This is a genomic window from Flavobacterium luteum, from assembly GCF_008806775.1.
Lineage (GTDB): Bacteria > Bacteroidota > Bacteroidia > Flavobacteriales > Flavobacteriaceae > Flavobacterium > Flavobacterium luteum.
The window spans coordinates 575,324-806,009 of record NZ_WAEM01000001.1; the positions used below are offsets into that span (position 1 = coordinate 575,324).

General features: G+C 31.4%; 210 protein-coding genes, 1 tRNA gene, 1 other RNA gene and 1 pseudogene (2 of these 213 cut by a window edge). 112 read left to right on the top strand and 101 right to left on the bottom strand.

What is annotated here, in order from left to right:
* The 14 genes from F6464_RS02610 to pckA form a co-directional block, all read right to left on the bottom strand.
* Window positions 1-1,599, bottom strand: the 5' portion of a protein-coding gene (locus F6464_RS02610; protein ID WP_151106186.1) for an amino acid permease. It extends 81 nt beyond the left edge of the window; the window shows 1,599 of its 1,680 coding nt (coding positions 1-1,599); the start codon lies at window positions 1,597-1,599; the stop codon falls past the left edge of the window.
* Window positions 1,600-1,732: 133 nt separating this feature from the next.
* Complete coding sequence (locus tag F6464_RS02615) at window positions 1,733-2,947, bottom strand: ATP-grasp domain-containing protein (RefSeq protein WP_151106187.1); 1,215 nt, start codon at window positions 2,945-2,947, stop codon at window positions 1,733-1,735.
* A gap of 3 nt (window positions 2,948-2,950) precedes the next feature.
* Window positions 2,951-4,384, bottom strand: coding sequence for a leucyl aminopeptidase family protein (locus F6464_RS02620; RefSeq protein WP_151106188.1), 1,434 nt, complete (start codon window positions 4,382-4,384; stop codon window positions 2,951-2,953).
* 4 nt (window positions 4,385-4,388) lie between these two features.
* Complete coding sequence (locus tag F6464_RS02625; RefSeq protein ID WP_151106189.1) at window positions 4,389-5,528, bottom strand: alpha/beta hydrolase; 1,140 nt, start codon at window positions 5,526-5,528, stop codon at window positions 4,389-4,391.
* Between the two features lie 94 nt (window positions 5,529-5,622).
* The gene (hisIE, locus tag F6464_RS02630) at window positions 5,623-6,222 is read right to left on the bottom strand and encodes a bifunctional phosphoribosyl-AMP cyclohydrolase/phosphoribosyl-ATP diphosphatase HisIE (protein ID WP_151106190.1); all 600 of its coding nucleotides are present in this window, start codon (window positions 6,220-6,222) and stop codon (window positions 5,623-5,625) included.
* A 36-nt stretch (window positions 6,223-6,258) separates the two neighbouring features.
* On the bottom strand, window positions 6,259-7,014 hold the full coding sequence (hisF, locus tag F6464_RS02635) for an imidazole glycerol phosphate synthase subunit HisF (protein ID WP_151106191.1): 756 nt from the start codon (window positions 7,012-7,014) through the stop codon (window positions 6,259-6,261).
* 55 nt (window positions 7,015-7,069) lie between these two features.
* Entirely contained in the window at window positions 7,070-7,435 is a 366-nt protein-coding gene (locus F6464_RS02640) for a four helix bundle protein (RefSeq protein WP_151106192.1), read from the bottom strand.
* A 115-nt stretch (window positions 7,436-7,550) separates the two neighbouring features.
* Window positions 7,551-8,273, bottom strand: a complete 723-nt coding sequence (gene hisA, locus F6464_RS02645) for a 1-(5-phosphoribosyl)-5-[(5-phosphoribosylamino)methylideneamino]imidazole-4-carboxamide isomerase (RefSeq protein WP_151106193.1) — start codon at window positions 8,271-8,273, stop codon at window positions 7,551-7,553.
* Between the two features lie 78 nt (window positions 8,274-8,351).
* On the bottom strand, window positions 8,352-8,981 hold the full coding sequence (gene hisH / locus F6464_RS02650) for an imidazole glycerol phosphate synthase subunit HisH (protein WP_151106194.1): 630 nt from the start codon (window positions 8,979-8,981) through the stop codon (window positions 8,352-8,354).
* A 52-nt stretch (window positions 8,982-9,033) separates the two neighbouring features.
* Window positions 9,034-10,170, bottom strand: coding sequence for a bifunctional histidinol-phosphatase/imidazoleglycerol-phosphate dehydratase HisB (hisB, locus tag F6464_RS02655; RefSeq protein ID WP_151106195.1), 1,137 nt, complete (start codon window positions 10,168-10,170; stop codon window positions 9,034-9,036).
* A 2-nt stretch (window positions 10,171-10,172) separates the two neighbouring features.
* Window positions 10,173-11,231: a histidinol-phosphate transaminase gene (gene hisC, locus F6464_RS02660; protein WP_151106196.1), complete on the bottom strand. Its 1,059-nt coding sequence runs from the start codon at window positions 11,229-11,231 to the stop codon at window positions 10,173-10,175.
* The gene (gene hisD / locus F6464_RS02665) at window positions 11,221-12,513 is read right to left on the bottom strand and encodes a histidinol dehydrogenase (RefSeq protein WP_151106197.1); all 1,293 of its coding nucleotides are present in this window, start codon (window positions 12,511-12,513) and stop codon (window positions 11,221-11,223) included. The genes hisC and hisD overlap by 11 nt, the downstream gene beginning before the upstream one ends.
* Window positions 12,514-12,523: 10 nt before the next feature.
* Window positions 12,524-13,381 (bottom strand): ATP phosphoribosyltransferase, encoded by an 858-nt coding sequence (gene hisG / locus F6464_RS02670; RefSeq protein WP_151106198.1) that lies wholly within the window; start codon window positions 13,379-13,381, stop codon window positions 12,524-12,526.
* Between the two features lie 349 nt (window positions 13,382-13,730).
* Window positions 13,731-15,353, bottom strand: a complete 1,623-nt coding sequence (gene pckA, locus F6464_RS02675; RefSeq protein WP_151106199.1) for a phosphoenolpyruvate carboxykinase (ATP) — start codon at window positions 15,351-15,353, stop codon at window positions 13,731-13,733.
* 298 nt (window positions 15,354-15,651) lie between these two features.
* On the opposite strand from pckA, the gene F6464_RS02680 reads away from it, so the two are divergent.
* Entirely contained in the window at window positions 15,652-17,346 is a 1,695-nt protein-coding gene (locus tag F6464_RS02680) for a putative transporter (protein WP_151106200.1), read from the top strand.
* A gap of 99 nt (window positions 17,347-17,445) precedes the next feature.
* Here F6464_RS02680 and F6464_RS02685 read toward each other — a convergent pair whose 3' ends face one another.
* The gene (locus F6464_RS02685) at window positions 17,446-17,955 is read right to left on the bottom strand and encodes a hypothetical protein (RefSeq protein ID WP_191963312.1); all 510 of its coding nucleotides are present in this window, start codon (window positions 17,953-17,955) and stop codon (window positions 17,446-17,448) included.
* Between the two features lie 43 nt (window positions 17,956-17,998).
* Window positions 17,999-19,117 carry a VIT1/CCC1 transporter family protein gene (locus F6464_RS02690; protein WP_151106201.1) on the bottom strand — a complete coding sequence of 373 codons (1,119 nt, stop codon included), beginning with the start codon at window positions 19,115-19,117 and terminating at the stop codon, window positions 17,999-18,001.
* A 149-nt stretch (window positions 19,118-19,266) separates the two neighbouring features.
* Between F6464_RS02690 and F6464_RS02695 the strand changes: the two are divergent.
* Window positions 19,267-19,457, top strand: a pseudogene (locus tag F6464_RS02695) (IS1595 family transposase); the annotation flags it as partial.
* Between the two features lie 85 nt (window positions 19,458-19,542).
* Here F6464_RS02695 and F6464_RS02700 read toward each other — a convergent pair.
* The 13 genes from F6464_RS02700 to F6464_RS02760 all read right to left on the bottom strand — a co-directional run bounded on the left by F6464_RS02700 (window position 19,543) and on the right by F6464_RS02760 (window position 40,627).
* Window positions 19,543-20,343 (bottom strand): metallophosphoesterase, encoded by an 801-nt coding sequence (locus F6464_RS02700; protein ID WP_151106202.1) that lies wholly within the window; start codon window positions 20,341-20,343, stop codon window positions 19,543-19,545.
* A 124-nt stretch (window positions 20,344-20,467) separates the two neighbouring features.
* Window positions 20,468-23,440: a protein translocase subunit SecDF gene (gene secDF, locus F6464_RS02705; RefSeq protein WP_151106203.1), complete on the bottom strand. Its 2,973-nt coding sequence runs from the start codon at window positions 23,438-23,440 to the stop codon at window positions 20,468-20,470.
* A gap of 225 nt (window positions 23,441-23,665) precedes the next feature.
* Window positions 23,666-24,478 (bottom strand): hypothetical protein, encoded by an 813-nt coding sequence (locus F6464_RS02710; protein WP_151106204.1) that lies wholly within the window; start codon window positions 24,476-24,478, stop codon window positions 23,666-23,668.
* 106 nt (window positions 24,479-24,584) lie between these two features.
* Window positions 24,585-25,517 (bottom strand): malate dehydrogenase, encoded by a 933-nt coding sequence (locus F6464_RS02715; RefSeq protein WP_151106205.1) that lies wholly within the window; start codon window positions 25,515-25,517, stop codon window positions 24,585-24,587.
* Between the two features lie 75 nt (window positions 25,518-25,592).
* Window positions 25,593-26,615, bottom strand: coding sequence for a DUF6588 family protein (locus tag F6464_RS02720; protein ID WP_151106206.1), 1,023 nt, complete (start codon window positions 26,613-26,615; stop codon window positions 25,593-25,595).
* 53 nt (window positions 26,616-26,668) lie between these two features.
* Window positions 26,669-28,609 carry a DNA topoisomerase (ATP-hydrolyzing) subunit B gene (gene gyrB, locus F6464_RS02725; protein WP_151106207.1) on the bottom strand — a complete coding sequence of 647 codons (1,941 nt, stop codon included), beginning with the start codon at window positions 28,607-28,609 and terminating at the stop codon, window positions 26,669-26,671.
* Between the two features lie 118 nt (window positions 28,610-28,727).
* Window positions 28,728-29,747 (bottom strand): dipeptide epimerase, encoded by a 1,020-nt coding sequence (locus tag F6464_RS02730; protein WP_151106208.1) that lies wholly within the window; start codon window positions 29,745-29,747, stop codon window positions 28,728-28,730.
* A gap of 176 nt (window positions 29,748-29,923) precedes the next feature.
* Complete coding sequence (gatB/aspS, locus tag F6464_RS02735) at window positions 29,924-33,256, bottom strand: bifunctional amidotransferase subunit GatB/aspartate--tRNA ligase AspS (RefSeq protein WP_151106209.1); 3,333 nt, start codon at window positions 33,254-33,256, stop codon at window positions 29,924-29,926.
* Window positions 33,256-34,653 carry an amidase family protein gene (locus F6464_RS02740; RefSeq protein ID WP_151106210.1) on the bottom strand — a complete coding sequence of 466 codons (1,398 nt, stop codon included), beginning with the start codon at window positions 34,651-34,653 and terminating at the stop codon, window positions 33,256-33,258. The genes gatB/aspS and F6464_RS02740 overlap by 1 nt, the downstream gene beginning before the upstream one ends.
* 1 nt (window position 34,654) lies before the next feature.
* Window positions 34,655-34,924 (bottom strand): Asp-tRNA(Asn)/Glu-tRNA(Gln) amidotransferase subunit GatC, encoded by a 270-nt coding sequence (locus F6464_RS02745; protein WP_191963313.1) that lies wholly within the window; start codon window positions 34,922-34,924, stop codon window positions 34,655-34,657.
* A 206-nt stretch (window positions 34,925-35,130) separates the two neighbouring features.
* Window positions 35,131-35,580: a hypothetical protein gene (locus tag F6464_RS02750; RefSeq protein ID WP_151106211.1), complete on the bottom strand. Its 450-nt coding sequence runs from the start codon at window positions 35,578-35,580 to the stop codon at window positions 35,131-35,133.
* Between the two features lie 143 nt (window positions 35,581-35,723).
* Window positions 35,724-37,484 (bottom strand): TonB-dependent receptor, encoded by a 1,761-nt coding sequence (locus F6464_RS02755; protein WP_151106212.1) that lies wholly within the window; start codon window positions 37,482-37,484, stop codon window positions 35,724-35,726.
* 128 nt (window positions 37,485-37,612) lie between these two features.
* Entirely contained in the window at window positions 37,613-40,627 is a 3,015-nt protein-coding gene (locus tag F6464_RS02760) for a tetratricopeptide repeat protein (RefSeq protein WP_151106213.1), read from the bottom strand.
* A 173-nt stretch (window positions 40,628-40,800) separates the two neighbouring features.
* Here F6464_RS02760 and F6464_RS02765 point away from each other — a divergent pair, with 173 nt between their 5' ends.
* Window positions 40,801-41,484 carry a cell division ATP-binding protein FtsE gene (locus F6464_RS02765; protein WP_151106214.1) on the top strand — a complete coding sequence of 228 codons (684 nt, stop codon included), beginning with the start codon at window positions 40,801-40,803 and terminating at the stop codon, window positions 41,482-41,484.
* A 22-nt stretch (window positions 41,485-41,506) separates the two neighbouring features.
* On the opposite strand, the gene F6464_RS02770 is transcribed toward F6464_RS02765, so the two are convergent.
* Window positions 41,507-42,607 carry a glycosyltransferase gene (locus F6464_RS02770; RefSeq protein WP_151106215.1) on the bottom strand — a complete coding sequence of 367 codons (1,101 nt, stop codon included), beginning with the start codon at window positions 42,605-42,607 and terminating at the stop codon, window positions 41,507-41,509.
* A gap of 216 nt (window positions 42,608-42,823) precedes the next feature.
* On the opposite strand from F6464_RS02770, the gene F6464_RS02775 reads away from it, so the two are divergent.
* Genes F6464_RS02775 through F6464_RS02785 form a run of 3 tightly spaced genes read left to right on the top strand, consistent with a single transcriptional unit; the run spans window position 42,824 to window position 45,390 of the window.
* Window positions 42,824-43,711 carry a glycosyltransferase family 2 protein gene (locus F6464_RS02775; RefSeq protein ID WP_151106216.1) on the top strand — a complete coding sequence of 296 codons (888 nt, stop codon included), beginning with the start codon at window positions 42,824-42,826 and terminating at the stop codon, window positions 43,709-43,711.
* Between the two features lie 2 nt (window positions 43,712-43,713).
* Window positions 43,714-44,460 (top strand): class I SAM-dependent methyltransferase, encoded by a 747-nt coding sequence (locus F6464_RS02780; RefSeq protein ID WP_151106217.1) that lies wholly within the window; start codon window positions 43,714-43,716, stop codon window positions 44,458-44,460.
* Between the two features lie 3 nt (window positions 44,461-44,463).
* On the top strand, window positions 44,464-45,390 hold the full coding sequence (locus F6464_RS02785; protein WP_151106218.1) for a glycosyltransferase family 2 protein: 927 nt from the start codon (window positions 44,464-44,466) through the stop codon (window positions 45,388-45,390).
* Window positions 45,391-45,405: 15 nt separating this feature from the next.
* Here F6464_RS02785 and F6464_RS02790 read toward each other — a convergent pair whose 3' ends face one another.
* Window positions 45,406-46,200, bottom strand: coding sequence for a glycosyltransferase family 2 protein (locus F6464_RS02790; protein WP_151106219.1), 795 nt, complete (start codon window positions 46,198-46,200; stop codon window positions 45,406-45,408).
* Window positions 46,201-46,493: 293 nt separating this feature from the next.
* Here F6464_RS02790 and F6464_RS02795 point away from each other — a divergent pair, with 293 nt between their 5' ends.
* On the top strand, window positions 46,494-47,048 hold the full coding sequence (locus tag F6464_RS02795) for a DUF892 family protein (RefSeq protein ID WP_151106220.1): 555 nt from the start codon (window positions 46,494-46,496) through the stop codon (window positions 47,046-47,048).
* Between the two features lie 87 nt (window positions 47,049-47,135).
* Window positions 47,136-48,152: a M28 family metallopeptidase gene (locus tag F6464_RS02800; protein ID WP_151106221.1), complete on the top strand. Its 1,017-nt coding sequence runs from the start codon at window positions 47,136-47,138 to the stop codon at window positions 48,150-48,152.
* 69 nt (window positions 48,153-48,221) lie between these two features.
* Here the strand turns inward: F6464_RS02800 and F6464_RS02805 are convergent.
* From F6464_RS02805 to F6464_RS02820, 4 genes are all read right to left on the bottom strand, one after another.
* Window positions 48,222-48,295: transfer RNA gene (locus tag F6464_RS02805), tRNA-His, on the bottom strand.
* A gap of 62 nt (window positions 48,296-48,357) precedes the next feature.
* A complete protein-coding gene (bshB1, locus tag F6464_RS02810; protein WP_151106222.1) occupies window positions 48,358-49,074 on the bottom strand; it encodes a bacillithiol biosynthesis deacetylase BshB1 in 717 nt (238 codons plus the stop codon).
* A gap of 45 nt (window positions 49,075-49,119) precedes the next feature.
* Entirely contained in the window at window positions 49,120-50,232 is a 1,113-nt protein-coding gene (locus F6464_RS02815; protein ID WP_151106223.1) for a chorismate-binding protein, read from the bottom strand.
* Window positions 50,232-50,660, bottom strand: a complete 429-nt coding sequence (locus F6464_RS02820) for a PaaI family thioesterase (RefSeq protein WP_151106224.1) — start codon at window positions 50,658-50,660, stop codon at window positions 50,232-50,234. Before F6464_RS02820 ends, F6464_RS02815 begins: the two co-directional genes overlap by 1 nt.
* A gap of 168 nt (window positions 50,661-50,828) precedes the next feature.
* Here F6464_RS02820 and F6464_RS02825 point away from each other — a divergent pair, with 168 nt between their 5' ends.
* The 3 genes from F6464_RS02825 to F6464_RS02835 all read left to right on the top strand — a co-directional run bounded on the left by F6464_RS02825 (window position 50,829) and on the right by F6464_RS02835 (window position 56,777).
* Window positions 50,829-52,388: a right-handed parallel beta-helix repeat-containing protein gene (locus F6464_RS02825; protein ID WP_151106225.1), complete on the top strand. Its 1,560-nt coding sequence runs from the start codon at window positions 50,829-50,831 to the stop codon at window positions 52,386-52,388.
* Window positions 52,389-52,510: 122 nt separating this feature from the next.
* On the top strand, window positions 52,511-56,227 hold the full coding sequence (purL, locus tag F6464_RS02830) for a phosphoribosylformylglycinamidine synthase (RefSeq protein WP_151106226.1): 3,717 nt from the start codon (window positions 52,511-52,513) through the stop codon (window positions 56,225-56,227).
* A 103-nt stretch (window positions 56,228-56,330) separates the two neighbouring features.
* Window positions 56,331-56,777 (top strand): hypothetical protein, encoded by a 447-nt coding sequence (locus tag F6464_RS02835; RefSeq protein WP_151106227.1) that lies wholly within the window; start codon window positions 56,331-56,333, stop codon window positions 56,775-56,777.
* A 53-nt stretch (window positions 56,778-56,830) separates the two neighbouring features.
* On the opposite strand, the gene F6464_RS02840 is transcribed toward F6464_RS02835, so the two are convergent.
* Window positions 56,831-57,421, bottom strand: a complete 591-nt coding sequence (locus F6464_RS02840; RefSeq protein ID WP_151106228.1) for a dual specificity protein phosphatase family protein — start codon at window positions 57,419-57,421, stop codon at window positions 56,831-56,833.
* Between the two features lie 179 nt (window positions 57,422-57,600).
* Here F6464_RS02840 and F6464_RS02845 point away from each other — a divergent pair, with 179 nt between their 5' ends.
* Window positions 57,601-59,379, top strand: coding sequence for an AMP-dependent synthetase/ligase (locus tag F6464_RS02845; RefSeq protein ID WP_151106229.1), 1,779 nt, complete (start codon window positions 57,601-57,603; stop codon window positions 59,377-59,379).
* Between the two features lie 220 nt (window positions 59,380-59,599).
* Window positions 59,600-59,986, top strand: coding sequence for a hypothetical protein (locus tag F6464_RS02850; RefSeq protein ID WP_151106230.1), 387 nt, complete (start codon window positions 59,600-59,602; stop codon window positions 59,984-59,986).
* Window positions 59,987-60,110: 124 nt separating this feature from the next.
* Here the strand turns inward: F6464_RS02850 and dnaK are convergent, their stop codons facing one another.
* The 3 genes from dnaK to F6464_RS02865 form a co-directional block, all read right to left on the bottom strand.
* Window positions 60,111-61,997, bottom strand: a complete 1,887-nt coding sequence (dnaK, locus tag F6464_RS02855) for a molecular chaperone DnaK (protein ID WP_151106231.1) — start codon at window positions 61,995-61,997, stop codon at window positions 60,111-60,113.
* Between the two features lie 228 nt (window positions 61,998-62,225).
* Window positions 62,226-64,475 carry a M1 family metallopeptidase gene (locus tag F6464_RS02860; protein WP_151106486.1) on the bottom strand — a complete coding sequence of 750 codons (2,250 nt, stop codon included), beginning with the start codon at window positions 64,473-64,475 and terminating at the stop codon, window positions 62,226-62,228.
* A 194-nt stretch (window positions 64,476-64,669) separates the two neighbouring features.
* Window positions 64,670-64,951 carry a hypothetical protein gene (locus tag F6464_RS02865; RefSeq protein WP_151106232.1) on the bottom strand — a complete coding sequence of 94 codons (282 nt, stop codon included), beginning with the start codon at window positions 64,949-64,951 and terminating at the stop codon, window positions 64,670-64,672.
* 97 nt (window positions 64,952-65,048) lie between these two features.
* Between F6464_RS02865 and F6464_RS02870 the strand changes: the two genes are divergently transcribed.
* Window positions 65,049-65,900, top strand: coding sequence for an aldose 1-epimerase family protein (locus F6464_RS02870; protein ID WP_151106233.1), 852 nt, complete (start codon window positions 65,049-65,051; stop codon window positions 65,898-65,900).
* 29 nt (window positions 65,901-65,929) lie between these two features.
* Here F6464_RS02870 and F6464_RS02875 read toward each other — a convergent pair whose 3' ends face one another.
* Window positions 65,930-66,154 (bottom strand): VF530 family protein, encoded by a 225-nt coding sequence (locus F6464_RS02875; protein WP_151106234.1) that lies wholly within the window; start codon window positions 66,152-66,154, stop codon window positions 65,930-65,932.
* Between the two features lie 61 nt (window positions 66,155-66,215).
* Between F6464_RS02875 and smpB the strand changes: the two genes are divergently transcribed.
* Entirely contained in the window at window positions 66,216-66,668 is a 453-nt protein-coding gene (gene smpB / locus F6464_RS02880; RefSeq protein ID WP_151106235.1) for an SsrA-binding protein SmpB, read from the top strand.
* A 73-nt stretch (window positions 66,669-66,741) separates the two neighbouring features.
* Here smpB and F6464_RS02885 read toward each other — a convergent pair whose 3' ends face one another.
* Complete coding sequence (locus F6464_RS02885; RefSeq protein WP_151106236.1) at window positions 66,742-67,695, bottom strand: phosphoribosylaminoimidazolesuccinocarboxamide synthase; 954 nt, start codon at window positions 67,693-67,695, stop codon at window positions 66,742-66,744.
* 220 nt (window positions 67,696-67,915) lie between these two features.
* Between F6464_RS02885 and F6464_RS02890 the strand changes: the two genes are divergently transcribed.
* Entirely contained in the window at window positions 67,916-68,911 is a 996-nt protein-coding gene (locus F6464_RS02890) for a glucosamine inositolphosphorylceramide transferase family protein (protein WP_151106237.1), read from the top strand.
* A gap of 112 nt (window positions 68,912-69,023) precedes the next feature.
* Here F6464_RS02890 and F6464_RS02895 read toward each other — a convergent pair whose 3' ends face one another.
* A complete protein-coding gene (locus F6464_RS02895) occupies window positions 69,024-69,974 on the bottom strand; it encodes a PhoH family protein (RefSeq protein WP_151106238.1) in 951 nt (316 codons plus the stop codon).
* Between the two features lie 108 nt (window positions 69,975-70,082).
* On the opposite strand from F6464_RS02895, the gene F6464_RS02900 reads away from it, so the two are divergent.
* The 5 genes from F6464_RS02900 to dnaN all read left to right on the top strand — a co-directional run bounded on the left by F6464_RS02900 (window position 70,083) and on the right by dnaN (window position 74,906).
* Window positions 70,083-70,931: an SAM hydrolase/SAM-dependent halogenase family protein gene (locus tag F6464_RS02900; RefSeq protein WP_151106239.1), complete on the top strand. Its 849-nt coding sequence runs from the start codon at window positions 70,083-70,085 to the stop codon at window positions 70,929-70,931.
* 16 nt (window positions 70,932-70,947) lie between these two features.
* Window positions 70,948-71,244, top strand: a complete 297-nt coding sequence (locus F6464_RS02905; protein ID WP_151106240.1) for a putative quinol monooxygenase — start codon at window positions 70,948-70,950, stop codon at window positions 71,242-71,244.
* Between the two features lie 27 nt (window positions 71,245-71,271).
* A complete protein-coding gene (gene gldF, locus F6464_RS02910; protein ID WP_151106241.1) occupies window positions 71,272-71,997 on the top strand; it encodes a gliding motility-associated ABC transporter permease subunit GldF in 726 nt (241 codons plus the stop codon).
* Window positions 71,997-73,682 carry a gliding motility-associated ABC transporter substrate-binding protein GldG gene (gene gldG, locus F6464_RS02915; protein WP_151106242.1) on the top strand — a complete coding sequence of 562 codons (1,686 nt, stop codon included), beginning with the start codon at window positions 71,997-71,999 and terminating at the stop codon, window positions 73,680-73,682. Before gldF ends, gldG begins: the two co-directional genes overlap by 1 nt.
* A 105-nt stretch (window positions 73,683-73,787) precedes the next feature.
* Window positions 73,788-74,906 (top strand): DNA polymerase III subunit beta, encoded by a 1,119-nt coding sequence (dnaN, locus tag F6464_RS02920; RefSeq protein WP_151106243.1) that lies wholly within the window; start codon window positions 73,788-73,790, stop codon window positions 74,904-74,906.
* 75 nt (window positions 74,907-74,981) lie between these two features.
* On the opposite strand, the gene F6464_RS02925 is transcribed toward dnaN, so the two are convergent.
* The 3 genes from F6464_RS02925 to F6464_RS02935 form a co-directional block, all read right to left on the bottom strand.
* A complete protein-coding gene (locus F6464_RS02925) occupies window positions 74,982-75,356 on the bottom strand; it encodes an ankyrin repeat domain-containing protein (protein ID WP_151106244.1) in 375 nt (124 codons plus the stop codon).
* 319 nt (window positions 75,357-75,675) lie between these two features.
* Window positions 75,676-76,431, bottom strand: a complete 756-nt coding sequence (locus F6464_RS02930; protein ID WP_151106245.1) for a hypothetical protein — start codon at window positions 76,429-76,431, stop codon at window positions 75,676-75,678.
* A 69-nt stretch (window positions 76,432-76,500) separates the two neighbouring features.
* Window positions 76,501-76,827, bottom strand: coding sequence for a hypothetical protein (locus F6464_RS02935; protein WP_151106246.1), 327 nt, complete (start codon window positions 76,825-76,827; stop codon window positions 76,501-76,503).
* Window positions 76,828-77,346: 519 nt separating this feature from the next.
* Between F6464_RS02935 and F6464_RS02940 the strand changes: the two genes are divergently transcribed.
* The 3 genes from F6464_RS02940 to F6464_RS02950 all read left to right on the top strand — a co-directional run bounded on the left by F6464_RS02940 (window position 77,347) and on the right by F6464_RS02950 (window position 79,946).
* Window positions 77,347-77,922: a helix-turn-helix domain-containing protein gene (locus tag F6464_RS02940; protein ID WP_151106247.1), complete on the top strand. Its 576-nt coding sequence runs from the start codon at window positions 77,347-77,349 to the stop codon at window positions 77,920-77,922.
* Window positions 77,923-78,281: 359 nt separating this feature from the next.
* On the top strand, window positions 78,282-79,106 hold the full coding sequence (locus F6464_RS02945) for a phytanoyl-CoA dioxygenase family protein (protein WP_151106248.1): 825 nt from the start codon (window positions 78,282-78,284) through the stop codon (window positions 79,104-79,106).
* A gap of 9 nt (window positions 79,107-79,115) precedes the next feature.
* Window positions 79,116-79,946: a sugar phosphate isomerase/epimerase family protein gene (locus F6464_RS02950; RefSeq protein ID WP_151106249.1), complete on the top strand. Its 831-nt coding sequence runs from the start codon at window positions 79,116-79,118 to the stop codon at window positions 79,944-79,946.
* Between the two features lie 268 nt (window positions 79,947-80,214).
* On the opposite strand, the gene F6464_RS02955 is transcribed toward F6464_RS02950, so the two are convergent.
* The 3 genes from F6464_RS02955 to F6464_RS02965 all read right to left on the bottom strand — a co-directional run bounded on the left by F6464_RS02955 (window position 80,215) and on the right by F6464_RS02965 (window position 84,613).
* Window positions 80,215-82,800, bottom strand: a complete 2,586-nt coding sequence (locus F6464_RS02955; RefSeq protein ID WP_151106250.1) for a phosphoenolpyruvate carboxylase — start codon at window positions 82,798-82,800, stop codon at window positions 80,215-80,217.
* Between the two features lie 93 nt (window positions 82,801-82,893).
* A complete protein-coding gene (locus tag F6464_RS02960) occupies window positions 82,894-83,373 on the bottom strand; it encodes an Lrp/AsnC family transcriptional regulator (RefSeq protein WP_151106251.1) in 480 nt (159 codons plus the stop codon).
* A 55-nt stretch (window positions 83,374-83,428) separates the two neighbouring features.
* Window positions 83,429-84,613 (bottom strand): M14 family metallopeptidase, encoded by a 1,185-nt coding sequence (locus F6464_RS02965; RefSeq protein WP_151106252.1) that lies wholly within the window; start codon window positions 84,611-84,613, stop codon window positions 83,429-83,431.
* Window positions 84,614-84,926: 313 nt separating this feature from the next.
* Between F6464_RS02965 and F6464_RS02970 the strand changes: the two genes are divergently transcribed.
* Complete coding sequence (locus F6464_RS02970) at window positions 84,927-85,370, top strand: helix-turn-helix domain-containing protein (RefSeq protein WP_151106253.1); 444 nt, start codon at window positions 84,927-84,929, stop codon at window positions 85,368-85,370.
* Here the strand turns inward: F6464_RS02970 and F6464_RS02975 are convergent.
* Window positions 85,367-85,933 (bottom strand): 1-acyl-sn-glycerol-3-phosphate acyltransferase, encoded by a 567-nt coding sequence (locus F6464_RS02975; RefSeq protein ID WP_151106254.1) that lies wholly within the window; start codon window positions 85,931-85,933, stop codon window positions 85,367-85,369. The genes F6464_RS02970 and F6464_RS02975 overlap by 4 nt on opposite strands.
* A 60-nt stretch (window positions 85,934-85,993) precedes the next feature.
* Here F6464_RS02975 and F6464_RS02980 point away from each other — a divergent pair, with 60 nt between their 5' ends.
* The 3 genes from F6464_RS02980 to F6464_RS02990 all read left to right on the top strand — a co-directional run bounded on the left by F6464_RS02980 (window position 85,994) and on the right by F6464_RS02990 (window position 88,484).
* Complete coding sequence (locus F6464_RS02980) at window positions 85,994-86,659, top strand: spermidine synthase (RefSeq protein ID WP_151106255.1); 666 nt, start codon at window positions 85,994-85,996, stop codon at window positions 86,657-86,659.
* 76 nt (window positions 86,660-86,735) lie between these two features.
* Window positions 86,736-87,680 carry an endo alpha-1,4 polygalactosaminidase gene (locus F6464_RS02985; RefSeq protein WP_151106256.1) on the top strand — a complete coding sequence of 315 codons (945 nt, stop codon included), beginning with the start codon at window positions 86,736-86,738 and terminating at the stop codon, window positions 87,678-87,680.
* Between the two features lie 72 nt (window positions 87,681-87,752).
* Complete coding sequence (locus tag F6464_RS02990; protein ID WP_225318019.1) at window positions 87,753-88,484, top strand: potassium channel family protein; 732 nt, start codon at window positions 87,753-87,755, stop codon at window positions 88,482-88,484.
* Here F6464_RS02990 and kdsB read toward each other — a convergent pair.
* From kdsB to F6464_RS03005, 3 genes are read right to left on the bottom strand one after another with little or no spacing between them, the layout of a single operon-like run.
* Window positions 88,476-89,201 (bottom strand): 3-deoxy-manno-octulosonate cytidylyltransferase, encoded by a 726-nt coding sequence (gene kdsB / locus F6464_RS02995; protein ID WP_151106257.1) that lies wholly within the window; start codon window positions 89,199-89,201, stop codon window positions 88,476-88,478. The two genes, F6464_RS02990 and kdsB, sit on opposite strands and share 9 nt — an antisense overlap.
* Window positions 89,202-89,213: 12 nt before the next feature.
* Window positions 89,214-90,641 (bottom strand): ATP-dependent DNA helicase, encoded by a 1,428-nt coding sequence (locus F6464_RS03000; RefSeq protein WP_151106258.1) that lies wholly within the window; start codon window positions 90,639-90,641, stop codon window positions 89,214-89,216.
* 37 nt (window positions 90,642-90,678) lie between these two features.
* Window positions 90,679-92,799 (bottom strand): T9SS type A sorting domain-containing protein, encoded by a 2,121-nt coding sequence (locus tag F6464_RS03005; protein WP_151106259.1) that lies wholly within the window; start codon window positions 92,797-92,799, stop codon window positions 90,679-90,681.
* Window positions 92,800-92,978: 179 nt separating this feature from the next.
* On the opposite strand from F6464_RS03005, the gene F6464_RS03010 reads away from it, so the two are divergent.
* Window positions 92,979-96,299 (top strand): choice-of-anchor L domain-containing protein, encoded by a 3,321-nt coding sequence (locus tag F6464_RS03010; RefSeq protein ID WP_151106260.1) that lies wholly within the window; start codon window positions 92,979-92,981, stop codon window positions 96,297-96,299.
* A 3-nt stretch (window positions 96,300-96,302) separates the two neighbouring features.
* Here the strand turns inward: F6464_RS03010 and F6464_RS03015 are convergent, their stop codons facing one another.
* Entirely contained in the window at window positions 96,303-98,654 is a 2,352-nt protein-coding gene (locus F6464_RS03015; protein ID WP_151106261.1) for a DUF7619 domain-containing protein, read from the bottom strand.
* A gap of 552 nt (window positions 98,655-99,206) precedes the next feature.
* Here F6464_RS03015 and F6464_RS14455 point away from each other — a divergent pair.
* Window positions 99,207-99,356, top strand: a complete 150-nt coding sequence (locus tag F6464_RS14455; protein ID WP_191963314.1) for a hypothetical protein — start codon at window positions 99,207-99,209, stop codon at window positions 99,354-99,356.
* Between the two features lie 157 nt (window positions 99,357-99,513).
* Here F6464_RS14455 and F6464_RS03020 read toward each other — a convergent pair whose 3' ends face one another.
* The 3 genes from F6464_RS03020 to F6464_RS03030 are packed head-to-tail and all read right to left on the bottom strand — an operon-like array spanning window position 99,514 to window position 105,921.
* Window positions 99,514-101,685 carry a T9SS type A sorting domain-containing protein gene (locus tag F6464_RS03020; RefSeq protein ID WP_151106262.1) on the bottom strand — a complete coding sequence of 724 codons (2,172 nt, stop codon included), beginning with the start codon at window positions 101,683-101,685 and terminating at the stop codon, window positions 99,514-99,516.
* Between the two features lie 11 nt (window positions 101,686-101,696).
* Complete coding sequence (locus F6464_RS03025) at window positions 101,697-103,733, bottom strand: DUF7619 domain-containing protein (RefSeq protein WP_151106263.1); 2,037 nt, start codon at window positions 103,731-103,733, stop codon at window positions 101,697-101,699.
* A 10-nt stretch (window positions 103,734-103,743) separates the two neighbouring features.
* Window positions 103,744-105,921, bottom strand: a complete 2,178-nt coding sequence (locus F6464_RS03030) for a T9SS type A sorting domain-containing protein (RefSeq protein ID WP_151106264.1) — start codon at window positions 105,919-105,921, stop codon at window positions 103,744-103,746.
* 510 nt (window positions 105,922-106,431) lie between these two features.
* On the opposite strand from F6464_RS03030, the gene F6464_RS14460 reads away from it, so the two are divergent.
* Complete coding sequence (locus tag F6464_RS14460) at window positions 106,432-106,581, top strand: hypothetical protein (protein WP_191963314.1); 150 nt, start codon at window positions 106,432-106,434, stop codon at window positions 106,579-106,581.
* A 157-nt stretch (window positions 106,582-106,738) separates the two neighbouring features.
* Here the strand turns inward: F6464_RS14460 and F6464_RS03035 are convergent, their stop codons facing one another.
* Together F6464_RS03035 and F6464_RS03040 are read right to left on the bottom strand one after the other, a co-directional pair.
* On the bottom strand, window positions 106,739-108,775 hold the full coding sequence (locus tag F6464_RS03035; protein WP_151106265.1) for a T9SS type A sorting domain-containing protein: 2,037 nt from the start codon (window positions 108,773-108,775) through the stop codon (window positions 106,739-106,741).
* A gap of 10 nt (window positions 108,776-108,785) precedes the next feature.
* On the bottom strand, window positions 108,786-111,188 hold the full coding sequence (locus F6464_RS03040; protein WP_151106266.1) for a DUF7619 domain-containing protein: 2,403 nt from the start codon (window positions 111,186-111,188) through the stop codon (window positions 108,786-108,788).
* 206 nt (window positions 111,189-111,394) lie between these two features.
* On the opposite strand from F6464_RS03040, the gene F6464_RS03045 reads away from it, so the two are divergent.
* From F6464_RS03045 to F6464_RS03060, 4 genes are all read left to right on the top strand, one after another.
* The gene (locus F6464_RS03045; protein ID WP_151106267.1) at window positions 111,395-112,216 is read left to right on the top strand and encodes a DUF3822 family protein; all 822 of its coding nucleotides are present in this window, start codon (window positions 111,395-111,397) and stop codon (window positions 112,214-112,216) included.
* Window positions 112,213-112,767, top strand: a complete 555-nt coding sequence (locus F6464_RS03050) for an RsmD family RNA methyltransferase (protein WP_151106268.1) — start codon at window positions 112,213-112,215, stop codon at window positions 112,765-112,767. Before F6464_RS03045 ends, F6464_RS03050 begins: the two co-directional genes overlap by 4 nt.
* A 136-nt stretch (window positions 112,768-112,903) precedes the next feature.
* Window positions 112,904-113,971 (top strand): phosphatase PAP2 family protein, encoded by a 1,068-nt coding sequence (locus F6464_RS03055; RefSeq protein WP_151106269.1) that lies wholly within the window; start codon window positions 112,904-112,906, stop codon window positions 113,969-113,971.
* 11 nt (window positions 113,972-113,982) lie between these two features.
* Window positions 113,983-114,744 carry a phosphatase PAP2 family protein gene (locus F6464_RS03060; RefSeq protein ID WP_225318020.1) on the top strand — a complete coding sequence of 254 codons (762 nt, stop codon included), beginning with the start codon at window positions 113,983-113,985 and terminating at the stop codon, window positions 114,742-114,744.
* A 32-nt stretch (window positions 114,745-114,776) separates the two neighbouring features.
* Here the strand turns inward: F6464_RS03060 and rnpB are convergent.
* Window positions 114,777-115,090, bottom strand: an RNA gene (gene rnpB, locus F6464_RS03065) — RNase P RNA component class A.
* A 223-nt stretch (window positions 115,091-115,313) separates the two neighbouring features.
* Between rnpB and dnaX the strand changes: the two genes are divergently transcribed.
* The gene (gene dnaX, locus F6464_RS03070; protein ID WP_151106270.1) at window positions 115,314-116,399 is read left to right on the top strand and encodes a DNA polymerase III subunit gamma/tau; all 1,086 of its coding nucleotides are present in this window, start codon (window positions 115,314-115,316) and stop codon (window positions 116,397-116,399) included.
* 35 nt (window positions 116,400-116,434) lie between these two features.
* A complete protein-coding gene (locus F6464_RS14615; protein WP_225318021.1) occupies window positions 116,435-117,016 on the top strand; it encodes a DNA polymerase III subunit gamma/tau in 582 nt (193 codons plus the stop codon).
* Here the strand turns inward: F6464_RS14615 and F6464_RS03080 are convergent.
* From F6464_RS03080 to pyrR, 10 genes are all read right to left on the bottom strand, one after another.
* On the bottom strand, window positions 117,013-117,600 hold the full coding sequence (locus tag F6464_RS03080; RefSeq protein ID WP_151106271.1) for a TMEM175 family protein: 588 nt from the start codon (window positions 117,598-117,600) through the stop codon (window positions 117,013-117,015). The two genes, F6464_RS14615 and F6464_RS03080, sit on opposite strands and share 4 nt — an antisense overlap.
* A gap of 5 nt (window positions 117,601-117,605) precedes the next feature.
* On the bottom strand, window positions 117,606-118,496 hold the full coding sequence (locus F6464_RS03085; RefSeq protein ID WP_151106272.1) for a Ppx/GppA phosphatase family protein: 891 nt from the start codon (window positions 118,494-118,496) through the stop codon (window positions 117,606-117,608).
* A gap of 7 nt (window positions 118,497-118,503) precedes the next feature.
* Entirely contained in the window at window positions 118,504-120,645 is a 2,142-nt protein-coding gene (gene ppk1 / locus F6464_RS03090) for a polyphosphate kinase 1 (protein ID WP_151106273.1), read from the bottom strand.
* A 3-nt stretch (window positions 120,646-120,648) separates the two neighbouring features.
* Window positions 120,649-121,134 carry a SixA phosphatase family protein gene (locus tag F6464_RS03095; protein ID WP_151106274.1) on the bottom strand — a complete coding sequence of 162 codons (486 nt, stop codon included), beginning with the start codon at window positions 121,132-121,134 and terminating at the stop codon, window positions 120,649-120,651.
* Window positions 121,135-121,398: 264 nt separating this feature from the next.
* Window positions 121,399-121,899: a CAP domain-containing protein gene (locus F6464_RS03100; RefSeq protein ID WP_151106275.1), complete on the bottom strand. Its 501-nt coding sequence runs from the start codon at window positions 121,897-121,899 to the stop codon at window positions 121,399-121,401.
* A 299-nt stretch (window positions 121,900-122,198) separates the two neighbouring features.
* Window positions 122,199-122,846 carry a pyridoxamine 5'-phosphate oxidase gene (pdxH, locus tag F6464_RS03105; RefSeq protein WP_151106276.1) on the bottom strand — a complete coding sequence of 216 codons (648 nt, stop codon included), beginning with the start codon at window positions 122,844-122,846 and terminating at the stop codon, window positions 122,199-122,201.
* A gap of 166 nt (window positions 122,847-123,012) precedes the next feature.
* Complete coding sequence (locus F6464_RS03110) at window positions 123,013-123,918, bottom strand: ribonuclease Z (RefSeq protein ID WP_151106277.1); 906 nt, start codon at window positions 123,916-123,918, stop codon at window positions 123,013-123,015.
* 34 nt (window positions 123,919-123,952) lie between these two features.
* Window positions 123,953-124,285: a ribonuclease Z gene (locus F6464_RS03115; protein WP_151106278.1), complete on the bottom strand. Its 333-nt coding sequence runs from the start codon at window positions 124,283-124,285 to the stop codon at window positions 123,953-123,955.
* A 70-nt stretch (window positions 124,286-124,355) separates the two neighbouring features.
* Complete coding sequence (locus F6464_RS03120) at window positions 124,356-125,282, bottom strand: aspartate carbamoyltransferase catalytic subunit (protein WP_151106279.1); 927 nt, start codon at window positions 125,280-125,282, stop codon at window positions 124,356-124,358.
* Window positions 125,283-125,291: 9 nt separating this feature from the next.
* Window positions 125,292-125,834 carry a bifunctional pyr operon transcriptional regulator/uracil phosphoribosyltransferase PyrR gene (pyrR, locus tag F6464_RS03125; protein WP_151106280.1) on the bottom strand — a complete coding sequence of 181 codons (543 nt, stop codon included), beginning with the start codon at window positions 125,832-125,834 and terminating at the stop codon, window positions 125,292-125,294.
* A gap of 154 nt (window positions 125,835-125,988) precedes the next feature.
* Between pyrR and F6464_RS03130 the strand changes: the two genes are divergently transcribed.
* From F6464_RS03130 to F6464_RS03200, 16 genes are all read left to right on the top strand, one after another.
* Window positions 125,989-126,186: a hypothetical protein gene (locus F6464_RS03130; RefSeq protein ID WP_151106281.1), complete on the top strand. Its 198-nt coding sequence runs from the start codon at window positions 125,989-125,991 to the stop codon at window positions 126,184-126,186.
* Between the two features lie 236 nt (window positions 126,187-126,422).
* Window positions 126,423-127,169 (top strand): electron transfer flavoprotein subunit beta/FixA family protein, encoded by a 747-nt coding sequence (locus F6464_RS03135; protein WP_151106282.1) that lies wholly within the window; start codon window positions 126,423-126,425, stop codon window positions 127,167-127,169.
* 89 nt (window positions 127,170-127,258) lie between these two features.
* Window positions 127,259-128,227 carry an electron transfer flavoprotein subunit alpha/FixB family protein gene (locus tag F6464_RS03140; protein WP_151106283.1) on the top strand — a complete coding sequence of 323 codons (969 nt, stop codon included), beginning with the start codon at window positions 127,259-127,261 and terminating at the stop codon, window positions 128,225-128,227.
* Between the two features lie 119 nt (window positions 128,228-128,346).
* The gene (locus tag F6464_RS03145) at window positions 128,347-128,976 is read left to right on the top strand and encodes a bifunctional nuclease family protein (RefSeq protein ID WP_151106284.1); all 630 of its coding nucleotides are present in this window, start codon (window positions 128,347-128,349) and stop codon (window positions 128,974-128,976) included.
* A 104-nt stretch (window positions 128,977-129,080) separates the two neighbouring features.
* Window positions 129,081-129,905, top strand: a complete 825-nt coding sequence (locus F6464_RS03150) for a thymidylate synthase (RefSeq protein ID WP_151106285.1) — start codon at window positions 129,081-129,083, stop codon at window positions 129,903-129,905.
* A gap of 329 nt (window positions 129,906-130,234) precedes the next feature.
* Window positions 130,235-131,278, top strand: coding sequence for a tyrosine-type recombinase/integrase (locus tag F6464_RS03155; protein ID WP_151106286.1), 1,044 nt, complete (start codon window positions 130,235-130,237; stop codon window positions 131,276-131,278).
* A gap of 419 nt (window positions 131,279-131,697) precedes the next feature.
* Window positions 131,698-132,618, top strand: coding sequence for a tetratricopeptide repeat protein (locus F6464_RS03160; protein WP_151106287.1), 921 nt, complete (start codon window positions 131,698-131,700; stop codon window positions 132,616-132,618).
* Window positions 132,619-132,791: 173 nt separating this feature from the next.
* A complete protein-coding gene (locus F6464_RS03165; protein ID WP_151106288.1) occupies window positions 132,792-133,604 on the top strand; it encodes a hypothetical protein in 813 nt (270 codons plus the stop codon).
* A gap of 225 nt (window positions 133,605-133,829) precedes the next feature.
* Window positions 133,830-134,810 (top strand): adenine-specific methyltransferase EcoRI family protein, encoded by a 981-nt coding sequence (locus F6464_RS03170; protein ID WP_394349388.1) that lies wholly within the window; start codon window positions 133,830-133,832, stop codon window positions 134,808-134,810.
* 23 nt (window positions 134,811-134,833) lie between these two features.
* Entirely contained in the window at window positions 134,834-135,637 is an 804-nt protein-coding gene (locus tag F6464_RS03175; RefSeq protein WP_151106290.1) for an EcoRI family type II restriction endonuclease, read from the top strand.
* A complete protein-coding gene (locus tag F6464_RS14465; RefSeq protein WP_191963315.1) occupies window positions 135,637-135,801 on the top strand; it encodes a hypothetical protein in 165 nt (54 codons plus the stop codon). Before F6464_RS03175 ends, F6464_RS14465 begins: the two co-directional genes overlap by 1 nt.
* Window positions 135,802-135,806: 5 nt before the next feature.
* Entirely contained in the window at window positions 135,807-136,364 is a 558-nt protein-coding gene (locus F6464_RS03180; protein WP_151106291.1) for a hypothetical protein, read from the top strand.
* Between the two features lie 184 nt (window positions 136,365-136,548).
* Complete coding sequence (locus F6464_RS03185) at window positions 136,549-136,980, top strand: hypothetical protein (RefSeq protein ID WP_151106292.1); 432 nt, start codon at window positions 136,549-136,551, stop codon at window positions 136,978-136,980.
* Between the two features lie 184 nt (window positions 136,981-137,164).
* Window positions 137,165-137,632, top strand: coding sequence for a lipocalin-like domain-containing protein (locus F6464_RS03190; protein WP_151106293.1), 468 nt, complete (start codon window positions 137,165-137,167; stop codon window positions 137,630-137,632).
* 91 nt (window positions 137,633-137,723) lie between these two features.
* Window positions 137,724-137,996: a DUF4242 domain-containing protein gene (locus F6464_RS03195; protein ID WP_151106294.1), complete on the top strand. Its 273-nt coding sequence runs from the start codon at window positions 137,724-137,726 to the stop codon at window positions 137,994-137,996.
* A gap of 188 nt (window positions 137,997-138,184) precedes the next feature.
* Window positions 138,185-138,727: a hypothetical protein gene (locus tag F6464_RS03200; protein WP_076452924.1), complete on the top strand. Its 543-nt coding sequence runs from the start codon at window positions 138,185-138,187 to the stop codon at window positions 138,725-138,727.
* Window positions 138,728-139,366: 639 nt separating this feature from the next.
* On the opposite strand, the gene F6464_RS03205 is transcribed toward F6464_RS03200, so the two are convergent.
* Entirely contained in the window at window positions 139,367-139,858 is a 492-nt protein-coding gene (locus F6464_RS03205; protein ID WP_151106295.1) for a thermonuclease family protein, read from the bottom strand.
* Between the two features lie 96 nt (window positions 139,859-139,954).
* Here F6464_RS03205 and F6464_RS03210 point away from each other — a divergent pair, with 96 nt between their 5' ends.
* Window positions 139,955-140,758: a hypothetical protein gene (locus F6464_RS03210; protein WP_151106296.1), complete on the top strand. Its 804-nt coding sequence runs from the start codon at window positions 139,955-139,957 to the stop codon at window positions 140,756-140,758.
* A gap of 124 nt (window positions 140,759-140,882) precedes the next feature.
* On the opposite strand, the gene F6464_RS03215 is transcribed toward F6464_RS03210, so the two are convergent.
* The 13 genes from F6464_RS03215 to F6464_RS03275 form a co-directional block, all read right to left on the bottom strand.
* Window positions 140,883-141,308, bottom strand: a complete 426-nt coding sequence (locus F6464_RS03215; protein ID WP_151106297.1) for a DUF6943 family protein — start codon at window positions 141,306-141,308, stop codon at window positions 140,883-140,885.
* A 1,301-nt stretch (window positions 141,309-142,609) separates the two neighbouring features.
* Window positions 142,610-144,568: a hypothetical protein gene (locus F6464_RS03220; RefSeq protein ID WP_151106298.1), complete on the bottom strand. Its 1,959-nt coding sequence runs from the start codon at window positions 144,566-144,568 to the stop codon at window positions 142,610-142,612.
* A gap of 63 nt (window positions 144,569-144,631) precedes the next feature.
* The gene (locus F6464_RS03225) at window positions 144,632-145,000 is read right to left on the bottom strand and encodes a type II toxin-antitoxin system RnlB family antitoxin (RefSeq protein WP_151106299.1); all 369 of its coding nucleotides are present in this window, start codon (window positions 144,998-145,000) and stop codon (window positions 144,632-144,634) included.
* Window positions 145,001-145,002: 2 nt separating this feature from the next.
* The gene (locus F6464_RS03230) at window positions 145,003-146,040 is read right to left on the bottom strand and encodes a type II toxin-antitoxin system RnlA family toxin (protein WP_151106300.1); all 1,038 of its coding nucleotides are present in this window, start codon (window positions 146,038-146,040) and stop codon (window positions 145,003-145,005) included.
* Between the two features lie 587 nt (window positions 146,041-146,627).
* Window positions 146,628-147,737: a hypothetical protein gene (locus tag F6464_RS03235; RefSeq protein ID WP_151106301.1), complete on the bottom strand. Its 1,110-nt coding sequence runs from the start codon at window positions 147,735-147,737 to the stop codon at window positions 146,628-146,630.
* A gap of 91 nt (window positions 147,738-147,828) precedes the next feature.
* Window positions 147,829-149,004 (bottom strand): GIY-YIG nuclease family protein, encoded by a 1,176-nt coding sequence (locus tag F6464_RS03240; RefSeq protein ID WP_151106302.1) that lies wholly within the window; start codon window positions 149,002-149,004, stop codon window positions 147,829-147,831.
* A complete protein-coding gene (locus F6464_RS03245; RefSeq protein ID WP_151106303.1) occupies window positions 148,997-150,931 on the bottom strand; it encodes a DEAD/DEAH box helicase in 1,935 nt (644 codons plus the stop codon). Before F6464_RS03245 ends, F6464_RS03240 begins: the two co-directional genes overlap by 8 nt.
* Window positions 150,932-151,098: 167 nt before the next feature.
* Entirely contained in the window at window positions 151,099-152,766 is a 1,668-nt protein-coding gene (locus tag F6464_RS03250) for an RNA-binding domain-containing protein (RefSeq protein WP_151106304.1), read from the bottom strand.
* Complete coding sequence (locus F6464_RS03255) at window positions 152,763-155,549, bottom strand: DNA methyltransferase (protein ID WP_151106305.1); 2,787 nt, start codon at window positions 155,547-155,549, stop codon at window positions 152,763-152,765. Before F6464_RS03255 ends, F6464_RS03250 begins: the two co-directional genes overlap by 4 nt.
* A 100-nt stretch (window positions 155,550-155,649) precedes the next feature.
* Window positions 155,650-156,573 (bottom strand): hypothetical protein, encoded by a 924-nt coding sequence (locus F6464_RS03260; RefSeq protein ID WP_151106306.1) that lies wholly within the window; start codon window positions 156,571-156,573, stop codon window positions 155,650-155,652.
* 21 nt (window positions 156,574-156,594) lie between these two features.
* Window positions 156,595-156,873: a helix-turn-helix domain-containing protein gene (locus tag F6464_RS03265; RefSeq protein WP_151106307.1), complete on the bottom strand. Its 279-nt coding sequence runs from the start codon at window positions 156,871-156,873 to the stop codon at window positions 156,595-156,597.
* 133 nt (window positions 156,874-157,006) lie between these two features.
* Window positions 157,007-158,197: a hypothetical protein gene (locus tag F6464_RS03270; RefSeq protein ID WP_151106308.1), complete on the bottom strand. Its 1,191-nt coding sequence runs from the start codon at window positions 158,195-158,197 to the stop codon at window positions 157,007-157,009.
* Between the two features lie 7 nt (window positions 158,198-158,204).
* A complete protein-coding gene (locus F6464_RS03275) occupies window positions 158,205-159,416 on the bottom strand; it encodes a site-specific integrase (RefSeq protein ID WP_151106309.1) in 1,212 nt (403 codons plus the stop codon).
* Window positions 159,417-159,884: 468 nt separating this feature from the next.
* On the opposite strand from F6464_RS03275, the gene F6464_RS03280 reads away from it, so the two are divergent.
* The 16 genes from F6464_RS03280 (at window position 159,885) to F6464_RS03355 (ending at window position 169,460) form a co-directional block, all read left to right on the top strand.
* A complete protein-coding gene (locus F6464_RS03280) occupies window positions 159,885-160,418 on the top strand; it encodes a DUF6843 domain-containing protein (RefSeq protein ID WP_151106310.1) in 534 nt (177 codons plus the stop codon).
* Between the two features lie 202 nt (window positions 160,419-160,620).
* Window positions 160,621-160,980 (top strand): hypothetical protein, encoded by a 360-nt coding sequence (locus tag F6464_RS03285; RefSeq protein ID WP_151106311.1) that lies wholly within the window; start codon window positions 160,621-160,623, stop codon window positions 160,978-160,980.
* 14 nt (window positions 160,981-160,994) lie between these two features.
* Window positions 160,995-161,246, top strand: a complete 252-nt coding sequence (locus tag F6464_RS03290) for a hypothetical protein (protein ID WP_151106312.1) — start codon at window positions 160,995-160,997, stop codon at window positions 161,244-161,246.
* A 277-nt stretch (window positions 161,247-161,523) separates the two neighbouring features.
* The gene (locus F6464_RS03295) at window positions 161,524-161,772 is read left to right on the top strand and encodes a DUF6364 family protein (RefSeq protein WP_151106313.1); all 249 of its coding nucleotides are present in this window, start codon (window positions 161,524-161,526) and stop codon (window positions 161,770-161,772) included.
* Between the two features lie 3 nt (window positions 161,773-161,775).
* Window positions 161,776-162,201 (top strand): type II toxin-antitoxin system VapC family toxin, encoded by a 426-nt coding sequence (locus tag F6464_RS03300; protein ID WP_151106314.1) that lies wholly within the window; start codon window positions 161,776-161,778, stop codon window positions 162,199-162,201.
* A gap of 211 nt (window positions 162,202-162,412) precedes the next feature.
* On the top strand, window positions 162,413-162,706 hold the full coding sequence (locus F6464_RS03305) for a type II toxin-antitoxin system HigB family toxin (protein WP_151106315.1): 294 nt from the start codon (window positions 162,413-162,415) through the stop codon (window positions 162,704-162,706).
* 5 nt (window positions 162,707-162,711) lie between these two features.
* Window positions 162,712-163,071, top strand: a complete 360-nt coding sequence (locus F6464_RS03310) for a helix-turn-helix domain-containing protein (RefSeq protein ID WP_151106316.1) — start codon at window positions 162,712-162,714, stop codon at window positions 163,069-163,071.
* Window positions 163,072-163,259: 188 nt separating this feature from the next.
* Entirely contained in the window at window positions 163,260-163,493 is a 234-nt protein-coding gene (locus F6464_RS03315; protein WP_151106317.1) for a hypothetical protein, read from the top strand.
* A 92-nt stretch (window positions 163,494-163,585) separates the two neighbouring features.
* Window positions 163,586-163,789, top strand: coding sequence for a type II toxin-antitoxin system RelE/ParE family toxin (locus tag F6464_RS14765; RefSeq protein ID WP_151106490.1), 204 nt, complete (start codon window positions 163,586-163,588; stop codon window positions 163,787-163,789).
* Window positions 163,790-164,007: 218 nt separating this feature from the next.
* Window positions 164,008-164,466 carry a GNAT family N-acetyltransferase gene (locus tag F6464_RS03325; RefSeq protein WP_151106318.1) on the top strand — a complete coding sequence of 153 codons (459 nt, stop codon included), beginning with the start codon at window positions 164,008-164,010 and terminating at the stop codon, window positions 164,464-164,466.
* A 213-nt stretch (window positions 164,467-164,679) separates the two neighbouring features.
* Complete coding sequence (locus F6464_RS03330; RefSeq protein WP_151106319.1) at window positions 164,680-165,243, top strand: Crp/Fnr family transcriptional regulator; 564 nt, start codon at window positions 164,680-164,682, stop codon at window positions 165,241-165,243.
* A 77-nt stretch (window positions 165,244-165,320) separates the two neighbouring features.
* Window positions 165,321-165,827, top strand: coding sequence for a hypothetical protein (locus F6464_RS03335; RefSeq protein WP_151106320.1), 507 nt, complete (start codon window positions 165,321-165,323; stop codon window positions 165,825-165,827).
* A 312-nt stretch (window positions 165,828-166,139) separates the two neighbouring features.
* Window positions 166,140-167,873, top strand: a complete 1,734-nt coding sequence (locus F6464_RS03340) for a tetratricopeptide repeat protein (protein WP_151106321.1) — start codon at window positions 166,140-166,142, stop codon at window positions 167,871-167,873.
* 315 nt (window positions 167,874-168,188) lie between these two features.
* Window positions 168,189-168,461 carry a DUF4242 domain-containing protein gene (locus F6464_RS03345; RefSeq protein ID WP_151106322.1) on the top strand — a complete coding sequence of 91 codons (273 nt, stop codon included), beginning with the start codon at window positions 168,189-168,191 and terminating at the stop codon, window positions 168,459-168,461.
* 30 nt (window positions 168,462-168,491) lie between these two features.
* Complete coding sequence (locus F6464_RS03350) at window positions 168,492-169,007, top strand: hypothetical protein (protein WP_151106323.1); 516 nt, start codon at window positions 168,492-168,494, stop codon at window positions 169,005-169,007.
* A 129-nt stretch (window positions 169,008-169,136) separates the two neighbouring features.
* Window positions 169,137-169,460 carry a hypothetical protein gene (locus F6464_RS03355; protein ID WP_151106324.1) on the top strand — a complete coding sequence of 108 codons (324 nt, stop codon included), beginning with the start codon at window positions 169,137-169,139 and terminating at the stop codon, window positions 169,458-169,460.
* A gap of 289 nt (window positions 169,461-169,749) precedes the next feature.
* Here F6464_RS03355 and F6464_RS03360 read toward each other — a convergent pair whose 3' ends face one another.
* The 3 genes from F6464_RS03360 to F6464_RS03370 form a co-directional block, all read right to left on the bottom strand.
* Complete coding sequence (locus F6464_RS03360; RefSeq protein WP_151106325.1) at window positions 169,750-170,700, bottom strand: transporter; 951 nt, start codon at window positions 170,698-170,700, stop codon at window positions 169,750-169,752.
* Window positions 170,701-170,777: 77 nt separating this feature from the next.
* Window positions 170,778-171,206 (bottom strand): hypothetical protein, encoded by a 429-nt coding sequence (locus F6464_RS03365; protein WP_151106326.1) that lies wholly within the window; start codon window positions 171,204-171,206, stop codon window positions 170,778-170,780.
* A gap of 150 nt (window positions 171,207-171,356) precedes the next feature.
* On the bottom strand, window positions 171,357-172,130 hold the full coding sequence (locus F6464_RS03370) for a hypothetical protein (protein WP_151106327.1): 774 nt from the start codon (window positions 172,128-172,130) through the stop codon (window positions 171,357-171,359).
* A 223-nt stretch (window positions 172,131-172,353) separates the two neighbouring features.
* On the opposite strand from F6464_RS03370, the gene F6464_RS03375 reads away from it, so the two are divergent.
* The 8 genes from F6464_RS03375 (at window position 172,354) to F6464_RS03410 (ending at window position 180,743) form a co-directional block, all read left to right on the top strand.
* Window positions 172,354-172,686 (top strand): response regulator transcription factor, encoded by a 333-nt coding sequence (locus tag F6464_RS03375; protein WP_191963317.1) that lies wholly within the window; start codon window positions 172,354-172,356, stop codon window positions 172,684-172,686.
* A 169-nt stretch (window positions 172,687-172,855) separates the two neighbouring features.
* Window positions 172,856-173,617, top strand: coding sequence for a Rossmann-like and DUF2520 domain-containing protein (locus tag F6464_RS03380; protein WP_151106329.1), 762 nt, complete (start codon window positions 172,856-172,858; stop codon window positions 173,615-173,617).
* Entirely contained in the window at window positions 173,601-174,128 is a 528-nt protein-coding gene (locus F6464_RS03385) for a KdsC family phosphatase (RefSeq protein ID WP_151106330.1), read from the top strand. Before F6464_RS03380 ends, F6464_RS03385 begins: the two co-directional genes overlap by 17 nt.
* Window positions 174,129-174,179: 51 nt before the next feature.
* Window positions 174,180-175,106: a geranylgeranylglycerol-phosphate geranylgeranyltransferase gene (locus tag F6464_RS03390; RefSeq protein WP_151106331.1), complete on the top strand. Its 927-nt coding sequence runs from the start codon at window positions 174,180-174,182 to the stop codon at window positions 175,104-175,106.
* Complete coding sequence (locus tag F6464_RS03395) at window positions 175,099-175,680, top strand: Maf-like protein (protein WP_151106332.1); 582 nt, start codon at window positions 175,099-175,101, stop codon at window positions 175,678-175,680. Before F6464_RS03390 ends, F6464_RS03395 begins: the two co-directional genes overlap by 8 nt.
* A gap of 216 nt (window positions 175,681-175,896) precedes the next feature.
* Window positions 175,897-176,307, top strand: a complete 411-nt coding sequence (locus F6464_RS03400) for a hypothetical protein (protein WP_151106333.1) — start codon at window positions 175,897-175,899, stop codon at window positions 176,305-176,307.
* Window positions 176,308-176,438: 131 nt separating this feature from the next.
* On the top strand, window positions 176,439-178,931 hold the full coding sequence (locus tag F6464_RS03405) for a PIG-L family deacetylase (RefSeq protein ID WP_151106334.1): 2,493 nt from the start codon (window positions 176,439-176,441) through the stop codon (window positions 178,929-178,931).
* Window positions 178,932-179,048: 117 nt separating this feature from the next.
* Window positions 179,049-180,743 carry a sodium:solute symporter gene (locus F6464_RS03410; protein WP_151106335.1) on the top strand — a complete coding sequence of 565 codons (1,695 nt, stop codon included), beginning with the start codon at window positions 179,049-179,051 and terminating at the stop codon, window positions 180,741-180,743.
* A gap of 65 nt (window positions 180,744-180,808) precedes the next feature.
* Here F6464_RS03410 and F6464_RS03415 read toward each other — a convergent pair whose 3' ends face one another.
* Window positions 180,809-181,663, bottom strand: coding sequence for a DUF2911 domain-containing protein (locus F6464_RS03415; RefSeq protein ID WP_151106336.1), 855 nt, complete (start codon window positions 181,661-181,663; stop codon window positions 180,809-180,811).
* Window positions 181,664-181,803: 140 nt separating this feature from the next.
* Here F6464_RS03415 and F6464_RS03420 point away from each other — a divergent pair, with 140 nt between their 5' ends.
* The 3 genes from F6464_RS03420 (at window position 181,804) to F6464_RS03430 (ending at window position 184,420) form a co-directional block, all read left to right on the top strand.
* A complete protein-coding gene (locus F6464_RS03420; RefSeq protein ID WP_151106337.1) occupies window positions 181,804-182,271 on the top strand; it encodes an SRPBCC family protein in 468 nt (155 codons plus the stop codon).
* A 123-nt stretch (window positions 182,272-182,394) separates the two neighbouring features.
* Window positions 182,395-183,093, top strand: coding sequence for an SDR family NAD(P)-dependent oxidoreductase (locus F6464_RS03425; protein WP_151106338.1), 699 nt, complete (start codon window positions 182,395-182,397; stop codon window positions 183,091-183,093).
* A 40-nt stretch (window positions 183,094-183,133) separates the two neighbouring features.
* Window positions 183,134-184,420, top strand: coding sequence for a cryptochrome/photolyase family protein (locus F6464_RS03430; RefSeq protein WP_151106339.1), 1,287 nt, complete (start codon window positions 183,134-183,136; stop codon window positions 184,418-184,420).
* Window positions 184,421-184,422: 2 nt separating this feature from the next.
* Here the strand turns inward: F6464_RS03430 and F6464_RS03435 are convergent, their stop codons facing one another.
* The 3 genes from F6464_RS03435 to F6464_RS03445 are packed head-to-tail and all read right to left on the bottom strand — an operon-like array spanning window position 184,423 to window position 186,493.
* The gene (locus tag F6464_RS03435; RefSeq protein WP_151106340.1) at window positions 184,423-185,079 is read right to left on the bottom strand and encodes an HAD family hydrolase; all 657 of its coding nucleotides are present in this window, start codon (window positions 185,077-185,079) and stop codon (window positions 184,423-184,425) included.
* A gap of 6 nt (window positions 185,080-185,085) precedes the next feature.
* The gene (locus F6464_RS03440) at window positions 185,086-185,829 is read right to left on the bottom strand and encodes a tRNA threonylcarbamoyladenosine dehydratase (RefSeq protein ID WP_151106341.1); all 744 of its coding nucleotides are present in this window, start codon (window positions 185,827-185,829) and stop codon (window positions 185,086-185,088) included.
* Window positions 185,830-185,845: 16 nt separating this feature from the next.
* Window positions 185,846-186,493 carry a TatD family hydrolase gene (locus F6464_RS03445; protein WP_151106342.1) on the bottom strand — a complete coding sequence of 216 codons (648 nt, stop codon included), beginning with the start codon at window positions 186,491-186,493 and terminating at the stop codon, window positions 185,846-185,848.
* An 84-nt stretch (window positions 186,494-186,577) separates the two neighbouring features.
* Between F6464_RS03445 and F6464_RS03450 the strand changes: the two genes are divergently transcribed.
* Both F6464_RS03450 and rlmH read left to right on the top strand, forming a co-directional pair.
* Window positions 186,578-187,795, top strand: coding sequence for an MFS transporter (locus tag F6464_RS03450; RefSeq protein ID WP_151106343.1), 1,218 nt, complete (start codon window positions 186,578-186,580; stop codon window positions 187,793-187,795).
* A gap of 88 nt (window positions 187,796-187,883) precedes the next feature.
* Window positions 187,884-188,357: a 23S rRNA (pseudouridine(1915)-N(3))-methyltransferase RlmH gene (gene rlmH / locus F6464_RS03455; RefSeq protein ID WP_151106344.1), complete on the top strand. Its 474-nt coding sequence runs from the start codon at window positions 187,884-187,886 to the stop codon at window positions 188,355-188,357.
* Between the two features lie 5 nt (window positions 188,358-188,362).
* Here the strand turns inward: rlmH and folP are convergent, their stop codons facing one another.
* On the bottom strand, window positions 188,363-189,184 hold the full coding sequence (folP, locus tag F6464_RS03460) for a dihydropteroate synthase (protein WP_151106345.1): 822 nt from the start codon (window positions 189,182-189,184) through the stop codon (window positions 188,363-188,365).
* Window positions 189,185-189,321: 137 nt separating this feature from the next.
* On the opposite strand from folP, the gene F6464_RS03465 reads away from it, so the two are divergent.
* From F6464_RS03465 to F6464_RS03490, 6 genes are all read left to right on the top strand, one after another.
* Window positions 189,322-189,870, top strand: a complete 549-nt coding sequence (locus F6464_RS03465; protein ID WP_151106346.1) for a DUF1599 domain-containing protein — start codon at window positions 189,322-189,324, stop codon at window positions 189,868-189,870.
* A 57-nt stretch (window positions 189,871-189,927) separates the two neighbouring features.
* Window positions 189,928-191,028, top strand: coding sequence for a BT_3928 family protein (locus F6464_RS03470; RefSeq protein ID WP_151106491.1), 1,101 nt, complete (start codon window positions 189,928-189,930; stop codon window positions 191,026-191,028).
* Between the two features lie 468 nt (window positions 191,029-191,496).
* Window positions 191,497-192,000, top strand: a complete 504-nt coding sequence (locus F6464_RS03475) for a TlpA family protein disulfide reductase (RefSeq protein WP_151106347.1) — start codon at window positions 191,497-191,499, stop codon at window positions 191,998-192,000.
* Entirely contained in the window at window positions 192,000-192,752 is a 753-nt protein-coding gene (tpiA, locus tag F6464_RS03480; protein WP_151106348.1) for a triose-phosphate isomerase, read from the top strand. Before F6464_RS03475 ends, tpiA begins: the two co-directional genes overlap by 1 nt.
* A gap of 106 nt (window positions 192,753-192,858) precedes the next feature.
* The gene (gene prmA, locus F6464_RS03485; RefSeq protein ID WP_151106350.1) at window positions 192,859-193,719 is read left to right on the top strand and encodes a 50S ribosomal protein L11 methyltransferase; all 861 of its coding nucleotides are present in this window, start codon (window positions 192,859-192,861) and stop codon (window positions 193,717-193,719) included.
* Between the two features lie 47 nt (window positions 193,720-193,766).
* Window positions 193,767-194,042 (top strand): ATP-dependent Clp protease adaptor ClpS, encoded by a 276-nt coding sequence (locus F6464_RS03490; RefSeq protein ID WP_151106352.1) that lies wholly within the window; start codon window positions 193,767-193,769, stop codon window positions 194,040-194,042.
* Window positions 194,043-194,099: 57 nt separating this feature from the next.
* Here F6464_RS03490 and F6464_RS03495 read toward each other — a convergent pair whose 3' ends face one another.
* From F6464_RS03495 to F6464_RS03505, 3 genes are all read right to left on the bottom strand, one after another.
* Window positions 194,100-194,513, bottom strand: coding sequence for a lipocalin-like domain-containing protein (locus F6464_RS03495; protein WP_151106354.1), 414 nt, complete (start codon window positions 194,511-194,513; stop codon window positions 194,100-194,102).
* A gap of 89 nt (window positions 194,514-194,602) precedes the next feature.
* Window positions 194,603-195,016 (bottom strand): DUF6691 family protein, encoded by a 414-nt coding sequence (locus F6464_RS03500; protein ID WP_151106356.1) that lies wholly within the window; start codon window positions 195,014-195,016, stop codon window positions 194,603-194,605.
* 3 nt (window positions 195,017-195,019) lie between these two features.
* A complete protein-coding gene (locus tag F6464_RS03505) occupies window positions 195,020-195,577 on the bottom strand; it encodes a YeeE/YedE family protein (protein ID WP_151106358.1) in 558 nt (185 codons plus the stop codon).
* A 107-nt stretch (window positions 195,578-195,684) separates the two neighbouring features.
* Here F6464_RS03505 and F6464_RS03510 point away from each other — a divergent pair, with 107 nt between their 5' ends.
* From F6464_RS03510 to F6464_RS03560, 11 genes are all read left to right on the top strand, one after another.
* A complete protein-coding gene (locus F6464_RS03510) occupies window positions 195,685-196,173 on the top strand; it encodes a DUF4199 domain-containing protein (RefSeq protein WP_151106360.1) in 489 nt (162 codons plus the stop codon).
* A 3-nt stretch (window positions 196,174-196,176) separates the two neighbouring features.
* Window positions 196,177-196,626 carry a 2-dehydro-3-deoxyphosphooctonate aldolase gene (locus F6464_RS03515; RefSeq protein ID WP_151106362.1) on the top strand — a complete coding sequence of 150 codons (450 nt, stop codon included), beginning with the start codon at window positions 196,177-196,179 and terminating at the stop codon, window positions 196,624-196,626.
* A 58-nt stretch (window positions 196,627-196,684) separates the two neighbouring features.
* Window positions 196,685-197,503 carry a 3-deoxy-8-phosphooctulonate synthase gene (gene kdsA, locus F6464_RS03520; protein ID WP_151106364.1) on the top strand — a complete coding sequence of 273 codons (819 nt, stop codon included), beginning with the start codon at window positions 196,685-196,687 and terminating at the stop codon, window positions 197,501-197,503.
* Window positions 197,504-197,793: 290 nt separating this feature from the next.
* A complete protein-coding gene (locus F6464_RS03525) occupies window positions 197,794-201,195 on the top strand; it encodes a transglutaminase family protein (protein ID WP_151106365.1) in 3,402 nt (1,133 codons plus the stop codon).
* Between the two features lie 104 nt (window positions 201,196-201,299).
* Window positions 201,300-203,885 (top strand): circularly permuted type 2 ATP-grasp protein, encoded by a 2,586-nt coding sequence (locus tag F6464_RS03530; RefSeq protein WP_151106367.1) that lies wholly within the window; start codon window positions 201,300-201,302, stop codon window positions 203,883-203,885.
* Window positions 203,875-204,750 (top strand): transglutaminase family protein, encoded by an 876-nt coding sequence (locus F6464_RS03535; RefSeq protein ID WP_151106369.1) that lies wholly within the window; start codon window positions 203,875-203,877, stop codon window positions 204,748-204,750. Before F6464_RS03530 ends, F6464_RS03535 begins: the two co-directional genes overlap by 11 nt.
* A 171-nt stretch (window positions 204,751-204,921) precedes the next feature.
* The gene (locus F6464_RS03540; protein WP_151106371.1) at window positions 204,922-205,752 is read left to right on the top strand and encodes a protein-glutamine glutaminase family protein; all 831 of its coding nucleotides are present in this window, start codon (window positions 204,922-204,924) and stop codon (window positions 205,750-205,752) included.
* A gap of 207 nt (window positions 205,753-205,959) precedes the next feature.
* Window positions 205,960-206,310 (top strand): translation initiation factor, encoded by a 351-nt coding sequence (locus F6464_RS03545; protein WP_151106373.1) that lies wholly within the window; start codon window positions 205,960-205,962, stop codon window positions 206,308-206,310.
* 48 nt (window positions 206,311-206,358) lie between these two features.
* Entirely contained in the window at window positions 206,359-207,225 is an 867-nt protein-coding gene (locus F6464_RS03550) for a nucleoside phosphorylase (RefSeq protein WP_151106375.1), read from the top strand.
* 66 nt (window positions 207,226-207,291) lie between these two features.
* Window positions 207,292-207,789, top strand: coding sequence for a GNAT family N-acetyltransferase (locus tag F6464_RS03555; RefSeq protein WP_225318022.1), 498 nt, complete (start codon window positions 207,292-207,294; stop codon window positions 207,787-207,789).
* A gap of 147 nt (window positions 207,790-207,936) precedes the next feature.
* Complete coding sequence (locus F6464_RS03560) at window positions 207,937-208,869, top strand: transglutaminase (protein ID WP_151106379.1); 933 nt, start codon at window positions 207,937-207,939, stop codon at window positions 208,867-208,869.
* A 1-nt stretch (window position 208,870) separates the two neighbouring features.
* Here the strand turns inward: F6464_RS03560 and ung are convergent, their stop codons facing one another.
* Window positions 208,871-209,539, bottom strand: a complete 669-nt coding sequence (ung, locus tag F6464_RS03565; RefSeq protein ID WP_151106381.1) for a uracil-DNA glycosylase — start codon at window positions 209,537-209,539, stop codon at window positions 208,871-208,873.
* An 82-nt stretch (window positions 209,540-209,621) separates the two neighbouring features.
* Here ung and F6464_RS03570 point away from each other — a divergent pair, with 82 nt between their 5' ends.
* Both F6464_RS03570 and F6464_RS03575 read left to right on the top strand, forming a co-directional pair.
* Window positions 209,622-211,787 (top strand): endonuclease MutS2, encoded by a 2,166-nt coding sequence (locus tag F6464_RS03570; protein WP_151106383.1) that lies wholly within the window; start codon window positions 209,622-209,624, stop codon window positions 211,785-211,787.
* 6 nt (window positions 211,788-211,793) lie between these two features.
* A complete protein-coding gene (locus F6464_RS03575; RefSeq protein ID WP_394349385.1) occupies window positions 211,794-212,213 on the top strand; it encodes a thiol-disulfide oxidoreductase DCC family protein in 420 nt (139 codons plus the stop codon).
* A gap of 53 nt (window positions 212,214-212,266) precedes the next feature.
* Here F6464_RS03575 and F6464_RS03580 read toward each other — a convergent pair whose 3' ends face one another.
* Both F6464_RS03580 and F6464_RS03585 read right to left on the bottom strand, forming a co-directional pair.
* Entirely contained in the window at window positions 212,267-212,821 is a 555-nt protein-coding gene (locus tag F6464_RS03580) for a DUF6252 family protein (protein WP_151106385.1), read from the bottom strand.
* Between the two features lie 40 nt (window positions 212,822-212,861).
* On the bottom strand, window positions 212,862-214,166 hold the full coding sequence (locus tag F6464_RS03585) for an MFS transporter (protein ID WP_151106387.1): 1,305 nt from the start codon (window positions 214,164-214,166) through the stop codon (window positions 212,862-212,864).
* A gap of 393 nt (window positions 214,167-214,559) precedes the next feature.
* Between F6464_RS03585 and F6464_RS03590 the strand changes: the two genes are divergently transcribed.
* From F6464_RS03590 to F6464_RS03600, 3 genes are read left to right on the top strand one after another with little or no spacing between them, the layout of a single operon-like run.
* The gene (locus F6464_RS03590; RefSeq protein WP_151106389.1) at window positions 214,560-218,771 is read left to right on the top strand and encodes a T9SS type B sorting domain-containing protein; all 4,212 of its coding nucleotides are present in this window, start codon (window positions 214,560-214,562) and stop codon (window positions 218,769-218,771) included.
* Window positions 218,772-218,795: 24 nt separating this feature from the next.
* Entirely contained in the window at window positions 218,796-219,983 is a 1,188-nt protein-coding gene (locus F6464_RS03595; protein ID WP_151106391.1) for a THUMP-like domain-containing protein, read from the top strand.
* Window positions 219,980-220,546 (top strand): hypothetical protein, encoded by a 567-nt coding sequence (locus tag F6464_RS03600; protein ID WP_151106393.1) that lies wholly within the window; start codon window positions 219,980-219,982, stop codon window positions 220,544-220,546. Before F6464_RS03595 ends, F6464_RS03600 begins: the two co-directional genes overlap by 4 nt.
* Window positions 220,547-220,549: 3 nt before the next feature.
* Here F6464_RS03600 and F6464_RS03605 read toward each other — a convergent pair whose 3' ends face one another.
* Entirely contained in the window at window positions 220,550-221,293 is a 744-nt protein-coding gene (locus F6464_RS03605; protein ID WP_151106395.1) for a M15 family metallopeptidase, read from the bottom strand.
* Window positions 221,294-221,467: 174 nt separating this feature from the next.
* Here F6464_RS03605 and F6464_RS03610 point away from each other — a divergent pair, with 174 nt between their 5' ends.
* From F6464_RS03610 to F6464_RS03635, 6 genes are all read left to right on the top strand, one after another.
* Window positions 221,468-224,563, top strand: a complete 3,096-nt coding sequence (locus F6464_RS03610) for a DUF4397 domain-containing protein (RefSeq protein WP_151106397.1) — start codon at window positions 221,468-221,470, stop codon at window positions 224,561-224,563.
* A gap of 329 nt (window positions 224,564-224,892) precedes the next feature.
* A complete protein-coding gene (locus F6464_RS03615) occupies window positions 224,893-225,525 on the top strand; it encodes a Crp/Fnr family transcriptional regulator (RefSeq protein WP_151106400.1) in 633 nt (210 codons plus the stop codon).
* 116 nt (window positions 225,526-225,641) lie between these two features.
* Window positions 225,642-226,445: a sulfite exporter TauE/SafE family protein gene (locus tag F6464_RS03620; protein ID WP_151106402.1), complete on the top strand. Its 804-nt coding sequence runs from the start codon at window positions 225,642-225,644 to the stop codon at window positions 226,443-226,445.
* Window positions 226,446-226,520: 75 nt separating this feature from the next.
* Window positions 226,521-227,927: an MBL fold metallo-hydrolase gene (locus F6464_RS03625; protein WP_151106404.1), complete on the top strand. Its 1,407-nt coding sequence runs from the start codon at window positions 226,521-226,523 to the stop codon at window positions 227,925-227,927.
* A 12-nt stretch (window positions 227,928-227,939) separates the two neighbouring features.
* A complete protein-coding gene (locus tag F6464_RS03630) occupies window positions 227,940-228,125 on the top strand; it encodes a thioredoxin family protein (RefSeq protein WP_225318023.1) in 186 nt (61 codons plus the stop codon).
* A 158-nt stretch (window positions 228,126-228,283) separates the two neighbouring features.
* Window positions 228,284-228,487 (top strand): YgaP family membrane protein, encoded by a 204-nt coding sequence (locus tag F6464_RS03635; RefSeq protein WP_151106406.1) that lies wholly within the window; start codon window positions 228,284-228,286, stop codon window positions 228,485-228,487.
* A gap of 30 nt (window positions 228,488-228,517) precedes the next feature.
* On the opposite strand, the gene F6464_RS03640 is transcribed toward F6464_RS03635, so the two are convergent.
* The 3 genes from F6464_RS03640 to F6464_RS03650 form a co-directional block, all read right to left on the bottom strand.
* On the bottom strand, window positions 228,518-228,748 hold the full coding sequence (locus F6464_RS03640; protein ID WP_151106408.1) for a hypothetical protein: 231 nt from the start codon (window positions 228,746-228,748) through the stop codon (window positions 228,518-228,520).
* 57 nt (window positions 228,749-228,805) lie between these two features.
* Complete coding sequence (locus F6464_RS03645; RefSeq protein ID WP_151106410.1) at window positions 228,806-229,030, bottom strand: hypothetical protein; 225 nt, start codon at window positions 229,028-229,030, stop codon at window positions 228,806-228,808.
* A gap of 159 nt (window positions 229,031-229,189) precedes the next feature.
* A complete protein-coding gene (locus tag F6464_RS03650; protein WP_151106412.1) occupies window positions 229,190-229,630 on the bottom strand; it encodes a KTSC domain-containing protein in 441 nt (146 codons plus the stop codon).
* Between the two features lie 206 nt (window positions 229,631-229,836).
* Here F6464_RS03650 and F6464_RS03655 point away from each other — a divergent pair, with 206 nt between their 5' ends.
* On the top strand, window positions 229,837-230,686 hold the 5' end (the start) of the coding sequence (locus tag F6464_RS03655; protein ID WP_151106415.1) for an endonuclease. It continues 1,121 nt past the right edge of the window; the window shows 850 of its 1,971 coding nt (coding positions 1-850); it begins with the start codon at window positions 229,837-229,839; the stop codon falls past the right edge of the window.

A 230,686-nucleotide genomic window follows, 5' to 3' on the forward strand; every position in this document is an offset into this window, starting at 1 on the left:
CCATATCCAGTTAGAAACGGCCATTCCTGTTAATAAGTAGCAACAAGAAACTAAACCTAAAAGCGGAATTAAAGATAAGTTTTTTATAAATGAAAGTACTGCCATTACTACACAAACAACTAAAAACACTATCATAGGTAAGTTAGTTGCCATTTTTCCATATGATAAATCTAAAACAGAGGTAAAGAAAGTTGGTACATAAATATTTATTAAAACTGTTCCTAAGATAACCATTAAAGGGAAAATATATTTTGAATTTATATATGGGATTCTGAATTTCCCTTTTGTTGCTCTTTCTGCTAATTCAGACTCGCTTTGTGGAGATAACATTAAAACTCCGCCACAAACTAATACAAATGCGAAAAGTGTTCCAATACTCGTAAAATCGAGTACGAAATTTTCATCGGTAAAAAAAATCGGAATTCCAACTACCAATCCTGTAACAATGGTTGCAAAACCTGGTGTTTTATATTTTGTGTGAATTGAAGAAAATCGTTTAGGCATTAATCCATCGCGACTCATGGTCATCCAAATTCGAGGTTGTCCCATTTGAAAAACTAATAATACACTAGTCATCGCAACAACAGCAGCAATAGATACAATAAACAACATCCATTTTACGCCTTTTAATGCGAAAATTTCTGCCAGAGGGTCACTAACTCCTAACAATTCATAAGAAACCATTCCAGTAATAACTAATGCTAAAACTATAAAAACTGCAGTACAAATCACTAATGAATAAATCATTCCTTTAGGTAAATCGCGTTGAGGATTTTTACTTTCCTCGGCTAATGTAGAAACTGCATCGAAACCAATGTATGCAAAGAAAACTGCCGAAACTCCTCCCATAACTCCACTAAAACCATTAGGCATAAAAGGAGTCCAATTATCGATATCTATATAAAAAGCACCAACAATAATCACTAATGCAATAATCGCTAATTTAATATAGACCATTATATTACTAAAGTTTTTAGATTCTTTTGTACCTCTATAAACCAAATAAGTAATTAAAAGATTAATAACGACTGCAGGTAAATCAAAAATTATTTTTAAACCACCAAGAACTGGAGCATTTTGCCAAGCCATTAATCCTTCGTCACCATTATTGGCTAAAAAAGCATCTTGTGCTGATTTGTAATTTATGGTTAACCATTCAGGTATATGAATATTAAAGATTTCGATTAAATTGGTAAAATAGCCACTCCAAGAAAAGGCAATATAAATGTTTCCAATAGAATATTCCATAATTAAAGCCCAACCTATAATCCATGCAAAAAGTTCGCCAAAAGAAACATAAGCATACGTGTAAGCACTGCCAGAGACGGGAACTCTTGAAGCAAACTCAGCATAACACATTGCAGTAAATCCACAGGCAATTGCACACATTATATATAAAATAACAACAGCTGGACCTCCAGAAAAACAAGCGTTTCCAATAGCACTAAAAGTTCCGCCTCCTATTATTGCCGCAATACCGAAAAAAGTTAAATCTCTTACTGTTAAAACTTTATTCAATCCCGAATGTGGTTCGCCGTCACCCCCTTCTTGAACAATTGCATTCGCAGATTTTTTTCTTAATAAATTGGATATTGACATGTTGTAAAAGTTTTATCTAAACAAATATAGCATAATAATGATATATTTATAATAAATCTAATTCGAAACAATCTCAATTTAAATACTTTTTACTTCTAGAAATTATGCATATTGTATAAACCTAAAGTTTATCCTAATGTAAATCCTTCACTTCCTTTTGAGTTCCAATAACAGTAAAATCTTTTGCAAATCTATCAGCATAATCATCCAATAATTCTAAAATTCTTTCGTGTTTGTTGGATTTTACAATTAAACCTGCATGATATTCTAAAGGCACTCTAAAACAAATTTCTTCATCTGAAAAAGAGGACAAATCAGGATGTTGGTATTTTGACAAGGTTAAAACAATTCCTGCATATTCATTTTTTACTTCAGGAAGTTTATATTCAATTTCTTTTGCTAAGGCATTTTCTATGGCTGCCCATTCTGCCCACAAATTTATATTAGACGCTGATGCAATCATTTCAGCTAGATGAGCACCACCAACACGAGAGGACGTTTCTAGAAAATAAATCTTTCCATCTTCATGGCATTTGATATATTCAGAATGTGCTGTGCCATGTTTTAATCCGAAATCCTTAATCACCTGTTCGTTTACTTTCTTAATTGCCTTATCATCAGGAGAATCATAAGGAATATTGGCACTTCTAAAAATGCCACCTCCTTGAGAAATTTCCATTGGTGTTGCCAAATATTTTGAAGTTATGCTAAAAATAATTTTACCGTCTAAAATTAAACTATCACAATGGTACACATCACCTGGGCGAAATTGCTCTACTAAATATTTAAAGCGATTATTTCCTAATTCATTAATATGCATCCACAAACTATCCTTATCATATACCTTTATAATTCCTGATGCTGAAGCCTCAGATCTAGGCTTTAATACCCAAGGAGAAGCAACAGTATCGGCAAAAATATTAATATCAAAATCATTAAATAAAGAACAAAAACTTGGATTAGAAATGCCACAACTTTTGGCGCGCATTCTCATAGCTAGTTTATCTCTAAAATAGCGACCTGTAGTTTGACCCATTCCATCAATTCGAAGATTTTCTCGCAAATAAGTAGCTTTCTCTACATCAAAATCATCTAGTGCAACAATAGCATCTATTTTATGATTTCGCATTAAATTCCCAACTCCTAGTAATAAATGTTCCAAATTCCAATCTGTGTCTTGCCCTTCCATAAAAAAAATCTCATCAATATATTCTACTGGCCATGATTTATCTCGGAGCTTTTCTGAAGTGACTAGGAAGACTTTATTTCCTAGTTTTTTTAAATTAATTAAAAAATCGACACCTTTAAAATAATTAGAAATACAGACAAACGTTTTTGGATTATTCATGATTTATAGATTTTCAATAAAATTAGTTAATAGATGAACACCATACCCCGTTGCATGTTTACTTTTGGCAAATTCATCATCACCAAAAGCAACCCCAGCAATATCAAGATGCGCCCAAGCGGTATGCTCTTCAGTAAAAAACTCTAAAAATTTAGCAGCACTAATTGCTCCAGCTACAGGTTTTCCGCTATAATTTTTCACATCAGCAATATCACTTTCGATATCAGGTTTATAGGCATCCCAAAGTGGTAATTGCCAAAGTCTTTCACCCACATAGTCGCCAGATTGCTGTAGTTTTTTAGAAATGGATTCATTATTGGTAAACAAAGCTGCACATTCGTACCCAAAAGTTCCAACACTACTACCTGTTAAAGTAGCAATATCAACAATTACTTCTGGAGCATAATTTTTTATGAGATAGGATAAGCCATCGGCAAGAACCAATCTTCCTTCTGCATCAGTATCAATAATTTCTATAGTATGACCACTGTAACTATTTATTACATCGCTTGGCAAAAATGATTTATTATCGACAGCATTTTCGCAACAGGGTACAATTGCTGTTACTTTTACTGGCAATTTTAAATCGGAAATGAGTTGCATAGCACCAAAAACAGCTGCTCCACCAGCCATATCACATTTCATGTGAACCATTCCGGTAGTTTTTATGTTTAATCCTCCAGTGTCAAATGTAATTCCTTTTCCAACCAAACCCACATGCTTTGTTTTAGCATCAGCATTTTCTGGAATGTAATTCATAATTACAAACTGAGGTTCTTTATCGCTTCCTTTTCCTACTGATAAAAACGAATCTAATTTTTTGTTAGTTGCATCTTCAAAACCAAATACTTCAGTAGTAAATCCGAATTTATTTCCTGTTTCAATTGCCCAATTTGACAAATATTTTGGAGTGATTTTATTTGACGGTAAATCTACTAAATTTAATATTTCTAATTGAGCCGAAGCTATTTTGGTAGCTCTTATTGCAGTTTCTTCGAAATTTTGTTTTGAAACTATTTGCAAAACAAATTCAGAATTTAAAAAAGGATGATTTACTTTCTCTTTTTTAAAATGCCCTAAATCATAAGTTCCTAAAAGTAATCCTGATATAGCAGCTTCAACTTGCTCGCTTTTAAATTCATCGGGTAAGAATAATGCAACATTGTCTCCAAATAATTCTTTATTTTTTGTTGCAATTCTTCTGAAAATAGTTTTTAAAGATTTATAGTCTATCGTTTTTCCTATACCTATGAATATGTGAGTTGAATCGTATTTTTCGACTAAATAACAAGTATCTTTTTTGCCGTAAAAAACTTTTGCCGAAACCGAAACACCGTGAAATTCAATCGGCACTAAACTTTTAGAATAGGTTTCGAATACAGGAATTAGAATAATACCGGTAAAGCTTTCTAGGTTTTTTATTGTATTTATTTTCATAGAATTAGTTGTCTTTAGTATTAAAAAAAAGCCATTCAATTGCTTTAGGAAACTCATCACTCCAATAAGTTTCATTGTGTTTTCCCAGCATATTGATGCTTAAATTGATTTTCATTTTATTGGATACAAATTCATTTTTAATCATTCTCTTTTTGAATTTTTTTACGTGATCAATCATAGTGGCACTTTCATCTCCACCAGCATATAAATAAATTTTGGTGTCACCGGGTTCAGAAAAATCCGCACTCGAAAAATCCATTTTAGGAATTACCCAAAGTGATGGTGAAAAAATCATTAGCTTGCCATATACTTCCGGATACATTATTCCGCTAAAAATACTAACCAAACCTCCCATAGAGCTACCTCCTATACCTGTATTTTCCCGATCTGATTTTGTTCTGAATTGTTTATCTACAAAAGGCTTTAAAGTATCTGTTATGAAACGAATGTATTTTTTTCCTTGTCCAACGCCTAAAATTGTATTTCCAACATTATATTCCTTTATTCGGTCTTGTTCGGCATGTTCTATAGCAATAATGATAATCTTTCCTATATTGTATTCGGCCATAACCGCTAACTTCTTGTCTATTTCCCAATTGCCATACTGCGCATTTTCATTGAATAAATTTTGAGCATCTTGCAAATACATTACGGGGTAATGTTCGTTTGATGAGTCGTAATCATGAGGAAGCAATGCCCAAACTCTTCGCGTTTTGTTGAGCTGAGGAATTTCAAATTCTTCAGAAATGAGATGCACTTTAGGCAGAAAATTAGGCTTAAATGGCAACCAATTTCTTCTCCATTTATCGACATGTTCTTTTCGAACTCCTGAGTTTTGATTGCAAACTCGGTTGGGAGTTCTATTGCCATATTTATCAATCTCAACCTCACTCCAATCCCCTTTTGTAAATTTGTAAAGCAACTCTTCTGGATAAACAAAATCATTAGAAAATTTATAATGATACAAACCGTTTCCGATTTTTTCCATCATAAAATGACTGTCTTGAGTATGCCAATTATTGAAATTTCCTGAGATATAAACCGGACGTAAATCGTCTTCATCGGTTGTAAGAAGTATGTTGAGTTGAGGCTCAATTAATTCGTCTTCTATATCTTTTGAAAGGCTATTTGTATTAGAAACCATATAAATTTAAAAAAAACTATATAAACTTTAATTATAAAGTAAATATAGTTTTTTGATTGTTTAAAAAAAGAAGTTTAGACAATAATTATTGCTATTATTTTTCTCGTTCTTTTAATATTGAAACCACATCATTCAATTGAAATCCTTTTGCTTGTAATAAAATAAGATAATGAAATAACAAATCAGCACTTTCGTTCAAAAATAAATGGTCATTATTATCCTTAGCTTCAATAACTACTTCAACGGCTTCTTCTCCTACTTTTTGAGCAATTTTATTAATTCCTTTTTCAAATAATGAAGCTACATAACTTTTATCAGAAGAAGCGTTTTCTTTTCTGTTTTTTATTGTATTTTCTAGTTTTGAAATAAATCCATACTCTTGATTATTTGAATCTTGCCAGCAGTTATCTGTACCTGTATGACAAGTTGGTCCTACAGGATTTACTTTAACCAAAAAAGTATCATTATCACAATCAATTTTAATATCTACTAGATTTAAAAAGTTGCCACTTTCCTCTCCTTTTGTCCAAAGTCTTTGTTTAGATCGGCTGAAAAAAGTAACCTTTTGTGTGTCAATTGTTTTTTGATAGGCTTCTGCATTCATATATCCAAGCATTAAAACGGTTTTAGTTTCATTGTCTTGAATAATAGCTGGAATTAATCCGTGAGCACTTTTGGAAAAATCTATATTCATTTTAATTTAGGATTTAAGATTCTCGATTTGGGATTTTTAAATCCTAACTTCGATATTATTTTTTTTAAGTTCTTTTTTTAATGTCTTTATTTCAATTTCCTTGAAATGAAATACACTTGCGGCCAATGCAGCATCGGCTTTTCCTTCTACAAAGGTATCAACAAAATGTTGCATATTTCCAGCTCCACCCGAAGCAATTATTGGAATATTTACCATTTCGGATAATGTTGCCAAAGCTTCATTGGCAAAACCGCTTTTCGTTCCGTCGTGATTCATTGAGGTAAATAGGATTTCTCCTGCGCCACGTTGTTCCACCTCTTGTGCCCAATCAAATAATCGGATTTCGGTGGGAACCTTTCCTCCTACCAAATGCACCATCCATTCACCATCTATTTGCTTGGCATCAATTGCTACCACCACGCATTGACTACCAAATTTCTGAGCCAAATCATTAATCAATTGCGGATTTTTTACGGCCGATGAATTAATGGAAACCTTGTCAGCTCCGTTTTGCAACAAAGCTTCAACATCTTCGACAGTAGAAATTCCACCACCCACCGTAAACGGAATATTGATGGTTGCCGCTACCTTACGAACCAAATCAAGTAAGGTACTTCTGCGTTCTTCCGTTGCCGAAATATCCAGGAAAACCAATTCATCCGCACCTTCATCTGAATAGATTTTTGCCAATTCCACAGGATCGCCTGCATCGCGCAAGTCTACAAAATTAACACCTTTCACGGTTCTTCCGTTTTTGATATCGAGGCAAGGAATTATTCTTTTTGTTAGCATTATTTGAAGTTAGAAGTTAGAGGTTAGAAGTTAGAGGATTCTAACCGAGAAAAAATCACTTTAATTTACTTTTTGCTGTGTTTATTGAAGCTACAATTATTGCAACTAATTCATTCGCTTCTTCACATAACCTTATCATTTCATTTTTTACATTTTCATCGCCTAAATCATATAGTTCCAACAAAATTTCAATAAAAAAATGGCTTTCATCTGCTTCTTCTTCAACTATTTTTAATTTATTAATAAAATCCGCTGTAGATTTTCCTCTTTGTGAAGCTCTATAATTTGCACCTACTGAACTCGAACATCTAATTAATTGATTAACATAAGCATTATACTCTCTTGAATTAGGAAAATTTCTGCATAACTTTCCACAATCAATAGCAAATTTTTTAGTTCTTGCTTTTAAATCTTGTACCATAATTTAAGGTTATAGGTTAAAAATACGAAGTTATAAATAAATACAAAGTTAAAGGTTAGAAATTAGAAGAGATAATTTTATATTCCAACTACTTCTAACCTCTAACTTCTTATTTCTAACCTATTATGTATTTTTCCAATTGTTTTAACGAAATTCTGCCTTCGTAAATCGCTTTGCCAATTATTGTTCCTTCGCAACCCAATTCAGCTAGTTTAGGCAATTCATCAAAAGTTGAAATTCCTCCAGAGGCAATTAATTTAATTCCTTTGGCTTCTGATAAAATCTTGGCATACAAATCAAAACTTGGTCCTTCGAGCATTCCGTCTTTTGCAATATCGGTACAAATTACATATTGAATTCCTTTGTTTTGATAATCCTGAATAAATGGCACTAAGTCTTCATTTGAATCTTCTAACCATCCAGAAACAGCAACTTTTTCGTTATTAGCATCGGCACCAAGAATGATTTTATCAGAACCGTATTCAGCAATCCATTTTTCGAAAATAACTCTGTTTTTCACAGCAATACTTCCTCCAGTGATTTGGTTTGCCCCAGATTCGAAAGCAATTTTTAAATCAGAATCAGCCTTCAAACCGCCTCCAAAATCAATTTTTAATTTGGTTTGAGAAGCAATTTGTTCCAATATTTTATAATTGACAATTTTATTCGATTTCGCTCCATCTAAATCGACTAAATGTAAGTATTCAATTCCGTGCGCTTCGAATGATTTCGCTACCTCTAGCGGATTTTCGTTGTATATAATTTTAGTATTGTAATCGCCTTTTGATAATCGAACACATTTCCCTTCGATGATGTCTATTGCAGGTATTATTCTCATTTGATTGAAGATTAACGATTTTTGATTTCAGATTTAAAAATTGCTATTGAAATTGATTTTTGCCATTGCCATTTAAATTTATAGCTTTAAAAAATTACCAAGAATTCGCTCCCCAACATCGCCACTTTTTTCGGGATGAAATTGGGTTCCATAGAAATTATCATTTTCTAAAGCCGATGAATATTCTAGTTCGTAATTGGTAGTGGCAATCGTTTCCCCGCAAATAGGCGCATAAAAACTATGTACCAAATACATATATTCGTTTTCGGCAATTCCTTTGAACAAATCGGATTTCAAGTTATAAATAGTGTTCCAGCCCATTTGTGGTACTTTTACTTTATTAGAAAATTTCAACACATTTACATCAAAAATCCCCAATCCTTTGGTATCACCTTCTTCCGAATGGTTGCACATCAATTGCATACCCAAACAAATTCCGAAAACGGGTTGTTTCAGCGTAGGAATTAAAACATCCAAACCGCTTTCCTGAAGCATTTTCATTGCATAACTCGCCTCTCCCACTCCCGGAAAAATCACTTTGTCCGCTGCTTTTATTTCGTCAGGATTGTTGCTCAAAACCGCTTTGTAACCCAATCTTTCGATGGCAAACATGATGCTTTGAATGTTTCCAGCTCCGTAATTTATGATAACAATCCCCCCATCCCCCGAAGGGGGAGTTGATAAGGGTTGTATTATATTATGATTCATAATCTATTTCTTTTGAATTACTTTCTAATTCCCCTTTCGGGGGTTAGGTGAATTACAACATCCCTTTCGTACTAGGTAAAATCATTTTTTCTGTATCCCTTTTAACGGCAACTTTTATTGCTTTGGCAAAAGCCTTGAAAATCGCTTCAATTTTGTGGTGCTCATTCGTTCCTTCTGCTTTTATGTTGATGTTGGCTTTTGCTCCATCCGAAAAGGATTTAAAGAAATGATAGAACATTTCCGTTGGCATCTTTCCCACCATTTCACGTTTGAATTCGGTTTCCCAAACCAACCAGTTTCTACCCCCAAAATCAATGGCTACTTGCGATAAACAGTCGTCCATAGGCAAACAAAAACCGTAACGTTCTATTCCTAATTTGTTTCCTAATGCTTTGGCAAAAACTTCTCCCAGGGCAATTGCCGTGTCTTCGATCGTGTGGTGCTCATCGACTTCTAAATCGCCTTTTACGATGATTTCCAAATCCATTTGTCCATGACGAGCGATTTGATCCAGCATGTGGTCGAAAAAAGCAATTCCAGTATCGATTTTACTTTTTCCGGTTCCGTCTAGGTTTAAATTGATGTGTATATCCGTTTCATTCGTTTTTCTAGAAATTGTAGCTGAACGTTCCTTCATTTTCAAAAACTCGTAAATCGTTTTCCATTCTGTGGTTTTTAAAGCGATAACAGCATCCAATTCATGTCTTTTTGACGAAATTTCATCGCTTCCTAATTCTTCGTTATTACTAATATAAATGGCTTTTGAACCCAGATTTTTGGCCAATTCCACGTCGGTTATTCTGTCTCCGATGACAAAAGAATTTTCCAAATCATATGCTGGGTTGTTGATGTATTTTAACAACATATCCGTTCCTGGTTTTCTGGTAGTTACATTTTCATGAGGAAAAGTTTTATCTATATAAACAGCGTCAAAAACAACTCCTTCATTTTCGAAAGCTTTCATTACCAAATTATGCACAGGCCAAAAATTAGCTTCAGGATGCGAATTGGTTCCCAAACCATCTTGATTGGTCACCATCACCAATTCAAAATCCAATTCGGTAGCAATTTTCCCTAAATATTGAAAGGCTTTTGGATAAAACTCCAGTTTTTCGAAACTGTCTAATTGATAATCGGTTGGTTCCAAAACCATTGTTCCATCTCGATCTATAAAAAGTACTTTTTTCATTTTTATATTTTTATTAAAGAAGCCAAAGCTTCTATTAATTTTTCATTTTCTTGTTCAGTTCCAATAGTCAAACGCAAGGTGTTCTCGCATAATGGCTGTGTTGTCCGGTTGCGAATTACAATTCCTTTGGCAATCAATTCGTCGTATCTTCTGTTAGCATCATCTACTTTTATCAAGATAAAATTGGCTTCCGTTGGGTATATTTTTTTGACAAAATTTACGTCAACCAAAACTTTAAGTAATGCTGACCTTTGTTCAATAATTGATTGAATTTCTGATTTTATTTTATCTGGATTACTCAATCTTTCCAAAGCTCTTAACTGCGTCAATTCGTTCACATTGTAAGGTGGTTTTATTTTGTTTAAAACCGAAATTATCGGAGCTGAGGCATAACAAATTCCCAATCGAATTCCTGCCAAACCATACGCTTTTGAAAGTGTTTGCGTGATTACTAAATTTGGATATTCGTCAATTTTTGCCAACCAACTTTCTTTTTTAGAAAAGTCGATATAGGCTTCGTCAATCACGACCAAACCTTTAAAATTTTGTAGCAATTTGACCACACTTTCATCCGAAAAAGAATTCCCTGTTGGATTATTTGGCGAACATAAAAAGATGATTTTAGTTTTCTCGTCAACTGTTTCTAAAATCTTCTCTACTTGAGGTTGAAAATGGGTTGAAAGCAGCACTTCTCTATTTTCAATATCATTTAGATTAGACAAAACGCCATACATTCCATACGTTGGTGGCAAAGTAATTACATTATCTACTTTTGGTTCGCAAAAAGCTCTAAAGATTAAATCCAATACTTCATCACTACCGTTTCCTAGTAAAATTTGATTTGGGTTAACGTTTCTTTGTTTTGCCAAAACTACTTTTAGACTGCTTTGTTGCGGATCTGGATAGCGATTTACGCCATTCTGAAATGGATTTTCATTGGCATCCAAGAAAATCATATCAGCAGTATCAAAATCCTCAAATTCGTCGCGAGCCGAAGAATAGGGCTTCATCAGCTTGACGTTTTCACGGACTAAACTATTTATATCAAAACTATTTTCCATTTTCAATCGCTTTTAATCTTAGTGTAACAGCATTTTTATGGGCTTGCAATCCCTCGGCTTCAGCCATAATTTCAATGGCGCTCCCAATATTTTGAATGCCTTTTTCAGATATTTTCTGAAAGGTCATCGATTTCATAAAGCTATCTAAATTTACTCCGCTATAATTCTTGGCATACCCGTTGGTTGGCAAGGTGTGATTAGTCCCAGAAGCATAATCTCCTGCGCTTTCCGGCGTATAATTTCCTATAAAAATAGAGCCCGCATTTTGAATATTATCGACGTAATACTTTTCGTTTTTACTACAAATAATAAAATGTTCTGGACCATATTCGTTTATTAAATCTATGGCAATTTGGTTATTTTCGACATAAATTAATTTTGAGTTTTTGATGGCTTTTTCTGCAATAGCTTTTCTTGGCAAACTTTTTATTTGACTACTAACGTCTTTTTCAACAGCGTCAATAAAATCTTTTGAAGTAGTTACTAAAATTACCTGACTGTCTCCCCCGTGTTCGGCTTGACTCAATAAATCGGAAGCTACAAAACTAGCATTGGCACTTTCGTCGGCTACAATTAATAATTCTGAAGGACCAGCTGGCATATCTATTGCAACACCAAACTGAGTTGCAAATTGTTTAGCAACGGTTACAAATTGATTTCCAGGTCCAAAAATTTTATATACTTTAGGAATAGTTGTTGTACCAAAAGTCATTCCAGCAATAGCCTGAATTCCTCCAACTTTTAGAATTTTATTCACTCCACATAATTGGGCAGTATATAAGATAGCCGGATTAATTTTTCCGTTTTTATCGGGTGGTGAACACAAAACTATTTCTTGACATCCAGCAATTTTAGCAGGAACCGCCAGCATTAATACGGTTGAAAACAAAGGAGCTGTTCCGCCAGGAATATATAATCCAACTTTTTGTATTGGGCGTTTTTCTTGCCAGCATTGCACACCTTCGGTCGTTTCAATTTCAATTTTAGCTGTTTTTTGAGCGCTATGAAATTTTTCAATATTCGATTTTGCCAATTGAATCGCTTCTTTTAATTCATCAGAAACTAAACTTATAGCTGTTTGAATTTCATCATCAGAAACTTGAATATCTGTTAATGAAATTCCATCAAAAAGAGAAGTGTATTTGGCTACAGCTTTATCTCCTTTTTTCTGAATTTCAATAAAAATGCCTTTTACAGTTTCTTCAATATCACTAAAATTGGCAGTTGGTCTTTTTAAAATTTTAGACCAAGTTTCTCTTGCTGGATTGTATATTTTATTCATTTTTATTGAATTAAAGCACCATTTTATCTATTGGACAAACCAAAATACCTTCTGCACCTGCTTCCTTTAGTTGATCAATTACATCCCAAAAGGTATCCTTATCAATTACGGAGTGAACGCTACTCCATCCTTCTTCGGCTAAAGGCATAACAGTTAAGCTTTTTAAAACCGGTAAAATTTTGCCAATAGCGTTTATTTTATCATTTGGAACATTCATTAAAATGTATCTTGATTTTCTGGCTCTTAAAACCGATTCTATACGAAATTGAAGTGTGTTTATTAGCTTTTGAACTTCTGGTGTTACTTTTGGAGATACCGCTAATACGGCTTCGCTTTTAAAAATAACTTCTACTTCTTTAAGATTGTTTTTAAACAGGGTACTTCCGCTAGAAACAATATCAACAATTGCATCAGCAAGACCAATATTTGGAGCAATTTCTACTGAACCAGAAATTTGGTGAATATCGACCGTTAAGCCAAAAGAATTAAAATAATCAGTTACTGTATTTGGATAGGAAGTAGCTACACGCATTCCGTCTAAATCTTTTATAGATTTATACTCGAATGTTTTAGGGACAGCCACTGATACTTTGCATTTAGAAAAACCCAATTTTTGGACAACTTTAATGTTTTTTCCTTTTTCTACTAAAAGGTTATCACCAACAATAGCAGCGTCTACAACACCATCGATTAAATACTGTGGAATATCGGAATTACGGAGAAACAAAACTTCAAGAGGAAAATTAGTAGCTTGCGCCTTAAGTTGGTCGTTTCCGTTATCAATAGAAATACCACAATCTTTTAGAATTTGAATGCTGTCTTCGTTTAAGCGACCTGATTTTTGAATTGCAATTTTTAAAGTACTCATTTTATTGTTTTTTTTGCGAGAAACGAAGCAATGTCATTCTCAATTATTTGTTTTTTAATTTTTGTTTGAGTACACCTTTTGGTAATAAAAAACCCGTTTGGAGTTACTCAAACGGGTTTTTAGAATATTGTGACATACACACATATCATTAACACATCGCTTGAGAGCAATTGGTATAATGATGATGGTGCAATTGATTTATCTTCATGTTTTTTTATTGTGATGCAAATATAGTTTAAAAAGATTTTAAAAAACAAATCAATTAAAAAATTGAACAAAAAAACATCTACAAGTAATTTTTGTAACTATTTGTAGATGTTCTAAAACTAAGGAATCAATTTAAAGAATTCTAATTTAAAACAGGAACTTCTATTGATGGTCCTGCTGCAACTAAACGTTTTCCTTCTTCTGTATTAGTATACTGTTGGAAATTTTTAATGTATCTGGCGGATAAATCTTTGGCTTTACGCTCCCACTCCGCTTTGTCTTTGTAAGTATCTCTTGGGTCTAGCAAACCTTCACTTACTCCTGTTAAAGCTGTTGGTATAGTTAAATTTAAGAATGGAATATCTCTTGTTGGAGCTGCATCAATTTCACTATTAATAATTGCATCAATGATGGCTCTAGTATTTTTAAGTGAAATTCGTTTTCCTGTACCGTTCCAACCTGTATTGACTAAATAGGCTTTAGCATTGTGTTCTTTCATTTTTCCGATTAATGTTTTAGAATACATGGTAGGATGCAACGTCAGGAACGCTTCTCCAAATGCTGGTGAGAATGACGGCTCTGGTTCGGTAATTCCTCTTTCGGTGCCCGCTAATTTAGAAGTATAACCGCAAAGGAAGTGATACTGTGCTTGATCTTCATCTAGAATAGAAACTGGGGGCAATACACCAAATGCATCAGCAGAAAGATAAATTATTTTACTAGCGTGTCCTGCTTTTGAAGGCAAAACTATTTTATTAATGTGAAAAATTGGATAGGAAACCCGAGAATTTTCTGTTATGGAATGGTCAAAATAATTGATTTCACCATACTCATCGACAATTACATTTTCTAGTAAAGCATCTCTTTTAATGGCTCTCCAAATATCTGGCTCATTGTTTTCGCTTAAGTCAATTACTTTTGCATAACAACCACCTTCATAATTAAAGACACCATTGTTATCCCAGCCGTGCTCGTCATCACCTATTAAGTATCTTTTTGGGTCAGCTGATAAGGTAGTTTTTCCTGTACCTGAAAGTCCGAAGAATATAGCTACATCCCCTTTTTCACCTACGTTTGCAGAACAGTGCATTGAGGCCATTCCTTTTAAAGGCAGGTAATAGTTCATCATAGCAAACATTCCTTTTTTCATTTCGCCACCGTACCAAGTCCCTCCTATAATTTGAATTTTTTCAGCAAGATTAAATACGACAAAGTTTTCAGAATTTAATTCTTGCTCTTGCCAATCAGGATTTGTTGCTTTAGAACCATTCATTACCACAAAATCAGGTTCTCCAAAAGTCTCTAATTCATAAATTGAAGGTCTAATAAACATATTGGTTACAAAGTGCGCTTGCCAAGCAACTTCCATTATAAACCGTACTTTTAATCTTGTATCAGCGTTTGTTCCACAAAAGGCATCAACAACATATAATTTTGGAGAAGTTGAAAGTTGTTCCAGAACAAGTGTTTTTAAATCATCCCAAACTTCTTTAGTTGTAGGGAAATTTACCTTATCATCCCAATAAATAGTATCTCTAGTAATATCATCTTTAACAATGTATCTATCTTTAGGGGAACGACCTGTAAACACTCCTGTTTTTACAGCAACAGCCCCAGTATCAGTCAAAGCTCCTTTCTCAAATCCTTTTCTTTTGTGAGACATTTCAGCTTGAAATAATTCTTCATAAGTTGGATTATAAGATACTTCGTGATACCCTGTAATTCCTAAATCTTGTAATTCTTGAATGACTCTAATATTTTTCATATTGCTTAATTTTAAAAATTCTTACTTGTATAATTCTATGCCAAAATTAAAATTCTAAAGTGACATAAAAACTGACTTTTATCATGTGAAATAAAAATACACAAAAACGCTTTCTTTTATACATCAATGAACAATAGATATTTAGAATAAACATGATTCATTAGAATAAACATGATTCATTAGAATATTCATTCTTAAAATTCTAAATTTACAAAAAATTAACTGATTTTTATCATATGAACATTAATAAAGTTGTTATTCATTTGCACTATTATTTAACAATTTAAATTATAAAATTATGTTTGATTGGTTTTATACCTTGTTTTCTCCTATTGACAAACCAGATATTACACAGTCGTTAATTGTATTATTAATTGCTATAAGTGTTGGTTTTTTTATTGGTAGAATTAGAATTGGAAATGTCTCTCTCGGAGTTTCGGCTGTTATGTTTGTAGGTCTTTTTTTAGGCCATTATGGCTATAGAATGGATGAGAGTATTTTAGTGTTTGTGAGAGATTTTGGTTTAATTTTATTTGTATACGGGATTGGAATTCAAGTTGGACCCTCTTTCTTTTCTTCATTTAAAAAAGACGGATTGTTATTTAATTTTCTTGCTGTTGGAACTGTTGTTTTAGGCGGATTAATTACTTATTTCATTCACGTAATTACGAAAATTGATATTGAAAACGCTGTGGGTTTAATGTCTGGATCGGTAACAAATACACCTGGATTAGGAGCAGCTAAATCAACATTACAAGAAATACAAAGCAAATTCCCAACCAAAATTTTTGGTGATCCAACAATTGCTTATGCAATAACTTATCCTCTGGGAGTTTTTGGAATTATTATCACAATTATTATATCTAAATCGGTATTAAAAATTGATTTGATCAAAGAAAGTTTTTTGCTTAAAATAAAAACAACTGATAGAGAAAATGTAATTATTCATGAAAAGTGTAGAGTTACTAATCAAGAGTTATTGGGTAAAAGTATTTATCAAATTTTTAAAGAATTAGATATTCACAATATCATTATTTCAAGATTAAAAAATAGCGGTTCAAAAGTGGTCTACTCGCCTTCATTAGACTCTAAAATTCATCATAAAGATGTATTAATGGTTGTAGGAAACAAAAAAGAAGTTTCTCATTTTATAAGTCTTGTTGGTAAGGTTTCTACTGATTTATTTATTGAATCAGAAGAGGATGTAGTTTCTAAAAACATACTTGTAACAAAAAAATCGGCTACTCATAAAACTTTAGCAGAATTAGATTTACACAATAAATTTGATTTAAAAGTGACTCGTGTTATTCGTTCAGGATTAGAATTATTAGCTCAACCTTCTTTAGAATTATATTATGGAGACAAATTATTGATTGTTGGAAATAAAGAAGCCATTTCAGAAGTTGAAAAGATAATCGGTAATTCAGAAAAAAGCCTTTTAGAACCCGATTTTTTATCATTGTTTGGCGGATTAATAATTGGAATTATTATTGGTTCCATACCAATATTTATTCCTACGCTACCAGTTCCTTTAAAATTAGGATTTGCTGCTGGTCCACTTTTAACTGCTTTATTTATAAGTAGATATGGCGGTATTGGGGTTATTCATTCCTACATCAATAACGGTGCGGTACATTTTATGAAAGATTTAGGAATATGCTTATTCTTTGCTGCCGTCGGAATTCATGCTGGAGCGGCTTTTTATGACAATTTCATTAAATTTAACGGTTGGCTTTGGATTTATTATGGATGTTATATCACTTTTGTTCCATTAATAATTATGGTATTGATAAGTCGTTTTGTGTTTAAACTTAACTTCTATCAATTAGTAGGTATTATGAGTGGCGCTTATACAGATCCTGCAGCATTAGCTTTTAGCACGAAATATTTAGATTCAGATATTCCTAATCAGTCCTATGCGACAGTATATCCATTAGTGACTATTTCAAGGATATTTGTTGCACAATTGCTGATACTGCTCTTTACTAGTTAACTATAAACTAGTATTTTAAAAAAGAGGATGATTTCTAAATAGAAAATATCCTCTTTTTTATGTTGAAATAATTTTGGTATACTATTTTTGAAATTTTAACTAATCATTATCCGCATCGCTTTTTTCTTTACTACCTGTTTTTTGTTCTGCTTCGGCCCCTAAAATGGCTTTAGGTCTAATTTCTGTGTGACGAATTTCTCCACCAGAAGTTCCAACTTCTTTGGCTAAAAACACAGCAATTGAAACCAAAACAAGAGTAATTATGGCACTATATTTTCCTAAAGCATTTTTTTTAATTGAAAGATATATAGATATTAAAGACATAAAGCCTATAACATATAACAATATTGCAAATCCTTCTGCCAACTCTTCATGATCATGAATAATTTGTTTTCCCACATTGGGCATATCTTCTACCAATTCCTCCGCTCCTTCTCCCGTTCCCATACTAAATGCTGCAAAAATCGCTGCTACAATAAATAAGACATAAGCAACCGTTTTCACGGAATTGTTCTTCAAAATCATTCCTGAAATCAAAATTCCTAATCCAAAAACCGTCCCGATAATTGGAAAATGGTTTACTATCAAGTGTAAATGTGCGTCATTCATAATTTTATTGTTAAATGTTAAATTTTTATTGAAAACTAAATACTTATCCTGCCAGTGAAACTCCTATTAATGAACCTATTCCATATGTTACTGCTGCTGCAGCTAATCCAAAAGCAACTTGTCTGAAACCAGAAAACAAAACACTTTTACCAGTTAATAATGTTATAGCAGCACCTATTCCGAAAAGTCCAATTACACTACTTCCAACACTTAAAAAGATAGCATTTTTACCATCTAAAAACATAAATGGATACAATGGAATTATTGCCCCTATAGAAAAAAGTACAAAAGAAGCAATTGCCGCTTCCCATGCCGAACCACCTAATTCTTCTTTATCAATACCTAATTCCTCAGTAATTATAGCATCTATAGCCGTTTGTGGATTTTCAAATGCTTTATCAGCTAATTTTTGAGCTTCAATTACATTCATTCCCTTGGCTTGGTAAAGTAAAACCAATTCTTTTTTTTCTTCTTCGGGAGAAGCTTCTAGTTCTTCAGTTTCAAGTTCTATTTGTCGTAAATTTAATTCTCTTGAACTTTGTACTGATAACCATTCGCCTAAAGCCATAGATATTGCTCCTGCTAATAAACCTGCAATTCCAGTCAATAAAATGGTATTGTTTGAAACGGCTGCCCCTGCAACTCCCATTACCAAACTCATATTAGAAACCAATCCGTCATTAGAACCTAATACTGCCGCACGTAAGGCGTTTCCACCAACCGATTTATGCCGACTTTCAAATTTGGATAAAAATCCGCCTGATACATTCAAAGCTGCATTATTATTAACTGCTTCAATAATATTTAAATGATTGTGCTCAAACCCTGTTGGTTTTTCACCATTTTCAATTTTATTTTTAACAGCATTTACTGCAAATTGCTTTTCAATGCTCGATAAATTACTAATAATAGAACTGTAACCAAAAAGCTTCCCTAACTTTAATTGAAATTTTGCTCGTGAAGATGGCAAAGGCATTTTATAATTTGAATCAAAAGTCAAAACCTTATTCAACATGTGCTTAGCATGCCCTTTTTCAATTTCTGCCAAACTTTGTAATACCCTTGACAAATTATCATCCGATTGAATATTAGCGATACTATCGTATAAAAAAGCAGTATCAACTTCTGTTTGCAATTGTCCTTTTAATTTGTTTAAGTCCATTATGTATAGTTTTTCCTATTTCAAAGGTAGTCAATTGAATTTTAATTTATTAATCCAAAAACAATATTTAAAATGATAATTTTATAAATGAATTTTGATTATCAGTAATTACTCCTAATTAAAAAAGGTATTGTCTTTATAAAAAAGCGATGAATTTATTTACTTTTATAGTAAATTTTGGAAGCGAAGAGTCTTGTAGACTTGATGTTAAAGAAGAAAGAGATAAACAAGGCGTTCAATGTAAATGTGGAAGCAAAGAACATTTTGGATAAAAAGTGTTAGTAGTTACGAATATAAAAAATGCAGAAGCAGAATCTCTTTGCAAAGTGAAACAATATTGTAGACTTCTAATTTGTCATTTTTGATTTGGCATCAAATAATTTCTAAATCTTAAAACTACTTCTCTATCCTCTTTATAAAATAATTTAAGGTTTTAAAGCAACAAAACGCTGTTGGGTTGTATAAGATGAAACATACCAGACCCTAAATCCTAATGGATTTCCGTCAAAATTTTTGCTGGTAGTTTCGCCACTAACTAATTGAATACCATCATAATTGTTTATCACTGTTTTGTGAGTATGACCTGATAGATAGGCTTTAACATTGTTTTCCTGAAATAATTGTAGCAACTGTTGTCGTTTTTGTATAGGAAGATTGAAATAGCCTTCTTCTTCATCTATTGTTACACCATATAAAGGATAATGTCCCATAACAAATATAGGATGGGATTTAGCTTTTTGTTTTTTTAGTGATTTTTTAAACCACACATCGTGTTTCTCAGATTCATTTTCAACACTAACTTTCCATAATTGGGAATTTGTTACAATAAAAGTAAACCCTTTCTTTTGAAATTTATAATAATCTTTTCCTATAGTTTTTCTGTAATACTTTAGTGTTGCACCATTAGGAATATTTCCTACATCATGATTTCCAGGTACACAATAGCAAGGCATTTTAAAACCCGCCTTAATTTTTTTAAAATCAGCATAAGAACTATCCGTTGGGTTATGAACGAGATCGCCACAAATAACGACGAAATCTGGATGAAGTTCATTTATCTGTATTACTGCTTTTTTAAATGATTCTATATCATGCCCGTAACCTCCCATTCCTAATTGAGTGTCACACAATTGAACAAAAGTGAAAGAGGGCTTCTCCTTTTCTGTAAAAGAGAAGCAGAAGACAAGTAGTGTAATTATAATATATTTATAGTAGCGCACTATCATTTAAATCATTATTAAAATGTTTATATTGGTTTTACTTGTGAAAACAATTTACCTCGCTAAGATACCAAAAATTAAAAAAAAATGCCCGATTCACATCGGGCATTTTCTGGTATATAAAAAGCGATTAGGCTTTATTGTGTTCTTCTTCAATTCTTTTGTGTTCAGCATCAGAAATGGTATCGCATAGAACTGGAGTTGCTATAAACAATGATGAATACGTTCCTACAACAATACCTATCAACATAGCGAAGATAAATCCTCTGATAGATTCTCCACCAAAAATGAACATGATTAACAATACTAAAATCATTGTTAATGACGTATTGATGGTTCTTGACATTGTAGAGTTAATCGACTGGTTCACGATTGAGTTAAAGTTACCTTTTGCTTTACCACCTAAATATTCACGAACTCTGTCAAATACAATAACAGTGTCGTTCATCGAATAACCAATAACGGTAAGAATTGCTGCAATGAAATGTTGGTCGATTTCCATTCCGAATGGCATGTACTTCCATAATAAAGAGTAAATTCCTAATACGAAGATTACGTCATGCGCCACCGCTGCGATTGCACCTAAACTGTATTGCCATTTTCTGAAACTGATTACTAAATACAATCCAACAATAAGCATAGCTCCAAGAACTGCCCAATACGAATTGGTTTTAATATCATCTGCAACTGTTGGTCCTACTTTAGAAGCTTGCAAAATACCGTATTGTTTACCATCATAACTGTTTACGAATTTTTCATACGTCATGTCTGCAGAAAAATGCTTTTTCAAATTATCGTACAAAATTTTATTCACCGCTTGATCTGCTTCTGAACCAGCTTCATCAACCTTGAATTTAGTTGTAATTTTTAATTGATTGTCTTTTCCAAAAATCTTAGCTTCAACACTACCGTCTAAAACTTTAAGTAAATCTTCTCTCACTTCTTCGGCTGCAATTGGTTTTTCAAAATGTACTTGAAAAGTTCTTCCACCTTTAAAATCAACACCGTAATTCAAACCATTTATTGCTAATGAAGCGACACTTACCACACAAACTACTAATGAGAATATGTAAGTATATTTTTTTACTTTTAAGAAATCAAAATGGAAATTGGTGAAGAAATTTTTAGAGAAACCAGTAACAAACGTTAATTTGTTTCCTCTATTTACGCTCCAATCTAATAAAATTCTAGTGATAAAAATAGACGTAAATAACGAAGTTGCAATACCTATTAACAAGGTAGTTGCAAAACCTTGAATTGGACCTGTTCCAAAAATTAATAATACTGCTCCAGTTAATACGTGAGTTACGTTGGCATCTACAATGGAACGCATGGCTCCTTTCCATCCAAATGACGCTTTAATAGCTTCTTCAATTGTTTTTCCTGCACGCAATTCTTCTTTTGCTCTTTCGTAAATGATAATGTTAGCATCGACTGCAGTACCCATAGTTAAAACGATACCTGCAATTCCAGGCAAAGTCAATACAGCTCCTAAACTGGCTAAGATTCCGAATAAGAATAAAAGATTGATTGCTAAAGCGATATTAGCATATAAACCTGATTTACCATAATACACCATCATCCATAAGGAAACGATTAACAAACCAATAATAGCCGAATTCGTACCGTTATCAATAGCTTCTTGTCCTAAAGATGGCCCTACTACTTCGGATTGCACAATTTCAGCAGAAGCTGGCAATTTACCTGCTCTTAAAACATTAGCTAAATCTTTAGTTTCAGTAACATCAAAAACTCCAGAAATTTCTGATCTACCACCAGATATCGGTCCGCTAGACACTCCAGGTGCAGAATAAACAATATCATCTAAAACAATAGCGATATTGCTTTTTTGAGTAAATGCTTTTCCTGTCAATTCTTCCCAAGCTTTTGCACCTTGACCGTTCATTTGCATCGTTACCGATGGTTTTCCTAATTGGTCGAATGAGTCTTTAGCATCAGTTACTACTCCACCACTCATAGCAGCTTGGTTGTCTCTATTTCCTTTTAAAGCATATAGTTCTACAGTTTCAACCTCTTTTTTTGTTTTCTCATCAACATTTACAGAAGGTTTACCCCATACAAATTTAGCATAACGCTTGTCTGCTGGTAATAAATTTCTAATATCTTGTCGTTTCAAATACCCATTTATTGCAGAAGTATCCTTAGGATCAGAAACAGCAAGAACTGGACCTCCACCTTGGCTAACGAATTTGGATAATAAAGGCCCTAAATCTTTTGCATCAGCAACAGTATCTTTCACTTTATCTGTCAATAAAGTATCAATTCCTGTTTTAGCGGTTTGTTTCACATTTACTGCTGATTTTTCAGTTAGCTTCAAAGCATTGTTTGCAGCCATTAAGAAATTACCTAAATCATCAATTTTATAGGTTTCCCAAAACTCTAATTGTGCAGTACTTTGTAATAATTTCTTAATACGATCTACATCTTTTGCACCAGGAAGTTCCACTAATATCCTTCCGGATTCTCCAATCTTTTGAATGTTAGGTTGTGTTACTCCAAATTTATCAATACGTTTTCTTAGAACTTCAAAAGCACTTTCGATAGACTCGTCTACTTTACGTCTAATTACCTTTTTAACTTGGTCGTCAGTCATTCTAAAGTTTACTTCGTCTCCAACAATTTTATTTGAAAAAATTTCAGGCGAAGCTAACTTTACAGTTCCAGCAGAGGCTTTATCAAACGCTTCAAAAAAAGCATCAATATAATCTTGATTTCCAACTCTATTTGCTGTAGCATCAGCAAGTGCTTTGTTGAAAGTTGGATTTTTAGAATTATTAGCTAATCCTTTAATAATGTCTTTTACAGAAATCTGAAGTTGTACATTGATTCCTCCTTCAAGGTCAAGACCTTTATTGATTTTTTTATCTTTTACTTCATTATAAGTAAAGTCAGTAAATCCGAGATTAAATACCTTTTCTTTTCCAATGGAATCTAAATATTTTAATTCTTTTTCTGAATTACCATTTGCAAAAGTTTTTGCATCGCTCTCTACATTATGAGATACGAAAGTGAAAGAAAGTTGGTAAATGCTTACCAATGCAAATAAAATTGCGAAAAATTTAACTAGTCCTCTATTCTGCATTATTACTAAAAATTAATTAATTCTGTTTGTTTAGTTTGTGGTTGATTAAATAAAATAAATACCTTCTTAAAAGTGAATTTAAGTCGGCATCATTTTTTAAAACGTGCAAATATATAATTCTGGAGTAGATTAACCAATTTATTTATCGATTAATATTAAAAAAATAAATAGTAGTAGACATTCAAGAAATATTTGAACGAAATATAAATTAAATCCTTGATTTATTTATTTGGAAAGTAAATAATCATTACTACTTTGACTTCCTGTTAAAGGAAATTCTAGAGTTGTAAAACTATCGATTAATGGATTTAAAGTGTAATTTATTTTAGTTTCTGATTTAATTAAACCATAATTTTTTGCATAATATTGCTCAGAGACTAAAACCTCTTGATTATTAGGAGATAAAAAATCTATTGACAGAAAATCTGTCTTAGCAAATACTTTTAGATTTAAAACCAACTTTACTTTTTTAACATCGGTATAATCAACACCATTCGATTTAAATGTAGTTAGACTACCGTCTTCTTTAGCAGATAAAACATAATTAACCGTTAATGGATATCCTGGTAATGCTGTTGTATTGACTATTGTTCCAGAAACTTTTCCGAATTCTTCATTTGAGGTTGCATTTTCTTTAAAAATAACAAAATCATTTACTGAAAAATTAACGGGTAAATTTTCGACAATATTTACAGAAAGATCCCCAGATAGTTTAATCATTTTACCGTCTACTCGTATAGCATTATTTTCTAAAGCCCCACAATAAAATCCTGTTGGAAGGAATTTAGTTTTCATTTTTTGATACGTAAAACCATTAATTTCAACTTCTTTTTCAATATATAAAGAATCTCTACCTATAGTATTAGGATTAACTGAGGTGTTTTCTGTTTTATAAATCCAATAATTACTTTCTTTTATTGGATAAAAGTTGGTTGCTACGCCATCATCTTTTGGCACTTCTTGTGAAGGTGAACTATCATTAGAACAAGAAGATAAAGCGACTAATAAAACTAATTGACAAAGAGTTATGTATTTCATATTTAATTTTTTAAAAAGCGAAGATAGAACTTTTTTAAATCTTTCAAACAAAAAAAACGGCAACCTTTAAATTTAAGATTACCGTTTTAATAAATATAAATTGATTTTATAAAACCGAAGCTAAATCAGCATTCATGTTTCGAATAGCATCAACACTTTTAGCAAATTTTTCTTTTTCGCTATCGTTAAGTTCAATATTTAAAATTTGCTCAACTCCGTTACGACCAATAATACAAGGAACTCCAATGCAAATATCAGATTGTCCGTACTCCCCTTCTAATAAGACCGAGCAAGCAATCATCTTATGTTGGTTGTTTAAAATACTATCTACTAGATAGGCTACAGAAGCTCCAGGAGCATACCAAGCCGAAGTACCTAAAAGCCCTGTAAGAGTTGCTCCACCAACCATAGTATCTGCCGCAACTTTATCTAAAGCTTCTTGAGATAAAAATTCAGAAACTGGAATACCGTTATAGGATGCCAATCTAGTTAACGGAATCATAGTCGTATCACCATGACCTCCAATTACCATTGCAGAAATATCATTTGAAGGTTTTTCTAATGCTTTTGATAAATAATATCTAAAACGAGAACTGTCTAAAGCACCACCCATACCTATAATTCTATTTTTTGGAAGACCTGTAGCTTTTAATGTTAGGTAGGTCATCGTGTCCATAGGATTTGAAACAACTACAATAATTGTATTGGGAGAAAATTTTAGAATATTTTCAGCAACCGATTTTACAATTCCAGCATTAATTCCGATTAATTCTTCACGAGTCATTCCTGGTTTTCTTGGAATTCCGGAAGTAATTACCACTACATCACTATTTGCTGTTTTTGAATAATCGTTAGTAACTCCGATTATTTGAGTATTAAAACCTGTATTTGTAGCACATTGCATCAAATCCATTGCCTTACCTTCAGCATACCCTTCTTTGATGTCCAATAATACCACTTCGCTAGCAATTCCTCTATAAGAAATAACGTCTGCACATGAAGCACCTACGTTTCCTGCTCCTACAATTGTAACTTTCATTTTGTTGTTGTTTTATGTTTATATTGATTAAATTATTAAAATTAGATTTTAGAAATCATTACACAAGAAAGAAAATTAATTTACTTTATAATGAATGGAAAAATTAGAGTTCACAAATTTATTAAACGCAATTGACGATTGAAAATATACTTTATTCCATCTATAAGCAACTGAAAGCTCAAAGATAGTATTAATTTTTGTTTTGTAAATGTCTTTTAGTTTTTCGTTTAGGAAGGCCTGTGAGGAACTTCCTGGAAAAGTTATGACTTTATCAATAGTTCCTTTATAACCTGAAAATTTATATTTAAAATCGCTACTGTTAACGATAGAACCTAGCATAAATTCAAAATTATTGTACGATTTAGAAACATTGGTTTGAAACTGCCAAGTGCTTACATTTCCGTTAATTTTATTGATACCAAGAGTTCCAAAATTGGTCTGAATATCTATAAAATCGAAACTTATATTTTCTCTAGAATTGCTCAAAGTCATCGCTAGATTGATATTTTTAGTTTCCAAAGCTTTAATATATTGACTTATATTGTGCTTTAAACCAAAACCATATACTTGGTATTCGCCTCTTTTAATTTTAGTTTTTGGCGCAAACTTGGCAATTAATTCCGTTCCTGAACCTAATGAAACCGCTGCGGAAAGGTGCGGATAAACTATCAGATTTTCATTGATTCCTTTGGGCGTTTGAATTGGATAATTTGGATTAATGATACCGTAAATATCAACAATATTTATTTGCTCTCCATTTCCAAGAGCTGTGGGAATTGTTGCTGATGTTGCACCTTGAATTTTAAGAAAAGTAAAATCGGAATCTTTTAAAATGAATGTTCGATCACGATTTGGAACAAAAAAAACGTTAGTATGTACTCCAAAAGTAGTACTCCAACGTTTATTTTTTTTAGCAGAAAAAACCCAGACACCAGACGACTGATAAACAGCTGCATCGTTGGCTGGAGTTATAAATTGATCAGCATAATAAACTGCATCATTAAAAAATTCATCTATATGTTCCAAAACCTTTGGGTCAAAAGATTGAGAGTAACCACTATTACTAATTAACAAAATAAAAAACAGTGCTTTCTTCATAACCTAAAAAAAACTTTTGGTATAAAAAAAGTACACCTTATATTTTAAACTTTTTAAGCATCGATTTTGGCGTATACTGCATTCTTCTCAATAAACTCTCTACGTGGCGGAACATCGTCTCCCATTAACATCGAAAATACACGATCAGCTTCCGCTAAACTATCTATAGTTACTTGACGAAGGGTTCTAAAATTAGGGTCCATTGTTGTTTCCCACAATTGTTCTGCATTCATTTCTCCAAGACCTTTATAACGCTGAATCGCTGCGCTTCCTCCCATTTTTTCATTAGCAATATCACGCTGATTGTCTGTCCATGCATACTCTTTTTTGCTTCCTTTTTTAACTAAATATAAAGGTGGTGCAGCAATGTAAACATGACCTTCTTCAATTAATTCTTTCATAAAACGGAAGAAGAATGTTAATATTAAAGTAGAAATGTGGCTACCATCGACATCGGCATCACACATAATAATTACTTTATGATAGCGTAATTTTTCTAAATTTAATGCTTTACTATCTTCGGCAGTTCCTATGGTTACACCAAGAGCGGTAAAAATATTTCGTATTTCTTCGTTCTCAAAAACTTTATGATGCATGGCTTTTTCCACATTTAAAATCTTACCACGTAAAGGCAAAATAGCTTGAAAAGCCCTATCACGTCCTTGTTTTGCAGTCCCCCCTGCCGAATCTCCCTCGACAAGATATACTTCGCATTTTGCAGGGTCTTGCTCTGAACAATCTGATAATTTTCCGGGTAAACCACCACCACCAAGAACGGTTTTACGCTGCACCATTTCACGTGCTTTCTTAGCAGCGTGTCGTGCTTGAGCAGCCAAAATTACTTTTTGAACAATGATACGAGCATCATTTGGATTTTCCTCCAAATAATTTTCAATCATATCTCCAACCGCTTGACTTACTGGAGATACCACTTCTCTATTTCCAAGTTTAGTTTTAGTCTGTCCTTCAAATTGTGGCTCAGCAACTTTTACTGAAATAATAGCAGTTAATCCCTCACGAAAATCATCCCCAGCAATTTCGAACTTCAGTTTATCTAACATTCCAGAAGCATCTGCATATTTCTTTAACGAACGCGTTAGACCTGTTCTAAAACCTTGTAAGTGCGTTCCTCCTTCGTGCGTATTGATGTTGTTAACATAAGAAAAAATATTCTCTGTATAACTGGTATTGTATATCAAGGCAACCTCAACTGGTATTTCTCCTTTTTCAGAATCCATTGAAATTACATGAGCAATAATAGGCTCACGGTTTCCGTCAAGATAACGGATATACTCTTTCAACCCTTCGGTAGAATGAAAAACTTCTTGTACAAAATTACCATCTTTGTCTAATTCTCGTTTATCCGTAAAAGTGATGGTAATTCCTTTATTCAAATAAGACAACTCACGCATCCGCGCAGATAATGTATCGTACGTAAATTCAGTAGTTTGTGTAAAAATTTGATTGTCTGGGTAAAAAGTAACTATGGTTCCTCTTTTAGTCGTTTCACCAATTTGTTTCACTGGATAAAGCGATTTTCCTCTTTCGTATTCTTGCTCGTATATTTTTCCATCTCTGTGTACTGTAGCTCGCAAATGTTTTGAAAGTGCATTTACTACAGAAACCCCAACTCCATGAAGACCACCAGATACTTTATAAGAATCTTTATCAAACTTACCTCCTGCACCAATTTTAGTCATTACAACTTCTAATGCAGAAACACCTTCTTTTTTGTGAATATCTACTGGAATACCACGGCCGTTATCTTCAACGGTAACTGAACCGTCTTCATTGATTGCAACACTGATTGTATCACAATGTCCGCCCATTGCCTCATCAATAGAGTTATCAACAACCTCATAAACTAAATGGTGTAATCCTCTAACTCCGACATCTCCAATATACATTGATGGACGCATTCTAACGTGCTCCATTCCTTCTAAGGCTTGAATACTATCTGCTGAATAATTGTTCTTTTTAATTTCGTCGCTCATAATAAAATTATCGTAAAAATGTATTTTTTTGTCTAACACGCAAATATATAAAAACAGGAATGATATTAAGGTAAAAATAGCCCTTTTAGCATTGAAGTTATTAACATTTTGCGATTAATTATGTGTATAATTTTGCCCCAGTACCGAATGTATTTGAATAAACAATATTCCCTAAATTAAATGTTACACCACTTGCTATATCTTGTCTTAGAAGTAATGCGCCATCGGCATCTAAATAGTCTAAAAGCGATGCTATTTGAGTTAAGCCAGATATTCCAATTGTTGATTCGGTCATACAGCCAGCCATCAGAAGTAATCTTGATTCCCTTGCCACTTTAATCATTCTCAAAGCCGGAGTAATTCCACCACATTTCATTAGTTTTATATTAATTCCATGAAACAATTCACTGCAAATAGAAACATCTGTTTCTCTCTGGCAACTCTCATCGGCAATTATTGGTAAATAGGATTCGGATTTTACTTTTTTCATGCCTTCAATATCATCAGACTTGAGCGGTTGTTCAATAAATTCTACATTCAAGTATTTTAATATTTTAGAATTCTCAATAGTTTGTTTAGCTGTCCAAGCGCAATTAGCATCAATTCTAAAAACCGAATTGGTAATTTTACGTAAGTTTTCTACAATTTGAATGTCATTAGGAGTTCCTAATTTAATCTTATAAATAGGCCATGGTTTTTCTATGATTTTTTGCTTCATGATTTCTAAAGAATCAATACCAATAGTATAAGAGGTAAGAGGTGTTTTAGCCTGCTCGTCTGCCCAGTAGCTTCGAAGTGTTTTAGAATTTATTTTAGCATAAATATCCCAATAAGCCATATCAACTGCACACAAAGCAAAATAATCGTCTTGAAGTAATAGAGCCAATTTTTTCCAAATTATTTCTGGATGAAGTTCCGCAGAAGTTTCTATGATTGGTTTTACTTTCATCAAACTATCTGTTAACCGCTGTTGAGTACTATGGTAATAGGGATTTACTGTTGCTTCTCCGTATCCAGAATGCATTCCATTAGAAATAGTTACAATAACTGTTTTTTGTACAGAAACTGTGTATCTTGAAATAGTAAATGGGTATTGCAGAGGCAATTCGTGAAATTGAAAAGAAAAATGTAGTCCCATAAAAAATGCACTTTAAAGTAAATGCATTAAAAATACATTAATTTATTTGACAACTTGTAATTGTATCAAAATTAAAATTGGAAACAATGATGAAAAAACCCGATGAATGAAAAAATTAAAAAGGTTTGTGCAAATAAGCACAAACCTTTTTAATAAATTAACTTTAGGAATAAAATCTACTTTCTTAAAATTCGAACATTCATTTCCTCTACTTTTTTGTCTGATAAAAGCGATGGTGCACCAAACAACAAATCTTCACTCGTTCCTGTCTTTGGGAAAGCCATCACTTCTCTAATGGATGCTTTTTTTTCTAAAATCATCATCAAACGATCAATTCCCCAAGCAATACCTCCATGTGGTGGTGCGCCGTATTGAAAGGCTTTATACATCGTACCCACACTTTTTATCATTTCTTCCTTATTGTAACCCATATTTCTATATGTTGCTTCTAAAATCTCCGATTTATGAGCACGAACAGATCCTCCACCAATTTCATATCCATTTAAAATGATATCATATTGTTGAGCTATAATAGTACCTATTTCATTATCATCTCCTTTCATATGTTTTTCCAAATCATAAATCGCTGGCATCGAAAAAGGATTGTGTGTAAATGTCCATCGACCTTCATCTGTTCTTTCAAACATTGGGAAATCAATAACCCAAGCCGGACGTAATTCCTTAGGATTAATCAAGTGCAATATTTTACCCATTTCCTGACGAACCGCATCCAAAGCTTTGTTTGCAGTTGCATAATCTGCTGCAGAGAAGAATACAATGTCACCCACTTGAGCATTGGTTACTTTAATAATTCCAGCAGCAATATCTTCACCTAAAAACTTAATAATTGGTGATTGTAACTCGTCTTCATTTACAATAATATAAGCCAATCCACCCAAACCTTGCTGTTGAGCAATAGCGGTAAGATTTTCGATTTGACCTTTAGACATGCGCTTATTTCCTTGCTCCTGTGCAGAAACCTTGATGCATTTTACAATTCCGCCGTCCTCAATAGGCTTGCTGAATACTTGGAAAGTCGTTTCTTTTACAATATTGGTAATGTCTTGCATTTTTAAGCCGTAACGTAAATCAGGTCTGTCACAACCGTAGAAATCCATTGCATCTTTATAAGTAATCACTTCAAAAGGGCGTAAAATCCATTTGTTGCCATATATTTTCTTCACTACTTCATTAAACATTTTGGTGTTTAAATCTATAATTTGCTGCATACTGCCGTAAGCCATTTCCATATCCAATTGCGTGAATTCAGGCTGGCGGTCTCCACGTGAATCCTCGTCTCTAAAGCAACGTGCTATTTGGAAATATTTTTCATAGCCACTTACCATCAACATCTGTTTGAACTGCTGTGGCGCTTGTGGCAAGGTATAAAACAAACCAGAACCTTTACGAGTAGGAACGATAAATTCACGTGCTCCCTCATCGGTCCCTGCACTTAAAATTGGCGTTTCAATTTCCAAGAATTCTTCTTCATCTAAAATGTCACGCAATAATTTAATGACTTTATGACGGTTGACGATGGCTCTTCGTACTTCTTCATTTCTGTGATCCAAAAACTTGTATTGGAAACGAATTGCTTCGTTCGTTTTTGCCGCTCTTTTGATTTCAAAAGGCAAGGTTTTAGACAAGTTTAAAATTTCTAAAGCCGAAGTTTCCAATTCAATTTTACCTGTTCGCAAACCTGCATTATAATCATCTTCATTACGCCCGACAACAATTCCAGTTACTGAAATAACCGATTCTGGTTTCAGTTTCACTAACTCATCGATATTAGGAAATGACTCTCTGCTGATTCGTACTTGAAAAATCTCGTAACTTGAATCACGCAAATCGATAAACATTAATTCACCGTGGTCACGCACACTGGCAACCCAGCCCGACAACATCACTTCTTGTTGAATGTTTTCTTCGGATAATTGTGAAATTTTATGGGTTCGATACGTGTCTTTTATAATAATAGGAATTTCAGGAAGAGCTTCTTCTTGAACCTCTTTATTTTCCGAAATAGATTCTTTCGATATTTTTTCTGATGCTTCTTCTTTTTCTAAAACAACGGCGGCTCCTAATTGGTCTATAATAATTTGACGAATTACTTTCCCATTCGCTCCTTTTCCGATAACACTTAAAACTTTACCAACTAAAATCCCTGCTTTTCCTTGGTCTCCTGCTTTAATATCATTGGCAACAGCCTCATTTTCTAAAATCACTTTAGCAATAACTTCTTGTACTTTATCTTCCGAAATGGTGTTTTCTGCAAAGTACTTGTTGTAGTCAAAAGTGCGATCTTTTAAATAAGATGTAATCGCATTTTGAACTAAAACAGCAGTAATTTTTTCGGCTTTAAATAATTTAAAAATATCCGTTAAATGGGCAATGCTATGAATTTCTGCGAAGTCTTCAGCCTTAATATTGTTTGCCAAAGTTTTTGCCACAAACGAAGGGTCTTTGATTTCGTTATTTATTTCCACGAATGTTTGCGAACGCAATTTATCTGCCGTGAAAAATTTAGCGTCTTGTGGCAAAACACCTCCATTTATTAAAATAGATTCCACTGCATAAGGCAATGCACTTGTATCCACTTTAATCGCTTCAATCTCTGCTTTGATATTTACGAAAGGTAAATCGGGCTCCGAAATAAAACGATAATCGGCTTCGAATTCTTTTTTACGCATTACTTTGGTCTGCTTCAAATCAGCATCCCACAAAACTGTTGTTTGATCAGGTCTAAATTCTTTATTTTCAATAAAATAATTGAATTGTTTCTCCACTTCTTCTTTCAAAGCTTCCACCATAAACTTAAACGAGTTTAAATTTTTGATTTCCGTTCTTGGATTCAATTCGTAAGAATGTTTTTTTCGCAAAGACACCGAAACATCCGATTTGAATTCTCCTTTCTCCAAATTGGCTTCAGAAATTCCCAAGTTTTGAACAATACGTTGAATGTATTGCGCATAGGTTGAAGCATCTTCAATATTACGGATACAAGGCTCCGTAACAATTTCGATCAATGGCACACCTGCTTTATTAAAATCAACTAACGAAATTTTCTTTTCGTGCATCAATTTGGCAGCATCCTCTTCAATATGCACCTGTGTTAAATTCACGGTAAACTGCGTACCATCATTTCTATAACAAGAAACGTGTCCGTCAGGAATTATTGGATTGTGAAATTGTGTTATTTGAATATTTTTTGGGTTGTCCGGGTATTCGTAATGTTTTCGATCCCAAGAAATCACTTCATTACTAAATGACGATCCTACGGCTTTACCAAAATAAATCGCTTTTGTAATCGCTTCTTTATTTAAAGCAGGCAAAACGCCCATTTGTCCCGTACAAACCGAACATATATTTTCGTTAGGTGTTTCTATTTCTTGATTTGGACAAGAACAAAACAACTTGGTTTTGGTATTCAATCGAACGTGAGTTTCCAGTCCGATTACCAATTCTAAATCGTGGGCTTTTAAAGCCGCAGTTAATTGCTCCAATTCCATTATAGTGTATCTTTTAAGAAGTTTGCAAATTGCAAAACTAATTCATCATTTTTTTTTGCAGCCGTGATTTGCAGTCCAGTGCTTGTTCCTTGTGGCACGGTCAAAGTGGGTAATTGTCCCAAACTAAATCCAACCGTATACGCATCTGACAAATACATCGCCAACGGATCTTTTAAACTGTCTCCAATTTTAGGAGGCGTGTTTGGCGTAACTGGCGATAAAATAATATCAACTTCCTTAAAATCTTCACTGAAGTTCTCCGAAATTTGATCTCTTAAAGCCAATCCTTTTAAATATATTTCATCTGAAAACCCCTGTGACAACACTTGGTTTCCTCCAACAATTCTGCGTTTTGTTTCTTCTGAAAAGTTTTCAGAACGCGTTACCGCATAGGTGTCAATCAAATTATCTCCTTCGATACGGTTTCCATAATTGGTTCCATCCAAACGAGATAAATTGGAAGCTGTTTCAGCCATTGCCAACGTATAATAAGTAGAAACTAAAATATCAGATTTAAAAAAATCCAATTCCTTTACGGTAATTCCTTTAGTTTTCAACTTTTCGATGGTGGCCAAAAAATCAGATTTTATTTTGGTATCAATAGCATCACTTTCGATAAAGTTTTTAAAATAACCAATTGTTTTTACAGCGGAAGTTGCAATCGCATCTTCACTAATTTCAGTTGAAGGAATTGAAGTTTGATCTTTTGGATCTTTACCACTCATTACATTCAACACAATTCGAATATCTTCAATTGATTTAGCCAATGGACCCACACAATCTGTAGAGGATGCATAAGCCATCAATCCAAATCGAGAAATTCTTCCGTAAGTTGGTTTAAAACCGTAAATATGATTGTACCCAGCAGGTTGACGAATAGAACCGCCCGTATCGCCACCAATAGAAAATACAGTATATTCTTTGGCAACGTTAACAGCAGATCCACCACTTGAACCGCCGGCAACTAATGTGGGATCGATAGCGTTTTTCACCGCTCCAAAAATGGTGTTTTCACTGGAAGAACCGTGTCCAAAACTATCACAGTTTTCTTTTACCAAAGGAATAGCGCCTGCATCCAATAATTTTTGAATTGCAGTAGCCGTGTAAGGCGACTTATAATTTTTTAGCAAATCAGAACTTGCTGTAGCGTAAGTTCCTTGCAACATATATACATCTTTGATTCCAAAAGGAATTCCTTCTAACAAACCTATGGTTTCCCCTTTGGCAATTTTAGCATCCACTTTGGCAGCCAAATCTAAAGCCAAAGTATCCAACAAAGAGTTGACAGAGTTATACGTATTTTGTTCCAGCAGCTCTAATTTTTCTTGTACCAAAGCGGTGCAAGTGATTTGTTTTGACACCAATTGTTGGTGTATTTTTTTTATTTGAGATTCCATTTTATCCTTCTATCACTTTAGCAACCACTAAAAAACCATTTTTTTTGTTCGGGAAATTTTCTATAATGAGTTGTTTTTCCATAGCCGAACTTTCTATCACGACATCTTCTCTTAAATCACTTACAGACACACAATTATGATTGACATTATTTGCGGCATTATTATTTGATGGAACTGCATTTTTAATTACATCAAATAATTTATTCACGGACTCGGAGGGCAGTGCTCCTTTAATACTCGACAAGATATCGACCGTCATTGCTTTGCTCATAATTTAATTCGTTTTAAAGTCAAACTTTTAAGGTGGCAAAATTACGAAAGTTTTATGAGGGAATGGTGTTTTATTTTAATGATTTCGATAGTATTTTGTGAAAGAATACGACAATTTAACATTATGTTAAATTTGATTTCTTTGTTAGAAAACTATGTTGAATTAGTAGTCCGTTCAAGAAAAGTGTTTACGGATAATACGGATTTCTATTCCATACTTTCAATCAAATACTTCGTTCCATTAATCTCAAACAAAAAACCCACTTCATTTCCCATCAGTTTATTTCCTAATGGCGATTGCGGAGATAAAGCAATAACAGTAGTTCCTTCAACAGCAATTTTAGGAAGTGCTGCACTTAAATAAAGATAAATTCCATTGGCTTTGACCAAACTACCCACGATTATAGTTTTAGCAATTGTAGTAGAAACAATTTTGTCTAGAATAGCCTTCTGGGACAAAACTTCCCTTAATTTATGATTTAGTTTTTCTTGCTCAATGTGCATCATCGACAAAGCCGTTTCGTGTTTGTCACCAGCAGAACCTTTGGCATCATTTTTAGAATCTTCGGTCAAAGCCGTAATCATATCTCTAAAAACATCGATTTTGTCTTGGACTAGCTGCTGGTACTGTTGGTGTATTTTTTGTTTGAAAGTCATGATTTAAGAAAAAGTTTAACCACTAAGTTCACAAAGAAGGCTCTAAAAACACAAAATAAATTTTGACTCTTTGTGACCCTTGCGACTTCTTTGTGACCCTTGTGTTTAGATTATGAGATTGCTTCACTAAGTTCGCAATGACATTAAAAATCAAATTTATAATTTCCACCCAACATAATCTGAAAAGATTGCACAGGAAAATTCAACCATTTTTGATATCCTTGATTGGCAATATTGTTCAATCTTAAAAAAGCTGTAAATTGTTCGTTATACTTGTATCCAAAATGTGCATTGGCATCAAAATAACTGTCAATTTTCTGAATATTTGATTCGGTTAGTAGTGTGATTATATTTGTTTTTTGTAATACATCTTTACGTTCGCCTACAAAAAAAACATCAACTCCTGCATACCATTTTTGTGTAATATTTACATCTAAATTCGTTCCTATTTGTATGGCTGGCAAATTCCATGCTTCTTGCTCAAAAGAGGTAGAAAAAGAACTGAAAGTTCCATTGACTCCAAAAGAAATATTTTTAGAAAAATCGGCTTTCAATTCCCCAAAAATGCTCAACGTTTTTAGCTTGTCGTATACAACTCCAAAAGAATTACCGTATTTATATTCGTCTTGAACAAGAATAGTTTCATTGAATGGATTGCTTTTAAATAAACCTCGGTTTTTTTCATTTACATAAGATCCTTTTACATTATAGCTCACATAGTTTGATAATTTTCCTTTTAATCCTGCAAAAAGATCGTATTGTCTGTCAGTAGGAGACACAATTATTGTTGGAGAAAGAAATGAATTTACATTCGTAAAATCTCGATACGAATTTTGATCTAAACTACCTTCAATTCCTGTGTAAAAAACCATTAAATCACCAACAACTTTTAGAGAAGCATTGACTTGAGGATAAAAGAATAGTTGATTGTCACTTCGTTTGGTATCTAAACTATAAAAAACAGATGCTCCAATATTTATAGCCCAATCGTCTTTTTTTACAGCAAAACTTGGATTTATACCAAAATTAGCAAAACCATAGTTTGTAGAAGTTACCCCTGAAAAATCCTTTGCGAAAGTTCCACCAACATAATCAACAATCAAATTAGTTTTAATAACTTTTTCTACAATATCTAACTGAAAAGAAGGTTTAGCAACAAATCGGTTTTCAGAAGAACTATAGCCATCCCAAAAACGATTGTATTTTAAAGTAATTTCATTAAAAATACTTTCACTAAAATTTATTTTTCCGCCTAAATAAAAATTATGAAATGTTTGTCCTTTATCTACTCCGTTATAAATTGTATTTCTCTCTGTTTCGGTCAATGATGTGCCATAATTTATTTGTAAACCATACCAGTGGTAATTTTGAATTTGATAGCCTAAATCGGTAGTCCATGAATAATCACTTTTTTTACTGCCATAAGTTAAGTCTAACGAAGTATTCAAAAAACTATCATTTACTGGAATATTTTCAATTCCTCCATTAGAAGATAAATGTTTTAACATTCCGGCAAAATAATCGGTATCTCCAACATTTTCTGTGACATAAAGCTCACCAAAAACAGTGAAATAATTGCCCAAGCCTCCCGTAAAATAATTTTTGTATAATCGTTCTTCTTTCGATTTATCAACACTTGCGGCTTTTCCTTTTGATGGCGAAAAAGTAGACGCAACTGGAAATGAAAAAATTGTATATTTAATATTTTCTTTCTTCGTATTGTCTTCATCCTCAAGAGTTGGTGTTTCTTTAATTTTAAATGCATCTGAAATTGTAGGTGTATAAGGCTTTACCACGTTTACTACTTCAGTACCTATATTTTCATCTTTTTTTTGTGCAGAAACAATTTGCAAACTGGCAAGAAGTAAAAAAACAGTGATTTTATGTTGAATTTTGATTTTCATATATTTAAATTTTATTTTTCATTGGTAACATATGGTATCGCCTTTTAATCATTGGTGTTTGCTTACGCAAACGGCTTGTTAGTGGCGATTTCATATTTTTAAAATTGAGAATTATAATAATCTCTAAATCAGTTTTGAATTGATGAATTGGTTTTTGACTCTTCTGCTTTTATTTTGTCTAGCTCTTGTTGGGCATCTGAAACTACATCTGGAAAATTGGTGAAATTTTTAATCACACTTTCTAAAATATAAGTGGCTTGAAAACTGTCTTTTAAACCGTAAAAGTTTTTAGCCATAACCACTAATCCTTTTGCTCCAAAATATTTATAGCCAGAATAATCTTTAGTTAGTTTTTGAACTATAGTATTTGAAGCTTCAAATTTTAAATCTTTATTTTTAAAATAGGCATCATAATACAAGGCTTCGGCTGCTAATTCTCCTTTAGCAATAGTAAGTAATTTAGAATAGGCTGCCCTTGCTTTTACCTCATCATTGGTTTGAATAGCAGAACGTGCTACAATAATTTGAGCATCCGATTTTACTTTATTATCAGTTTTAGGATTTGCCATCACTTTATCAGCATAAATTACTGCATTTGGATAATCCTTTTGCTCGTAGTAGGTTTTCATTAAATTCGATTGTGCGAAGGTTACATTTTGAGGAAAATCGGCTTCTGTCTCTAATCGTTTTAATATTTCAGTTATTTTTGAAGTATCGTTTTTCTTTAAATAAATTTGAGATAATCTTGATAAGGATTGCTCTGTAAACTCGTTTCTTGATTGCGCAATTACAAATTCATAATTCGGAATTGCATTGGTTTCTAATCCGTCAGCAAAATAAGATTGTGCCAAATAAAAATTGGCTTTCAAAGCATGAATTCCGTTAGGAAATTTCGAAACATAACTACTAAACGAAGCGATAGATTGCTTTGTATTATTTTGCAAATATTGTTTTTCAGCCGCTTCATAGGTATCGTTATCTAGCTCAGCATCTGACACATTCACAAAATCTAAAGTACGAACCCAAGTAGCATATTCATCTACTTTTCCGTTATCAACATAAATTAAACGTGCAGTAGAAACGGCTTCGAGAGCCTCGGGGCTTTTAGGATATTCGGCCGCAATTTTTTTGAATTTTACTAAAGCCAATGCGTCATTTTCGGCATTATAATAAATTAAACCTTGACGCAAAATTGCTTTTGAAGCATAAGAACCTTTTTTAGATTCGCTGATTAATTGATCATAGGTTTTTATGGCCAAATCATTTTTCTTTTCGGCAACATAAGTATTTCCTAGTTCGAACAATGCATCATCACGATATTGCGATATAGTATACGTTGCTAGAAACTTGTTTAAGTCTTCTATTTTTTTATCATTTTTAGCAACAAATCCGTAACTGATTGCTTTTTGAAAAGCAGCATAATCAGCATCGAAACTTTTTAATTCAACTACTTTATTATAGGCATCCATGGCTGGCCAATATTTTGCAGTAACAAATCGGCAATCGCCCAAACGCAAATACGCATCATTCAAACGAAATTTATCGTCTTTTGTTACGTCTATTTGACTTTGAAAATAATTTCCTGCCTGGTCGTACTCCTTTTGTTTAAAATAACAATAGGCGATATTATAATTGACATTATTGTTTTCAGGAGTAGTTTTAGACTCTGGAAAAGCCACAAATTGTTTGTAACTAATTAGTGCGTCATTAAAATTATCGAGCACATATTGAGTTTCTCCTTGCCAAAAAGTAGCTCTTGCAGTAAACTTTGGATTTCTAGGTTCGGCAATAGATTTTTTAAACATTGGCAACGCTTCTTTATAATTGCCGTCAGTATACAGTTCTAATCCTCTATAAAAAGTTACTTTTTGATACGCTTCTTTATTAGCGAAATTTTTATTTTTTTCTAATAACTCTAAAGCTCCTTTGTAATTTTTTGAAGTAATAAACGAATTTATTAATAAAGTCTCTACTTCTTGTTTGCTTGGAGAATTTGGATATTTACTAATAAATGCCGACAAAACATCTGGAACCGATTGGTACGAATTTCCGATTTCGTAACTCAATTTGGCATAATTTAAATTGGCATCTTCCTGAATTTTTAAGTCATATTGCATTTCAGAAGCGTTCTTAAAAGCATTCAAAGCTTGTTGCTTTTTATCTGTATTCATATAACTTTTTCCTAAATGATAGTAAGCGTTTTGAGCAACAGCATCTTTACCTTCAATGATTTTATTAAATTGTGAAATAGCATTTTCAAAATCATTTTGTTCGTAATAGGCATAACCCAATTGGTAAAAATCGGTGTTACTCCATCTTCCTTTTTTTCCTTTGTAGGCTGATAGATAAGAAATTGACTTATCGTACTGTTTTAAATTGAAATAACTTTCGCCAATTATTTTATTCAACTCCGATTTCTCTAAAGCGGTAGATTTTGGCATCGCTACCAATCCTAAATCGATAGCTTTTTGGAAGTTTCCTGATTTAAAATTCATATCAGCTTTAAAATACGAAAGCTTTTCACTGTACTTTTCTTCACTGGAAACTTGATCAAAATACTTAGTTGCATTTTTATAATCATCATTATCATAAGCCATAAAACCGAGATAATATTTGGCTTGCGAACCAAATTCTTTTGAATTTAGCACTTTATTAAAATAAGGAGTCGCTTCTTTTTTCTTATTCGCACTAAAATAACTGTACCCTTTTTGAAAATTAAAACGGTCTAGATTGTCATAGCTCAGGCTACTCTCATCTACTTTATCGAACCATTCTAAAGCTTGTGGAAATTTACCTTGGTCAAAATAATAATGAGCAACTTCTATATACGCTTGGTTTTGTTTCGGGCTAGTAGGATAATCTCTTACGAAGTTTTCCATAGCCTCATCAGCATTACTTTGATTTAAATGGATGGCACAAATAGCACTATAATACGAGCAATCAGCTTGAATATCAGTACTTTTAATTGCAGATTTTACTTTATCAAAAATTATTTGTGCTGATTGATATTGATTTTCCTTATATAAAGAAATGGCTCTATTAAAATCCTGCAAATCATTAGTGTAGATTGCCGTTTTTTGAGCAGAAACTATGGTGAACTCGATTAAAAAAAGCAGAAAAAACAACCTTGAAAATTTACGCATCTTAGATATATTTATTGATTCAAAAGTATTACTCTGTATTGCATAACGAAGCAAACATGGTTTTTATTATGAACATATTTTTTAACAAATTTATTTGTGTTTTTAATTAGTTCTAAAATTTATTTTGATAACCAACGTTATCTTATTACTTTTACCCAATAAACAAAATCACTATGTCTGAACCTATATTATTTTTGAGAAATGTTACCATATATCAAGAAGATAAAGCCATCTTATCGAATATCAATCTTGAAGTGAATCATGGTGATTTTATATATATTATAGGCAAAACAGGCTCTGGAAAAAGTAGTTTCATGAAAACTCTTTATGCTGATTTGCCATTAAAAGAAGGGCAAGGAAGTATTGTAGACTATGACTTGGCATCTCTTAAAGAAGATCAGATTCCGTATTTAAGACGTAAATTAGGAATTGTTTTTCAGGATTTTTTGTTATTGCCAGACAGAACTGTAAAAGAAAACATGCTTTTTGTTCTAAAAGCAACAGGTTGGACCGACAAAGAAGAAATGGACAATAAAATTGATGAAGTTTTAAATAAAGTAGACTTGAAATTAATTGCAAATAAAATGCCTCATCAACTATCAGGTGGCGAACAACAGCGTGTAGCCATTGCCAGAGCATTATTGAACGATCCCGAATTAATTTTAGCTGATGAACCCACAGGGAATTTAGATCCTCAAACTAGTGTGGAAGTTTTAGAAGTTTTACGAAAAATAAATGCAAACGGTAAAACGGTCATTATGGCCACTCATGATTATGCTTTATTGATGAAATTTCCATCTAAAACACTAAAGTGTGAGGATAACAAGATTTTTGAAGTAGTGCAACGAACGGTTTAATGTTATCTGTATTTATATAATTCTACTTGCTATTCCAAAAATCTATATATTGTTGTGCCACTTTAATGTAATCATGATACTTTTCAACAAAAAACCTGCTATCCGAAGATAAGTTTGGAATGGCATTTTTATTAGTAATTAATGTTTCCAATTTATTATAAATATCTTCCTCTGTTGGGAAAACATTTATTATTGGAAATTTTTGTTTTTCATGAAGCAACTCATACATTTCAGGCTCACCGCCACCAACCAATATTAATCCTTGAGCCATTGCGATTAGTCCATTCATTGCAGGGGTATAAGAGTATATTTGATCTAGCAAAATGTCTGATTCAGACATCATTTTTACATATTGATTTAAAGGAATGGATTCTACTTTATTTATAGAGGTATTCTTTGGGTATTTATCATGTATGTTTAATAATGCTTTGTACATAATATCTGTTCCCTTAAATTCTGAACGGTCTTTTTGAATCCCTATAAAGAATTTCAGTTTTTCTTCATTTATACCTTTTTGCTTATACTTCAATAATGAAGTGTTTATTGGCAATGGTATATATGCTAATTTATCATTATAGTAAGGCTCATACGATTTATAATATTCATAAAGGCAGGCAATAATACCATTACAAGATTCTGCAATTTCAATATTAACCTCTTGTTTTTGAGTTCCTAACCATTCCTTTTTTAGAATATTAGTTGCAAAAGGACTTGTTGGCAATTCTCCAATAAAATAATCAGAATATCTGAACATTCTACCTTCAAAGCACGATTTTTCCCAAAAATAATCTGTTCCAAAAGCACCTAAAAAAATTTTTGCATTATACTTCTTTAGATACCTATAAAAATTAAGGTTTCGTTTAATTTTTAAGTCTAAAAATAGGGGATTATTTATTTGTACAATGTCATAATCTTTAAAGGAACGAAATGTATTGTGAACTGTTACTAAATATTTAATAGAACTAAATAAATCATAACTAGATCTCTCAGTATTAATATCCCTGTGATTATCCATCCATTTACTTCCATCAGAGGCAACTGTAACATCGTGTCCAAGTGCTTTAAGTCCATCTGCTAAAGTTGAATGTAGATTACTACATTCTCCCAATAAAAGAATTTTCATTTTTTATGACATATTGTTGAAGTAAAGATAATAAGTTTAAACTAAATATATACCATCATGTTTGACTTACAATTATGTTGAAACTTTTAAACAATTTAATTTCATAATTCTAAAGTGACTTTATTTCATTAAATCAAAATTGATTGAATCAACTATTCTAAAATAATCCCTTTTTTTAGAATAAATTATATTTTCTTTGTATAAAAAACTGCATTGATGCTTTCTATTTTAATTCCAACATATAACTATAAAATACTTCCTCTTGTTTCAGAAATTCACAAACAAGCTTCATCAGCGAAAATTGAATTTGAAATTATTTGTATTGATGATGCTTCTCCTTCTTTTGTCACAGAAAACGAGATTATAAATTCACTTATTAATTCCCGATATGAAGTATTAGATTCAAATATTGGAAGGAGTAAAATAAGGAATTTATTAGCTAAAAAAGCAAGATATGATTGGTTACTTTTTTTAGATGCTGATGTTTTACCAATAAATAAATATTATATTTCTGAGTACATAAAGCATATCGATATCGAAGAAAAAGTGGTTTATGGTGGTATACTATATCAAAAAGAGGAACCAGAAAAAAGTAAAATTCTTAGATGGACTTATGGAAAAAGTCGTGAAGCATTAACTTGTGAAATCAGAAATAAAAACCCCTATTTAAGTTTTTTGACTTTGAACTTTTTAATTCGAAAATCAGTTTTCGAAAAAGTAGCTTTTAATGAAACCATTCCTAATTTAAGACATGAAGACACTTTGTTTTCTTATAATTTAATGCAAAAAAAAATAAAAATAGAACATATTAATAATCCAGTATATCATTTAGGATTAGATAATTTTAATATTGCAATTAAAAAAGAACATGAAGCTTTATTAGCTTTGAAACATTTGATTGACCATCAATTAATTGAAGCAGATTATTTAAGGATTTCAAAATTAATGTCAAAAATTAAAGATTTTAAACTACTATTTGCTATTTCATTTTTTTTCAAAAAAGCACAACTTTCATTGTTAAAAAATCTTTCAGGCAAAAGCCCTTCTCTATTTATTTACGATTTATATCGATTGGGGTATTTATGCAATCTTGAAAACAAATAACTATGTACCATTTTTTAAAAAAAATACTAACTCAAATTATTCCTAGAAAGTTACTCTTTAAACAGGAAGAAAATATAAGAAGTTTGTATTCCTTATTTTATTCAGGAAGTGCTTATGAATGCAATATTTGCAATAAAAATTTAAGTAATTTTATAAAAACATCAAAAAATGATTATTTGTGCCCCAACTGTGGCAGTTTACAGAGAAACAGACGATTATGGTACTTATTAGAAAGTGAATTTTTAAGTATTAACAGTTCTATTTTGGATTTTTCACCATCTAGATGTTTGTATCGAAAAATTAAAAAAATTAAAAACATAAATTACCAAACTACAGATTTGTCAGGCGATTTTATTGCAGACCATCAATTTGATATTACCAATTTAAAAATTAATGATAATAGTTTTGATTTAGTCATTTGTTACCATATTTTAGAGCATATAACAAATGATATTAAGGCGATTAGAGAATTATTTCGGATCATGAAACCTGGAGCGAAAGCTTTGGTTCAAACACCATTTAAAGATGGTACTATTTATGAAGATTATTTTATTTTGACTGAAGAGGAAAGATTAATACATTTTGGACAAGAAGATCATGTACGCATATATTCGGTTTCTGGATTAAAAGAAAGATTAGAAAGTTGTGGGTTTTTAGTAGAATTAAGAACGAACTTTAAAGTCCAAAATAAATACAATTTAGAAAAAAAAGAAACAATTCTAGTACTTACCAAACCATTAAATATATAGTCAATGTGCTTTTTTTCAGTTATAATCCCACTGTACAATAAAGAAAATTTTATAGAGAATACTTTAAAAAGTGTACTTGATCAAACCTTTACAGATTTTGAACTTATTATTGTAAATGATGGATCTACTGATACTAGCGAAGAAAAAGTGTTTCAATTTCATGATGTTAGGATTAGATATTTTTCTAAAGAAAATGAAGGTGTTTCCAGTGCTCGAAATTACGGTATTTCAGTTGCTCAATCCGATTACATTACTTTTATTGACGCTGATGATTATTGGTATCCAGACTTCTTAAAAGAAATGTTTCAAAATATAAATCATTATCCTGAAGAAAAAATTTTTTCTGGAGCAATTGAAATTGAAACTTCTAAAAACATATTACCAGCAGTCTATTCCATTGATAAAATAGATAACTGTCAAATTGTAAATTACTTTAATGCAAGTCATAAAACTACTGTTATATGTACTTCATGTGCCGTATTTAAGAAAAGTATCTTTGATAAAGTAGGGAATTTTGACATTAATCTTAAAAGTGGTCAAGATACTGATATGTGGATTCGTATTGGATTAATCTATCCTATTTTATTCACTCATACTACTTTAGCAAGATATGTTTATGATAAAAATAGCTTGTCTAAAAACAAAGAATACCTAAACAAAAGATTGAATTTTTCAAAATTTTCTGAAATTGAAAAAAAGAATTCAGCACTTAAAAAATTCTTAGATTTAAACCGATTTTCATTTGCTGTTAAATGTAAGCTCAATAGAGATAAAGCAAATTTCGAATTATATTATAATGGAATAGATGTTACTAATTTAGATCTTAAAAAGAAGATTATACTAAAATTACCTAGACTAGTTCTAAAAACATTAATTCCTATAAATCTATACTTAGCCCGAATAGGATTAAGCAATTCTGTTTTTAAATAAACTTAAAAAAATTATCTAGTCTAATATTTTAGAATCCGTTTTTAGTATTTGCTCATATTTTCTTATACCAGAAATCCCAATTTTAAATTTTTCAATGCATTCTTTTTTGGAAATATAATTGTTCCGCAAAAGAAAAAATAAATATTTAAGCAACCATAAATAGGCTAATTTCCCTTTAGTTTTATAAAACAATGCGGCTCTTGCAAATAACAACTTATTTTGACCTTCATTAATACCCGATGAGAGTTTTGGATGAGAAACAATAACTGATGGATTGTAAAATATTTTCAACTTATGAATGATTGAACTTCTTAAAAATAAAAACTCTTCAGCAGTCTCAAAAATAGATCCGATACCAAAATATTCATTAAAAACAATATTATTATTTTTAATATGATCTAGACGAAAGGCAATTTCAATTGAACTCACATTCCAAATACTTTTAAAAGAATGACGAAAAATTATTTTTGATTTTTTTTGAGGTATATTCAATCCTACTCTTTGATGATTAAATGTTACAATTGATGCATCGCTAATAATATTAAAGGCATTTATGATTTCATTATCAAAATTTGGTAAATAAATTACATCATCATCAGCAATTAGACAAATCTTTTTAGAGGCATTTTTTATAGCTAAATTTCGGCTTCTCGAAAGTCCTTTTTCAAAAGAATTAATTACTCTAACATTAGGGTATTTTGAAAATAAAAGAAAGTTTTCTTGAGTTTGGTTAACAATTAGAATAGAAAATTGAGAAAATTGAGAAAAAGGAAACATAGATTTTAAGAAATCCAGAGTTGTTCTATTCATTGTAGAAACTAAAATTTCTATATCTTGATTGTTATACTTGCTGACCAATTTTTTTTCATTTTTACAAATATAAACTTATTTAATAAATGAGAATTCAAACCTCCTTAATTTAAATTTATTAGCAGTAAAAAATTACCCTATAATTTATTTAGAATGTCTAATTACAATTTATCGTTTTCAATTGATGTGTTAAACTATAAGATGAATCGGAAAAAAAATTTACCTTTGTAACAGAAATTCGCCCCAGAATTTACCTGAAATACTTTTTTTAAATCTAACTAATGCTATGAATAATGGATGCTGCAAAAAAAAATCCACTACGCAATATTGTAGTAAATGATAATAATCTTCGGTTTATTAAATTTAAATTTAATGGTACTACACAAATTGGAGAATTACTCCTCAACGAAATAAAATCATTATATTACATTGAGAAAGCATTACTAATAGCTTTCCCTAAAATCATAAAGAACTCCTGTTCATTTGAACTTATTGAAGCTATAACCATTCACTTTGAAGAAACAAAAAATCATATTATTCGATTAGAAGATGCTTTTCTGTGTTCAAACGAAAACCCAATTTTACAAAGAAATCAATCTATTGAATGCCTAATTAATGAAATTGATACGATAATTGAGACTACAAAATTTGGTAGTGTTAGAGATGCCGGAATCGTACTTGCTTTAAGTAAAATAGAACATTATGAAATTGCAACCTACAATATCCTCTCTACTTATGCTGCTAGCATGAATGAAAATGCTATAGCTGAGCTACTCGCAGAATCTCTTAACGAAGAAAAGATAACCGAAATGCGTTTGAATAAAATAGCTGACACGTTAAAATTTTAAAAATTAAACAATAAATAATATAAATCATAGCCTATTTTGATAATTTGAATGTTTTTTTTAGATATTTGTCATTCATTTAAATAAAATATGAAAAAAATCACTTTACTAAGTTTACTATCTTTCGTCATTTTAAGTTGTGCTAGTCAAAAAAAGAATAGTACTATTGAAATCAGCAAATACATCAACACTATAACTGCTGATGAACTAAAAAAGCATTTGTATGTAGTAGCTTCTGATGAAATGGAAGGACGAGAAACGGGATCTAAAGGTCAAAAAAAAGCAGGTGAGTATTTAATTAATCATTACAAATCCAATCACATTCCTTTTCCTAAAGGAGCTAAAAATTATTACCAAAGCATTCCTGCAGCATACTTAAATGCTAAAAGAAATGAAAATTTACCCGATTCTGAAAATATTTGGGCTTTTATTGAAGGCTCTGAAAAACCAAATGAAATAGTAGTAATTTCCGCTCATTATGACCATGTAGGAATAATCAATAACGAAATATATAATGGCGCTGATGATGACGGTTCAGGAACTGTTGCTTTACTAGAAATTGCTCAAGCATTTGCCCAAGCAAAAAAAGAAGGTCATGGTCCAAAACGCTCTATATTAATTCTCCACTTTACTGGAGAGGAACATGGCCTGCACGGTTCTCGGTTTTATTCAGAAAATCCTTTATTTCCTCTGGCTAATACTGTCGCCGACGTAAATATTGACATGATTGGTCGCCGAGATGAAACTCATAAAGATTCTAACAACTATGTATATATTATTGGTTCCGATTATCTATCGAGTGATTTATATACAATTTGCGAGCAAATAAATAACAAATATTTTAATCTAAATTTAGATTATACATACAACGAAAGAAGTGATCCTAATCGTTTCTATTACCGTTCTGATCATTACAATTTTGCAAAAAATGGAATTCCTTCAGTTTTCTTTTTTAACGGAACCCATGAAGATTATCATAAAGCAACCGATGAAGTTGATAAAATAGAATTTGATGCTTTAGCAAAAAGAGCTCAATTAGCATTTGCTACGGCTTGGGAAATAGCCAACCGAGAAAATCGATTAGTTGTAGATAAAAACGGTAAATAAGATATATCTGAAAGAAAAAAATATAAAAACAAAAAAAGCTCCAAGTTTCCTCGAAGCTTTAACATTTTGGGTGGCTAACCGGGTTCGAACCGGCGACCTCCGGCACCACAAACCAGCGCTCTAACCAGCTGAGCTATAACCACCATTTTTAACGAGTGCAAATGTATTGTAAAAGTTTTATTTTACAAAGAAATATTTAAAAAAATTATATCAAATCCCCTAAACTATTGACGGCCAAATATCTCTCTACAGTAAAACCCTCTGCATAATCAACTCCAATTATTCTACCTAAATCTTTAGCTCTATAATTCAAACTTTCAAGGAAATTTTTTGAAGCAATCGGTGTTTCTGGTTCCTCTGAATTGGGATTATAAAATTGAGATGCATATGCCATAATAGCTTCTACTCTCTTTTCATTGAAACCCGTTATATCTACTACAAAATCGGGCAGTAAATTTTTCCATTGAATATAATGATAGGCTAATTTTGGTCTCCAAGCTTCTTGTTTTATTCCATTATATTGGGTTTCAATTTTCATTAAACCAGAGAGAAAGCAGGCGTCTGAAACTAATTTACTTCCCTTACCATGATCAATATGTCGGTCTTCAATAGCGTTGCACAAAACAATTTCTGGTTTGTATTTCCGAATCATTTTAATAACTGATAATTGGTGTTCTTCATCATTTGTGAAAAATCCGTCTCGCATATTCAAATTTTCTCGAATGGAGACTCCTAAAATTTTAGCAGCAGCATTTGCTTCTTGATCCCTAATTTCAGCTGACCCTCGAGTACCCAATTCGCCTCGAGTTAAATCTATAATTCCTACTTTTTTTCCTAATGCTACTTCTTTAGCAATTGTTCCAGCACAACCTAACTCCACATCGTCGGGATGGGCACCAAAAGCAAGTATGTCTAATTTCATATTTTTATTTTTTTATTAAAAAATCAAAATGATAAAGATAAATTTCTAAATTATTAAATCTAAAATCTTCTTAATTGTCACCGATTTATTTACCGTTTCTATCCATTCTTTTTCAGGAATACTATCCTTTGTAATTCCGCATCCAACAAAAACATGTGCTTTAGCTGTTGAAATCTTCAAGTTTGTTTCAATTTTTACACATCTCAAATTTACATATAAATCAGTACTCCGTTCTTGAGAACTAAAATCTTTATTTAGTTCTCCTAAATATCCAGAATAAAACTCTCTATTATAAGCTTCATTTTCTAAAATAAAATTCTTAGCATTGTAAGTTGGCAGCCCACAAACAGCAGGTGTTGGATGTAAAATTTCTAAAACCTCTTTTAAATTAGAATCCTTATTTAAAGTGCCTTTTATGTCCGTTTTAATATGAACAAGATTTCCAGCCTTTAAATTATATGATTCAGAAACAGTACAATTAGAAGAAACTGTTTTAACATTATCTAAAATAAAATTGGTAACCAATTGTTGCTCTTGTTGCTCTTTACTTCTCCAAACTATTTTTTCCGAATCTAAATATAACTGAGTTCCAGCTACAGCAGCGGTCTGAAAATTAATACCTTTTATTTGTAATAACTGCTCAGAAAATGCGCCCAACCACAACCCTACTTTTGGGTGAAAAAAACAATATGTAAAAGCCGATGGATATTCGTTTAGCAATCTTTGAAACAAAATCATTGTGTCTAAATGAGCAACTTCAACAACTTCTTTACGAGACAAAACTACTTTTGTTAATTCATCTGATTCAATACCTTTAATTCCCTTTTCAATAAGTTTTATAAACTTAATTTTAGCTTCAGCATCTTCTTTTTGATTAATATAAAAATCGGTTTCTATATTACTATTTATTTCAAAATAAGCAGTTTGAATTTCAGATTGATTTTCGGGAATAACAACCTTTTTTCCATCAAAAGGAGCAAAAACAAAACCAACTTCCTCAAAATTATCTATAAAATGTAAAGAATCGTTTTTCTGAAAAAGTCCAATTAACTGATTTGAATTGGGTTTATTGTACAATACAAAAGGTAAATCTACTTTTAATTGATGATTTGCTTTTTCTAAAATTGCAGTTAATGTTAAATTTTCAAGTGAATTCATTATACTTTTTTTCGAGGCAAAACCATATTGGTTAACTTACAAAGTGAAATCAAATTATTTTCCTCATCCGTAATTTTAATTTCCCATAAATGAATACTTCGTCCTTTATGAATAATCTTTGCAGTACCAATTACAAAACCCTCTTTTACAGCCTTCAGATGATTGGCTGATATTTCGATGCCTCGAATTTCACTGTCTTCATGATTTATAAACAACATCGATGCAGCGCTCCCTACACTTTCTGCCAAGGCAACACTAGCACCGCCATGTAACAAACCCATTGGCTGATGAATTCTTGAATTTACTGGCATCTTTGCCACAAGAAAATCTTCTCCAGCATCTATAAATTCAATTTCTAATGTTTCCATTAGTGTGTTTTTAGAAAACGCATTACATTGTGTAATGATTCTATCTTTATCAAAAGCCATGATTTAATTTTTATGTAAAAATAAGACATTAAGATTATACAAGAAAGAGAATAGAATTAAAGATGGTCTAAAAAAGACTAATTTTTAAAGTTTTGCGTTACAATTAAACAAATCATCAAATACCCCTAGTAAACATTTTTTACTATTTTTACCAAAATTCAAAAAGCAATGCGCAAATTTATTTATATCTTTTTAATCGGAATTGTAATTTTCATGAGTTCTTGCAGGAAAGACTTTGACACAGTTCCAAGTTCTGGAAATCTACAATTTTCTAAAAACACCGTTTATTTAGACACCGTTTTTACAGATATTGGCTCAAGTACTTATACTCTAAAAGTGTATAATCGCAGTAATAAAGACATAGCGATTCCAACCATAAAATTAAAAAAAACAAACTCGAAATACCGAATTATGGTTGACGGCATGACTGGTGAAGATAAGGATGGTAATGGCATTGGAGATGGAAAATTATTTAATAATGTTGAACTTTTAGCAAAAGATAGTTTGTATATTTTTATCGAAACTACTGCTAGCATAACTGATGCAAATCCTACTGATTTTTTATATACTGATGAAATTGAATTTGATACAGGTAGTAATTTACAAAAAGTAAATTTGGTAACTTTAATACAAGATGCAATTTTTTTATATCCACAAAAGTATGAAGATGGTACTAAAGAAAGTTTGCTTTTAGGTGTTGATGAAGATAATTTAGAAATACGAATTAATGGTTTCGAATTGAATGAGAATGATCCTATCAATGGAGATGAATTTCATTTTACTAATGAAAAGCCCTATGTAATTTATGGATATGCAGGAGTTCCTCAAGGCAAAATTTTAAAGATAGATGCTGGTGCTAGAGTATATTTTCATTCAGAATCTGGATTAATAATTCAGCCTAAAGCACAATTACGAATAAATGGAGCAGTGTCGCCAAATCCTGATAAACCTCAAGAAAATGAAGTGATTTTTGAAGGCGATCGCTTAGAGCCTGAATTTTCAGATACTCCTGGACAATGGGGAGTGGTTTGGCTCAGAGATGAAAGCACCTCTTTTGTTAATCATTTAACATTAAAAAATGCTTCGTTAGGATTTTTGATGCAAAAAAGCGACTTAAGAATAACCAATTCTCAAATATATAATTCTTCTAACTACGGAATTTTAGCAAGAACCTCAACGATTCTTGGAGAAAACCTTGTAATGAATTATGCTGGACAAGCAAGTCTTACTTGTACTATTGGTGGAGATTATAATTTTACCCATTGTACCTTCAATAATAACTGGAATAGTTCCAAACAATTGGCAGTTTACTTAAGTAATTTCGAGAAAAACGAAGATGAAAGTATCACAGTTTCAAATTTAGACCAGGCCACTTTCAACAATTGTATCATTTATGGCTCAAATAATGTCGAATTATTTTTAGACAAAGTAGACTCTGCTATTTTTAATTCATCATTCGAAAACTGTCTGATTAAGTTTAATGATACTGGAACAGGAATTGCAAAAAATGAAATTTATAATTTTATTAGAAATCAGGAATTTGGAAATATAAAAAACAAAGACCCTAAATTTTATAATATAAATCAGAATAAACTGAATATCGATGAAAATTCAGCTGCTTTCCAGAAAGGAAGCGCTTTATATCGAATTCCAACTGATATTTTGGGGATTTCAAGATCTTCAATTCCGGATATTGGTGCATTTCAAAGCGCTCCATTTCCAAAATAGTATGTTAAAAACTCTTTATAACTGTACATTGTAGATTGTGATTTTTTAGACTAAATTTGCCACAACAACACACTCGAGGTGCCCGAACTGTATGGAGCGCCGCGGAATAAAACTACTACACAATGATTCATTTCTTCGGAAACCAGACTAAAACGGTTTTTGCAGTACAAACGCAAGATCAACTTTCTACTGAAAATATTTCAAAACTCAACTGGCTTTTTGCCGACTCCAATAAAATTGAAAAATCCCTCTTGTTGGATTTTTTTGTTGGTCCACGTGCCACTATGATTACGCCATGGAGTACAAATGCGGTTGAAATTACCCAAAATATGGGGATTTCTGGAATCATTCGAATTGAAGAATTCCATAAAGTTACTGAAGATTTTACAGATTTCGACCCAATGCTTTCGCAAAAATATACCGAATTGAATCAAGATATTTTCACGATTCACATGCAACCTGAAGCGATTTTAAATATTGAAGATATCGCCGCTTATAATAAGTCCGAAGGATTGTCTTTGAGCGCCGAAGAAGTGGAATACTTGAATGATTTGGCCACCAAATTACAAAGAAAATTAACGGACTCGGAAATTTTTGCCTTCTCACAAGCCAATTCAGAACATTGTCGCCACAAGATTTTCAACGGTACTTTCATAATTGATGGCATAGAAAAAGAAACTTCTCTTTTTAAATTAATCAAAAAAACATCTCAGGAAAATCCTAACGATATCGTTTCGGCTTACAAAGACAACGTAGCTTTTGTAAAAGGACCAAGAGTACAACAATTTGCTCCTAAAACCGCCGACAAACCTGATTTTTACGAGATAAAAGTGTTTGATTCGGTCATTTCTTTAAAAGCAGAAACGCATAATTTCCCAACTACGGTAGAGCCTTTCAACGGAGCCGCTACAGGATCTGGTGGAGAAATTCGCGACCGTTTGGCAGGAGGACAAGGTTCTTTACCATTAGCGGGAACTGCCGTTTACATGACTTCTTATTCTCGTTTGGAAAACGATAGTCCCGATAACAATCGGGATTGGGAAAATGGCATGCAAGAACGAAAATGGTTGTATCAAACCCCAATGGACATCTTAATAAAAGCATCAAATGGAGCTTCGGATTTTGGAAATAAATTTGGACAACCTCTTATCACAGGATCAGTATTGACTTTCGAACACCAAGATTCCCCCTCCAACTCCCCCGAAGGAGAAGATCCAAAAACTCGCAAGTTGGGTTACGATAAAGTAATTATGCAGGCGGGTGGAATTGGTTACGGAAAATTAGATCAAGCCATAAAAAAGAAACCACAAGAAGGAGACAAAATTGTGATTCTTGGTGGAGAAAATTATAGAATAGGAATGGGTGGAGCGGCTGTTTCCTCAGCCGATACTGGTGCTTTTGGATCTGGTATTGAGTTGAATGCTATCCAACGTTCCAATCCAGAAATGCAAAAACGCGCTGCAAACGCCATTCGTGGTTTGGTAGAAAGCGACCATAATCCTATAGTTTCTATTCACGATCACGGAGCTGGTGGACACTTAAACTGTCTCTCAGAATTGGTTGAAGAAACGGGAGGATTAATCGATCTTGACAAACTACCTATTGGAGACCCTACCCTTTCGGCAAAAGAAATTATTGGTAATGAATCTCAAGAAAGAATGGGATTGGTTATTGGAAAAAAAGACATTGATTTACTTCAAAAAATTGCAGATCGGGAACGTTCTCCAATGTACCAAGTGGGGGACGTTACGGCCGATCATCGGTTTATATTTGAGTCTAAAACTACCGGTTTAAAACCAATGGATTATGCTTTGGAAGATTTCTTTGGAAGTTCGCCAAAAACCGTAATGACAGACAAAACCATCCATTACAATTATCCTGCATTAGAATATGATTTAAAAAATATTTCTACTTATTTAGAACAAGTATTACAGCTGGAAGCTGTAGCTTGTAAAGACTGGTTGACCAACAAAGTCGATCGATGTGTAGGTGGAAAAGTAGCCAAACAACAATGTGCAGGGCCTTTGCAATTGCCCTTGAACAATTGTGGAGTTGTTGCCTTGGATTATTTAGGAAAAGAAGGAATTGCCACCTCAATTGGGCACTCTCCTATCGCTTCTTTAATTAATCCTATTGCAGGAACAAGAACCGCTATTGCCGAATCCTTATCGAATATCGTTTGGGCTCCAATCAAAAATGGAATCAAGGGAATTTCATTGTCAGCCAACTGGATGTGGGCCTGTAAAAATGAAGGAGAAGATGCTCGTTTATATGCTGCGGTTGAAGCTTGTTCTGAATTTGCAATCGAATTGGGTATCAACATTCCAACAGGAAAAGATTCCCTTTCCATGAAACAAAGATATCCAAATGACGAAGTAATTGCACCGGGAACGGTGATTATTTCGGCTGGAGGAAATTGTATCGATATTAGAAAAGTAGTGGAACCTGTTTTGAGATCCCAAAGCAATGGGAAGACAGTTGGTTCTATTTATTATATTAATTTGTCTCAAGACGATTTCAAATTAGGAGGTTCCTCTTTTGCACAAACTTTGAATTCCATAGGAAACGAAGCGTCAACTATTAAAGATGCCACTTTCTTTAAAAATGCATTCAACACGATTCAAGAATTGATTTTAAATAATCAAATTTTGGCTGGTCACGATATCGGAAGCGGTGGTTTGATTACCACTTTATTGGAAATGTGTTTCGCTGATGTAAATTTGGGAGCGAAAATTGATTTCTCTGTTTTCGAAGAAAAGGATTTAGTAAAAATCCTTTTTGCTGAAAACATTGGAATTGTATTCCAAGCCAATTCAGACGAAATAGTTGAAGCTAAATTAAAAGAGAATCAAATTGAGTTTTTTAAACTTGGTGAAGTTACCGATAAAGGTACTTTAGACCTTGGACTTTCGACTTTCGACATAAAAAAACACAGAGACATTTGGTTTAAAACCTCTTTCTTATTAGATCAAAAACAAGCCAAAAATGGAACGGCTCAAGCACGGTTCGACAATTATGGAAGCCAAGCTTTAAACTATACTTTTCCAACACATTTTACAGGTAAAGCCCCCGTTAACGACAATTCAAAACCAAGACCAAAAGCGGCCGTCATTCGTGAAAAAGGAAGTAATTCCGAACGTGAAATGGCCAATGCAATGTACTTAGCAGGATTTGACGTAAAAGATGTTCACATGACCGATTTGATTTCGGGACGTGAAAATCTAGAAGACATTCAGTTTATTGGAGCCGTTGGAGGATTTTCCAATTCGGACGTTTTAGGTTCTGCTAAGGGATGGGCTGGAGCATTCAAATACAACGAAAAAGCAAACACAGCATTAAAAAACTTCTTCAAAAGAGAGGATACTTTATCGGTTGGAATTTGCAACGGTTGTCAATTGTTTATGGAATTGGAAGTAATCAATCCAGAGCACAAAGTTCACGGAAAAATGCTTCATAACGAAAGTAATAAACACGAAAGTATATTTACGTCGGTAACCGTTCAAAAAAACAATTCGGTGATGTTATCTACTTTAGCGGGAAGTACACTTGGAGTTTGGGTATCGCATGGTGAAGGAAAATTCCATTTACCAATGGGAGAAGAAAACTACAACATCGTTGGGAAATATGGTTATGATAGTTATCCAGCCAATCCAAATGGTTCCGACTATAATACGGCAATGTTATGTGACACAACAGGTCGCCACTTGGTGATGATGCCGCACATTGAGCGCTCTACTTTCCAATGGAACTGGGCTCATTATCCAAAAGACAGAAACGATGAAGTTTCGCCTTGGCACGAGGGTTTTATGAATGCCAGATTGTGGATTGAGAATGTTTAAGAAAATGATAGGAGATTTCATTTTAATTTTAGAAATTTTATAAAAATAAAATACTTCTCATACTATTCAAAATTTATATATTTGAAATAAAAATATATAAATCATGAAATTAAAAAACACAATACTAATTGCATTGCTATTTTTTGCTTCAAAAAATTTCGCTCAAAACGCATTCACTTCAATAGAAACTAGTGATGGAATACATTATATAACTCCAAATATTGACTACCCAATTACAGGGACTTATTACTTTGAAGGTGCAGAACCTATTGTAGAATTGAATGCAAATGGTATGGGAATTTATCAATTACACGAACAGCCAAAAAGAGAAATGGTTTGGGGAATAGAATGTGATGAAAATGGAGCTCCGATGTATATAAAAGGATATGATAGTGCTGCTTATTCCCTTTGGTATCAATATACTTCAAGCACAGAAAATGATGCTTTTGAAGGTTGGAAAAAAGTGCCTTTTTCCATTCACTTTAATACTTTAAAAATGTACATTCAAGGAGAACGAATGAAAGACTATTCTGAAACAGCTGAAAAATAATATTCATGAAAAAACTCATTCAAGAAGAATGAGTTTTTTTACTTTAAATCCAATTATTTGTTTTCCGCAGCCAATTGCTTTCTCGATTTATACCCTTTCAAATATTCACCTTTTGGTTTTCCATCATCAAAAGAGCTCCATTTTATAAGAGTTCTAACTCCCTTTCTGGCATCTTCATTACTAAAATTTTCATATTCAATTCTGTAAATTGCCGAATACATTTCGGCTCTACCAGTCCCATGATAACAATGTATTAGTACTGGATAATTGGCTTTGTCGTCCATGATTTTTGTAAAAATTTCAATATTTTTATGGGTAGGAACTTGATCTGAAGGATTGCTATAGTAATTTAAACCTTTAATCTTAGCTACTGCAGCTTTTTCGGCAGCCAGTTCTCCTGGTGCTTCTGGATTTAAAATTAAATCATTGGTGCCTGGCATCCTTAAATCTACAATAGATTTTATATTATACTTTTTTACATAACTCTCAATTTCATCTGGCGGAATAACTCCTGATTTATATACTTTTCCGTCAGTTATTGTCTCAAAATTGTGGTTAATGTTCATAACATATACTTCTTTTCCAACAAAAAATAAAACTACTGCAAGTATTAAAAACCAAATTATTCTTTTATTCTTTTTCATTCTTTTTTTAATTTTAATTAAATCAAAGTTATTATTGAATTTTAATTTTTATAATTCTATTAATTAAAAGCACATTTATTTTTGTAAACTTAAATATTTAATGACAATAACCATTATTATTAATAAATATTGTGAGAGAAGCTATTATTAATTAATTTGCAATAAAATTACTGTAAAAAATGAATACTATAACAAGACTATTTGATTTTCCTTATTATCAACTTGAGCATTATCCTCTTCAAGATGCTCTAGTTACTAAGTATAATGGCTTGTGGATAAAGACTTCTACGCAAGAATATATTGATAATGCCAATACCATTTCACGTGCTTTATTGCTAATGGGAGTCAACAAAAATGATAAAATTGCTATTATATCAAGTAACAATAGAACGGAGTGGCATATAATGGATGTTGGGATTCTTCAAACTGGTGCTCAAAATGTGCCAATATATCCAACAATTTCTGAAAATGATTATGAATATATTTTAAATCATTCTGAGGCCATTTATTGTTTTGTTTCTGATATTGAAGTTTTGACTAAACTTAATGCTATAAAAAACAATGTTCCCAACCTTAAAGAAGTATACTCTTTTAATGAAATTATTGGTTGTAAAAACTGGAATGAATTACTTATTTTGGGCAAAGACTCCTCTAACCAAGAAGAAGTTGAAAATAGAAAAAGGAATGTAAAACCCCAGGAGTTAGCTACTATAATTTACACCTCTGGAACTACTGGAAAACCAAAAGGGGTTATGCTTTCTCACAATAATATAGTTTCAAATGTTTTAGATTCTTCTGATAGAATTCCTTTTGCAGCTGGAGAAAGCCGCGCTTTAAGTTTTTTACCTATTTGCCATATCTATGAACGAATGGTTACCTATATATATCAATTTATGGGTTGCTCAATTTATTTTGGCGAATCTATAGAAAAAATTTCTGACAATATAAAAGAAGTACAGCCTACAGTAATGACAGGTGTTCCTCGATTAATTGAAAAAGTTTATGATAAAATAATTGCAAAAGGATCTGAACTTAAAGGAATTAAGAAAAAACTATTCTTTTGGGCTGTAGAACTAGGTTTGCGATATGAACCAAATGGAGGTAACGGATTTTGGTATAATTTACAGCTAAAACTAGCTAGAAAATTAATTTTTAGCAAATGGAAAGCTGGACTTGGAGGAAAATTAAACTTGATTGTTAATGGAAGTGCCGCTTTGCAACCCAGATTGGCTCGAATATTTGCTGCTGCTGAAATTCCTGTTATGGAAGGCTACGGTTTGACTGAAACTTCACCTGTAATTTCAGTAAATGATCAAAGAAATAACGGATTTAAAATAGGAACTGCTGGGCGAATTATAAAAAATGTCGAAATTAAAATTGCTCCTGATGGTGAAATTCTGTGCAAAGGACCTAACGTCATGTTGGGTTACTATAAGGACGAAAAACTTACAAATGAAGTTATAATTGATGGCTATTTTCATACTGGCGACATTGGAGAAGTTGACAATGATAATTTTCTAAAAATTACCGATAGAAAAAAAGAAATGTTCAAAACAAGTGGTGGTAAATATATTGCACCTCAATTGCTTGAAAATGCAATGAAACAATCGCACTTTATAGAACAAATTATGGTTATTGGAGATGGACAAAAAATGCCCGCTGCATTTATTCAGCCAAGCTTCGATTATATTAGAGAGTGGGCAAAACTTAACAATATTACAATTGGAAATTCTAATGAAGAAATAATTCAAAATCAGGAAGTAATTAAGCGCATTCAACAAGAAGTTGATACAATCAATGAAAAATTTGGTAATTGGGAAAAAATAAAACGATTCGAATTAACTGCCGATTTATGGACAGTTCCTGCAGGACACCTCACTCCAACTATGAAATTAAAACGTAAAGTGGTAATGGAAAAATATATCAATTTGTTTCATAAAATTTACGATGTTTCTTAATTATCATAAATAATTAACCTAAATTATAAAAAGCCAATATTTAATTTCTAACAAAATTTGACTAAAAACAGAAATCATTTTAATTTTGAGAAATGAAACTATATAATTCTCATTATTAACAATTTAAAATATAAATAGTTAATAATTTTAACAAATGTTCGAACAATAGCTTTATTTTTTTAATACTTTTATTGGATTAACCAATTAAATTTAAAAAATTATGAATGTAAAAAATTTTTTAGTTTCAGGTAGTGTTGGTGGATTTATTGACTTTTTATTAGGATGGCTGTTCTACGGAATCCTTTTTAAAGACCAATTTCCTCCAAGTGAGAATATGAATATGCTCTTTATATTTTTAGGATGTATGACTTTTGGGTTTCTAGTGTCATACATATTTAACAAATGGGCAGGAATATCTAATCTGATGTCTGGTATAAAAGCAGGAGCCATACTGGGTTTATTTATAGGCTTCTACAGCAATTTCTTCATGAATGCTATGCAGGCAGCTCCTAACTATCAAAATATGGGACTTGATATTGTGATAACTATTGCATCATCTGCCATAGTTAGTGGTACTATTGCTTTTGTGATTGGAAAATTAAAATAAGACAAGTCATACTAATTTAAAAAAAACCAAGCAATTTCTTGCTTGGTTTTTTTAATTATTAAGGCTTTCCCGCCTTCTGGCTTATTCACTAAAACAGTTTACTAAACTATTTTTAAGTTCTACCCTATTTTACTTCTTCATATTCAACATCTTGAACATTGTCACCTTGAGCTTCACCTTGTTGTTGTGGCTCTTGAGCTTGACCTTGTTCTCCTTGCGCATACATGGCCTCTGTAGCGGTTTTCCATGCAGAGTTAATATTGTCTAAAGCTTTTTGAATAGCTGGAATGTCTTGAGATTGGTGAGCCATTCTCAATTCAGTCAACGCGTACTCGATAGCTACTTTGTTATCATCAGTCAATTTATCTCCAAGTTCTTTCAATTGAGATTCAGTTTGGAAAATCATTCCATCTGCTTCATTCAATTTTTCAGCTCTTTCTCTTGCAATTTTGTCAGCATCAGCGTTAGCTTCAGCATCTTTTTTCATTCTTTCAATTTCTTCAGCAGTTAATCCAGAAGAAGCTTCGATACGAATATCGTGAGATTTACCAGTTCCTTTATCAGTTGCCGAAACTTTGATGATACCATTAGCATCAATATCAAAAGTTACTTCAATTTGAGGAACCCCTCTAGGTGCTGGTGGAATGCCATCTAAATGGAAACGACCAATTGTTTTGTTGTCAGCAGCCATTGCTCTAGCTCCTTGCAATACGTGGATTTCAACTGTTGGTTGAGAATCTGCAGCAGTAGAGAAAACTTGAGATTTTTTAGTTGGTATAGTAGTGTTAGACTCAATTAATGTAGTCATAACTCCACCCATAGTTTCGATACCTAAAGATAAAGGAGTAACGTCAAGTAACAATACATCTTTTACATCTCCAGAAAGAACTCCACCTTGAATCGCTGCTCCAATAGCAACAACCTCATCAGGATTAACTCCTTTAGATGCTTTTTTACCAAAGAATTTTTCAACTTCGTCAACAATTCTTGGCATACGAGTAGACCCACCAACCAAAATTATTTCGTCGATATCTGAAGTTGATAAACCAGCATCTTTCAATGCTTTAGCAACTGGTGCCATAGAACGTTTTACTAATGCATCAGTTAATTGTTCAAATTTAGCTCTAGTCAATTTTTTAACCAAGTGTTTTGGTCCCGAAGCCGTGGCAGTTACGTATGGTAAGTTAATTTCAGTTTCAGTAGAGGAGGACAATTCAATTTTTGCTTTCTCAGCAGCTTCTTTCAAACGTTGCAAAGACATTGGATCTAAACGCAAGTCAATACCTTCCTCAGTTAAAAATTCAGTAGCCAACCAGTCAATAATTTCGTGGTCAAAATCATCACCACCAAGGTGAGTATCACCATTAGTAGACAATACTTCAAAAACTCCGTCTCCTAATTCAAGAACAGAAATATCAAATGTACCTCCACCTAAATCGTAAACAGCAATTTTTTGATCTTTACCTTTTTTATCCAAACCGTAAGCCAAAGCTGCAGCTGTAGGTTCGTTGATAATACGCATTACTTTAAGACCTGCAATTTCACCAGCTTCTTTTGTAGCTTGACGTTGTGCATCATTAAAGTAAGCAGGAACAGTAATAACTGCTTCCGTAACTGTTTGACCTAAATAGTCTTCAGCAGTTTTTTTCATTTTTTGAAGTGTCATAGCTGACAATTCTTGAGCAGAATACAAACGACCATCAATATCCACTCGAGGTGTGTTATTGTCTCCTTTTACAACTTTATAGGATACTCTTTTTGCTTCAGCAGTAATTTCGCCAAAAGAATGACCCATAAATCGTTTAATAGAAGCAATTGTTTTGGTAGGATTTGTTACTGCTTGTCTTTTAGCAGGATCCCCTACTTTAATTTCTCCACCTTCAACAAATGCAATGATAGATGGTGTTGTTCTTTTTCCTTCTGCGTTAGGGATAACAACTGCTTCGTTACCTTCCATTACAGAGACACAAGAGTTTGTCGTACCTAAATCAATTCCGATTATTTTACCCATTTTTATTATATTTAATTTTATTGTATACTTATTTTTAACAACTCAAAAACGATAAGTCAATCTTTATGCCAATATAAAAAACGCAATAAATTGTCAGTTAGTGTTTAAATGAACTTGAAAAATATGACATGTTGACATTTTATTTTAATTTTAGTAAATTAAAATCTAATAAAAAAACGGTCTCTATATTCTAGAAACCGTTATCAATTAAATTTTTAAAATAATAAACTACTCTTTTGTAAAGGGTATCTTGTTCCCATTGGATAAAATCATATCCATTCCTGTTTTACTTTGATTAAAAATAAATTGAACCCCTGCTTGCTTAGATTCGAAAGTGTCTATAGCTGTATTTTCTAAACCAAACGGCGGATAATCAGTAATTGTGGCATTTAATACTCCATTCTCTTCAGAAAAAATAATTTTTACTGGCGCCATTTTATTAGAATATGTTCCTAGATAGCCATCCAATATAATGTCTTTTTCAATTATGCCTTTTCCTGATTTCCATATATTATTCTCTTCATTACTGTCAGGAAAAACATGATCGGGATCTAGTATAATGCTTTCAATTTCCTCAGTAGAATTGTGTTTAAATGACCATGACTTATTTCTCTGCCAAATTTCAACAGGCAATTTAACTCTTGTAGTTATACCACTTACTGTTTTAATATCTAAAATTACAGGCATAGGCATTTTTTCGAAATTTTCTATAGATATTATTGCGCCTAATTTTGGATCATTTTTTATATATTTTACCCCATTAATCCCTTGATCTAAGCGCCAGTTATTGATAAACCAACTTCTCCAAAACCAATTTAAATCTTCACCTGAAACATTCTCAATTGTTCTAAAAAAATCATCAGGTGTTGGATGTTTGTATGCCCAACGTGATATATAAGTCCTAAATGCAAAATCAAATCGTTCTTCTCCTAAAACTTGTTCTCTCAGCATAACCAGTCCTGATGAAGGTTTACTGTAGGCTAAAAGTCCTAAATTAACTTCTTTTAATCCATCTGGCGCGGTCATTATTGGCTCAATGTCATGATTTGTATATGGCTCTGACATTTGATGCAAATCTATCGCTGGGATTTTATATTCGCCTTTATTAAAATCAACACTGCTTAATGAATTGATGAAAGTATTAAAGCCTTCGTCCATCCAAGCAAATAATCTTTCATTTGAACCTACAATCATTGGAAACCAACAATGCCCAAATTCGTGATCCGTAACGCCCCATAAATCAGCTCCTTTTGATTCCCAACCGCAAAAAACAATTCCTGGGTATTCCATACCGCCTTCATTTCCAGCGACATTTGTCGCTGCTGGATAAGGATATTCAAACCAACGTTTTGAATAATTTTCAATAGTAGCTTTGGTGTATTCTGTAGATCTTCCCCAAGCAGCATTTCCATCGCATTCAACCGGATATGCAGATATTGCCATCGATTTTTTTCCGCTAGGTAAATTAATTCTAGACGCATCTACAATAAATGAAGCAGAAGATGCCCATGAAACATCTCTAGCATTTTTCATTTTGAAATGCCAATTTAAAGTAGCTTTATTAACCGGTCTTGATGAGGGATTTGTTACTTCATCGGCAGAGCGAATAACAACTGTTTTATCACTTTTTGAAGCCATTTCCCAACGTTTTTGTTGTTCTACAGTATACACTTCTGTAGGATTAACTAACTCGCCTGAACAAACAACTATATGACTGGATGGAGCATTGATTTTAACATCAAAATCACCATATTCTAAATAAAATTCACCTGCTCCTATGTAAGGAAGAGAATTCCATCCTTTAACATCATCATAGACACACATTCTTGGATACCATTGAGCAATTGTAAAAATCTTACCATTTTTAGTATCTAAAACACCTGTTCTATCAGAACCGTATATTGGAGATATGTAAGAGAATTCTATTTTTAGTTTTATCATTCCTCCATTAGCATTTAATTCTTGAGGAAGAATGATTTGCAATCTAGTATCTATTATAGAAAATTTAGCAGCTAATTCTGAGACCTTTCCTTTACTTGTAGAGATGATTTTTACCGATTTAATTTTATGACCACCATCAAAAATCTGACCTTTAGCTCCGTTTCTACTTCCTGTAACAGGAATGACAGCATTTCCGCGAGAGTCCGATTTGAATAAGTTTTGATCCAAATTCATCCATAAAAAAGATAATTTATCAGGACTATTATTGGTATACGTTACAATTTCAGAACCTATGATTTCACTGTTTTTATCATTTAAGCTAGCCGTTAATTGATAATCGGCTCTATTCTGCCAATATTTTGACCCTGGCTGACCACTCGCTGACCTAGTTTCAGTACCATTTTTTGTATAAAAAAGTGGTGCAAAAGCATCATGATAATCATAGTTAGAAACTGATGGACTTTGTTGACCAAATACATTTGATATTGTTAATACAAGAGTCATTAATAAAATGACTTTACTAAAGGTTAATCTCATTGACATACTATTAAATTTTATATACTTAGAATCACTTTTCTTGCAAAAGTTACACAAACTAAACACTTTTTATTAAATAAAAAATAAAAAATTCATACATTTAGCTAAATATTAAGTTTTAAAATAATAAACTTTAAAAAACCAAAATAAAAAAAGCCAACTCAATGGTTGGCTTTTATATTGTATTAATAAAATTAAACAGATCTAAAAATTCTATTTATAGGAATTGCGAAGCCTTGTTTGAGAACAACAGTATTATCTGTTACTGCCCAGACTGTAGTTTCTACAACTTTCTTTGATTGATTGTCTTCGAAGAAGATTTTAATTTTTGAATGCTCTAGATTTCCTAGAGCTTGAGCGCGATTTAATTCATTTTTACGTTGATAAATAGCTTCATTATCATTTAGAACATCTGAATTGGGGAACTTGAGAGACTGAATATTTTCTTTCTCTACGATTTCAAAATAAGTAATCATAACGGTTAAGTTTTAGTTAATAAATAGCATTTGGGTATGTGAAAGTAATAAAATATATTTACAAAACAAATAAAAAGTCATAAATTTTTAAATTATTATGAAAACAACTCTTAAAAATTTACATTCAACAGTAGAAATTAATCATAAAGGTGCTGAATTAGTATCTTTTAAAAACAAATTGAATACAGAGTATATCTGGGAAGGAAATCCTGAATTTTGGGGAAAACATTCTCCTATTTTATTTCCTATTGTTGGTACTTTAAAAAATAATTCTTTTGTATATAACGATACTACTTATAACTTATTGCGACATGGTTTTGCTAGAGATGTTAATTTTCAGTTAATTAGTCAAACAAATGAAGAAGCTGTTTTCTCGCTTTTGGCTAATGAAGAAACCTTAAAAGTATATCCATTTCTATTTGAATTACAACTTAAATACACTTTAATTGAGAATGAGTTGCAAATAGCCTATACCATTTTTAATAGAGACAATGTCATATTACCATTTTCTATAGGTGCCCACCCTGCATTTGCATTACCAAAAGATTTTGAAAACTATGCTTTGGCTTTTGATGAAACTGAAAATTTGATAAGTTATCAACTTGAAAACGATTTGATTTCAGATGTTACTTTAGAACACGAGACGAAAGAAAACATATTACCACTTACCTACTCTTTATTTGAGCAGGATGCTTTGATTTTTAAAAATTTAAAATCTAAAAAAATTACAATTTTAGAAAATGATATTCCATTTCTTCGTGTTACATACGATGATTTTGCACATTTAGGAATTTGGACTAAAAATAATGCTCCGTTTATTTGTATAGAACCATGGTTAGGGTATTCTGACACCATTTATTCTAACGGGAATATTTTAGAAAAAGAAGCTATTCAATTTGTTGAACCTAAAGAAACATTTGTCTGCACATTTATTATTGAAATTTTATAAAAATTATAAGATTAAAATTTTCAATTATTTTATAATTTAGGTAGCGTTTTGATATACAATTCTTCCACTTTCTTTCGAGCCCAATCGGTTTTTCTTAAAAAAGTCAAACTTGATTTAACACTTGGATTTTCTGTAAAACATTTAATTTTTATCAATTCACCTAAAGTATGAAAGCCATAAAAACCAACTAGTCTTTCTACAATTAATTGAAGCGATATTCCATGAAGTGGATTTTTATTTTTTGAACTTTCCATTGCACAAATTTAAATTAATTTTATTTGTCTTTCGTACATTTGTTGTTACATTTGCCATCCTATGTTAAAAACTATCAATATATTAAATAAAAGAGCCCGTTTCGATTATGAAATTATCGAAACCTTTACTGCTGGAATTGTTTTGGCTGGAACGGAAATAAAATCAATCCGACTCGGTAAAGCAAATATCACTGAAAGTTTCTGTGAGTTTAACGGAACTGAACTCTTTGCTATAAATACTTATATTGAAGAATATGCTTTTGGAAACCAGTTTAACCATAAATCAAGGAGCGAACGCAAACTTTTACTTAACAAAAGAGAATTAAAAAATTTAGCGAGAAGTGTTCAGGCAAAAGGATTAACCATTGTTCCTTTAAAATTATTTACTAATGAAAAAGGAATGGCTAAACTAGAAATTGGTCTATGTAAAGGGAAAAAAACTTATGATAAACGTGAGTCATTAAAAGAACAAGACACAAAACGTGATTTAGATAGAATAAAGAAATCTTTCTAGAAAGTTATTAATATTAATTAAGCTACAATCCAAAATTAGAATTGTAGCTTATTTGTATAAAAAAACAAAAAAATTATCTGCTTTTCAAATAATCCAATACATTTTTTTCAATTCGTTCATTGATATTAGAAATATCAGCTTTAACAAATTTTTCTCCTAGAATATTTTCATACAATTCAATATATCTATGTGAAACCGTTTCAATATATTCGTCGGTCATATTAGGAATTTGCTGTCCTGTTAGTCCTTGAAACCCATTTTCAATTAACCAGCGTCTAACGAATTCTTTAGATAATTGTTTTTGCTCTTCTCCCCTATTTTGTCGGTCTTGATAACCTTCTAAATAGAAATAACGAGAGGAGTCTGGTGTGTGAATTTCGTCAATTAATACAATTTTACCGTCTTTAGTTTTTCCAAACTCATATTTTGTATCCACTAAAATCAATCCTCGACTAGCCGCAATTTCAGTCCCTCTTTGAAACAAAGCTCTAGTATATTGTTCTAAAACCAAATAGTCTTCATCTGTAACAATTCCTTTAGATAAAATAGCCTCTCGTGAAATATCGGCATCGTGTTCGCCATTGTCGGCTTTTGTGGTTGGTGTGATAATAGGTTCTGGAAACTTATCATTCTCCTTTAATCCTTCAGCCATAGTAACACCACATATTTGTCTTTTTCCAAGTGCATATTCACGAGCTGCATGACCAGAAAGATAGCCCCGAATTACCATTTCGACTTTAAATGGTTCACATAAATAGCCTACAGCCACATTTGGATCGGGAGCAGCTATTAACCAATTCGGTACAATATCTTGGGTTAATTCCATGAACTTAGTAGCAATTTGATTCAGTATTTGTCCTTTGTACGGAATTCCTTTTGGCAAAACCACATCAAATGCAGAGAGCCTATCAGTTGCTACCATAACTAGTAAATCGTCATTAATAGTGTAAACTTCTCTAACTTTGCCTCGATAAACTGATTTTTGACCTGGAAAATTAAAATTAGTAGTAATAATAGTGTTGCTCATTATTGTAGTTGTACGTTGCAGTTTAAGTTTACAAATATAATTAAAAATCAGTGATTTTTCTATGGAAAAAGTGACATAAAGAAGGTATGGAATTTTAGTAAAGATTCTTCTATATCAGTAATCTATTTTAAATCAAAATAAGATTTTAATAAAAATTAAATTGTCTATCATTTTTAAAATATATTTGTTAATTCATAGTATTACAGACTTTCTCAAAAAGATGAAAAAAATTCTTCTCTCAATCTTTATTTTAACTTTTATTTTATTAGTTGTATTTAACTACCGAATTCCTTTTTTAAAACAAAACGGTGGTCCATGGTCTATTGGTTTTGGTGAATCAAATACTTTTCCAGAGAATATTTCAGTAGAAAAAAATGGAAAATATCCTTTAGAACAACTTAAAATTTTTGATGATAATACTAAGTTTTTAGCCGACCCATTCTTTTTGAAAGTAAAAGATACTTTTTATTTGTTTTTTGAACATAAAAAAATAGAAAATCATGCCGAAATTGGATTACTAACTTCTACCGATGGGAAAAATTATAAATACAGAGGAACCGCTTTGAAAGAAAAGTTCCATCTGTCCTATCCACAGGTGTTTGAATACCAAAAAAACTATTATATGATTCCTGAAAGTCAAGGTTCTAATCATGTTTTGTTGTATAAAGCCAGTCGCTTCCCTTTTGGATGGAAAGTTTGCGATACTTTACTAAAAAACATTAAGCTAAAGGATCCAACTATATATATTTCAGATACTTTAAACATTATGTTGGCTACCGATGACAAGCTAACAATGTACATGTATCAAGCAGATTCTCTTTTTGGAAAATGGAAATTACACAAGAAATCAAAAGTAATTATGGGAAGTGAATCAAGATGTGGTGGAAGAATATTTGCAAATAAAAAGGGATTAATCGTACCGATTCAAAATTCTAGTAATGGTTATGGATTTGGTGTGTCTTTATATAATTTGACTTTTAAAAACGGCGATTATACTATAAAAAGAGTAAAACCATTCTTTCTAAAAAGACACAAAAACATAAAAGAATTTAATGCAGGAATGCATCAACTCGATATTCAACGAATAGACAACAAATATTATTGTGTCTACGATGGAAATCGTTTAGTAAATGCTGAAAAAAAAATAAATATTAAAGGATCTCTAAAAATGAATTATTATGATGTAAAAAATTGGCTTTATCAAAATTTAAATTAATACTAATAAATTAAATTACTTGTAAGTTCCATTTAAATCACTAATAATAACTTTAAATTTACTTTTTGAATTCATTTAATACTTAATTTTTAATTGATTTAGAGTAAAGACTTTAATCATGATTTTCAATCTGCTTATAAGCATCAATTACTTTTTTAACCAATCGGTGGCGAACAATATCTTTGTCGTCTAGATATACAATGCCTATTCCTTCTACATCTTTCAAAACCAAAATAGCCTCTTTAAGTCCAGAAATAGTCCTTCTGGGCAAATCGACCTGACCAGGGTCTCCTGTAATCATAAACTTAGCGCTTTTTCCCATACGAGTCAAAAACATTTTCATTTGCGAGTGAGTTGTGTTTTGAGCTTCATCTAAAATAACAAAAGCATGATCTAAAGTCCTACCACGCATAAATGCCAATGGTGCAATTTGTATAATACCTTTTAGAATGTAATCTTCTAATTTTTCATTAGGCAACATATCGCGAAGTGCATCGTACAAGGGTTGCATATAAGGATCTAACTTTTCTTTCATATCGCCTGGAAGAAAACCAAGATTCTCTCCAGCTTCAACTGCAGGACGAGTTAGAATGATTCTTTTAACTTGTTTCTCCTTCAATGCTTTTACTGCCATTGCAACACCAGTGTAGGTTTTTCCTGTACCCGCTGGCCCTACTGCAAAAAGCATATCGTTTTTGTTCATCATGTCTACCAACAATTGTTGGTTTGGTGTCATGGCTTTAATGATTTTTCCGCCAACACCGTGAACTAAAATTTTATCATGATTAAAAGCTTTACGCTCTTCTTGTAAATCACTTTGGATAACACGCTCAATAACATTATCATCTATATTATTATATCGTGTAAAATGAAGCATGAGTCGGTTGAAGCGGTTTTCGAATTCATCTAAGACTTCTTTTTCTCCAAAAGCCTTTATAGTTGTACCACGAGCAACAATCTTTAACTTTGGATAGTATTTTTTAATGGTTTCAAGATGAGTGTCTTGAGCACCCCAAAAATCGTTTGGAGCGATGTCTATGAGCTCGATAGTTCTTTCGTTCAAATGGAGTAGTATTTAATTAAAAAATAATCACTGATAATTATTAGCTTTGCATTTCTCAAATTTAGTAAAATTTAAGTTTACGTTGCACCAATAGTTATAAACAAAATTATGTCAATAATTACCCTTACGACCGATTATGGATTAAAAGATCATTTTGTAGGTGCTTTAAAAGGGAAAATTTTATCTGAATACCCTGAGGCAACAATTGTAGATATTTCGCATGATATTGACCCCTTTAACACAGCAGAAGCCAGTTATATGATAAGCGCATCCTATAAAAGTTTCCCTAAAGGAACCATTCATTTAATTGGTGTTGATGCTGAATTGAATAAAGAAAATCAGCATTTAGCTATTGAATGGAACGAACATTTTTTTATTTGTGCCGATAACGGAATTCTTAGTATGCTCATTCAAAACATCGTTCCTAAAAAAATGGTTGCCATCAACATTCACGATAGATTGCCAGTTGATGCAACTGATTTGGACGTTTTTGTAACTGTTGCTACACACATCGCTAGAGGAGGTTTGCTAAATGTTATTGGTAAAGAAATTTCTTCTATCAAACAAGCAACAGAATTGCAAGCTCTTGTTAGTGATGACAGAAACTCCATAAAAGGTTATGTAATTTATATTGATCATTTTGGAAATGTGGTAACCAATATCTCTAAAAAATTATTTTTAGAAATTGCAAAAGGTCGACCTTATGAAATTCCGATGATCCAAAGACGAAATCAAAAAGTATCAAGTCCAATAAAAAACATTTGGGCCAAGTATTCGGATATTGCAAATGCCAGAAATTATGAAGTTAAGAATTATGAAGGCGATAAATTAGCCATTTTTAACGAAGCCGGTTTTCTAGAAATTGCTATTTTTAGAAGTAATCCTTTGTCTGTTGGAAGTGCCTCCAGCCTTTTAGGGTTAGGCTATCGAGATACTATTATTATTAATTTTTTGTAAAAGATAAAAATTTAAAATGTTTGTAAGAATTGTAAAAATGAGTTTTCACGAAGAAAATATTCCAGCTTTTTTGGAGAATTTCGATTTAATGAAAAACAAAATACGAAATGCAACTGGAAATCGTTTTCTTGAATTGTATCAAGACAAAAATGACAAATGTATTTTCTTTACTTACAGCTATTGGGAAACCGAAGATGATTTAGAAAATTATAGAAAATCCGAACTTTTTTATGACGTTTGGACTTTTACAAAAAAATTATTCAATGCTAAGCCTGAGGCTTGGAGCGTAGATAAAGTGGTCAGTTTAAAGTAATCCGTTTTTCAAACAATAAACAGTATAATGAAATCAATAATACTACGAGAATTAAAATCTTTTTTTGGCTCACCAATAGGCTACTTGGTGATTGCTATTTTCTTATTGCTCAACGGATTATTTCTTTGGATTTTTGAAGGAGATTACAACATATTAAATAGCGGTTTTGCTGATTTGAGTCCGTTTTTTACCCTTTCCCCATGGATTCTGATTTTCTTGATTCCTGCCGTGACGATGCGCAGTTTTTCGGATGAAAAAAAACAAGGAACATTAGAATTATTGTTAACTAAACCCTTAAGCATTTGGGAAATCGTGAACGGTAAATTTCTTGGAGCATTACTGCTAATTGTTATTGCTATCATTCCAACATTTATATACGTTTACGTTATTTCTAGTTTAGGAATACCAGAAGGAAACATCGATTTAGGAAGTACAATGGGTTCTTATTTTGGTTTGCTTTTTTTAATTAGCGCTTACTCTGCAATTGGAATTTTTACCTCTACACTTTCTGAAAATCAAATAGTAGCATTTATACTTGCGGTTTTTTTGTGTTTCATTTTTTACTTTGCTTTTGATGGTTTGGCTGTTTATTTGCCAAGCATGGAGAACTTTATTTCAGCTTTAGGCATGAACAATCACTTTAAAAGTATGAGTCGCGGAGTCCTAGATACAAGGGACATTTTATATTTTGTAAGCCTTACAATTTTGTTTCTTTCGTTTACTGTTTTTAAATTAAAATCTTTAAAATCGTAATGACAGCAATTAATAAAAATAACCTAAAAAATTTATTGTTTACTATTTGTATTTTATTACTTGTAAACATTATAGGCAGTCAGTTTTTTCATCGTTTCGACTTAACACAAGACAAAAGATATACGCTTTCTCAAACTTCTTTAAACATTCTTAAAGAAGTAAAAGAACCTTTAATAGTTGATGTTTTTTTAAAAGGGCAATTTCCTAGCGAATTCAAAAAACTACAAACCGAAACCCAACAAATACTTGAAGAATACAAAGCCTATAACAAAAATATCACTTTTCAGTTCATAAACCCAATTGAGAACGATGAGGAAAGAGATACTATCATGCAATCGTTTATAGAAAGAGGCTTAACTCCAGTAAATGTTACTATTGAGGATAAAGGAAAACAAACTCAGGAAGTCGTTTTTCCGTGGGCAATTGCGACTTATAATAGTAGAAGTGTAAAAGTACCTTTATTAAAAAATATAATGGGAGCATCAACAGCTGAAAAAGTAGTAAGCTCAGTACAGCATTTAGAATATGCTTTTGCTAATGCTTTTAATACCATTTCTAAAAATAAGGAAAAGAAAGTAGCTATTATTAAAGGAAATGGAGAGCTTCGAGATATATTTATGGCGGATTTCATCAAGCAAGTTCGCGAAAATTATTACATAGGCACTTTTACTTTAGATTCAGTTGCCAAAAAACCAAACGAAAGTCTAGCCTACTTAAAGAAATATGATTTAGCAATTATTGCAAAACCTACCGAGAAATTTTCTGATGAAGAGAAACAAGTTATAGACCAATTTGTAATCAATGGCGGTAAAACACTTTGGCTAATTGATCAAGTAAATATGGAAATGGACAGTCTGTACAACGATTCAGGAGCGTCGCTTGCCTATCCATTAGATTTAAATTTAAATGATATACTATTTAAATATGGTGTTCGTATTACTCCAACTTTAGTAAAAGACATAATGGCTACCCCTATTGCCCTAGCTACTGGCGAGAAAGGGAGTGCCACGCAATACACGCAATATCCTTGGTTTTATTCACCGTTGATTTATCCCTACTCCAAAAACCCAATAGTAAGTAATCTTGACGCTTTGAAATTCGAATTTGTAAATGGTATAGACATTTTAAAAAACGGCATAAAAAAAACAGTATTATTGCAATCGTCACCCTATTCAAAGCTAGTTGGCACTCCAGTAGAAGTAAATTTAAACATGGTTACCGAACGACCTGAACAAACTGAATTTAAAAATACGGGCAATATACCTGTTGCAGTCTTGATGGAAGGAAAATTTCATTCAGTATATGAAAATAGAGTATTGCCATTTCCAGATAATACATATCAGTCGCAAGGTAAAATTAATAAAATGATTGTCATTTCTGATGGAGATATTGTAAAGAATCAATTGGATAAAAACTTTCAACCTCTAGAGTTGGGTTATGACAAGTGGACTAATAAATTGTACGGCAACAAAGAATTTATGATGAATTGCGTAAATTATTTGTTGGATGATAACGGACTTATTAACATTAGAAGTAAAGAAGTTACCTTACCATTGCTTGACAAAGAAAAAGTGTATAACAGTTACACCAAGTCACAACTCATAACTGTCGGACTACCAATTGTAATTTTGGCAATTTTTGGTTTGTGTTTTACCTATATTCGAAAAAGAAAATACAGCAAGTAATGTTAATAAAATTCTTTTTGATTTATGGGAGTTTAAGATATATTTGTAAATCGTAGGCTAATTAAAAATTTTAAATAAGTTTACACTAAAATTAAAAAAAATAAAATGAAATTTATAGTATCAAGTTCGTACTTATTAAAACAATTACAAGTATTAGGAAGTGTTATTAATAGCAGTAACACATTACCCATTTTAGATAATTTTTTGTTTGAATTAGACAATAGTACATTAACCGTTTCTGCATCTGATTTAGAAACAACTATGTCTGCCACTTTAGAGATTGATTCTACCAGTAAGGGCAGCGTTGCAATTCCCGCAAAATTAGTTTTAGAAATACTAAAAACATTTCCTGAGCAACCTCTAACTTTTACTGTAGAGGAAAATAGTACGATTGAAATTAGTTCGAATTCAGGAAAATATGCTTTGGCGTATGCTCCAGGAGAAGAATTTCCGAAATCAGTAAATTTAGACGATCCTTCTACCACTCTTGTTCCTGCGGATGTTTTAGCAACGGCTGTAAGTAAAACAATTTTCGCTGCAGGCAATGACGATTTACGTCCAGTAATGTCTGGGGTGTTCTTTCAATTTTCACCTGAAGGTTTGACTTTTGTTGCAACTGATGCTCATAAATTAGTAAAATATGCTAGAATTGATGTGAAGGCATCACAGGTAGCCGATTTTATTATGCCTAAAAAACCATTAAATATTTTAAAAAGCATTCTTGGTACATCAAATGCAGAAATTAAAATAGAGTACAACGATTCTAATGCTACTTTTTCTTTTGATAATTACATACTAATGTGTCGCTTAATAGATGGTAAATATCCTAATTACGAAGCGGTAATTCCGAAAGAAAATCCAAATAAATTAATGATAGATAGAACTCAGTTTTTAAGTTCTGTTCGTCGTGTGGCCATTTTCTCTAACAAAACCACACACCAAATTCGCTTGAAAATCGCTGGAGCCGAGTTAAACATTTCTGCCGAAGATATTGATTATTCAAACAAAGCAGAGGAGCGATTGACTTGTGATTATCAAGGAGATGATATGCAAATTGGTTTTAACTCACGTTTCTTAACAGAAATGTTAACCAACTTACAATCGGATATGATTATGCTAGAAATGTCATTACCAAACCGTGCTGGTATTCTTACTCCAGTAGACGGATTAGAAGAAGGCGAAACGGTTACGATGTTAGTAATGCCTGTTATGCTGAATAATTAAATAACCAACCAAAAACCACTAAAAAAGGCTGTAAGAAAATTTCTAACAGCCTTTTTTTATAAATAGAACTACATTTTATTTCAAAACTAAAATAGCCTCTTTTGCAGAAGAAAGCTCAGCATATTTTAATGCTGTAAATCCTTTTTCATCTTTTTCATTTAGTCTAGCTCCATGTTCTAATAAAAATTTAATAATTTCTACTTTATTAAAACGGGCGGCAATCATTAGAGGCGTCATTCCGTTTGATGTTTCATTTACATCAGCTCCATATTCTACAAACTTTTTTACAATATCAAATTCTCCTTTACTAATTGCCAGACATAAAGGAGTTGAAGTAGTATATAAATACTTTTCATTTAATTGATGTGATTTTGAAACTAAAGTTGAAGCCGTTGCAACATTAGAAAAAGTGATGAATGCAATTCCTAAAATAATAATTGTTTTTTTCATGATAATTGTTTTTTGATTAATTAATGATTTATGTGTAAGACGCTTAATCTTGAAAATCGTTACACCATTAATCAATTTTAATATTCTTTTATAAAATGGCATATTATAAAATTAATCAACTCTAAATATAATTATTTTAAAAGATGTACTCAATTTTACTCTCATACTACTACCATTTTTTCTTTAGCTGCTAAGCACCCTATCAATAGTGCTGTTCCAAATGATTTAAACCAAAATATAATTTTTAGATTCTATTCAACGAACCGTATCCTGAACTGCTAAAAGTAGTATTAAACTAGCTACAAAACTAAAAGTAATTTTAATTTGCCTTCTCCTTTTTAGTATCCAAATTTACTTTTAAACCCAATGATATCAGTGAATAATCCTGGCTAAAATCAGGAACTGTCAGATTATAGCTCAACTGAAATTGCAACTGCAATTTAATATTTTTTGAGCCTCCTTGTAAGGTTAAGGCAGGTTCTAATAACCAGAAAGAGTTATTAGCTGTTAAGTAATTTATATCATAAATAGAAGTGCCACTCACATTTGTATAATTGATAGTAGCCAAGCGACTCGACAAAGAAGCATTAAAATATTTGCCGACGAAACTGATACTAGGTTGAATACCTAATCGATAAAAATTTGCGCTAATACTTGAATTATCTATAAAATAGTCTTTATAGTCAATACTTCCATAACCTAACAAACCATAGGTTTCAAATACCACTGACTTAGTTAAGCTCTTGTAATACCCACCTCCTATTTCTACAAAATTACCTGAACCACTAGAAGAATCTTCCGATGAATTCACCCAATCGGTATTGAGTTGCAATGCCCAACTATCCGAAAGCCCGTAGGCCCCTTGTAATTCAAATCCATCTGTATATTCAGAGCCATTCAAGCCTAGAGACAAATTCATCTGACCCTTTTCTTTCATTATAGGTACATTTTGAGTATTAGGCACATAATAAATAGGGCCACAACCGCTAAAGACTATACCAATTAAAAATAAAAGTATTGGTTGCATAGCAATAAAAGAAATATAATATGAAGTAATGCACGTATACTTTTTCATAATACAGAATGATTTAACTTATAAAAAAAAATCTAAAAATTACCAATATTAAATTTGGTTATCTACATCTCATCGCTGCGATAACATCATAATAGCAAACACTAGAACCTTAACAAACATCAAAGCCATTAGAATTCCTAAATACCAAAAATGAAAACGAATCCGTTGTTCTTTATATAAATACAAAATAAGACTGCATAGAAACAATTGAAGCAACTCATAACCTGCACTGAAAGGCTTTATATTTTGTTGTAAAGTAAGATAATCAATAAGAGTTACAAAAACTGTAGTATTATCCAAATCAAAAATAGTTCCGACAACTAAGAGCAATAAAACCAATACTCTATAGCTACTAAAGGCATAATTCACTTTCCAAAACCATTTTAAATGTTTCACGAGGTTACCAATTAGTCAAAATACACTTATAATAAAGTTACAAAAATTATATTATTAAGTCATAAAAAAGCGATAGAAATAATAACTGTTTATTCTTAGTTTCTATGTAGTTAATAAAAAATGTATCACAATGAACAAAGTTTTTGGAGTGTAAGTTAGAATCTCTCTAACGACTAAAGCTTTCTAATACCCAAAATTATACAATGCCTTCCCAAAGTAGTATAACACTCCCCCCTATTGGCCTCCATATCTTTGCCCTAATATTAACAAATAAATTTAATCAATATGAAAAATCTAGTAAATGTGTACTCAAGTACATCCAAAGTAACCAATGTTCCATGTAACAATTCAAACTGTACATGTGTAGACTGCAAATGTGGGGCAAACTGTACCTGTACGAGTTGCAACTAACATGTAGGTTATGAATGACAGTTATAAGCCGTACTGCTATAGGACGGCTTATTCTTGTTTTTATACCCTAAATTATTTTTTCTATTCTCAAAGCTGTAACTTTACCTTATGAAGACCAATACACTATTAGTCAAAAACATGGTTTGCCAACGTTGTGTGATGGCTGTTGAAACTATTTTGAAAACTGAAGGCATCAACTACCTCAAGGTTATTTTTGGCGAAATCGAGTTAGAACAAGCACTAACCGAAGAGCAAAAGACAATCTTGCAAACTAAGTTAGCCCAAATAGGCTTTGAATTAATCGACAACTACACTAGTGCAATAATTGAAAAAATTAAGCAACTAGTCATCAAAAGAGCTCGTAACGAGGAGGAAATTGATAGTAGAAAAACCAAACTTTCTATTTATATCGCAACTATGCTCCACCATGAATATACCTATTTAAGTAGCTTGTTTTCGGCTATTGAAGGGCGCACTATAGAGAACTACTTTATAGAACAACGAATAGAAAAAGCCAAAGAATTACTCATTTACGACCAACTGACCTTATCACAAATTGCTTTTCAACTAGATTATAGCAGTGTAGCACATCTTTCTACCCAATTTAAAAAAATAACGGGATTAACTCCTACCTACTTCAAAGAACTTGGAACTCTAAAACGAAAAGCTTTGGATTCCATATAGTTTTAAACTAAGGATTTAGAAAAAAATACTTTTTTGTCATGATGTCTTTCTTAACAATTCTTACGTTACATATAAATCTACTACTAAAATACCTATAATATAAAAAAAAAATAGCCCTTTCATTTTTTGAATAGATAAAGCAGTACTCAGATTGTAATGTAGTTAATTCTTTAAAAAAAGATTAACTATAAACTAGTGGTTGCTCAACCAAAATAATTTAAAACTCCATTTTATTGTTATTATTAATTAAAAGTCAACTGTTATTATTACCTTATTTATTTTTATTGTATTTTTATAAACTTTTTGGATTAAAAAATTACTTATAATACTTGCTTTTTTTAAATTAAAAACACCATTCCATGACATTGTACGATCAATTTAATAATGATGGCTATCTTATTCTTAAGGATTTTTATACTGAGGATCAATGTGATGCAGTTATGAATAGAGGATTAGAACTTTCAAATAGTTTTAATTTTGATGGCCATCCCTCTGTCTTTCAAACCAACGAGCAAACGCGAACTTCCGATGACTATTTTCTGAATTCAGGCAATAACATTTCTTATTTTTTTGAGAAAGATGCCTTTGATGAAAGTGGAAAACTCAAAAATGATCTTTTTCATTCATTAAACAAAATTGGACATGCTTTGCATGATCTTGATCCTGTTTTCGAAAAGTTTTCTCGCTCTCCTCAACTTAAAGCATTAGCTACTGAATTGCGACTTGATAATTATGTTATAATACAAAGCATGCTCATTTTAAAACATGCTAAAATTGGCGGTATTGTTGATGTTCACCAAGATGCAACATTTTTGTATACTGAACCCAATTCATGCATTGGATTCTGGTTTGCCCTTGAAGATGCTACCATCGAAAATGGATGTTTATGGGCAAAACCTGGAGGGCATAACACCACCCTGCGTTCTTGGTTCAAGAGAAAACCTTCTGGTGGTACTGAAATGCATATTTTTGATAATGAACCACTTTCAATGGATGATATGATTCCTCTTGAAGTTAAAAAAGGCACATGTATAGTACTCCATGGTTTCTTACCACATTATAGTTTACCCAATACTAGTGGAAAATCACGTCAGGCATACTCTATCCATACCATTGATAGTCAGCTAAAATATCCAGCTGCAAACTGGTTACAAAGAGACCTGTCTGTATTAAAAGGGTTTTAGTACTTTATTATGAAAATTAAATACTCATTTTCGTATTGGGGAAACGATCATTTGTCTCCCTCACAGTTTATAAACGCTATAGCGGATGCTGGTTTTGATGGAGCCGAATTATTTCTGAATCCAATCGATAGAACAACAGATGAATTTCTACTCGCTATAGAAAATATCAGAAAACAAAAGCCTGATTTTTATTTTATCACCTTGCAACTTCCTTTCCCTAAAACGGATACCGTGGGAGCGCACATTAAAGTCATGGAAGAAAATTTTAGGAATCTTGCTGAACTGAATCCATTATTTATTAATTCCCATACTGGAAAAGATTATTTTTCTTTTGATGATAACTGCAGGATTATCGATGCAGCTATGAATTTTTCATCAAAAAATGGTATTAGAATACTTCATGAAACACATAGGGGACGTTTCTCCTTTCATGCAGCTTCATTAATACCTTATTTAAATACATTTCCTCAAATAGAACTTGTTGGTGATTTTTCTCATTTCTGTACTGTTTCAGAGAGTATGCTAGAAGATCAACAGGAAATAATCAGTCAAATTATTCCTCATGTGGCACACATACATGCCCGATTGGGATTTGAACAAGGCCCACAGGTTAATGATCCACAAGCTCCAGAGTGGCACGGACATTTAGAGAAATTCTTGTTTTGGTGGCAACAAATAATTACAACTAGAAAGGTAGGAGGACAATCCCTTTTTACTATAAGTCCTGAGTTTGGCCCAATACCTTATATGCCTACTTTACCTTATACACAAAAACCTCTTAGCAACCAGTGGGATAACAATGTATTTATGAAGAACTATTTAAAAGCATCATTAAAGTAATTTTGGACTTGATCGTAAAACAATATACGTATTTGGCGGAATAAAAAAAGCCTTACAAAATGTAAAGCTTTAAATTTATTTTTCTTGTATAGATAGATCCAATTAAAAAAAGGGTAAGTCAAAAAAATTATCAGTTTAATAGTATATTTATCATTCTAGCTCAGAAGGAATCTTAATAAACTGCAGAAACTTGTTGATAATCCTCCTATCTCAGAAAGATAAATTCAGAAATATTTTTCAACTTTGATATGACAAAATTATTAGGATTTTAAGCTGAATTCCTACTCGCATTCGTATTCCCAAACAGCGAACGAGTTACAATTTTTTCATAGGTTTTTACAAGCTCTACTTTTGGATTCCCCTCTTTGTTTAATTCCTGAATTCGTAACAAAGCATATTGTTGTATTGTTAATAATGGCAACACAATACGCTCTCTTATATCGATAGATGCTTTACCGTCAGGATAGTTTTCCATTAGTTCTTTGTGACCAGCAATTTTCAATAATAAGCGTTTTGTTTCTACAAATTCATCGTAAATAATTTGCCAGAATTCTCCAAATTCAGGATCTTTTCGCATGTATGCCGTTAATGGAAAAAATGATTTTGCCAACGACATCATACTGTTTTCCAACAAGGTTTTAAAGAACAAAGAATTATCGTATAAATCCTGAACTTTACTCCATTGCCCAGAATCTTCAAAATACTTCAAAGCAGTCCCTACTCCAAAAAATCCAGGTACGTTTTGTTTTAATTGGCTCCAAGACCCAACAAAAGGTATCGCTCTTAAATCTTTGAAATCCAAGTGTTCTGATTTGCTTCTTTTAGACGGACGGCTTCCGATATTAGTTTTAGCATAATACTTCAGCGTACTCATTTGCTCTAAATACGGAATGAATTTTGGATGGTTTTTAAAGCTTAAATATTTTTCATAACCCAATTCTGCCAATTGATCTAAAATAGCCGATTCATCAAACGTTAATTCGTTTTGCCCTTTATTAAAAACTTGATTGGTAACACCTGCACTCAATAGATTTTCTAAATTATAACGGCAAGAATCTAGGGTTCCAAAATTAGAACTTATCGTTTGTCCTTGTACGGTAACCTGAATTTCATTGTTTTCTATTTTTGGGCCTAATGAAGCGTAAAATTTATGCGTTTTTCCACCACCACGAGCAGGAGGCCCACCTCGACCATCAAAGAAAATGGCTTTTATGCCGTATTTTCTAGACATTGCCGTTAATGATTCTTTTGCTTTATAAATACTCCAATTTGCCATTAAATAACCCCCATCTTTAGTTCCATCCGAAAAACCAAGCATAATCGTTTGCTTTTTATTTCTATTGAGAAGATGTTTGGCATAAGCTGGATTGGTATATAATTTTTCCATGATGATATGCGCATTATGCAAATCGTCAACCGATTCAAATAGCGGAATAATATCAACCGAAGGATTCTCCCAACCACTTAAATGAAATAACGCAAAAGTCTCCATTACATTTAGCGCACTTTCATTATTACTTATAATGTATCTATTTGCGCCAAATTCGCCATTATTTTCTTGGATAGTTTTTATTGCCTGAATAGATTCGATGGTATATCTCGTTAATTCATCTCCAAAATCTTTTGAATTCAGATTTCCAGAAACTTTAGACAAGACTTCAAATTTTTCAGGTTCTGTTAATTCAAAATAATTCTTTGGAAAAATAGCTAGATTTTCATTTAAGTAATACTGTACAACATCTTTAAAAACAGCATCGTGAATTCTGCTATTTTGACGAATATCTAATGATGCGAAATGAAACCCAAATAGATTTACTTTTATAAGCAATGCTTCTAATTCGTCAAGATATAAAGATTGATGTTGCTCTATAACTATTGTTTTTATTTTATTTAATTGTGATTTAAACTCGTCTAAAGTGATAAAAATTTCCCCTTTAGAATAAAATACTGAACGATATAATTTTTGCTCCAATTCAGTTACTAAGACATCTACATTATAAAATGTTAGCTTTCGCTTTAAATTCCGAACTTCAACATAGTAACATTTCAAAATGGACGTTCTTAAACGCTCAGCTACTTTCAATGTGATTTCGGTAGTTACAAACGGATTTCCATCACGATCTCCTCCTGGCCAAAATCCTAGTTTGACTATTGCATTTTTTATAGATTTTCCGTCAAAAATGTTTTTTTCAAGATAATGCACCATCTCTCCCGCTGTCTCATAAAAAACGTTTTCAAGATACCAAATCAAACTTACAGCTTCATCAAAAGGATTGGGCTTTACCGCTTGAATAAAAGGAGTTTTACCTAATTGAGCCAATAATTGCTTTATCTCCAACAAATTATTTTGACGAATCGCTTCAGTCAAATCATTTATAATTCCGAGAACAGCACCTGGGTAAAATTGCGTTGGGTGCGCGGTTAATACTGTTCTAACATTGAAATTTTCTAAGAAATCGATTAGATCTTCTTCTTTGTGTCTGGCTTCTGATTTTTCCATGATATCTCGCAATGAACCACGACCTTCCATGTTGTTCACAACTGGAAAAGCAGCGTCTTCAATGGCATCAAACAATACAATTTGACGTTCGATATACTGTATAAAACGAAACATCAAATCTATTTGATCGGCTTCTGAAGCATTCTGTAAATATTTACCAACGAAAAAATTAACGATATCTTTAGGGGTTTCTTGTTTTTTAAAACCCGTATCACAAACATCTGTAAATAAAGGAAGTAAAACTCCAGTATTGTCTATAGAATCAAATGGCAATGTAATAAAAACACTATTGTAGATATGGTATTTAGAGAGGACTTCTTGGTTAAAACGCTCGTTTTTAGGAAGTGTGTACATAAATTTAGTTGTTGTGAGTAGTTAATTTAATAAAAAAACCTCAAGTTTGAACTTGAGGTCATATAACGTAAAAATATAGAACGCTCAAGTTTATTACATATTTTTAAATATCGTATGCATTAATCTCTTTTTATCATTTATACTTTCTTCTAACGAGATCATGGTTTCAGTTCTGTATACTCCATCAATATCGTCAATCATAAAAATAACTTCTTTAGCATGCTTGGTATCTTTAGCTCTTATTTTACAAAAGATATTGAATTTTCCTGTGGTTACAGAAGCAACGGTTATAAATGGTATTTCATTAATACGCTCTAAAACAAACTTAGTTTGAGAAGTGTTGTTAAGAAAAACACCAATGTAAGCTATAAATGAATATCCTAATTTATCATAATCAAGTACTAAAGACGAACCCATTATAATTCCCGCATCTTCCATTTTTTTCACCCTTACATGAACCGTTCCTGCAGAAATCAATAACTTTTTTGCAATATCTGTAAACGGAACTCTAGTGTTATCAATCAGCATATCTAAAATCTGGTGATCTACCTCATCTAATCTGAACTTGCTCATAAAAAAATATTTAGTTGTTGTTATTTAACAATTTTAAAATAGCAAATTTTAAAAACTATAATTTAAAACTACCATTTTCAATTTTAAGATTCTCATTTAAATAAAAATCTGCTTTATCATCAATTTTTGGAAAAGTATTAGATTCATTTGAGAAAATAGCCCCTTTTGCATCGTATTCGAAATGTCCAAAAAAATCTTCAAAATCGTTTATTTTAGCAATAAAAGCGTTAAAAAATATTTTATTATTGAATAATACTTCTTTAAATTGAATTGCAATATTCGTGATTATTATGTTACTATCATAATTTATTTTTATATTTTTATAAACAAAATCATAAAACACGACTTTATTTTGAGGAATATTTAGATAATCTTCAATTTTATTACTAACTATATCGTTTTCGAAAAGTTTAACAAATCCTGACAATAATGCAATAAAAATATATTTCCTAGTTTCTTCTCTATTATAATCGTTTTGATAATGCCCAGCTTCGACCAATATTGTTGGTACATTCATAGATTGAAACGTGTCTCCTATACAATTAATATTGAATGAATCATCAAATCGTCCAACCTGATTAGGGATATAATCCTGTAATGCATTATTCATTGCAACGATAACTTTTATGGCTTTTGCTCGAACTTCATTGATCTCTCGGTTTTCATTATAAGAAGGCGCTAAAAAAGATACTGTTGCTGGATTTAGCTTCGCTCCGTTTGGCTTTACCTTGGGCCCAGTAACTGCCACTCCGAAAATAGTGCGTTGATCGTGAAGATTATAACAATAATCGGGTTGTACTTTATTAAAATAAGCTCTTAAAACAACACTCTCAGGTTGTGTCAAATTTTGAGCATCTCTATTTAAATCTATTTGATTTGCATTTTCTCTAGTATACAATGTAGCACCATCAGGATTAACCATTGGCAAGCAATAAAAAGTAAAATGATTCAGTAAATCATTTGCAAGTTCCGAATCGCTTTGCAACAAATTTAAAAAATCAAAAAGCGCTTTTGTAGTCGTACTTTCATTTCCATGCATTTGAGACCAAAGAAATATTTTGATTTTTCCTGCACCAATTTGATAGGAATAAATTGGTTTTTTAAGCACCGAATATCCTTCAATTGCAAGTTGATTTCCAGTGTTTAATTTACTAAAAACAGGCTCAATATCATTCAATGTAATATACCGTCCGTGTAAAGTTTCGACTTTGTATTTACTAAAGATAAATTCTAAATTCATATTCTTTTTTTTGACTTTACAAAAGTAAACATCTTTAAAATAACAATTGTAAACAACAGATTGCGTCCTTTTGTTTATTATTGTAAACTGATTTTCGCTCTTTTATTTGGTTAAATTTCAATTCAATAAAAACGTAAGTATTATGATTAATTAGCGAATTTTAAATCAATATTAATCAATACTTTAATTGCTTATAATTGATGTTTTAATTTATATTAATTGGTCAATTAAAAGTGATTTACTGTTGTGAAATAGGTTAATTCATTACTTTTGATTACATTTGTAACCTTTCCTTTATTTTAAAAAATTTACAATGGTAAACTCAGAAGATTTTATTAAAAGATTAGAATTCATTATCGATTATTATTCCCTTTCTGCATCGAGTTTGGCTGATAAAATTGGAGTGCAACGTTCCAGTTTATCGCATTTGCTTTCAGGAAGAAATAAGCCTAGCTTAGATTTTATTTTAAAAATTCTAGAGGTTTTTCCTGAGGTAGATTTGTATTGGATTTTGAATGGTAAAGGAAGTTTCCCAAAAAATGAAACACAAAAAATTTCAACTGCTCCTACTCCGATAACTGAAATTAAATTTGAAGAAAATCTATTTGAAGAAACCGAAAAACAAGAAACTAGTAATCTTATACCTCCAAAAAGGATTTCTAATATACAAGATACTTTAACGTCTTTGAATACAGATAAAATTGAAAAAATTGTCATTTTTTATACCAATGGGAAATTTGTAGAATACAATCCCTAATCAATTTTAGTTTTTACTTCAAAACTATATTCCGACTTTTTACCTTTGACATTAATAAAATGTGTGGATAGGATTTTAATGTCTTCATTACTATTTCCTGAAGGATAAAATGGTTGCCCAATATTTACCTCTTTCTTTCCAAAATTAAAAGCAACTGGAATTATTGGTACGTTTGCCTTTATTGCTATAAAATAAAATCCAGTTTTAAGTTCAGTTACTTTTTTCCGAGTTCCTTCGGGAGCTATAGCCATTCTAAAAATGGTTCTCTCTTTAAAAATACTAGTTATAGAGTCTACTTTATTTAATCCGCCAGATCTATCCAGTGGTACGCCACCCATCCAACGAAAAAAATAATGCAGAGGAAATTGAAATAATTCTTTTTTACCAACCCAGTTCATTTCTAATTGAATAATTCCTCTGGTGAGAACTCCTAGAAAAAAATCGTGCCAACTGGTATGCGGAACAACCATCAGTACACATTTTTTAATATTTTCGTCGATTGAACCTACTATTTTCCAACCCATCAATCGAAAGAGGATAAATTGGTAAATCCTTTTTTTCATTTACTACTATTTACAGTAAAATTAATATTAATCTCTTATTTTTGATGAAAATATTTTTCAATGTTAAAAAAACTATTCAGTTACATTATTCCCATCCGTATTTTAAAACAAAAATCGAGCATTAGCGAATCATTAGAAGTAACTTGGGCAAATGGCGAGTTGGTTTTAGATAGCAAAAATACTAATTATTCCTATGGCAGTTTACAACGTATATTGCGAAAAGGACTCAAGAGTATTGGATTTGAAAAGATAAATACTATGAATCATATTTTAGTTCTTGGGGTAGCTGGAGGAAGTGTTATAAAAACTTTGGTCAACGAAGTTGGATATAAAGGTAAAATTACTGGCGTAGAAATTGATAATGCTATTATATCAATGGCCAATACTTATTTTAAGTTGGATAAAATTCCAAATTTAGAAATTTGTATTGATGATGCTTTTGAATTTGTATTGAAAACAAAAAACCAATATAATCTAATTATCATTGATGTTTTTCAGGACACTAAAATGCCTAATTTTCTTTTTGAAAGGTTTTTTACTGACAGGCTGGATATAATTCTTAGCAACTTTGGAATTATATTATTCAACACCATGATAGTTGAAGAAAATCAAAATAAAAGAAACTTAAATTACATTTCTGGATTTAATGCAAAAAAATACACTGTTCGAACTATTCCAAGAGTTGAAAGACACAATGAATTGATTATCATTGAAAAATTAAATTAAAATAAAACAATGACAAAATTCAATTAGTAATTACTTTAGTTTTGTAAATTCTATACCTTATTATGAATTACATTTTATGAAAACAAAAATATTATCCATCTTGATTGTGTTACTGTTTACCTCATTTTTATCTTCTAAAGACAGTAATACTGTAAAAGCGGGATTAAAGATGCAAGATTTTGTAATTAACATCTCTAAATATGCCAGAAGTTATGATAGCGATTTTATTATCATTCCCCAAAATGGTGTTGATTTAATTTTTAATAAAATAAATCCTAGTTTAGGTCTTAATACCAACTATACCGATGCAATAGACGGAATAGGCATTGAAGATTTATTTTTTGATAAAAAGCTAAAAACCGATAATTACAGATATAACAATTTACAACAAATTAAAGAAAAGAAGAAAATAATTGTATCTGATTACATTACAAAAGTTTCGGATATTGAAACCGTAATAGCAAAAAACAAACAAGAAGGTTTCATTTGCTTTCCCAGAGTAAATGGTAACGAATATTATAAAGAAATTCCGAAAGAAATTATAGATGAAAATACAAATGACGTAACAAAATTTAGTGAAGCCAAAAACTTTTTGTATCTTATAAATGCTAGTAATTATAAAATAAAAGCGGATTTTTTTAAAGCTATTGCAGCAACAAATTATGATGTTGTTTCTATAGATTTATTTTATGATGATAAACCGTTAACTTCAGATGAAATAAATCAATTAAAAACTAAAGCAAACGGTGCTAAACGTTTAGTTATTGCTTACATGAATATTGGAGCTGCTGAAAACTGGCGGTACTATTGGAACGGAAATTGGATCCTAAACGATCCTGTTTGGATTAAGAAAAACTATGCTGGATACGAAAATGAATTTTACATTCAATTTTGGCATCCTGAGTGGCAAACAATTATTTATGGTAATGACAAGTCTTACCTCAAGAAAATTATCGATGCTGGTTTTGATGGCGTTTATCTGGATAATGTTGAAGCCTATTATTTTTTGTATAATAAATAGTATAATAGTCCCCATCTGCTTAAAAGTTTTCTATTTTTTTCGTACATTAGATATGAATTTAATTCTGTTTCAATGCTAAGAAAAATTAATTTCATACTTTCCAAACTATTGTTGGGCAACGTTTCATCTGTTTCAAAACCTAAGTTTAACCCTTTACAAAAAAGGATTCAAAATATTAAGTCTATTTGGAATAATGACCACCAAGATGATAATGGACTTGAAAAAATAACTCGACTCTTTTTATCTTCTTCGCAATTATTTTTTCCCGGTATTTATATTAAATATTTGGCTAATAAAAAAGGAACTGAATATCAGGATTTAGCGTTAGATTTTTATGTACTCCTTAAAGTGTTGTTTCCGTTTGTAATTTTAATTAATAATTGGGAACATCTGAATTTTGTGGTCTGGGTTATGATTTATTTTCTCCTAGAAACCATTTTATACATTCCAACTTTAATCTTCGCATCTGATTTATTCTCCAAACCACGCTCTTATAAAAGGTCTATATTATTGCTTTTCTTCAATTATCTAGAAATTGTAGTTGCCTATGCGGTCTTATATTCAAAAGGGAATTATTTAAACAAACCTTTCACCAATTGGTTTGACGCTGTCTATTTCAGTATAATTACTTCTTCATCCATTGGATATGGCGATTATTTTCCTGTTACTACCATTGGTAAAGTTTTAGTAAGTACACAAGCTTTATTATTTTTATTCTTTGTTGTTTTATTCTTAAATTTTTTCTCCAATAAAATAAAAGGTAAAGGGTATTTCGAACATGGTAAACAAAATCATTTAAAATAACTTTCTAGCACGTTCTAAGTCTTCAAAAGTGTCTATGCCAATTCCCACATGATTAGTTTCTACTAATTTAATACGTTTGCCATATTCTAAATAGCGTAATTGTTCTAATTTTTCAGAAGCTTCTAATGATTTCATAGGCAAGCTATAAAAATCCAATAAAGCTTGTTTACGGAAAGCATAAATCCCGATGTGTTGAAAATACCTAACCCCAACATTCTTTTCTCTGGGAAACGGAATTACAGAACGTGAAAAATACAAAGCAAAACCATTTTGGTCAACCACTACTTTTACGTTATTGGGGTTATTGATTTCGGTTTCATCTTTAATTTCTCGCATTAAAGAAGCTAAATCGATTTGCTTTGCAGTATCATTTCTAAAAACCTCAATCACTTTTGCTAGAGGTTCTGCATCAATAAAAGGCTCGTCTCCTTGCACATTGATTACTATATCTACATCCAAATGTTCCACAGCTTCAGCAATACGATCGCTTCCTGATTCGTGTTCTTTGAGGCTCATTATGGCCTTTCCCCCATTTGAACTGATTTCATTATATATCAAATCGGAATCCGTAACAACAAAAACATCATCGAATAACTTTGTGTTTATTGCGGCTTCGTAGGTTCGTAGAATGACTGTTTTTCCGCCCAAATCCTGCATTAATTTGGCTGGAAATCGTGTGGAGGCATATCGCGCGGGGATTACTGCTATTATTTTCATTTTGAGTATTAATTATTTCTCCACAAAATTCTCATCCTTAAATCCTATCAAATACAATTTATCTTTTGCTCTAGTGATTGCCGTGTACAGCCAACGAATATAATCTCTGTTGATTCCGTCAGGCAAATACGGCTGCTCTATAAAAACGGTATTCCACTGTCCACCTTGCGATTTATGACAGGTGATGGCGTAGGAAAACTTAACCTGCAAACCATTGAAATATTCGTTTTCTTTTACTTTCTGAAACTTCTTGTATTTGGTACTTTCGTTTTCGTAATCCTTCATCACTTCTTCATACAATCGATTCGATTCCCCATACGTCAACGACGGTGATTCGCTGGTAATCGTATCTAACAACAAAACTGTTTCAAAAGGTTTTTGGTTGGGATAATCTACCATTCGGATTTTTACATTGGCAAATTTAAATCCGTACAACTCTTTGAAATTGAAAATTTCTAAAACCTCAACAATATCACCATTGGCAATAAAACCCGCTTCATCTGAATCTTTAAGCCAAAAGTAATTATTTTTTACGACCATTAAATAATCGCCCGTAGAAAGTTCGCTTTCCTTATCTAAAATTTTGGTCCGAATTTGCTGATTGTATTGATTCGCTCTTTTATTAGATCGCACAATAAAAGCCGTATCTTCTATGCTATAATTATTGTACGCCGAATTAATGGCATCCTGAATATCATAACCATCGGTTAAACGGACAATATCTTTAAAACTTTTTAAATTAAACTGAAAGGTATCTACAAAATGTTCTTTTAATAGTTCCCGCAATTCCGTGGCATTGAATAAAATTCCTGAATTTTCTTCCTGACGCATGACTTCATCCAATTCGATGTGTTTGACTTCTTTATCATAATTCATTCCTAAAGTATCAATATTCAAAGCCGGAGAAATATCTAAATTGACTGGTGGCAATTGAGCAGTGTCTCCCAATAAAATCATCTTGCAATTGGTTCCCGAATATATATAAGATATCAAATCGTCGAGCAAAGAACCGTTTTCATACAACTTACTTTCAGAATTGGTATCAGAAATCATAGAAGCTTCATCAACAATAAAAAAAGTATTTTTATGTTTGTTTTGTTGCAACGTAAAACTCACCCCACCACCCGAATTTTTCTTGGGAAAATATATTTTTTTGTGAATCGTAAAAGCGGGTTTGTGCGAATAATTAGCAATTACTTTGGCTGCGCGACCGGTTGGTGCCAACAGCACATATTTCTTATTGATTTCGACTAAATTATTGACAATGGTAGAAATTACGGTTGTTTTTCCTGTTCCTGCATAGCCTTTCAGCACGAAAATCTCGTTATTATCTGTATTGGTAATGAATTCTGCTATTTGTTGAAAGAAAATATCCTGTTTGTACGTAGGCTGAAACGGAAAATTTCTAGTTAAAATACTATAAAACAGACTGGAACTCATTTGGGATTTATTTTACCGCAAAGTACGCAAAGTTTTTTTAGTTTTTTATAAACTTACCACTAGCACTTCCTTTATTAGAACTCACTTTTATAAAATAATTTCCAGTTTGTAAACTTGACACATCTACTTGTTTGGTTTGTTGCGCATTCGGGATTACTAGTATTTGCTGTCCTAAAGTATTGAAAATACTAATTGATGTTAGTTCTATTTGTTTCTTAACATCAATATTCAATAGTTGTTTTGCAGGATTTGGAAACACACTAAAATAAGAATCAAACTCAAAATCTTGAGTTCCTAAACTTTGTAGCACAGAAGTTGTAGCGGTATTGGTAATTATCGGAAAATTATAATCGAAATAAATGCTAGCCGTATTGCTGAATGAATCTCCCAATACCAAACTTGGTTTTGTTTTGATTTTAAAAGCCACGTAACCGTCATTCGTTGCATCATCAAAAGGCAAATTGATTTTTTCGAAGATAAATTCTACTTTGTTCGTATCAGAAATTTTAGTTACAAAAGGATGACTTCCTTCAGTAACTACTAAGGAGCTAATATCAAATTTTGAAGTATCAATCATATCTTTTACTACCACATTCTCAGCCTCAGCGGTTCCTTTGTTTTCAAAACGAATTAAATAATGCACATATTTACCTACTGCACTTGGTGCAATGGTTGAACCTTCTAAACAGGTTTTGTCATTGGGGTCATACGAACCCACCACCAATTGACGCAATGCAAATGAATTATCAACCGGTTGCTCGTCTCCATCAACTGGATTGATTAAAGCGGTAAAACTCAAACGATCATTTATATTTACTGCGGGAGTTTCCATAGGAGAGTTGACATTCAAAGTCACTTCTATTGCTCTGGTTTCAAATGGTTTTAAATCGAGATAATCCCAAGTTAAATTATCAATGCTTTGGCTGGTAAAAACAGGATTAGTAGCAACCAAATCTAAAACCGAATCATCAAAAGTAAGTTTTACCGATCCTGATTGCGTAATAGTTCCTTTATTTTTATAAATGATTTTATAAGAAGCATCAAAACCTGGTCTTGCTCGATTTATAGGCAATAAAGTAACCTCTAAATCTTGATGATTACCATTTGGGGTAATACAAAAATCTTGAGTAAATGGACTCGTTTGAGTGGGAAAAGCTACATTTATTGAGGATGAAGAAATGGTATAATAATTTGGATTTTCTAGAGTAGGAGTTATGGCATAAGTTCCTTCTACAACTGGCAAACTATAATTTCCAGAGGTATTTGAAACTATATTTCCAATAATGGTTCCATCAGTAATAAAAAACTTTAAATTTGGAAAATTTATATCGGAAACATCGCAACCGTTATTGTTATTACTGTCAAATTTAGTATTTCCTTGAATAGTATAATAAGTTTCTCCCGGATTAAAAGAACAATAAGAATTGACATGACAATTGGTATATTTGAATTGGTATATTCTATTTTGAACAGCGATCAACTGTTTCTCGTTTGCGCAGATGTATTGTAATTTTGTATTATCTGAAAAATTAAATTTGGATAAACTAAAATTATCATCAATTCCAAGCTTTGTATATTTAATAACCAAACTCGTAAGATTAGTTTTATAACAATAAAGTCCGGTAAGATTTACTAAAGGAATTAAATTTAATGAATTGATTTGATTGTCGTTACAACCTAAAGAGACAAGATTTACTAGAGATGTTACATCTAATGAAGTAAGATAATTTTGACCACAATTCAAATAGGTAAGATTTACCATACCTGACACATCTAAGGAGGTGAGTTTATCCCTAGAACAATGTAAATAGGTCAAGTTTACTAAAGATTTAACATTTAATGAAGTAAGTGGATTATCAATACAAGTTAAAGTAGTTAAATTAGTAAAACTTGATATCCCTTCTAATGAAGAAATAGGTAAAATATTTGAATAAAGAAGTTCCAACCCTTTTACATTTTGAGCTTCACTAACTTGTATTTCGCCATCATTATTGGCATCAATTTTAAGACTCAAACCAGATAAATCACTGGCAATTATATAGTTATTGTTTCCCGACAATAATCTCTCCTTAAAATTCGCATCAGGAATATTTACAATCTGTGCATGAACACTTCCAATAAAACAAAAACCAATAAGTAAAGAGTATATATTTTTCATTTGTTGCCATTAAGTGTGTAAATATAAGAAAATGAAAACCTTTTTTTATCCTTCTAGTTTCATTTTCAACTTATTTTAAAAATCAGAAAAGTTTTACTACTGCGTTACTTATATTTGCAATTATCAAATATGATGGTGTGTTTTATGTAGTATAGCCTAATCTGTTTCGTTTCTGGTGCATGAAAAGAATTTTACTTTTATTTTTTGTTTTAACTACTTTGGTTGTCAACGCTCAATTGGTTGTTGACAATACGACTCAAACCCCTCAACAATTGGTTCAAAACGTCGTGGTGGGTCAAGGAATCAATGTTTCTAACATAACGTTTAATGGCTCTGCGGCTAATGCCAATAGCATCAGCGATCAAGTAGGTTCGTTTTCTAATGGTACCACTACCAATATTGGTATTGACAAAGGAATTATACTAAGCACTGGTAGAGGAATACTTGCGAAAGGACCAAATAATAGTACTTCAGCTTCTCTGGCAACTTCAAATCCGTCACCAAAAGTAGGAGACAATGACCTTTCTCTATTAACTACTGGTGCTATAAAAAATGTAAGCATACTCGAATTTGATTTTATTCCTGTGGGAAATACATTGAATTTTAATTTCGTTTTTGCTTCCGAAGAATATCCCGAATTTGTGAATGATATTTACAATGACAATTTTGGTTTCTTTTTAAGTGGTCCAGGAATAACGGGTCCCTTTTCTGGAAATGCAAAAAATATAGCCTTAATTCCAACCTCTACCTTACCTGTAACTATTAACAATTTAAATAACGGATTGTCAAATACAGGACCTTGTGAATTTTGTCAATACTATGTCAATAACGAAAACGGAGTAACGATTCAATACGATGGATTTACCAAAGTTTTAGGAGCAACTGCCAATGTACAATGTGGTCAAACCTATCATATCAAACTAGCTATTGCAAATGTTGGCGATAATAATTGGGATTCGGCAGTATTTATAGAAGGAGCCAGTTTTAGTTCGACTGGAATTAATTTAGGGAATGATTTCCAGTCCTGTACCGCTACTGATTATACTCTAAAAACAGGATTACCCGCAACTTTAGTTCATGAATGGCGATTAGACGGTGCAATTATTCCAGGAAATGGACCTGAACTTCTTGTAGGCCAATCTGGAACGTATAGCGTAACAGCGTTTCCGTTTGGAGCGACTTGCCCAGTTACCGATGAGATAAAAGTAGCGTTTACTACTACAACTAAACCCGTACTCACTTGCGGAACCAAAACTGTAAACTCCATTCAATTCGATTGGAATTTGCTAACAAATGCAACTGATTATTCTGTTTCCTATCAAGTAAATAGTGCTACTCCAGTTAGTGTTGGCACAATCGGAAACAAAACTTCCTATACCGTAAACGGATTAAATGCTGGAGATGCTGTAACAATAACATTGACGCCAATAGGTACTGCTCCAAATTGTTTTGCTTCAGAAACACAAAGCTGTTCACTTACCAATTGCGTGCCTCCTACCTTGTCCTTAACTTCAGGTTCGGCAAGCCAAAATGTATGTATTGGTGAGGCTATTTCGGATATAGTGTATACAATTGGCGGTGGTGCTACAACTGCTTCTATTGCATCAGGAACATTGCCCAGTGGCGTAACATTACAAGTTTTAGGCAATCAATTTACCATAAAAGGAAGTCCAACAGAATCAGGACCGTTTTTGTTTACTATTGAAACTGCTGGCGGTTGTTTACCCAATGCAACTTTGAATGGTTCTATAACGGTACAATCAAAAACAACTCCAACTTTTGATGGTATTTCTCCAGTTTGTGAAGGAACAGTTCTTGTTCCAATACCACCAAAATCTATAGAAAACATCACTGGAATTTGGTCACCACCTTTAAATAATTTAGCAAATACAGAATATACTTTTACTCCTGATGTAGGACAATGTGCTAATGCTACCAAATTAACGATAGATGTAAATTTAAAAACTACGCCAACTTTTACGGCTATTGCCCCTATTTGTCCTGGAACAATTCTAAATCCATTACCCATAAAATCTCTTGAAAATATAAACGGCGTTTGGTCACCACCTTTAAATAATTTAGCAACTACTGAATATACATTTGCTCCTGATGCGGGACAATGTGCTACTGCTACCAAATTAACCATCGCTATAAATTCAAGTGCGGTCACTCCTACTTTTGATCCTATAGCTCCTATTTGTCCGGGAACAATTCTAAATCCATTACCCATAAAATCTCTTGAAAATATAAATGGAGTTTGGTCGCCACCTTTAAACAATTTAGCTACTACTGAATATACATTTGCTCCTGATGCGGGACAATGTGCTACTACTACTCAATTAACCATTGCTATAAATTCAAGTGCGGTCACTCCAACTTTTGATCCTATAGCTCCTATATGTCCGGGAACAGCTTTAAATCCATTGCCAACAAAATCTCTTGAAAATATAAATGGAGTTTGGTCGCCGAGCTTAAACAATTTAGCTACTACAGAATATGCTTTTACTCCTGATGCGGGACAATGTGCTACTACTACTCAATTAACCATCGCTATAAATTCGAGTGCAGTCACTCCAACTTTTGATCCTATAGCTCCAATATGTCCGGGAACAGTTTTAAATCCATTACCCATAAAATCTCTTGAAAATATAAATGGCGTTTGGTCGCCACCTTTAAACAATTTAGCAACTACTGAATATACATTTACTCCAGATTCGGGACAATGCTCAAATATTTACAAGTTAAGTATAGTTGTGAATCCTTTACCAAAACCTGAATTAACTGGTGGAACAATTTGTATTACTAGAAAAACGAATGCCATTATTACTTCCACTATTTTAAATGCTCAATTAAGTACTGCTGCAAATAGTTTTGAATGGTTTTTGGATGGAAATAAAATAGATACCGCCATTCAAAATACTTTTGAAGCTAAAAAAGGAGGCGAATATGCCGTAGTAGCGACAAATAAAACGACTGGTTGCGTTTCTGAATCGGTTTCTGCTATTGTAAAAGAAAATTATGCTGATCCAATTATAGAAATTATAAAATCCGAAGATTTTAGTGATACTGCAACAATACTTGTCAAAGTTGATGGTATTGATGCCTATCTGTATCAATTGGATAAAAATAGTTTTCAGTCTTCAAATGTGTTTACTGGAGTATCTTCAGGGAAGCATACGGTAACTGTAAAAGATAAAATAGGTTGCGTCAATTTTAGTCAACAAATATCCATCTTAAGCTATCCTAAATTCTTTACTCCTAACGGGGATGGTAGCAATGAAATTTGGAACATCACTGGTTTTGACAAACTATCTAATCCTCTAATTTATATTTTTGATCGCTATGGCAAACTCATCAAACAATTAAATGCTTTTCAAAATGGCTGGGACGGCACCTATAATGGCAGAGATTTACCATCGACAGATTATTGGTTTAAAGTAATTTATTTGGAAAATACAATTAGCAAAGAATTCAAATCGCATTTTTCATTAAAAAGGTAAAATTTACTCCTTCACAAACTTCGCACTAGCACTTCCTTTATTAGAAGTTACTTTTATAAAATAATTTCCACTTTGTAAACTCGAAACATCTACTTGTTTGGTTTGTTGCGCATTCGGAATTACCACTATTTGTTGCCCTAATGTATTGAAGATATTTATTGATGAAAGCTCAATTTGTTTTTTTGCTTCAATATTCAAAATAGCTTTTGCAGGATTTGGATACACCTTAAAATAACTCGAAAACTCAAAATCTTGTTTTCCTAAACTTTGCAACACTGAAGTTGTAGCGGTATTGGTGATTATTGGAAAATTGTAATCAAAATAAATACTTGCCGTGTTGCTAAATGAATCTCCCAATACCAAACTTGGTAAAGTTTTGATTTTAAAAGCAACATAACCATCGTTAGTAGCATCCTCAAAAGGCAAATTGATTTTCTCAAAGATAAACTCTACTTTGTTGGTATTAGAGATTTTAGTTACAAAAGGATGACTTCCTTCAGTAACTACTAATGAACTAATATCAAATTTATCGGTATCGATTAGGTCTTTTATCACTACATTCTCAGCCTCAGCAGTGCCTTTGTTTTCAAAACGAATCAAGTAATGCACATATTTACCCACAGCGCTTGGAGGAATGGTTGTTCCTTCTAAACAGGTTTTATCATTTGGGTCATAAGAACCCACCACCAATTGACGCAAAGCAAACGAATTATCAACAGGTTGCTCATCACCACTAACTGGATTAATTAAAGCTGTAAAACTCAAACGATCATCTATGTTTACTGCAGGAATTTCCATAGGAGAATTGACATTCAAAGTCACTTCTATTGCTCTGGTCTCAAAAGGTTTTAAATTGGTATAATCCCACGATAAATTATCGATACTTTGGCTATTAAAAACAGGATTTGCACTAACCAAATCTAAAACCGAATCATCAAAAGTAAGTTTTACCGAACCTGATTGCGTAATAGTTCCTTTGTTTCTGTAAATGATTTTATACGAAGCATTAAAACCTGGTCTAGCTCGAACTATTGGTAAAATTGTAACTTCTAAATCTTGATGATTCCCATTTGCTGTAACACAAAAATCTTGCGTAAACGGACTCGTTTGAGTTGGAAAAGTTACAACTGTATTAGTTGGTGAAACTGTAAAATAGGATGGGTTTTCTAAAACTGGAGTTATAGTGTGCGTTCCTTCTCCAACTGGCAAGCTGTAATTTCCAGTAGCATTTGAAACTAGATTTCCAGTACTAGTACTTCCAAAAACATTAAACTCTAAATTTGGTAAAAAAATATCTGAGAAATCACAACCATTTCCATTGATATCAAATTTGTTGTTTCCTTTAATAGTATAGTATGTACCATTAGGGGTAAATGAACAATAAGTGTTTACATGACAATTTGTATAACCATACTCTAAAAATTTTCGTCCTATCATAAATAAATCAATTTCATCGTCACATATATAAAGTAAACTAGGGCAATTTGAAAAAGTTGTATAATTTTCCTGATTTTTCCATCCATTTTTTAAATTGAGTGATTTTAAAAGTGGATTGTCAGAGCAATTCAGATTAAAATAGCCTCTATAATGACTTAAATCCAGAGATAAAAGTAAATTATTTCTAACGTCCAAATAAGATGGGTGAATTAAATCTAAATTTAATGATGTTATTTGATTATTATAACAATATAATATGTCCAAACGATTTAATCCTGACAAATCTAAATTGGTGAGTTTATTATTATAACAAAGCAATACGCTTATATTAGGACAATTAGTTATATTTAAGGAATTAAGCTTATTATCAAAACAACTCAAATTAGTTAAACTGGGTAAATCAATAACATTCAACTCAGTAAGATTACGAGAATAACAACCAATTCTATTAAGTTTTGTCAATCCTTGTATAGTTAAGGAAGTTAGTGGACCGTTAGAATATCCAAAAGTTTCTAAATTAATTAATGGACTTAAATCCAGTGAACTTATTGACGTACCAACTAACGAAATATCTTTGAGTTTAGTCAAACCATCGAAATTAATAGCGGTTAAATTTGGATAACTTGACTGAAGAATGAGCTTTTCTAAATTAGTAAAATACTCAATACCTCCTAAATTATTAATTGGTGAAACGTAATTTGCTTCTGTTGACCAAAAAATTTCTTTCACTTCCAAAGCTTCAGCTACCTCAATCTCTCCGTTATTATTTGCGTCAATTTTAAAAGAATATCCTGATGAATCTTTTGAATAAGCTTGAATCAATCTAGTTTTAAAATTAGCGTCTGTAAAGTTAATAATCTGTGCCTTTACTCCACTTAACAAAAACAAACCCAATAGTAAAAAGTAAAACTTTCTCATAAAAATAGTTTAAAGCGTAAATGTATAAAAATTAAGAAAGTAATTTGTTGCTTTCTTATTAAAAAATCTTGACCAACACCATCAATCAAAACATAATCCTTTCATGCCAATAACGTAAAACTTTACGTCCTTGACGTAAAATTTGGCATCGCTGACGTAAAACTTGACGTCCCTGACGTAAAATTTGGGGTTGTAGTACGTAAAATTTCACGTCCTTGACGTAAAACTTTACGTTTCTGACGTAAAACTTTACGTTCCAGACGTCAAAGTTGGCGTTCAGAGCAGTATTCATGGGAAAAGTTGTTAAATAAAAAATCGCTTGCAAATTAATTGTCATCGCTAAATGCGAACAAAAACAGATTTAAAAACTCTAAATCAGTATCAAACAGTGTTGCTACAAAACGAATCCGTTTTACTTAACTATCGGCAGACAGGTCGCTATCCAAAATTAACTGGTAGTTTTATAAAAAAACTTTAATTTAAACTTTAAAAAAACCTGATTGATGTCTAAACTCCCAAATATGCACTAGTATCTTTACTACTATTTCGCAAATGGCAAACGAATATAAAGCTATTAATTTCTCACAAGGATTCCTTAATTTTCCTGTAGATCAAAAATTAAAAGACATCGTTATCAAATGGACGCAGGAAGAAATACATCAATATTTGCCCATGGCTGGCTTATATACCATTGTTGGATAAAATTGCAAAACTTACCCAAAATTCCTATCAACAAAGAGTAACCCAACTAACCTATATCAGTAGATGTAATGACAAAAAAGTACAAGAGATGCTGTTCTCGTTTTGAATAAAAAAAAGCCTTACTAAAGTAAAGCTTTTAAATAATTCTGTAGTTGAATTACTCCTTCACAAACTTTCCGCTTGCACTTCCTTTATTGGAAGTCACTTTTATAAAATAATTCCCTGTTTTTAAATTGGAAACATCCACTTGTTTTGTTTGCTGTGCATTTGGGATTACCACTATTTGTTGCCCTAATGTATTGAAAATACTAATTGAAGAAACCGCAATGTTTTTCTTAACATCAATATTCAATAGTTGTTTTGCAGGATTTGGATATAGGTTAAAGAATGTTGAAAACTCAAAATCATTTGTTCCTAAACTTTGCAACACTGCAGTTGTAGCCGTATTGGTAATAATAGGAAAATTATAATCAAAATAAATGCTTGCCGTATTGCTGAATGAATCTCCCAATACCAAACTTGGTTTTGTTTTGATTTTAAAAGCCAAATAACCATCGTTAGTAGCATCTTCAAAAGGCAAATTGATTTTTTCGAAGATGAACTCTACTTTGTTCGTGTCAGAAATTTTGGTTACAAAAGGGTGACTTCCTTCGGTAACTACTAACGAGCTAATATCAAATTTATCGGTATCGATTAGGTCTTTTATCACAACATTTTCCGCCTCGGCGGTTCCTTTGTTTTCAAAACGAATCATATAATGTACATATTTACCAACGGTACTTGGTGGTATTGTTGTTCCTTCTAAACAGGTTTTATCATTAGGGTCATAAGAACCAACTACTAGTTGACGCAAAGCAAACGAATTATCAACAGGTTGTTCGTCGTCAGTAACTGGATTTATTAAGGCTGTAAAACTCAAACGATCGTCGTTGTTTACTGCTGGAATTTCCATAGGAGAGTTGACATTTAAAGTGACTTCTATTACTCTGGTTTCAAAAGGTTTTAAATCGATATAATCCCAAGATAAATTATCAATACTTTGGCTAGTAAAAACAGGATTAGCAGCAACTAAATCTAAAACAGCATCATCAAAAGTTAGTTTTACTGAACCTGATTGCGTAATAGTTCCTTTGTTTTTATAAATGATTTTATACGATGCATCAAATCCTGGTCTGGCACGATCTATAGGTAAAATTGCAACCTCTAAATCTTGATGATTCCCATTTGCTGTAACACAAAAATCTTGCGTTACTATACTATTCTTAATTGGATTCGTAACTTCTACGATTGTTGGATAAACAGAAAAATAGCTAGGATTTTCAATTATTGGTGACATCTTATATGTCTTATTATATCCTAGTTTTAAATTACCTAAAGAAATCGAAACAGAGTAATATCCTGTTGCATTCGAAATCAAATTTCCTAAGTCAATTCCGTTTGAAAAAGAGAATTTCATGTCTGGATAAATACTATCGGCTGAATCACATCCATTTATATTCTCATCATATTTACTGTTGCCTTCTATTGTAAAAAAAGCACCCCCTGGCACGAAAGAACAATAAGAATTAACATGACAATTAGTATAACCATATTGATAAATTTTATACTCGATATCAGCAAACTGGCTTTCGTTTGCACAGATATACTGTAAATTTTCATTTCCTGAAAAATCAGTAATTGTTAAATAAGCAATCGTGGCATTTTTAATATTCAAACTACTCAGATTGTTATTTTGACATGATAACGAAATCAAATCTTTATTGCACAAGTCTAATGAAGTTAGTTGATTATTATTACACCTTAATTCTCCTAATTTATTTAAGGTGCAAATATTTAGCGAGGTCAATTTATTATTGTAACAAATGAGATTCTTAAGATTAATTAACGGGACCAGATCTATAAATGTCAAATTATTATTATTACAATATATCCAATTAAGAATTGGACTATCTTGCGTATTATCAATAGAAACAAGTTTATTATAAGAACAATTTAAACCGAAGAGTTTTGATAGTCCTTTTAAATCTAGTGTGGTGAGTTTATTTCCATCACAACCTAAAGAACCTAAATTGGTAAAACTAGATAAGCCTTCAAGTGATGAAATATTTGAATTGGAAACATTCAACGTAAAAACTTCTTGTGCTTCACTTAACTGAATTTCTCCATCATTATTGGAATCAATATAAATGGGTTGATCGTAGATATCTCGTGTGTTTGGATTTGCCTTCAACAACGCCGCCTTAAAATTCGCATCAGGAATATTAACAATCTGTGCATGCACGCTTCCTAAAAAACTAAAACCTATAAGTAAAAAGTATATTTTTTTCATTTAATTTTTTTTTAGTTTTTTACAAACTTCGCACTAGCACTTCCTTTATTAGAAGTCACTTTTATAAAATAATTTCCAGTTTGTAAACTCGAAACATCTACTTGTTTTGTCATTTGAGCATTAGGGATTACCAGAATTTGTTGTCCTATTGTATTGAATATACTAATGGAGGATAACTCTATTTGTTTCTTCACATTAATATTCAGTACTTGTTTTGCAGGATTTGGATATACATTAAAATAAGAATCAAACTCAAAATCTTGTGTTCCTAAACTTTGCAGCACAGAAGTAGTAGCCGTATTGGTAATTATTGGAAAATTATAATCGAAATAAATACTAGCCGTATTACTGAATGAATCTCCTAGAACTAAACTTGGTTTTGTTTTAATTTTAAAAGCGACATAACCATCGTTAGTAGCATCTTCAAAAGGCAAATTGATTTTTTCGAAGATAAACTCTACTTTATTGGTGTCAGAGATTTTGGTCACAAAAGAATGACTTCCTTCGGTAACTACTAATGAACTGATATCGAATTTACCGGTATCAATCAGGTCTTTTATCACCACATTCTCTGCCTCAGCGGTTCCTTTGTTTTCAAAACGAATCATGTAATGTACATATTTACCAACTGCACTTGGCACAATGGTTGAACCTTCTAAACACGTTTTGTCATTGGGGTCATACGAACCCACAACTAATTGTCGCAATGCGAATGAATTATCAACAGGTTGCTCATCACCACTAACTGGATTTATTAAGGCTGTAAAACTCAAACGGTCGTCTATATTTACCGCTGGAGTTTCCATAGGAGAATTGACATTCAAAGTAACTGCTATTGCTCTGGTTTCAAAAGGTTTCAAATCGGTATAATCCCACGATAAATTATCGATACTTTGGCTATTAAAAACAGGATTTGCACTAACCAAATCTAAAACCGAATCATCAAAAGTAAGTTTTACCGAACCTGACTGTGTTTGATTGCCCTTGTTTTTGTATATTATTTTATAGGATGCATCAAAACCTGGTCTTGCTCTTAAAATTGGTAGAATAGTAACGTCTACATCGGGATGAATACCATTTGGCGTAATGCAAAAGTCTTGGATAAAAGGACTCGTTTGTGTTGGAAAAGTTACATTTATTGAGGCTGGAGATATTGAAAAATAATTGGAGTTTTCTAGAATTGGGGTTATAGTATGAGTTCCTGCTTGAACAGGAATAGAATAATTAGCTGATGAATTAGAAATAAAATTACCAGTATTAGTTCCGTCAGTAATAGAAAATTTTAAATTAGGATAGTTAATATCTGTAACCTCGCAGCCATTATTGTTATTATTCAATTTTGAATTTCCTTGTATGGTGAAAAATTCTCCTCCTGGTACAAATGAGCAATAGGTATTGACATGACAATTGGTATAACCATATTTGGAAATTAAACTTTGAACGTTTACTAGCTGTTTCTCATCTGCACAGATGTATTGTAAATTTTCATTTTGATCAAAATAAAAATTTACATTTAACTTTGTGTTTTTAATCAACAATTTTGTTAAATTATTATTACGGCAATCCAAATATTCAAGATTTATTTTATTAGTTATATCTAATGAAGTGAGTTGATTATTTGAACAATCTAGATATTTAAGATTTACTAGAGGTCTAACATCTAATGAAGTGAGTTGATTATTTTGACATAATAAAAAGGTTAGTTTTTCTAAAGTTGTTACATCTAATGAAGTGAGTTTATTTATACCACAATGTAACCATTCTAAATTAATAAAACTTGATATTCCTACTAATGATGAAATATAAATTCCTCTATATAAATCTTCAACTTGCAAATAATTTACATTTTGAGCTTCACTAACCTGAATCTCTCCATCATTGTTAGCATCAATTTTAAAAAAATTTCCAGATAAATCTTTGGCTATTTGGTTACTTGAACTAGATTCCAATAATTTCGTCTTAAAATTATTATCTGGAATATTCACAATCTGTGAATGAACACTTCCAAAAAAACAAAAACCAATAAGTAAAGTGTATATCTTTTTCATTTAATTTTTTTTAATCTTTTATAAACTTCCCGCTTGAACTTCCTTTATTTGAAGTTACTTTTATAAAATAATTTCCTGTTTTTAAATTGGAAACATCTACTTGTTTGGTTTGTTGCGCATTCGGAATTACCACTATTTGTTGCCCTAATGTATTGAAAATACTGATTGAGGATAATTCTATTTGTTTCTTGACATCAATATTCAATAGTTGTTTTGCAGGATTTGGATATAGGTTAAAGAATGTTGAAAACTCAAAATCATTTGTTCCTAAACTTTGCAACACTGAAGTTGTAGCCGTATTGGTAATAATAGGGAAATTATAATCAAAATAAATGCTAGCCGTATTACTAAATGAATCTCCAAGAACTAAACTCGGTTTTGTTTTAATTTTAAAAGCCACATAACCATCGTTAGTAGCATCTTCAAAAGGCAAATTGATTTTTTCGAAGATGAACTCTACTTTGTTCGTGTCAGAAATTTTGGTTACAAAAGGATGACTTCCTTCAGTAACAACTAATGAACTGATATCGAATTTACCGGTATCAATCAGGTCTTTTATCACCACATTCTCTGCCTCAGCGGTTCCTTTGTTTTCAAAACGAATCATGTAATGTACATATTTACCAACTGCACTTGGCGCAATGGTTGAACCTTCTAAACACGTTTTGTCATTGGGGTCATAAGAACCCACCACCAATTGACGCAAAGCAAACGAATTATCAACAGGTTGTTCGTCGCCAGTAACTGGATTAATTAAAGCAGTGAAACTCAAACGATCGTCTATGTTTAATGCTGGAATTTCCATAGGAGAGTTTACATTTAAAGTGACTTCTATTACTCTGGTTTCAAAAGGTTTTAAATTGGTATACTCCCAAGATAAATTATCTGTACTTTGGCTTGTAAAAACAGGATTAGCAGCAACTACATCTAAAACAGCATCATCGAAAGTTAGTTTTACCGAACCTGATTGCGTAATAGTTCCTTTGTTTTTGTATATAATTTTATAAGAAGCATCAAATCCTGGTCTTGCTCTTAAAATTGGTAAAATAGTAACTTCTAAATCGGGATATATCCCGTTTGGAGTAATACAAAAATCTTGGATAAAAGGACTCGTTTGTGTGGGAAAAGTTACCATTGTACTTGCAGGTGAAGCGTTAAAGTAACTTGGGTTTTCAAAAATTGGTGTTATAGTATGTGTTCCTTCTAGAACTGGAATAGAATAATTACCAATTGAATTTGAAATAAAACTTCCCGAATTTACACCATTAGTTATTGAATATTTCATTTTCGGGTAAATCCCGTCATTTGTATCACATCCATTAGAATTTATATCTAAAGTATTATTCCCTTTAATTGTATAAAAAGTACCGCCAGGCACAAAAGAACAATAACTACTTACACTACAATTAGTATATCCATAATCATTTATCATATTTTGGATATCGTAAATATTATTCTCATCAGCACAAATGTATCTAAGATTTAAATTATCCCAAAATCCTAAACTAGTTTTTTCTTTTGAACCGTTTTTCATAAATATAGAAGTTAAAAAATCATTGCCTTGACATAATACTTCTTTAAGGTTTGATAAATTAGTAAGATCTAAAGATGTATATTTATTATATCCAATTTCCATATATTCTAGATTTACTAAAGTACTCAGGTCAATTGAGGTAATTTCATTATTATAAAAATTTAATGATTTAAGTTTTACCAAAGATTTAACATCTAATGAAGTAATATTATTATTCCCACAATCCAGATATTCTAGATTAGTTAAATTACTTAAATCTAATGATGCAAGTCGATTGCTTTGACAATCGAAAATTTTAAGCTTAACTAAAGCATTTATGTCTATTGAAGTAAGTTTGTTACCTGTGACATTTAAAAATTCTAAATTAGTAAAATATGAAATTCCTTCTAATGAAGAAATCTTAAACAAATCTTCTGCATCTATTAAATTCCCTAGTCTGAGAAAACTAATTTCTAAAGCTTCATCCACTTGGATTTCTCCATCCTGATTGGTATCAATCATAGTGAAATTCCCTTGCAAATTTTTTGCAATTTCGTTACTAGAATTAGCACTCAACAACTTCGCCTTAAAATTCGCATCAGGAATGGTTAAAATCTGTGCCTTTACTGCACTTAACAAAAATAAACCCAATAGTAAAAAGTAAAATTTTCTCATAAAAATAGTTTAAAGCGTAAATGTATAAAAATTAAGAAAGTAATTTGTTGCTTTCTTATTAAAAAATCTTGACCAACACCATCAATCAAAACATAATCCTTTCATGCCAATAACGTAAAACTTTACGTCCTTGACGTAAAATTTGGGGTTGTAGTACGTAAAATTTCACGTCCTTGACGTAAAACTTTGCGTTTCTGACGTAAAACTTTACGTTCCAGACGTCAAAGTTGGCGTTCAGAGCAGTATTCATGGGAAAAGTTGTTAAATAAAAAATCGCTTGCAAATTAATTGTCATCGCTAAATGCGAACAAAAACAGATTTAAAAACTCTAAATCAGTATCAAACAGTGTTGCTACAAAACGAATCCGTTTTACTTAACTATCGGCAGACAGGTCGCTATCCAAAATTAACTAGTAGTTTTATAAAAAAACTTTAATTTAAACTTTAAAAAAACCTGATTGATGTCTAAACTCCCAAATATGCACTAGTATCTTTACTACTATTTCGCAAATGGCAAACGAATATAAAGCTATTAATTTCTCACAAGGATTCCTTAATTTTCCTGTAGATCAAAAATTAAAAGACATCGTTATCAAATGGACGCAGGAAGAAATACATCAATATTTGCCCATGGCTGGCTTATATACCATTGTTGGATAAAATTGCAAAACTTACCCAAAATTCCTATCAACAAAGAGTAACCCAACTAACCTATATCAGTAGATGTAATGACAAAAAAGTACAAGAGATGCTGTTCTCGTTTTGAATAAAAAAAAGCCTTACTAAAGTAAAGCTTTTAAATAATTCTGTAGTTGAATTACTCCTTCACAAACTTACCACTTGCACTTCCTTTATCAGAAGTTACTTTTATAAAATAATTTCCTGTTTTCAAGCTCGAAACATCTACTTGTTTGGTTTGTTGCGCATTCGGAATTACCACTATTTGTTGTCCTAATGTATTGAAAATGCTAATGGAGGAAAGCTCTATTTGTTTTTTGAAATCAATATTCAGAACTTGCTTTGCAGGATTTGGATATACCTTAAAATAACTTGAAAACTCGAAATCTTGCACTCCTAAACTTTGTAAAACAGAAGTTGTAGCGGTGTTGGTAATTATTGGAAAATTGTAATCAAAATAAATACTTGCCGTATTGCTAAATGAATCTCCCAATACCAAACTTGGTTTTGTTTTGATTTTAAAAGCTACATAACCGTCGTTAGTTGCATCCTCAAAAGGTAAATTGATTTTTTCGAAGATAAATTCTACTTTGTTCGTGTCTGAAATTTTAGTTACAAAAGGATGACTTCCTTCAGTAACTACTAATGAACTAATATCAAATTTATCGGTATCGATTAGGTCTTTTATCACAACATTCTCTGCCTCGGCAGTTCCTTTGTTTTCAAAACGAATGATGTAATGCACATATTTACCCACAGCGCTTGGCGGAATGGTTGAACCTTCTAAACACGTTTTGTCATTGGGGTCATACGAACCCACAACTAATTGTCGCAATGCGAATGAATTATCAACAGGTTGTTCGTCGTCAGTAACCGGATTAATTAAAGCAGTGAAACTCAAACGATCGTCTATGTTTACTGCTGGAATTTCCATAGGAGAGTTGACATTTAAAGTGACTTCTATTACTCTGGTTTCAAAAGGTTTTAAATCAATATAAGCCCAATTTAAATTATCAATACTTTGGCTAGTAAAAACAGGATTAGCAGCAACCAAATCTAAAACAGCATCATCGAAAGTAAGTTTTACGGAACCTGATTGTGTTTGATTGCCTTTGTTTTTATAAATGATTTTATAATATGAATCAAATCCTGGTCTTGCTCGATTTATAGGTAAAAGGGTAATCTCTAAGTCTTGATGATTCCCATTTGGAGTGATACAAAAATTTTGCGTAAACGGACTCGTTTGTGTGGGAAAAGTAACATTTATTGAGGTCGGAGATATTGAAAAATAATTGGAGTTTTCTAGAATTGGGGTTATAGAATGAGTTCCTGCTTGAACAGGAATAGAATAATTAGCTGATGAATTAGAAATAAAATTACCAGTATTAGTTCCGTCAGTAATTGAAAATTTTAAATTAGGATAGTTAATATCTGTAAACTCGCAGCCATTATTGTTGTTATTCAATTTTGAATTTCCTTGTATGGTGAAAAATTCTCCTCCTGGTACAAATGAGCAATAGGTATTGACATGACAATTGGTATAACCATATTTGGAAATTAAACTTTGAACGTTTACTAGCTGTTTCTCATCTGCACAGATGTATTGTAAATTTTCATTTTGATCAAAATAAAAATTTACATTTAACTTTGTGTTTTTAATCAACAATTTTGTTAAATTATTATTACGGCAATCCAAATATTCAAGATTTATTTTATTAGTTATATCTAATGAAGTGAGTTGATTATTTGAACAATCTAGATATTTAAGATTTACTAAAGGTCTAACATCTAATGAAGTGAGTTGATTATTTTGACATAATAAAAAGGTTAGTTTTTCTAAATTTGTTACATCTAATGAAGTGAGTTTATTTATACCACAAGATAACCATTCTAAATTAATAAAACTTGATATCCCTACTAATGATGAAATATAAATTCCTCTATATAAATCTTCAACTTGCAAATAATTTACATTTTGAGCTTCACTAACCTGAATCTCTCCATCATTGTTAGCATCAATTTTAAAAAAATTTCCAGATAAATCTTTGGCTATTTGGTTACTTGAACTAGATTCCAATAATTTCGTCTTAAAATTATTATCTGGAATATTCACAATCTGTGAATGAACACTTCCAAAAAAACAAAAACCAATAAGTAAATGGTATATCTTTTTCATTTAATTTTTTTTAGTTTTTTATAAACTTCTCACTTGCGCTTCCTTTATTAGAAGTCACTTTTATAAAATAATTTCCAGTTTTCAAGCTTGAAACATCAACTTGTTTTGTCATTTGAGCATTCGGAATTACCAATATTTGCTGTCCTAATGTATTGAAAATACTAATTGAAGAAACCGCAATGTTTTTCTTAACATCAATATTCAATAGTTGTTTTGCAGGATTTGGATACACCTTAAAATAACTCGAAAACTCAAAATCTTGCGTGCCTAAACTTTGAAGCACAGAAGTTGTAGCCGTATTGGTAATAATAGGGAAATTATAATCAAAATAAATGCTAGCCGTATTACTAAATGAATCTCCAAGAACTAAACTCGGTTTTGTTTTTATTTTAAAAGCCACATAACCGTCATTTGTAGCATCTTCAAAAGGCAAATTGATTTTTTCGAAGATGAACTCTACTTTGTTCGTGTCTGAAATTTTGGTTACAAAAGGATGACTTCCTTCCGTAACTATTAACGAACTAATATCAAATTTATCGGTATCGATTAGGTCTTTTATCACAACATTCTCTGCCTCGGCAGTTCCTTTGTTTTCAAAACGAATGATGTAATGCACATATTTACCTACTGCACTTGGTGGTATTGTAGTTCCTTCTAAACACGTTTTGTCATTGGGGTCATACGAACCCACAACTAATTGTCGCAATGCGAATGAATTATCAACAGGTTGTTCATCGCCAGTAACTGGATTAATTAAAGCAGTGAAACTCAAACGATCGTCTATGTTTACTGCTGGAATTTCCATAGGAGAGTTGACATTTAAAGTGACTTCTATTACTCTGGTTTCAAAAGGTTTTAAATCGATATAATCCCAAGATAAATTATCAATACTTTGGCTAGTAAAAACAGGATTAGCAGCAACCAAATCTAAAACAGCATCATCGAAAGTAAGTTTTACGGAACCTGATTGTGTTTGATTGCCTTTGTTTTTATAAATAATTCTATAAGAAGCGTCAAATCCTGGTCTTGCTCTTAAAATTGGTAAAATAGTAACCTCTAAATCTGGATGAACACCGTTTTTTGGTGCAATACAAAAATCTTGGGTAAAAGAAGTTGATTCTGGTGAGAAAGTAACAGTTACAAATTCAGGAGAAACACTATAATACGATGGGTTTTCTAGCACTGGAGTAATGGTGTGAGTTCCTGCTTGAACGGGAATAGAATAACTTCCTATTGTATTGGCAATTGAACTTCCAGTTATTGTACCGTCAGTAATTGAAAAATTTAAGTTAGGGAAATTACTATCTGAAACATCACACCCGTTAATGTTATTATCAAGTTTTACATTTCCATTAATAGTATAATATTCTCCACCAGGCACAAAAGAACAATACGAATTTACTTGACAATTAGTAATACCCATCTCTAGCATTATATCTTCAATAATACTAATATCAGTATCAGCAGCACATATATATTTTAAATTTGGAAAATCAATCAATAATTGTTGATAGAAAGAACCTACAAATTCCTCTAGTATCATTTTTTTTGATAATACAAAAGTTAGATTTGGATTATTTTCCATCTTAAGACTACCATAAAATTGACTATAACAAGCTGGAAATTCAATAGTTTCTAATAAATTATACGATATGTCTAATTTAAAGTCATTTCTATTAATAGACTTTGGGAAAATGACAGAAGTTAATTGATTGTGACTTACATTAAAATTTGAACCAAATTCAACCCAATTTAAAACCTGAAAATGACTATTTGTTGAAAAATCTAAAGATGAAAGCAGGTTGTTATTAAAAATAATGTTTCCCAAATTTATATTATCTGAGACATCGAGTGATGTTAACTGATTGAAACTACACTTAAAATCATTTAAATTTATTAAACCCGTAACATCTAACGATGTGAGTTTATTATTAGAACAATCTAATTCACTGAGATTTACTAAACCTGAAACATCTACTGAAGTAAGTTGATTATTTAAACAAAATAAGGCATCAAGTTTTACACAACTTAAAACATTTAATGAAGTGAGTTGATTTAATCTACAATCTAAATAGGTAAGATTTACTAATCCTGAAACATCTAGAAAAGTGATTTTATTAGACTGACATTGCAAGCGTTCCAAATTACTAAAACTTGATATTCCCTCTAATGAACTAATATTTGAATCAACAACTGATAAATCCATTACACTTTTAGCTTCACTAACCTGAATCTCTCCATCATTATTGGTATCAATTTTAATTAGATTTCCTAAAAAATCTTGTGCAATATAACTTTCAGGGCTAGCCTCCAACAACTTCGCCTTAAAATTCGCATCAGGAATAGTCACAATCTGTGCCTTTACCTTACTAAAAAACAATAACCCCAATAATAAAGAGTAAATTTTTTTCATAAAAATAATTTAAAGCGTAAATGTATAAAAACGAAATATTTAATCCTGCCTTTCTTAATAAATATGAACTTAATAATTTACTGTTATCATTGAATTTTGAAATTGCCGTTGAATTTTGCTATTTAAAAATTATAGTCATTTAAAAAATTTGTAAGTTTGTTGCGTTCGCTATTTTTTATAGATTCCATGAATGAGCAAATACCCTTATGCTAGTAAATAACGCCAACATTACCGAAAAAAAATACAGAAAACTTTCTATTCAGGTTTCCTTGACTGGATTTTCTTTTTGTTGTTTTGATACGTTGAATAATACTGTTTTATCTTTTAAAGATATTGTTTTTGATACTACGGATAAAAAGGCTACAATTGAAAATTTATTTGCGAATGCTAGAACTGAAAATTCAGAGCTAGGTGAAATCTATGATGAAATTACCGTTTTGCACGACAACAACCTTTCTACATTTGTGCCAACCGCTCTTTTTGACGATCAATTTTTAGGCAGTTATTTGCAATACAACACCAAAGTTTTTGAAACCGATTTTTTTGCTTTTGATGAAATTGCAACTTATCAAATGAATACGGTTTACATTCCTTATGTCAACATCAATAATTTTTTTGTAGATGAATTTGGTTTTTTTACCTACAAGCATAGCAATACTATTTTGGTTTCTAAACTTTTAGAAATTTCTAAAAATGTCGATGCTAAGAAAATGTTTGTTCACATGGGAACTGGTCATTTTGAAATTATTATCGTTCAGAATCAGCATCTTTTGCTTTTCAATTCATTTGATTATAAAACACCTGAAGATTTAATTTATTACTTGCTTTTTACCGCCGAACAATTGAATATGAATCCAGAGAGTTTTCCGTTAGAATTTCTTGGTACAATTGCTGAAAATGATACTTTTTATAAAATAGCCTATAAATACATTCGAAACGTATCCTTGTTTGATGTAAGCGATTTACAGAAAAAAAATTCCTTTTCTAAAGCCGACAATTTAAAACATTTTACCCTTTTTCAATCATGAGAATCATATCTGGGAAATACAAAGGAAGACGTATTTCACCGCCAAAAAACCTTCCTGTTCGCCCAACTACTGATATGAGCAAAGAAGCGTTGTTTAATGTTTTGAACAATCATTTCAATTTTGAAGGATTAAAAGTTTTAGATTTATTTTCTGGAACGGGAAACATCAGTTACGAATTTGCCTCACGAGGCAGTAGCAACATTACTAGTGTAGATGCCGATTTTGGTTGTGTAAAATTTATTAAAGAAACCGCAACGGCATTCGATTTTAATATTGCCGCCATAAAAAGTGATATTTTTAAGTTTATCGAAAAATGCAAAGCTTCCTACACTATTATTTTTGCAGATCCTCCGTATGCATTAGATCAAAAAACATTCGATAAAATAGTGTTATCTATTTTTGAACAAAATTTATTACAACAAGATGGCATGATGATTATTGAACATTCTAAATACACCAAGTTAGATCATCTCATTCATTTTTCGTTTAAGAAAAGTTACGGCGGTTCTATTTTTAGTTTTTTTGAAATGAATAGTATTATAGGAAATTAGAATTTTAAACATTAAAAAATTTATTTGTAATAAAAAATCCTCGAATAAGTTTGATTTATTTATCTATGAAAAATTTGATTAAAAAAATTATTCTCATCAACATTTTTTTTTACATTTGATAAAGAAATCAGGTTGTATGAATAAAATTCTTAACTACAAAAGACTTATATCTACATATAGCTTCCTTTTTTTTCAACAAAATATTAATGCTCAGCAGACTTTTACTGATTCTATATATTATAATATCTCAGAATCAACTTTTGCAAATGTTCAATACGATACATTAGCAAAAACCAAAATTCAAAATTATTTTAACTGCGACAATAATTATATTTATCAATATTCAAAACCTAAATTTTGGAACATTTTAAAAAATGTTCCTAGTAACATTTACAATTTTGGAGAATTTACAATTCAAAAAGAAAATATAAAATGGGGTGCTTTAGCAATAGGAAGTACTGTAGCTATAATACCTTTTGATCAACAAGTATTAGATAAAGCTGGGAAATTAGGTAATAAAATGGGTGGATGGGATAAAGACAGTCAATTCGACAAAGCCTTTAGAGTATTTAATATTATTCCTAAAAATATTCCATCAGCAGTTTATTATATAGGAAATGGAGGAACAACTTTATTATTAAGTGGTGTTTTTTATGGAATAGGAAAACTAAATAATAATGATTTAAGAGCATTAAATACCTCTCACGAATTAGTAGAATGTATATTTTCAGTTGGGGTTGCCACACAAACAATCAAGAGAATAACAGGAAGGCAAAGTCCTGTAAGAGCATTAGTTGACGGTAATGACGGAGGAGCATGGAATCCTTTTCCTAGTTTTAAAGCCTTTCAAAGTAATACACCAAACTACGATGCAATGCCATCTGGACATATTGCTACGTTTATGGCTACAATAACAATTATCTCTACTAACTATCCTGAAATAAGATGGATAAAACCTTTTGGGTACTCTTTGACAGGACTTATAGCTTTTAATATGGTCAGTAACAAGGTACATTGGACTTCGGATTATCCTTTAGGACTATTTATAGGTTATATCATGGGTAAACAAATAGCTAATCGTAGAATAACTAAAATAGCCAAGAATTCAATAGGATATAACTCTAAAGAAAATTTTTATAACGTAAATTATACTACTAGTAATTTTTTAAACACCAGACTTTTTGGAGCAAGCATAACTTTTTAAAATTTTTTAATTTGAAAAACATCAATTTTTACTTTGTTTTATTTTGTTTTACTATTGCAACAAATGCACAGAATTCAAATACATTAGATACAATAACTAACTATAAAAGTAATCCTCTAAGATTTAATTACAAACAAATATTAATTCCTAGTTCGCTTATAGGATTTGGTCTCTTTGGATTAAATAGCAATAAAATAAAAAATTTAAATATTGACAACAGGAACGAATTCATTGAAAATATTGACGAAAAAGCAAGTATCGATGATTTTCTACAATATACTCCTGCAGTTTCTGTTTATGCCTTAAATACTCTTGGTATAAGTGGAAAACACAACTTTAAAGATAGAACCGTAATTTTAGGGACTTCTTTTTTATTGGTTCTTACAAGCGTAAAAATTTTAAAGAACAATACTAAAGTTAGACGACCCGATAATAGTAACGATAAATCTTTTCCTTCTGGTCATACTGCAACTGCTTTTGCCGGAGCAGAATTTTTATATCAAGAGTTTAAAGATAAGTCTATTTGGTATGGCGTTTCTGGATATCTGGTTGCAACAACAACAGGAATTTTCAGAATGTATAACAACAAACACTGGTTAACAGATGTATTAGCAGGAGCAGGTTTCGGAATCCTTTCTACAAAAGCTGCCTGTTGGCTTTCTCCATTTTTAAACAAACATATTTTGCCATCATTATCAGGTAACACAACTGCTTTTTTAACTCCTACATATGATGGAAATCAAATTGGCGGTGCTTTTGTTTTAACTTTCTAAAATTATTATTTTAGTTATAAGAGTAAATTAATTAAAAAAGCAGACCTATAAGCCGGATTCTGTCTACAAATGAATGTAGCCTTATCATTTATCTAGGCACGCAATTACTCACGCACTCCATCTTTCTACCCTTCGACAACGAGCGAGAAGCCCTTAAATGTCGATATACTTGAAATTTCACCGCATAGAGTTTACCTGGTTTCACTACAGCATTACCTGTACCTGCTTTCTGTTGCACTTGTCCTAATCCAATTTCTTGAACTGACGGGAGTTACCCGCTATGCTTCTCTGTGGTGTCCGGACTTTCCTTCCCCAATAAATTGGCGACGATAAGGCGGTCTGCGATGCAAAAGTAGGGGTTTTAGGAGCTATTCCCGCTATACGTTGCAATCTTTTTAACTCTTGTTCTCGATACTCGCTTTTCAAGCGAACTCGAACTGACGAGTTAAAAAGGATTTTCACTGCTATCGGGGCTACAACTTTTCATAACAAATAAATATTTTCATCTTTCAATATTAAATTTTTCAATCTTTAAATTAAAAACTATATTTGCTATCCAATACAATTCTATGGAACAATTTGTAGTATCGGCGCGCAAGTATCGTCCGCAAACATTTAAAGATGTTGTGGGGCAGCAAGCTATTACCAATACATTGTTGAATGCCATAGAAACCAATCACTTGGCTTCTGCCCTATTATTTACAGGACCTCGTGGCGTTGGAAAAACAACTTGTGCCAGAATCCTCGCCAGAAAAATTAACCAACCTGGTTATGATGACCCCAACGAAGATTTTGCTTTTAATGTTTTTGAATTAGATGCCGCTTCTAACAATTCGGTAGATGACATTAGGAATTTAATTGATCAAGTTCGAATTCCACCACAAACAGGTCAATTCAAGGTTTATATAATTGATGAGGTGCACATGTTGTCTTCGGCAGCTTTTAACGCCTTTCTGAAAACATTAGAAGAACCACCAAAACACGCCATATTTATTTTGGCTACGACCGAAAAACACAAAATTATTCCAACGATACTTTCGCGTTGTCAGATATTTGATTTTAAAAGAATCACCGTAAAAGACGCTAAAGAACATCTTGCTGATGTGGCTCAAAATCAAGGAATTTCTTATGAAGACGATGCCTTGCACATTATTGCTCAGAAAGCAGATGGCGCTATGCGTGACGCTTTGTCTATTTTTGATAGAGTGGTTTCCTATTGTGGTACCAATCTTACTCGACAAGCCGTAACCGAAAACTTGAATGTTTTAGATTACGAAACCTATATCAATGTAACCGACTTAATTCTAGAAAATAAAATTCCAGATTTACTAATGGCTTATAATGAGATCCTTTCTAAAGGTTTTGACGGACATCATTTCGTATCAGGATTAGCCTCGCATTTTAGAGATTTATTGGTCAGCAAAACGCCTTCTACCTTATCTTTATTAGAAGTTGGTGAACAAGCTCAAAAATTATACGGATTACAATCGCAAAAAGCATCGCAAGATTTTCTGCTTAAAGGAATTGAAATTACTAATGATTGTGATTTAAAATACAAAGTTTCTCAAAACCAACGATTGTTGGTAGAACTTTGTTTGATGCAACTGGCCTCTATCACTTTTGATGGAGAAAAAAAAAAGTTGACGGATATATAATTCCTGCTAAACATTTCTATGGTCGAGTTTTAGAAATGGCTGTAGAATCGCCAGAAATACTCGATATTCCCATAATTGCAAGTATACAAAATACTATTGATGTAGTTGCTGAACCAAATACTGCTATTGCTTCAAATACTGTTACACCTTCGTCGGAGACAAAAGTTTCTGCTTTATCATTAGCCAGTATTCGTGCCAAAAGAGAATTATTAGAAAATACCAAATCGTTAACTAAAGAAACCATTCATTTGCCTACTGAACCGTTTTCAGAAACCGATATGTTGTTGCATTGGAATAAATATGCTCAAAAATTAGGCGATAAAGGGTTTCGAATCATGGAATCGCTATTGTTAATAAATGATCCCGTTTTAAACGGAACAGCAATAACACTTGAATTACCAAATGAAGGTTCAAAAATTGAATTTGAGTCAGAAATAAACGGATTATTAGGCCACCTGAAAGGCCATTTACACAATCATGATATCAGTATAACAGTAATTGTGAATGAAAGTGTCGAAAATAAATTTGCTTTTACCGCTCAAGATAAATACAACCGACTCAAGGAAATTAATCCGAACTTAGAATTATTAAGAAAGACTTTTGATTTAGATATTTAATCAACATCTTTATCTTCAAATAGACGTTCTATTCTCTTGTCGGGTAGTAACCACATTAAGGCAACTATAATGTATATAGCTCCAGCCATCCGTAGATTATAAAAAGACACAAAAATTCCTAAAACATATAAAATTAGAGAGGCATATCCTTTAAAATCTTTTCCAATTGCTTTTTTAAGTATTGAATTTTTACCTTGTATTTTTATAATAACCTTTTGCAAAATCCAATAAGCAAATCCTGCCATTAATAATACAAATCCATATAGTGCCATTGGCATAGATGCAAAATGATTTTCGCCTACCCAACGAGTAGTTGTAGGAACTAGTGATAGCCAAAATAATAAATGTAAATTAGCCCAAAGTACCGTTCCGTTAACTTTATTTACACTGTGAAATAAATGATGATGGTTGCTCCAATAAATTCCAATATAGATAAAACTTAATAAATAACTAATCAAAATAGGCAACACTTTTTGAAGAGCATTTAAATCAGAATCATTTGGAACTTTAATTTCAAGAACCATGATTGTCAATATAATAGCTAGTACGCCATCACTAAAAGCTTCAAGTCTATTTTTATTCATATTATCTATATTTTACCAGCGTACATCGCTTTGATAATTCCATCTGATAATCCTATTTTTGGCACAAACATTTGTTTAGCCCCACTCCATTTCATGGCGTTGAGATAAATTTTTGTAGCGAGAACAATTACATCAGCTCTATCAGTATTTAAGCCTAATTCATAAACGCGTTGTTCATAGGTTAGGGAATTTAAAAATAAATAGCGTTTGCTAACATAGGAATAGGAAAGCGGTTTGTCTTGCTGTTTTCCAGACATTTTAAATAATTTATTAATATTTCCGCCAGAGCCAATTAAAGTTACATTTTCAAATTCATTGGTATAGGTTTTAATCCATTTTTCTATTTCTTGCCAAACTAAATCATTTACCATTTGATTTAAAAGCCGAACGGTTCCAATTTTAAAAGATTTGGATGCTATCATCTGACTATCAGAAAATAATGAAAATTCGGTACTTCCTCCGCCTACATCAACATAGAGATACGTTTTTTCTGTTTTTAAGAGATAGTGTAAATCGGTTGAAGCTATAATAGCGGCTTCTGTTTTACCATCAATAATTTGAATGTCTATTCCAGCTTTTTCCTTAATTATAGCTATAACTTCATTTCCATTAGTAGCTTCACGCATGGCCGAAGTAGCTAAAGCCACGTATCGTTCTACTTTATGCACTTTCATTAATAGTTTATAGGCTGACATAGCATCTACCATTCTATCAATATTGTCTTCTGATATATCACCAATTGTAAACGCATCTTGTCCTAATCGGATAGGAAGTCTTACGAGTGCACTTTTGCTAAAACGAGTTTCTTTTCCTTTTTCTTCAACTATATTAGCTACTAATAATCGCATGGCGTTTGAGCCTATATCTATAGCAGCGTATTTTTTTATTGTAATCATTTAGGGATTATTGATTATTTTTTAACTCAGCTAATTTAATAGCATCTGATAAATTTTGTGTTCTGTTTTTATAATAATTGTAGGTTTCTAGTTGTGCTCTAAATATAGGATTCTGACCACGAACTCTATATTTATTATCTAATTTTTCAGAATGATAACGTGCTTTTACATTTCCTTTCCAACCAATATCAAAAGTGTCTATTAACTCTTTTTTAATACTTTCATCATATATAGGACAAGTCACCTCTACGCGACCATCAAGATTTCTAGTCATAAAATCGGCTGATGAAATAAATACGTCAGGATTGCCATTATTTGCAAAAATATAAACTCTAGAATGCTCCAAATAATTATCAACAATACTAATAGCTTCAATGTTTTCGCTCATCCCTTTTACACCTGGTATTAAGGAACAAATTCCTCTTATTTGTAATTGAATTTTAACTCCAACTCTACTGGCTTCATAAAGCTTATCAATCATTGCTATATCCGATAGACTATTCATTTTTAGTTTTATATAAGCCTCATTACCTACCTTAAAATTATTAATTTCACGATCAATGAGTTTGTAAAACCGACCTCTTGTATAATGAGGAGAAACTATCAAATGCTTGTACCGATGCATTCTAAAATTAACGTCAAAGAAATCGAAAATTTTATCAATATCTTTTAAAATTTGCTGATGACAGGTAAAAAGGGTGACATCAGTATATACCTTAGCAGTTGATTCATTGAAATTTCCTGTAGAAACAAGTCCGTACCGTTTTAGTTTTCCAAATTCTATGCGTTCGATTACACAAATTTTACTATGAACCTTTAGTCCTTTTATTCCAAAAATAAGATTGATGCCTTCCGTTTGCATTTGTTCGGCATAATATATATTACTGGCTTCATCAAATCGGGCTTGCAACTCAATTTGTACGGTAACTTTTTTTCCGTTTTTAGCTGCGTTTATGAGTGAGCTAATGATTTGAGAATTTTTTGCTAAACGGTATAGGGTAATTTTAATAGTTGTTACTTTTGGATCTAAAGCTGCTTCTCTTAAAAATTTAATTAGATAGGAGAACGATTGATATGGAGCATTTATTAAATAATCTTTTTGACTAATTTTTTCTAAAATACTGCCTTCTAATCCTAAATCACAAACGGGTAATGGTTCATTGGTTTTGTATAACAAATCAAATCGTCCTAAATTCGGAAAATCCATATAATCTCTTCTGTTGTGGTATCTTCCGCCAGGAATTACACTATCTGTTGAATCTATATGCATTTTTGAAAGAAAAAAACTAAGAGTGTCTTTTCCAATTTTTTGATCATAAATAAATCGAACTGGCTCACCTATTCGTCGATCTTTTACACTAGTTGCTATTTTTTCGAGCATACTTTTACTCAAATCACTATCGATCTCTAATTGGGCGTCTCGAGTGATTTTTATCATATGAGCAGAAACGCTTTTATAATCAAAAATATTAAAGATATTACTTAAATTATGACGAATTACATCGTCTAAAAGAATGATATATGTTTTATCGTCTTTAGATGGTAAAACCAAAAATCGATTTATAGTTTTAGGAATCTCGATAACAGCATATCTAATTTCCGTTTTTTTATTACCAATATTCAAAAAAGATTTTGAAGATTTTGGAGCATTCATTACTAATTTAACAGCAAGATAACCTACAGTATCCTTTAGTATTGGAAATTCATCTAAATCATTTAAGATAATTGTAACTAGTGCTGGGCTTACTTTTTGAATAAAAAAATCTTTAATAAAAGCCTCTTGATCTTCTGAAATTTCATCCTCATTAATCATAAAGATATTTTCATCCTGAAGTTTTTTATCAATAGCACTTAATATTTTAAGGCTTTCTGATTGTTGCTTTATAACAATAGCAGTAATATCTTTTAGTAATTGTTTGGCACTAATTCCTCCTAATACCTTTTCTCCAGTATCACCCGATAAACTTAGTCTTCTAATTGCGGCAAAACGAACTCTAAAAAATTCATCTAAATTATTGGAAAAAATTCCTAAAAATCGAAGTCTATCTAATAAAGGGACTGATTCGTCTCCCGCTTCTTGTAAAACTCTAGCATTAAATGCAAGCCAACTTTTCTCTCTATCAATGTATTTATTATTGTTATTAATCATTTTTTACTTTAAATCTTTTGGAAATATTATTTTCATGGTCTTACCTTTTTCTATAGATTGCCAAGCTTCTGAGTTAAATTGCAAAAAAACAAACCCTGATGTTGTGACGTTTTCTATAAAAACATCTCCAAATTTATTAACAAAATTTGTAATAGCCTCATTGTGCCCAAAAAGAATAACATTATCATAACTATTATTAAGGGATTTTATAATTCTCTCCAATTTAGTTTCGTCAAAAGTATATAATTCCTCTTTAAATAAAATATTCTCGATAGGATACAATATGTTTTGAGCAAAGACAATTGCAGTTTCAGAGGCTCGTTTTGCTATGCTACTAATTATTAAATAAGTCTTAGGCAAAAAAAGTTTGCAATTTATTGCAACTAAATGAGCATCCTTAATTCCTCTAATATCTAAAGGCCTGTCAATATCTTTTATTGGAGAATCCCAACTTGATTTAGCATGTCGTATTAGTATTAGATTTTTCATATAAAAAAGAATTTAGTTTTGTTAACTGAATTTATTTACGAAATTAATGGTTACAATTTACAAAATAAAAACCGTTTAATACTTTGAATGCTATAATATAAATACATTATAGAAACCATCTTTTTAAATTAAATATATTAGTGAAAAAATATTTTTAAATATATAGATTTATTAAAGCTTAGATTATAAAATAATAATAAAAAAACCACTCGGGAAGAGTGGTTTTTTTTGTCAAAAACAAAACATAATTAAACTAAACTCAATTTATTTTTTAATAAAGATATTTGTGTAATATTTATTGCCATTTGTAGGATTTACAGTAATTGATACTCCAAAGTGAGTAAAATTACCTTCTATGTTTGCTTTGTGTCCAGCACTTTTCAACCAAGCGTTCAAAGCCGAATTTGGAGTTGAAAAATTGTATGCAATATTTTCATTTACTTTTACAGCACCTAAAACTTGTATGATGTTTTGTGAACGCTCTTCAAACAAATCATGATTTACTACATTTTTTTCAATCATGTATTCGTTATGTTCTTCAGATTTATAAGAAATATGATTTACTATTTTAAGCACACTTAAACCTTTACTTACTCTGTACTCATTAATTAAATCAGCTAATTCAACTTCATTAGGTTGGTAGTTGTAGTTTTGAATTAATTCAGCTTGTGGAGCTATAGTTTCTTCTGCTGAGTCAGGAGAACAGGAAATCAAAGTGAACACAAATGCCAACGGCAACATTGCTCTAAGTAAAATTCTTTTCATAATAAGTAGGTTTTAAGTTTAAAGTAGATTGTGGGGCAAACTTCTTTAATGGCAATTATTAAACTTTAAGTAGATTGTGGGGCAAAATTCTTTCCGTGTAATAATAGTATGAACGTTGTTGTTTTATTTCTTGAGTCAATATTACACTAATTAACGTTTAAGTGCAAAATAAAATCGATGAAATACATAAATTAGATATTTTAATAAATATTTTTCTTACAATTATTAAAAAGAAAATAAAAAAGTTAGCCCTAAGAAAATAGAACTAACTGCTATTAAAAATAAACATTAAATACAATCTATGGAGCCAATCGTTTTATTGACCAAGTATAGTCTTCTTGATAAGTATATATAATTCGATCATGCAAACGATTAGGTCTTCCTTGCCAAAACTCTACTTCTAAAGGACGAACTATAAATCCTCCCCAATTCTCAGGCCTAAGTATATCTTTTCCTTGAAACTGAATTTCTAAATCCTTTAGCTTATTTTCAAGAAAAACTCTATTAGGAATAACTTCACTTTGTGGAGATACTATTGCTCCTAACTTACTTCCGTCTGGTCTTGATGCAAAATAATTATCCGATAAATCTGTAGAAGTCTTCTCGGCAATTCCTTTTATAATTACCTGACGTTCTAAAGAACTCCAAAAAAAAGAAAGACAAATATTTGGGTTTGTAAGTATTGATTTTCCTTTTTCCGAATTGTAATTGGTATAGAAAATAAAACCATCTTCATTAAATTTTTTCAATAATACCACGCGAGCTCTAGGAAACCCGTCTAATCCAATTGTTGAAACTGTCATGGCATTTACTTCATCTACTCCTCCAAAATCCTGAACTTCATAAAACCATTTGTTAAATAAATTTATAGGATCCTCAGGAATATTGCTTTCTATTAGTTCGCTCTTCTCATATGATTTTCTGTAATCTCCTAAATCTTGATCCATTTTTATAGTTTTGATATTGAATTACAAAATTACAGTTTTAGTCAGTTGAGTACAATTATTTGTAACAACAATTCTATACTATTTTTGTAGTATTCTTCTAGATACTTTTCAAAATTTACAATTTTGAAAAGTATCTAGAAGAGATGATAATGCAAAATATTGGATTTTAAAATTCAAAGCAAGTAGTATCATCTGCAAGCAGTACTTCAGAAAAAATAGACATAGCTTCTTCTTTAAAAAGTGCAATGCTTTCATATCGAGTAGAATAATGGCCCAGAACTAAGTTCTTAACATTTGCTTTTAATGCAATTGTAGCAGCCTGTTTTGCAGTTGAATGCATTGTCTTTTCGGCTAAAACTTCTTCTTGTTGCAAAAAAGTTGATTCGTGATACAAAACATCAACCTCTTTAATTATTGGAATTATTGATTCATCATAAATAGTATCCGAACAAAAAGCATAGGATTTTGTAGGAATCGGATCGAAAGTTAGCTTACTGTTTTCTATTAACTGACCATTCTCTAAAGTAATGTCTTTCCCTTTTTTGATGTTTTGGTAATAACATTTATCAATTTTATAGCTTTGAACAGCTTCTACATTTAATGGTCTATCTCCTATTTTTTCGCGAAAAAGAAAGCCATTTGTATAAATACGATGTTTGAGAGGAATGGTTGTTACAATTACTTTTTCATCTTCATAAACTATTTCGCTGGTTTTAGATTCAAGTACATGAAAAAATAAATTGTAATTGGTCCAGGAATTAGATAAACGCAATTGCAAAGTTATTACTTCTTTAATTCCTTTTGGTCCATAGATGTGTAAATCATTGATTCTGTTAAGCAACATAAAAGTCGAAATCAAACCTACTAATCCATAAAAATGATCCCCATGTAAATGAGAAATAAAAATATGATTGATTTTAGAAAACTTTATTTTATTTTTTCGCAATTGCACTTGAGTGCCTTCTCCACAATCTATAAGAAACAATCTGTTTTTAATATCTAATACCTGTGAAGTTGGATTGGTAATAGTTCGAGGTGTTGCTGCATAACAGCCAAGTATGGTTAGCTTCATTTTAATTGAAATGGATAATCATTCGATAAATTATCTAAAATCCTAAATCTCGTTCTATTTCATCCATATCAATAACGTCATGAGCTTCTAGAAGCGTAGGAACAACAGTTAATGATTCTGGTATGGTATTAAAATCGATATCTTGGGCAACAATTATAAATGATTTTTTACTTTTTTTATGAGTTTTTGAAAGTGATGAAAAGCTTTTAATTTGTTTTACAGTTAGTTTTTTATGCAAACTGATGTCTATAATTATATTGTATTTTTCAAAAGACTTATATTCATGAGTTACTTTCATCAAAAAAGAAACCAAATCACCTTGAGTATCTTTTATTGTAACCGAATGTCCTTTTTGATCTACTTTCATGGAAACTACAATATTATATTGCTAATTTACAAAGATTAATTGGGCTATCAAACTTTAATATCTAATTTTACTACTGAATTTTTGATGCTAATAAATAGATTACAGCCATTCGAATAGCCACTCCATTTTCAACCTGATTTAGAATTACCGATTGTTGCGAATCGGCAACATCACTGGTTATTTCTACCCCTCTATTTATTGGTCCAGGATGCATAATTACAATTTCTTTATTGAGCGAATCTAATAACGATTTATCCACTCCATATTGTTTAGCATATTCCCTTGTTGAAGGAAAATAATTAACATCCATACGTTCGTTTTGCACTCGCAACATATTTGCTACATCACACCATTCTAATGCTTTACGCAAATTCGATTCCACTTTAACACCAAGTGATTCAATGTGCTTTGGAATTAGCGTATTTGGGCCACACACTTTAACTTCTGCTCCTTGCATTTGAAGTGCATATATATTAGAAAGTGCTACTCTAGAGTGTAGAATATCGCCTACTATTACAACTTTCTTTCCAGCAACTTCACCTAATTTTTCACGTATTGTATAGCTATCTAATAATCCTTGGGTGGGATGTTCGTGAGCACCATCGCCCGCATTAATAATACTTGCTTTTACATTTTTAGAAAGAAAATAAGCAGCGCCAGGATTTGAGTGTCGCATAACGACCATATCTACTTTCATAGATAAAATATTATTTACAGTATCAATAAGTGTTTCTCCTTTTTTTACCGATGATTGAGCGGCTGAAAAACTAATAACATCTGCAGACAAACGTTTTTGAGCCAACTCGAATGATAGTTTTGTTCGTGTACTGTTTTCAAAAAAAATATTCGCTATCGTAATGTCTCTTAGTGAGGGCACTTTCTTTATAGAACGATTAATTACTTCTTTAAAATGATCTGCTGTTTCAAAAATAAGATTAACATCGGCATTGTTGATGTATTTTATTCCTAATAAATGATTTACACTAAGTTCACTCATTTTATTAAATTAATTATTATTTATCAGTAAAACCATATCCTCGCCACAATTTTCTATCCAACACACTTTTACTTTTTCGTTATTGATGGCATCTACTTGCCGTCCTCTGTAATCGGGCTGAATGGGCAAATCACGACTAAAACGGCGATCAATTAAGGTTAAAAGTTCAATTGCAGATGGCCTTCCAAAAGACTGTATAGCCGTTAGTGCTGCACGAATACTTCTACCAGTATACAGTACATCATCTATAAAAACAACCTTTTTGTTTTCGACAATAAAATTTATTTTGGTCTCGCTAGCTTCAAGTGGTTTACTCGATTTTCGAAAATCATCTCTAAAGAAGGTCGTGTCTAAATAGCCTAATGTGATTTCCTTGATGTTGTATTCTTGTTCTAAAATTTTTTTAAGACGATTGGCTAAAAAGGTGCCTCTGGGTTGAATTCCGATGAGAATAGTATTTGAAAAATCATGATGTTTTTCAATTAACTGACAGGCCAAACGATGCAATATTATATTGATTTCTTTTGATGTAAGCAATACTCTTTGACTCATAACGAAGTGAAGTATTTGGATTGCAAATATACTAATTAGCATTTAGTATATGATGCTTTTTTTCTGTAAAACCAAAAAATTTAAAATAAACAAAGTTTCAATTACTGACTATTTTTAGATGATTTAACTACTTTTGCAAAACAATGATAAAGCTATGAAAAACACTAAAATTTTAATTTTATTTATAATAGGAGCGACTTTTGTGGCTTTGGGAGTTATTCTTAAAGTTCTTGATTATTCCTTTAACAGTCTTTTTTTGATTATAGGAATGACTTTTAATGCGGTTGCAGCATTTCTTTTGATTTTAAAAATGATTAGGAAAAACGATTCGGGTTCCTTTATGGATGACTAAAGATTCTAACTTAATCAAATCTAATTTGTCTTTTAACTTATACTCTTAATTAACATTTTATTTACTTTTTTAGATTTAATTATTAAGAAATTGCTCCTATATCTTAGAAGAAATTGCTATCATTTTACATTCTAAAAAGGCAATAAATAAATTAATTTAATATTATGCATGCATAGCATATTATTAAAATTATTATACTAATTTTGTACAACTTTTTTACTTAAATAATCATAAACATGAAAATATTAGTTTGCATTAGTCATGTACCAGACACTACTTCAAAAATTAATTTTATCAATGATGACTCCCAATTTGACACAAATGGTGTACAATTTGTAATTAATCCCAATGACGAATTTGGTCTTACAAGAGCAATATGGTTTCAAGAACAACAAGGCGCGACTGTTACCGTAGTAAATGTTGGAGGACCTGAAACTGAACCTACTTTAAGAAAAGCTTTAGCTATTGGTGCCAATGAAGCCATTAGAATACATGCAAATCCTACAGATGGCTTTTTTGTAGCCAAACAATTAGCCGAAGTTATTAAAGCAGGCGGATATGATTTAATTATTGCAGGAAAAGAATCCTTAGATTATAATGGTGGTATGGTTCCCGGAATGATCGCCGGTATTCTAGGGTATAATTTCTTGAACTCTTGTGTTGCCATTACTGTAGAGAGAACTTCGATTAAAGCGGCAAGAGAGATTGATGGCGGAAAAGAAACTGTATCTACTACATTTCCATTAATTATAGGTGGACAAAAGGGATTAGTAGAAGAAAAAGATTTGCGAATTCCGAATATGAGAGGAATCATGACTGCAAGAACTAAAACTTTGACGATTCTGGAACCTATTGATGCGCCGTCTGAAACTAAAGCTGTAAAGTTTGAAAAACCAGCCCCAAAATCGGCAGTGAAATTAATTAGCGCTGATAATCTTGACGAGTTAATCAATTTGTTGCACAACGAAGCTAAAGTTATTTAATTTTAAATTAATAAATACAAATGTTCAATCCAGTTTTTAGTTTTCAGATTCTGAAATCTGCACGCTAAAAGCTACAATCTAAAATAATTATGTCTATTATACTATATGCAGAATCAGCAGAAGGAAAATTTAAGAAAGTAGCTCTTGAATTGGCCTCTTATGCAAAAAAAGTAGCTGCTTCATTAGGAACAACAGTTACAGCTGTTACCATTAATATTGAAGATGTTTCTGAATTATCAAAATACGGTGTTGATAAAATACTAAAAGTGACCGATGCTAAATTAGCTGGTTTTACTGCAAAGGCTTATGCTGATGTTATTAAACAAGCTGTTGAGAAAGAAAGTGCAAAGCTTGTTTTATTATCCTCGACTACTGATAGTTTATATCTTGCTCCATTAGTAGCGGTAACACTTGATGCAGGATTTGCATCAAACGTAGTTGGGCTTCCGGTTAGCCTCTCTCCGTTTCAGGTAAAAAGAACTGCCTTTTCAAATAAAGCTTTCAACACTACCGAAATTTCAACAGCTGTAAAAGTATTGAGTTTGTCTAAAAACTCTTATGGTATTTTTGAAAACGCAAGTACTGCAACTGAGGAGGTTTTTAGTCCAGTTATTAGCGACGCTGATTTTGGAATAAAAATAGAATCTTTAGAAAAAGCATCAGGAAAAGTAACTATTGCCGATGCCGATATTGTAGTTTCGGCAGGTCGTGGACTAAAAGGTCCTGAAAATTGGGGAATGATTGAAGATTTGGCTTCTGTTCTTGGTGCTGCCACTGCTTGTTCTAAACCTGTATCTGATTTAGGTTGGAGACCTCACGGAGAACACGTAGGACAAACAGGAAAACCAGTTTCTACTAATTTATATATTGCTATAGGCATTTCAGGAGCCATTCAGCATATAGCAGGAATTAACGCTTCGAAAGTGAAAGTGGTTATTAATACTGACCCTGAAGCTCCTTTCTTTAAAGTAGCCGATTATGGTGTAGTTGGTGATGCTTTTGAGATTGTTCCGAAATTAATTGAAAAATTTAGAGCTTTTAAATCTCAAAATTCATAAACAAATAAAAACTAACGGTAAAGGCTTTCTGAATCACAAAATTTAGAAAGCCTTTCTTATTTCTATTTAATTTAGAAAATATTTTGTACATTTATCTATTACATTGTACTTTTGCAAATATGAGCTTAGTAAAATTAACTATTAAAGGAATTTCATACAGTCAGACTCAAAACGGTGCTTATGCATTGATTTTGAATGAAGTAGATGGAGAAAGAAAATTACCAATCGTTATAGGCGCTTTTGAAGCACAGTCTATTGCAATCGCTTTAGAAAAAGAAATCAAGCCACCAAGACCTTTAACTCACGATTTATTTAAGAATTTTGCTGATCGTTTTGATATTGTTGTCAAGCAAGTCATTATTCATAAACTTGTTGATGGTGTTTTTTATTCGAGTATTATTTGTGAAAGGGATAAAATTGAAGAAATCATAGATGCTAGAACTTCTGATGCTATAGCCTTGGCATTACGCTTTAATGCACCTATTTTTACGTATAAAAACATTCTTGAAAAAGCGGGTATTTATTTAAAATCTAATCCTTTGGATGTCACAATTAAGGATGATCAAAATGCTGATGGGATACTTTCTTCTCCAGAAACATTTGGTAATGAGGAAAGCAATCAAGCCGGTGATGTTTATGTAAAGCATAGTCTATCGGAATTAATGGAACTTTTAGAAGGAGCCGTTCAAGACGAAGACTATGAAAAAGCAGCTAAGATTAGAGATGAAATTTCGAAAAGGGAAGCTTAGTTCTATGTTTTGTTATTATGCTCTTTATTTAATTATTTTGTAAAACAACTTATTATAAACTTATTCTCTAAAGACGAAGAGACTGCTTCGTTCCTCGCCATACCATGAAACAATACCACGATTTAGTACAACATGTTTTAGATAACGGAACCCAAAAAGGAGATAGAACAGGAACGGGAACAAAAAGCGTTTTTGGATATCAAATGCGCTTTGATTTGAGCGAGGGTTTTCCTATGGTTACTACAAAAAAATTGCATTTAAAATCTATTGTTTATGAATTGCTTTGGTTCCTGAAAGGCGAAACTAATATTGCTTATTTAAAAGAAAACGGAGTAAAGATTTGGGATGACTGGGCGGATGAAAATGGCGAATTAGGACCTGTTTACGGGCACCAATGGCGCAATTGGAATAGTGAGGAAATTGACCAAATTACGGAATTGATCGCTACATTAAAGGAGAATCCCAATAGTAGAAGGATGCTTATTTCGGCTTGGAATCCTTCGGTTCTACCCGATACAACGAAGTCATTTGCTGAAAATGTGGCTAATGGCAAAGTAGCTTTACCACCTTGTCATGCTTTTTTTCAGTTTTATGTTGCAGAGGGTAAACTTTCTTGTCAGTTGTACCAGCGCAGTGCCGATATTTTTCTTGGTGTGCCTTTTAACATTGCTTCTTATGCCCTACTCACTATGATGATTGCACAAGTTTGCCATTTAGAAGCGGGAGAATTTATTCACACTTTTGGAGATGCACATATTTATAACAATCATTTTGAACAATTGGAACTGCAATTGTCACGCGAACCTAAACCGCTACCTAAAATGATTTTGAATCCTGACATTAAAAACATTTTCGATTTTACTTTTGAAGATTTTACTTTAGAAGGTTACGAGCCTTACCCACATATTAAAGGAGCAGTTGCCGTATAATTGTTTTTATAGGCTTTATTCATTGTTTTTTTGGGGTATTCTTGCAATTGGAACCTAAATGCTATATTTCTCGCGGGAATGCGGAGCATTTTTATGTCTTATTTAGGTGTTTTTAATTATTGTGCGCATCTTCTTTTTAAAAACATTTTACATACACTCTATATACACTATCTATGCCTTTGCTATGCCTTTGCTATGCTTAAGGTATGAAGTTGGAAGCTAGAAGCTGGAAGTTGGAGGTTGGAGGTTAAAAGTGTTTTTTTTGTGAAAATATAATTATAAAATGTAACCTTTTTTTTTCTAACTTGGTACTTTAAATTATACGCCACATGAAATGGAATGCTAAAACCGTGAAACACAAAGGAGAAAGCCGTATTGCGGTTTTTTTTGAAAAAGATGATGAATTAATTAGCCGAATAAAAGCTATTGAAGGTTCGAGATGGAGTATGCAAATGCGAGCTTGGCATTTGCCTGATACGGATGAAAACCGCATTCGTTTTCAACTCAAACGATTGGTTGACTCTATACCCAACAGTGAGGGAATTGCTCAAATGACACGTTTTAAACAATGGATGCGCTCAAAACGGTACAGCGAAAGTACTATAACTACTTATAGCGAAGCTTTGAAATCATTTTTGATTTTTTATAGAGAGAAGTCGATTAGTGCTGTAACGAATGAAGATATTATAATTTACAATAATGACTTTATACTGAAGAATAATTTTTCGGCTTCCTATCAGAACCAGATTGTGAATGCTCTTAAATTATTTTTTAAAACTACACAGGATACCAAAATAGCAATAGAGAAGATTCACCGGCCCAAACGCGCTAAAGTATTGCCAAATGTTTTGAGCAAGCAAGAAGTAAAGGCAATTTTAGAAGCTCACGTAAATATTAAACACAAAGTCATGTTATCGATGATTTATAGTTGTGGTTTGCGCTGTGGCGAATTATTGGCGCTTCAACCGGTACATATTGATTCGGTTAGAAACATCGTTTTACTGAAAAATGCCAAAGGGAAAAAAGATAGAATTGTGCCATTAAGCCCAAAAATATTAGAAATGCTTCGAGATTATTATAAAGTGTGTAAGCCCAAAACCTATTTATTTGAAGGACAAACTGCAGGGTTACCGTATGATGCTCGAAGTTTGCAGCTCATCTTAAAACAAGCACTACAAAAAACGGGAATTACAAAACCAGCTACTTTGCACTGGCTTAGACACAGTTATGCTACCCATTTATTAGAAAGCGGCACTGATTTACGTTACATTCAGGAATTATTAGGGCACAACAGCAGTAAAACCACCGAAATTTACACCCACGTAAGCACCAAAAGTTTGCAACAAATAAAAAGCCCTTTTGATGATTTGTAAAGAAAATTTAATATATTTGGTTTTAAGGAAAAGCGAAACAAACCTTCGCCTATCTACCTAAATTTGGGTGTATATACGAAGGTTTGTTTCGCATATAAACGAGTTGTAGGCTAGTTGGTTAGAAATTTCCTCCGGAATTTCTAACGCCCAGCGTGACCTGCAAATTGGAATAAATAATTAAAAAGGTAATTGAAAAAATAGAAGAATTTTCCCCAGAAGAACTTCCTCGGAAAATAGAAACTACTTCGCTTTTCAACCAGCCCACAACAGCTGACAAACGCAATCGCTGGTTTTCGGTGATTTGTGATTTTATTTTCCTATTTTCGTTTTTTCTAAAATAGAAAAAACTCAGTTCTAAAGCCGCGACTGTCGTCTGTCAGCGGAACGTTGTATGCTAGATTTCCAAAACAGAAAATTGAATGAAAAAAATAACAATAATAATTTTAACTATGTTTTCATTTTTTAATTGCGGTCCAAAAAAGACTAACGAAAGATATTTTAGTTGGGAAGAATTTACAAAAAACTTTGGTAAAGAAATGGTTTCTGCGGAAGACGTTTTTAATAATATGTCCAAAAGTGGATTAAAAGATAACTGCTTGACAAAGATGGATTTTACTTTTATTTCAAATAAAAAAGAAAACCTGCAAAAATTAGCTAAATTCATAACTACTCATTATCCATATTCAGTTCAAGAAATTAAAAAGTATGGTAAACTTTGGGAAATAAATGGAGAAACGAATGAAATTCCAATGACAGCGAACAACTTACTTTATTGGGGTTTAGATATGTATAAAAGAGGATACGAATTTGACTCTAAACTTGATGCTTATGGCGGACTTTTTGACCCAAAAGACCAAAAATTCCCAATAATAGACAATACAAAAAATAACTATTATTTTGACAAAGGTTTAGATTGTTATAACAAAGGAGATTTAAGCGCAGCAATTTTTAATTGGAGTTTGACAATCCAAATTGACCCAACTGACCCAAACGCGTACTATTCAAGAGCAATTGTAAAGAATGAACTTTACACGTGGAAATCTGCACTTAAAGACTATGACAAAGCAATAGAAATTGCTCCTAAATTCATAAGTGCTTTAATAAATCGTGGCGGACTCAAAGATGAAAACGGAGATTATCAAGGTGCTATTTCTGATTATGAAACTGTTTTGAAACTTGATAAATTAGAACCAGAAGAAAAGCAACAAGCATATTTTAATTTAGGTAACACTTACCTAAATTTGAAAGACAAAAATAAAGCTTGCGAAAATTGGAATAAAGCACTTGAAAACGGAGCGAAATACGCAAAAGAAAGAATTGACGAACATTGTAAATATTAATCCAGCATACAACAGCCGTTTGGCAAGATTGCGAATTTTGTGGTAAATTCACGTTTACGCTTCGCAAGAAATTTTATCTTTAACAGAAAATAATCGGTTACGAAGTTCGCAACCTCGCCAAGCGGCGGAACGTTATGCCTAATTTTAACCGAAACGAGAAAAACAGACAATTAATGAATAAATTTTCACTTTCAATTTTATTAATTTTTATAATTAATATCTCGTATGGACAAGAATGCCAAATTCCAAATTTATTAGACAAAGAAATTATTGAAGCTTCTAATAATGAAAAGTTTGTAGAAGAAGATTTTTACAGAATTAACAATTTGCTTTTTGAATATCAAGCAAAAGACAGTTTGAAAAATTTGAATAAATGCTCTTCATATTTTAAAAACATCGAAAAACTATTTAATTCTGAAACTACTGAAAAACGTGTTTTAGCATACAGATTGATTGGAGTTGCAAATGACAGTACTTTTAACAACGAACTAATCAACAGAATTAACTCAAATGAAAGTTCACTTTTAAAAACTTGGAGCACAACTGCATTAATGGCAAATAATTGCGGAAAAGCATCTGATGATTTATTTGTTTTATTCTCATCATTCCCAAAAGGATTGCCTGTTGATATTTTGATAAATATGTATATTAAATATGATACAAATGCTGTCAAAAAAACTTGTTGGAAATTTATAGACTCAGACAATAAAAACCAACAAATTTTAGCTATCCAATGTTTAGCAAACTTTGAAAAAGACGAAAAATTACAAGCAAAACTAATTGAGTTTTTAAACTCTTGGGATAATAATTCTAAAGGTTGGGTAATTTCGTCAATTTCTATGCAGAAAATGGAAAACCTAAAACCAATTTTAGAAAAGTATAGCGAAGTAGAAAACTTAAAAGATGTTATCATAAGAGCATTAGAAAATAGTCCAACGAAAACAGACAATAAGTTTGCGAAACAACTACAAAAGAAGAAAAACTAGGCATAACAGGCGTTTGGCAAGATTGCGAATTTTGTAGTAAATACACGTTTATTTCTCGCAAGAAATTTTATCTTTGATAGAAAATAATCAGTTCCGAAGTTCGCAACCTCGCCAAGCGCCGGAACGTTAGGTGCAAGCGTTGGGCGACCGACAGTGCAGACATAAACCGACAAGAATCAGAAAAAAAATCGTAACTTTCGACACTAATTAATACAGAAGAAAATGATAGCTGAAAAGACATTAAATAGGACGCTGCACATTGCAAAGTCTTCAAAAAAGGACGAGTTTTATACTCAACTATCAGATATTGAAAGTGAGTTGACTCATTACAAAAAACACTTTAAAAACAAAGTGGTTTTTTGTAATTGTGACGACCCAAGAAATAGCAATTTCTTTAAATACTTTGCATACAACTTTGAAAAGTTAGGGTTGAAAAAACTAATAACAACTTGTTATAAAAACCAAGAGACAGATTTATTTATCAACGAAGAAACTGAAAAAGCAGTTTTTCTTGAATACAATGGAGATATAAATGGTAACAAAATACCTGATGCAGAAGAAATTGGTATAAAACCACTCATAGGTGATGGTGATTTTCGCAGTAAAGAATCCATTGAGTTATTGAAACAATCCGACATTGTAGTAACTAATCCTCCATTTTCGTTATTCAGAGAATATGTTGAGCAATTAGTGAAATATGAAAAGAAATTTTTAATAATTGGAAACATTAACGCAATTACTTATAAAGAAATATTTAAGCTAATCAAAGAAAACAAAGCTTGGTTAGGTATTAATATGGGTAGAGGTATTTCAGGTTTTATTGTTCCAAACGATTATGAATTATTTGGCACAGAAGCACGTATAGACGAAAATGGAAACAGAATTGTTGCGACAAATAATTGCTTATGGTTAACAAATTTGGACACATTTAAACGGCACGAAGATATAGTTCTAACTAAAAAATATTACGGCAACGAAATTGAGTATCCCAAGTTTGACAATTATGATGCAATCAATGTGGATAAGACCCAAGATATACCAATGGATTATCGAGGAGTTATGGGAGTTCCAATTACATTTTTACATAAATACAATCCAGAACAATTTGAACTAATCAAATTCAGAAAAGGAAATGACGAGAAAGATTTATCTATAAATGGCAAGTGTCCATATTTTAGAATTTTAATCAAAAACAAAAAACTCTAAATATTTCAATACAATATAAATAAATGGCAAAAAAGCAAACAGACCGACTACGAATAGAAAAAGTAAGAGGACAAGGACCGAAGGAAATATTTGGAGTGAATGCTCAAATACACGATAAGTCAGTAAACAGTTTTTCAAAAGCTGTTTTTGAAACTTTGAAAACAGACTTTCCACATCTTGAGTTTCGTTTTAGAGACAACATTAAAAAAAAGGAAATCAATGAAAAACTCAATTCAGTTGATGCAAGATTAGGCGTTACAGTTTTTGTTGAAAACGCATCAATAAAACCCGATGGCGGAATTATTGAAGTTAAAGACAAAGAAGACAAGTGGCGTATTGTATTAGTGTGTGAAGCCAAACATCAAGGAAAAGATATTGAAAACATAGCCAAAGGAATTTTGGTGGGCAAAAACAGCAATCAGGATTTAATGGTAGCAGGAAATGCAATTGAGCGTTCCCACAAGAACATCAATGAAATGAGAAACATAATGATTGACGAAAAGCACTTTCCTTATATCCTGTTTTTGCAAGGTTCAAATTTTCTGACAGAACCAACAGCGGTTTTAAGACCAGACGGAACTGAAGTAATTTTGAAACACGATGCAGGTTCTCTAAACAGAATAGACAGATTGACCTCAGCAAATTACAGTTTGCCTATCAACCAAAATAGTTGCGAAAATATATTCATCACAGTTGACGGAAAATCTGTTATGCTTCAAGCAGTATCCATATATACAAAATCAACCGAATGGACGGTAGATGAAATGTTACCTATAATGATGGATGTTTCAAAAACGTCATTAAAAATCTTAGGACTAACAGAATAATGGACGGACAGAAAACGCCAGCACCTAACAGCACATTGGCAATAGGCGGGGTTTCGTCTCCGCTTGACAGTTTTGTGGTAGCAGAAAGTTCAGTTCTCCGAACTAACTTTTGTGCTGAAAAGCCCGCCCATCGCCAATCTGCAAAACGTTGTGAGCAATTTTGAGAAAAATGAAATACTTAAAAACAATAATATCGACTTTACTTCTTTTTCAACTAATTGGTTGTGCATCTTTCACAAATAATTTACCTTCTAATGACTTTAATAAAATTACTCAAAATGACATTGAAAAAATAAATGGAAAATATAGAATTTACCCAATAAAAGACTCTACAAAGTCTAAAAATATCTATAAAGATCTTACTGGAGTTTGGTGGCGTGCTAAAAAAAATAATTTAGAGTTAAATAATAATAGTAATTATTATGTCGAGATCAAAGTAATAAATAGCTCTGAACTAAATTTAATTGTGTTTGAAAATGAAAGCGAAATAGCTAGAAAAAAAATAAAGGGAAAGTTGAAAAATGGCATGTTTTATATAAACCAAAAAATGAGTATTTCAGGTTTACCATATATTTTCGGGACATTTGTCGTTGACAAAAAAAGAATTGGGTTGAGGAAAAATAATTTAATTATCGACAAAATTAATCATGAATTTGGTGCTGTCTTTATAATATTTACCGCTGGATTCAAATATTTAGAATTTCAAGAATATGAACGAATAGATTAAAAAACTGCTCACAACACTTGCTAAAACTTATGGCTAGTTTTGCGGTAAATTGTTCGTTTACTTTTCATAACTTCGCTTGGTCGGTTATGGAAAAAAAGCTTTCCATAAGCCGCCACAAGCTCTAGCAAGGAAACGTTGGCAGTAATAATCCGAAAAAGAACACTAAAGAAAACTTGAATTTAAAATGAGTATTTCAACAATTATAGAACTTGAAGATTGGATGGTGGAAAATTGTATGAATAACAAAATAACACCAGGTAATCGATTTGAAACTGATGACGGAGTTGGTTTGGAAAAATATGGAAACTTGTATATTTGGTATCATTCTGAACGTGGTGAAAAAGAAAATCTAAATTATTTCAACACAGAAAAAGAAGCAGTTGAATTTATTTATGAATATGTACGAAAAGATAAATATGCCAATAGCCATTTAGTTGGAAACTTTAAAGACCAAAACTTGAAGAACGAAATAATTGCAGAATTTACGAATCGAAATATAAAATATTGGAATGATGAAATAAGCTATTTGTCATTTAATCTATATAGGTTTTTTGTTTACCGATGCGACATAGAAAAAGTGGCTGACTTAAAGGAAAAATATCTAATGGAAAAATAATTACTACTGCCAACCGCCATTTTGAGCTAGCTGGAATTTAGTGGAATTATCTTTTCGCATCAATTTTTAGTTTAGCCGAAAATTGAGCGGTTACGAACTTCCAGCCATCTCAAAGTGGCATAACGTTATAGGCAACCAAAATAGCAATAGGATAGAATTGAAAACAGATTGAAATAGTTAAAAAATGAGTAGTCCTACACTTACTTCTCCTACGAAAAATCTTGCTACAGCAATTCGCGGTGTTTGGTGGTTGCTCTCACGTGAAGATTGGACTAATGACAATATCAAAAAGATTGATCCTACTTTAGGAGCTGAACCGATTGGTATACTAACATACGCACTCACACATTTTGCTGCACAATTTATGAAGAGAGACAGATCAGATGATGTTGCTCCACAAGTATATCATTCGGGCAAAAATAATACAAGTGCCACTGCAGGATACGATGCATATTTTGGGACTTATGAAGTAAATGAACAGACAGGTCAAGTTGCCCATGTATTAATTGGCTCTATTACACCATCAAATATCGGAATGACTGTTTTGCGCAATTTGAGGATTAAGAAAAATAAATTAATAATTCAGTTAGAAACAACTTCAACAGAAGGTGAACCAATTATTCGCACATTAGTTTGGAAGCGAATAAGTTAAAATTATCATACCAAAATGGAGTCCAGAGACCATCAAAATAACGGGGCGGTACCGAAAAGCCAAATGAGTAGGAAACTAAAATCTAAATATTATGCCTAAGTATGTAATTGAAAGAGAAATCTCCGGAGCTGGTAAAATGACCGCCGAGCAATTGAAAGCAATTTCACAAACCTCTTGCGGAGTGTTAAATAAAATGGGACCTCAAATTCAATGGGTTCATAGTTATGTAACAACAGACAAAATCTATTGTGTTTATAATGCTCCTAATGAAGATATGGTGCGTGAACACGCAAAACAAGGAGGGTTTCCAGCAAATTCAGTAAGTAAGGTTTCAACAATTATTGACCCAACAACTGCTGAGTAAATAATTTGACAAATAGAACTTGGCTGCCTATAACACTTGCTAAAACTTATGGCTAGTTTTTCGGTAAATTGTTCGTTTACTTTTCATAACTTCGCTTGGGCGGTTATGGAAAAAAAGCTTTCCATAAGCCGCCACAAGCTCTAGCAAGGAAACGTTAGCGGTTATGTTAAAAAAACGAGACGAATAGAATGGAAAAATGGAAATCAAATGTTTGGTTAATTATAATTATTTGTGCAATAATAATTGGTTATCCATTTTTTGCAATAAAATATTTTGAAACTTCAACAGCATTAAAAATTACTGCAAAATTTTTACTGTTACCAATTGTTCTTTTTTTGCTAATATTTGGACCAAAATTTTATTATAAAAGTGTAAAACCTTTAGATAAGGATATTCCGAAAAATAAATTTAAAGAAAAAGCGAGAGATATATTTTCAATTTTTATGATGATTATTTTTTCGACAGGAATTTTGTTTGGAATTGCATTCTCACTAATAATTACTACAAATAAATTATTCGGAAAATCTGAAAGTGTAAAAATTAATGAAAGTGTTGAAAAATACGAGCCTTATATAACAAAAAATGGAAGATTAAGACATTACATTGATTTTAGAAATCCGAAAACACAAGAAATAATTCATTTAGAAGTTTATCGAGAATATTATGTTGGAGAAATATTCGAGAAAGAAATGAATTATGGAGCGTGGGGAATTTTATACTCAACCGAATAAAAACACAACCGCTAACAGGCGTTTGGCAAGATTGCGAATTTTGTAGTAAATTCACGTTTAATTCTCGCAAGAAATTTTATCTTTGATAGAAAATAATCGGTTCCGAAGTTCGCAACCTCGCCAAGCGCCGGAACGTTATGGGCAATAATCGCCGAAAATTCCGGTGGAATTTACTCTGATTATTGCCATACCGTCAATTGAAAAACGAAACTTAAAAGTTGCAAATTGTTTGCCGAAAATCAAAAAATCATAAATTAGAACCTAGGAAGCTGACAGCTGAAAATAGAAAATCGAAACCGACAACAGAAACTTAAAAGTTGAATTTTTGACAACGGAAACTGGAAGGTTGAAACCGCAAACAGAAACTGGAAAATTTGAAAACTAAAAATCGAGCCTTTGAAAGATGTAATTTCGAGCGAAGCTCGATTTTTTTTTGAAATTTAATGAATCACTTTCGAGAAAACTGAAAACTAAAAAATGGAAACTGTAAAGTTTGAAATTCGTCAATGAAAATCAAAGATTACAGCCCATAACAGCCGTTTAGTGTTTTAACACTCGTTAAGTATTGTATTTATTGATATTTTATGTGATTTTTTAAAATGGGTACAACATAGGTACAACATTCTTAACTATAATACACTACCAATTTTTTGAAAATGCAAATAGTCCTTTTTGCTCGTTTTTAGCGTTTAAATTTAGCATTTGATACTTTGATAATTCATTACAGAAATAGCGACTATATGGCTTTGCAAATCCTTCCTGTATCATAATTTCATTTAAACAGGAACCATCTTCTAGAAAAACATAAGCTAAAGTTCTTCCATATAAATCAATTTCGTTTTCTGTTTCTATTAAAATTGAAACTTTTGTATTTGGTGGTGCAATTTCCAATAGATATTTTAAAGATTTTCTGCCTAACTCCATTAAAAATTGTGCAGCTAAATGTGTTTCCCTTTCATCTTGGGTTAATTTTCTACAAGGTTTTAACTCTGGAGCATCAATTCCCAAAAATCTAATTTCAAATTCTTGATTATTAAAAATATTTTCAACAATTATTCCATCACCATCAACAACTTTAATGATTTTCAGATGATTTTTTTTAATAATATTTGCTTTTGCGTTTAATTGCATCGTTTTACCTTATTTAACTACTTGATTTATAATGTTTTATGTTATATTTTTACAATATTAAAAAAAAATATTCATCAATCAAAAAACGCACAACAAATGGCAAAACAAAAAGGTCACATTAAGTATGTCGGCACACTCGGAGAAGTTAGACACTTCAAAATCAAAGGAAATGATGGTTACTTTGCTGGTCTAAAAGGTGGTCCGACCGCTGAGCAAGTAAAAACTGCACCTGGCTTTATTCGTACTCGTGAAAATATGAGCGAATTTGGAGCTTGTGCCAATGCAGGTAAATCAGTAAGAGTTGGTTTATCTTCATTAATGAAACAAATGGCAGATAATCAATTGACAGGTAGATTAACTGCAATTATGAAAAAGATCAATATTGAAGATGGTTCAGAAGCTCGTGGACAAAGAGCAGTATTAGTTTCACAACAACCACAATATTTGAAAGGTTTAGATTTTAATCGTAACATTTCATTTAATGGTGTTTTTTCAGCTCCTTACACATTAACTCCTAATGTAGATAGAAATGAAAGTGTTTTAACTATTCCTTCATTTAATCCTGCTAATTTTATTAGTGTTCCATCCGGTGCAACACATTTTAGAATTATCAATGCAATTTCAGTTATTGCAGATTTCGTATTTAATCCAACTACTGGAGCTTACGAACCTGCTGACACTGATTTAAATGAACTTTCAAACATTGCTTATTCAGCTTATACTCCTGTCGATGTAGCTACTACTCCATTAACAGTAACTGCAACGTTACCAAATGCACCAACAATGAATACAAATGTAACTGCAATTGGAAGTATTGGAATTGAGTTTTACCAACAAGTTGGCTCAAACTATTATTTGTTTAATGCAGGAAACGCAATGAAAATACAAGATTTATTCTAGTAGATTTCAAATTCAAAATTAAGCCCTTTCTTTCGATTGGGCTTTTTTTATTCTCAAATTATAGATTTTCTATATAATGGTAACTTATGTATTAAATATCTATGAAATAAGTATTAAATATCCATTACTCTAAAACTTTGCAATATCTGTTGATAATTACATTTCGAATATCATTGACTAACTTCAAATTATTAACAAAATGTATCTCCTGTTCTTCAAGTAGTTTTAGTGCTGCAATGTTTTTTTGGTGGTTCTCAAACTCTTCAAGCATTGTTTTAACTCTTGAAATAAATTCTTTTTTAAAATCAAATAATCTTAAAAACGGAATTACGGAACCAATTAGGAATTGATGCCAAAATTTAGCTTTCCATAAGCTGTAAGCTACAAAATAGATATTTTCAAGGTCTTCTTGATTGTCAAAAATAACAACAAAGCTATTTGTAAAAGGTTCTTTCTGTGGTTTCCCACTATTTAAGCCTTTATTTAATAGATATAAGCAAGGTTTATTGTACTTGGTGTCTTTCCTGTGAGTTTTAATAATAAAGTTCATTACATCGGATTTAAAAGGTTAGCTTCCTTTTACCTTTTGGTTTCCTCTGAAATGCAGGTGTGCCTCGCTACGCTCCGCCCATTAAAACTTTTCAAAAGAAAAAAAAAAAAAAAAAGAAAGCCATTCGTCCAAGTGGAAGGTTTCAAAAAAGCAAGTTTTTCAGAAAAAATACTACCTGATATATCATCGGAAATGTATTCGTCAAAATCAAAATAAATCATCTTGCGAAACGGTATAGGTGGAGATTTTTTCTGAAACCCGAAGGGCTTGAACTTGCTTTTTTGAATACCTGCAACTTATCTTTGCTTCCTTTTTTTATTTTTTTGGTTTTGTTTCCGATTTAAAATAATTGTATTTTGAAATTAGATTTAAAAAATGTTGATTAAAGCACAAGTCGTCTTGAAAGGGTATCAAATTTTAGGGCATTTTAAAAAACCAAAAAACAATATAAACGCTTTTTGAAATGAACTGAAATTTGATACTCTTTCTTCTCGATTTGATTTTTGAGGATGCCTGATAGTTCTGGCGAAATGAGTTTATTTTTTGTATCTAAATGTTATTCGGCTACGTTATGGCATCTTCAAAAAACAATGAAAACACATTCGTAGTGCGATGGAAGTCGCTCGAAGTAAGGGTATTCTTTTTTATTTGCTTATTGGGATGTTCTGATTGGTTTTCTTGGCTGCTTGATGACTGCACGTAACTAGAAAGATAAAGCTTGAATGTTACAACAATTATTGTTTTGAAAACGCTAGGCATCAAGCAGACGGAAAGCCAATGACTTGGGGTTTTGTGGCAAATAAAAAAGAATACTCTTACTGGCACTATTGGGATTGTGGGTATAGAAAATTGCTTTAACCAAAAAAAACAATAAATACTAAAAGCAATTTTTATACTTACAATGTCAATATGAAAATACTTCCTATTTCTTTTTATGCGGTTCGATTGTCTGCGTCAGTTCGGTTTCGGAAGAAGTTATGCGGAAAGATGAATGTTGTATTTAACGAGAACGTGATGCGGAGGTTTACAATTGCTAGTAACGGCTGGCTTTGCGTCTGTTGGGGATTAAAAAGCACTATGTTTTCCGCTACACTAAAGAGGACAAAAACAAGATAAACATTCTATTAAACACTATTGCCCCAATAGCGCAAAACCACCGTTACTAGCAGTTGTTTTTATTTATTCCTATATTCACACAAAGTATTTATTGATTATTTCAATTAACGAAATGAAGCAAACAAAGAATTGATGCTAGGAATACTTGGACTAGGAGCGATTTTTGTGCAGATGAATGAGGTAATTTAAACCTCATCTTCTTTAGGTTGCCAATTTGGTACTCTTTTCTGAATTGAAACTCGATATGGATTTATATCTAATGCCTGTCCAAGAAACTTGAAAGCACTTGGTTTATCATTTTCTTTAATTGAAATAAAACCTTGTGCAATTAATAAGCTATCAATGTTTGTTTTACCATCATTTTTAGCTTGATCTAATGCCTTTTTTAAATTAGTTTTTGAGCTTTCTAAATTATTATTTCTCAAATCAGAACAAGCACTAATAAAGTGACCTAACCACATTTCTTTATTTGATTGAATATTTTCTTGAGCTAATTTAATTTGATATTTTGCTTCCTCAAAATGACCATTTAACATTAAAGCAGAAGCATAAGAATATCTGATATAATAATCAGTACGTTTTCTTATGAATGGTAAAATTACTTTTGTTGCTTCATCATATTGTTTTTTAGATATATACAAACGACATAATCTTTCTGCAATGAATGATTTATCAGACCTTTCTTTTTCTTTCGACCAATTAAAATCTAATGCCTTTTTATAAAATCCTTCTGCTAAATCCCTAAACTCATTAGCTTTTTCATTTGGTCTTTGCCCATACCCACTTAATATCCAGAACTTTGTAAAATTATATTTTGCTAAACAATATAATTTATAAACTCCTTCAACACTACCATTAAAAGACGCTAAATCTTCTAAATTAAAATTTTGAGTTGGATTATTTAAAAAATCATAGTTATCATTAATAGAACAATTTGCAATATTTTTTATTGCTTTTTCAATGTTTTCAAGGTCTTTAGGAATATACTTGACCTCATCATTTTCATTAATATTGTAATCTAAAGAAAGTAAATATACTACTTCATCCCAATTATTTGAAACTAAATCAGAATATGCTCTTGCTACATCATAACAAGATTTAATATACTCTTTTCTATATCTTTTTTTATTATAAACGTCTTCAATTGGGATTTCGCCATAGTATTTAATAACTAATTCAAAAGCGTCAATACCTTCTTGAATTTTAACATTAACTTCTTTGTACTTGTCTGCTTCTGGACGATTTCGTGAAAATAAAGATAGTTTAGGATATAATTCTGTAAGCATCATTCCTTTTCTGTACAAATCATTTAATCTCGTTGGATTTAATTCTAATGCTTTGTCTAAATATTTAATTGCAATTTCAATTTCATCTAATGGTTTACCGTCTCTTCTTCCTCCTATTTGGGTTAATTCACGAGAATATTGATAATGTGTATATCCAAGATTTGAGTAATATGAAGGATTTTCTGGATTTAATTCAATACATCTTTTTCTTAATAACTCCGTTATCTGACGATACTTTTTTTGTTGAGCTAAAAACTTAAATTTTTCCTCATCTTTATTAAAAGTATGTTTTAAATTTATGTAAACTTCTGAAAGTTTTGCTGTTGCAAAGCTTACAACCGAAAGAAGGTCAACATCATTCCATACAGCATTATTTTTGGAAATATCTTCTATTGGTTTAAATAAATTATAAATTGATAACCAATCACTTTGCTTAATAAATCCATTTACTTTATCTATTAAATTATCTTTACTAAATATTCTTTCAACTTGTGAATTATTAAGAATACTACAAAAAGGCATATAACTATTTTGTTCAATAATCTTATCAATCCTTAAAATCTTTAATACTTTTAACTTTAGTGTTTCAGATGTAAAAGCTTGTTCATCACCAACAGAATAATTTATTGTAATACTAGTATCATTTACAAATAGATCAATAATTTTCAATACTCTAACAAATTTTTGCTTATCAGTAGCCTTTGAATAATAGGCATAAGAAACATCAATTAAATCATTATTTAATAATGAAAAATCAAATGTTTTTTTTATATCCTCAAATGTTTTACCTGACCAACTTTGTGTTCCCGACAAAAGTCTTTGCTCGTCTGAAAATCCTATTATAAATGTATATTTCATAGTAAGTAAAAAAAAATAACCCTGTGAGAGTTATTTTATGAATACCAAATATAATAAAAACAATTAAATGCTTGATAGCTTTTTCTTTATAAGAAATTTTGATTGTTTTGAAATGTAGGAATTACTTATTATATCAAAATGTGATAAATAAAAATTGGATGAAATTTTTTCAATGTCTCTATTAAGTTCATTAATTGCTGATAAAGTATTTAAAACAATTTTTTTACCATCAAACATACAAAAGTAAAACCTATCATTAATACCGTTGTTAGCTAATAAATCAAAAACAACTTTACCTTTATACTTATTCTTTTTTAAGTCTTTTTCTATATCAAATATATACTCATCAAGTCTAGAATAATCAACACTCAATGCCAAAAATCCAAACTCATTGTTTTCGATTTTTTGTAATATGTATTTATTATTTTCCATAATTAACTTTTTATATTACTAATACTGCTTTCTATTAAATTTAACGCGTTATTAATAATGCTTTCTGCTTCTGTTCTATTTAATATTCTACTTGTTACAATAGTTCCATCCATATGAAACAAACTATGTCTGTTGTAGTTATAGAATGAATAAATATCACAAATTGCTTTATGTGTTTTACCACAATTTATTTTACTCGTTGTGTTATTAGACAATGTTACATTGATACCACCACCATCAATCTGCAAATAATCTCCAAACCCTTCTTTACCAATTACTATACCATTATCAAAATAAATTTGCTTTAAGACACCTTCTAAACCTCTCAATACAGGAAATGCAAAAGCTGAAAAATCATCTAATTCAACAACAAACTTTTTTAATGCCAATGACGGACTTAAAACACTTTTAACTTTATCTAAAAGATATTGAGAAGATATAGGTAATCTTGTTTCTAACTCTCCTAAAATATCATCAGCAGTTAAATTAGTTTCGTAAAATTCTAACTGAGAATTTACTATATCTTTAAACGGCATTATTTCTGATAATATTGCAATTACATCATTAAAAATCATTCGAGGTTTTCCCTGTGCTTGGAAAGCACCATTTGAAAAATGATGTAATGTTATTTTATCGCCTTGTTTACCCTTTACTTTTACAATTCTTCCTTTGTCATTAGCATCATCATTTTCAATTTCATTTTCTAAAGCCAGATATTCTAAAATAGTTTCAAAATCTACATCACGTATTGACTTGAGATAAAAACTGTTTGATTTAAATTCTTTAATTGAACAATTATCTTTAATTAAAGTAGCAACTTCTAAAGAAAGGTCTTGATTTGCACCCAACTTATAATATAAAGTTGTAGTTCCATCGTTAACATAATAAACATTTAATATAGCTGGTTGAATACCTGTCCCTTTAAATTTATAAACCCATAAATTATTTGGTTTTTCTTCAAGACTAATATCAAATTTACTTGCATAATTTTCATTTATAACTTTTCTAATTTTATCTCTATCGATATTAAGTCCCTTCATAAATGTGTAAAAAGTTTTGATTATGTAAATTATAAAGTGCTGTCATTCATAAAGTTATTAACAAAAATAGCTGTATAGTTGTTAATAATCTTCGCCAAAAGTAATAAAAAAACATTAAATACAAAGATTTTATACTTTTTATAACTTATTTAAAATCAATGATTAAAACTAAATCTTTTAAAATGATCAAATATTTATAAAGTATAACTTTTGTTTTTGTTTCTATTAATAACAATGTTTTTAATCAATTATTTTATTTGCTTAAAATTTATCCTTGTAAATTTATGGAATGAAACAAACAAAAAATCTTGATGCTGGGACTACTTCGAGGAAGAGTGATTTTTTGGAAAATGAATAAGGTAATTCTATTAATACCGAGTTTACTAATAAATATTGAAAATATCTGTGTACAAAACACTACATCCTAAAATAATGAAAACAAAAAATCACTCCTAAGAGTGACTTTAATATTATAATGTTAAACAATTAAACTTCAGTACCACCTTGTAAAATGTTTCTTGATTTCATAATTTTCTTTTTGATTTGTTATACAAAAATAGAATAATATTTAATTTCACAAAATTAATTTAACTTTTTTTATAAATAAAAATTTTAAATTTTTCTCCAGGTAATAAAACATCTCTACAAATACGATTATTATTATCCCCTAAATGATTGTCACTATTAAATTTATTTTTACCAACAACGCTAAAGAAAATATTTAATTTATCACAAGGTTTTACATTTACAGTCATATTATCTATAATAATACTACTTGAAAAAGAAAACACTCTATCATCAAGCAAATTTTGTGTCATTTCAACTTTTCTTTCTAGAACATAACTAGTATTGCCTGATAATTCTGTATTGAAAGTTTTAATATTTTTATTATCGTTAGTAGATGTTATTTCAGACAAAATCATTTTTTTACCATCTAATTTACAATCTTCTTCGATTAGTTTTGTGTAGATAGTATCATCATCTTTTGCTAAAGAAGAAATTCTAAAATCTATGTATATTGGATCTGTTGTTTTTGCTTTAACTTCAAAATTTGAAACCTCTGTAATTTTAACAATATTTTCATCCAAAAGTTCTAAATTTATTTGAATTCTAAAATTATTGTAATAATAGGTTAACATTTTATCATTAAAAAAATCGTTTTCTAATTTCTTAACTATTGAATTTTTCAACTCTGGAAATGCCTGTTCAAATTGACAAGTTGTTACCCTTGACCAAATATCTTGAATGTCCGTCCTCTTTAATAAAAAATCATCTGATAATGCAAGTATTTGAAATTTATCCTTTAATAAGAAATCAAACTCATCAGATAATATTACTTTTTGAAAGTTCTTTTTGAAGACTACTAAATTATTAATCAGTTTAACCGTTGCTGAAAAAATACCTCCCGAGAAGAAAATTATAGAAATACTTTTTAAATATTCAACAACATCTTCTCTACAAAAAAAAGGTAGCGGCTCTTTTGAATTTTTAAAAAGTTCTAAATTAGGAATGTAATAAAAGTAATGAAAGAATAGATAAACAATGGGAAACGGCAATAAATATAGGTATAGATTATTGTTTATTGAATTTAGAATTTTAACTAAATAAATTTTAATTTTTTCAAATTTACTATAATAGTACATTATTAAAAGTAAACCCGTTATTACCAATAATAGAACTCCAATAATTATTATCATATTATTTTTTTAGATTAATCAATTACAATCAATCTTACAAAAATAACAAATTTTTAACAATTTATTGTCTTTTAATTAAAGCGTTTCTTGTTCACCTCTTTACAATTACAAAACTAACCTCATCGTATTTATAATCTACAACTTCACCACTAATGATTAATTCAATAGCTTGTTCAATTACCTCGATAGGTGCTATAAACCATTCTCTTGGTGTGTGACGTTTTTTATTTTCATCGAAAACATCAATATTTAGACACGCCTTACCAAAGAAGTTATGCAATAACTGTTCGAGCTTCTGTGGGTTCATATTGTAACATTTCCAAGTAGTAATAATTCTTACTTGTGCCATTAAATATGTTGGGTCTTTTTCAGCATTTTTAATTCTCTCTTCAACTGTATCTTTAGAATATCCAATTTTAAATAAATTATCTATTGCTAGTATTCTTTCATCTTTAGTTTTAGATTTTAATACATAAATAAATCCCGCTTCTTCATCTTCTTCAGTAATGTTGCTAAACTTTTCTATGAAATTTTCATTTACTTTGGTCAAATCGTCGGTGATGCTCTGTCCGTTTGTAAATAAATTTTTGAATAACGAACGCAATTTCATATTAGATTCGGTTCCGTTTTCAAATATTATTTTGGTTCGTCCGTCTAATTTTCCGAATTTATCTTTTTTGACATCAATTGTTTTTTCTAACAATAAAAGAATACCGTTATGAATAAAATATCGACCTTCGTTTTGATGGTTTTCGTTAAACTCAACAATTTTTCTTTTACCTTCAACTAAATCTTTTTGAACTTGTTTGAAAAACGGCTCGTATTTATGGAAATCTTTACACGGTTTTCTTCTTGCTACAAAATCCGTTGCTGCTCTATCATAGTCTTTTGGAGTATGTTTAAAATCAAATAAATCAGTATCATCATCTAACAAATCGAAAGTATCATCATTAAAAATATCTTCTAATGAATTAATCTCCTTTTTTTCTATGCTTAATAAACCGTGTACATCTTGATTTTCTAGCAATGCCGTTTTCTCTGTATTTTCTCTAATTTTTTTTAATCTTGAATAAAGTTGAAACTCTGCAATATTGCTTGGGTTGGCTTGTGGTTCTTTATTATTTTTTGATACAAACTCGTTAATTTCTGCAAACGATGCTAATAATCTTTCTTCTTCGTTTTTTGCACTAGAAACTTTGGGCTTGACATTTAAAATATCAAACTCATCATCATTAAAAATAGCATCAAGTACTTTTTGTTTATCCATTTGCTAATCGTTTTCTTTTTTCTTCTTTCAAATAAATTATACACTCTGCCATTCTTCTTTCTAATGGATTATTAGAAGTTAAGCTAGGTTCTTTGTTATATAACTTTTTAAATTCTGTTATTTGTGGCCACAAAATTGCTGCTTCTTCAAAATCCATTGTAAACCTTGTAGCTTGAATGGTATCTTGAATAATTTTTAATACTTTAGTTGTAACCGATTTCGAAAGGATTTCAAAAGCTTTCTGAAAAGGATTAATTCTATCTATCAAATCAATATTTATATCATCAATATTTACAAATTTATCAGCCATTGTAATAAATCTTTGGTCGCCAACTTCTTTGATTGTACCGTTTTTTATTACTGCATCTACTACAACATATTGACGTATTTCTTCTATTTCTTCGTCTGATAAATCTGGATATTTAACTCTTATGATTTTTGGTATTAAAACTTTGTTGATTACTTCGGGATCAATATTACCCGGCATTGCTTTTATCATTCTATCATCTTGTAGAATAGTAGCTTTTAAGTCATTCAAATCGGCTTCAATAATATCTTTAACTCTTTTTGAACTTGGCTCTTTAAAACCTCTTATTTTGATTTCGCCCGGCTTTACTTCGGCATCATCATTATCAACTTTGGTTTTGAATTTAAAATTTGGTGCTAATACTTGTTCCATCAATAGCGATGCTGTAATGGCTTTTAGCATATTGTTAGTAGCTACTTTTACATCATCACGAATAGCGTCTGGACTTGCAATAAGATTGGTAAATTGTGCGTGAGATTTATTATCACTATCACGAGTACATCGACCAATAATTTGAATAATCTCTGTTAATGAACCTCTATAACCAACCGTTAAAGCGTGTTCACAAAATGGCCAATCAAAACCCTCTTTTGCCATACCTAAAGCAATGATAATATCCATATCATCAATAGATTTTATATCACGCAAGTAGTTTACTATTTTATCTCTTTCTTTAGAAGTATCTTCAACCAAATTAGCTACTTTGAGTAGTTTATCGTCGCTATGTCTTTTTATTTCAATAACGCCTGTTTGACTGTCTTGTTTAACCACATCGCCAATAGCATCTATAATAAAATTAACTTCGTCGTGTTTTTGCTTGGTACTTTCACCTGAATTTACATTTGGAATATGAATAATTGTTTTCTTGTTAGTATCTAAAACATCAAGAATTGCTGTTGTATATTGTCCTGTATAGAAATGATAACCAATCCCTAATGATTTAAGGTAGTTGTAACCATTTAATTGTTCGTAATAATTGTAAGTTACTGGTGTAAATTTTCTTTCATATTCTGGTGTTAGAATTGGGACACTATCTCCACGAAAGTAGGAACCTGTCATAGCAATTATATGTGCTGTAGATTTGTTCATTATAGATTTTAAACGTTCTCCCAACTTATTGTTTACATCGGCAGAAACGTGATGAAATTCATCTATTGCAAGTAATGTATTGTTGAATTTTGTTTCGTCTAAACCCTCACAACCAAAACGTAAAGTTGCGTGTGTACAAATTAATATTTTTTCATCATTATCCATAAAATTATGGAATGCTTTTACTTTGCTACTACTACCATCATCGCCTGGAGTACAAAGGTTATATATGTCATTAGGTTCCCAATTGGCAAAAAAACCATCTTTTTTTAAATCAGTAGCAGAAAATGAACTTCCTATCGAACGTTCCGGAACAGCAACTATAACTTTTTTAATACCTTGATTAACCAATTTATCTAATGCCAAGAACATTAAAGCACGAGATTTACCTGAAGCTGGTGGTGCTTTTAGCAATAAATATTGTGCATCACGAGAAGCAAAAGCCCGAGTTTGCATTTCACGCATTCCCATTGTATTTATTTTGGTGCTTTCTCCTGTTTGGTTGTAGCTTACATTTACTATATCTGGCATATTTATTATTTGTTGGTGGTTGATATTCTTTAATAAAATGATTTTTTTATTTAATATTTTTAAAACATACAATTAAATAACTAAACACTCATAAACCTATATAAAACAACACATAACAGCATTTTTGCTTCGTATTATTTAATATTTATATTTAATATTATTAATTTTTATTTAATTTTTTTTAATACCCATTTAGACTTGATCCTACTACCAGTATTCTCAATAGTAGTAGCTGCCATTTCTTGAATAATATTGTTTATATAAATTTTTCTTTGCTTTTCATTTTTATAGTCAGGCAAATTTGCAAATAATAATGTATTAATTTCTTCACGAGTTGCAAAGCCGTGATTTTTTATGTGCTGAATTATAAATCCTTTATAAACATCTTTATCTAATCCTTTGTTTTTGGTATAATTCGCTTTTTGCCCTGTTAATTCTGCAATTGTCGCTGAAATGTAATAATCTGGTTTTCTACCTTCAATGAGTTCTTTTTTCTTTAATAGTTTTGCTGCTTCATCATTGATTGGCAAATGCTTCTGAACCTTATCTAAAAGTATTACTTCAGTTAAACTTAAATCATCTTTTTTCTCAATCAACAATTTAGAATAATTTTCATCTATGGTGTGTCCGTAAATCTCTAATACAACATTATCTCTTGTTGATTTTGTATAATCAGGCAATGGGAAAAACCTTTTGCGTTGCTCAACGTACATTCTGTAAATACCATAACCCATTGTATCAATCATATTCAAATTGACCATTGCATTAACCAACCAACGATTGCGGTATTTTTTGGGTGTTTTTTCTCCTGTTGTATAATCTTCGGCTGTGCCTTCAAAGAAACCACCTTGATTAGAGAATATTAGTTTATTCACTTGTTCAGTCAAGACTATTCTAGAATTGTGGCTGTAATCTTGATGTGCAATACAATTATTTAATGCTTCTAAAATTACTTTGGTATCGTATTTATTTACTTCGGTAGAGAGCAATTGATTGTCTGGAAAAAACTTATACTTTACGTTTCTAATTCTCTTTAGAATATCGTTGATACTCACAAACAAAGGAATGTCAAAATGTTCATAGGCTTTTTCTTCAGTATCTAATTTCCAAGTGATTTGTGCTACCGATGGAGAAATGTAATGTGATGCTTCGGGTTTTCCTAAAAGTATTATAGCAGTATTGGTTATTTTACCTCCAATTGTTATTTTAGCTTTGTCAAGAAATGTTTTTGCATCCCAATCGTCTATTTTATCATAAATGGGAGTTCCGGCATTTTTTTCTTTAAACTTGTCTTTTGCTTTTGATATAGCATCCGGATCTAAATCATCGATGGTTGCATTTTCAATACAATTTGCGGACCAATCTTCTTCGGAATTGTAAATTGCTTTTACGTGTTCTGGATAATTTCTTAAGTCAGTTAAACTACTATCAAAACGAATGTAAGGTATTTTTTTGAAATGTGTAGGTTCTGCTTTTGCAGCAGGAATTCTAAAAATTTCTAAATAGTGTTTGGCATCATACTGACAAACAAAATGATTGAAACGAACTGAAGGATGCAAATATTGACGCAAAAACAATTCAAGCTCTTGTGTTCCTTCTTTTTTATTCTTTAGTTTAAAGTTTGTGCCTACAACATTATGAGTAGCATCGTCGATACCAAAAACAAAATAACCAAAAGCTTGATTGTTAATACAAGCTGCATTGGAAATAGCCGAAATATAATGTCCTATCTTATCGTTAGTAGTAGCATTGCCAGATTTGAACTCTACCCATTCGTTCTCTTTGGGTAAGGCTCTTAATTCGTCAATTAGTTCTATAAGTTCGGTATTTGTCATTTTGCTTTTGTTTTTTTCTTACTGGCTTTCTTCTCTGTTTCAAACAATGTTCCTTTTTCATTTTCGTCGGCTATCATTTGTTCATACAATTTAAACAAATATTCTAATCGTTCTTCGTCGGTGTCAAAAGGTTTGCTTCTATAACATCGTTCTACTGCCAAGTCATTTAATCTATGCGCTTCTCGTAAACCATCGGGCATATCTTTTGGGTCGTACAATTGTGCCAATGTTTTTTCGCTATGGTTTTCTCGTTCCTCTAATATTCTGAAAACGCATTGCTCTAATTCTTCTTTTTGAGATTTAGAAATTGGAGGAAATGGGAAGGTGTTGTAACCTAATGAAGAAGAATATCGAATTCTTGTTTCTAAACTACCGCATACAGCTTTAATCCAAATAGTATGAATAGAAGATGTAACAATAGAAAAAATATAATGCTCTGGATTATAAATTGCTTGTGCTGAAGCGTATATAACTGGTTCTTTATCTACAAAATCAATAGGAATATATCTTCTCTGTTCAGATGTCACGCAAGGTATCAAGATACAATTTTGATTAAAATATCTATCTTCTGCAAATTTATGTGGATATAATGCTAATTTTTGTGTTGCTAACTTTGTACTTTCTTCTCTCATTTTAACTACTAAATCTAACCTTTTTTTAATTTCAGGTATTAAGATTAAATCTTCCAATCTTTCATCATCAATGTACAAACACCATCTATTAACTTTATCAATTATCTCTTGAGCACCAATAAATTTTTTTATGACATTATTTATTTTCTTATTTTTTGATAATTCTTCAAACTCAAACTCATTTAAAATTAAATTACCACCATCAGCAGGAATACTACCTTTTATCATTTTTGGAAAATTACTGATTGATTTAGACAATCTACCAATTATTACATTACTTCCATCAACAATGTAAGGGTTAATATTTTTAGCTGACTTTTTTAAATCATTATTATATAAATATTTAGGATTTAGATTAGTATTTCTTAAACCAATAATTAAAACCGTTACACCAGCGTTTGCCTTTGCATTATTTTCCCATTTAAAAGATTGATGAGCAAAATCAATTTCTAATTGATTATTCAGTAAAATAGTATTCCAAAGAACACTTACTTGATCACCTTGTGAAATTGAATTTGTAGTAACAAAAGCATATTTAGAATTTGAATTTACAATATAATTAGATGCCTTGTAAAACCAACAAGATATGTAATCCAATGTTTTATAATTTTTGACATTTTTTAATGCAAAAATCATATCTTCTTTATGTTCCTTTTTCTGATTTCTAGTACCTAAAAATGGAGGATTTCCTAAAATATAAATTTCATCGTCTTTTTTCTTTGGGCAAACGGTTTCCCAATTTTCTCTGGTGGCGTTGCCGTGTATAATGTTTCCGCCTGCTTGCAAAGGTAATGTTGGGTTGGTTGTGCCAAAAACGGCTTTGAAACCCATATTCATTTGGTGTTGTGCCAACCAAAGTGATAGAATTGCAATTTCGTGAGCAAAATCGTCAAGCTCTATTCCATAAAATTGTGCTAATTCAATACGGCTAAACAATTCTTGCTTGTATTGTGCTGCAAGAGTCAATTGTGTTTTTGGAATTAGTTCTAACTCTTCTTGGTATTTTTCAAATCCTGTCGCTGCTTGTTGCAAAGTTTGCAGTTGTTGGAGTATTTTTATTTCTAGAATTCGTAATTCTTTGTAAGCAATAATCAAAAAGTTTCCGCTACCACAAGCAGGATCAAATATTTTTATTTTGCTAATTCTTGCAAGCAAATTGTTTAGTTTGCGAGGTTCGTGTTTGGCATTTGTAAATTCTTGGTTTAACTCGTTTAGAAACAAAGGTTCTATGAGTTTCATAATATTTGGTACACTGGTGTAGTGCATACCCAAACCGCCTCGATGTTCTGGTGTGATAACGGCTTGTATCATCGAACCAAAAATATCAGGGTTTATTTTACTCCAATTTTCGCTACCACTATCTAATAATGCTTGACGACTTCGGCGTGTAAAGTTTGGCGATTTTATAGGTTTGGCGAACAAACCACCATTTACATAAGGGAATTTTTGTAGGTAATCTGGTAACGCCAATCTTGCTTTATCATTTGGAGGCAAGTTCATTACAGTGAACAATTTATCGAGATAATCGGCTAAATCACTACCATCTGTTTGAGTATGGTTTTTTATAGAATGCGAAAATAAATCTTTTGTAAATATCTCGGTATCTTCAGCAAAATAACAAAACAATAATCTTGAAAGAAACACATTCAAACTGTGAATAAAATCAGGAGAATTGTCTGGATTGTCTTTTTTGATTTCGTCAAAAAGCTTTGCCATTTTTTCGGCTGCTTTTACATCGGCTTCGGTTTCCTTTTTGTGGGTTGCTTTTTCTATACCAGCCCACGGCATAAAGAAATCAAAATGCTTGTTTAATGCCATAAAATCAATATCCAAACTATCGTTGGTTTTGGTGTCTATGGCAAGCAGAATTTTAAAATCGGTTACAATTACAAAGCGTTGCTTGTTTTTAACTTGGGATTGCATTTGTGTAATAACAGCGTGCAAATCTTGATTGAAAACAGGTTTGAAAAAAACTTTTTCTTTCCACGAAATTTCTCCTTCTACTTTGGATAGGTTAAGATTGCCTTTTTGCAATAATGTTATTGACGATTTGGGCAAACCATAAGCCAAAAGAAACTCATAAATAAAAGTTTCTTTATTGAAGTTAAGTAGCAGATTTTTAAGGTTTTGTTCTATTTGAGCAATGTTCATTGTAACTTTAGGTAATGATTGTAATTAATAAAAACACAATCGTTTATGAATTGCTAAAAATAGAAATAATCTTATTGATTTGAAACAGTTATCTGAATTCTTATTGTTTTTTCTTATTTAAAATATAATCACACTCGGAAAACTTAATTCTTACCTGTGCAGTTTCCACCTTTGTAATAGTTGGAATATGCACACATTTTAGGTATTTGGTTCTTCTTTCAATAATATTTCTAATGTTGGAATGAAGATTGTCCGGACGCAATTTTTTGTAATAAAGCTTCTTTTGATTATTGAATTTATTACGGCTTCCGTTTTTTAAAATATCTTCCCAAAAATGAGTATTGAAAAATTTGTTATCAATATCTTTAGATAAATCGAATAACAGAACATTGTCCCATTCATTAAGTAATGAAGCTATTAGTGCATTATATTTTTCAATATTAGTTAAATCCTGTAATGTAAATAGACCTAAACGTTTTATGAATTTAAATTGCCTTGTTCTTACTTCAAACCTAAATGTATTTTCACATTCGTGTGGAAATTGCACACTTTTATCATAAGCTTTTATTTGTTTATAAGCTTCATTTCCTGCTAACTTGAAACTAAAATATGTTGTTGGTCTTGTGAATTGTCGTTTTTCGTGATAGATTAAATTGTTTATTAGATCAGTTACATTAATTATCGGATTGATATTAACTCCATATTCTAAATTCATAAGCTTGCACTTGCTCAAATCAATATCAAAAATATCCTTGATTTGAACAATTGCGCTTATACAATCTTCAATGTAGAAATCGTCGGCATTATGCAAACCATCATTATAAAAATAATGTATGCTTCCGCTAATTTCTAATTGGTATTGATTTTTAACAAAATAAAGATTTTTGTATTTCTTGGTTTGCTTTTCTTTAATTTCATCAATATACAATCTTTCAGATTTTCCAACATATTCTAACAAGTCATTGTTCCAAACGGTATTGATTAGGACTTCATCAGTAATTTTGAATTTTAATAAATCTAGCATATTCGAGATTTATAAATTCAATTACTTTTTATATGCTTGCTTGTAGTTTTTGTTTAACATCTTGGTTATATCGTCCATTTTATAATAGATTTTCGAACCAATTTGAGAAAATGATATAATACCTTCATCACGCCAAGTTTGCCCTGTACGTTTGCTTATATTCATTAGTTTTAAAAACTCTTGATTGTCTACAAAAATCTCTTTAGGTTCTTTTGAATTTTGAGTGATTGTTTTTTTGATTTCCTCGATACGCATCACCATATCATCGTACTGCTCTTTAGATAAAATAATTGCTTCCATTTTATATTCTTTTTAGTGTTAATGAATAAATTATGGTGCAACATTAAGCGAAATGATAAAACAAAAACAGTTACAATGGGTTATATAACCGTTGCGTTAAGTATTGATTTTATTGGGTTTGTGAAGGAATAAATTATTTCATTTTTTTCACATCAGCTAACATTAAACGTAGTTTTTCTTCCCAAAACTCAGCTGCTTTACTTTCGGGTTGATTGAACTGACTTCTTAATTTTTGGGTGCTAATGTCTTTATCCCCTGTTCTTTTTGTTTCAAAGTTTGTTGAAATAAATCGGTGCAATTCGGCTTCTGATTTAATATCAAAAATATTAGGTTTTAAATCTTTTAGCAGCTTAAATAATAATGCCAATTCTGGAACTGATAAATTGGTTTTTAGTTTTGGATTGGTTGAAGTAACTGTATTATTTTCCTCTACTTTGTCGTGTTTTTTTATTTCGTTTAATATAATTCTTTTGAACTCATATAAACTATAAAATTCAAAAGGATACATTAAAGCTTCAGTGTCAATTGACGGTTCTAAACTAATATTTATCTTTTTGCGATTTTCAATTTGTTTTTCGGTCAAATCTTCAATTGGTGTTCTTTTGTAAAAAGGAATTGGCAACCCTTTTTCATTGTATTCATCTACTCGCTTTTGAATTTCTTCTGCTGAAATACCACTTTCAAATTCATCTTTCTCAACAAACAAATAAAGCTCTAAATCGTTTAAAAAATATTTTAATGGATCTAGTTCGAAATTAGTTTTTTCCTTGAGTATATTATGTAATTTGAGTTTTCCGTAATCACTATTTCTAATATCATCAAATAAATCATTGATAGTATCTTCTTCAAAGTCTTCAACTATGATTGAATTTTCAATTTTAGGACTTTCAATTTGGGATAAATAAATTTCTTTTGATAATTTGTAGTTTTCTATTGCTTTCTTCCTTTTTACTTCAATTTTTTCTTTCATCAAGTCGATGTAGTTTTCATCGTTCAGAAATTGTAAATCATCAGGAAGACTGCCGAAATTTTTATTGTAAGCTCTTTTTAATAGTGAACTAAATTCAGTCCAGTCTGCTAATACATATCTTTCATAGGCAATATCGAAAATATCAAAAAGCATTTTTAATTGAATACCATTAAAGTTTTCAATTTCCATTTCGGTTTTAAACTTCTCAAAATTCGCATCTGGATTGTCTGCTTCAATTTTCTTTACATAGCAATAATCATATTTACTTTCCGTAACTAATAAAGTGTAAGGAAATAACAAGGCCTTTAAACGCCCTGATTTAAAGCGTATCTCTTCTCTTTTAGTCGTTATCATATAATTATCAATCAATGTATTGGTCAACTGCTTTGTCTAATTCTTCATTTAATATTTTTGCATAAATCTGTGTGGTTCTAATGTCACTGTGTCCCATTAACTTACTTACGTGTTCAATTCTCATCCCATTATTTAAAGCTGTCGTTGCAAATGAATGACGACTTAAATGGAAAGACAAACTAAATGGTAATTCTAATTTATCACCTAATTTATTTAGTTGGAAATTTATTGAATGATTAGAGCTATCAATGAAATTTTGTCTAAATTCTTCATCTTCAATAAATCTCTTTTTATCCAAAACTAAAGGAAAAATAAAATCTTCTTTATTGGCTTTTGGATTTAAATACTTGTTTAATATTCCTAAAGCAGTATTTCCTATTTTAAACTGATGTTCTTTTTTTGTTTTTCTTATTGTCTTTTTAATCCTGTTCTCTTCCGTGTTAAAATGTTTGTATTGCAATTCAACAACATCACTAAATCTTAAACCACCTGCATAAATTGCAAAAGTAAATAAATCTCTTGCAAGTTCAGCTTTATCTTTTAATTCCAATTTTGCTAATGCTTCAAGTTGGTCTTTACTTAAAAACATTCTTTTAGTTGGGTCTTTCTTTAAACTCAATTTACTGAACGGATACATATACTCTGGAATAATGTCGTCTTTAATCGCTTCTTTGAACATTATAGCCAAAATCATAATTGAATAACGTTGTGTTGTGTTTCCATTTTTCAATGTATTTCCCATATAACCTAAAAAATCTTTAAGTAGTGAAACAGTAATTTCATCAAAATGCAAATTTCTTGTCCCAACCCAATCTTCGAATTTCTTTAGATATAAAATGTAATTTCGATATGTACTAATTGAAACACTTCCTTTAATATTCTCACATCTTTTGTATGAATACTCAAAAAAGTTAGGAATATCTTTTCCTTTGATTGCTTCTTTCAATTTATTTGCGGAAACGCTTTTAACTTTACGCTCCAGGTCGGCAACCTGTGCTTCTGCATCCGCAACCTTTTGAGCAATTGAAGCGTTCATTCTTGCACTATTAGGATGGTTTTTCTTTACACGCTGTTTTTCGTCGTCCCATTCACTTTCTTTTAGTTTTACACCTACGGCAACAAACTTTGTTTTTCTGTCTTTAATCAGCCTAATATAAAGCGGAGAATGTCCTGATTGGTCAATTTTGTTTGTTCTTAAAATTAATTTGATAGATGCCATACTAATTGAATTTGAATTATACTATATTTGTAAACCGATGTAATAAAGCGAAAACCTTTAAAATCAAGGTGTTCATTTGGGTGCATCGTGATACGAAGGTACAACATTGGGTACAACAAAACAAACATTTTAGTGCTTTTTTATGCGCTAAAATATCCGTTTTATTTTTATAAAGTCAATAAATATAGGTAATTAGAAGAAAAAAAGTGCGTAGTTAAATTAATTCCACTAACAGCCGTTTGGCAAGATTGCGAATTTTGTAGTAAATTCACGTTCATATTTCGCAAGAATTTTTATCTTTAACGGAAAATAAACGGTTACGAAGTTCGCAACCTCGCCAAGCGGCAAAACGTTAACTGATATTTTAGAAAAACCGAGGAGAAACCAAAGAAAATTGAATTGAAAAATAGAATTTTATTTTATTGTGGATTAACACTATTGATCTTTGGAATCTTAATAAACATTTGTATGTTTATTTTTGAATGGTATCCAACATATATTTTTATTTTAATTTGCTTGGTAGGAATAATACAAATTCTATTTTCTCTTGTAAAAATTAATATTAGAAAAATTTGGCAAATATTTTGGGCTTTATTACCAGTATTAATCGGAATCGTAGTTTTAAAAATATCATCAGCATCGAAAGACATATTCTTAATTCCTGAAAATTATAAAGGTAAAATTACAATTCAATATAATCAGAAAAATGGAGTTGAAAAAGAATTTGAAGGTTTATGGTGGAGAATTTATAAAGTTCCAAAAGATGGAATATTAAACACAAAGTTTGAAATTAAAGGAAACTCAATAAGTTATTCTGGTTCTAAATATTACTTTGTCGACGAAAGTGGAAACAGGAAAGAAATAAAACGATTTTGCGAATATTGTGAAGAAAAAGACACTTTAAGTGTTCAAATGATTATAGGAAGCGTAAGTGAAAACAAATATGGAGAATATCAAGATTTTTATATTGACATTCCGACAAGGAAATATCGAAATAAATAAAAAACATCAGTTAACAGCTGTTTTGATATAGCTGGAGTTTAGTGGAATTACCGTTTCGCATCAAGTTTTCGTTAAGCCGAAAACTGAAAGGTTACGAACTTCCAGCCATCTCAAAGCAGCAAAACGTTAGCGATTATGCCTCAGAAATTATAGCGATAACTAACGATAAAATGAGAAGTTAAAATTAATAAACATAGTTAAAATGGGAATAGTAGAAATTATTGGAAGATTAGTTATTGGTGTTTTTATGTTAGTAATATTAGCTTACTTGTGGGGATTATTTACAGATTGGTTATCAAAAAGTACAAATAGTAATATTTCATATCATGGAAAAATTGTTTCCCGACCTCATCGACATGATGAAAATATGAACGATATATCAGAAGCAAAAGATAAAATTTTACTAAATGCAACTGCGTTAATAAATAGGATTAAATCAATCTCAGATAAAAAAATGACAGTTGCTGAAAAAATAAAGGCATTAAAAGATTTGGAAGAGTTAAAAAATGAAAATTTAATTACACATGAAGAATACATAAATTTTAAGTCCAAATTAATGTAAAATTAAGATTATAAGTGAAACTAAATATTCTAAACTCAGTCAATAACGAAACATTTACTGCGAATGCAATTGTTACAGAAGTTTCAAATGTTAAGGTCTATTCAATAATGTTTGAAGATGAACGGATGGCAAAAAGATTTGGTGCAATCGAAATATCAAAAGACACTGACTATTGGAGAGTTCCTTCAAACAAAGACCGAGATATTATTTCAATTAGTTTTAAACTTATTGATGCAATAATGAAAATTGAATTTGAGAGTGAGTGAAGCACTTTACAATTAAAGACACTCCAAATAGTTGGCACAATCGCTAACACTTGCTAAAACTTATGGCTAGTATTTCGGTAAATTGTTCGTTTACTTTTCATAACTTCGCTTGGGCGGTTATGGAAAAAAAGCTTTCCATAAGCCGCCACAAGCTCTAGCAAGGAAACGTTAGTGGCAAGCGGCTCGCGAAAATAAATAACACGTGTTATTAGATAAACATTTGCACGTAACTAATTATTTCTTTATATTTGCTTCATAATATTTAAATTTAAATATCATGAACACGAAGTTAACATTGACAATTGAGCAAACAGTTATTGAGAAAGCAAAAAAATATGCAAAAGATAAAGAGCGTAGTTTGTCAAACTTAATAGAGAATTATTTAAAGGCGCTTACGAACGAAAGTGATTCAAATGAAATTGAATTAACTCCTATTGTAAAATCTTTAAAAGGTTCTTTTACTGCTCCAAAAAACTTTGATTATAAAAAAGAATTAACTAATCGTTTGTCTGAAAAATATTTATAATCAATGACACGAATATTAATCGATACAGATGTAATCCTTGACTTCTTTTTTGACAGACAACCTTTTGCGGAAACCGCTTCGAAAATTTTTTCTCTATGTGAATCAAAGGAAATAAAAGGCTTTGTAACGCCAGTAATTATAAGCAATGTTTACTACTTACTTCGACAAACTGCTAAGCATGAAAAAGTAGTTGAAAAATTAAAATTGTTAGTTTCAATTACTGAAATTTTAGTAATGGACAAAGATGTTATAGTGCAAGCTTTGAACTCAGATTTTAAAGATTTTGAAGATGCATTACAAAATTATTCAGCAGAGTTAGATAAAGAAATTGATCTGATAATAACTAGAAACATAAAAGATTTTAAAAATAGTAAATTGGCTGTGATGACACCAGACAATTATATGAAAATCAAAAGTGCCAGCCACTAACACTTGCTAAAACTTATGGCTAGTTTTGCGGCAAATTGTTCGTTTACTTTTCATAACTTCGCTTGGTCGGTTATGGAAAAAAAGCTTTCCATAAGCCGCCACAAGCTCTAGCAAGGAAACGTTAGCAGTCATGAGCCGTTGCGAAAAAAAAAACGCTAAATAATTTCCCGTTTTGGGAACTTTTATTATCTTTGTAAAAAAATAGAAACGTTTGAGAGTAATTGCAAAAAAAATATTGAGAGATTTTTGGGAATCCCATGCAGATTGTGAACAACAATTAAAGGCTTGGTTTCAAGAGGCAAGTAAAGCTGAATGGAAAAATCCAAATGAGATAAAGCAAGAATATCCAAGCGCAAGTATTTTGAATGATAATCGAGTTGTTTTCAACATAAAAGGCAACAACTATAGATTGATAGTCAAAATAAATTATGATTATCAAATGATTTGGATTCGTTTTATTGGGACACATTCAGAGTATGACAAAATTAACGCTAACGAAATTTAATAGCTATGGAAATTAAACCTATAAAAACAGTTAAAGATTATAATCAAGCACTTGAAAGACTTGAAATGATTTTTGACGCAAAAAATGGCACATCAGAAGGAGATGAACTTGAAGTACTTGGGATTTTGATTGACCAATACGAAATTGAGCACTTCCCTATTGGTTTGCCAGACCCAATAGAAGCGATTAAATTCAGAATGGAACAGATGGGCTATAACCAAAATGATTTAGCAAACATTGTAGGTCTAAAAAGCCGTGCAAGCGAAATTCTAAATCGTAAAAGAAAACTATCTCTTGAAATGATTAGAAAATTACACAAAGTTCTACATATTCCAACTGATGTTCTAATTCAAACTTATCTATAATCACGACTGCTAACACACGCTACAAGCAATTTGGGGATTTGGCTTAATGGAAAAATTGGTTTGTATTTGAAAGATCTGGCAAATCCGAATAATGGGCTTAATTTAGTCCCAAACTGCTTGTAGTGCGGGAACGTTATGATCTATTTGGAAATCCCGAACTAAATTTCGACCTTTACAAAAAAGAAATCATGAATGCACTAGAAAATATAAAAAACAGTTTAATAGACAGAATATTGGCTACACGAAATGAGCAATTATTGGAAGCTATTAAAAGTATATTTGACTCAACTCAATCAGAAGAGATAATTTCTCTTTCAACTGAACAAATTGAAATGTTATCTATGAGTGAGAAAGATATAGAAGAAGGAAAATTGGTTTCAGAATCTGAATTAAGCAAAAGAGATTCTAAATGGCTCAGTTAACAATACATTGGACCGAAACTGCAATTAGACAACGTAATTATATTTTTGAATATTGGATTGAAAGAAATTAAAGCACAACTTTCGCAAGAAAGCTGAACGAAAAAATAAAAGAAAGAACTAATCTTTTAAAACAAAATCCTGATTTAGGCAAAAAGACAGATTTTAAAAATACAAGAGCAGTTTCTCTCGGACATTACAGTATTCTTTATCAAAAAAGTAATTTAAAAATTATAGTTACTGGTTTTTGGGATAATAGACAAGAACCAGAAAAGTTATTAAAATTTCTAAAGAAGTAAATAATCAAACGGGTCATAACAGCTGACAAACGCAATCGCTGGTTTTCGGTGAATTGTGATTTTAATTTCCTATTTTCGTTTTTCCTAAAATAGAAAAAACTCAGTTCCGTAGCCGCCACCTTCGCCAAGCCCGAAAACGTTAGTGTACAATTGGCCCCTGCAAACAGTAGAAACCACCAGAAAACAAATGTATTTTTGCATTTAAAATATGAGAAATAATGAGTTATAGATTTAGACCAGCTACATTAAACGATTTACCGGTTTTATTTACATTTGAACAAGGAATTGTAAATACAGAAAGAGCATTTGATGTTACTCTCAAAGATGGAGAAATTCATTATTATGATTTAGCCAAAATGATAGAAAATGAAAGTGCACGAGTATTGGTTGTGGAAGCAAATGGAGAAATTGTCGCTTCAGGATTTGTTCAAATATTAGAAGCGGAAGCTTTTAATAAATTCGACAAATACAGTTCGTTTAGGTTTATGTACGTTAAAGAAACGCATCGAAATAAAGGTTTGAATAAAATGATATTAGACAGATTAATAGAATGGTCAGACTCAAAAAACATAAAAGAGATAAAACTTAATGTTTATGATGAGAACATACCAGCTTTGAATGCGTATTTGAAAGCAGGATTTAAAAAAACAATGGTTGAAATGCGCTTATTAAGGTAAGTGAATTTTTCAAGAAAACCATATTAAAAACTTTCCATAACAGCCGCTGTATCAGTGCTGTTTTATAGTAGCATGACGTTCTCAACTTTTTTCATATCTTTCCTCAGCGAAAGAACTCAGTTCTTTCGCCGCGCCCTAGCCTAGCGGCGAAACGTGCCGTTGTTAGGCGTAAGCAAACCAGACCTCGTGTATAAACAATAACAATCTGAATAAATGACTGAATTTTTAGAACAGATTAATAAATACAATCAACTTACAAAAGAAGCTGAAAAAGACTTTTTATCTAGGCTCAAAACAAAATCCTTTAAGAAAGGAGAATTTATAAACAAAGAGGGACAAATCTGTAAACAATTATATTTCATTGAAAAAGGACTTGTGAAACAATATTATCATCACAAAGACAGATTATTTGTTCTGCGTTTTTTTTCAGAGAATACTATTTTTACAGTATTAGATAGTTTTATAAATCAAATGCCAGCAGATTTTTTAACTGTAGCTTTAGAAGATACAAACCTGATTTATATTGATTATGATAATGTGCAGGAATTATCTAAAATTGACCATTCATTTGAAACATTTTTACGTAAAATATTTTCAAATGCTGCATTGTATAATTTAAAAAGAATAAAAGAAATGTTTAATAATGATGCAACTGAATTGTATGTAAGCTTTGCGAAAAATAACCCACATTTATTACAAAGAATTAGTTTGGGCGATATTGCAAGTTATATTGGAATTTCACAGGTAACATTAAGTAGAATAAGAGCCAAAAAATGATTTTTTAACATAGGTAAAAAAAGATTCAATTTCTTTGTTTCAATTTTGCATCATTATTAATTTAAAAATTTAAAAAAATGGATGACAACAAAATTGAAAGTCAAAACAGACTTAACACAGCAGTTAAAATTGGGTCAATAGCTTATGTAATTTGGGGAATACTGCATATTTACGTAGGGTATATTGGTGTAAGCCAATTTATAGCTGACCCAAACAGAGGTTTATGGAGTGCATTGCTTGGTGGAGACAAAATGCCAGTTGATAAATTTCAATTTGCCACTGACCCGATGACACTAAAAGTTACCGCTAACTTTATTCTAAACTTTTGTTTAGATGTAGCAGGCTATGGATTTCTTGGCATTTTATTGGGAATAATGTTATGGAAAAACAGCAAACCTTGGCTAGCCTATTTTATAGGTTTATTCATAATAGGATTGGCCGATTTATCATTTTTGTTTTTGCAAGTAATACCAGGACATATTAAAGGAGACTTGGGTACTTATGGTGGTCCTATTTTATGGTTTATTGCAATTATTGCCTTGCCATTTGGTTTACCAAAGTTTAAATTGAAAGAATTGTTTTAAAATAAAGCGTGACATAGTAAAATTGCTTACGCGTAACAGCGGTTTTAAGAAATTGGGGTTTTTGGACTTTATTTAAAGTTGGTTTTGTATTTGGGAAAATCATCATAATTCGAAATAGTAAAATAGCAAACCCTGTATTGCCTTTTGCCATCTATAACCGTTAACCTCATAAAAACGGGCAAATTAAATAATGCAACAAATTATGAACTTAAGATTTTTAATCTTATATAAGAACATTTTAAAAGTCTACAAATAAATGAGTTATATAAATTCAATCCAACTATAATTTTTGTAATTTAGTACAAAAAAAACATGAAACTACTTTTTTATATTTATATTGTTTGTTTTTGTATTCTGTTTTGTTTTTGTAAAAGGCATGCAGACAATAACAATGAGGGTCCTAAAAGTAAACTTGTAACTGCCAACTACAGCTGTAGCACTCCTGAAACAACCGATACGTTATGGTATTCCTCGGGAAAGAAAGCGCCAATTTTTAAAGGACTGGATGGCCTACATTTTGCCATTACCACAAAAAATAAAGAAGTCCAACACTATTTTAATCAAGGATTGATGCTTTCTTTTGGGTTTAATCATGCCGAAGCAGCACGTTCGTTTTTTGAAGCAACACGTCAAGACCCCCAATGTGCAATGAGTTGGTGGGGTTTTGCCTACGTGCTTGGTCCTAACTATAATGGTGGCATGGAAAAAGATAATTTTGAACGTGCTTTCGATGCAGTACAAAAAGCAAAACTGCTTACCAGTTCAAGTACTGAAAGAGAAAAGGATTTAATTGAAGCATTATCACAACGGTATTCCAACGATACTACTGTGGTTCGTGCTGTGTTAGATGCTGCTTATGCTGTTGCCATGAGAAAGGTTTATAAAAAGTATCCTAATGACGCCACTATAGGTTCACTGTTTGCTGAGTCACTGATGGATATGCACCCTTGGAATCTCTGGAATAAAGATGGTACTGCACAACCCTGGACACCGGAAATTATGTCGGTACTCGAAAAATGTATTCAACGGGAACCTAAACATGCTGGTGCCAATCATTTCTATGTGCATGCCACAGAAATGTCACAACACGCAGAGGATGCAGAAGCCAGTGCCAATTTACTGCGCACTTTAGTTCCTGGTTCAGGACATTTGGTGCACATGCCCGCTCATACTTACATCAGAATTGGTCGTTATCACGATGGCGTTGTAACGAATCAAAAAGCGGTGGCAATTGATAGTTTATATCTTGAAGCCTGTCATGCGCAAGGTGCTTATCCTCTTGGCTATTATCCTCATAATTATCATTTTATAGCAGCATGCGCCACGATTGCTGGTGAAAGCAAAGCAGCTCTAGATGGCGCTATTAAAACTGCCAATCACGCTCATAAAAAATTATTTCGAGATCCCGATTGGTCTACATTACAACATTATTATTCCATTCCGTGGTATGTCGAGGTAAAACTTGGTTTGTGGAAAGATATTCTTCAATCAAAAGCACCCGAAAAAGATTTGAAATATCCAATGGTGGTGTGGCATTATGCTCAAGGAATGGCGATGTTGTCTCAAAATAAAGTAGCCGATGCGAAAAAACATCTTGATGCGATGAGAAAAATAATGTTGGACACCAAAATTAAAGATTTAACCATTTGGGAAGGGAATAGTGTGTTTGATTTGTGTACAATAGCTTCAAAAATACTTGAAGGAGAAATAAATGCAAAGGAAAAAAATTATACTAAAGCCATTGCTCTTTTAAAGGAAGCGGTTGCAATAGAAGATGCTTTGAACTATAATGAACCTCCAGATTGGTTTTTTTCAGTGCGTCATCATTTGGGTGCTGTATTAATTGATGCAGGAAAATATAAAGACGCCATAAAAATTTATGAAGAGGATTTAAAGAACTATCCAAAAAATGGTTGGGCATTAAAGGGACTAATGAATGTTTATGAAAAACTGGGAGACAAAAATAAATATAATGAAACAAAAAGTCGTTTTGAAACGGCTTGGAAATATGCTGATATTAAAATTTCCTCCTCAAGAATACTATAATAAGAATATTACCATAATTGGATGAATTATAAACTCAACTGGTATATTAGTTCACTTTCAATAATTTATCAATCAAAGTGGCAAATTGATGGTGTAGGCTATGGCATCAGTATGTTCACGGAATCAGAAAAACTACCACAAACAAATGTCAAATCTTAGGACTAGTTTTTAAACAAATTGTTCGACTGTTTTTCATAACTTAGTTTGGTAAAAAATTCTAGTGCGAAAATTAACTACTAGAAATTAACTCTGAAAGATAAAAGAGGGAAGCCGAAAACTTAATAGAGTAGGCACTAAAATTTAATATTCAAAATTATGCCAAAGTATGTGATTGAAAGAGAAATTCCGGGAGCTGGGGAATTGACTTTAGAACAACTGAAAGGAATTTCAGAGACTTCTTGCGGAGTGTTGAACAAAATGGGAACACAAATTCAGTGGGTGCATAGCTATGTAACAACTGACAAAATTTATTGTATTTACAATGCACCGAACGAAGAAATGGTTCGTGAACATGCAAGGCAAGGAGGTTTTCCCGCAAATTCAGTTAGTAAGGTATCAATAATCATAGATCCGACAACTGCGGAATAATTTGATTAAATGAACTTTCAGAATAGATAAATGACAACGTTTGACAAAATATTATCAGGTGGCGATTTACGCTCAATTGGGAAAAGCAATTCAGTTATTTTAAAAATTCAAACACAAGATGATTTTGATGAACTTTTTAAATGTTTATTTCATAATGATAGACATGTAGTAATGCGGGCTGCTGATGCGATAGAAAAAATCACAAGCAACAATCAAGAATATCTAACAAATCATAAGAAAGAAATCTTAGATTTATGTGATGTTTCAATCGACAAAGAACTAAAATGGCATTTAGCGTTATTAATTCCACGCCTTCATTTAAGCAGTGAGGAATTTGGTAGGTCATGGAATACATTGACGAACTGGGCAAAGGATAAAACAAATTCACGAATAGTGCGAGTTAATTCCATTCAAGCACTTTTTGAAATGAAGCAACGAGAAAATGAATTAGAAAATGATTTTAATTTAACTTTAACTGAAGTCGAAACTGAAAAAATCCCGTCAATCAACGCCAGAATAAGAAAACTCAAAAATGCCAGCCGCTAGCACCTATTAAATTTTATGGTTCGTTTTTTAGTAAACTATTCGTTGCTTTTTGATAAATTCGCCAGCGGTTAGGGCAACTCCACATTTAGGTTACCCGATAAAGGAGAATTCGATAATTTATAAAAACAAATGATAGTATCAATTACCAGAATCGAATTAAATTCATATTCAAAACTTATTGCTTTTTTTAAATTTAATGGGCAAATCATTAAAGAGCTGCAACAATCAAAGTGTAAAAAACACAAAGTAACTGGCAGTTTGAATTTCAAAGTTTGGTATACTATGACTTTATGGGAAAACGAAAATGATATTACTGATTTCTATAGGAATGGAACGCATTTAGAAGCCATGAAACAATCTAAATCTTTTTCTTCTAAAATTCAATCTAAACGAGTTGAAAATATGGATTTGTTGAATTGGAAGGAAGCCAAAAAAGTATTTGCTGGCAAATAATTTCATTACACCAAATATAAATTTTTGTAAAAATGAAAAACAACCAATTATAGTAATTTTTAGACTATTATGGGTTTTTTCATGATTTTTTTGTTAACATTATTAAATGCTACTTTCAGTTTTCGTCTTTTTTCAAAGTATAACCGCTACTGTTTGTGGCTTGGCGAAGGGCGGGATTTTAGTACGAATGTTCATGCGAAGCACAAATGTTGAACCTTTTACAAATGTTTCTAGGAAGAACGAAACCCCGCCTTTTGCCAAACCACTTTTATAGCCAGTGGTTTTTGTCTTAGAACGATTTTATTATTCCAAGTCTTAGTCTAAATCCTGCGTCATTTTGCTCTCCGTTCATATGTTGAATAACTGGTAGCGAAACAGTCAAAGGAAAACTCCATTTTTTGTATGAAATGTTAGTGCCCAGTGTCGCAAAACCTAAGTAGTAACCAGAATTTTCATCAACTACATCTTTTTCTGTTATTTTGTCTAACCACTCACCATAGTATCCACCGAACACGTTCCACCCAAAGTTAGGCTTACCTGTTTGTATAGATATATCTGGACTGCAAAAATTATTGTCGCCTTTTATGCGATACGATAGTGATAGGTTCTGAATAGAAATACTTCCATAATAATTATCTTCAAAACCAGTTGTGGTGTATTTGAATAGTCCGTTTCCTTGTAATGTCAATTTATCCCAACGCTTAGAAAAAGCTAATCCCGCCATTTGATCCAACGAACCCGAACCAACTACAACAGTAGTATTGTCAAAGTTTGAACCTTTTTGAATACCTGTCGGAAGCTCAACACCTGCCTGTAAAGCCACGTTGAAATTATTCTTACTAAAAATATTGAATGTTCCTAAAAGAATTAAGTCCCCAATTCCATTGTCGTTACCGTTGTCTGTTTGCAGAAACACATAAGGAAGTAAGGCTGAAACAGTGATTTTGTCAGTAATACCATAACGAAGTCCCAAAGAACTAATAAACATACTTTTTAGTGGTGTTTCTTCTTCTGTTGTGTCGGCAGGTTCGTGATTTCCGTGATGCCCAGCACCTTCTTTTACAGTGCGATAATCGCCATAGGTTTCTACTACCCACTGTTTTTTTTGTAGGGTTAGAATACCATTATTATAGTCTCCATTAGATGAGCCAGTTCCTGAACCAGCACAACAGGCACATTGACTATAAGCCTGAGTTGTTGCAAATATGGCAACAACAAACAATAAAATTATTTTTGTCATTTTTATTTAAATTTATTTTGAACATAAGAAGTTATGCTAACAGTAAAACTGATAGGCATTTGATTGATTTTTATATGTCAAATAAATTTAGGTGGTCTGAAAAGTGAGTTGTAATAACCAGTCAAAAGATTTAAGCTGTTATAAATTGGAGTTGATTTGTCTAATGAAAACAAATAGTTTCCAAAACTCCAACTAAGATTATGCAACATAAATAAATCAATAGATTTCAATTTCAAAATAGCATTTGGAATGCCTTTATCATCACTTTCTGTGTTGTCTGCTTTTTTAAGTTGCTTGTTCAAGTAGCATTTTCCGTTACAATGTATTTGAGGTTTATTCTTGTTTTCGCAAAAAGTCTCCGCAATGTAGGCTTGGTTTACCTTCCAATAAATAATATATCCTGCCTTGAACATTGTCTGCCAAGTCAGAAGTAATAAAAGCAATATGGAAGTCCACTGTTTCAAATTATCTGCAAAGTTAGTGTTTTGTGGGGGTCTTTTTACCATTGGCTATAGCGTTTCGCCGCTTGGCATCAGTGGCGACGATTAATTACTGATAATTACAAATATAAAATTCCTTTTTTGAGTTTTCAGAGAAAACACGGGATAATCCCTAGCCTCGCAATTATCACAAACTGCTATTATGCACAGTCATTTCTAATGATACATAAAGTCACTTACTAAATATTGTTTAATGAGATTCGAATACTTTTTTTCTTCAGGATTTAGACTTTTTTCCATTTTTTCAAGCCCTAAATCTTCAGTCTTTCTTTTCCATTCTTTTTCAGTAATTGTTTTATTGACTTTTTGTTTTAAAAGCTCAAACACTTTAAAATTTATATTTACAGCATTATTTAAATTTTTAGATAAAGTATTTTCCCTTTTCTTTTCGGTGATGTTTAACAGATTAAATTTAAAATTTGGATAACTTAATTTCAGTGATTCATCATCATTGACATAAACGACTTTATTATCAAGATTTTTAACTATAAAGCCGTCAAAATAGACTGTACTGAAATCTCCAATCTTTTTTATTTTGTTGTATAAAGAGTCTGTTTTTAATTTAGAATTTTCAACAACGTAAGAGCAATAAAAAGAAACTTCTCTATATTCTTCAGGTTTGTATGATAATTTACAAGAAACCTCTGTTGACTTTCCGTAATCATTTGTTTTAATATCTTCAATTTGAGCTTGCCAATTCACAAAAACTTTATTTGTGTCAATTAAGGAACTTAATTCATTATCATACTTTTCGAAAAATTCTTTTTTCTGTATGTCGTTAATAGCATCATATTCTTTACTAACTTTTAGTTTTAAGAAAGCATCAAACTTTCCTTGAACTTGATTTTCGTAATTATTCTCTGTTATAGATGGATTTTTACAACTTATAGCTATTATCGCTAACGTCAAAATGATTAGTGTTTTTTTCATGTGGTTTTATGATTGTGCATAACTCGTTTATAGGTCTCATAAAATCAGACCTATCACCCCACATAGAGTATGCTTTGTCTGACTGTTCTCCTTTTGTCTCTTCACAAATATATATAATTGTGCCGTGTTAAGTATGTATTGTGCGTGATTTTTCTTAAAAACGTCATGCATGACGTCCGTGATGTCAAATTTGACGTTCTTGACGTCAAACTTGACGTTGTTGATGTCAAATTTGGGGTTGTATGACGTCAAATTTGACGTGCTTGATGCCAAATTTGACGTTCCTGATGTCAAACTTGACGTCGCTGACGTCAAATTTGGCGTGCTTGACGTAAAACTTTACGTCGCTGACGTGAAACTTGGCGTTTTTGGCCCTTTGAGAGAAAAAAAGATTTTAAAATTAATAGCGGAAGATTTTGACACCAAAGAAACAGCCGAAAAGTTATTTGTTAGCGTTAATACTGTTGGCAATCAACGTGGTAAAATGATTGACACGTTAAGGGTTAGAGATACCACAGCCTTGGTTCAAACGGCAAAAATGGCGGGAATGATATAAAAGTTTTTATAAGTGTTGTATCTATTCATTTTCCTAAATATCTTGGCTAAAACTCTATTTTTTTGGCTTTAGATAATCCTAAAAAGAAAAATTCAAATTCAATTAATTTGCTTCTCCTCTAAAAACGCTAATTTCAAAAAAGCTTAACTTTTTTCAATACTTTTGCGAAATGTATAAAGCAGTTATCATTGGTTCCGGAAACGTAGCACAACATTTATTAAAAGCATTTCAAAAAAGTGATATAATTGATGTCATTCAAGTATTTGCTAGAAATAAAGGAAGTATTACCCATCTAATAGATGCTGAAAAAATAGTATCAAATTTTGATGAACTCCTTGAAGCTTCCGTTTACTTTATATGCGTTTCTGACCATGCCGTTGTAGAGGTTTCGTCTAAAATCCCCTTTTCAAATAAATTAGTGCTGCATACTGCAGGTAACATTGCCATAGAAAGTTTAGATCCTAAAAACATTCGTGGTGCATTTTATCCTGTTCAAACTTTTTCTAAATCAAGAGATTTGGATTTTTCAAAAATTCCTGTTTGTATAGAAGTGGAACTTGAAAGTAGGTATAAAGTACTAGAAATCATTGCTTTTTCAGTTACCCCTTTGGTTTACAGAGTAACATCTGAACAAAGAAAAGCCATACATATTGCCGCAGTTTTTGTCAATAACTTTGTGAATCATTTATATGAAATAGGAAAAGAGATAAGCGATAATAATCTATTTTTATTCCAGATTTTACAACCGTTAATTCAAGAAACCGCTGCTAAAATTATTACATTAAACCCTGATGAAGCACAAACAGGACCAGCAAAAAGAGGAGACATGCAAACCATTGATTCACATTTAGATTTTTTAACCAATGAAAATCATAAAGAAATATACCAACTACTAACCCAATCTATTATAAATCATGGCAAAAAGCTATAAAGAAATCATGAACGACATTACCACATTTATTTTTGATGTGGATGGTGTTTTAACTGACGGGACAGTTCATGTATCACAAACAGGTGAAATGCTTCGAGAAATGAATATTAAAGATGGGTTTGCTATGAAAGCGGCGCTCGAAACAGGTTATAATGTGTGTATTATTTCGGGTGGTAGTAATGAAGGGGTTCGTATTCGATTGAGAAATTTAGGCATTACAGATATTCATCTTGGTACTCCCGATAAAGTAGCTACTTTTAATGAGTATGTCGAATTGTATGACATTAAGCCAGAACAAGTGCTTTATATGGGCGACGATATTCCTGATTATCATGTCATGCAATTAGTAGGATTGCCTACTTGTCCTCAAGATTCAAGTCCAGAAATTAAAACAATTTCTAAATATATTTCTCATAAATTCGGAGGAAAAGGTGCAGTTCGTGATGTTATAGAACAAGTCATGAAAGTACAAGGGAAATGGCATATGTATTATAATGGAAAACTTGATTAATTATTTATCACAAAAATTTAAGTGCTTTTTTTAGCATAGAATACATTTGAAATGAATTACTTAAAACTTATTCGATACCAAAACCTAATGATGTTAGCTTTAATGCAGCTTACATTTCGTTATGGATTTTTGAAACTACAAAATATAACCTTGGCTTTGGCTGATTGGCAATACCTGCTTCTTGTACTATCTACAGTTTGTATTGCGGCTGGAGGGTACATCATTAATAATATTTTTGACTTCAAAACTGATTCAGATAACAAACCACATGATGTTATTATAGGCAAATCTATCTCTGAAAGCTTGGCTTATAACCTATATTTTGGATTCACAGTTATAGGCGTAGGAATTGGATTTTATTTGTCAAATGTGATTCTAAAGCCAGGTTTTGCATCTATTTTTATCGTTATAGCTGCAACGCTTTATTTGTATGCAACTAGTTTAAAACAAAGCTTACTTATAGGTAATATTATAATTGCTTTATTGCTTGCATTTAGTATTATTATTATTGGAATTTTTGATTTATATCCCACAACTTACGAAGGAAATCGAGCGGTTATGGGTTTGATTTTTGGTATATTATTAGACTATGCAATTTTCGCTTTTATAATTAATTTCATTAGAGAGATTGTCAAAGATTTAGAAGATATTAATGGAGATTACAATCAAGAAATGAGTACGTTACCAATAATTTTAGGAGTAAAAAGAACGTCGCAATTAGTGTTTTTTGTAAGCTTTATTCCGTTGGGACTTATTCTCTACTATATGTACGCTTATTTATTTAATAACGGATTAGCTTTAAGTACGGTTTACGGACTGGCCTTCATTCTTTCTCCCCTAATTTATTTTACAATTAAAATAGCATCTGCAAAAAAACAAAGCGACTTCAAGCACTTAAGCTTAGTATTAAAATGGATTCTTTTTTTCGGAATATTTTCTATTGCAATAATATCATTTAATATGAAAAACAATGCTTAGAGAAAAACTAAAAAACCATAAAATAATTCTAGCTTCTGGTTCACCAAGAAGGCAACAGTTTTTTAAAGATTTAGATATTGATTTTGAAATTAGACTGAAAGAAATTGAAGAAATTTATCCTCCAAATCTTATAGAAGAAGACATTACCGATTATTTAGCAGTATTAAAAAGTGATGCTTTTGAAGGCGAATTGAACGAAAACGAAATTTTAATTACAAGTGATACAATAGTTTGGCATGATAATAAAGCATTAGGGAAACCAAAAGATTATGAAGATGCTTTTTTAATGTTACAATCATTATCTAACAAAACGCATAAGGTAATAACATCGGTTTGTTTTAAAACTAAGGTTAAAACTGAAGTGATTTCTGAAACCACCTTAGTAACTTTTCGTGAGTTAAGTAATGATCAAATTCAATATTATCTTGATAATTATAAGCCTTTTGATAAAGCAGGCAGTTATGGCATTCAAGAATGGATAGGATTTATTGGGGTTGCAAAAATTAACGGCTCATATCCTAACGTTATGGGATTGCCAATAGATAAAGTATATGACTATTTAAACCGTTTATAATATTATTAACTATGATTCATTAAAATTTTATATATAATTCTTGCAGTAAAAAATGATTCTTTTTGAATTTATTTGCATCTTAATATGTTTTATTTTACTTTTATAAAGACTATATTAGATAATCTTAATTTTAGTAACTATTTATAAATAAGATGTTTGAATCATTTTTTTGGAAGCAATTTTTTGTAAAAAAACAATTAAACTCTTAACGAAAACATGAAAAATCTAAAAATATTTTTACCTTTATTTTCTATTGTACTAATAAATAAAATTCAAGCGCAAAACAATGAAGATAAAGCGCAAAGCGAAGAGATAATTATTTATGAAGACGCCATTGATCGATCTACTTTAAAATTCGACAATGTTACTCAATGTCAAATTAGATACTATTATTATCCAAACATTGAAGCTTATTATGATATTTTAAAAGAAATTTACTACATCAAAGAAGATGGTAAATGGACTATCGTTGAGCAAATTCCTAGTAGTTTTAGAGGCTATTCAGTATACAATAATGCAAATGTTCCTATTGATGATTATGAAGACGACGCTATAACTGAAATGCTCCCTATTCATAAAAAAAGATTTGGTTACATTACCGCTAAAGATAAGGCAAAAAAAAATTAAGAAGATTCGAATAGGTTTAATATTTATTGACCTTAAAGACCTACAATTAATAAAATGTTAAAGTCCATTTAAATAAATCACAACGTTTTATATAATTACTACATTTGAAGCTATTGCAAATTTACCACTTTATGCAAAAGCATTCTTCTTTCTTAGCTCTTTTCTATTTTACATTCCAAATAATTGTTGCTCAACAACCAACAAAACCAAATGCAGTAGAAATTTACAATCAAATTCAAAAATTAAATTTTTTGGGTACGGTTTTGTATGTTGCTGCACATCCTGATGATGAAAACACCCGATTAATTTCCTACATGGCCAATGAAAAAAAGGCTCGAACAGGATATTTATCATTAACACGTGGCGATGGTGGACAAAACTTAATTGGTTCTGAACTCCGAGAATTACTTGGAGTCATTCGCACTCAAGAACTTATTGAAGCCAGAAAGATAGATGGCGGAGAACAATTTTTTTCTCGTGCTAATGATTTTGGCTATTCAAAAAATCCTGACGAAACCTTATCTATTTGGAATAAAGATGAAGTTTTGAGTGACATTATTTACATCATCAGAAAATTTCAGCCAGACATAATCATCAATAGATTTGATGCTCGTTCCCCAGGAACTACTCATGGTCATCATACTTCATCTGCAATGCTCAGTTTAGAAGCTTTTGATAAAGTAAATGATAAATCGTTCTATCCTAATCAGCTTGATTTAGTAGCAACTTGGCAACCCAAACGTATTTTTTTTAATACTTCATGGTGGTTTTATGGAAGCAAAGAAAAATTTGAAAAAGCCGATAAATCGAATTTAGTTCAATTCAAAATGGGCGTTTATTACCCATCCATTGGAAAATCCAATCAAGAGATTGCAGCTCTAAGCAGAAGCCGTCATCAATCTCAAGGCTTTGGTAGTACAGGGACTCGTGGAGAGGAAGACGAATATCTTGAATTATTAAAAGGAGATAGTACAAAAGATAAAACCAACATTTTTGAAGGTATTGATACTTCTTGGAACCGTGTTGATGGAGGAAAAGCAATTGGCGATTTATTGAACAATGTGGAGAAAAATTTCGATTTCAAAAATCCGTCTGCTAGTATTCCTGAATTGGTTAAAGCCTACTCCATGATTCAAACCCTAAATGAAAATCATTGGAAACCAATCAAATCTGAAGAAATTAAAAAAATAATTGCTGCTTGTGCAGGATTGTATCTTGAGGCAGTTGCTGAAAATCAAGAAGTTACTTTCGGAAATTCGTTAAAAGTAAAATTGGAAGCTATAAACCGCAGTGTAATTCCAATGCAATTGATAAGCTGGAAAACATTTCCAGAAGCAAATACTAATTTTCAAACAATTGAATTAAAGAATAACATTTCACAAATTCTGACTACAGAAATACCTATTCTACAAACTTTACAGCTTACGCAACCTTACTATCTAAAGGAAAAAGGAACTATTGGAATGTATCGTGTTGATGAACAAAAAAACATAGGAATTCCTGACAGTAGCAGAGAAATAAAAGTAACATTTACTATAAAAATTAATGGAGTGTTAATCCCTTTTGATAGAAATGTGATTTACAAATTAAACGATGATGTTAAAGGTGAAGTTTACAAGCCTTTAGATGTTGTGCCTGAAATATCCACTTCAATTCAAGACAAAGTTGTTATTTTTAATTCCGATAAATCAAAAAAAATAGCAATAAAAATTAAAGCTGGAAAAGAAAATATAAAAGGTGTTTTACAACTAGAATTACCTAATAATTGGGAAGTAAGTCCGATATCAATTCCGTTTTCATTAACCAAAAAAGGAGAAGAAAAAACTGTTTCTTTTGAAATTAACCCTCCAAAAAATGCCGATGAAGTAGTTGCAAAATGTATTGCAATTGTTGATGGAGTTCGTTATGACAAGGAGCAAATCAACATTAATTACGATCATATTTCAAAACAGCAAGTATTAAAATTTTCTGAAGCAAAACTCATTAAATTGAATATTAAAACTGGAAAAGAAAAAATTGTATACATCATGGGAGCTGGAGATGAAGTTCCTAAAAGTTTGCATCAAATGGGCTATGAGGTTACAGTAATGAAAGCTGACGAAATTTCTAAGGAAAATTTAATGCTTTTTGATGTTGTAATAACTGGAATTAGAGCTTACAACACCGTCCAAGCATTGGCTTTAAAGCAACAGACTTTATTCGATTTTGTTAAAGAAGGAAAAACTATGATTGTGCAATACAATACTTTAGACGATTTTGTTACACCTGATATCGCACCTTTTCCTCTAAAAATTTCCAGAGACAGAGTTACTGATGAAAATGCGAAAATAGAATTTTTAGCACCCAATCATCCCATTTTAAATTATCCGAATACAATTACCGCTGCAGATTTTGAAGGTTGGAAACAAGAACAAGGGCTGTATTATCCTAACGAATGGGACAAAGCCTTTACTCCTATTTTAGCGTCGAATGATAAAGGCGAAACCTCAAAAAAAGGGGCTTTACTTGTTGCTAAATATGGAAAAGGAAATTTTATTTACACCGGATTAAGCTTCTTTAGAGAGTTACCAGAAGGTGTTTCAGGTGCTTTTCGATTAATGGCAAATATGATTTCAATAAAATAATTTCAATTATGGATTCAGAAAAAGCAACTACTTGGAAAAAAAGTTATACTTGGGTATTAATTGCCAATGCCTTATATATTTTAATTTTCTTTTTATTAATGATACTATTCTCCTAAAATGCAACAACTCGATTGGATTGTACTTTCGGCAACCTTACTATTCATTGTAATTTACGGTGTTTGGAAAACCAAAGGAAGTAAAAATGTAGAAGACTACATTCTTGGAAACAACGAAACTCCATGGTATATAGTAGGTTTATCAGTTATGGCAACACAAGCCAGCGCGATAACATTTCTCTCCACTCCAGGTCAGGCATATCATGACGGAATGGGCTTTGTGCAGTTTTATTTTGGCTTACCAATTGCTATGGTCGTTATATGCGTAACATTTATTCCTATTTATCACAAACTTAAAGTTTTTACTGCTTACGAATACTTGGAGCAACGTTTTGACCTTAAAACACGTTCGTTAGCAGCCATTTTATTTCTTTTTCAAAGAGGATTAGGAACGGGATTAACCATATATGCTCCAGCAATTATTTTATCAGCTTTATTAGGTTGGAATCTTACTTTAATGAATATTGTTATTGGTGTACTAGTAATCATTTACACTTTTGCTGGCGGAACAAAAGCAGTCAACGTAACTCAAAAGCATCAAATGTTTGTGATTATGTCAGGCATGTTTATTACCTTTTTCTTGATATTGCATTTATTACCTAATGATATGACTTTTAGTAATGCTTTACACATTGCAGGTGCCAATCATAAAATGGATATTGTAGATTTTTCATTTGATCCTGAAACTCGTTACACTTTTTGGAGTGGAATTACTGGAGGTTTTTTTCTTGCTTTGTCCTATTTTGGAACCGATCAATCACAAGTAGGAAGATATTTGTCGGGAAAATCAATCAAGGAAAGCCAAATGGGATTAATCATGAATGGCTTTTTAAAAGTGCCTATGCAATTTTTTATTTTATTGATAGGCGTTATGGTATTCGTTTTTTTTCAATTCAATCCTGTTCCGTTAAATTTTAATCCAAATAATAAAATTATCGTTGAGAATTCTAAATACAAAGCCGATTATAATGCTTTAGAAACCAAGTTGGTTAAATTATCCGAAGAAAAAAAAGAAATTAATTTGATTTATATCGATCATTTGAATCAAAATTATGATAATCCGATTTTGAGAAAGGAATTAGTAGCCATTTCTAATAAAGAAAATGATTTACGGGACGAAGCCAGAGAAATTATCACACAAGCGGATCCAAAATCAGAGACCAACGATAAAGATTATGTATTTATTCATTTCATTTTAAACTACTTACCCAAAGGATTAATTGGATTATTATTGGCCGTAATTTTATCTGCAGCTATGTCATCAACAGCATCTGGTTTAAATGCACTGGCTTCTACAACAGCAATAGATATATATAAACGAAACGTAAAAGGAGAAAAAACCGAAAAACATTTTGTAAACGCTACTAAGTTTTTTACCATCTTATGGGGAATAATCGCAATACTTTTTGCTTGCGTCGGCACCTTATTTGAAAACTTAATTCAATTGGTAAACATTGTAGGTTCCATTTTTTACGGTACAGTATTAGGAATATTTTTAGTAGGTTTCTATATTAAATTTGTAAAAGCCAAAGCTATTTTTTGGGGGGCAGTTATCAGCCAATTATTAATTTTTTATATCTATTATTTGGAAGTAGTTAGTTTCTTGTGGTTGAATTTTATTGGTGCAATGTTTACCATTTTTCTATCGATCTCTATTCAGATGATAGTTGGAAATGATAAAGAAGCTTTTGATTAATTACATAAAAAAAACCGTAAACTCAATTTTATTTTGAGTTTACGGTTTTAAGGTATCTTCTAAAATTACTTTTTACTCCATTCCGCTATGCTCTCTTTATTCATTTTTACATAGTCAGCATTTTTTGCTTTTTCAGCTCCTGCCATAGATAATTTTGCTGTTTCGATAGCTCCTTTTTTATCATTTAATTTTCCCTGAATTAATGATTTTAATCTCAAGTGCCAAAACGGAACATCTTCTCCTGTTTTAACCATAGATAAAGCTTTATTTACATATTCTAATGCTTTATTTGTATCACCATTCGATTGAAATAAATATTGAGCTGATGAAAAATAATCACCAGATGTAGGCCCCGCTAATGCTTTTTCGATACTGGCCATTGCCATTTTCTGAGTTGGAACTTCAAATTTTACTGCTACCAAAGTTTTTTCCCAAGACAATTCAAGATGGGCAAAATTATTGTCTAAATTATTAATCGAAATCGTAAAACTCTCTACTGGTCTATTTAACATTTCAGATTTCGCAGTGGTTCGCAATGCAACTTTACTTTCGCTAAACTCATCTGGCGTTCCCCAATTGTCTGTTTCTGAATAAAAAACAATCTCCCAATTGTCAGCTTTCGGAGTGGTATATATTGCGTACTTTCCTTTTTTTAGTGTTTTTCCATCAATAACTACATCTTCACTGAACGAAATTGTGGTATTGGCATTCGCTCCTGTTCTCCATAACTTACCAAAAGGCACTAAATCTCCAAAAATAGTTCTCCCTTTAGCACTTGGTCTAGAATATTCTATAGTAACATCTGTTAAACCTACAACTTGTTCTAATTTTGATTTAGGACTAGGTGCTGGAGTTTTTACTTGTGCGTCTGTAACAAAATTAGCAATCATTATTGCCAACAAAACAATTATTTTTTTCATAATTAAATATTTAGTTAAGTATCAAAATTACAAATTCGTAACTGTATATGTGTTAATAATTCCTTAATTTGAATATTAATTTTGTTTAACATTTTTTAAATATTATAAAACAAAATAGTTATCTTTACAAAAAAAATATAATGAAGATTTATACTAAAAAAAGCAAACAAAATTTACCAATAACTATAGAAGAAGCTTGGGAATTTCTTTCTAACCCAAAAAACTTAAAAACTATTACACCGGAATATATGGGTTTTGTTATAGAGTCTGGAGCGGATAGGCCTATGTATCCCGGACAAATTATACAATATATTGTTACTCCAATCTTAGGAATAAAAACAAAATGGGTTACCGAAATTACTCATGTTCAAGACAAAAAATATTTTGTAGATGAGCAACGTTTTGGTCCTTATGCACTTTGGCATCACAAACATTTTATAAAGGAAATCCCCGGTGGTGTAGAAATGGAAGATATTATAGATTATAAAGTTCCAATGGGGATTTTAGGACAATTGGTTCATCCTTTTTTAGTAAAACCAAAATTGGATGAAATTTTCGATTACAGACATAAGAAATTAATTGAACTATTTGGCGAATTCAAATCATAACTATGAAATGAGCATAACCTAAAATTGGTCGCAATACACCAATCAAGATATGCGACCCGAGAGCTTTGCTCGAACAGGCGAAGCAATTACATATGACCATATAAAAACAATAAAAATCTACATATGAAAAATATACTATTAATTGGTGGTTCACAAGGAATTGGTCTTGCCATAGCAACAGCGTTAGAAAATAAAAATAATGTTTTTGTTGCTTCTAGAACTTCAGAAAATTTAGAACAGCTAAACGTCACTCATATTCCTTTTGATGCTTTGACTGATTCGATAGACAGTTCTTTATTGCCTGCTGTGATTGACGGATTGGTTTATTGCCCAGGAAGTATTAATTTAAGACCTTTCAGAGGATTAAAATTGGAAACTTTTGAAAGTGATATGAACATTAATTTCTTTAGTATGGTAAAAGTCATTCAATCTATTTTACCACAACTTTCTGCTTCCAATCAATCGAGTATTGTATTGTTTAGTAGTGTAGCGGCCTCAATGGGAATGCCTTTTCATACTAGTGTAGCTGCCGCAAAAGGAGCAATAGAAGGTTTTGCTAAAGCTTTGGCAGCTGAGTATGCTCCTAAAATTCGAGTAAATGTAATTGCGCCTTCATTAACCAATACACCATTAGCAGATAAATTTTTAAATAATGAAACCAAGCAAGAAAAATCAGCTGAAAGACATCCATTAAAACGATTTGGTCAACCTGAAGATTTAGCGCAAATGGCTAGCTTTCTTTTAAGTGAAAATTCATCTTGGATTTCAGGACAAATTATGCATGTAGATGGAGGAATGTCTACTTTATTAGTTAATGGATAATATTTTTTAAATGTATTCCATTTTAAGTAAAAGATAAAATATGAATGTATTCTGGTTTCGACGTGATTTAAGAATTGACGATAATAATGGCTTATACCAAGCTTTAACGAGTGGTAAAGATGTTCTTCCCATATTTATTTTTGACTCAGACATTCTTAAAGAACTTCCAAAAAACGATGCTCGTGTTACTTTTATTCATGAATTGTTGCAAAAAATTAATCTTCAGTTACAACAAATAGGCAAATCATTGGCTGTTTTTCATGGCAAACCAGAATTGATTTTTGAGCAGTTGGCTGAAGAAAATAAAATAGAAACTGTTTACACTAATCATGATTATGAGCCTTATGCCAGAAAACGTGATTTAGCTGTTTTTCAAGTTTTTAAAAAATACAAAATAGAATTTTTAACCTACAAAGATCAAGTTATTTTTGAAAAATCGGAAGTTACAAAAGAGGATGGATTGCCCTATGTAGTTTACACTCCATATTCTAATAAATGGAAAGAAAAATTCAAGCATATCACTTTAGAAAATTATAATTCAGAAGATTTTCTAGATAAAATTGCCACTCACAACTATCCTTTTTTGAGTATGGAAACTATAGGTTTTGAAACTTCTAAAATCAAAGTAACTCCCTATGATGTTTCTAGTAGCTTAATTCAAAATTATGAAGCAACACGAAATTTTCCATATCAAAATAAAACCTCATATTTAGGGGCGCATCTTCGTTTTGGGGCAGTTTCTATTCGGAAAATGGTAGGTAAAGCTATTCTGGAGCAAAATGAAACGTTCCTGAAAGAACTGATTTGGAGAGAATTTTTTATGCAAATATTGTGGCACTTCCCACATACAAAAAATGCAAGTTTCCGACCAAAATATGATGCTATACAGTGGAATAATAATGAAGAAGATTTTAAAAAATGGTGTGAAGGAAAAACGGGTTATCCTTTTGTAGATGCTGGCATGCGAGAGTTGAATGCTACAGGACACATGCACAATCGGGTTCGGATGATAGTGGCGAGTTTTTTATGCAAACATTTACTCATAGATTGGAGATGGGGCGAAACTTATTTTACCCAAAAACTACTCGATTACGAGCAAGCTAGTAATGTAGGAAACTGGCAATGGGCTGCAGGAAGTGGCGTTGATGCGGCTCCCTATTTCAGAATTTTTAATCCTACAGAGCAAATCAAAAAGTTTGACAAAGACCTAAAATACATCAAAAAATGGATTCCAGAACTTGAAACCTTTGATTATCCAAAACCTATAGTAGATCATAAAATGGCAAGAGAACGCTGTTTAAGGGTTTTTAAAGAAGCCGTTGGGTAAAGCTATTTTATACTCCTAATTTTCTCAAAATTCAATTCATCAAAATGCTGAATTACTTTATTTGCTAGTGAAAAATCTTGCATTTTAGAATTGACACTATTATAACCAATACAAAAAATTCCTGCAGCATTAGAGGCAATAATCCCATTGGTACTGTCTTCTATAACAATACAATTTTCTTTTGATGTTTTTGATAAAGAAACGGCATGTTCAAAAATAGCAGGATGCGGTTTCGATTTCGGAAAATCTTCACCAGAAACAATATGACTAAAATAAGAATGTAAATTAAATCGTGTAAAAACGCGATCAATAGTTACTTTTGATGCTGATGATGCCAGTATCAATTGCATACCGTTGTGAAATAAATCTTTAATTAATTTTTCAACACCATCTAACAGAATCAAATCTTCTTTTTTATCGAAAGCATCATTAAAAAGAGTTCGTTTTCTTAAAATCAAATCTTCTACATCATATTCTAAATCGAAAGTTTGTTTCAATTTCTGGAAAGTATTTCGAGTAGAATTTCCCATATAAGTTGTAAACAGTTCTTGAGAAACTTTAATATCTAGCTCTTCAAAATGTTGAAAATAGGCATAATGATGAACAGGTTCTGTATCAACAATAACGCCATCCATATCGAAAATTACAGTTTGTATCATTTGAAGTTAGGAGTTGGAAGTTTTGGTGTTTGGTTCGTTATTTTTAAGAAGATATCGTATAACCGTTTCGGCTGCATGTAATCCAAAAAGCCCTGGCATATAACTATTGGTTCCATAAAATGATTTTTTAAAATTAGAACCATCAGTCATTTTCAGGCTTGTTTCATCTTGAATTTCAGATGAATAGACTACTTTTAATTTATCAATTTTTACAGCTTTCAATTTCTTTTTCATGGCTTTCGCCAAAAAACAATTTACAGTACTATTAATATCGGCCACTTTTACTTTAGAAGCTTCCATCTTTCCTCCAGCACCCATACTGCTGATAATTTTTACTCTTTTTCGCTTAGCGGCAATAATCAAATTTAATTTAGGGGTTAAGCTATCAATGCAATCCAAAACATAATCATAGTCTTCAGTGACAATCTCAAAAGCGCGTTCTGGCGAAAGAAATTCTTTTACTTTTGTCAGTTGCAATTCTGGATTGATATCTAACAATCGATTACCAACAATATCAATTTTAGGCAAACCTACTGTTGAATGTAATGCGGGTAATTGCCTGTTAATGTTAGTTATATCAACAACATCTCCATCAACTATTGTCATTTTACCTACACCCGCTCGAGCAATAAATTCGGCTGCAAAAGAGCCTACTCCGCCAACTCCAACAATTAATACATTTGCCTTTTTTAAATTTTCTAAACCTTCTTTTTTAAATAAAAGTTCAGCTCTTTCTGTCCATGCTGCCATTTGTATATGCTATTATTTATGTTGTAAATACTTTTTGAAAATTATTTTCAATTATTAATTTTAATGCTGTTAAATCTAAATTTTTATATTTTGCTGCCAAAGCATATACTTCATAAATTCCGTCTTCAATAGTATCCGTTTCTAAAAAAAATCGATTATTGGGAATATTTTTAAAAACAGATTCTAGTTCAGGATTTTGCAATAAATATTTTCCAAACGACAAATAAAATCCATTTTCAATCAATTGTCTAGCAACTTGTTCATTTTTTGAAAATCCGTGAATAATCATTGGAACTGAAATTTGAAGTCTTTTTTTAACTTCAATTACTTCTTGAAAAGCAGCAACACAATGAATTACGACTGGCTTTTTATATTTTTCGGCTAAAAGCAATTGCTTTTCAAAAATAGTAATCTGTAAGTCTAACGAAGTTTCAATACGTTTATCTAATCCACATTCTCCAACTGCCAAACAATTTATAGTTTGAAGTTTACTTTCAATAATCTTTAATTCGGCTTCTACCCTATTTTCTTCAATTTTCCATGGATGAATACCTATGGAATAGTAAGGGATTTTTTTATCAAACTCATTTGGATATTGATTGACTAATTCTAAAATATCCTTAGAATTAGTGTAATTATGAGTGTGTAAATTAAAGAATTCCATTTTGCAAAAATAGTTTAAAAGTTGTAAAGTCACAAAGCATTAAAGACACAAAGTTTTTTACCTTTGCTACTCTTAAATAGTAGTATGCTCAAAACTGGTTTGCAACGTTATATTGATAATTATAAGGGATTTTCTAGAGAGATTTGGATTCTTGCCATAATAACCTTTATCAATCGTGCAGGAACGATGGTTTTACCTTTTTTGACCAAATATTTAAAGGAAGATTTGGGTTTTTCTTATAATGAAGTGGGTTGGATTATGGTTTGTTTTGGTCTCGGATCGATGTTGGGTTCTTGGTTAGGCGGAAAATTATCCGACAAAATTGGATTCTATAAAGTCATGGTTTTTAGTTTGTTTTCAAGCGGAATACTATTTTTTATTTTACAATTCATCACTTCATTTTGGGGCTTGTGCTTTAGTGTTTTTGCAATTATGACTATTGCGGACATGTTTAGACCCGCCATGTTTGTATCATTGGGTGTTTATGCAAAACCTGAAAATCGAACAAGAGCTTTAACATTAGTTCGATTGGCTGTAAATCTTGGTTTTGCTGCTGGTCCTGCTTTAGGAGGATTAATTATTATGGGAATTGGCTACAAAGGTTTGTTTTGGACTGATAGTTTAACTTGTATTATTGCGATTCTAATTTTTGCATTATTAGTAAAAGAAAAGAAAAAAACGCCAACAATTGTTCATGATTCAAATTCCGTTCAAGTATTATCCGTATTTAAAGATAAAATATTTTGGCTTTTTCTATTTGTTTGTTTCCTTACTGCAGTACTTTTTTTTCAAATATTTACAACTTTACCTTTGTATCATCATGAAATGTATGGATTAACAGAGTTTCAAAGCGGTCTTTTATTGACGCTAAACGGATTACTCATTTTCTTTTTAGAAATGCCAATAGTAAGTGCCTTTGAAAGAAATAAAATTAGTAAAACTAAAATTATGCTATGGGGTTCATTACTTATGGCTATGAGTTTTTACTTATTAATGATAATAGGTTGGGCTGGTATTTTTATTTTCAGCATTATTTTTATCACTTTTGGCGAAATGTTTATTTTTCCTTTTTCGAATTCTTTTGCTTTAAGTCGTGCTCCAAAAGGTCACGAAGGACGCTATATGGCTTTGTTTACAATGAGTTTTAGTTTGGCACACATTGCCAGTTCTAAAACAGGAATGGAAGTAATCGACCGCTATGGCTATCAAACAAACTGGATCTTGATGGGAACTCTAGGGATTATTGCTGTAATTAGCTGTTTTAGATTACTTTATTTGCTAAAAATAGAAAACAAAGTTTAATTTCATTTGTTCCTAGTTTTAATTGAATTTGAAATAAATAGCAATCTTTTATGTTTTTCAGTTACTTTGTATTTAAAGAATTTTTACAATGAATATTAAACTTATTACTATTGGCAAAACTGATAATAAAAATTTACAATCTCTTATTGAGGAATATCAAAAAAGATTGTCTTTTTACATCAAATTCGATTTAGAAATTATTCCTGATATAAAAAATGTAAAAAACTTGTCAGAAAGCCAGCAAAAAGAAAAAGAAGGCGAATTGATTTTGGCAAAAATCACACCAACAGACCAATTAATTCTATTGGACGAAAACGGAAAAACATTTTCTAGCATAGCGTTTTCAGAAGAATTACAAAAGAAAATGAATGCAGGAATCAAAACCTTAGTTTTTGTAATTGGTGGTCCTTACGGATTTTCAGAAACCCTTTATAGTAAAGCAAATGGAAAAATCTCGTTATCCTTAATGACCTTTTCCCACCAAATGGTGCGTTTGTTTTTTATTGAGCAATTGTATCGCAGCTTTACTATTTTAAAAAACGAACCGTATCATCATCAATAAAATATTTAATGCAAATTTTGCATTAATTTGACACATTCTACAGCCTCTTTTACATCATGAACCCTAAGAATTTTTGCTCCTTTCATTAATGCAATTGTATTTAAAATAGTTGTTCCGTTTAAAGCATCATTAGGATTAGAATTCAATACTTTATAAATCATAGATTTTCGAGAAATACCTACTAAAATGGGTAATTCTAACATTTGAAACAATTCAATATTTTGCAATACTTCATAATTTTGTTCTAACGTTTTTGCAAATCCAAATCCTGGATCTAGAATCAAATCAGTAATTCCTAAGCTTGTTGCTTTCGCTACTTTTTCAGAAAAATAGAAAATCATTTCCTTAACTATATTGTCATAATTGGTTAGCGATTGCATCGTTTGCGGCGTGCCACGCATATGCATCATTACATAAGGCACTTTATATTTTGCTATGATTTGAAACATATTTTCATCTAAACTTCCGGCCGAAATATCATTAATCATAGCTACCCCATTTTCAACACAAACTTTAGCAACTTCACTTCGAAAAGTATCGACGGAGAGTATTGTTTCGGGAAACTGTTTTAAAATAGATTGTATTACTGGAAGTATTCTTTCTAATTCTTCTTTTTCTGAAACAAACTCGGCTTTAGGTTTGCTAGAGTAGGCTCCAATATCAATAAACGTAGCTCCTTCTCGAAGCATATTTTCAACTTGATTTAAAATCTCTTTATCACTTTTATGTTTTCCACCATCAAAAAAAGAATTTGGAGTAACATTTAAAATACCCATCACTTTTGGTGTTGTTAAATCGATGAGATTTCCTTTACAGTTTATGGTCATTTTATATGTTTTAATTTTTTGAGTCGAGGTAAATAAATTTGAAAACACATGATTCGAAAAAATATACTATTTTTGACCCGAAGCCTTTAGGCTGAATCGTGGGAAGCAAAAAAATTGAATACAAATATACATCAATAATGAAGAATACATCACAAGAATACGATTCGGTAATAGAAATTTGTCGAACCCTCTTTATCAATAAAATGAAAGATTACGGCAGTGCATGGCGTATTTTAAGATTACCATCTTTAACCGATCAGATATTCATAAAAGCGCAAAGAATTAGAAGTTTGCAAGAAAATGATATTAGAAAAGTTGACGAAGATGAAACTGGAGAATTTATTGGAATCATTAATTATTCCATAATGGCTTTGATACAGTTAGAGCTTGGTGTTGTAGATCAACCTGATTTGGATGTTGAAAAAGCAACCGAATTATATGATGCCAAAATAAGAATCACGAAGGAACTTATGGAAGCTAAAAATCACGATTATGGTGAGGCTTGGCGTGAAATGCGAGTGAGTTCATTAACCGATTTAATTTTGCAAAAACTACTTCGTGTAAAGCAAATTGAAGACAACAAAGGTAAAACATTAGTTTCTGAAGGAATTGACGCCAATTATCAAGATATGATTAATTATGCCGTTTTTGCTTTAATTTTAATGCGATTTTCATCAAAAAATTAATTTTGGTATTTCTTTTTTAAATAATCTTGTTTATATTTACTTTTTATAAATCAAATGATGAAAAAAAATATTGTTCAGTTTTCACGAATTTTTGTTGGAATCTTATTTATTATTTCCGGATTAATAAAGCTTAATGACCCTATAGGATTTTCATATAAACTAGGAGAATATTTTGGGGAAACCGTTCTAAATCTTCCTTTTTTAGTCCCTTACTCTTTAGCAATTGCAGTTTTTATAGTTATTTTCGAAACAGTCTTAGGGTTTATGTTACTCATTGGCTACAAATCTAAATTTACGCTTTGGAACTTATTGTTAATGATTGTTTTCTTTACTTTTCTAACATTTTACTCCGCTTATTTTAACAAAGTAACCGATTGTGGTTGTTTTGGTGATGCCTTAAAACTAACCCCTTGGCAATCTTTTACAAAAGATATTGTGTTGTTGTTTTTTATTATGATTTTGTTTTTCAATAAAAAAGTAATCAAACCCATATTCTCAAATCAATTTACAAATGTTCTTTTTATTTTAAGTATCGTTTTATGCGCGTTTATGGGCTATTGGGTATTAAATCATTTACCGCTAAAAGATTTTAGAGCATACAAAGTAGGAACAAATATCATTAAAGGAATGGAAATACCTGACAACGCTCCTAAAAGTGTCGTTGAAATGGTATTTATTTATAACCTAAATGGGGTAAATAAAGAATTTACCGAAAAAGATTTGATGTCTATTCCAGAAGGTGCAACATTTGTAGACCGAAAAGATAATATAATTTCAACAGGTTACATACCTCCTATTCATGATTTTGCCATGGAAAAAGACGGTTCTGATTATAAAGACGAACTATTAAAAGAACCTAAATTAATGCTTTTTGTAACTTATGATTTAATTAAATCGGATAAAAAAGGCTTAGAAAAATTGGAGCAATTAAATCTTTTAGCAAAATCTAAAGGCTATAAAGTTGTTGGAATGACCGCTTCATCTCCAGAAGAAATTACAAGTGTAAAAAAAGTGTATGGATATACTTTTGACTTTTATTTCTGCGATGCAACTACTTTAAAAACAATTGAAAGGGCAAATCCAAGTATTATTGTAATAGAAAATGCCGTCATAAAACAAAAAGTGCATTATAATGACATCAATGATTTAAAATTATAGTTTATATTAATTGTTATAAGACTATGGGTATTTCTAAAAGCAGAAGAATAAAAAGAAATCTAAATATTAAGATAATACTATCTTGTATTGTCTTTTTTGTTTTGGGATACTATCTTTTAAATTATGTATCTACTAAGGAAAACCCTCTTCTAGGAAATACTTTTCATATTCTTTTAGGGTGTATTTTGATGGCCGTATCTTCTTTACTATTCGTCATTAAAGTTAAAAATGAGTTTTTTCCTAAAAAAAGAAAAAAAACTTCTCATGTCTTTTTAGATGAACAAAAAGAAGCCAAATCTTAAATTAAGCGCAATTATATAAAAAATTTATTGCTTATAAAGCCGTTTTTAATAAAAAACTTTACAATTCATACTTTTCGTTTTTACTTTTTCTTAAACTTAAAAATTTAAATTAATTCATTTTAAAGTAACGATTTATAAATGTAAATTTGTATTTCAAAATTAATCGATGAAAATTAAAATAATAATTGCCTATATCATTTTATGTTTTTCTACCATTTCTTGTTCTCATGCTCAAGAAACAGAATTTTCAAAAAAAGCATTAGAAGAAAAAATTATCGCTACCGATGGGAATTTTATTGCCTTTCAAAATGTTTTAAATCAGTATAAAGGTAAAACTTTAGTAATTGAGTTTTGGGCTTCTTGGTGCGGAGACTGTGTAAAAGCAATGCCTAAAATAAAAGAACTACAAAAAAACAATTCCGAAGTTTCTTATGTTTTCATATCATTAGATAAAACGATCAATAAATGGAAAGATGGTATTGAAAAACACCAAATTAAAGGCGACCATTATTTAGCGAATAATGGAATGAATGGCTCTTTTGGAAAAGCAATAGATTTAGATTGGATACCAAGATATATAATCATCGACAAAACGGGGAAAATTATAATATATCGTGCCATAGAAACTGATTTCGAAAAAATAAACACAACCTTAAAATCAATAAAATAATGAGACAAAAAATTGTTGCAGGAAACTGGAAAATGAATAAAAATACTGAGGAAACAGAAGATTTATTAAACGAATTAATTGATAAATTGCCAAATGATAAAGATGTAGAAATCATTGTTGCGCCAACATTTGTAAACTTATCATCGGCTGTAAATCATTTAGAGTTTACAAACATTCAGGTGGCTGCGCAAAATATGCATCAAGCAGAAAGTGGAGCATTTACTGGAGAAATTTCAGCAGACATGCTAAAAAGTATCGGTGTAAATACTGTAATACTAGGCCATTCAGAACGTCGTGCAATTTTTCATGAAACTGACGCTATAATTTCATTTAAAGTAGACGCTGCGTTAAAACACGATTTAAGAGTAATTTTTTGTTTTGGAGAAGAACTAAAAGACCGTCAAAACAAGCAACATTTTAATATAGTTGAAAACCAATTAAGAGACGGATTATTTCAAATTGATAAATCAGCTTGGGAAAATATTGTTCTTGCTTACGAACCCGTTTGGGCAATAGGAACTGGTGAAACGGCTTCGCCAGAACAAGCACAAGAAATGCACGAATTTATTAGAGAAACCGTTCGTAAAGCTTTTGGAAGCGATATTGCAGAAGACGTTTCAATTCTTTATGGAGGAAGCGTAAAACCAGAAAATGCTAAAGAAATTTTTGGAAAACCAGATGTTGACGGAGGATTAATTGGAGGTGCTGCACTAAAAGCAGATGATTTTGCTGCAATTGTAAATGCTATTTAAAACAGCTAAATTAATTGACTTAGAGAGATTTGAATTTGAATATTCAAATCTCTTTTTTATTTTTTAAAAATTCAACAAAAGAGATTCTTACCTTTGCAAAAAAAAAATGTCAAACATCTATTTAGGGTATCATTTTACAGTTGAACCAAAAGACACAAGCCTAAGCGAACTGACGAGGCACATGGGTTCTGAAATTCTTGTTGCTGAATTAGGCGAATTGCCTTTCGAAAGTTTCGTAGAAAGTGATTTTGGAGTTACAGCCTACATTCAGAAACAATTTTGGAATGAAACTATTTTAGAAGAGGTTCAGATTTTAAATTCTCCTGAATTTATAATTTCCTATACCATCGAAGAAATAGAACAAGTAAATTGGAACGAGGAATGGGAAAAGAATTTTGAAGCTATTGATGTTGACGGAAAATGTCTTGTTCGAGCTCCGTTTCATTCTAAAACCAATGCTGAGTTTGATATTATAATTGAACCTAAAATGAGTTTCGGAACAGGTCATCACGAAACTACCCACATGATGATTCAGCATTTATTAGAAACGAATGTTACTGGAATGAAAACATTAGATATGGGCTGTGGAACAGCAATTCTTGCTATTCTTGCAGAAATGAAAGGAGCAAAACCTATTGATGCTATAGATATTGACAATTGGTGTTATTTGAATTCTATTGAAAATGCCGAACGCAACAATTGCAAAAACATTACGGTTTATGAGGGAGATGCAGCGTTGCTAAAAGATAAAAAATACGATTTGATTATTGCCAACATCAATAGAAACATTTTGTTGAATGACATGCAAAGTTATGTAGATTGCCTTAATCCAAAAGGGACTATTTTATTTAGTGGCTTTTATGCAGAAGACATTCCTTTCATAAATGATTCTTGTATTGAAAAAGGATTAACGTATGTTAAAAAACTAGAAAGAAACAATTGGGTTTCTTTAAAATATGTAAATTAGCATTGTAATTTATAGAATAAAAGTCAAATAATTATAAAGGTCTGAAAATGGCAACAATAGAAAAAACTCAACAAGATACCTCAGTACTTGAAGCGGTTGACATTAACCATGAAATTGTACTTTTTAACGATGATGTTAATACTTTTGATCATGTTATTGAAACTTTAATATCGGTTTGCAATCATACCGCAATACAGGCAGAGCAATGTGCAATTTTAGTACATTACAAAGGAAAATGCACCGTAAAAACTGGTTCTTTTGAAGAACTAAAACCGCAATGTACACAATTATTAGAAGCAGGTTTGAGTGCCGAAATTATATAAAAAAACCTGATTAGTTCTTATACGAATCAGGTCTTTACATAATATGCTTTTATAATATTATCCTCTAGTAAACACTGTAATAAAACCATCAGCAGTATCCTTAGTTTTTAATTCCGAACTAGTTAAGTTTATAATTTCTGTTTCTAAAACTACAACTCCTTCATAAGAAATAGTAATTGTATTTCCATTTCTTATCCAAGTACCTGTGTCAATACTTTCACTGCATGTACCACTTTCATTATCATAAGAGTAAAAACTAATTTGACCACCTGATGAAATAATCATATAATCTTTGTTACATCCTGCAGTATGCTCATAATCTGTTAAGGTAGCTTCGGTTTCTCCTTCTTTAGAAGGAATCCATTTGCCTTCTATAGTAGCAGTAGAATTGTTGTCATCGTCCTTATTACAAGATACAGATGTCAATCCAATAGTAATAATTGAAATAAATAATAATATAATTTTTTTCATGTCTTAAAGTTTTAATAGTTACAAAGTTTTAAATTTAACTAATTTTAACTAATCTACTATAAAATTCATTTAAGCTTTTATTAACAAATTTAATGTATTAATTTATCCTTTAGCAATCCATACAAAAAAGTACCGATTAGTGCTCCAAAAAGCACCAACAGCATTGGCAAAAATCCTGCACCCAATAAAATAAAAATGGGCCCAGGACAAGATCCTACCAATGCCCATCCTAATCCGAAAATAATTCCGCCAACCCAAAATCGTAAGGAGCCATTCTCTTTATCAGGAACTACAATCGGTTCGCCTTTTATATTTTTTAATTGTATTCTTTTTATAATTTGCAATCCTATTACACCCGTTGCAATAGCAACCATGATTATTCCGTACATATGAAACGATTGAAATTGAAACATTTCATAAATGCGATACCAAGAAACGGCTTCTGATTTTGTAAGTACAATTCCGAAAACAAATCCAACAATTATGTATTTTAATAGTTTCATTTTTTAAAAAATTAAGGGTAAAATAAAATGCGACATTACTAGTCCACCAATAAAAAATCCAATTACAGCTTTCAAAGATTGAATTTGTAAATTACTCATTCCTGCAATAGCATGACCAGAAGTACATCCCGAAGCATACCGTGAACCAAAACCAATTAAAATTCCTCCAATGACAAGTATAACAATCATTTTAGGAGATTGAAAAACAGCATTGCCAAATAAGGCTTTGGGCAATAACTTTCCGTTAGGAGCTTCAATTCCCATTTTTGCTAATTGCTCTATAGTTTTTGGATTAATAGAAACATTAGTAGGCACACTCATAAAATGTACCGCCACAAATCCCCCTAACATAGCTCCAAGAACAACTGCAAGATTCCATCTATTAGACTTCCAATTAATCCTAAAATAGTCTGAAAACCTGTCGGCGCCTACCATAGTACAAAGTGTTTGTAAATTAGACGACATTCCGAATGTTTTTCCAAAAAAATTTAGCGTTAGCATGATTATTGCAATTAGAAAACCAGAAATATACCAAGACCAAGTTTGAAAAATAAAATCCATAGTTAATAAGTTTACACAAAAATAAGAATTCAAATGATTTTAGAAGCTAAATATTTAGAATTTGAAATAAACTAGTATTTTTGAAAAGAAATTTTAAAATGTATTAGATGAAAAAAATAGGCATAGAAATAAAATGGGGGCTCCTTTTTAGTATCGCTACTCTTGTATGGATGATTGTAGAAAATGCTGTTGGGCTTCATGACAAATACATTAGTAAGCAAGTAATTTACACTAATGTATTTGCTGTAATTGCAATTGCTGTATATTTTCTGGCATTAAAAGAGAAAAAACAATCCATTTTTAATGGAAATATGACTTGGAGACAAGGTTTTTTATCTGGTACAATTTTATCAATTGTTATTAGTATTTTGAGTCCAATGGTACAATATATTACTTTTACCCTAATCTCTCCACAGTTTTTCACAAATATTATCCAGTATGCTGTTGAAAATAAAGTGCAAACTCAAGAGCAAGCAGAAGCCTATTTTAGTTTAAAAAACTATATACTGCAAGGTGTTTTTGGAGGATTGTCTATGGGCGTGTTTACTTCAGCAATTGTAGCATTTTTTCTAAAAACTAAAAATAATAAAACATAAAAAATGAAAGTAAAACATTTTATTATACTACTTGCAGGTGCTTTAAGTTCTTGTGTAAGCACAAAATCGACTTTAAAAAATATTGACGACTCAGCACCTATTCCTAAACTAACAGCCAAAAATACTTTTGTAATAACAGCATATAGTAAAGACAAAAAATACGGATATGACAAAGATTATCCTATAAATGTATTTTATGGAAACACTAAAAATGAAGTTATCAATCAAGAACGATTTTTAAATGCTTTGGCTGGTCCTAATGGCGAAAAAATTAAATTCGAAAAAATAGAGAGTTGTTGCCCTTTTCCAACCAAAAAAAGCGAAATGGGTGTTGGGTTACTTGATGTTTACGAAATAACTTGGGAAGGACAAAAAAAACCACTAAGACTATATTTCAACATTTATGAAAAGGGAGCTTTATTGATTCCTGTGGGTTTGAGTCTAAATAAATAGCTTTCGTAACTAGAAATTCAGAATTCCTAATTACCTTTGATTTAACAAAAAAATCACTATGAACTTACAACATATCCCACAAATAAAACATCTTAATAGCGGTAATTTTTTTCTTTTATCGGGCCCTTGTGCTATCGAAGGTGAAGAAATGGCTATGCGAATTGCCGAAAAATTAGTTACAATTACAGATACACTAAAAATTCCGTACGTTTTTAAAGGGTCATTTAAAAAAGCAAATCGTTCCAGAATTGACAGTTTTTCAGGAATTGGTGATGAAAAAGCTTTAAAAATTCTTAGAAAAGTTTCTGAAACCTTTGGAGTGCCAACCGTAACAGATATTCATACTAATGAAGATGCCGTCATGGCAGCTGCTTATGTTGATGTATTGCAAATTCCAGCTTTTCTAGTTCGTCAAACCGATTTAGTTGTGGCTGCAGCCAATACTGGTAAGGTAGTTAACCTAAAAAAAGGGCAATTTATGAGTCCCGAAAGTATGAAGCATGCCGTACAAAAAGTATTGGATTGTAACAATCAAAACGTAATGGTTACCGATAGAGGAACCATGTTTGGCTATCAAGATATGATTGTTGATTTTAGAGGAATTCCAACCTTGCAACACTTTGCCACTACAGTGCTCGACGTTACACATTCTTTACAACAACCCAATCAAATGGCTGGAGTTACTGGCGGAAGACCTGATATGATTGAAACTGTAGCAAAAGCTGGAATAGCTGTTGGTGTCGATGGAATATTTATAGAAACCCATTTCGATCCTGCAAATGCTAAAAGTGATGGAGCAAATATGCTTCATTTAGATCTTTTTGAAGGATTAATGACAAAATTAGTAGCAATTAGACAAACTATAAATCAATTTTAAATTATTTTTCCCACTACATTTTATAAAGCGTCTTAACCATTATTTGTTGAGACGCTTTTTTATTAAATGACCCATCGTGCTATTCAGGAAAAACAAGTAAAAATAATAAAGGCTATTACAATAATCATTTAACAAATGAATTAAAACGAATTTTGCATTATTTACATAAAAAAACAATATAGTCAATAATAATAGGTCAATTTTTTAAAATTTGATAGATTTTTATCAATATGAACCGAAAAATAATGTTTTTTTTATAATATTTGTATAAATGATTTAAATAAAAAAACATGTCCATCAAAATAGCCATTTCACACAAAACAGCTTACAAATTTGACCGAAGTGTAAAGCTATTTCCTCATATTTTCAAGCTCCGACCTACATCTCATTCCCGAACATCGATTGAAGGGTATACTTTCAAAATTTATCCTGAAAACCACTTTATCAATTGGCAACAAGACCCTTTTGGTAATTACCAAGCAAGAGTTGTTTTTAATGAATTGACCACAGAGTTAAGAGTAGAAGTTGAAGTTATTGCCAAATTACAGGTGATAAATCCTTTCGATTTTTTTGTAGAAGAATATGCTGAAAAATTTCCATTTAAATATGATAAAAATCTTGAGAAAGAGTTGTCTCCCTATTTGGAAGTCAAAGAAACTGGAGAAGAAATGTCAAAGTTTATTTCGCATTTGGCATTACAAAAAGACCTCATCACGGTCGATTTTCTAGTGCATGCCAATCAGCAAATATTCAATTTATTAAATTATAATATTCGATTGGAAGTTGGAGTACAAAGTTGCGAAGAAACCATGACTATTAAAAGTGGCTCTTGTCGAGATTTTGCTTGGTTATTGGTACAAGTCCTTCGAAGCCTAGGATTGGCAGCACGTTTTGTTTCTGGCTATTTAGTACAACTTACCCCAGATATAAAATCGCTTGATGGTCCTTCTGGACCTGAAAAAGACTTTACCGATTTGCATGCATGGGTAGAAGTCTATTTGCCTGGAGCGGGCTGGATTGGACTTGATCCTACATCTGGCCTTTTTGCTGGCGAAGGGCATATACCTTTATGTTGTACCCCCGACTACGAAAGCGCAGCACCTGTAACTGGAGCTACAGAAATTTGTAATGTGGAGTTTGAATTTGATAATAGTGTATTCCGAATCCATGAAAATCCTAGAGTAACCAAACCCTACACCGAAGAACAATGGAGTAAGGTGATGAAAGTAGGTAATGATGTAGAAAAAGATTTGATTGAAGGTGATGTAAGACTTACTATGGGTGGCGAACCCACCTTTGTTTCTATTGATGATTTTGAATCACCCGAATGGAATTCCACCGCTGATGGACCTTTAAAAAGGAAATTAGCCTATGATTTAGCATTACGTTTAAAAAAACGTTTTGCTCATGGTGGTTTATTACACTTTGGGCAAGGAAAATGGTATCCAGGTGAATTATTTCCTCGTTGGCAATATGCACTTTACTGGAGAAAAGATGGATTACCTTTATGGAAAAATGATGATTTGGTAGCCAAAGAAGAACAAACTAAGTTTACTTTTCACGATGCAGAACGCTTTGCAATTGAGCTAACAAAATATTTAGGTATATCGGTTACTAACATCACGCCTACTTATGAAGACCCTATTTATTGGGCATTAGAAGAAGGAAAGCTTCCTGTAAATCTTGATCCTTTGTCTGTAAACCTAAAAGATTCTGTTCAGCGTCATACTTTAGCAAAACTATTAGAAAAAGGCTTGAATAATCCTGCTGGATTTGTCGTTCCTATCAAATGGCTGCACGAATCAAATACTTGGGTAGGTTGTGTTTGGGAATTTAGAAGACAACAATGCTATCTCATTCCAGGTAATTCTCCAATAGGTTTACGATTGCCATTAGAATCGTTGCCTAAAGTTTCAAAACTTAAAAGAGAACAACCCATTGAGCGAAGTTTGTTTGAAGAATTACCTCCTTTAGGAAATTACTATCAATCACTTGATGAACGTTACGGGACAACAGCTGAAACTTATAAAGCTCCAAAGCGAAAACTAGCGGAAGATGAAGTCGAAGAAAATGAATCTTTACTGTTCGAAACAGAGACATTTTCAACTGCATTATGTGTAGAAGAACGGGACGGTATCATTTATGTTTTTCTTCCTCCAACGGATTATTTAGAAACCTATTTGGACTTGATTGCTTCGGTAGAAACTACTGCCGAAAAATTACAAATGCCAGTTAGAATTGAAGGCTACCAACCAGAAACCGATTACCGCATTGAAAAAATGATGGTTACGCCAGATCCTGGTGTAATTGAGGTAAACGTGCATCCCGCAAAATCATGGCAAGAAATTGTTGATAATACAACAGCACTTTACGAAGAGGCTTTTTTATCTCGTTTAGGTACGGATAAATATATGGTCGATGGCCGTCACACAGGAACTGGCGGAGGCAATCACGTTACCCTTGGCGCTGCAAAACCCGAAGACAGCCCGCTTCTTAGAAGACCTGATTTGCTCCGAAGCTTAATTACCTATTGGCAACATCACCCAGTTTTGAGTTATCTATTTGCTGGTCCTTTTATTGGGCCTACAAGTCAAGCTCCGAGAATTGATGAAGGTCGTGATGAACGTCTTTATGAAATGGAAATTGCTTTTGAACAAATACCTGACGATGAGGAAGTTCCTTTTTGGATGGTTGACAGAATTTTTAGAAATTTATTGGTAGATATAACAGGAAATACACACCGAACCGAGTTTTGCATTGATAAATTGTACTCTCCAGATTCTTCTACCGGAAGACTTGGGATATTAGAACTTAGAGCTTTTGATATGCCTCCTCACAAACACATGAATTTAGTACAGACTTTATTGGTGAGATCTTTGGTCGCTAAATTTTGGAAAAATCCGTATAAGAAAAAACTGGTGCGATGGGGAACAGAACTTCACGATAAATTTTTATTACCACACTTCGCCTATTTGGATATGATTGATGTTGTTAATGATTTAAAAGAGGCCGGTTACGACTTTGATATTTCTTGGTTTGATCCCTTTTTTGAATTTAGATTTCCACATCATGGCGGAATTACGGTTGATAATATCCAACTAGAAATACGTTTGGGAATAGAACCATGGCATGTTTTAGGCGAAGAATTATCCAATTCAGGAACTGCTCGCTTTGTAGACTCTTCTTTAGAAAGGTTGCAAGTAAAGGTTTCAGGTATCATTCCTGATCGCCATATTTTACTTTGCAAAGGTTGTCGAATTCCACTGAGAAGTACCGGTACAAAAGGAGAATATGTTGCAGGGATTCGCTATAAAGCTTGGAATCCACCATCGGCTTTGCATCCTAATATTGGTGTTGATGTGCCATTGGTTTTTGATATTGTTGATACTTGGAACGATCGCGTCATTGGCGGTTGCACCTATTTTGTATCACATCCTGGCGGAAGAAGTTTTGAAACCTATCCCGTAAACAGCTACGAAGCAGAATCTAGAAAAATAAGTCGTTTCTGGGATTTTGGACATACACCATCAAGCACAGTTGAACAAACTGCGCCAATAATTAATTCGCCGACAGCCTCACGATTTGTCGCTGAAAATAAATCAGACCTTAAACCAGAAACTCCTATAGAATTGATAAATCCTGAGTATCCGAGTACTTTAGATTTGAGACATTATTGGGTAGCAAAAAAATAATAAAATGATTAGAGCATTCAAATAAGTATAATTTCTTGTCGTTTTACAATAAAACTAGTATTTTGCAGGAATTATAAAGAATGTAAATCATAGAAAAAACAGATATGATTCAAGATATTTCGTTGGGGCTTTTAAATTCTTACAAAGAAGCCATCAATTCATATGATGAAGTAATAGACCAAAACGGCAATGTAAAAATCTATTGGAAAAATCTTTTCGATACCCTAGAATCAATAGGTATGGAAAAATTAGAAGTACTGAATCACGAAATTATAAAAAAGTTAAAAGAGAATGGTGTAACCTATAATGTCTATAATTCTGCTAATGGAATGAATCGGCCTTGGAAATTAGATCCTATCCCGTTTCTTATTCATCAATCAGAATGGGAGACTATTGAAAAAGGAATAAAACAAAGAGCTCATTTATTAGATTTAATTCTGAAAGACCTTTATGGTCCTCAACTTTTAATTAAAAATGGAATAATTCCAGCAGAATTGGTTTTTGATAATTCTGGTTTTCTATTGCCTTGTTTTGATATCAAACAAAATCAACATCACCAGTTGCTCTTGTATGCTTGTGATTTAGCCAGAGGTCCTGATGGTAAAATGTGGTTATTAGACAATCGTATTCAATCGCCTTCTGGTTCAGGTTATGCTTTAGAAAATAGAATTGTAATGAGTAAGGTGTTTCCTGAGCTTAACAAAAATATTTTCAGGAGTAAACTTTCCCCTTATTTCAATCATTTACAAGAAACTGTTGACTCTTTAGGCTCTGTAAACAACGAAAATCCAAATGTTGTTTTCTTAACGCCAGGGCCAGGAAATGAAACCTATTTTGAGCACGTTTACTTGTCTTCTTATCTAGGATATACTCTTGTTCAAGGAAATGATTTATTGGTTAGAGATGGTTATGTTTGGCTAAAATCTATAGATCAATTAGAACGAGTTGATGTTATTATTAGAAGAGTTGATGATGAATGGTGTGATCCTTTAGAATTAATAAAAACTTCGCTACTTGGTGTACCTGGTTTGCTTCAAGTAATACGTTTGGGAAATGTTACCGTTTTAAATCCGCCAGGAACTAGTGTTTTAGAAAATTATGGGTTAATGGCATTCATGCAAAATGCGTGCAAATTTTTACTTAACGAACCTTTATTAATCAGTTCAGTAGCAACGTGGTGGTGTGGCCAAGACAAAGAATTAGAGTATGTTTTAAATAATTTACCCAAATTAATTATAAAGCGAACCAATCGCAAACAAGGTTTTAGATCTATTTATGGCAGATTATTAACTTTTGAAGAATTAATAGATTTAAAAAATTTAATATTAAAGAGTCCTAAAGATTATGTAGCACAGGAAGAAGTTAGTCTTTCTACAACTCCTTCACTTATTGATGGAAAAATAGTTCCTAGATTTGCTGCAATGAGAGCCTTTCTAGTTTCTGACGGAAAAGATGATTATAAGGTTATGCAGGGCGGATTAACAAGAAGTTCGGCAATAAAAGATAAGTTCGAGATTTCTAATCAATTCGGTGGGCTATCAAAAGATACTTGGATAATTACTGATGCTCCTAAAGATAATAAACGTTTGGTTGTTAGAAAAAACACTACAAATCAACATACAAATTCCTTAACTAGTCGCAACGCTGAAAATCTTTTTTGGTTGGGAAGGTTATGCGAACGTACTATGGCATTGCGATGTTTCTTAAAAATTATTCTCAATCGTCTTAATGAAAATGTAAATCGCAAAGGCAACAAACAGCCAGACTTTTTAGTTGTCTTGCTCAAATCGCTTACCCATCTAACGCAAACCTATCCAGGTTTTGTTGGAAAAATTACAGAAGACGAAGAAATCGATGATTCTATTTTTGAAAATCCAATTCCTGAATTAGTACTATTAATCAAAGATTTTAAAAAACCTGGTTCCCTTACTTATAATCTTCAATCCTTACTCAATACTATTAACCAAGTAAGTGAAAAATGGAATCATGACAATCGTAGAATAATCAATTTATTAGAAGACAGTCTCTTTTATTTAAAAAAATCACATTCAAGAAACATTAGCGAGTTTGATCACAGTTTAGATAAATTATATATTCGGCTTTTTTCTTTTTACGGAAATATATACGAAACACTCCCAAGAGATAATGGGTTCTATTTATTAGAAGCTGGAAAAAATATTGAAAGAATTTTATCTTTAATTTCTGTTTTACGCTCAACTTTTAACTACAAAAACAACGATGAAGTTGAAAGTGTTTTAATGGAAGCTGTTTTAGAAAATCATCATTTACTGGCGCAATACAGAAGCATTTACAAATCGCATTTGAGTTTAATAACGGTAATAAATATGATTTTCTTAGAGAAAAACTTGCCTTACACCTTTTCGTATTTATTAGACACATTATCGAATTGTTTGTCTAAATTACCAAAAACGATTGATCCTAACCGATTGAGTATAGCTGAAAAAACAGTTTTAGAAGCCAGTACAATAATTCAATTGATCGATGCAGAACGATTGGTAATAGCCGATGAAGAAACGAATTTTCGTGCTGAATTTGACAAAACGCTAGACCAAGTTTTCGAATTGATTTCTACTGCTACAAGTAATCTTACCAGTCAATATTTTAATCATTCTATGATGCAACATTCCTTTTTAGATACAATAGAAAAAATAAATTCTGATGAAATATAAGTTAAGACATCAAACGATATATACTTATGTAAATCCTGTACATAATTATCAGAGTGTACTTTGTTTGCAACCTCTAACATTACCCAATCAAATATGTCGTGATTTTAAAATAGACATCGAACCCACTCCATCAAAAATTTATTCTAGAGTTGATTATTTTGGCAACACTCAACATTATTTCTCTATTCATGAACCACATAAAATCCTGAAAGTTGTAGTGTACAGCGAAATAGAAAACTTCCCAAAAAAAATACAGCCTATAAATTACATTACTTGTCAAGATTCGAAAATATTATTTAGTTCAAAACATGCTTTAAAACTGGAACTTTTACAATATCAATTACCAAGTCAATTCATTGTTTGGGATGAAGAAATAATAAATTTTGCTCAGACTTGCTTCTCCCCTTCAGCATCATTATACGAAAGTGTTGAACAATTATCAAAAAAAATATTTACAGAATTTCAATTTAAGTCCGGATTTACAACTATTAACACTCCTTTAAAAACAGTACTTAAAGAGAAAAAAGGAGTTTGTCAAGATTTTTCTCACTTGGCTATAGCCTGTATTCGAAGTATGGGTTTTGCGGCAAAATACGTTAGTGGTTACATAGAAACTTTGCCCCCAAAAGACAAACCAAAATTGCAAGGATCTGATGCTTCACACGCTTGGATATCAGTTTACATTCCTGAAATGGGTTGGTGCGAATTTGATCCTACTAATAATATGATTCCACAACAAAGACATATAATAACTGCTTACGGTAGAGATTTTGCAGATGTCTCTCCTCTTAAAGGGATTATTTTTAGTTCAGGAGAACATAAAGTAAAAGTAGAGGTCGATGTAATTCCATTTTTTGATGAATAATTCCTTATATTTATGTCTTAATTGGCAAACAAATTCTCTTAAAAAGTGTACTTTTGCAATCCATTTTTGTTAAACAAGTATTGGCTTTATAAATTCTCCTAAAACTAGTATCCCATTCGCTCTAAACATCCTCTATTATCAGACGGAAAAGCCACCGTTGTAGATCAAAATATGGCTGACTTGTTATTTCAAGAAATCTTGACATTAGAATTGCCCTTTGGGTATCAACAAGCAAATTGTCATAACCTTTCTCATTTTATAGGTTTGTATTTTGAATCTAAAAAAATTTCAACTTCTAAAATTTGGGCGTTTACTCCCGGTGTCTATTCAAATTCAAGTACAAAACTAATTTCGTTTACTGATAAAAAAAAATTATCTCCAAATGGCAAAATTGATTGGGGATATCATGTCGCTTCGGTATTGCATGTTGAAATTGGCAATAAAATTCAAAAAATGGTACTCGACCTAGGTTTGTTTCCTAACCGAATGGTACATTACAGAGAATGGCTTGCCAAACTAAAAACACGTAAACTTATTTATCTAATAATGGATTCCGAATGGTACTTGTTTAACTCTACCCTAGTATCCAATTCTCAAAATCAATTTTATCAAGAAAATAATGAATGTTATGTTAAACCGAATGTAGTATTACCTGAATGGTTTTCTGACAAACTGATAACTGATTTTTTTAAATACGAAGAAGACAGTAAAGACAATCATTGGTTAGAAAAAGGAATTGCTATTAATGCAACAGCAATTCAATTTTATCATACCGAAATAGAACCAATTTTAAATTCAAAAAGTGAGTTACTAAATGATTATCGAGATTTAGCAGGTAATGTTTTCAATTTTGAAACCGTATTTCGTGACAATATGTGGAATTATGAAATGACAGAAGAGTTTCAAAAGAAACATTTTGTTGTAATTGAAAAATATAGAACGTTCTATGAAATTGAATTGGAAAAATGGAAATGGAAACTTCAAGATTTACAAAGTAAATAAATAACTGTATTTAAATTCAACTATAATAATCTTTATTTATTAAAAAATGAAGAAATAATTATGCCTATTTTTGATTCGTTTTTCACTAAATAATAAAAATGAAATATACTTTTCTGCATCATTAATAATAATTTAATTAAATTTGTTTACAAATATGTTTAAAAATCAACTTATAAATTAAAAAGAATAGCATTTTGTTTATTTATTATGGCAAAAAAAATAAATAGTTTAGAAGATTTAGGCGGATTTGTCTTCTCAACTAATAAAGATTTTGAATTTGATACTCATTCTGATATGCAACAAACAGTTGCAAATAAGAAGCAATTTCTAGAAGCTCATTTAGACAAAAAAAATAGAGGTGGAAAAATTGCCACTATTATAAAAGGTTTTCAAGGAACTGAAGAAGATTTAAAAACGCTAGGAAAAACACTTAAAACCAAATGTGGAGTTGGCGGTGCTGTAAAAGATAATGAAATCATAATACAAGGTAATTTTAGAGATAAAATCACAGAATTATTAAAGAGCGAAGGGTATAACGTAAAACGAGTTGGTAGTTGAAAAATTTATTTTTTACAACTAATTACATTAAAATAAAATTTAAAAAACATGATAAAATCATCAGAATTGATTCTTAATCCAGACGGAAGTGTCTATCATTTGAATCTAAAACCAGAACATATTGCAAAAGACATCATCTTCGTTGGCGATCAAAATAGAGTAGAAAAAATCACTCGTTTTTTTGACAGTATTGAGTTTTCTATCCAAAAAAGAGAATTTAAAACTGAAACTGGAATGTTTAAAGGAAAAAGAATAACGGTAATGTCAACTGGAATTGGCCCTGACAATATTGACATTGTAATGAACGAAGTGGATGCTTTGGTTAATATCGATTTAAAAACCAAAATGCCAAAAGATGTCTTAACATCATTAAACATCATTCGAATAGGAACTTCGGGTTCACTTCAGGCCGATATTCCTGTGGATAGTTTTGTAATGGCAAAATACGGATTGGGTTTAGATAACATGCTTCGCTCCTATTTAATAGATGAAATTTCTATTGTAGATATGGAAAATGCTTTTATAGCACACACCAATTGGGATTTAAAAAAAGGACGTCCTTATATCATTGCTTGTTCTGAAACGCTAGCAAAAAGAATGGATAGCGATAAAATACATAAAGGAATTACAGGAACTGCAGGAGGATTTTACGGTCCGCAAGGGCGAGTTTTGCGTTTGAATATTCAAGATGAAAAATTAAATGCTAAGATGGATAATTTTAGTTTTAATGATGAAAGAATTACAAATCTTGAAATGGAAACTAGTGCTATTTTTGGATTAGGAAAACTTCTAGGGCACCATTGTTTATCATTAAATGCCATTATCGCCAATCGTGCTTCGGGAACTTTTAGTGAAGACCCATACAAGGCAGTTGATGAATTAATAGCGTATGCATTAGATAAAATAGCAGAATAAATTATCTGTTTTGATTTTCTTATTATAGTTTAGATGAATTTAACACTAGAAACAAGTAGACTCATAATGAGGCCTTTAGAATTATCTGATGCGGAGGCTATGTTTGTTATGGATAAAAATCCCGAAGTACATAAATACCTTTGGCAAAAACCAACACAAACTATTGAAGAAAGCTTCAAAACTATAGAATATGTTAAAAGTCAATATGCGACCAACAACATTGGTCGCTTTGCAACTGTTCTAAAAGACACTAATGAGTTTATTGGTTGGACTGGAATAAAGTTTGTAACTGAGCAACCTGAAAATGGCAACATCAATTTTTATGATTACGGGTACCGATTGAATCAAAAATTTTGGGGAAAGGGATATGGTACTGAAGCTTCTAAAGCTTGGCTCGACTATGGATTTAAAGAAATGAAAATAGAAATGATGAATGCATATACCCATTCTAAAAACCAAGCATCTAATAATATCCTTAAAAAAATAGGCATGAATTGTTTAGAAACCTATTTAGACAAAGAAAATGTGCCTTGGTGCTGGTGGCATATGGAAAACCCTAATTAGTTTTTATAATTTTTCAATTAAAAAATAATAACAGTAAAAACTGTTAAACAAAATTCAAAATCAATTCTTTATTCTTAAAATTATTTATAAAAAAGTTACTTTTGCTACAATAGTTAAAGCACTTTCGCTTTTGCTATTTAGCTAGTTATGCTTAGAACTGTAAATTATTTGATTACAAAAGCAAAGCAAAGTTTTCAGGTAAAAAAACCTTGGGACGATGTTATTATTTTTGTCTTAAACCTATTAATTGCTATCCCTATATTCATTATTGTTCATCAAAATACAAAAAATCCTAATTGGTATTTTAATATTGATAGGGTTTTATTATTCGTATTTATTTTACTCATTATCCAATTAATTTTAAGAGTTTTAAGAACAATTATCATTATTTGTATCGTGCTTTATATTATTGCTCTTGCGTTTGGTAGTTTCTATGGAAGGTATGGGTTTTCCAGTATAACCGAAGATTATCGGTATATGATTTATTCGATGTCTGATAGCCCAAATCCACAGGATTTAATTCTTTCTAAATTATTGCCTTTTCCTAATAAATCAAAAATTATTAATGCTATTGAATATGACAATCGAAGAGTAAGAGACTTTGCTTTGAAGGCAACAACCAAGCATTTTAAAAAAGTTAACGGTTATTATAAATACAGAACAATTATTCAATGTTTTGCTGTTTTTAAAGAAATAAATAGCCGATGGAATTATGTAAGTGACCCAAAAGGAAGAGATTATATTGCCACAGCTTCTGAATCGTTACTGTACTTATCAGGTGATTGCGATGATCATTCAGTACTTATGGCGGCTTGCATAAAATCTATTGGCGGCACTGCTCGATTAATTCATACGGGTGGACATATGTATCCTGAAATATTAATTGGTAATTCTATCGATTTAGAACCTATAAATTATTTAATAAAAAAAGTGCTCTTTGTTCCTGAAAGCAAAAGAAAATTAATTCATTACCATATTGATGAACGTGGACAAGTTTGGCTTAATTTAGATTATACCGCAATGTATCCGGGAGGACCATTTATGTCCGAAGAAATTTTAGGCGCCTTAACTTTAGATTAATTTACCAATTAATTATTGGTTTATTATTTGCGTTTAAATAGGAATTCGTTTTACTAAAATGCTTGTTCCCAAACCATTTTCCTTGATTGGCACTCATGGGCGATGGATGGCCACATTCTAAAACTAAATGTTTATTTCTATCAATTTTTAAGCCCTTTTTATGAGCAAAACTTCCCCAAAGCAAAAAAACAATATTTGTTTTCTCTTTTGAAATTATTTCAATAACAGCATCTGTAAAGACATTCCAAGCCAAATGTTTATGACTATTTGGAAGATCTTTTTTAACCGTTAGTGTGGCATTTAAAAGCAAAACTCCTTGCCTCGCCCAAGATTCTAAATTGCCCGAAGTTGGCATAAATAGCAACCCTAAATCATCGTTTAATTCTCGAAAAATATTGCGCAATGATGGAGGGATTTTTACACAATCATTTATTGAAAAGCATAAACCATTCGCTTCTCCTTGACCATGATACGGATCCTGACCTATGATTACGACTTTTAAATCATCGAATGAACACTGTTTTAAAGCTGCAAAAATCAATTCCTTCGGAGGATAACAAATAGTCTTTTTATATTCATCATCAACAGCCTGCATCAAATTGTGAAAATACGGTTTTTGAAATTCTTTCGATAAAATAGGTTGCCAAGAAGCATCAATATCAATCAACATTGTTTAATTTTTTACAAAAATATGAAATTCTCATTCAATAAGACTTTTAACCTTTGTAACTTTGAACATTGATACAAAATTCATGATCTCTATAACAGAAAAAACACTTCAAGACTTACAATTTCCTACCGTATTAGAAACTATTTCTTCAATATGCAATACCGATATTGGAAAACAAAAAGCAACAGCAATTGTTCCGTATAAAGAAAAAGAAACGCTGATGACTGCCCTGATGCAAACATCTGAATACCTTTCCTCCTTTCAGAATAACAATGCCGTCCCTAACCATGGTTTTGATTCGATTTCTTATGAAATAAAATTTCTAGGTATTGAAGACAGCTTTCTGGAAGTGGGAAGTTTTCGAAAAATTGCTACCATATCAGAAACCAGTAATGTCTTGTTACAATTTTTTAAAAAGTTTGAAGACTACTATCCATTCTTAAATAGGAAAGCTTCGCAAGTAGCATATACTAAAGAAATCATAAAGCTCATAGATGAGGTTGTTGATAAATATGGTGAAATTAGGGATAATGCTTCTCCTGATTTACAACACATTCGAAGAGAAATGAATACCGTTCGGGGTAAAGTGAATCAAAGTTTTGGAATGGCTCTAGCACAATACAATGGCTTAGGCTATTTAGATGACATTAAAGAAAGTTTTGTGCACAACCGTCGCGTTTTAGCAGTTCTAGCCATGTACAGAAAAAAAGTAAAAGGCTCCATATTAGGAAGTTCTAAAACGGGAAGTATTGCTTATATCGAACCCGAAACTACATTGAATTATTCTCGAGAGTTGAGTAATCTAGAATATGAAGAAAAAGAAGAAATTACTAGAATTTTAAAACAATTATCCAATAGCATTCGACATTTTTTGCCTTTAATTATTCAGTATCAAGATTTTTTAAGTGATATAGACGTTATTGCTGCAAAAGCAAAATACGCTACTCGAATTAATGGAATTTTACCTAAAATAACAGAAGAAAGAAAATTGTATTTTCGAGATGCCTTCCATCCTATTTTGTACTTGAATAACAAACAGAAAAACGAAATAACGCATCCACAAACCATCGAATTACATCAAGAAAATCGTATTATTGTAATATCAGGTCCTAATGCTGGAGGAAAAACGATATCGTTAAAAACGGTTGGTTTATTGCAATTGATGTTACAATCTGGAATCCTAATTCCTGTGCACGAGCGCAGTGAAACCTTTTTATTTGATAGAATTTTAACAGATATTGGAGACAATCAATCTATTGAAAATCATTTAAGTACATACAGTTACCGATTAAAAAACATGAACTACTTTTTGAAGAAATGCAATAAAAAAACATTGTTCTTAATTGATGAATTCGGAACGGGATCTGACCCTGAATTGGGGGGTGCTTTGGCTGAAATTTTCTTAGAAGAATTTTATCATCGTGAAGCATTCGGAATCATAACTACACATTATTCAAACCTGAAAATTTTGGCAAACGAATTACCATTTGCAACAAATGCCAACATGCTTTTTGATGAAAAATCACTAGAGCCTTTGTACCAATTGGTTTTAGGACAAGCAGGAAGTTCTTTTACTTTTGAAGTAGCTCAAAAGAATGGAATTCCATTTGGATTAATTAATCGTGCCAAAAAGAAAATTGAAGTGGGCAAAGTACGATTTGATAAAACCATTGCTACGCTTCAAAAAGAGCGTTCTAAAATGGAAAAAACTTCGCAAACGCTAAAAGAGGAAGAAACGAAAGCGCGAGAAGAGGGAAGAAAAATGGAAACCATAAACGTAAAAATCAAAGAAAAACTAGAGAGTTATCAAGAATTGTATGATAGCAATCAGAAACTAATTTATATTGGCCAAAAAGTAGATGTTATTTCGGAGAAATATTTCAATAATAAGAATAAAAAAGAGTTGGTTGCCGAATTTTTGAAAATAGTAGAAATGGACAATTCTAAACGTCGTAAAGCATCCGTAAAAGAAACAATCGTTAAAAAAGAAAAAGAAAAAATCATTCAAAAAGAAGTTGAGGTTAAAGTAGAAGCTATTCGGATTGAAAAAAAAGAAAAGAAAATAAAAGCCAACTTAGTTCCTGAAAAACCAAAAGTTGTTTTAAAAATTGGAGATAGAGTTCGAATGTTTGATGGTAAAGCGATAGGTACGATTGATAAAATAGAGAAAAACAAAGCTGTTGTAAATTATGGGGTTTTTACCTCTACAGTAAGTGTTGAAGCCTTAGAATATGTTCAAAATAAATAATTGACTATGGAAATTTCAGAATTACCTAAGAATAAAAAAATAATACTTTTTGACGGTGTTTGCAATCTCTGTGAATCTTCAGTTCAATTTGTTATTCAACACGATAAAAAAGATGTTTTTCGTTTTGTAGCTTTACAATCAGAATTAGGTCAAAAAATTATTCATCATATTGGCATTCAGGATAAAAATATAGATAGTGTTATTTTATATGAACCTGGAGTTGCCTATTATTACAAATCATCTGCGGCTTTACAAATAGCAAAAAATCTCGGTGGTTTTTTTCATTTTGGAACTTTTTTTAAAATCATTCCAACGGGTTTAAGAAATGTACTTTATGATTATATTGCCAAAAATCGTTACGGCTGGTATGGCAAAAAAAGTAGCTGTATGATTCCTACAGAGGAATTAAAAGCTAAATTTTTATAAAAAAAGCTGTTTAAAATTTCTTTTAAACAGCTTAAATAAATTATTCAGATAAATTATTGCTCCGTATATTTTACAAAAAATTCTCCTTTTGTAAAAACTTTAGAAACAGTCATACCTTCATTTTTTCCTGTAAAATTAAAAGTTCCTTTTACTGTCTTGTTTGTTTGATTTAACTCTGTAACAGTTATATTTCCTTCGCTTGTTTCAAAATTTGAATAATCTGAAGAATAAACAGAAGTAGCAGTTCCTTCAGTATATATACAATTAGTAGAAGCAAATTCAAGCGGAAAAACACCTGGCTCAGTAAAATCTACCAAACTTAAATTTAATGTTGTAGAACCATCCGTTCCTACAATAATTAATGATCCAAATGATTTTATATAAATTGCTTGAGTTGTATTCCATTGTTTTGAAACACCATCTTTAGTAACTTTTATTGCATAAGTAGTAACTTCACCACCACCATTGCCTGATCCACCATTGCCACCACCGCCATTATTAACAGGAACTGAATTAAAGGCTGGGTCAATAGGTTCATCTTCACATGAAGTAAAAAGTACTGAAGAAATCAACAAAAATGTTACTGCTAAAAATTTTATTTTGCTCATGAGACTTAAATTTTTAATTTTTTTTCAAATATAATTTTTTTTAACGATTTAGTAAAACTTTTTTAGGAACTCTTGTCAACAGAATTACTCCAATTATAAAAAAAATCGCTAGAAAAACAATTGCCAGTCTAGGGCTACCCGTAATTTGGTCAATTACCCCATAAATGCACATGCCAATTACAATTCCTATTTTTTCAGAGACATCATAAAAACTAAAAAAAGAGGCTGTGTCCTTAGTAACGGGTAATAACTTAGAATAAGTAGATCTTGATAATGCTTGAATTCCGCCCATTACTAAACCTACTAATCCAGCCATAACATAAAAATGAATAGGTGACGTTATAAAATAAGCAGCTAGACAAAGTAAAACCCAAAAGCAATTGATTACGATAAGAGTTGGAATATTTCCAAATTTAGCAGAAGCTCTTGAAGTAAGACCCGCTCCAAGAATAGCTACCAATTGAATTACCAAAATACAAATAATTAACCCTGTTGTACTTTCACTCTTAGATTGCCATGCAATTTCTTGGGCACCAAAGTAAGTAGCAATTAACATTACCGTTTGAACTGCCATACTGTAGACAAAAAAACTCAATAAATAGTGCTTTAACGGTTTGTAATCTTCTAGTGAAATCCATACTTTTTTTAGTTCTTTAAATCCATTAAACACAACAGCTTTAGTTACTTTAAGTTCTGAATTGTCATTTCCTTTTGGTAAAAAATAAAAAGAATATTGACTAAAAAGAATCCACCAAATTCCAACCATAATAAAGGAATAACGCATTTGATCTATTTTATTTGCATCGTCTGCTCCCATTATCATTGCTAAATTTACAATTAATAAAATAACACTCCCAAAATATCCTAATGAATAACCTTTAGCACTTATTTTATCTTGCTGCTCTGGAAAGGCAATATCAGGAAGATAAGAATTGTAAAACACCAAACTTCCCCAAAAACCAATTAACCCTAAAATATAAAATAACAATCCTATATAAATAGTATTTAAATCAAACCAATACAAACCCATACAAGAAAAAGCGCCTAAGTAACAAAAAAAACGCATAAACGATTTCTTATTCCCGACATAATCAGAAATTCCAGATAATAAAGGAGATATAAAAGCTACAATTAAAAATGCAAAAGCAGTACTAAAACTGATTAATGCGGAGTTTTTAAGATACAATCCAAAAACAGAAATATAATGACTATTATTTGCAAATAAGGATTCATAAAAAATAGGAAAAACTGCAGAAGAAATTACAAGCGGGTACACAGAATTAGCCCAATCATAAAATGCCCATGCGTTTAATAACTTCTTACTGCCTTTAGGTAAATTAGCCATACCAATCGTTTTAAAGTATTAATTATTTTCCTACGAAAATACATATTTTAAATATTGAATCATCATTTAATTTCTCATTATTTTTCTAATTTAACAAACTTCCAAATTTTAATTTATTTAATGAAATTTTCACATCTAGCCTAAAAAAAAAAGACTATTTTTGCTTCTTATTTAAGACAAATCTCACATTGATTGTTTTTACAATTAATATTGGGATGTTTTTTTATGAAATTAAAAATAAAACAATAGTATTAATATCACTGTTATTAGTGATAGATATTATAGCTTAAAAATTCTATTTTTGGATTTTAGTAAATATAAACATTTATTAATTTAAATATATTTTAAAATATTCCTGAAAGCTCTTGTTTTAAGCTATACAAACAGATTTAAATGACAAATAGGATACTATATATTATACTTTTTTTATTTACGTTCAATTGTTTTTCACAAGCAATAGTTGTAGATGAGACCACTTATTCAGTTCCTGAATTAGTTTCTAAAATTTTAGTAAATTCAAAATGTTTACAAGCAACAAAAATTACATCTAGTACAGGTACAAAATATGGAGCTGGTAATGGTATTGGTTATTTTGAAACTACAAATCCCGATTTCCCTATAAAAAAAGGAGTAATACTAAGTACTGGAAGCGTAAAAAATGCTCCAGGTCCTAATACTACTATTCAAAGTGATGGAAATAGTTCTTGGCTGGGAGATACTGATTTAGATAACACCATGGCTGCTGCTGGAGTTCCTTTGGTCTCTACAAATGCTACAATTTTAGAATTTGATTTTGTACCAATTTCTACAAAATTTAGTTTTGATTTCTTATTTGCTTCAGAGGAATATGGAAATTTTCAATGTGAATTTGGTGATGCTTTTGCGTATTTATTAACCAATACTGTTACCAATGTAACAACTAATTTAGCTGTTGTGCCTTCAACAGTTGACCCAATTTCAGTTGTTACTATTCGAAATAACGCCTATCTTGGTACTTGTCCATCAGTAAATGAAAATTTTTTTGATAATTACTACGGAGGAGCTTTAGCAGCTGGAGCGGCAACAAATTTTGAAGGCAATACCGTAAAAATGACAGCATCTGCAGTATTGGTACCAAATGTAAAATATCACATAAAATTAGTAATTGCTGATAGGTCTAACTACGAAAATGATTCTGCCATATTTCTTTCCTCACAAACGTTTAACTTGAGTGAAAATGTTTTAGGTCCAGATTATACAATAGACAATAACAAAGCGATTTGTATTGGCGATTTTGCTGAAGATTTAACTACTGGATTAGATCCTTTGTTTTATTCATTTGTTTGGAAAAAAAACGGAATTGTGATTCCAGGACAAACTGGTCCAAATTTGACAGGAATTACAGGAGGAAACTATAGTGTAATTTACACAAATTTTAAAAATATTTGTGAACCTATAACAGACAATATTTTTGTAGAGACCTATCCCGCCGTCTTAGCATCAAACCCATTAGACATTTATAAATGTAATATAGGATCACCTACTTATAGTTATGATATATCTTCAAATACCCCAAAAATGTTAGTAGGATCAGGAAGTCCTTTGGTGCCTATACAAATTTCGTATCATATATCGTTAGCTGATGCTAATAGTGGATCTAGCCCCTTATCTAGTCCTTATGATAGTCCTGACAATGTGACGATTTATGCTAGAATAGTAAATCAAACCACAGGCTGCCATATTGTTAAAACATTTAAATTATTAACATCAACAGGAACTATTGCTAATAAACCAAAAGATTTAACAGAATGTTCACTAACAGGAATTGCTCCTTTTAATTTAGCTTCCAATTTATCATTGATATTAAATGGACAGTCTCCATTATTAAATATTGTTAGTTTTCATAGTAGTCAAAGTGACGCTGATAACGATTTAAGCCCATTACCAACAAACTATGCCTCTAGTGGAGGAACGGTTTACGTAAGAGTAGAAAATAGAGATGATCCTACTTGTTACTCTACTACAAGTTTCGAATTATTTGTATCTTTAGTTCAGCCATTAGATGTATTACCGCCAGTTTTTGTCTGCGGCTCTTATACATTGCCTAAATTAGTAAATGGTTTTTATTTCGAAGGCACCAAGGGAACTTTGAGACAATTTTTTGAAGGGGACATTATTACTCCTCTTACTATTCCTAGTTTAAAGAATATTGTCACTATTTTTATCTTTGATCCTTTGTCACCTTGTATCCCTCTGAAGGAAAATAGCCTTATTATTACTTTTGTAGATATTCCATTAATAACTCCAAAAAATCAAATTGTTTGTGATAATGAAGGTTATGCTCTTCCTGGTTTAACTTATGGAAATTACTATTCTCTGCCTAACGGAACTGGAGATGTACTTACAGGTGTAATTAAAACACCACAAACAATATACACTTATTTCCAGTCTCTAACCGATCCAACTTGTATTACCTCAGGAGTTTTTAAAGTTGACACTATAGTTTCCCCAATATTACCAGAATTTGCTAATACATATGACTGCCTGTCCTATAAATTACCTCCTTTAAGTGTTGGAAAATATTTTAATGCTTTAGGAAGTGAACTTTTACCAGGTACCGCAATAACTGCAGACGAAACCATTACTGTTGAAGCCAAAACAAATACTAAACCAATTTGTACAGACACTAAATCTTTTAAAGTATTTATTGGCACTTTTCCCTATCCTAAAGACCCCAAAGATTGCGTAAAATTTAAGCTTCCTGATTTACCTGTAGGCACCTATCATACTGCTCCTAACGGATTGGGTGATATAGTACCTTTTGGAACTGAAATAAATGTAACCACATCATTATATGTATACGTCCCTGCAGATGCTAACTCGAATTGTCCATCATTTGATGAAAAAATTACAATTACAATAGAATTACCCCCTTTATCAAACCCAAATGATGTTTCTAAAGCTTATTGTGATTCATACACGCTATTGCCATTAACCAATGGTAATTATTTTAAAGGTAGTGATGGTAGTGGTAAACCATTATTTGCAGGTGATGATATAAAAAAAACAACGCCTCTTTATATTTATATTAGTGACGGAAATAAATGTAAAAATGAAATACCATTCACAATTACCATTAATCCTAACGCAAAAGTTGATAATAGAGCCAGTCTCGATTTTTGTGGAGGCGTAAACTATCCATTAACTCCAATGTCTGTAGGTTCTGTTGGAAATTATTATAAGGGTCCTCTAGGAACAGGTGGTAAACTTTTAGCCGGAGATGTTATTACTAAAACCAAAACGATATACATATATGGAACTACAACTACAGTACCGCCTTGTCCTGTAGAAAATTATTTTACTCTAACTTTTACTCCTAGAGTAGACATATCAGCAGATATTAGCGTTTGTGAAAATTATATATTACCAGTGCTTACAGAAGGTGAATATTATACACTACCTAGTGGTCAAGGAACAAAACTTATTGCTGGAGACATTATAGACACTAATCAAACTATTTATATTTATAATGAATATCCTAACAGAAAAGAAATTTGTACCGATGAGAGCAGTTTTACAGTAACTATTACTAGACCCATAGTAAATAATACTACCCCAACCAATAAAATTTATTGCGATGAAGATGGCGTTAACGATGGTTCGATATTGATTGATTCAACTACGTTAAAAGAGGATATTCTTATAGGACAGCCTGAACCCTCTGCTAATTATAACATAAAGTATTATAATACAGTAGCTGATGCTATTATTGATAAAAATCCTATTACAACAGTAAAAACCCAAGATGTTTATTATAAAATAAATAATGTACTCACACCCAATTGCTTCAGCATCGTAAATAAAATAGGCATAACCATTAATAAAATTCCTCTTCCTGATCCGAATGAAGGTTTAATATGTGTTAATATTAGCAACACAGTAGTCATTAATAGTGGTTTACCAATTGCCCCAGAAAATGTTTTTGAATGGTTTAACAACGATGCTAATGACTTAATGCCTTCAGAAACTAGTAACGAAATTACTGTTTCAGTACCTGACATCTATGCAGTAAAAGTAACCAATACACTCACAACCTGTTCTTCTCAAAAAATAGCTGTAACAGTGGTTCGTTCTAGTCCACCTCTAAATATTGAATTAACAACAACGTCATTGGCCTTTGATGAAAACCAAGTCGTTACAGTTCTTAATCCTGGAGGAGAAGGAGATTATGAATACCAATTGGATTCTGGCCCTTTTCAAAGCAGTCCGGTTTTTGAAGGGATAAAACCAGGTATTCACGATATTACTGTAAGAGATAAAAACGGATGTGGATTAAAAAAAAGTGAGACGTTTTCTATAATTAATTATTTAAAATATTTTACTCCAAACGCAGACGGTTACAACGACACTTGGAACATTATTGGATTAAAAGACCCTGAGGCTTCAATTAGTATTTTTGATCGTCATGGTAAATTAATAAAGCAAATTAGTCCTATTGGGACTGGTTGGGATGGAAATTATAATAATAAACCGTTGCCATCTAGTGATTATTGGTTTAAAGTTACCTATTTCGATGATTTAAGGAATAAAAAAGAATTTCAAGCTCATTTTTCTCTAAAAAGATAATTATTCTAGAAAATCAAAAAGCTTTTGAATTTTACACTTCTACATATTGAAATACAGGAATTCATAACTGTAAATCTTGAAAAAAGCATTTCTACATTAGCCTTGCAAAAGAATCCATTTCCAGAAGTAAATTGGATAACACTATTAGAACAAATTATTGCCAAAAAGAAAGCCAAACAAAAACTGCCTACTTGGTTTCAATCAAAATTTATTTTATATCCTAGTAAAATAGCCATAGAACAAACGTCATCTGAGAAAACGGCTCTCTATAAATCATCATTAGTTTCAGGTGATAGTCTTATAGATTTAACTGGTGGTTTTGGTGTAGATGATTATTATTTTTCTAAAAAAGTGCAATCGGTTATACATTGTGAAATTAATATGGAATTGTCTGAAATTGTTGCCCATAATTTCGAAAAATTAAATGTAAAAAACATTTACTGCTATGAAGGTAATAGTCAAGATATATTACTCAAACAAAATAAAGAATTCGATTGGATTTATATAGATCCTTCTAGACGAAATGATGAAAAAGGCAAGGTATTCATGCTAAAAGATTGCTTGCCAAATGTTCCAGATTTATTAGATTTTTATTTTGAATATTCAAATAATGTATTGATAAAAACAGCTCCAATTTTAGATATTTCTGCTGGATTATCAGAATTAAAAAATGTAAAAGCTATTCATATCATTGCAGTTGATAATGAGGTAAAAGAACTGCTTTGGGAATTGAGTAAAGATTACCAAGGTGAAATTTTAATTCAGACAGCAAACATTGAAAAATCGAGAATTTCAAAATTTGATTTTTATTTAAACGTAAATAAAAAACTACCTACTTTTAGTTTACCAAAAAAATATCTTTTTGAACCCAATAGTGCTATTATGAAATCAGGTGGATTTGATGAAGTAAGTTCAAAATATAAAATTGATAAGTTACATCAACATTCCCATCTTTATACTTCAGATAAACTAATAGATTTTCCAGGAAGAATTTTTGAAATTGAAAACACAATTCCATATTCAAAAGTAATGATGAAAAAGGAATTTGAAAATCAGAATGCGAACATAACGACAAGAAATTTTCCGGAAAGTGTAGAAAATATTCGAAAAAAATGGAAAATTAAAGACGGAGGAAATCGGTATTGTTTTTTTACAACCGATATAAATAATGCTAAAATAGTTTTAATTTGCACTAAAATAAAAGTATCATGAAACATATTGTATTTACAATTATTATCTTATTAAATTTGAATATTTATGGTCAAAAACCATGCGAAATAAGTACTGATGTTACTGATTCGATAGGGAAATATAAATCGACAAAAGAGTATCTTGTGTATGAAAAAAATTTCAACGAAAAATCAAGTTTTATTTTTGCTTCATTCGTTTTAACAGATAAAATTCCAATATTAAATTTACAGTTCATAGAAAAAAGTAAAGAATTTATCAAAGCAAAATGTTTTGATAGTAACTCTAAATTGTATTTACAATTAATGAACAGTAAAATAATTACACTATCTCATACCAGTCAGGAAAGTTGTGGCACGTTATTAAGAGATGCTAAAGGATTTGACAACAGAATATTAACAGGGTATTTTTTAATTAAAAAAGAAAATTTTGTAGATCTTAAAAATTCTCCCGTTTCCTTTATTCGAATAAAATACAGCACAGAAAATGAAGATTATATTTTTAAGAAAGAATTAAAATCAGAATTAAACGCGACGGTATCAGAACCGGAGAGTTTTTTTATAAATTACTTACACTGCATCGAATAAATATTAATCGCAAATCCATTTAAAATTAGATAAGTTATCTTTTTTTGCGTTTTTTAAATTATAATGCCACCATTCACTATCAAAAATTCTAAAATTGGCACGAATCATTCCATTTTTTAGTAATTTCCTATTATTTTTTACTTCCTCAGAAAGATTTTCAAATTCATGACTTGATTCTATTCCAAAAAAATCAAAAGGAGTTCCCATATCCAATTCTTTTCCATTACTATCAACCAAAGTAATATCTACCGCTCCTCCTCTATTGTGTATGGATCCTTTTTTAGGATTAGCTACATAATCAGGATTTGAAATTATACTCCACATTTTTTTCTGAACATCTAGAGGTCTGTAACAGTCAAAAAGCTTAATATGATAACCTTTATTCATAAAACGTTCATTTGCTTTAAGTAATGCCTTTATAGTTCTTAATCTCAAATAGCATTCAGAACAATCATAAACTTTAATTTTTAAAAAATTATCATTAGTGGCATATTTCATATCATAAAAAAAATCAGAACTGTAGTCTTTTAAATTTACAAAAGAAGTATCCGCAATGGATTCAAATAGTTTGGGAGTTAATTCTTGACTATTAACAATTTCTATATTAGATTCTGTAGCTTCTTTCTTTTCAAAAGGATAGATAATCGTATTGATAATTTCGGTTTTTGGATTTTTTTTTGTGTGTATAGAACAAGAAAACAATACAAAAGCCAAAAACAAGGAAAGAAACAAGAATGATTTATTCATAAAAATAGGGTTTAATATGCAAATTAAATAAAAATAAGAGATAAAATAATTTTTAATTCAATTTAGAAATTACATTGTTCAATATTGTTCAATATTATTTAATAATTAACTATTTAAAATATAAAATATAAAACTTTAAACTAAATTTGCACTTTGAAATTATAACAACTCAGCATGAAAAATTTAATTCATTTATTAAGCACTTATTTCATATTATTATTTACAAATTTAATTTTTTCCCAAACTGCACCAGTACAAATAATTCACAATTCAGCAGATTTAACATTAAACACAGTAGACATTTATCTAGATGGCACTATTCTAATAGATGATCTAGCTTTTAGATCAGCTACGCCTTTTCTAGATTTACCAGCTGGAAATTTAATTAGCATTGGCATAGCACCTGGAAATAGCACTTCTAGTTCTGAAAGCTTTTTTAATATATCAACCACATTAGATACTAATGAAACTTACATCATGGTTGGAAATGGAATTGTAAGTGCATCTGGGTATTCTCCAAATGAACCTTTTGCCTTATCTATTTTTCCACAAGGCAGAAAAATTGCAACAAATCCCCTGAATACCGATGTGCTTTTTTGCCATGGGGGAACTGACACTGGTTCTGTAGATATTGTAAATACTACTGTTCTACCAATAAGTAAATTTATAAATAATCTTTCATATACAAGCTTCAACTCTAACTATTTAGATCTTACTACATCAAACTATACTATTGACGTAACCGATGTTTCAGGAAATAGAGTTGTTAGATCATATGATTTCTTTTTAGAACGGTTAAATCTTCAAGGACAAGCTATAACAGTTGTTTCGAACGGATTTTTAAATCGTTCGCAAAATAGTAATGGTGCTTCTTATGGGTTATGGATTGCACTTGCAAGTGGGGGAAGTTTGATAGAATTAGTACAATCAAATTATGCCAGAGTACAAATTTTACATAACTCAGCTGACTTAAGCATTGCAACTGTTGATTTGTATGTAAACAATAAACTTGTAAAAGATAATTTTGCATTTAGATCATCAACGCCTTACCTTGATTTAGATGCTAGTGTTCCTGTTAGAATAGATATAGCTCCATCTAATAGTACTTCTAGCGCAGAAAGTATTTATAATTTTACTACAACATTTACAATAGGAGAAACCTATATTCTTGTTGCAAATGGTGTTTTAAGTACTACTGGGTATTCCCCAAGCATACCTTTAAATTTCTCTGTATTTAATAAAGGCAGAGAGACTTCTTTTGATTCTATTAATACTGATATACTTATTTATCATGGTGCGACTGACGCTCCTACTATTGACATTGTTGAAACAGACGTTCCACTTGGCACTTTAGCAAATGATATTTCTTATTCATCATTTTCTTCTGATTACATTGAATTACCAACTGCAGACTATGCAATTGATGTTAGAGCGGCTAACGGCAATACTGTTCTAAAAACATACTCTGGTGCTTTACAAACTTTAGGTTTAAACGGAGCTTCATTAACAATTGTAGCGAGTGGTTTTTTAAATCCAACACAGAATAGTGATTGTCCAGAATTTGGATTGTGGGTAGCTGGAGTATTTGGTGGTGATATGATTCCTTTACAATTGTACGTGCCAACACCTAAAGCTCGAGTACAAATCATTCATAATTCAGCCGATGCAGCCAATAGGTTTGTTGACGTGTATCTTAATGGACAAATTTTAATAAATGATTTCAATTTTAGAACCGCATCAAAGTTCATAAATATACCCGCAGAAACTCCAATAACAATTTCAGTTGCACCTTCTTCAAGCACCTCAGATTCTGAAAGTTTTTATACGTTTACAGAAACTTTAACTAATAATAAAAAATACATAATTGTTGCCAATGGTAATACAAGTACAAGCGGCTATACTCCTAATCAACCCTTTGGTTTTTCTATTTTTGATCAAGGTAGAGAAATCGCCTCAAATACAGGTAATACCGATATTCTTGTGAATCACGGTGCAACAGATGCTCCTATAGTTGATATCGTAGAAACAAGTGTTCCTGCTGGCACTATTGTAGACAACATATCTTATAATTCATTTAATTCAAATTACTTAGAACTACCAACAGAAGACTTTACGCTAAACGTTACAGATACTAATGGAACAACAGTTCTTAAAACATACTTAGCACTTTTTGAATCTTTTAATTTTAGTGGAAAAGCATTAACAATTGTAGCTAGTGGATTTTTAGACCCTTCACAAAATAATAATGGACCTGAATTTGGATTGTGGGTAGCAACATCATTAGGCGGAAATATGATTCCACTTCAGCTAAAAGAACAAATATTCACATCTCGTGTACAAATTATCCATAATTCTCCTGATGCTGCCAATGCTTTAGTTGACGTATATCTTAATGGAGAGATTTTATTAGATGATTTTAAATTTAGAACAGCAACCGAATTTATGGATGTACCAGCAGAAACAACAATAACTATTTCAATAGCGCCGTCTACAAGTACTTCTGATACTGAAAGTTTTTACACATTTACTGAAACTTTAGCTTCTGATAAAACATACGTTATGGTAGCTAATGGAATTACAAGCACAACTGGTTATACTCCTAACCAACCTTTTGGCTTATCTATTTTTGATCAAGGTAGAGAAATTGCCTCAAATACAGGTAATACCGATATTCTTATAAGTCATGGTGCAACAGACGCTCCTATTGTTGATATCATAGAAACAAGCATTCCTGCTGGCACCATAGTTGATGATATATCTTACAACTCATTTAATTCGAATTATTTAGAACTGTCTACTGCTAATTATGTTTTAGATGTAAGAGATATTACAGGAATAAATATTATAGCGAGTTATTCTGCTCCATTGGCAACTTTGAATCTTCAAGGACAAGCATTAACAGTAGTGGCAAGTGGCTTTATAGATTCATTACAAAATAGTAGTGGCTCTCCATTTGGATTATGGGCAGCGTTAGCATCAGGAGGCGATTTGATAGAATTAGAAAATGCAAACCTTAAAACGGAGGGATTTTCGAATAATATGTTTACTATTTTTCCAAATCCTGTTTCGAGTATTTTAAATATTTCTATTCCTAAAGATAAAAAAATCTATGGGACAAGGATTGTTGATGCTACTGGTAGAACTATCAAAAACGATACTTTAGTAAAAAATAATTCAATAGACATTTCGAATTTATCAAATGGAATATACATGTTAAGTATAGAAATTGATGGAGGAAATTACAATAAAAAATTTATAGTTAGAAAGTAATAGATATATAAGTATCTTGATAAATACTATTTAAATTTTTTTCGTATTATGACTTCCTCTGAGTCTCCCCTTTAAATTTAATTCGTGCCGAAACATTGAAATTGGGACAAATAGGAGAATCTTTAAAACTTTTTCAAGATTTATAAATAAATATGGAAAAATAAGTTATTTACTGAATTTTGGATTTATTGATATAAATTTATTTGGTTTATTATACTTCAAATAATTATAGCCAACGGTTTGATTATAATCTTTTTTAATACTAAGGTACTTAAACATTATTAACTCAAAATTAATTCCGAAATTTATAAGACAGAAAACTGCCATAAATGAAAAATATACTGAAAGAAACCTACGGATTACTTTTTGAAGAAAAGCTAATTGACGAAATAGTAGCTGTTTCTTTATTGCGGGACTTTAAACAAGACGATATACTCATTGATTTTGGTGATTACATCAAGAAAATGCCATTACTAATTTCTGGTGCTATAAAAATACTTAGAGAAGATGTTGATGAGGGCGATCTACTTTTATATTTTATAGAAAAAGGCGACACTTGCGCCATGTCTATGGCCTGCTGCATGGGTGAAACTAAAAGCGAAATTAAAGCAGTTGCAGAGACCAATGGTACCGTAATTATGATACCCGTTCATAAAATGGAAGAATGGTTAGGGAAGTACAAGAGTTGGAGAAACTACATTTTTAATAGCTATAACAGTCGTTTAAAAGAAATGCTCCATACAATTGACAATCTCGCATTTATGAACATGGACAAAAGAATATTGCATTACTTACAGGATAAGGTAAAAATCAATCATTCTAAAGAAATAAAAAATACCCATCAACAAATTGCCTACGATTTGCACACTTCAAGAGTAGTGGTTTCTAGAATACTGAAATCCCTAGAAAATGAAGGAACAATTCGTTTGCATAGAGCTTCAATCGAACTTCTTAAATCATAAATCCAACTCTTGACTCTCAAAACACAACTTAAAACCCATAACTTCTAAACTCTGTAACTTTTGTTGCACAAAGAATATAATTTTTGGTTCATCTTTGCACTATCAAATAGTACTAGATGGAGATTTCTCAAATTATAGGATATATACTCGCCATTTTTGTTGGTATGACTTTAGGCATGTTGGGCAGCGGAGGCTCTATACTTTCGGTTCCAATACTGGTTTATGTAATGGGTATAGAACCTACATTGGCAACAGCCTATTCTTTATTTGTAATTGGTTCAGCATCACTAGTTGGCGGTATTCAAAAAGCCAAACAAAACCAAGTCGATTTCAAGAAAGTGTTACTATTTGGTATTCCTACAGTGATTACTGTATTTTTTACACGCAAAATTTTAGTTCCAAGAATTCCAACGATTCTATTAGAAACAGACCATTTTACTTTAAGTAAATCGGTGTTAATTATGCTAGTTTTTGCGGTAGTGATGATTGTAGCATCCGTTAAAATGATCAAACCATCAGAAGTCATAATATATATAGGAGAAGAAAAAATCAATTATTATAAAATCGGCCTACAAGGTATTGCTATAGGTTTAATTTCTGGATTTGTAGGTGCAGGTGGAGGTTTTCTGATTATTCCAACATTATTATTTCTAGCTAAAACACCAATGAAAATGGCGGTAGGAACCTCTCTTTTTATAGTAGCTTCTCAATCTTTAATAGGATTTATAGGAGATATTCAAGTAAATCAAATTATTGATTGGAAATTACTGTTGCTTTTTACTATTTGTTCCATCTTTGGAATTTTCATTGGAAATTTCATAACTAAAAAGGTTGAAGGCAACAAACTCAAAACTGCATTTGGTTGGTTTGTTTTAGCTATGGGAATATACATTGTAATCAGAGAGCTTTTATTAAACTAATTGCATCATAAATGTATCATTTGTTACCAATTACTATCAAAATAGAGATTAATTTTACGCTAAATCAAAATGAAAATGAAAATAGAGCAAATTTATACAGGTTGTTTGGCACAAGGTGCGTATTATATAGAAAGTAATGGGGAAGTAGCTATTATTGATCCTTTGCGTGAAGTGCAACCTTATATAGACAAAGCCAATAGAAACCATGCTAAAATAAAATACATTTTTGAAACTCATTTTCATGCTGATTTTGTAAGTGGCCACGTAACGCTTGCTGAAAAAACAGGGGCGCCTATCGTTTTTGGTCCTAATGCAAATCCAAGTTTTAAAGCCCATATTGCCAATGACGGAGAAGTGTTTCATTTAGGTGAAATAACCATTACAGCCCTTCACACTCCTGGGCATACCATGGAAAGTACTTGCTATCTACTGAAAGATAAAAATGGTGTAGAATATGCGCTTTTTAGTGGCGATACTTTATTTCTAGGAGATGTTGGCAGACCAGATTTAGCTCAGAAAGCAGCTCACATGACTCAAGAGCAATTAGCAGGAATACTTTTTGACAGTTTACGAACAAAAATAATAACTTTGCCAGATAATGTTATTGTTTATCCAGCACACGGTGCAGGAAGTGCCTGCGGTAAAAATTTAAGTAAAGAAACTGTTGGAACTATTGGCGAACAAAAGAAAATCAATTATGCGCTTCGTGAAGATATGACAAGGGAAGAATTCATTAACGAGGTTACAGATGGATTATTACCACCTCCTGCTTATTTTCCTATGAATGTTAGGCTAAACAAAGAAGGCTACGAAAATGTTGATGATATTATAAAAGAAGCTATTGCTTATGAACCCAAAACCTTCGAATTAGTTGCTAACGAAACTGATGCATTAATTCTAGATGTGCGTCATCAGGATGATTTTGCTAAGGGTCATATTCCAAAATCTATTTTTATTGGCATTGACGGTAATTTTGCTCCTTGGGTAGGGTCATTAATTATCGATAGTAAACATCCTATACTTCTAGTAACTCCATTAGGAAAGGAAAATGAAACCATTATGCGATTAGCAAGAGTGGGTTATGACCATACCTTGGGCTACCTTAAAGGGGGTTTTGAATCTTGGAAAAAGAAAGGTTTTGAATATGATACTGTTAATTCGGTTTCTGCCGAAGAATTAGAAGAAAAGATTCTACATAAAGCCCCAGTTTTTGATGTTAGAAAACCTGGAGAATATGCTGCAGAACACATTCTTGATGTTGCTTCGACCCCTTTAGATTTTCTAAACGACCATTTAGATGAGTTTCCAAAGGAACAGAATTTCTATTTGCATTGTGCTGGAGGATACCGTTCGATGATTGCTGCTTCAATATTAAAAGCCCGTGGTTATCATAATGCAATTAACGTTTTAGGTGGTTTTGATGCTATTAAAAAAACAGGGATAAAAACAACAAATTATGTTTGTCCTTGTACTTTAAAATAAAAAATATTAGTCATGAATAATTTTGATACTTCCATTGAATCAAAAAAGCTAGGATTAATTGACTTTTTTGCAACATGGTATAGCTCATTTAAAACACAATCTCCTATTTTGAAACAAATAAAAGACAGATTAGGAGAGTGGGTTACTATACTCAAAGTTTATGTGGATAAAAAACAACAAATTTATAATCACTATTAAATTCGTGGCATTCCTAAAATGATTTTAATTCAGAAAGGCAAAAAGTTATATACAGAATCTAGAGTGTTATTTAGAGAAGAAAATAATTAAAACTATTTTGGAAAAAAGAAATTAGAAAAGTGAAAATACCAATAATTTAAACAGTTAAATTAATCAAGATGAAAAAGAATATAGGTTTAACAGACAAAATCATTAGAGTCGCAGCAGCAATTTTTGTAGCAATATTATATTTTATAGGAACAATAAGTGGAACTATTGCTATTATTTTAGGAATATTTGCTTTAATTATGATTCTTACAAGTTTTGTAAGTTTCTGTCCATTATATTTTCCTTTTGGGATAAATACCAGAAAAAAGAAATGAAATAATTTTAAAAATTTAATAATTATAACTTTAAACTGTAGAAAATTTACTTTTACATTGATCTAAATTAAATTGACTATGCTCTAATTCGTTAAGAGTTATAGTCATATCTAAAGTTAATCTTCTAAGCAATTGATAATCATTTGCATCATTATATTTTTGAATTTTTAGTCTAATTTCGTGTAGTTCATTTTCTAACATCTCGATAGTTTCTTTAGCCTTTTTTACTTGATCGACATATATTTGACAAGAATCATTCATATTACATTTCTATTTATTATTAAATTTTAAGGGATATTTTTATTTATTGTAAATGAATTATAAAATACTATTGGGCTTTTCAAGAACTAATTGACTATGTTTTAATTCATAAATAGCCTTAGACATTCTAATATTTATTCTCTTTAATTCATGCATTAGATTAATATTAAATTGATCTGAATTTAGTTTATTCCGAACTTCTAACAATTCCTTTTCTAAAACAGAAATTTTTTCTTTAGCCTTGATTGCCTTCTGTTCGTATTTTAGATAGGAATCATCCATAATATTAATAAATGTTTAACTATAGTATTACAACAAAATTAAATACTATATTCATAACACACAATCACTAAATTTAGTGATTTTTATATATTCCTTATAAATATGAAGTAAAAAAAAAGCGCCAATTAAAGCGCTTAAATATTCTATAAAAATGAATTATTATTCCTGATTGCTAACTTTTCTGTAAGGAAAAGCATTAAAAATGTGTCTTTTTGCAAATCTACTTGGCGATTCTGCATTAACCATCTTAATATATGTAGCTTTAGGAACACTAATAAACTCATAGCTACTTCCGTTAGAAAAATTTACAGACAATCTTATATTTTCATATTTATAATCTAAAATAGTACACGTAGCAATAGTCTCATTATATTCAGGTAATCCTTGCTTTATAGTCTCTGGGTTTATGCTTACTAAGAAATGATAAGCTTCAATTATTTCTTTACTTTTTTCTTCAGCTTCTTTTAATCCGGCTTCATTTCCTTGAAATTTATCAGGATGGCTTTCTTTCATTGCATTCCTGTAAATAGTTTTTAAATCCTTTAATGCTACCATTTTATCAACATTTAGTAGCTTTCTGTATTCAACAATTTTTTTCATATAAAAGTATAACGTATTGTTTTTTAGCGTTTAACTAAATAATTTGATAGTAAAAACGATAATTTTTTTGCAAATGTACATTTTTTAAAAAGAATTACAATATTTTTTTCTTGAAGTGTATAAAGTTAAATTTTAACACTCAAAAATTGCATTATATGCAATATATCAATAAATTCATTACATTTGTCTAACTAAAATTTATAAAAATGATGAAAAACTTGTTTTTCGCACTGTTATTTTTGTGTTCCTATGTTTCGTCCTATGGACAGATTGTAATTAATGAAATTGATGCCGATACTCCAAGTTCTGATATTTTGGAGTTTGTTGAACTTAAATCAACTGCACCAACCTTTTCACTTGATGGTTATGTTTTAGTTTTTTTTAATGGTACAACATCAGGAACAGGAACTTTAAGTTATTTTTCTTTAGATTTAGATGGATTAAAAACTGATGTAAATGGAATAATTACCATTGGAAATCCTACGGTTTCTCCAACACCTGCTTTAACTTTTCCTGTTGCAAAATTAGAAAACGGACCTGATGCAGTGGCTTTATATTTAGGAAATGCTATAGACTTCCCTTTAGGTACAAATGCTAAATCTGCTGGACTTATAGATGCTATAACTTATTCTGATAAAGTAGCACTAAAACCAACTGCACTGATGAATATTTTAGGAATTACAATATGCCCCAATGAGAATCAATCACTTGCAGTTGAAACACAATCTATACAGCGAAAAAATGATGGGACTTATGAAATTAAAACTCCAACGCCTGGAGTAAACAATGATGGTACTGGATTTATTTTTAACTATATAAATACAACTACTAATTTAACAACTATTACTGAAGGTCAGAATTTAATTGTTACCTCTACATTGAGTCGATCCGTTACAGACGCTCCACTTACCTTAACTTTTAAATTAAATAATGGTAGTTTTAATTCTAATGATATTTCAGGCAATTTGAGTATAACAATTCCTATAGGAGCAACTTCTGGAAGTGCAACTGTATTAATTAAAAATGATGGTGTAAATGAGGGTGATGAAGAATTAA

Coding starts and splice junctions, on each gene's coding strand:
- F6464_RS03360 (WP_151106325.1), bottom strand. CDS start 170,700: ATGACAAAAATAATTTTATTGTTTGTTGTTGCCATATTTGCAACAACT.
- F6464_RS02795 (WP_151106220.1), top strand. CDS start 46,494: ATGGATGCTGCAAAAAAAAATCCACTACGCAATATTGTAGTAAATGAT.
- F6464_RS03500 (WP_151106356.1), bottom strand. CDS start 195,016: ATGAAACTATTAAAATACATAATTGTTGGATTTGTTTTCGGAATTGTA.
- ppk1 (WP_151106273.1), bottom strand. CDS start 120,645: ATGATTAATAACAATAATAAATACATTGATAGAGAGAAAAGTTGGCTT.
- F6464_RS03445 (WP_151106342.1), bottom strand. CDS start 186,493: ATGGAATTCTTTAATTTACACACTCATAATTACACTAATTCTAAGGAT.
- pckA (WP_151106199.1), bottom strand. CDS start 15,353: ATGAAAAATATTAGAGTCATTCAAGAATTACAAGATTTAGGAATTACA.
- F6464_RS03275 (WP_151106309.1), bottom strand. CDS start 159,416: ATGGCATCTATCAAATTAATTTTAAGAACAAACAAAATTGACCAATCA.
- F6464_RS03220 (WP_151106298.1), bottom strand. CDS start 144,568: ATGAAATATACATTTATAATAGGATTTTCAGACGAGCAAAGACTTTTG.
- F6464_RS03410 (WP_151106335.1), top strand. CDS start 179,049: ATGCAACAACTCGATTGGATTGTACTTTCGGCAACCTTACTATTCATT.
- F6464_RS03330 (WP_151106319.1), top strand. CDS start 164,680: ATGACTGAATTTTTAGAACAGATTAATAAATACAATCAACTTACAAAA.
- F6464_RS02835 (WP_151106227.1), top strand. CDS start 56,331: ATGAAATTAAAAAACACAATACTAATTGCATTGCTATTTTTTGCTTCA.
- F6464_RS02700 (WP_151106202.1), bottom strand. CDS start 20,343: ATGATAGTGCGCTACTATAAATATATTATAATTACACTACTTGTCTTC.
- F6464_RS03635 (WP_151106406.1), top strand. CDS start 228,284: ATGAAAAAGAATATAGGTTTAACAGACAAAATCATTAGAGTCGCAGCA.
- F6464_RS14460 (WP_191963314.1), top strand. CDS start 106,432: ATGGCAAACGAATATAAAGCTATTAATTTCTCACAAGGATTCCTTAAT.
- F6464_RS03550 (WP_151106375.1), top strand. CDS start 206,359: ATGATAAAATCATCAGAATTGATTCTTAATCCAGACGGAAGTGTCTAT.
- F6464_RS03135 (WP_151106282.1), top strand. CDS start 126,423: ATGAAAATATTAGTTTGCATTAGTCATGTACCAGACACTACTTCAAAA.
- F6464_RS03625 (WP_151106404.1), top strand. CDS start 226,521: ATGAAAATAGAGCAAATTTATACAGGTTGTTTGGCACAAGGTGCGTAT.
- rlmH (WP_151106344.1), top strand. CDS start 187,884: ATGAATATTAAACTTATTACTATTGGCAAAACTGATAATAAAAATTTA.
- hisIE (WP_151106190.1), bottom strand. CDS start 6,222: ATGAATATAGATTTTTCCAAAAGTGCTCACGGATTAATTCCAGCTATT.
- F6464_RS02790 (WP_151106219.1), bottom strand. CDS start 46,200: ATGAATAGAACAACTCTGGATTTCTTAAAATCTATGTTTCCTTTTTCT.
- F6464_RS02640 (WP_151106192.1), bottom strand. CDS start 7,435: ATGGTACAAGATTTAAAAGCAAGAACTAAAAAATTTGCTATTGATTGT.
- F6464_RS03160 (WP_151106287.1), top strand. CDS start 131,698: ATGAAAAAAATAACAATAATAATTTTAACTATGTTTTCATTTTTTAAT.
- F6464_RS03365 (WP_151106326.1), bottom strand. CDS start 171,206: ATGGTAAAAAGACCCCCACAAAACACTAACTTTGCAGATAATTTGAAA.
- F6464_RS02890 (WP_151106237.1), top strand. CDS start 67,916: ATGAAAAAAATTCTTCTCTCAATCTTTATTTTAACTTTTATTTTATTA.
- F6464_RS03385 (WP_151106330.1), top strand. CDS start 173,601: ATGGCAAAAAGCTATAAAGAAATCATGAACGACATTACCACATTTATT.
- F6464_RS03015 (WP_151106261.1), bottom strand. CDS start 98,654: ATGAGAAAGTTTTACTTTTTACTATTGGGTTTGTTTTTGTTAAGTGGA.
- F6464_RS03580 (WP_151106385.1), bottom strand. CDS start 212,821: ATGAGCAAAATAAAATTTTTAGCAGTAACATTTTTGTTGATTTCTTCA.
- F6464_RS03115 (WP_151106278.1), bottom strand. CDS start 124,285: ATGAAAGTAGATCAAAAAGGACATTCGGTTACAATAAAAGATACTCAA.
- F6464_RS03540 (WP_151106371.1), top strand. CDS start 204,922: ATGGCTGACTTGTTATTTCAAGAAATCTTGACATTAGAATTGCCCTTT.
- F6464_RS03085 (WP_151106272.1), bottom strand. CDS start 118,496: ATGATTACAATAAAAAAATACGCTGCTATAGATATAGGCTCAAACGCC.
- pyrR (WP_151106280.1), bottom strand. CDS start 125,834: ATGAGTCAAAGAGTATTGCTTACATCAAAAGAAATCAATATAATATTG.
- F6464_RS03420 (WP_151106337.1), top strand. CDS start 181,804: ATGAAGATTTATACTAAAAAAAGCAAACAAAATTTACCAATAACTATA.
- F6464_RS03020 (WP_151106262.1), bottom strand. CDS start 101,685: ATGAAAAAAATATACTTTTTACTTATAGGTTTTAGTTTTTTAGGAAGC.
- F6464_RS02620 (WP_151106188.1), bottom strand. CDS start 4,384: ATGAAAATAAATACAATAAAAAACCTAGAAAGCTTTACCGGTATTATT.
- F6464_RS03110 (WP_151106277.1), bottom strand. CDS start 123,918: ATGAAGCTAACCATACTTGGCTGTTATGCAGCAACACCTCGAACTATT.
- F6464_RS03180 (WP_151106291.1), top strand. CDS start 135,807: ATGAAATACTTAAAAACAATAATATCGACTTTACTTCTTTTTCAACTA.
- F6464_RS03145 (WP_151106284.1), top strand. CDS start 128,347: ATGAGCTTAGTAAAATTAACTATTAAAGGAATTTCATACAGTCAGACT.
- hisD (WP_151106197.1), bottom strand. CDS start 12,513: ATGAATAAAATATACAATCCAGCAAGAGAAACTTGGTCTAAAATTTTA.
- F6464_RS14455 (WP_191963314.1), top strand. CDS start 99,207: ATGGCAAACGAATATAAAGCTATTAATTTCTCACAAGGATTCCTTAAT.
- F6464_RS03560 (WP_151106379.1), top strand. CDS start 207,937: ATGCTTAGAACTGTAAATTATTTGATTACAAAAGCAAAGCAAAGTTTT.
- F6464_RS02815 (WP_151106223.1), bottom strand. CDS start 50,232: ATGAATTCACTTGAAAATTTAACATTAACTGCAATTTTAGAAAAAGCA.
- F6464_RS03315 (WP_151106317.1), top strand. CDS start 163,260: ATGAATGCACTAGAAAATATAAAAAACAGTTTAATAGACAGAATATTG.
- F6464_RS03380 (WP_151106329.1), top strand. CDS start 172,856: ATGTATAAAGCAGTTATCATTGGTTCCGGAAACGTAGCACAACATTTA.
- F6464_RS02960 (WP_151106251.1), bottom strand. CDS start 83,373: ATGAGCAAGTTCAGATTAGATGAGGTAGATCACCAGATTTTAGATATG.
- F6464_RS03490 (WP_151106352.1), top strand. CDS start 193,767: ATGGCAACAATAGAAAAAACTCAACAAGATACCTCAGTACTTGAAGCG.
- F6464_RS02840 (WP_151106228.1), bottom strand. CDS start 57,421: ATGAAAAAGAATAAAAGAATAATTTGGTTTTTAATACTTGCAGTAGTT.
- F6464_RS02930 (WP_151106245.1), bottom strand. CDS start 76,431: ATGAAAAAGTATACGTGCATTACTTCATATTATATTTCTTTTATTGCT.
- prmA (WP_151106350.1), top strand. CDS start 192,859: ATGTCAAACATCTATTTAGGGTATCATTTTACAGTTGAACCAAAAGAC.
- F6464_RS03055 (WP_151106269.1), top strand. CDS start 112,904: ATGAATAAAATTCTTAACTACAAAAGACTTATATCTACATATAGCTTC.
- dnaN (WP_151106243.1), top strand. CDS start 73,788: ATGAAATTTATAGTATCAAGTTCGTACTTATTAAAACAATTACAAGTA.
- F6464_RS03295 (WP_151106313.1), top strand. CDS start 161,524: ATGAACACGAAGTTAACATTGACAATTGAGCAAACAGTTATTGAGAAA.
- F6464_RS02800 (WP_151106221.1), top strand. CDS start 47,136: ATGAAAAAAATCACTTTACTAAGTTTACTATCTTTCGTCATTTTAAGT.
- F6464_RS02760 (WP_151106213.1), bottom strand. CDS start 40,627: ATGCGTAAATTTTCAAGGTTGTTTTTTCTGCTTTTTTTAATCGAGTTC.
- F6464_RS02770 (WP_151106215.1), bottom strand. CDS start 42,607: ATGAAAATTCTTTTATTGGGAGAATGTAGTAATCTACATTCAACTTTA.
- F6464_RS02820 (WP_151106224.1), bottom strand. CDS start 50,660: ATGGCTTTTGATAAAGATAGAATCATTACACAATGTAATGCGTTTTCT.
- F6464_RS03630 (WP_225318023.1), top strand. CDS start 227,940: ATGAATAATTTTGATACTTCCATTGAATCAAAAAAGCTAGGATTAATT.
- hisA (WP_151106193.1), bottom strand. CDS start 8,273: ATGAGAATAATACCTGCAATAGACATCATCGAAGGGAAATGTGTTCGA.
- F6464_RS03250 (WP_151106304.1), bottom strand. CDS start 152,766: ATGACAAATACCGAACTTATAGAACTAATTGACGAATTAAGAGCCTTA.
- F6464_RS02950 (WP_151106249.1), top strand. CDS start 79,116: ATGAAAATTAAATACTCATTTTCGTATTGGGGAAACGATCATTTGTCT.
- F6464_RS03375 (WP_191963317.1), top strand. CDS start 172,354: ATGTCAAATTTGGGGTTGTATGACGTCAAATTTGACGTGCTTGATGCC.
- F6464_RS02780 (WP_151106217.1), top strand. CDS start 43,714: ATGTACCATTTTTTAAAAAAAATACTAACTCAAATTATTCCTAGAAAG.
- F6464_RS02955 (WP_151106250.1), bottom strand. CDS start 82,800: ATGTACACACTTCCTAAAAACGAGCGTTTTAACCAAGAAGTCCTCTCT.
- F6464_RS02975 (WP_151106254.1), bottom strand. CDS start 85,933: ATGAAAAAAAGGATTTACCAATTTATCCTCTTTCGATTGATGGGTTGG.
- F6464_RS03430 (WP_151106339.1), top strand. CDS start 183,134: ATGAATGTATTCTGGTTTCGACGTGATTTAAGAATTGACGATAATAAT.
- F6464_RS02710 (WP_151106204.1), bottom strand. CDS start 24,478: ATGAAATACATAACTCTTTGTCAATTAGTTTTATTAGTCGCTTTATCT.
- F6464_RS03185 (WP_151106292.1), top strand. CDS start 136,549: ATGAGTATTTCAACAATTATAGAACTTGAAGATTGGATGGTGGAAAAT.
- F6464_RS03450 (WP_151106343.1), top strand. CDS start 186,578: ATGCTCAAAACTGGTTTGCAACGTTATATTGATAATTATAAGGGATTT.
- F6464_RS03495 (WP_151106354.1), bottom strand. CDS start 194,513: ATGAAAAAAATTATATTATTATTTATTTCAATTATTACTATTGGATTG.
- F6464_RS03150 (WP_151106285.1), top strand. CDS start 129,081: ATGAAACAATACCACGATTTAGTACAACATGTTTTAGATAACGGAACC.
- F6464_RS03205 (WP_151106295.1), bottom strand. CDS start 139,858: ATGCAATTAAACGCAAAAGCAAATATTATTAAAAAAAATCATCTGAAA.
- F6464_RS03010 (WP_151106260.1), top strand. CDS start 92,979: ATGAAAAGAATTTTACTTTTATTTTTTGTTTTAACTACTTTGGTTGTC.
- F6464_RS03240 (WP_151106302.1), bottom strand. CDS start 149,004: ATGGATAAACAAAAAGTACTTGATGCTATTTTTAATGATGATGAGTTT.
- F6464_RS03615 (WP_151106400.1), top strand. CDS start 224,893: ATGAAAAATATACTGAAAGAAACCTACGGATTACTTTTTGAAGAAAAG.
- hisC (WP_151106196.1), bottom strand. CDS start 11,231: ATGGAAAATAGTTTTGATATAAATAGTTTAGTCCGTGAAAACGTCAAG.
- F6464_RS03350 (WP_151106323.1), top strand. CDS start 168,492: ATGACAACGTTTGACAAAATATTATCAGGTGGCGATTTACGCTCAATT.
- F6464_RS03570 (WP_151106383.1), top strand. CDS start 209,622: ATGATCTCTATAACAGAAAAAACACTTCAAGACTTACAATTTCCTACC.
- bshB1 (WP_151106222.1), bottom strand. CDS start 49,074: ATGAAATTAGACATACTTGCTTTTGGTGCCCATCCCGACGATGTGGAG.
- F6464_RS03340 (WP_151106321.1), top strand. CDS start 166,140: ATGAAACTACTTTTTTATATTTATATTGTTTGTTTTTGTATTCTGTTT.
- F6464_RS03515 (WP_151106362.1), top strand. CDS start 196,177: ATGAAAGTAAAACATTTTATTATACTACTTGCAGGTGCTTTAAGTTCT.
- F6464_RS03535 (WP_151106369.1), top strand. CDS start 203,875: ATGAAATATAAGTTAAGACATCAAACGATATATACTTATGTAAATCCT.
- F6464_RS03425 (WP_151106338.1), top strand. CDS start 182,395: ATGAAAAATATACTATTAATTGGTGGTTCACAAGGAATTGGTCTTGCC.
- F6464_RS02970 (WP_151106253.1), top strand. CDS start 84,927: ATGGTAAACTCAGAAGATTTTATTAAAAGATTAGAATTCATTATCGAT.
- F6464_RS03590 (WP_151106389.1), top strand. CDS start 214,560: ATGACAAATAGGATACTATATATTATACTTTTTTTATTTACGTTCAAT.
- F6464_RS03310 (WP_151106316.1), top strand. CDS start 162,712: ATGGAAATTAAACCTATAAAAACAGTTAAAGATTATAATCAAGCACTT.
- F6464_RS03035 (WP_151106265.1), bottom strand. CDS start 108,775: ATGAAAAAGATATACCATTTACTTATTGGTTTTTGTTTTTTTGGAAGT.
- F6464_RS03000 (WP_151106258.1), bottom strand. CDS start 90,641: ATGAGTTCCAGTCTGTTTTATAGTATTTTAACTAGAAATTTTCCGTTT.
- F6464_RS03505 (WP_151106358.1), bottom strand. CDS start 195,577: ATGGATTTTATTTTTCAAACTTGGTCTTGGTATATTTCTGGTTTTCTA.
- F6464_RS03475 (WP_151106347.1), top strand. CDS start 191,497: ATGAAAATTAAAATAATAATTGCCTATATCATTTTATGTTTTTCTACC.
- F6464_RS03355 (WP_151106324.1), top strand. CDS start 169,137: ATGATAGTATCAATTACCAGAATCGAATTAAATTCATATTCAAAACTT.
- ung (WP_151106381.1), bottom strand. CDS start 209,539: ATGTTGATTGATATTGATGCTTCTTGGCAACCTATTTTATCGAAAGAA.
- hisF (WP_151106191.1), bottom strand. CDS start 7,014: ATGCTAACAAAAAGAATAATTCCTTGCCTCGATATCAAAAACGGAAGA.
- F6464_RS02870 (WP_151106233.1), top strand. CDS start 65,049: ATGAAAACAACTCTTAAAAATTTACATTCAACAGTAGAAATTAATCAT.
- F6464_RS03395 (WP_151106332.1), top strand. CDS start 175,099: ATGCTTAGAGAAAAACTAAAAAACCATAAAATAATTCTAGCTTCTGGT.
- F6464_RS02720 (WP_151106206.1), bottom strand. CDS start 26,615: ATGAAGAAAGCACTGTTTTTTATTTTGTTAATTAGTAATAGTGGTTAC.
- F6464_RS02685 (WP_191963312.1), bottom strand. CDS start 17,955: ATGAATGACGCACATTTACACTTGATAGTAAACCATTTTCCAATTATC.
- F6464_RS14615 (WP_225318021.1), top strand. CDS start 116,435: ATGGCTGTAGAATCGCCAGAAATACTCGATATTCCCATAATTGCAAGT.
- F6464_RS03585 (WP_151106387.1), bottom strand. CDS start 214,166: ATGGCTAATTTACCTAAAGGCAGTAAGAAGTTATTAAACGCATGGGCA.
- F6464_RS02865 (WP_151106232.1), bottom strand. CDS start 64,951: ATGATTACTTATTTTGAAATCGTAGAGAAAGAAAATATTCAGTCTCTC.
- F6464_RS03050 (WP_151106268.1), top strand. CDS start 112,213: ATGAGAATCATATCTGGGAAATACAAAGGAAGACGTATTTCACCGCCA.
- F6464_RS02680 (WP_151106200.1), top strand. CDS start 15,652: ATGTTTGATTGGTTTTATACCTTGTTTTCTCCTATTGACAAACCAGAT.
- F6464_RS02825 (WP_151106225.1), top strand. CDS start 50,829: ATGCGCAAATTTATTTATATCTTTTTAATCGGAATTGTAATTTTCATG.
- F6464_RS03280 (WP_151106310.1), top strand. CDS start 159,885: ATGTTTATTTTTGAATGGTATCCAACATATATTTTTATTTTAATTTGC.
- F6464_RS03470 (WP_151106491.1), top strand. CDS start 189,928: ATGAAAAAAAATATTGTTCAGTTTTCACGAATTTTTGTTGGAATCTTA.
- F6464_RS03140 (WP_151106283.1), top strand. CDS start 127,259: ATGTCTATTATACTATATGCAGAATCAGCAGAAGGAAAATTTAAGAAA.
- F6464_RS03235 (WP_151106301.1), bottom strand. CDS start 147,737: ATGATAATAATTATTGGAGTTCTATTATTGGTAATAACGGGTTTACTT.
- kdsB (WP_151106257.1), bottom strand. CDS start 89,201: ATGAAAATAATAGCAGTAATCCCCGCGCGATATGCCTCCACACGATTT.
- F6464_RS03210 (WP_151106296.1), top strand. CDS start 139,955: ATGGCAAAACAAAAAGGTCACATTAAGTATGTCGGCACACTCGGAGAA.
- F6464_RS14465 (WP_191963315.1), top strand. CDS start 135,637: ATGGACGGACAGAAAACGCCAGCACCTAACAGCACATTGGCAATAGGC.
- F6464_RS03510 (WP_151106360.1), top strand. CDS start 195,685: ATGAAAAAAATAGGCATAGAAATAAAATGGGGGCTCCTTTTTAGTATC.
- F6464_RS03650 (WP_151106412.1), bottom strand. CDS start 229,630: ATGAAAAAAATTGTTGAATACAGAAAGCTACTAAATGTTGATAAAATG.
- F6464_RS02750 (WP_151106211.1), bottom strand. CDS start 35,580: ATGACTTTCAAACAAAAAATACACCAACAGTACCAGCAGCTAGTCCAA.
- F6464_RS02860 (WP_151106486.1), bottom strand. CDS start 64,475: ATGAGATTAACCTTTAGTAAAGTCATTTTATTAATGACTCTTGTATTA.
- F6464_RS03555 (WP_225318022.1), top strand. CDS start 207,292: ATGAGGCCTTTAGAATTATCTGATGCGGAGGCTATGTTTGTTATGGAT.
- F6464_RS03165 (WP_151106288.1), top strand. CDS start 132,792: ATGAATAAATTTTCACTTTCAATTTTATTAATTTTTATAATTAATATC.
- F6464_RS03325 (WP_151106318.1), top strand. CDS start 164,008: ATGAGTTATAGATTTAGACCAGCTACATTAAACGATTTACCGGTTTTA.
- F6464_RS03645 (WP_151106410.1), bottom strand. CDS start 229,030: ATGGATGATTCCTATCTAAAATACGAACAGAAGGCAATCAAGGCTAAA.
- gldF (WP_151106241.1), top strand. CDS start 71,272: ATGAAATCAATAATACTACGAGAATTAAAATCTTTTTTTGGCTCACCA.
- F6464_RS03370 (WP_151106327.1), bottom strand. CDS start 172,130: ATGAAAAAAACACTAATCATTTTGACGTTAGCGATAATAGCTATAAGT.
- F6464_RS02730 (WP_151106208.1), bottom strand. CDS start 29,747: ATGGGACTACATTTTTCTTTTCAATTTCACGAATTGCCTCTGCAATAC.
- F6464_RS03345 (WP_151106322.1), top strand. CDS start 168,189: ATGCCAAAGTATGTGATTGAAAGAGAAATTCCGGGAGCTGGGGAATTG.
- F6464_RS03005 (WP_151106259.1), bottom strand. CDS start 92,799: ATGAAAAATATATACTCTTTACTTATTGGTTTTTGTTTTATTGGAAGT.
- F6464_RS02990 (WP_225318019.1), top strand. CDS start 87,753: ATGCTAAGAAAAATTAATTTCATACTTTCCAAACTATTGTTGGGCAAC.
- F6464_RS02885 (WP_151106236.1), bottom strand. CDS start 67,695: ATGAGCAACACTATTATTACTACTAATTTTAATTTTCCAGGTCAAAAA.
- F6464_RS03095 (WP_151106274.1), bottom strand. CDS start 121,134: ATGAAAAATCTAATACTAATACGACATGCTAAATCAAGTTGGGATTCT.
- F6464_RS03300 (WP_151106314.1), top strand. CDS start 161,776: ATGACACGAATATTAATCGATACAGATGTAATCCTTGACTTCTTTTTT.
- pdxH (WP_151106276.1), bottom strand. CDS start 122,846: ATGGATCAAGATTTAGGAGATTACAGAAAATCATATGAGAAGAGCGAA.
- gatB/aspS (WP_151106209.1), bottom strand. CDS start 33,256: ATGGAATTGGAGCAATTAACTGCGGCTTTAAAAGCCCACGATTTAGAA.
- smpB (WP_151106235.1), top strand. CDS start 66,216: ATGTTAAAAACTATCAATATATTAAATAAAAGAGCCCGTTTCGATTAT.
- F6464_RS03530 (WP_151106367.1), top strand. CDS start 201,300: ATGATTCAAGATATTTCGTTGGGGCTTTTAAATTCTTACAAAGAAGCC.
- F6464_RS02925 (WP_151106244.1), bottom strand. CDS start 75,356: ATGAAAAAAACAATTATTATTTTAGGAATTGCATTCATCACTTTTTCT.
- F6464_RS03120 (WP_151106279.1), bottom strand. CDS start 125,282: ATGAGTGAACTTAGTGTAAATCATTTATTAGGAATAAAATACATCAAC.
- F6464_RS03260 (WP_151106306.1), bottom strand. CDS start 156,573: ATGCTAGATTTATTAAAATTCAAAATTACTGATGAAGTCCTAATCAAT.
- dnaX (WP_151106270.1), top strand. CDS start 115,314: ATGGAACAATTTGTAGTATCGGCGCGCAAGTATCGTCCGCAAACATTT.
- F6464_RS02715 (WP_151106205.1), bottom strand. CDS start 25,517: ATGAAAGTTACAATTGTAGGAGCAGGAAACGTAGGTGCTTCATGTGCA.
- gyrB (WP_151106207.1), bottom strand. CDS start 28,609: ATGAGCGACGAAATTAAAAAGAACAATTATTCAGCAGATAGTATTCAA.
- F6464_RS03200 (WP_076452924.1), top strand. CDS start 138,185: ATGGAAAAATGGAAATCAAATGTTTGGTTAATTATAATTATTTGTGCA.
- F6464_RS03610 (WP_151106397.1), top strand. CDS start 221,468: ATGAAAAATTTAATTCATTTATTAAGCACTTATTTCATATTATTATTT.
- F6464_RS03130 (WP_151106281.1), top strand. CDS start 125,989: ATGAAAAACACTAAAATTTTAATTTTATTTATAATAGGAGCGACTTTT.
- hisG (WP_151106198.1), bottom strand. CDS start 13,381: ATGAGTACTTTAAAAATTGCAATTCAAAAATCAGGTCGCTTAAACGAA.
- folP (WP_151106345.1), bottom strand. CDS start 189,184: ATGACCATAAACTGTAAAGGAAATCTCATCGATTTAACAACACCAAAA.
- F6464_RS02625 (WP_151106189.1), bottom strand. CDS start 5,528: ATGGTTTCTAATACAAATAGCCTTTCAAAAGATATAGAAGACGAATTA.
- F6464_RS03525 (WP_151106365.1), top strand. CDS start 197,794: ATGTCCATCAAAATAGCCATTTCACACAAAACAGCTTACAAATTTGAC.
- F6464_RS03440 (WP_151106341.1), bottom strand. CDS start 185,829: ATGGCAGCATGGACAGAAAGAGCTGAACTTTTATTTAAAAAAGAAGGT.
- F6464_RS02755 (WP_151106212.1), bottom strand. CDS start 37,484: ATGAAAATCAAAATTCAACATAAAATCACTGTTTTTTTACTTCTTGCC.
- F6464_RS02740 (WP_151106210.1), bottom strand. CDS start 34,653: ATGGAATCTCAAATAAAAAAAATACACCAACAATTGGTGTCAAAACAA.
- F6464_RS03155 (WP_151106286.1), top strand. CDS start 130,235: ATGAAATGGAATGCTAAAACCGTGAAACACAAAGGAGAAAGCCGTATT.
- purL (WP_151106226.1), top strand. CDS start 52,511: ATGATTCATTTCTTCGGAAACCAGACTAAAACGGTTTTTGCAGTACAA.
- F6464_RS03605 (WP_151106395.1), bottom strand. CDS start 221,293: ATGAATAAATCATTCTTGTTTCTTTCCTTGTTTTTGGCTTTTGTATTG.
- F6464_RS03435 (WP_151106340.1), bottom strand. CDS start 185,079: ATGATACAAACTGTAATTTTCGATATGGATGGCGTTATTGTTGATACA.
- F6464_RS02900 (WP_151106239.1), top strand. CDS start 70,083: ATGTCAATAATTACCCTTACGACCGATTATGGATTAAAAGATCATTTT.
- F6464_RS03415 (WP_151106336.1), bottom strand. CDS start 181,663: ATGAAAAAAATAATTGTTTTGTTGGCAATAATGATTGCTAATTTTGTT.
- F6464_RS03045 (WP_151106267.1), top strand. CDS start 111,395: ATGCTAGTAAATAACGCCAACATTACCGAAAAAAAATACAGAAAACTT.
- F6464_RS03400 (WP_151106333.1), top strand. CDS start 175,897: ATGAAAAATCTAAAAATATTTTTACCTTTATTTTCTATTGTACTAATA.
- F6464_RS03225 (WP_151106299.1), bottom strand. CDS start 145,000: ATGGAAAATAATAAATACATATTACAAAAAATCGAAAACAATGAGTTT.
- F6464_RS02615 (WP_151106187.1), bottom strand. CDS start 2,947: ATGAATAATCCAAAAACGTTTGTCTGTATTTCTAATTATTTTAAAGGT.
- gldG (WP_151106242.1), top strand. CDS start 71,997: ATGACAGCAATTAATAAAAATAACCTAAAAAATTTATTGTTTACTATT.
- F6464_RS03620 (WP_151106402.1), top strand. CDS start 225,642: ATGGAGATTTCTCAAATTATAGGATATATACTCGCCATTTTTGTTGGT.
- F6464_RS03040 (WP_151106266.1), bottom strand. CDS start 111,188: ATGAAAAAAATTTACTCTTTATTATTGGGGTTATTGTTTTTTAGTAAG.
- F6464_RS02980 (WP_151106255.1), top strand. CDS start 85,994: ATGTTAAAAAAACTATTCAGTTACATTATTCCCATCCGTATTTTAAAA.
- F6464_RS03230 (WP_151106300.1), bottom strand. CDS start 146,040: ATGAAGGGACTTAATATCGATAGAGATAAAATTAGAAAAGTTATAAAT.
- F6464_RS02785 (WP_151106218.1), top strand. CDS start 44,464: ATGTGCTTTTTTTCAGTTATAATCCCACTGTACAATAAAGAAAATTTT.
- F6464_RS03575 (WP_394349385.1), top strand. CDS start 211,794: ATGGAAATTTCAGAATTACCTAAGAATAAAAAAATAATACTTTTTGAC.
- F6464_RS03600 (WP_151106393.1), top strand. CDS start 219,980: ATGAAACATATTGTATTTACAATTATTATCTTATTAAATTTGAATATT.
- dnaK (WP_151106231.1), bottom strand. CDS start 61,997: ATGGGTAAAATAATCGGAATTGATTTAGGTACGACAAACTCTTGTGTC.
- hisB (WP_151106195.1), bottom strand. CDS start 10,170: ATGAAAAAAGTACTTTTTATAGATCGAGATGGAACAATGGTTTTGGAA.
- F6464_RS03245 (WP_151106303.1), bottom strand. CDS start 150,931: ATGCCAGATATAGTAAATGTAAGCTACAACCAAACAGGAGAAAGCACC.
- F6464_RS03640 (WP_151106408.1), bottom strand. CDS start 228,748: ATGAATGATTCTTGTCAAATATATGTCGATCAAGTAAAAAAGGCTAAA.
- F6464_RS03025 (WP_151106263.1), bottom strand. CDS start 103,733: ATGAAAAAGATATACACTTTACTTATTGGTTTTTGTTTTTTTGGAAGT.
- F6464_RS03190 (WP_151106293.1), top strand. CDS start 137,165: ATGAGTAGTCCTACACTTACTTCTCCTACGAAAAATCTTGCTACAGCA.
- F6464_RS02845 (WP_151106229.1), top strand. CDS start 57,601: ATGAATACTATAACAAGACTATTTGATTTTCCTTATTATCAACTTGAG.
- F6464_RS03215 (WP_151106297.1), bottom strand. CDS start 141,308: ATGAACTTTATTATTAAAACTCACAGGAAAGACACCAAGTACAATAAA.
- F6464_RS02945 (WP_151106248.1), top strand. CDS start 78,282: ATGACATTGTACGATCAATTTAATAATGATGGCTATCTTATTCTTAAG.
- F6464_RS02965 (WP_151106252.1), bottom strand. CDS start 84,613: ATGAATTTAGAATTTATCTTTAGTAAATACAAAGTCGAAACTTTACAC.
- hisH (WP_151106194.1), bottom strand. CDS start 8,981: ATGAATCATAATATAATACAACCCTTATCAACTCCCCCTTCGGGGGAT.
- F6464_RS03390 (WP_151106331.1), top strand. CDS start 174,180: ATGAATTACTTAAAACTTATTCGATACCAAAACCTAATGATGTTAGCT.
- secDF (WP_151106203.1), bottom strand. CDS start 23,440: ATGCAGAATAGAGGACTAGTTAAATTTTTCGCAATTTTATTTGCATTG.
- F6464_RS03080 (WP_151106271.1), bottom strand. CDS start 117,600: ATGAATAAAAATAGACTTGAAGCTTTTAGTGATGGCGTACTAGCTATT.
- F6464_RS03335 (WP_151106320.1), top strand. CDS start 165,321: ATGGATGACAACAAAATTGAAAGTCAAAACAGACTTAACACAGCAGTT.
- F6464_RS02940 (WP_151106247.1), top strand. CDS start 77,347: ATGAAGACCAATACACTATTAGTCAAAAACATGGTTTGCCAACGTTGT.
- F6464_RS03030 (WP_151106264.1), bottom strand. CDS start 105,921: ATGAGAAAATTTTACTTTTTACTATTGGGTTTATTTTTGTTAAGTGCA.
- kdsA (WP_151106364.1), top strand. CDS start 196,685: ATGAACTTACAACATATCCCACAAATAAAACATCTTAATAGCGGTAAT.
- F6464_RS02690 (WP_151106201.1), bottom strand. CDS start 19,117: ATGGACTTAAACAAATTAAAAGGACAATTGCAAACAGAAGTTGATACT.
- F6464_RS03405 (WP_151106334.1), top strand. CDS start 176,439: ATGCAAAAGCATTCTTCTTTCTTAGCTCTTTTCTATTTTACATTCCAA.
- F6464_RS03195 (WP_151106294.1), top strand. CDS start 137,724: ATGCCTAAGTATGTAATTGAAAGAGAAATCTCCGGAGCTGGTAAAATG.
- F6464_RS02775 (WP_151106216.1), top strand. CDS start 42,824: ATGCTTTCTATTTTAATTCCAACATATAACTATAAAATACTTCCTCTT.
- F6464_RS02985 (WP_151106256.1), top strand. CDS start 86,736: ATGAAAACAAAAATATTATCCATCTTGATTGTGTTACTGTTTACCTCA.
- F6464_RS02875 (WP_151106234.1), bottom strand. CDS start 66,154: ATGGAAAGTTCAAAAAATAAAAATCCACTTCATGGAATATCGCTTCAA.
- F6464_RS02905 (WP_151106240.1), top strand. CDS start 70,948: ATGTTTGTAAGAATTGTAAAAATGAGTTTTCACGAAGAAAATATTCCA.
- F6464_RS03270 (WP_151106308.1), bottom strand. CDS start 158,197: ATGATAACGACTAAAAGAGAAGAGATACGCTTTAAATCAGGGCGTTTA.
- F6464_RS03545 (WP_151106373.1), top strand. CDS start 205,960: ATGGCAAAAAAAATAAATAGTTTAGAAGATTTAGGCGGATTTGTCTTC.
- F6464_RS02745 (WP_191963313.1), bottom strand. CDS start 34,924: ATGAGCAAAGCAATGACGGTCGATATCTTGTCGAGTATTAAAGGAGCA.
- F6464_RS02850 (WP_151106230.1), top strand. CDS start 59,600: ATGAATGTAAAAAATTTTTTAGTTTCAGGTAGTGTTGGTGGATTTATT.
- F6464_RS03465 (WP_151106346.1), top strand. CDS start 189,322: ATGAAGAATACATCACAAGAATACGATTCGGTAATAGAAATTTGTCGA.
- tpiA (WP_151106348.1), top strand. CDS start 192,000: ATGAGACAAAAAATTGTTGCAGGAAACTGGAAAATGAATAAAAATACT.
- F6464_RS03255 (WP_151106305.1), bottom strand. CDS start 155,549: ATGAACATTGCTCAAATAGAACAAAACCTTAAAAATCTGCTACTTAAC.
- F6464_RS02765 (WP_151106214.1), top strand. CDS start 40,801: ATGTCTGAACCTATATTATTTTTGAGAAATGTTACCATATATCAAGAA.
- F6464_RS03285 (WP_151106311.1), top strand. CDS start 160,621: ATGGGAATAGTAGAAATTATTGGAAGATTAGTTATTGGTGTTTTTATG.
- F6464_RS03265 (WP_151106307.1), bottom strand. CDS start 156,873: ATGGAAGCAATTATTTTATCTAAAGAGCAGTACGATGATATGGTGATG.
- F6464_RS03175 (WP_151106290.1), top strand. CDS start 134,834: ATGGCAAAAAAGCAAACAGACCGACTACGAATAGAAAAAGTAAGAGGA.
- F6464_RS03100 (WP_151106275.1), bottom strand. CDS start 121,899: ATGAAAAGAATTTTACTTAGAGCAATGTTGCCGTTGGCATTTGTGTTC.